At 62.7% G+C, this 229598-nt stretch carries 203 protein-coding genes, 1 tRNA gene, 1 other RNA gene and 8 pseudogenes (2 of these 213 cut by a window edge); 110 read left to right on the forward strand and 103 right to left on the reverse strand.

Annotated elements, in window-relative coordinates:
- The 14 genes and pseudogenes from DGA31_RS07265 to DGA31_RS07330 all read left to right on the forward strand — a co-directional run.
- Positions 1-162 (forward strand): annotated as a pseudogene (locus DGA31_RS07265) (LpxL/LpxP family acyltransferase) (its annotated part extends 781 nt beyond the left edge of the window); the annotation flags it as partial.
- A complete protein-coding gene (locus tag DGA31_RS07270; RefSeq protein WP_109512084.1) occupies positions 146-1693 on the forward strand; it encodes an HAL/PAL/TAL family ammonia-lyase in 1548 nt (515 codons plus the stop codon). The pseudogene DGA31_RS07265 and the gene DGA31_RS07270, both read left to right, overlap by 17 nt.
- Positions 1683-2108, forward strand: coding sequence for an acyl-CoA thioesterase (locus DGA31_RS07275; protein WP_109512085.1), 426 nt, complete (start codon positions 1683-1685; stop codon positions 2106-2108). The genes DGA31_RS07270 and DGA31_RS07275 overlap by 11 nt, the downstream gene beginning before the upstream one ends.
- Before the next feature lie 8 nt (positions 2109-2116).
- Positions 2117-2710 carry an outer membrane lipoprotein carrier protein LolA gene (locus DGA31_RS07280; protein ID WP_421957949.1) on the forward strand — a complete coding sequence of 198 codons (594 nt, stop codon included), beginning with the start codon at positions 2117-2119 and terminating at the stop codon, positions 2708-2710.
- Entirely contained in the window at positions 2694-5021 is a 2328-nt protein-coding gene (locus tag DGA31_RS07285) for an MMPL family transporter (RefSeq protein WP_161959167.1), read from the forward strand. The genes DGA31_RS07280 and DGA31_RS07285 overlap by 17 nt, the downstream gene beginning before the upstream one ends.
- Entirely contained in the window at positions 5018-6190 is a 1173-nt protein-coding gene (locus DGA31_RS07290; protein WP_109512088.1) for a sodium:proton antiporter, read from the forward strand. The genes DGA31_RS07285 and DGA31_RS07290 overlap by 4 nt, the downstream gene beginning before the upstream one ends.
- Positions 6177-7424 (forward strand): NAD(P)/FAD-dependent oxidoreductase, encoded by a 1248-nt coding sequence (locus DGA31_RS07295; RefSeq protein ID WP_109512089.1) that lies wholly within the window; start codon positions 6177-6179, stop codon positions 7422-7424. Before DGA31_RS07290 ends, DGA31_RS07295 begins: the two co-directional genes overlap by 14 nt.
- Positions 7421-8155, forward strand: coding sequence for a class I SAM-dependent methyltransferase (locus DGA31_RS07300; RefSeq protein WP_109512090.1), 735 nt, complete (start codon positions 7421-7423; stop codon positions 8153-8155). Before DGA31_RS07295 ends, DGA31_RS07300 begins: the two co-directional genes overlap by 4 nt.
- Positions 8152-8634: a hypothetical protein gene (locus tag DGA31_RS07305; protein WP_056841342.1), complete on the forward strand. Its 483-nt coding sequence runs from the start codon at positions 8152-8154 to the stop codon at positions 8632-8634. The genes DGA31_RS07300 and DGA31_RS07305 overlap by 4 nt, the downstream gene beginning before the upstream one ends.
- Positions 8631-9824 (forward strand): beta-ketoacyl-[acyl-carrier-protein] synthase family protein, encoded by a 1194-nt coding sequence (locus DGA31_RS07310; protein ID WP_109512091.1) that lies wholly within the window; start codon positions 8631-8633, stop codon positions 9822-9824. The genes DGA31_RS07305 and DGA31_RS07310 overlap by 4 nt, the downstream gene beginning before the upstream one ends.
- Positions 9821-10279, forward strand: coding sequence for a hotdog family protein (locus DGA31_RS07315; RefSeq protein ID WP_056841340.1), 459 nt, complete (start codon positions 9821-9823; stop codon positions 10277-10279). The genes DGA31_RS07310 and DGA31_RS07315 overlap by 4 nt, the downstream gene beginning before the upstream one ends.
- Positions 10272-11000: a 3-oxoacyl-ACP reductase FabG gene (gene fabG, locus DGA31_RS07320; RefSeq protein ID WP_109512092.1), complete on the forward strand. Its 729-nt coding sequence runs from the start codon at positions 10272-10274 to the stop codon at positions 10998-11000. The genes DGA31_RS07315 and fabG overlap by 8 nt, the downstream gene beginning before the upstream one ends.
- Positions 11000-12226 carry a beta-ketoacyl-ACP synthase gene (locus DGA31_RS07325; protein ID WP_109512093.1) on the forward strand — a complete coding sequence of 409 codons (1227 nt, stop codon included), beginning with the start codon at positions 11000-11002 and terminating at the stop codon, positions 12224-12226. Before fabG ends, DGA31_RS07325 begins: the two co-directional genes overlap by 1 nt.
- A 24-nt stretch (positions 12227-12250) precedes the next feature.
- Complete coding sequence (locus DGA31_RS07330) at positions 12251-12697, forward strand: hypothetical protein (RefSeq protein ID WP_056841337.1); 447 nt, start codon at positions 12251-12253, stop codon at positions 12695-12697.
- A gap of 226 nt (positions 12698-12923) precedes the next feature.
- Here DGA31_RS07330 and DGA31_RS07335 read toward each other — a convergent pair whose 3' ends face one another.
- The gene (locus DGA31_RS07335) at positions 12924-13820 is read right to left on the reverse strand and encodes a LysR family transcriptional regulator (RefSeq protein WP_109512094.1); all 897 of its coding nucleotides are present in this window, start codon (positions 13818-13820) and stop codon (positions 12924-12926) included.
- 116 nt (positions 13821-13936) lie between these two features.
- Here DGA31_RS07335 and DGA31_RS07340 point away from each other — a divergent pair, with 116 nt between their 5' ends.
- Complete coding sequence (locus DGA31_RS07340; RefSeq protein WP_241509537.1) at positions 13937-15208, forward strand: MFS transporter; 1272 nt, start codon at positions 13937-13939, stop codon at positions 15206-15208.
- Between the two features lie 80 nt (positions 15209-15288).
- Here the strand turns inward: DGA31_RS07340 and hemE are convergent, their stop codons facing one another.
- The 11 genes from hemE to DGA31_RS07400 form a co-directional block, all read right to left on the reverse strand.
- Positions 15289-16353 carry a uroporphyrinogen decarboxylase gene (gene hemE, locus DGA31_RS07345; RefSeq protein ID WP_109512096.1) on the reverse strand — a complete coding sequence of 355 codons (1065 nt, stop codon included), beginning with the start codon at positions 16351-16353 and terminating at the stop codon, positions 15289-15291.
- A 127-nt stretch (positions 16354-16480) separates the two neighbouring features.
- Positions 16481-17899 (reverse strand): FAD-dependent oxidoreductase, encoded by a 1419-nt coding sequence (locus DGA31_RS07350; protein WP_056841333.1) that lies wholly within the window; start codon positions 17897-17899, stop codon positions 16481-16483.
- Between the two features lie 113 nt (positions 17900-18012).
- Positions 18013-22458, reverse strand: coding sequence for a glutamate synthase large subunit (gene gltB / locus DGA31_RS07355; protein WP_109512097.1), 4446 nt, complete (start codon positions 22456-22458; stop codon positions 18013-18015).
- A gap of 374 nt (positions 22459-22832) precedes the next feature.
- On the reverse strand, positions 22833-24524 hold the full coding sequence (locus tag DGA31_RS07365; protein ID WP_109512098.1) for an AAA family ATPase: 1692 nt from the start codon (positions 24522-24524) through the stop codon (positions 22833-22835).
- Positions 24525-24534: 10 nt separating this feature from the next.
- On the reverse strand, positions 24535-25638 hold the full coding sequence (gene aroB, locus DGA31_RS07370) for a 3-dehydroquinate synthase (protein WP_056841330.1): 1104 nt from the start codon (positions 25636-25638) through the stop codon (positions 24535-24537).
- A 105-nt stretch (positions 25639-25743) separates the two neighbouring features.
- Positions 25744-26262 carry a shikimate kinase AroK gene (gene aroK, locus DGA31_RS07375; RefSeq protein ID WP_056841329.1) on the reverse strand — a complete coding sequence of 173 codons (519 nt, stop codon included), beginning with the start codon at positions 26260-26262 and terminating at the stop codon, positions 25744-25746.
- Between the two features lie 4 nt (positions 26263-26266).
- Complete coding sequence (locus DGA31_RS07380) at positions 26267-28411, reverse strand: type IV pilus secretin PilQ (protein WP_109512099.1); 2145 nt, start codon at positions 28409-28411, stop codon at positions 26267-26269.
- Positions 28412-28458: 47 nt separating this feature from the next.
- Positions 28459-28986: a pilus assembly protein PilP gene (locus DGA31_RS07385; RefSeq protein WP_056841327.1), complete on the reverse strand. Its 528-nt coding sequence runs from the start codon at positions 28984-28986 to the stop codon at positions 28459-28461.
- The gene (gene pilO / locus DGA31_RS07390) at positions 28983-29603 is read right to left on the reverse strand and encodes a type 4a pilus biogenesis protein PilO (protein WP_109512100.1); all 621 of its coding nucleotides are present in this window, start codon (positions 29601-29603) and stop codon (positions 28983-28985) included. The genes DGA31_RS07385 and pilO overlap by 4 nt, the downstream gene beginning before the upstream one ends.
- Positions 29600-30160: a PilN domain-containing protein gene (locus DGA31_RS07395; protein WP_056841325.1), complete on the reverse strand. Its 561-nt coding sequence runs from the start codon at positions 30158-30160 to the stop codon at positions 29600-29602. The genes pilO and DGA31_RS07395 overlap by 4 nt, the downstream gene beginning before the upstream one ends.
- Positions 30160-31224, reverse strand: a complete 1065-nt coding sequence (locus DGA31_RS07400) for a pilus assembly protein PilM (RefSeq protein WP_056841324.1) — start codon at positions 31222-31224, stop codon at positions 30160-30162. Before DGA31_RS07400 ends, DGA31_RS07395 begins: the two co-directional genes overlap by 1 nt.
- A 219-nt stretch (positions 31225-31443) precedes the next feature.
- Here DGA31_RS07400 and DGA31_RS07405 point away from each other — a divergent pair, with 219 nt between their 5' ends.
- The gene (locus tag DGA31_RS07405) at positions 31444-33882 is read left to right on the forward strand and encodes a penicillin-binding protein 1A (protein ID WP_421957953.1); all 2439 of its coding nucleotides are present in this window, start codon (positions 31444-31446) and stop codon (positions 33880-33882) included.
- 103 nt (positions 33883-33985) lie between these two features.
- On the opposite strand, the gene DGA31_RS07410 is transcribed toward DGA31_RS07405, so the two are convergent.
- Both DGA31_RS07410 and rpmE read right to left on the reverse strand, forming a co-directional pair.
- Positions 33986-35254, reverse strand: coding sequence for a malic enzyme-like NAD(P)-binding protein (locus DGA31_RS07410; protein WP_109512102.1), 1269 nt, complete (start codon positions 35252-35254; stop codon positions 33986-33988).
- Between the two features lie 284 nt (positions 35255-35538).
- On the reverse strand, positions 35539-35760 hold the full coding sequence (gene rpmE, locus DGA31_RS07415; RefSeq protein WP_056841321.1) for a 50S ribosomal protein L31: 222 nt from the start codon (positions 35758-35760) through the stop codon (positions 35539-35541).
- A 189-nt stretch (positions 35761-35949) separates the two neighbouring features.
- On the opposite strand from rpmE, the gene DGA31_RS07420 reads away from it, so the two are divergent.
- The 10 genes from DGA31_RS07420 (at position 35950) to DGA31_RS07465 (ending at position 48925) form a co-directional block, all read left to right on the forward strand.
- Entirely contained in the window at positions 35950-38169 is a 2220-nt protein-coding gene (locus DGA31_RS07420; protein ID WP_109512103.1) for a primosomal protein N', read from the forward strand.
- 117 nt (positions 38170-38286) lie between these two features.
- Positions 38287-40023: an arginine--tRNA ligase gene (argS, locus tag DGA31_RS07425; protein ID WP_056841319.1), complete on the forward strand. Its 1737-nt coding sequence runs from the start codon at positions 38287-38289 to the stop codon at positions 40021-40023.
- Position 40024: 1 nt separating this feature from the next.
- Positions 40025-40741 carry an SPOR domain-containing protein gene (locus DGA31_RS07430; RefSeq protein ID WP_109512104.1) on the forward strand — a complete coding sequence of 239 codons (717 nt, stop codon included), beginning with the start codon at positions 40025-40027 and terminating at the stop codon, positions 40739-40741.
- A 151-nt stretch (positions 40742-40892) separates the two neighbouring features.
- The gene (gene hslV, locus DGA31_RS07435) at positions 40893-41423 is read left to right on the forward strand and encodes an ATP-dependent protease subunit HslV (RefSeq protein WP_056841317.1); all 531 of its coding nucleotides are present in this window, start codon (positions 40893-40895) and stop codon (positions 41421-41423) included.
- A gap of 39 nt (positions 41424-41462) precedes the next feature.
- The gene (gene hslU, locus DGA31_RS07440) at positions 41463-42800 is read left to right on the forward strand and encodes an ATP-dependent protease ATPase subunit HslU (protein ID WP_056841519.1); all 1338 of its coding nucleotides are present in this window, start codon (positions 41463-41465) and stop codon (positions 42798-42800) included.
- Positions 42801-43041: 241 nt separating this feature from the next.
- Positions 43042-43419 carry a gamma-butyrobetaine hydroxylase family protein gene (locus DGA31_RS07445; protein ID WP_056841316.1) on the forward strand — a complete coding sequence of 126 codons (378 nt, stop codon included), beginning with the start codon at positions 43042-43044 and terminating at the stop codon, positions 43417-43419.
- 331 nt (positions 43420-43750) lie between these two features.
- Positions 43751-45430, forward strand: a complete 1680-nt coding sequence (gene phaC / locus DGA31_RS07450; protein WP_056841315.1) for a class II poly(R)-hydroxyalkanoic acid synthase — start codon at positions 43751-43753, stop codon at positions 45428-45430.
- Positions 45431-45571: 141 nt separating this feature from the next.
- A complete protein-coding gene (gene phaZ / locus DGA31_RS07455) occupies positions 45572-46426 on the forward strand; it encodes a poly(3-hydroxyalkanoate) depolymerase (RefSeq protein WP_056841314.1) in 855 nt (284 codons plus the stop codon).
- A 147-nt stretch (positions 46427-46573) separates the two neighbouring features.
- Positions 46574-48259 (forward strand): class II poly(R)-hydroxyalkanoic acid synthase, encoded by a 1686-nt coding sequence (phaC, locus tag DGA31_RS07460; protein WP_109512106.1) that lies wholly within the window; start codon positions 46574-46576, stop codon positions 48257-48259.
- Between the two features lie 51 nt (positions 48260-48310).
- Positions 48311-48925 (forward strand): TetR/AcrR family transcriptional regulator, encoded by a 615-nt coding sequence (locus DGA31_RS07465; RefSeq protein ID WP_109512107.1) that lies wholly within the window; start codon positions 48311-48313, stop codon positions 48923-48925.
- 62 nt (positions 48926-48987) lie between these two features.
- On the opposite strand, the gene DGA31_RS07470 is transcribed toward DGA31_RS07465, so the two are convergent.
- From DGA31_RS07470 to DGA31_RS07480, 3 genes are all read right to left on the reverse strand, one after another.
- Positions 48988-49779 carry a phasin family protein gene (locus tag DGA31_RS07470; protein ID WP_109512108.1) on the reverse strand — a complete coding sequence of 264 codons (792 nt, stop codon included), beginning with the start codon at positions 49777-49779 and terminating at the stop codon, positions 48988-48990.
- A gap of 10 nt (positions 49780-49789) precedes the next feature.
- The gene (locus DGA31_RS07475; protein ID WP_109512109.1) at positions 49790-50269 is read right to left on the reverse strand and encodes a phasin family protein; all 480 of its coding nucleotides are present in this window, start codon (positions 50267-50269) and stop codon (positions 49790-49792) included.
- A gap of 363 nt (positions 50270-50632) precedes the next feature.
- Complete coding sequence (locus tag DGA31_RS07480; RefSeq protein WP_056841309.1) at positions 50633-50911, reverse strand: polyhydroxyalkanoic acid system family protein; 279 nt, start codon at positions 50909-50911, stop codon at positions 50633-50635.
- Positions 50912-51041: 130 nt separating this feature from the next.
- Here DGA31_RS07480 and ubiE point away from each other — a divergent pair, with 130 nt between their 5' ends.
- From ubiE to DGA31_RS30645, 13 genes and pseudogenes are all read left to right on the forward strand, one after another.
- Entirely contained in the window at positions 51042-51812 is a 771-nt protein-coding gene (ubiE, locus tag DGA31_RS07485; protein ID WP_056841518.1) for a bifunctional demethylmenaquinone methyltransferase/2-methoxy-6-polyprenyl-1,4-benzoquinol methylase UbiE, read from the forward strand.
- Complete coding sequence (locus DGA31_RS07490; RefSeq protein WP_109512110.1) at positions 51812-52441, forward strand: ubiquinone biosynthesis accessory factor UbiJ; 630 nt, start codon at positions 51812-51814, stop codon at positions 52439-52441. Before ubiE ends, DGA31_RS07490 begins: the two co-directional genes overlap by 1 nt.
- Complete coding sequence (gene ubiB / locus DGA31_RS07495; RefSeq protein ID WP_109512111.1) at positions 52438-54057, forward strand: ubiquinone biosynthesis regulatory protein kinase UbiB; 1620 nt, start codon at positions 52438-52440, stop codon at positions 54055-54057. The genes DGA31_RS07490 and ubiB overlap by 4 nt, the downstream gene beginning before the upstream one ends.
- Before the next feature lie 67 nt (positions 54058-54124).
- Positions 54125-54517 (forward strand): phosphoribosyl-AMP cyclohydrolase, encoded by a 393-nt coding sequence (hisI, locus tag DGA31_RS07500; protein WP_056841306.1) that lies wholly within the window; start codon positions 54125-54127, stop codon positions 54515-54517.
- A gap of 2 nt (positions 54518-54519) precedes the next feature.
- Positions 54520-54858: a phosphoribosyl-ATP diphosphatase gene (locus tag DGA31_RS07505; protein WP_056841305.1), complete on the forward strand. Its 339-nt coding sequence runs from the start codon at positions 54520-54522 to the stop codon at positions 54856-54858.
- Between the two features lie 31 nt (positions 54859-54889).
- A complete protein-coding gene (locus DGA31_RS07510; RefSeq protein WP_056841304.1) occupies positions 54890-55180 on the forward strand; it encodes a twin-arginine translocase TatA/TatE family subunit in 291 nt (96 codons plus the stop codon).
- 3 nt (positions 55181-55183) lie between these two features.
- Complete coding sequence (tatB, locus tag DGA31_RS07515; protein ID WP_056841303.1) at positions 55184-55642, forward strand: Sec-independent protein translocase protein TatB; 459 nt, start codon at positions 55184-55186, stop codon at positions 55640-55642.
- Complete coding sequence (tatC, locus tag DGA31_RS07520; RefSeq protein ID WP_056841302.1) at positions 55639-56424, forward strand: twin-arginine translocase subunit TatC; 786 nt, start codon at positions 55639-55641, stop codon at positions 56422-56424. The genes tatB and tatC overlap by 4 nt, the downstream gene beginning before the upstream one ends.
- On the forward strand, positions 56421-57128 hold the full coding sequence (locus tag DGA31_RS07525) for a 16S rRNA (uracil(1498)-N(3))-methyltransferase (protein ID WP_109512112.1): 708 nt from the start codon (positions 56421-56423) through the stop codon (positions 57126-57128). The genes tatC and DGA31_RS07525 overlap by 4 nt, the downstream gene beginning before the upstream one ends.
- Before the next feature lie 164 nt (positions 57129-57292).
- Positions 57293-58273 (forward strand): annotated as a pseudogene (locus tag DGA31_RS31030) (methyl-accepting chemotaxis protein); the annotation flags it as partial.
- Between the two features lie 141 nt (positions 58274-58414).
- Positions 58415-59128: a methyl-accepting chemotaxis protein gene (locus tag DGA31_RS31035; protein WP_479681229.1), complete on the forward strand. Its 714-nt coding sequence runs from the start codon at positions 58415-58417 to the stop codon at positions 59126-59128.
- A gap of 577 nt (positions 59129-59705) precedes the next feature.
- Positions 59706-60662 (forward strand): annotated as a pseudogene (locus DGA31_RS30640) (methyl-accepting chemotaxis protein); the annotation flags it as partial.
- Entirely contained in the window at positions 60657-61520 is an 864-nt protein-coding gene (locus DGA31_RS30645; RefSeq protein ID WP_421957954.1) for a methyl-accepting chemotaxis protein, read from the forward strand. The pseudogene DGA31_RS30640 and the gene DGA31_RS30645, both read left to right, overlap by 6 nt.
- A gap of 146 nt (positions 61521-61666) precedes the next feature.
- Here the strand turns inward: DGA31_RS30645 and mdoH are convergent, their stop codons facing one another.
- The 4 genes from mdoH to pip form a co-directional block, all read right to left on the reverse strand.
- Positions 61667-64246, reverse strand: coding sequence for a glucans biosynthesis glucosyltransferase MdoH (gene mdoH, locus DGA31_RS07540; RefSeq protein WP_109512114.1), 2580 nt, complete (start codon positions 64244-64246; stop codon positions 61667-61669).
- Positions 64239-66176, reverse strand: a complete 1938-nt coding sequence (locus DGA31_RS07545; protein ID WP_109512231.1) for a glucan biosynthesis protein G — start codon at positions 66174-66176, stop codon at positions 64239-64241. The genes mdoH and DGA31_RS07545 overlap by 8 nt, the downstream gene beginning before the upstream one ends.
- Before the next feature lie 261 nt (positions 66177-66437).
- Positions 66438-66875 carry a D-aminoacyl-tRNA deacylase gene (dtd, locus tag DGA31_RS07550; RefSeq protein ID WP_109512115.1) on the reverse strand — a complete coding sequence of 146 codons (438 nt, stop codon included), beginning with the start codon at positions 66873-66875 and terminating at the stop codon, positions 66438-66440.
- 259 nt (positions 66876-67134) lie between these two features.
- Complete coding sequence (pip, locus tag DGA31_RS07555) at positions 67135-68106, reverse strand: prolyl aminopeptidase (protein ID WP_056841296.1); 972 nt, start codon at positions 68104-68106, stop codon at positions 67135-67137.
- A gap of 263 nt (positions 68107-68369) precedes the next feature.
- Between pip and DGA31_RS07560 the strand changes: the two genes are divergently transcribed.
- The 7 genes from DGA31_RS07560 (at position 68370) to DGA31_RS07590 (ending at position 78203) form a co-directional block, all read left to right on the forward strand.
- Positions 68370-70820 carry a glycogen/starch/alpha-glucan phosphorylase gene (locus tag DGA31_RS07560; RefSeq protein WP_056841295.1) on the forward strand — a complete coding sequence of 817 codons (2451 nt, stop codon included), beginning with the start codon at positions 68370-68372 and terminating at the stop codon, positions 70818-70820.
- Positions 70821-71240: 420 nt separating this feature from the next.
- Positions 71241-74105 carry a DUF2339 domain-containing protein gene (locus tag DGA31_RS07565; RefSeq protein WP_421957950.1) on the forward strand — a complete coding sequence of 955 codons (2865 nt, stop codon included), beginning with the start codon at positions 71241-71243 and terminating at the stop codon, positions 74103-74105.
- A 28-nt stretch (positions 74106-74133) separates the two neighbouring features.
- On the forward strand, positions 74134-75489 hold the full coding sequence (locus DGA31_RS07570; RefSeq protein ID WP_056841516.1) for a DUF3999 domain-containing protein: 1356 nt from the start codon (positions 74134-74136) through the stop codon (positions 75487-75489).
- A gap of 147 nt (positions 75490-75636) precedes the next feature.
- Positions 75637-76647, forward strand: coding sequence for a class 1 fructose-bisphosphatase (locus tag DGA31_RS07575; RefSeq protein ID WP_056841293.1), 1011 nt, complete (start codon positions 75637-75639; stop codon positions 76645-76647).
- Positions 76648-76650: 3 nt separating this feature from the next.
- On the forward strand, positions 76651-77253 hold the full coding sequence (locus DGA31_RS07580) for a DUF924 family protein (protein WP_109512116.1): 603 nt from the start codon (positions 76651-76653) through the stop codon (positions 77251-77253).
- A gap of 108 nt (positions 77254-77361) precedes the next feature.
- On the forward strand, positions 77362-77616 hold the full coding sequence (bamE, locus tag DGA31_RS07585) for an outer membrane protein assembly factor BamE domain-containing protein (protein ID WP_056841291.1): 255 nt from the start codon (positions 77362-77364) through the stop codon (positions 77614-77616).
- A 2-nt stretch (positions 77617-77618) separates the two neighbouring features.
- Positions 77619-78203 (forward strand): lipocalin family protein, encoded by a 585-nt coding sequence (locus DGA31_RS07590; RefSeq protein WP_109512117.1) that lies wholly within the window; start codon positions 77619-77621, stop codon positions 78201-78203.
- A 188-nt stretch (positions 78204-78391) separates the two neighbouring features.
- On the opposite strand, the gene DGA31_RS07595 is transcribed toward DGA31_RS07590, so the two are convergent.
- A complete protein-coding gene (locus DGA31_RS07595; protein WP_109512118.1) occupies positions 78392-79753 on the reverse strand; it encodes a formimidoylglutamate deiminase in 1362 nt (453 codons plus the stop codon).
- 140 nt (positions 79754-79893) lie between these two features.
- Here DGA31_RS07595 and hutC point away from each other — a divergent pair, with 140 nt between their 5' ends.
- The 10 genes from hutC to hutG all read left to right on the forward strand — a co-directional run bounded on the left by hutC (position 79894) and on the right by hutG (position 90250).
- A complete protein-coding gene (hutC, locus tag DGA31_RS07600; RefSeq protein ID WP_056841288.1) occupies positions 79894-80643 on the forward strand; it encodes a histidine utilization repressor in 750 nt (249 codons plus the stop codon).
- The gene (locus DGA31_RS07605; protein ID WP_109512119.1) at positions 80640-81245 is read left to right on the forward strand and encodes a HutD/Ves family protein; all 606 of its coding nucleotides are present in this window, start codon (positions 80640-80642) and stop codon (positions 81243-81245) included. Before hutC ends, DGA31_RS07605 begins: the two co-directional genes overlap by 4 nt.
- A 103-nt stretch (positions 81246-81348) precedes the next feature.
- Complete coding sequence (locus tag DGA31_RS07610; RefSeq protein WP_056841286.1) at positions 81349-81876, forward strand: DUF3455 domain-containing protein; 528 nt, start codon at positions 81349-81351, stop codon at positions 81874-81876.
- A 95-nt stretch (positions 81877-81971) separates the two neighbouring features.
- Positions 81972-82529 carry a sigma-70 family RNA polymerase sigma factor gene (locus DGA31_RS07615; protein ID WP_056841285.1) on the forward strand — a complete coding sequence of 186 codons (558 nt, stop codon included), beginning with the start codon at positions 81972-81974 and terminating at the stop codon, positions 82527-82529.
- Entirely contained in the window at positions 82526-83224 is a 699-nt protein-coding gene (locus DGA31_RS07620; RefSeq protein WP_109512120.1) for an anti-sigma factor, read from the forward strand. Before DGA31_RS07615 ends, DGA31_RS07620 begins: the two co-directional genes overlap by 4 nt.
- 249 nt (positions 83225-83473) lie before the next feature.
- Positions 83474-85189: a urocanate hydratase gene (hutU, locus tag DGA31_RS07625; RefSeq protein WP_241509541.1), complete on the forward strand. Its 1716-nt coding sequence runs from the start codon at positions 83474-83476 to the stop codon at positions 85187-85189.
- A 16-nt stretch (positions 85190-85205) separates the two neighbouring features.
- Positions 85206-86738 (forward strand): histidine ammonia-lyase, encoded by a 1533-nt coding sequence (gene hutH, locus DGA31_RS07630; RefSeq protein ID WP_109512122.1) that lies wholly within the window; start codon positions 85206-85208, stop codon positions 86736-86738.
- A 95-nt stretch (positions 86739-86833) separates the two neighbouring features.
- The gene (locus tag DGA31_RS07635) at positions 86834-88210 is read left to right on the forward strand and encodes an amino acid permease (protein ID WP_056841278.1); all 1377 of its coding nucleotides are present in this window, start codon (positions 86834-86836) and stop codon (positions 88208-88210) included.
- 12 nt (positions 88211-88222) lie between these two features.
- A complete protein-coding gene (hutI, locus tag DGA31_RS07640) occupies positions 88223-89428 on the forward strand; it encodes an imidazolonepropionase (RefSeq protein WP_109512123.1) in 1206 nt (401 codons plus the stop codon).
- A 15-nt stretch (positions 89429-89443) separates the two neighbouring features.
- Entirely contained in the window at positions 89444-90250 is an 807-nt protein-coding gene (gene hutG, locus DGA31_RS07645; RefSeq protein ID WP_109512124.1) for an N-formylglutamate deformylase, read from the forward strand.
- A 124-nt stretch (positions 90251-90374) separates the two neighbouring features.
- Here hutG and DGA31_RS07650 read toward each other — a convergent pair whose 3' ends face one another.
- Positions 90375-92645 (reverse strand): heavy metal translocating P-type ATPase, encoded by a 2271-nt coding sequence (locus DGA31_RS07650; RefSeq protein WP_109512125.1) that lies wholly within the window; start codon positions 92643-92645, stop codon positions 90375-90377.
- Between the two features lie 83 nt (positions 92646-92728).
- Here DGA31_RS07650 and cadR point away from each other — a divergent pair, with 83 nt between their 5' ends.
- The 5 genes from cadR to DGA31_RS07675 all read left to right on the forward strand — a co-directional run bounded on the left by cadR (position 92729) and on the right by DGA31_RS07675 (position 97201).
- Positions 92729-93175: a Cd(II)/Pb(II)-responsive transcriptional regulator gene (gene cadR, locus DGA31_RS07655; protein ID WP_109512126.1), complete on the forward strand. Its 447-nt coding sequence runs from the start codon at positions 92729-92731 to the stop codon at positions 93173-93175.
- A gap of 64 nt (positions 93176-93239) precedes the next feature.
- Positions 93240-94283, forward strand: a complete 1044-nt coding sequence (locus tag DGA31_RS07660) for a LacI family DNA-binding transcriptional regulator (RefSeq protein ID WP_109512127.1) — start codon at positions 93240-93242, stop codon at positions 94281-94283.
- A gap of 185 nt (positions 94284-94468) precedes the next feature.
- Positions 94469-95629 carry an L-talarate/galactarate dehydratase gene (locus DGA31_RS07665; RefSeq protein WP_109512128.1) on the forward strand — a complete coding sequence of 387 codons (1161 nt, stop codon included), beginning with the start codon at positions 94469-94471 and terminating at the stop codon, positions 95627-95629.
- A gap of 229 nt (positions 95630-95858) precedes the next feature.
- Entirely contained in the window at positions 95859-96491 is a 633-nt protein-coding gene (locus DGA31_RS07670) for a class I SAM-dependent DNA methyltransferase (protein ID WP_109512129.1), read from the forward strand.
- A 179-nt stretch (positions 96492-96670) separates the two neighbouring features.
- A complete protein-coding gene (locus tag DGA31_RS07675; RefSeq protein WP_109512130.1) occupies positions 96671-97201 on the forward strand; it encodes a hypothetical protein in 531 nt (176 codons plus the stop codon).
- Here the strand turns inward: DGA31_RS07675 and DGA31_RS07680 are convergent.
- The 15 genes and pseudogenes from DGA31_RS07680 to DGA31_RS07750 all read right to left on the reverse strand — a co-directional run bounded on the left by DGA31_RS07680 (position 97149) and on the right by DGA31_RS07750 (position 113069).
- Complete coding sequence (locus DGA31_RS07680; protein ID WP_109512131.1) at positions 97149-100226, reverse strand: efflux RND transporter permease subunit; 3078 nt, start codon at positions 100224-100226, stop codon at positions 97149-97151. The genes DGA31_RS07675 and DGA31_RS07680 overlap by 53 nt on opposite strands.
- Positions 100223-101293, reverse strand: coding sequence for an efflux RND transporter periplasmic adaptor subunit (locus DGA31_RS07685; RefSeq protein ID WP_109512132.1), 1071 nt, complete (start codon positions 101291-101293; stop codon positions 100223-100225). Before DGA31_RS07685 ends, DGA31_RS07680 begins: the two co-directional genes overlap by 4 nt.
- Entirely contained in the window at positions 101290-102402 is a 1113-nt protein-coding gene (locus DGA31_RS07690; protein WP_109512133.1) for an efflux RND transporter periplasmic adaptor subunit, read from the reverse strand. Before DGA31_RS07690 ends, DGA31_RS07685 begins: the two co-directional genes overlap by 4 nt.
- Before the next feature lie 117 nt (positions 102403-102519).
- Positions 102520-103308, reverse strand: coding sequence for an RHS repeat-associated core domain-containing protein (locus DGA31_RS30180; protein WP_241509542.1), 789 nt, complete (start codon positions 103306-103308; stop codon positions 102520-102522).
- A gap of 277 nt (positions 103309-103585) precedes the next feature.
- A pseudogene (locus DGA31_RS07700) lies at positions 103586-103876 on the reverse strand (RHS repeat-associated core domain-containing protein); the annotation flags it as partial.
- 187 nt (positions 103877-104063) lie between these two features.
- A complete protein-coding gene (locus DGA31_RS30185; protein ID WP_241509544.1) occupies positions 104064-104897 on the reverse strand; it encodes an RHS repeat-associated core domain-containing protein in 834 nt (277 codons plus the stop codon).
- Between the two features lie 279 nt (positions 104898-105176).
- Positions 105177-105266 (reverse strand): annotated as a pseudogene (locus DGA31_RS30190) (RHS repeat-associated core domain-containing protein); the annotation flags it as partial.
- Positions 105267-105630: 364 nt separating this feature from the next.
- Positions 105631-106365, reverse strand: coding sequence for an RHS repeat-associated core domain-containing protein (locus DGA31_RS30650; protein ID WP_421957951.1), 735 nt, complete (start codon positions 106363-106365; stop codon positions 105631-105633).
- 264 nt (positions 106366-106629) lie between these two features.
- The gene (locus DGA31_RS07720) at positions 106630-107646 is read right to left on the reverse strand and encodes an ABC transporter substrate-binding protein (RefSeq protein WP_109512134.1); all 1017 of its coding nucleotides are present in this window, start codon (positions 107644-107646) and stop codon (positions 106630-106632) included.
- Positions 107647-107685: 39 nt separating this feature from the next.
- Complete coding sequence (locus DGA31_RS07725) at positions 107686-108552, reverse strand: ABC transporter permease (protein ID WP_056841262.1); 867 nt, start codon at positions 108550-108552, stop codon at positions 107686-107688.
- A gap of 47 nt (positions 108553-108599) precedes the next feature.
- Positions 108600-109481, reverse strand: coding sequence for an ABC transporter ATP-binding protein (locus DGA31_RS07730; protein ID WP_109512135.1), 882 nt, complete (start codon positions 109479-109481; stop codon positions 108600-108602).
- Positions 109482-109496: 15 nt separating this feature from the next.
- On the reverse strand, positions 109497-110381 hold the full coding sequence (locus tag DGA31_RS07735) for a TauD/TfdA dioxygenase family protein (RefSeq protein ID WP_109512136.1): 885 nt from the start codon (positions 110379-110381) through the stop codon (positions 109497-109499).
- Positions 110382-110684: 303 nt separating this feature from the next.
- Positions 110685-111467, reverse strand: a complete 783-nt coding sequence (locus DGA31_RS07740) for a MetQ/NlpA family ABC transporter substrate-binding protein (protein ID WP_056841259.1) — start codon at positions 111465-111467, stop codon at positions 110685-110687.
- A 117-nt stretch (positions 111468-111584) separates the two neighbouring features.
- Positions 111585-112403, reverse strand: a pseudogene (locus DGA31_RS07745) (sigma 54-interacting transcriptional regulator); the annotation flags it as partial.
- 84 nt (positions 112404-112487) lie between these two features.
- Complete coding sequence (locus DGA31_RS07750) at positions 112488-113069, reverse strand: alpha/beta hydrolase (protein WP_056841258.1); 582 nt, start codon at positions 113067-113069, stop codon at positions 112488-112490.
- A 271-nt stretch (positions 113070-113340) separates the two neighbouring features.
- Between DGA31_RS07750 and DGA31_RS07755 the strand changes: the two genes are divergently transcribed.
- Positions 113341-114309, forward strand: coding sequence for an AraC family transcriptional regulator (locus DGA31_RS07755; protein ID WP_109512137.1), 969 nt, complete (start codon positions 113341-113343; stop codon positions 114307-114309).
- Here DGA31_RS07755 and DGA31_RS07760 read toward each other — a convergent pair.
- Complete coding sequence (locus DGA31_RS07760; protein ID WP_109512138.1) at positions 114301-115011, reverse strand: Crp/Fnr family transcriptional regulator; 711 nt, start codon at positions 115009-115011, stop codon at positions 114301-114303. The genes DGA31_RS07755 and DGA31_RS07760 overlap by 9 nt on opposite strands.
- Positions 115012-115095: 84 nt before the next feature.
- Here DGA31_RS07760 and DGA31_RS07765 point away from each other — a divergent pair, with 84 nt between their 5' ends.
- Positions 115096-115593, forward strand: coding sequence for an Mpo1 family 2-hydroxy fatty acid dioxygenase (locus DGA31_RS07765; protein WP_109512139.1), 498 nt, complete (start codon positions 115096-115098; stop codon positions 115591-115593).
- Between the two features lie 192 nt (positions 115594-115785).
- Here the strand turns inward: DGA31_RS07765 and DGA31_RS07770 are convergent, their stop codons facing one another.
- The 6 genes from DGA31_RS07770 to dibA all read right to left on the reverse strand — a co-directional run bounded on the left by DGA31_RS07770 (position 115786) and on the right by dibA (position 122603).
- Positions 115786-116775, reverse strand: a complete 990-nt coding sequence (locus DGA31_RS07770) for a sulfate/molybdate ABC transporter ATP-binding protein (RefSeq protein ID WP_109512140.1) — start codon at positions 116773-116775, stop codon at positions 115786-115788.
- A gap of 3 nt (positions 116776-116778) precedes the next feature.
- Positions 116779-117651 carry a sulfate ABC transporter permease subunit CysW gene (cysW, locus tag DGA31_RS07775; protein WP_109512141.1) on the reverse strand — a complete coding sequence of 291 codons (873 nt, stop codon included), beginning with the start codon at positions 117649-117651 and terminating at the stop codon, positions 116779-116781.
- A gap of 13 nt (positions 117652-117664) precedes the next feature.
- On the reverse strand, positions 117665-118486 hold the full coding sequence (gene cysT, locus DGA31_RS07780; protein ID WP_056841252.1) for a sulfate ABC transporter permease subunit CysT: 822 nt from the start codon (positions 118484-118486) through the stop codon (positions 117665-117667).
- Between the two features lie 97 nt (positions 118487-118583).
- Complete coding sequence (locus DGA31_RS07785) at positions 118584-119591, reverse strand: sulfate ABC transporter substrate-binding protein (RefSeq protein ID WP_109512142.1); 1008 nt, start codon at positions 119589-119591, stop codon at positions 118584-118586.
- A gap of 157 nt (positions 119592-119748) precedes the next feature.
- Entirely contained in the window at positions 119749-119931 is a 183-nt protein-coding gene (gene oscA, locus DGA31_RS07790; protein ID WP_056841250.1) for a sulfur starvation response protein OscA, read from the reverse strand.
- Positions 119932-120674: 743 nt separating this feature from the next.
- Positions 120675-122603 (reverse strand): phosphodiesterase DibA, encoded by a 1929-nt coding sequence (gene dibA / locus DGA31_RS07795; RefSeq protein WP_109512143.1) that lies wholly within the window; start codon positions 122601-122603, stop codon positions 120675-120677.
- A 156-nt stretch (positions 122604-122759) separates the two neighbouring features.
- Between dibA and desA the strand changes: the two genes are divergently transcribed.
- Both desA and DGA31_RS07805 read left to right on the forward strand, forming a co-directional pair.
- Complete coding sequence (gene desA, locus DGA31_RS07800) at positions 122760-123944, forward strand: delta-9 fatty acid desaturase DesA (RefSeq protein WP_109512144.1); 1185 nt, start codon at positions 122760-122762, stop codon at positions 123942-123944.
- 138 nt (positions 123945-124082) lie between these two features.
- On the forward strand, positions 124083-125090 hold the full coding sequence (locus tag DGA31_RS07805; protein WP_109512145.1) for a GGDEF domain-containing protein: 1008 nt from the start codon (positions 124083-124085) through the stop codon (positions 125088-125090).
- A gap of 192 nt (positions 125091-125282) precedes the next feature.
- Here DGA31_RS07805 and DGA31_RS07810 read toward each other — a convergent pair whose 3' ends face one another.
- From DGA31_RS07810 to gabD, 3 genes are all read right to left on the reverse strand, one after another.
- Positions 125283-126665 carry an HDOD domain-containing protein gene (locus DGA31_RS07810; protein WP_109512146.1) on the reverse strand — a complete coding sequence of 461 codons (1383 nt, stop codon included), beginning with the start codon at positions 126663-126665 and terminating at the stop codon, positions 125283-125285.
- A 360-nt stretch (positions 126666-127025) separates the two neighbouring features.
- Positions 127026-128306 (reverse strand): 4-aminobutyrate--2-oxoglutarate transaminase, encoded by a 1281-nt coding sequence (gabT, locus tag DGA31_RS07820; RefSeq protein WP_109512147.1) that lies wholly within the window; start codon positions 128304-128306, stop codon positions 127026-127028.
- A gap of 181 nt (positions 128307-128487) precedes the next feature.
- A complete protein-coding gene (gabD, locus tag DGA31_RS07825; protein WP_056841245.1) occupies positions 128488-129930 on the reverse strand; it encodes an NADP-dependent succinate-semialdehyde dehydrogenase in 1443 nt (480 codons plus the stop codon).
- Positions 129931-130265: 335 nt separating this feature from the next.
- On the opposite strand from gabD, the gene DGA31_RS07830 reads away from it, so the two are divergent.
- Positions 130266-130342, forward strand: a tRNA-Arg gene (locus tag DGA31_RS07830).
- Between the two features lie 105 nt (positions 130343-130447).
- Complete coding sequence (locus DGA31_RS07835) at positions 130448-131530, forward strand: site-specific integrase (protein WP_241509545.1); 1083 nt, start codon at positions 130448-130450, stop codon at positions 131528-131530.
- A 563-nt stretch (positions 131531-132093) separates the two neighbouring features.
- Here the strand turns inward: DGA31_RS07835 and DGA31_RS29550 are convergent.
- Both DGA31_RS29550 and DGA31_RS07845 read right to left on the reverse strand, forming a co-directional pair.
- On the reverse strand, positions 132094-132717 hold the full coding sequence (locus tag DGA31_RS29550; RefSeq protein WP_152035002.1) for a hypothetical protein: 624 nt from the start codon (positions 132715-132717) through the stop codon (positions 132094-132096).
- Positions 132718-132984: 267 nt separating this feature from the next.
- Positions 132985-133587, reverse strand: coding sequence for a hypothetical protein (locus tag DGA31_RS07845; protein ID WP_109512149.1), 603 nt, complete (start codon positions 133585-133587; stop codon positions 132985-132987).
- Between the two features lie 109 nt (positions 133588-133696).
- Here DGA31_RS07845 and DGA31_RS07850 point away from each other — a divergent pair, with 109 nt between their 5' ends.
- The 3 genes from DGA31_RS07850 (at position 133697) to DGA31_RS07860 (ending at position 135100) form a co-directional block, all read left to right on the forward strand.
- Complete coding sequence (locus DGA31_RS07850) at positions 133697-133996, forward strand: helix-turn-helix transcriptional regulator (protein ID WP_109512150.1); 300 nt, start codon at positions 133697-133699, stop codon at positions 133994-133996.
- Entirely contained in the window at positions 133993-134613 is a 621-nt protein-coding gene (locus DGA31_RS07855; protein WP_109512151.1) for a helix-turn-helix domain-containing protein, read from the forward strand. The genes DGA31_RS07850 and DGA31_RS07855 overlap by 4 nt, the downstream gene beginning before the upstream one ends.
- A gap of 214 nt (positions 134614-134827) precedes the next feature.
- Entirely contained in the window at positions 134828-135100 is a 273-nt protein-coding gene (locus DGA31_RS07860; protein WP_109512152.1) for a hypothetical protein, read from the forward strand.
- Between the two features lie 883 nt (positions 135101-135983).
- Here DGA31_RS07860 and DGA31_RS07870 read toward each other — a convergent pair.
- Together DGA31_RS07870 and DGA31_RS07880 are read right to left on the reverse strand one after the other, a co-directional pair.
- Positions 135984-136292, reverse strand: a complete 309-nt coding sequence (locus DGA31_RS07870) for a hypothetical protein (RefSeq protein WP_109512154.1) — start codon at positions 136290-136292, stop codon at positions 135984-135986.
- Between the two features lie 279 nt (positions 136293-136571).
- Entirely contained in the window at positions 136572-137114 is a 543-nt protein-coding gene (locus DGA31_RS07880; RefSeq protein ID WP_241509546.1) for a hypothetical protein, read from the reverse strand.
- A gap of 131 nt (positions 137115-137245) precedes the next feature.
- Between DGA31_RS07880 and DGA31_RS07885 the strand changes: the two genes are divergently transcribed.
- Positions 137246-137497, forward strand: coding sequence for a helix-turn-helix domain-containing protein (locus DGA31_RS07885; RefSeq protein ID WP_109512156.1), 252 nt, complete (start codon positions 137246-137248; stop codon positions 137495-137497).
- Between the two features lie 89 nt (positions 137498-137586).
- Here DGA31_RS07885 and DGA31_RS07890 read toward each other — a convergent pair whose 3' ends face one another.
- The 3 genes from DGA31_RS07890 to DGA31_RS07900 are packed head-to-tail and all read right to left on the reverse strand — an operon-like array spanning position 137587 to position 144185.
- The gene (locus DGA31_RS07890; protein WP_109512157.1) at positions 137587-140817 is read right to left on the reverse strand and encodes a type I restriction endonuclease subunit R; all 3231 of its coding nucleotides are present in this window, start codon (positions 140815-140817) and stop codon (positions 137587-137589) included.
- Complete coding sequence (locus tag DGA31_RS07895; RefSeq protein WP_109512158.1) at positions 140810-142063, reverse strand: restriction endonuclease subunit S; 1254 nt, start codon at positions 142061-142063, stop codon at positions 140810-140812. The genes DGA31_RS07890 and DGA31_RS07895 overlap by 8 nt, the downstream gene beginning before the upstream one ends.
- 43 nt (positions 142064-142106) lie before the next feature.
- Entirely contained in the window at positions 142107-144185 is a 2079-nt protein-coding gene (locus tag DGA31_RS07900; protein WP_109512159.1) for a type I restriction-modification system subunit M, read from the reverse strand.
- Positions 144186-144688: 503 nt separating this feature from the next.
- On the opposite strand from DGA31_RS07900, the gene DGA31_RS07910 reads away from it, so the two are divergent.
- Positions 144689-145012, forward strand: a complete 324-nt coding sequence (locus DGA31_RS07910; protein WP_241509547.1) for a hypothetical protein — start codon at positions 144689-144691, stop codon at positions 145010-145012.
- 163 nt (positions 145013-145175) lie between these two features.
- Here DGA31_RS07910 and DGA31_RS29555 read toward each other — a convergent pair whose 3' ends face one another.
- Together DGA31_RS29555 and DGA31_RS07915 are read right to left on the reverse strand one after the other, a co-directional pair.
- Entirely contained in the window at positions 145176-145517 is a 342-nt protein-coding gene (locus DGA31_RS29555; RefSeq protein WP_152035003.1) for a hypothetical protein, read from the reverse strand.
- Between the two features lie 641 nt (positions 145518-146158).
- Entirely contained in the window at positions 146159-146470 is a 312-nt protein-coding gene (locus DGA31_RS07915) for a cupin domain-containing protein (protein ID WP_109512161.1), read from the reverse strand.
- Between the two features lie 233 nt (positions 146471-146703).
- Here DGA31_RS07915 and DGA31_RS07920 point away from each other — a divergent pair, with 233 nt between their 5' ends.
- Positions 146704-147108, forward strand: a complete 405-nt coding sequence (locus DGA31_RS07920) for a DUF6896 domain-containing protein (protein WP_109512162.1) — start codon at positions 146704-146706, stop codon at positions 147106-147108.
- A gap of 456 nt (positions 147109-147564) precedes the next feature.
- On the opposite strand, the gene DGA31_RS07925 is transcribed toward DGA31_RS07920, so the two are convergent.
- Together DGA31_RS07925 and DGA31_RS07930 are read right to left on the reverse strand one after the other, a co-directional pair.
- Positions 147565-148215: a hypothetical protein gene (locus tag DGA31_RS07925; protein WP_109512163.1), complete on the reverse strand. Its 651-nt coding sequence runs from the start codon at positions 148213-148215 to the stop codon at positions 147565-147567.
- Between the two features lie 138 nt (positions 148216-148353).
- The gene (locus DGA31_RS07930) at positions 148354-148974 is read right to left on the reverse strand and encodes a tyrosine-type recombinase/integrase (protein WP_056841241.1); all 621 of its coding nucleotides are present in this window, start codon (positions 148972-148974) and stop codon (positions 148354-148356) included.
- 311 nt (positions 148975-149285) lie between these two features.
- Between DGA31_RS07930 and DGA31_RS07935 the strand changes: the two genes are divergently transcribed.
- Both DGA31_RS07935 and DGA31_RS07940 read left to right on the forward strand, forming a co-directional pair.
- Entirely contained in the window at positions 149286-149762 is a 477-nt protein-coding gene (locus DGA31_RS07935; RefSeq protein ID WP_109512164.1) for a hypothetical protein, read from the forward strand.
- Between the two features lie 294 nt (positions 149763-150056).
- Positions 150057-151466 (forward strand): hypothetical protein, encoded by a 1410-nt coding sequence (locus tag DGA31_RS07940; RefSeq protein ID WP_241509548.1) that lies wholly within the window; start codon positions 150057-150059, stop codon positions 151464-151466.
- A 70-nt stretch (positions 151467-151536) separates the two neighbouring features.
- Here DGA31_RS07940 and DGA31_RS29560 read toward each other — a convergent pair whose 3' ends face one another.
- The 3 genes and pseudogenes from DGA31_RS29560 to DGA31_RS07950 form a co-directional block, all read right to left on the reverse strand.
- Positions 151537-151884, reverse strand: a complete 348-nt coding sequence (locus DGA31_RS29560; RefSeq protein ID WP_152035004.1) for a hypothetical protein — start codon at positions 151882-151884, stop codon at positions 151537-151539.
- Positions 151885-152154: 270 nt separating this feature from the next.
- Positions 152155-152310, reverse strand: a pseudogene (locus DGA31_RS30655) (hypothetical protein); the annotation flags it as partial.
- A 472-nt stretch (positions 152311-152782) separates the two neighbouring features.
- Positions 152783-153676: a LysR family transcriptional regulator gene (locus DGA31_RS07950; RefSeq protein WP_109512236.1), complete on the reverse strand. Its 894-nt coding sequence runs from the start codon at positions 153674-153676 to the stop codon at positions 152783-152785.
- Positions 153677-153770: 94 nt separating this feature from the next.
- On the opposite strand from DGA31_RS07950, the gene DGA31_RS07955 reads away from it, so the two are divergent.
- Complete coding sequence (locus DGA31_RS07955; protein ID WP_109512166.1) at positions 153771-154937, forward strand: MFS transporter; 1167 nt, start codon at positions 153771-153773, stop codon at positions 154935-154937.
- A 138-nt stretch (positions 154938-155075) separates the two neighbouring features.
- Positions 155076-155618, forward strand: a complete 543-nt coding sequence (locus DGA31_RS07960; RefSeq protein WP_241509549.1) for a demethoxyubiquinone hydroxylase family protein — start codon at positions 155076-155078, stop codon at positions 155616-155618.
- 118 nt (positions 155619-155736) lie between these two features.
- Here DGA31_RS07960 and DGA31_RS07965 read toward each other — a convergent pair whose 3' ends face one another.
- Complete coding sequence (locus tag DGA31_RS07965) at positions 155737-156603, reverse strand: LysR family transcriptional regulator (RefSeq protein ID WP_056841236.1); 867 nt, start codon at positions 156601-156603, stop codon at positions 155737-155739.
- 99 nt (positions 156604-156702) lie between these two features.
- On the opposite strand from DGA31_RS07965, the gene DGA31_RS07970 reads away from it, so the two are divergent.
- The 3 genes from DGA31_RS07970 (at position 156703) to DGA31_RS07980 (ending at position 159752) form a co-directional block, all read left to right on the forward strand.
- On the forward strand, positions 156703-158055 hold the full coding sequence (locus DGA31_RS07970) for an acyclic terpene utilization AtuA family protein (protein ID WP_109512167.1): 1353 nt from the start codon (positions 156703-156705) through the stop codon (positions 158053-158055).
- The gene (locus DGA31_RS07975) at positions 158055-158384 is read left to right on the forward strand and encodes an AtuA-related protein (RefSeq protein WP_177339479.1); all 330 of its coding nucleotides are present in this window, start codon (positions 158055-158057) and stop codon (positions 158382-158384) included. The genes DGA31_RS07970 and DGA31_RS07975 overlap by 1 nt, the downstream gene beginning before the upstream one ends.
- A gap of 63 nt (positions 158385-158447) precedes the next feature.
- Positions 158448-159752, forward strand: coding sequence for a CitMHS family transporter (locus DGA31_RS07980; protein WP_109512168.1), 1305 nt, complete (start codon positions 158448-158450; stop codon positions 159750-159752).
- A gap of 96 nt (positions 159753-159848) precedes the next feature.
- On the opposite strand, the gene DGA31_RS07985 is transcribed toward DGA31_RS07980, so the two are convergent.
- From DGA31_RS07985 to cydD, 7 genes are all read right to left on the reverse strand, one after another.
- Positions 159849-160094, reverse strand: a complete 246-nt coding sequence (locus tag DGA31_RS07985; RefSeq protein ID WP_056841232.1) for a hypothetical protein — start codon at positions 160092-160094, stop codon at positions 159849-159851.
- A gap of 178 nt (positions 160095-160272) precedes the next feature.
- The gene (locus tag DGA31_RS07990; RefSeq protein ID WP_109512169.1) at positions 160273-161271 is read right to left on the reverse strand and encodes a 2-hydroxyacid dehydrogenase; all 999 of its coding nucleotides are present in this window, start codon (positions 161269-161271) and stop codon (positions 160273-160275) included.
- Positions 161272-161464: 193 nt separating this feature from the next.
- A complete protein-coding gene (cydX, locus tag DGA31_RS07995; RefSeq protein WP_421957952.1) occupies positions 161465-161587 on the reverse strand; it encodes a cytochrome bd-I oxidase subunit CydX in 123 nt (40 codons plus the stop codon).
- Positions 161588-161593: 6 nt separating this feature from the next.
- Positions 161594-162733 carry a cytochrome d ubiquinol oxidase subunit II gene (gene cydB, locus DGA31_RS08000; protein WP_206606832.1) on the reverse strand — a complete coding sequence of 380 codons (1140 nt, stop codon included), beginning with the start codon at positions 162731-162733 and terminating at the stop codon, positions 161594-161596.
- A gap of 19 nt (positions 162734-162752) precedes the next feature.
- Entirely contained in the window at positions 162753-164351 is a 1599-nt protein-coding gene (locus DGA31_RS08005) for a cytochrome ubiquinol oxidase subunit I (protein ID WP_109512171.1), read from the reverse strand.
- Between the two features lie 49 nt (positions 164352-164400).
- Positions 164401-166101 carry a thiol reductant ABC exporter subunit CydC gene (gene cydC, locus DGA31_RS08010; RefSeq protein WP_109512172.1) on the reverse strand — a complete coding sequence of 567 codons (1701 nt, stop codon included), beginning with the start codon at positions 166099-166101 and terminating at the stop codon, positions 164401-164403.
- Entirely contained in the window at positions 166098-167798 is a 1701-nt protein-coding gene (gene cydD / locus DGA31_RS08015) for a thiol reductant ABC exporter subunit CydD (RefSeq protein ID WP_206606829.1), read from the reverse strand. The genes cydC and cydD overlap by 4 nt, the downstream gene beginning before the upstream one ends.
- Before the next feature lie 283 nt (positions 167799-168081).
- On the opposite strand from cydD, the gene DGA31_RS08020 reads away from it, so the two are divergent.
- Positions 168082-170043 carry a methyl-accepting chemotaxis protein gene (locus tag DGA31_RS08020; protein WP_109512239.1) on the forward strand — a complete coding sequence of 654 codons (1962 nt, stop codon included), beginning with the start codon at positions 168082-168084 and terminating at the stop codon, positions 170041-170043.
- Positions 170044-170631: 588 nt separating this feature from the next.
- Positions 170632-171042 carry a DoxX family protein gene (locus DGA31_RS08025; RefSeq protein ID WP_109512173.1) on the forward strand — a complete coding sequence of 137 codons (411 nt, stop codon included), beginning with the start codon at positions 170632-170634 and terminating at the stop codon, positions 171040-171042.
- Positions 171043-171127: 85 nt separating this feature from the next.
- On the opposite strand, the gene DGA31_RS08030 is transcribed toward DGA31_RS08025, so the two are convergent.
- The 6 genes and pseudogenes from DGA31_RS08030 to DGA31_RS08055 all read right to left on the reverse strand — a co-directional run bounded on the left by DGA31_RS08030 (position 171128) and on the right by DGA31_RS08055 (position 176281).
- A complete protein-coding gene (locus DGA31_RS08030; RefSeq protein ID WP_056841225.1) occupies positions 171128-171565 on the reverse strand; it encodes a hypothetical protein in 438 nt (145 codons plus the stop codon).
- Between the two features lie 132 nt (positions 171566-171697).
- Positions 171698-172201, reverse strand: coding sequence for a GNAT family N-acetyltransferase (locus DGA31_RS08035; RefSeq protein WP_109512174.1), 504 nt, complete (start codon positions 172199-172201; stop codon positions 171698-171700).
- A gap of 529 nt (positions 172202-172730) precedes the next feature.
- Positions 172731-173009 (reverse strand): annotated as a pseudogene (locus DGA31_RS08040) (transposase); the annotation flags it as partial.
- 108 nt (positions 173010-173117) lie between these two features.
- Complete coding sequence (locus tag DGA31_RS08045; RefSeq protein ID WP_056841222.1) at positions 173118-174662, reverse strand: phosphoenolpyruvate carboxykinase; 1545 nt, start codon at positions 174660-174662, stop codon at positions 173118-173120.
- Positions 174663-174825: 163 nt separating this feature from the next.
- Entirely contained in the window at positions 174826-175731 is a 906-nt protein-coding gene (gene hslO, locus DGA31_RS08050; RefSeq protein WP_056841221.1) for an Hsp33 family molecular chaperone HslO, read from the reverse strand.
- 142 nt (positions 175732-175873) lie between these two features.
- On the reverse strand, positions 175874-176281 hold the full coding sequence (locus DGA31_RS08055) for an RNA-binding S4 domain-containing protein (protein ID WP_056841220.1): 408 nt from the start codon (positions 176279-176281) through the stop codon (positions 175874-175876).
- A gap of 180 nt (positions 176282-176461) precedes the next feature.
- On the opposite strand from DGA31_RS08055, the gene rimA reads away from it, so the two are divergent.
- The 3 genes from rimA to rimK are packed head-to-tail and all read left to right on the forward strand — an operon-like array spanning position 176462 to position 178642.
- A complete protein-coding gene (rimA, locus tag DGA31_RS08060) occupies positions 176462-177244 on the forward strand; it encodes a S6 modification regulatory phosphodiesterase RimA (protein ID WP_056841219.1) in 783 nt (260 codons plus the stop codon).
- Between the two features lie 19 nt (positions 177245-177263).
- Positions 177264-177740, forward strand: coding sequence for a retropepsin-like aspartic endopeptidase RimB (rimB, locus tag DGA31_RS08065; RefSeq protein ID WP_056841218.1), 477 nt, complete (start codon positions 177264-177266; stop codon positions 177738-177740).
- Entirely contained in the window at positions 177737-178642 is a 906-nt protein-coding gene (rimK, locus tag DGA31_RS08070) for a 30S ribosomal protein S6--L-glutamate ligase (protein WP_056841217.1), read from the forward strand. The genes rimB and rimK overlap by 4 nt, the downstream gene beginning before the upstream one ends.
- Positions 178643-178729: 87 nt before the next feature.
- Here rimK and DGA31_RS08075 read toward each other — a convergent pair whose 3' ends face one another.
- Both DGA31_RS08075 and ompR read right to left on the reverse strand, forming a co-directional pair.
- Positions 178730-180043, reverse strand: a complete 1314-nt coding sequence (locus DGA31_RS08075; protein ID WP_056841216.1) for an ATP-binding protein — start codon at positions 180041-180043, stop codon at positions 178730-178732.
- Between the two features lie 169 nt (positions 180044-180212).
- Positions 180213-180953: an osmolarity response regulator transcription factor OmpR gene (gene ompR / locus DGA31_RS08080; protein ID WP_056841215.1), complete on the reverse strand. Its 741-nt coding sequence runs from the start codon at positions 180951-180953 to the stop codon at positions 180213-180215.
- A gap of 256 nt (positions 180954-181209) precedes the next feature.
- On the opposite strand from ompR, the gene DGA31_RS08085 reads away from it, so the two are divergent.
- The 3 genes from DGA31_RS08085 to gshA all read left to right on the forward strand — a co-directional run bounded on the left by DGA31_RS08085 (position 181210) and on the right by gshA (position 185819).
- Positions 181210-183531 carry a Tex family protein gene (locus DGA31_RS08085; RefSeq protein WP_109512175.1) on the forward strand — a complete coding sequence of 774 codons (2322 nt, stop codon included), beginning with the start codon at positions 181210-181212 and terminating at the stop codon, positions 183529-183531.
- Positions 183531-183914, forward strand: coding sequence for a PaaI family thioesterase (locus DGA31_RS08090; RefSeq protein WP_056841213.1), 384 nt, complete (start codon positions 183531-183533; stop codon positions 183912-183914). The genes DGA31_RS08085 and DGA31_RS08090 overlap by 1 nt, the downstream gene beginning before the upstream one ends.
- Positions 183915-184229: 315 nt before the next feature.
- Positions 184230-185819, forward strand: a complete 1590-nt coding sequence (gene gshA / locus DGA31_RS08095; RefSeq protein WP_161959168.1) for a glutamate--cysteine ligase — start codon at positions 184230-184232, stop codon at positions 185817-185819.
- 201 nt (positions 185820-186020) lie between these two features.
- Here gshA and argA read toward each other — a convergent pair whose 3' ends face one another.
- A complete protein-coding gene (gene argA / locus DGA31_RS08100; protein ID WP_109512177.1) occupies positions 186021-187319 on the reverse strand; it encodes an amino-acid N-acetyltransferase in 1299 nt (432 codons plus the stop codon).
- A gap of 125 nt (positions 187320-187444) precedes the next feature.
- Positions 187445-188593 carry an acetylornithine deacetylase gene (gene argE, locus DGA31_RS08105; protein WP_056841210.1) on the reverse strand — a complete coding sequence of 383 codons (1149 nt, stop codon included), beginning with the start codon at positions 188591-188593 and terminating at the stop codon, positions 187445-187447.
- A 131-nt stretch (positions 188594-188724) separates the two neighbouring features.
- Between argE and DGA31_RS08110 the strand changes: the two genes are divergently transcribed.
- A complete protein-coding gene (locus DGA31_RS08110) occupies positions 188725-190092 on the forward strand; it encodes a CYTH domain-containing protein (RefSeq protein ID WP_109512178.1) in 1368 nt (455 codons plus the stop codon).
- A 179-nt stretch (positions 190093-190271) separates the two neighbouring features.
- Here the strand turns inward: DGA31_RS08110 and DGA31_RS08115 are convergent, their stop codons facing one another.
- Positions 190272-190742 (reverse strand): Lrp/AsnC family transcriptional regulator, encoded by a 471-nt coding sequence (locus DGA31_RS08115; protein ID WP_056841208.1) that lies wholly within the window; start codon positions 190740-190742, stop codon positions 190272-190274.
- 126 nt (positions 190743-190868) lie between these two features.
- On the opposite strand from DGA31_RS08115, the gene DGA31_RS08120 reads away from it, so the two are divergent.
- The 5 genes from DGA31_RS08120 (at position 190869) to DGA31_RS08140 (ending at position 194954) form a co-directional block, all read left to right on the forward strand.
- Entirely contained in the window at positions 190869-191216 is a 348-nt protein-coding gene (locus tag DGA31_RS08120; RefSeq protein WP_056841207.1) for a hypothetical protein, read from the forward strand.
- A gap of 112 nt (positions 191217-191328) precedes the next feature.
- Positions 191329-193113, forward strand: a complete 1785-nt coding sequence (gene tfpB / locus DGA31_RS08125) for a type IV pilus assembly ATPase TfpB (RefSeq protein ID WP_109512179.1) — start codon at positions 191329-191331, stop codon at positions 193111-193113.
- A gap of 75 nt (positions 193114-193188) precedes the next feature.
- Entirely contained in the window at positions 193189-194109 is a 921-nt protein-coding gene (locus DGA31_RS08130) for an SPFH domain-containing protein (RefSeq protein WP_056841205.1), read from the forward strand.
- Between the two features lie 10 nt (positions 194110-194119).
- Positions 194120-194563, forward strand: coding sequence for an NfeD family protein (locus DGA31_RS08135; RefSeq protein WP_109512180.1), 444 nt, complete (start codon positions 194120-194122; stop codon positions 194561-194563).
- A gap of 79 nt (positions 194564-194642) precedes the next feature.
- Positions 194643-194954, forward strand: coding sequence for a DUF2388 domain-containing protein (locus tag DGA31_RS08140; protein ID WP_056841509.1), 312 nt, complete (start codon positions 194643-194645; stop codon positions 194952-194954).
- A gap of 236 nt (positions 194955-195190) precedes the next feature.
- Here the strand turns inward: DGA31_RS08140 and gcvH are convergent, their stop codons facing one another.
- The 8 genes from gcvH to DGA31_RS08180 form a co-directional block, all read right to left on the reverse strand.
- Positions 195191-195577, reverse strand: coding sequence for a glycine cleavage system protein GcvH (gene gcvH / locus DGA31_RS08145; protein WP_056841203.1), 387 nt, complete (start codon positions 195575-195577; stop codon positions 195191-195193).
- A gap of 42 nt (positions 195578-195619) precedes the next feature.
- Positions 195620-196702, reverse strand: coding sequence for a glycine cleavage system aminomethyltransferase GcvT (gene gcvT / locus DGA31_RS08150; protein WP_109512181.1), 1083 nt, complete (start codon positions 196700-196702; stop codon positions 195620-195622).
- A 203-nt stretch (positions 196703-196905) separates the two neighbouring features.
- Positions 196906-198522 carry an ABC transporter permease gene (locus DGA31_RS08155; protein WP_109512182.1) on the reverse strand — a complete coding sequence of 539 codons (1617 nt, stop codon included), beginning with the start codon at positions 198520-198522 and terminating at the stop codon, positions 196906-196908.
- A gap of 77 nt (positions 198523-198599) precedes the next feature.
- Positions 198600-199601 carry an extracellular solute-binding protein gene (locus tag DGA31_RS08160; protein ID WP_109512183.1) on the reverse strand — a complete coding sequence of 334 codons (1002 nt, stop codon included), beginning with the start codon at positions 199599-199601 and terminating at the stop codon, positions 198600-198602.
- Positions 199602-199856: 255 nt separating this feature from the next.
- Positions 199857-201113, reverse strand: coding sequence for a 2-octaprenyl-3-methyl-6-methoxy-1,4-benzoquinol hydroxylase (locus tag DGA31_RS08165; RefSeq protein WP_109512184.1), 1257 nt, complete (start codon positions 201111-201113; stop codon positions 199857-199859).
- Between the two features lie 48 nt (positions 201114-201161).
- Positions 201162-202349 carry a 2-octaprenyl-6-methoxyphenyl hydroxylase gene (gene ubiH, locus DGA31_RS08170; RefSeq protein ID WP_109512185.1) on the reverse strand — a complete coding sequence of 396 codons (1188 nt, stop codon included), beginning with the start codon at positions 202347-202349 and terminating at the stop codon, positions 201162-201164.
- Complete coding sequence (gene pepP / locus DGA31_RS08175) at positions 202346-203680, reverse strand: Xaa-Pro aminopeptidase (protein WP_056841197.1); 1335 nt, start codon at positions 203678-203680, stop codon at positions 202346-202348. The genes ubiH and pepP overlap by 4 nt, the downstream gene beginning before the upstream one ends.
- A 144-nt stretch (positions 203681-203824) precedes the next feature.
- Positions 203825-204385, reverse strand: a complete 561-nt coding sequence (locus DGA31_RS08180; RefSeq protein ID WP_056841196.1) for a YecA/YgfB family protein — start codon at positions 204383-204385, stop codon at positions 203825-203827.
- A gap of 187 nt (positions 204386-204572) precedes the next feature.
- Here DGA31_RS08180 and DGA31_RS08185 point away from each other — a divergent pair, with 187 nt between their 5' ends.
- The 4 genes from DGA31_RS08185 (at position 204573) to DGA31_RS08200 (ending at position 206004) form a co-directional block, all read left to right on the forward strand.
- Positions 204573-204782, forward strand: coding sequence for a TIGR02449 family protein (locus DGA31_RS08185; RefSeq protein WP_056841195.1), 210 nt, complete (start codon positions 204573-204575; stop codon positions 204780-204782).
- Complete coding sequence (locus DGA31_RS08190) at positions 204779-205108, forward strand: cell division protein ZapA (RefSeq protein WP_056841194.1); 330 nt, start codon at positions 204779-204781, stop codon at positions 205106-205108. Before DGA31_RS08185 ends, DGA31_RS08190 begins: the two co-directional genes overlap by 4 nt.
- 30 nt (positions 205109-205138) lie before the next feature.
- Positions 205139-205316, forward strand: a non-coding RNA gene (gene ssrS, locus DGA31_RS08195) — 6S RNA.
- 85 nt (positions 205317-205401) lie between these two features.
- On the forward strand, positions 205402-206004 hold the full coding sequence (locus tag DGA31_RS08200) for a 5-formyltetrahydrofolate cyclo-ligase (protein ID WP_056841193.1): 603 nt from the start codon (positions 205402-205404) through the stop codon (positions 206002-206004).
- Between the two features lie 28 nt (positions 206005-206032).
- Here the strand turns inward: DGA31_RS08200 and DGA31_RS29955 are convergent, their stop codons facing one another.
- Positions 206033-206185, reverse strand: coding sequence for a hypothetical protein (locus DGA31_RS29955; RefSeq protein ID WP_109512186.1), 153 nt, complete (start codon positions 206183-206185; stop codon positions 206033-206035).
- Between the two features lie 187 nt (positions 206186-206372).
- Between DGA31_RS29955 and DGA31_RS08210 the strand changes: the two genes are divergently transcribed.
- Positions 206373-206849 (forward strand): EVE domain-containing protein, encoded by a 477-nt coding sequence (locus DGA31_RS08210; RefSeq protein ID WP_056841192.1) that lies wholly within the window; start codon positions 206373-206375, stop codon positions 206847-206849.
- Here DGA31_RS08210 and DGA31_RS08215 read toward each other — a convergent pair.
- From DGA31_RS08215 to DGA31_RS08255, 9 genes are all read right to left on the reverse strand, one after another.
- Entirely contained in the window at positions 206827-207237 is a 411-nt protein-coding gene (locus DGA31_RS08215) for a flagellar basal body-associated protein FliL (RefSeq protein WP_056841191.1), read from the reverse strand. The genes DGA31_RS08210 and DGA31_RS08215 overlap by 23 nt on opposite strands.
- A gap of 143 nt (positions 207238-207380) precedes the next feature.
- Positions 207381-207857, reverse strand: a complete 477-nt coding sequence (locus DGA31_RS08220; protein ID WP_056841190.1) for a hypothetical protein — start codon at positions 207855-207857, stop codon at positions 207381-207383.
- 83 nt (positions 207858-207940) lie between these two features.
- Entirely contained in the window at positions 207941-208207 is a 267-nt protein-coding gene (locus tag DGA31_RS08225) for a hypothetical protein (protein ID WP_109512187.1), read from the reverse strand.
- Positions 208208-208371: 164 nt separating this feature from the next.
- Positions 208372-209037, reverse strand: a complete 666-nt coding sequence (locus DGA31_RS08230; protein ID WP_056841188.1) for a gamma-glutamylcyclotransferase — start codon at positions 209035-209037, stop codon at positions 208372-208374.
- 245 nt (positions 209038-209282) lie between these two features.
- Entirely contained in the window at positions 209283-210248 is a 966-nt protein-coding gene (locus DGA31_RS08235) for a CDP-6-deoxy-delta-3,4-glucoseen reductase (RefSeq protein WP_109512188.1), read from the reverse strand.
- Positions 210248-211714 carry a 4-hydroxy-3-polyprenylbenzoate decarboxylase gene (gene ubiD, locus DGA31_RS08240; protein ID WP_056841186.1) on the reverse strand — a complete coding sequence of 489 codons (1467 nt, stop codon included), beginning with the start codon at positions 211712-211714 and terminating at the stop codon, positions 210248-210250. Before ubiD ends, DGA31_RS08235 begins: the two co-directional genes overlap by 1 nt.
- A 314-nt stretch (positions 211715-212028) precedes the next feature.
- Positions 212029-213288 (reverse strand): transcription termination factor Rho, encoded by a 1260-nt coding sequence (rho, locus tag DGA31_RS08245; protein ID WP_056841185.1) that lies wholly within the window; start codon positions 213286-213288, stop codon positions 212029-212031.
- A 237-nt stretch (positions 213289-213525) separates the two neighbouring features.
- A complete protein-coding gene (gene trxA / locus DGA31_RS08250) occupies positions 213526-213855 on the reverse strand; it encodes a thioredoxin TrxA (protein WP_109512189.1) in 330 nt (109 codons plus the stop codon).
- A gap of 123 nt (positions 213856-213978) precedes the next feature.
- Positions 213979-214683: a FadR/GntR family transcriptional regulator gene (locus tag DGA31_RS08255; protein ID WP_056841183.1), complete on the reverse strand. Its 705-nt coding sequence runs from the start codon at positions 214681-214683 to the stop codon at positions 213979-213981.
- Between the two features lie 250 nt (positions 214684-214933).
- Here DGA31_RS08255 and DGA31_RS08260 point away from each other — a divergent pair, with 250 nt between their 5' ends.
- The 5 genes from DGA31_RS08260 to ppx all read left to right on the forward strand — a co-directional run bounded on the left by DGA31_RS08260 (position 214934) and on the right by ppx (position 219371).
- Positions 214934-215719, forward strand: a complete 786-nt coding sequence (locus DGA31_RS08260) for a transporter substrate-binding domain-containing protein (protein WP_056841182.1) — start codon at positions 214934-214936, stop codon at positions 215717-215719.
- Between the two features lie 30 nt (positions 215720-215749).
- Positions 215750-216415, forward strand: coding sequence for an amino acid ABC transporter permease (locus DGA31_RS08265; RefSeq protein WP_109512190.1), 666 nt, complete (start codon positions 215750-215752; stop codon positions 216413-216415).
- Complete coding sequence (locus DGA31_RS08270) at positions 216412-217065, forward strand: amino acid ABC transporter permease (protein ID WP_082481818.1); 654 nt, start codon at positions 216412-216414, stop codon at positions 217063-217065. The genes DGA31_RS08265 and DGA31_RS08270 overlap by 4 nt, the downstream gene beginning before the upstream one ends.
- Positions 217049-217786 carry an amino acid ABC transporter ATP-binding protein gene (locus tag DGA31_RS08275; protein WP_109512191.1) on the forward strand — a complete coding sequence of 246 codons (738 nt, stop codon included), beginning with the start codon at positions 217049-217051 and terminating at the stop codon, positions 217784-217786. The genes DGA31_RS08270 and DGA31_RS08275 overlap by 17 nt, the downstream gene beginning before the upstream one ends.
- 82 nt (positions 217787-217868) lie before the next feature.
- Positions 217869-219371: an exopolyphosphatase gene (gene ppx / locus DGA31_RS08280; protein WP_056841508.1), complete on the forward strand. Its 1503-nt coding sequence runs from the start codon at positions 217869-217871 to the stop codon at positions 219369-219371.
- Here the strand turns inward: ppx and ppk1 are convergent.
- The gene (gene ppk1 / locus DGA31_RS08285; protein ID WP_056841178.1) at positions 219358-221613 is read right to left on the reverse strand and encodes a polyphosphate kinase 1; all 2256 of its coding nucleotides are present in this window, start codon (positions 221611-221613) and stop codon (positions 219358-219360) included. The genes ppx and ppk1 overlap by 14 nt on opposite strands.
- Before the next feature lie 19 nt (positions 221614-221632).
- The gene (gene hemB / locus DGA31_RS08290) at positions 221633-222643 is read right to left on the reverse strand and encodes a porphobilinogen synthase (protein ID WP_109512192.1); all 1011 of its coding nucleotides are present in this window, start codon (positions 222641-222643) and stop codon (positions 221633-221635) included.
- Between the two features lie 230 nt (positions 222644-222873).
- On the opposite strand from hemB, the gene DGA31_RS08295 reads away from it, so the two are divergent.
- The 6 genes from DGA31_RS08295 (at position 222874) to DGA31_RS08320 (ending at position 227790) form a co-directional block, all read left to right on the forward strand.
- Positions 222874-223530, forward strand: a complete 657-nt coding sequence (locus DGA31_RS08295; RefSeq protein ID WP_056841176.1) for a DedA family protein — start codon at positions 222874-222876, stop codon at positions 223528-223530.
- A 119-nt stretch (positions 223531-223649) separates the two neighbouring features.
- Complete coding sequence (elbB, locus tag DGA31_RS08300) at positions 223650-224321, forward strand: isoprenoid biosynthesis glyoxalase ElbB (protein WP_109512193.1); 672 nt, start codon at positions 223650-223652, stop codon at positions 224319-224321.
- A gap of 302 nt (positions 224322-224623) precedes the next feature.
- Complete coding sequence (locus tag DGA31_RS08305) at positions 224624-226015, forward strand: COG3014 family protein (protein WP_109512194.1); 1392 nt, start codon at positions 224624-224626, stop codon at positions 226013-226015.
- Between the two features lie 18 nt (positions 226016-226033).
- Positions 226034-226405 (forward strand): YcfL family putative periplasmic lipoprotein, encoded by a 372-nt coding sequence (locus DGA31_RS08310; RefSeq protein WP_056841173.1) that lies wholly within the window; start codon positions 226034-226036, stop codon positions 226403-226405.
- 38 nt (positions 226406-226443) lie between these two features.
- On the forward strand, positions 226444-227034 hold the full coding sequence (gene lpoB, locus DGA31_RS08315; RefSeq protein WP_109512195.1) for a penicillin-binding protein activator LpoB: 591 nt from the start codon (positions 226444-226446) through the stop codon (positions 227032-227034).
- A 3-nt stretch (positions 227035-227037) separates the two neighbouring features.
- Positions 227038-227790, forward strand: coding sequence for a hypothetical protein (locus DGA31_RS08320; RefSeq protein WP_056841171.1), 753 nt, complete (start codon positions 227038-227040; stop codon positions 227788-227790).
- A gap of 546 nt (positions 227791-228336) precedes the next feature.
- Here DGA31_RS08320 and DGA31_RS08325 read toward each other — a convergent pair.
- Both DGA31_RS08325 and DGA31_RS08330 read right to left on the reverse strand, forming a co-directional pair.
- On the reverse strand, positions 228337-229041 hold the full coding sequence (locus DGA31_RS08325; RefSeq protein WP_109512196.1) for a GntR family transcriptional regulator: 705 nt from the start codon (positions 229039-229041) through the stop codon (positions 228337-228339).
- Between the two features lie 67 nt (positions 229042-229108).
- Positions 229109-229598, reverse strand: partial view of an acyl-CoA dehydrogenase family protein gene (locus DGA31_RS08330; RefSeq protein WP_109512240.1) — the 3' portion only. Its footprint extends 1268 nt past the window's final position; only the last 490 of its 1758 coding nucleotides appear in the window; its start codon lies beyond the right edge, outside the window; its stop codon occupies positions 229109-229111.

Below are 229598 nucleotides of genomic sequence, written 5' to 3' on the forward strand. Positions count from 1 at the left end.
CGTTCACCGAGGCGGTGCAATGGAAGCGCAGCGACCGCGCCGAGGTCATCGCCCACTGGGCGGCGCGCTACGCCGAGCGCCTGGCGCACTACTGCCTGCAAGCCCCGCAGCAGTGGTTCAATTTCTACCCTTTCTGGAAGCAGCGATGACCCATCAAGTTCCCGACACCGTGACCTTCGGCGCCTTGGCGCTGAGCATCGAGCAGGTGCTGGCCGTGGCCAACCGCCAGGCGCCTGCGGCCTTGCAGGACGACGCCGACTACCGCGCCCGCATTGCCCGGGGCGCGCAGTTTCTCGACTCGCTGCTGGACAAGGAAGGCGTGATCTACGGCGTCACCACCGGCTACGGTGATTCGTGCGTGGTGGCCGTGCCCTTGCAGCATGTCGAGGCCTTGCCACGGCACCTGTACACCTTCCACGGCTGCGGCCTGGGCAAACTGCTCGACGAACGCGCCACCCGTGCGGTGCTGGCGGCACGCTTGCAGTCGCTGTGCCACGGCGTGTCGGGGGTGCGGGTCGAGCTGCTGGAGCGGTTGCAGGCGTTCCTCGAACACGACGTGCTGCCACTGATCCCCGAAGAGGGCTCGGTGGGCGCCAGCGGCGACCTGACGCCGCTGTCCTATGTGGCTGCGACCCTGTCCGGCGAGCGCGAAGTGCTGTATCGCGGCCAGCGCCGCCCGGCCCTGGACGTGCATCGCGAGCTGGGCTGGGAACCTTTGGTGCTGCGGCCCAAGGAAGCCCTGGCGCTGATGAACGGCACCGCAGTGATGACCGGCATTGCCTGCCTGGCCTTCGCCCGCGCCGACTATCTGCTGCAACTGGCCACGCGCATCACCGCCATGAATGTGGTGGCGCTGCAAGGCAACCCGGAACACTTCGACGAGCGTCTGTTCGCCGCCAAGCCGCACCCCGGCCAGATGCAGGTGGCCGCCTGGCTGCGCCAGGACCTGGCCATCGACGCCCCGACCGCACCGCTGCACCGCTTGCAGGACCGCTACTCGCTGCGCTGTGCCCCACATGTGCTGGGCGTACTGGCCGACAGCCTGGGCTGGCTGCGCTCGTTCATCGAGACCGAGCTGAACAGCGCCAACGACAACCCGATCATCGACGGCGACCAGGAGCGCGTGCTGCACGGCGGGCACTTCTACGGCGGGCACATCGCCTTTGCCATGGACAGCCTCAAGACCCTGGTGGCCAACGTCGCCGACCTGCTCGACCGCCAGCTCGCCCTGCTGGTGGACGTGCGCTACAACCACGGCCTGCCGAGCAACCTGTCCGGCGCCAGCGCCGAGCGGGCAATGATCAACCACGGTTTCAAGGCGGTGCAGATCGGTGCCAGCGCCTGGACCGCCGAAGCCCTGAAAAACACCATGCCGGCCAGCGTGTTCTCGCGCTCCACCGAATGCCACAACCAGGACAAGGTGAGCATGGGCACCATCGCCGCCCGCGATGCGATCCGTGTGCTGGAGCTGACCGAGCAGGTCGCCGCCGCCACCCTGATCGCCGCCAACCAGGGCCTGTGGCTGCGCAGCCGGCAAGCCGATGCGCGTCCGCTGCCGCCGGCGCTGGCCGCCATGCACACACAACTGGCCGAGGATTTCCCGCCGGTCATCGATGATCGCGGCCTGGAAGGCGAACTGCGCCTGTGCCTGCAACGCATTGCCGAACGCCACTGGAGGCTGCATGCGCAGTAAAGGACTGATCGACGTCGACACCGAAGTAGTGGTGCCGTTTTTCGATGTCGACATGATGAACATCGTCTGGCACGGCCACTACGTCAAATACCTCGAAGTGGCACGCTGCGCGCTGCTGGACCACATCGGCCACAACTACATGCAGATGCTTGAGTCCGGCTACGGCTGGCCGGTGATCGACCTGCAACTGCGCTACGTGCGGGCGGCGGTGTTCGGCCAGAAGCTGACGGTGCGCGCCAGCCTGGTGGAATGGGAAAACCGCCTGAAGATCAACTACCTGATCAGCGACGCGGTGACCGGCGAACGCATGACCCGCGCCAGCACCGTGCAGGTGGCCGTCGACGTCGCCACCCGCGAGATGCAACTGGCCTCGCCCAAGGTGTTCATCGATGCCGTGCAGAGGGCCTTGCCATGAGGACAGCCATGCAGCACCTGCTGTTCAGCCTGGCCTTGCTGTGCGCCTCGTCACTGGCGCACGCCTTTGACTTGCAACAACTCAGCGCCCAGTTGGGCAAGCCCGCCGTGGTCGAGGGTCGTTTCAGCCAGGAGAAACACCTGCGCGCCCTGCCCCAGCCGCTGGTCAGCACCGGCAACTTCGTACTGGCCCGGGACTTCGGCCTGCTGTGGCTGCTGGAAACGCCGCTCAAGCAGGACTACCGCATTGATCAGGCCGGCATTGCCCGCCGTCAGGGACAGGCCTGGCAGTTACTGCCGGGCAAGAGTGCCGGCGCCGAGCAGAACCGGCTGTTCCTGGCCGTGCTGCAAGGCGACAGCAGCGGATTGCAACGCGATTTCGAGCTGCAACTGAGCGGTGACGCCCAGGCCTGGAAGCTGACCCTGACCCCGCGTTCGCTGCTGCTGCAACAGGTGTTTCGCCAGATCAACATCGACGGCGGCGAGCTGGTGCACCGCATCGAGCTGCTGGAAACCCAGGGCGACCGCACCGTGCTGAACCTGATCGACAGCCACAGCGCACCTGCGCTCAGCGATGCGCGGCGCAATGATTTCAAATCCTGAGCGCCGCCTGCCGCGCCTGTTCCTGCTGATCCTGCTCGCCGTGGTGGCGCTGGCCGGCTGGCAGTGGCGTGACGGCGCGCCGCTGTCGGCCAACCTCATGGAACTGGTGCCCGGCAGCCGTCCTGACCCGCTGGAACTGCGCGCCGAACAGCGCATGCAGGCGCCGCTGAACCGCGAAATGCTGGTGCTGGTCGGCCATGCCGAGCGCCAGCAGGCGATTGCCCTGACCCAGCGCCTGGCCAGTCAGTGGCAGGCCAGCGGGCTGTTCGCCACCGTGCAATGGAACCTGCAGGCCGACCTGCCGGCCTTGCGTACGCAACTGCTGCAAGGCCGGTTGGCGATGCTGCCGGCGACCGACCGCCAGCAGTTGATCGAACAGCCCCAGGCGTTTATCGAGCAGCGCGTGCAGAACCTGTTCGACCCTTTTACCGGCTTCAGCCTGGTGCCCGGCCAGGACGACTGGCTGGGCCTGACCGGGCGCATCCAGAACGCACTGCCCCGTGGCGGCGCGGTGGAACCGGACCTGGCCAGCGGCGCGCTGGTGGCCCAGGCCGATGGCCTGTACTGGGTGCTGCTGCGCGTGCAGACCGGCAACGATGCCTTCGACATGCAGCTGCCGACCCAGGTCGCCGCCCTGCTGGCCGAGGCGCGCACGCAAGCGGCCCAGGACGGCGGCCGGCTGCTGGCCGCCAGCGGCCTGCTGTACGCCGCCGCCGGCCAGCACCAGGCCAGCCAGGAAATCACCTGGGTCGGCGGCGGTGCCACGCTGGGCATTTTGCTGCTGTTGCTGCTGGCCTTCCGCCGCTGGCGGGTGCTGCTGGCCTTTGTGCCGGTGCTGGTGGGCATGCTGTTTGGTGCAGTGGCCTGTGTGGCGCTGTTTGGCAAGATGCATGTGATGACGCTGGTGCTGGGGTCGAGCCTGATCGGCGTGGCGGTGGATTACCCGCTGCATTATTTATCCAAAAGCTGGACGCTGAACCCCTGGCGCAGTTGGCCGGCCTTGCGCCTGACCCTGCCGGGCCTGACCCTGAGCCTGATCACCAGTTGCATCGGCTACCTGGCCCTGGCCTGGACGCCGTTCCCGGCCCTGACCCAGATCGCGGTGTTCTCCGCCGCCGGGCTGTTCGGTGCGTGGCTGGCGGCGGTGTGCCTGTTGCCGGCGCTGCTCGCCAGGGTCGAACTGCGCCCGGCGCAGTGGCCGCTGCAATTGGCCCAACGCCTGCTGGGCTGGCGCGAAGCGCTGCTGGCCAGGACCGGTACGCCGCTGTTGCTGGTCCTGCTGCTGGTGTTCTGCGCCACTGGCCTGTGGCAGTTGACCACCCACAACGACATTCGCCAGTGGGTCTCGGCCCCTCAGGCCCTGACCGATGAAGCCCAGGCCATTGCCCGCATTACCGGCTTCCAGCCGACCAGCCAGTTCTTTCTGGTGCGCGCCGCCAACGAACAGCAATTGCTGGAGCGCCAACACACGCTGACCCAACGCCTCGACGGGCTGGTCAGCGAGCATTCGCTGCGCGGTTACATGGCCCTCAATCAATTGCTGGCGGCCCCGGCAGATCAACAAGCGCTGCGCACCGCACTGGGCCGCCTGCCTGAGTACTGGCAACCGCTGCTGGCGCTGGGCGTCATGGCCGACGCCTTGCACAACGAACTGCGCCAGTTGCAGGCGCTGCCCGAGCAGACCATCGATCAGGCCCTGGCCGGACCGGTCAGCGAACCCTGGCGCACCTTGTGGCTGGGGCATACCGATGACGGTGTGGCCGCCATCGTCAGCCTGCAAGGGCTGGGCAACCCGGCCATGCTGCACGCCCAGGCCGAGGGCCTGCCGGGTGTGAACCTGGTCGACCGGCTGGGCGCGCTCAATGGCGTGTTCGCCCAGACGCAAATCAGCGCCGCCGAACTCAAGCTGCTGTCGTGCGGGCTGATCGTGGTGCTGCTGCTCGCGCCCTTCGGCCTGGGCGGTGCACTGCGCATCGTCACCCTGCCGTTGCTCGCCGCGCTGTGCAGCCTGGCCAGCCTGGGCTGGCTGGGCCAGCCACTGACCCTGTTCAGCCTGTTCGGCCTGTTGCTGGTGACCGCCATCAGCGTCGACTACGCCATCCTGATGCGCGAGCAGGTCGGCGGGGCGGCGGTCAGCCTGCTCGGCACCTTGCTGGCGGCCATCACCACCTGGCTGTCGTTCGGCCTGCTGGCGCTGTCGCAGACCCCGGCCATCAGCAATTTCGGTCTGTCGGTGAGCCTGGGGCTGGTGTTCAGCTTTGTGCTGGCACCGTGGGCCAGCGCACGCCAGGCCGTGGAGAAGCATCCATGATGATCGTGCTGTTCTGGCTCATGGCCCTGCCGGCCTTTGCCGCCGCCACCTGGCTTGGCCACCGCGTGGGGCTGATTCCCATCGTCAGCCAGTTGCTGCTGGCCACCCTCGGCGTGCCGCTGTTGATGCTGCTGTGGATCGAGCCGCACTGGCAGCTCAGTGGCGCGCAACTGATCGCACCGGTCTGGCTCAAGACCCTGTACAGCCTGGCCTTCGCGCTGGTGCTGGGGCATATCCTCAGCGATGTGATCGAGGTGCGCCTGGACCGCCAGAGCCTGAAGATTGCCGTGCCCAGCTTTCTGGTGCCCTTTGCCGCAGGCCTGGCCTGCGCCGTTTGGCTGCTGCCGGCGCAGTCCTGGCTCAGCGACCTGGCCGTGGGGCTGGTGTTTGCGATCACCGCCATTCCGGTGCTGTACCTGTACCTCAAGCACATCGGCTACCCGCTGGCGGCCACGCACCGGCTGGTGCAGGCGGCGATTCTCATCGACCTGACCTGCTGGAGCCTGTTCGCCCTGGCCCAGGGCAGCCTGCACCTCAGCAGCCTGTTGTGGCCGCTGCTGATGGCCTGCGTCCCGTTGCTGCTGCGGGGGCTGGGCATCCGCCAGCCGCTGGTCTACAGCCTGGGCTTTTTTGCCTTGCTGGTGGTGGCCGAGCATTACCGGCTCAATGCGCTGATCTTCGGCATCGGCTATCTGCTGTGCATGGCGCGGCTCAAGCAGGCCTGGGTGCTGCCGATCAAGCCACAGGTGCTGAGCGGGCTGCAGAATCACCTGGCCGTACCGCTGCTGCTGACCTTCGGCCTGGTGCAGATCAACCTGCACACCGCCCTGGGCGAGCTGAGCGCCTGGCAGGTGGCGGCGCTGATCGCCGTGCCGATCGGCGCCAAGCTGCTGGGCAACTGGCTGGGCCTGTGCTGGGCGCCGCCGTCGTTTCCCGGTGCCAGCCGCTGGCGCGAAAGCGTGCTGCTCAATATTCGCGGGCTGAGCGAGATCGTGTTTCTCAACCTGCTGCTGCAACAGCAACTGATCGGCAGCGCGCTGTACCTGGCGCTGATGCTGATGAGCCTGCTGGCGACCCTGATGCCGGCCCTGGTCGGGCTGGGTCGCAAGCCTCTTTCATTCGTCACTGCTACCGAACAACCGGTAAGGAACTCCTGTGCCAATCACTGATAAGGAACATCGCGCGGTCGTGGTCATCGGCGCCGGCCCTGCCGGCGCGATTGCCGCCGCCCTGCTCAAGCGCCGCGGCCATGACGTGCTGGTGCTTGAGCGCCAGGCCTTCCCGCGCTTTTCCATCGGCGAAAGCCTGCTGGCCCACTGCCTGGACTTCGTCGAGGAAGCCGGCATGCTCGAGGCGGTGCAGGCGGCGGGCTTTCAGTTGAAGAACGGCGCCGCCTTTGCCTTCGGCGAGCAATACAGCGACTTCGATTTCGGCGACACCTTCACCCAGGGCAAGCCCACCACCTTCCAGGTGCAGCGCGCCAGCTTCGACCAGTTGCTGGCCGACCAGGCCGCCTTGCAGGGCGTCGAGATCCGCTACCGGCATGAGATCGTCAGCGTCGACTTCGACGCCGTACAACCGCACCTGGTCGTGCGCCGCGAAGACGGCAGCGAGTATCAGGTGCAGGCCGGCTTCGTGCTCGATGCCAGCGGTTATGGCCGGGTGCTGCCGCGCCTGCTGGACCTTGAGGCACCGTCGGACTTCCCGCTGCGCCAGGCGGTGTTCACCCACGTCGAAGATCACATCCAGAGCCCGCCGTTTGATCGCAACAAGATTCTGGTCACGATTCATCCCGAGCACCGCGACGTGTGGTTCTGGTCGATCCCGTTCAGCAACGGCCGTTGCTCGATCGGCGTGGTCGCCAGCGCCGCGCGTTTCGAAGGCAAGCCCGAGGATCTGGACGCCTGCCTGCAAGCCTTCGTCGCCGAGACCCCGAGCCTGGCCAAGGTGCTGCAACACGCGGTGTGGGACACCCCGGCGCGCACCATCGGCGGCTACGCGGCCAACGTCAAATCCCTGCACGGCCCGGGCTTTGCGCTGCTGGGCAATGCCGCCGAGTTCCTGGACCCGGTGTTTTCCTCGGGCGTGACCATCGCCATGCGCTCGGCAAGCATGGCCGCCGGCCTGCTCGACCGGCAGTTGCGCGGCGAGACCGTGGACTGGGAGGCTGATTTTGCCGTGCCGCTCAAGCGTGGCGTCGACACCTTCCGCGCCTATGTCGAAGGCTGGTACGACAGCAGCTTCCAGGACGTGATCTTCTACAAGGACGCGCAACCGGACATTCGCGCCATGATCTGCTCGATCCTGGCCGGCTACGCCTGGGATGTGCGCAACCCGTTCGTCAACGAGCCCAAGCGCCGCCTGCGCATGCTGGCTGAAATCTGCGCGAGCCCGGTGGCATGAACGGGCCGTTCCTGAGCGACAGCTACGTCGAGGAAACCCGCTTCGGCCTGTGGTTCCTGCGCAGCCACACCTGGCAGTACCGGGTGCTGCGCGTGGCCATTCATGATTTGCGCGGGCTGTTCAGTGAGCCCCTGCCGGCCAACGCGGTATTGCTTGATGCCGGCTGCGGCCAGGGTAAATCGTTTCGTTACCTGAATGAGGTGTTCAAGCCGGCCCGGATCATCGGCGTCGATGCCGACCCGCACAGCCTGACGCAGAGCCGTGAAGAGGCCGAGCGCCTGGGCTTGCCGGTGGAGTTGATCGGCAGCGACTGCGCGTCCCTGAACCTCCCCGATGCCAGCGTCGACTTGCTGTTCTGCCACCAGACCTTTCACCATCTGGTGGAGCAGGAGCAGGCCCTGGCCGAGTTCTACCGGGTGCTCAAGCCCGGTGGTTATTTGCTGTTTGCCGAGTCCACCGAGGCCTATATCGACACCTGGGTGATCCGCTGGCTGTTCCGCCATCCCATGCATGTGCAGAAAAGCGCGGCGCAGTACCTGGATATGCTGCGCACCCAAGGCTTGCAGTTCGGACCGGCCAACGTCTCCTACCCGTACCTGTGGTGGAGCCGCAGCCAGGACTTCGGCCTGCTGGAGCGTCTGAAACTGCGCAAGCCCAAGCCCTTTGGCCAGCGTGAAGAAACCCTGGTCAACGTGGTGGCGCGCAAGCCGCTGACGCGAGGCGCCGCATGATGCGCCTTGTATGGCTGAGCCTGTTGCTGCTGGCCGGTTGCGCCCGCCAGGCGCCGTTGCCCGAAGGCCTGCCGACCCTGGCGCTGCCGCAGCAATGGCATGTGCAGCGCGAGCTGGCCGCCGAGCAGCAGGACTGGCTGTTGATCGTGCAGCAGGAAGGCACCGCACTGCGCTGGTCGATGATGGACCCGCTGGGTATCCCGCAGGCCCGTCAGCGCCTGGTCGATGGCCAGTGGCAAGCCGACGGGCTGTTGCCGCCCAATGCCGAGGCCCGTGAGCTGTTCGCGGCGCTGTTGTTCGCCCTGACCCCCGACCGCGAACTGGCCGCCCGCTACCCGGCCGCCAGCCGCCAGGGCATGCAGCGACGCCTGGACGGGCGCTGGGTCGTCGATTACCGCTCGCCACGGGTGTTTACCCTGAGCCTGGCCCAGGGCCTGCGCTATCACATCACCCCCTTGAACGACGGAAACACGCCATGACCGCCTACCTCAATGACCTGGGCCTGGTCTGCGCGCTGGGCAACGACCGCGCCGAGGTGGCGCGCAAGCTGTTTGCCGGCGACTGTAGCGGCATGCAGGTGCAAGGTGACTGGGTCACCGGGCAGCCGTTGCCGGTCGGCGCCATCCATTGTGACCTGCCGCCGATGCCTGAAGCGCTGGGCGCGCAAAGCCGCAATAACCAGCTGTTGCTGGCCGCGGCCTTGCAGATCGAAGCGCCGGTTCGCACCGCCATCACGCGCTACGGCGCCGGGCGTGTCGGCGTCATTCTGGGCACCAGCACCTCGGGCATCGACGAAGCCAGCCGCAGCATGGGCACCTGGCTGCGTGACCAGAGCTTCCCGGCGCATTACGACTACCGCCAGCAGGAACTCGGCGCACCGGCCAGCTTCCTGGCGCAATGGCTGGACCTCAGTGGCCCCGCCTACGTGATTTCCACGGCCTGCACCTCCAGCGCCCGGGCCTTGCTCAGCGCCCGCCGCGCCCTGGACCTGGGCCTGTGCGATGCGGTGCTGTGCGGCGGCGTCGACAGCCTGTGCAAGCTGACGCTCAATGGCTTCAATGCCCTTGAGGCGGTCTCCGGGCAGCGTTGCAACCCGTTCTCGGTCAACCGCGACGGCATCAATATCGGTGAAGCCGCCGTGGTGTTCCTGATGACCCGCGAGCCGAGCGCCAGCCATTCGATTGCCTTGCTGGGCGCCGGCGCCAGCAGCGATGCGCACCATATTTCCGCTCCCGAACCCAGCGGCCGTGGCGCCCGCGAAGCCATGCAACGGGCCCTGGACAGCGCCGGCCTCAACGCTGGCCAGATCGATTACCTGAACCTGCACGGCACCGCCACCCAGCACAACGACGCCATGGAAAGCCTGGCGGTGCAGGCGTTGTTCCCGCACGGTGTGCCCTGCTCATCCACCAAGCCGTTGAGCGGCCACACCCTGGGCGCCGCCGGGGCACTGGAGGCGGCCTTCTGCTGGCTGAGCCTGAGCGCCGACAACCCGGACAGCGCTTTGCCGCCGCATATCTGGGACGGTCAGGCCGACCCGCAGCTGCCCGCCCTGCACTGGGCCGGGCCGCAGGCCCGCCTGCCCGTTGCCACCCCGCGCCGCCTGATGAGCAACTCGTTTGCCTTCGGTGGCAATAACATCAGCCTGATTATCGGAGACGCCGCATGATCGCCTGGCCGGTTGCCGAACTCCTGCCCCACGCGGCCGACATGATCCTGATCGATCAGGTGCTGGCCTTCGATGACGACAGTATCCAGACCCGCGTGACCGTGCGCGCCGATGGCCTGCTCAATACCGCCGACGGCCACCTGCCGGCCTGGGTCGGCATCGAGCTGATGGCCCAGAGCGTGGCCGCCTTTGCCGGCTGCCAGGCGCGCCAGCGCGGTGAACCGGTGCAACTGGGCTTTCTGCTCGGTACGCGCAAATACGAATGCACGGTCGATCACTTTCCGGCCGGCAGTGAACTGACACTCCACGCCCTGCGCACCTTGCAGGACGACAACGGCATGGGGGTGTTCGAGTGCCGCCTCAGCGGCCCGGACCTTGAGGCCTTTGCCCGCCTGAGCGTGTATTGCCCGCCCAACGCCGCCGATTATCTGAATGAGGACGCCGCACATGACTGAATCGATCCTGGTCACCGGCTCCAGCCGTGGCATCGGCCGGGCCATCGCCCTGCGCCTGGCGCAGTCCGGCTTTGACCTGGTCCTGCACTGCCGCAGCGGCCGGCAGGACGCCGACGCCGTGCAGGCCGAGATTCTCGCCCTGGGCCGCCAGGCCCGGGTGCTGCAATTCGATGTGTCTGATCGTGAAGCGTGTCGCACGGCGCTGGAACAGGACGTCGAGGCCCACGGCGCCTATTACGGTGTGGTGCTCAATGCCGGGCTGACCCGCGACGGCGCCTTTCCCGCGCTCAGCGAAGACGACTGGGACACGGTACTGCGCACTAACCTGGACGGTTTCTATAACGTGCTGCATCCGCTGACCATGCCGATGATCCGCCGCCGCGCAGCCGGGCGCATTGTCTGCATCACCTCGGTGTCGGGGCTGATCGGCAACCGTGGCCAGGTCAACTACAGCGCCTCCAAGGCCGGCCTGATCGGCGCGGCCAAGGCCCTGGCCATCGAGCTGGCCAAGCGCAGAATCACGGTCAACTGCGTGGCCCCGGGATTGATCGACACGGCGATGCTCGACGAGAACGTGCCGGTGGAAGAACTGATGAAGATGATCCCGGCGCAGCGCATGGGCACCCCGGAAGAAGTCGCCGGCGCGGTGAATTTCCTGATGTCGGCCGAAGCCGCCTACATCACCCGCCAGGTCCTGGCCGTCAATGGGGGGTTGTGCTGATGAAACGCGTGGTCGTCACCGGTATGGCCGGTATCACCTCCCTGGGCAGCGACTGGACCAGCATCGAGGCCGGTTTCAGCGCCAGCCGCAGTGGCATCCGCTACATGAGCGAATGGGACCGCTTCGGCGAACTCAACACCCGCCTGGCCGGCCCCGTGGATGATTTCGCCGTGCCCGGGCACTGGACGCGCAAGCAGTTGCGCAGCATGGGCCGGGTGTCACGCATGGCCGTGGCCGCCTCCGAGCAGGCCCTGCGCGATGCCGGCCTGTTGGGCGACCCGATCATCCGCGACGGGCGCATGGGCACCGCCTGCGGCTCGTCCACCGGCAGCACCGAAGACATCAAGGCGTTCGGCAACATGCTGCTCAACTCGGTGGCCGAGGGCCTCAATGCCAATTCGTACGTGCGCATGATGCCGCACACCACTGCGGCCAATATCAGCATTTTCTTCGGCCTGACCGGGCGCCTGATCCCGACGTCCAGCGCCTGCACCAGCGGCAGCCAGGGCATCGGCTATGCCTACGAGTCGATCAAGTTCGGTCGCCTGCCCCTGATGCTGGCCGGCGGCGCCGAAGAGCTGTGCCCGACCGAGGCCATGGTCTTTGACGCGCTGTATGCCACCAGCCTGAAAAACGACGCACCGCACACCAGCCCCAGCCCCTACGACGCCGGGCGCGACGGCCTGGTGATCGGCGAAGGCGCCGGCATGCTGGTGCTTGAAGAACTCGAACACGCCCTGGCCCGTGGCGCACACATCCATGCCGAGATCGTCGGCTTTGGCAGCAACGCCGACGGCGCCCACAGCACCCGTCCCGAGCAGGTGACCATGCGCCGCGCCATGGAGCTGGCCCTGCAGGATGCCGGCCTGCCGCCCGAGGCGATCGGCTACGTCAACGGCCACGGCACCGCCACCGAACAGGGCGACATCGCCGAAACCCTGGCGACCAGCGAACTGTTCGGCCCGCGCATGCCGATCAGTTCACAGAAAAGCTTTCTGGGCCATACATTGGGGGCCTGTGGGGCACTTGAATCGTGGTTCAGCATCGAAATGCTCAACCGCGACCGCTACATTCACACGCTGAACCTGCAGACGGTCGACCCGCAGTGCGGTGCGCTGGATTACCTGAGCGGCGCGCCACGGGTCATGAGCCACGAATACGTGATGAACAACAATTTCGCTTTTGGCGGGGTCAACACGTCGTTGATTTTCCGTCGCTGGGCCTGAAGCCCATTTTCAAGGAGATGAACCATGCACATGAAATCCTGGATCGCAGGCGCTGCCATCGCATTGAGCGTTTTGCCAGCCGTCAGCCAGGCACGTGACACCATGATGCTGCTGCCCTTCGACAAGGTCGTCCAGCAGATGACCCAGGAAGGCAAGCTGGACGGCAGCGTCAGGTTCTACCTGGCCGGTGTGCAGCCACGCGGCAAGGTCACGGTGCTGAGCGCCAATGCCGTTACCAACAAGAAGACCAACGCCTTCAACAAGACCGACCCCGAAGCCTGCGAATGGGTGCTGCAATCGGCCATCCTGCAACTGAACGAAGCCGCCAAGGGCGCCGGGGCCAATGCGGTGACCAACATCGCCAGCTACTACAAGAAGATCGAGCGCAAGGACCCGGTGAACTTCGAATGCCACGTGGGCGCGATCATTGCCGGCGTAGCACTCAAGGGCGACCTCAGCAAGGTGAATTAAGGCCTTGCGTGGAAGCGCCACCACACCGTTGACACCCGCCGTACCTGTTTGCAACTGGTGTTGTAGGAGCGCGCTTGCCCGCGACCGGCTGCGCCAGCAGTCGTAAATTTGCAGCGTTTTGCAGATTTAAAGTCGTAAATTGCAGCGTTTCCGAGATTTTGCGAGCGCTGCGCACTCGGTCGCGGGCAAGCGCGCTCCTACACGCGCCAAGGCGGCAGGTGATTGCCTATAGGGTGTTCGGGCGAACGGTGGCCAGGGCGGCGAAGGCCCGGGCCATCGGTGATTGTTCGTCCTTGCGCTGCACCAGCCAGATCGGGCTGGTGGCGCCGGGGTCGAGCAGGGGGCGGAAGGCCACGCCTTCGATCCGCACCCGCTGGTAGGACGCCGGCAATATGGTCACCCCCAGCCCGGCTGCCACCAGGCCGATGATGGTCATCGGCTCCCCTGCTTCCTGAGTCACCAACGGGTTGTAACCCACCGCCCGCGCCAGGCCCATCACCTGGGCATACAAGCCGCTGCCATAGGTGCGCGGGAAGAACACGAAGGGTTCAAGCGCCAGTTCCGCCATGTACACGCCCTGCTCGCCGCGCACCACCAGCGGGTGATCGTCACGCAGGAACGCCACCAGCGGGTCGCGCAGGATCTCGATGGCCAGCAGCGTGTCCGGCAAGGGCAGCGGACGCATGATGCCCACATGCAGGCGGCCGTGTTCAAGCTGCTCGACCACGTCCTGGCTGATCATTTCCTGCAACGACAGGTGCACCGCCGGGTACGCCTGGCGAAAGTTGAAAATCGCCTTGGGAATACTGGAAATGAACGGTGCCGAGGCGGTAAAGCCAATCTTCAGTTCACCGATTTCGCCCAACTGCGCACGCCGCGCCACATCGGCGGCCTTGTCGACCTGTGCCAGCACCAGACGGGCTTCGTCGAGAAACAGCCGGCCGGCCTCGCTCAACTCGACCCGGCGGTTGGTACGTTCGAACAACCGGGCCCCCAGTTCCTGCTCCAGCGCCTGGATCTGCTGGCTCAAGGGCGGCTGAGAAATGCCCAGGGCCTGGGCGGCACGGCCGAAATGTAGCTCTTCGGCCACGGCAATGAAGTAACGCAGATGACGCAGTTCCATGGAGCCTCTAATTGAGTCGTAAAACCTATCAAACAGGTCGAACAATATATTGGATGGAATGATTAGTGGGCTATATGCTTTTTTGCATGCCAGTTTGTCGCACCCTGAGGTCCATCGTGAAACCTGCTCCCGCGCCGCTCTCAATCCAATCTGTACCGCATGCCACACCGGCAAGCGTTGCCGAGCCCACGACCTATATCGAAAAGGGCACGGCGGCGTTCAAACGCACGGTGCTGGCGATGTTTGCCGGCGGCTTTGCCACCTTTGCCCTGCTGTATTGCGTGCAGCCGATGATGCCGAGGTTGTCGCAGGAGTTCGCGATCAGCCCGACCCAGACCAGCCTGGTGCTGTCGATCTCGACCGTCATGCTCGCCTTCGGCCTGCTGATCACCGGGCCCATCTCCGACCGCCTGGGGCGCAAATCGGTGATGGTGCTGGCGCTGTTGTGCGCGGCCGTGGCCACCCTGGCCAGCGCGCTGATGCCCAGCTGGGACACCCTGCTGGTGACCCGCGCCCTGGTCGGCTTGTCATTGAGCGGGCTGGCGGCGGTGGCAATGACCTACCTGAGCGAAGAAATCCACCCCACGCACCTCGGGCTGGCGATGGGCCTGTACATTGCCGGCAGCGCGGTGGGTGGCATGTCCGGGCGGTTGATCCTGGGGGTGTTGATCGACTACGTGAACTGGCACGTCGCCCTGCTGATCATCGGTGGCCTGGCGCTGATGGCGGCGGCGGCGTTCTGGCGCCTGCTGCCTGAGTCGCGCAACTTTCGCCCGCGCTCGCTGCACCCGCGCAGCCTGCTCGAAGGCTTTGTCGTGCAGTTTCGCGACACCGGCCTGCCGCTGCTGTTTCTGATGGGTTTCCTGATCATGGGCGCCTCGGTGACCTTGTTCAACTACATCGCCTACCGCTTCCTGGAAGCGCCCTACCACCTCAGCCAGGCCGTGGTCGGGCTGTTTTCGGTGGTCTACCTGTCGGGCATCTACAGCTCGGCGAAGATCGGCGCCCTGGCCGATACCCTGGGTCGGCGCAAGGTGCTGTGGGCGGTCATCGTGCTGATGCTGGCCGGCCTGGGCCTGACCCTGTTCGAGCCGCTGGCGGTGGTGATCGTCGGCGTGCTGATCTTCACCTTCGGCTTTTTCGGCGCCCACTCGGTGGCCAGCAGCTGGGTCGGCCGCCGCGCCACCCGCGCCCGCGGCCAGGCCGCCTCGCTGTACCTGTTCTGCTACTACGCCGGCTCCAGCGTGGCCGGCACCGGCGGCGGGGTGTTCTGGCACTACGCCGGGTGGAACGGCATCGGGTTGTTCATCGGCTTGCTGTTGCTCGCGGCACTGGTCGTGGCATTGCGGCTGGCGCGGTTGCAGCCGTTGGGCGGTGCCCAATCCTGAAAACCCTGACGCCAGGACGGCCATGACGCAGACAAAAACGCCCGGCAAAAGCCGGGCGTTTTTACAGGATCGGTCGCTGATCAGCCGTGGTATTGCGCCGACAGTTCGTGCACCGCTTCGATGAAGGCACCAGCGTTGGCCGGGTCCACTTCCGGGGTGATGCCGTGGCCGAGGTTGAACACGTGGCCGGTGCCATGGCCATAGCTGGCCAGGATGCGTGCCACTTCCTGGCGGATGGCCGCCGGGTTGGCGTAGAGCACGGTGGGGTCCATGTTGCCTTGCAGCGCGACCTTGTCGCCGACCCGGGCGCGGGCCTGGCCGATGTCGCAGGTCCAGTCCAGGCCCAGGGCGTCGGCACCGGCGTCGGCGATGCTTTCCAGCCACAGGCCGCCGCCCTTGGTGAACAGGATGACCGGCACCTGGCGACCGTCGTGCTCGCGGATCAGGCCGCTGACGATCTTGCGCATGTAGGCCAGGGAGAACTCCTGATAGGCCGCCGACGACAGGCTGCCGCCCCAGCTGTCGAAGATCTGCACGGCCTGGGCGCCGGCGCGGATCTGGCCGTTGAGGTAGGCGGTGACCGACTGGGCCAGCTTGTCGAGCAGCAGGTGCATGGCCTGTGGGTTGTCGTAGAGCATGGCCTTGGACTTGCGGAAGTCCTTGGAAGAACCGCCCTCGACCATGTAGGTCGCCAGTGTCCACGGGCTGCCGGAAAAGCCGATCAGCGGCACACGGCCATTAAGTTCGCGGCGGATGGTGCTGACCGCGTCCATCACGTAGCCCAGGTCCTGGTGCGCATCGGGAATCGGCAGGGCCTCGATGTCGGCCAGGGTACTGACGGTCTTCTTGAAGCGCGGGCCTTCGCCGGTCTCGAAATACAGGCCCAGGCCCATGGCATCGGGGATGGTCAGGATGTCGGAGAACAGGATCGCCGCATCCAGCGGGTAGCGTTCCAGCGGTTGCAGGGTGACTTCGCAGGCGAACGCAGGGTTCATGCACAGGCTCATGAAGTCGCCGGCCCTGGCGCGGCTGGCGCGATACTCCGGCAGGTAGCGGCCGGCCTGGCGCATCATCCAGACCGGGGTCACATCCACGGGTTGCTTGAGCAGGGCACGAAGGAAACGGTCGTTCTTCAGGGCAGTCATGTCGGCATCCGCGATAAAAGTGCCGGCATTTTCTCAGAGCGGGACGCAAAAGGCACGGCGAGAGCCATGCCTTTTGTCTATCGTGGCGTTTTGTCGCAGTGAGACACCGGACAACCGCGTCGTCCGCTTACAGGCCCAGGTAGTCCAGGATCCCTTCGGCGGCGTTGCGGCCTTCGAAGATCGCCGTCACCACCAGGTCCGAACCGCGCACCATGTCGCCACCGGCGAAGATCTTCGGGTTGCTGGTCTGGTGCTTGAACTGACCCTGTTCCGGGGCCACGACGCGGCCCTGGCTGTCGGTCTGGATCTGGAACTGCTCGAACCACGGCGCCGGGCTCGGGCGGAAGCCGAATGCAATGACCACGGCGTCGGCCGGGATGATCTCTTCGGAACCGGGGATCGGCTCGGGGCTGCGACGGCCACGGGCATCAGGCTCGCCCAGGCGGGTTTCGACCACCTTGACGCCTTCGACCTTGTCCTCGCCGACAATGGCAATCGGCTGGCGGTTGTAGAGGAACTTCACGCCCTCTTCCTTGGCGTTCTTCACTTCCTTGCGCGAGCCGGGCATGTTCTCTTCGTCACGGCGATAGGCACAGGTTACGGCCTTGGCGCCCTGGCGAATCGAGGTGCGGTTGCAGTCCATCGCGGTGTCGCCGCCGCCCAGGACCACGACCTTCTTGCCCTTCATGTCGATGAAGTCTTCCGGGGCCTTTTCAAAACCCAGGTTGCGGTTGACGTTGGCAATCAGGAAATCCAGTGCGTCATAGACGCCCGGCAGGTCTTCGCCGGCAAAGCCGCCCTTCATGTAGGTGTAGGTGCCCATGCCCATGAACACGGCATCGTATTCGGCCAGCAACTGGTCAACGGTGACGTCCTTGCCGACTTCGGTGTTGAGGCGGAACTCGATGCCCATGCCGGTGAACACTTCACGGCGATGGCTGAGCACGCTCTTTTCCAGCTTGAACTCAGGGATACCGAAGGTCAGCAGGCCACCGATTTCCGGGTTCTTGTCGAACACCACCGGGGTCACGCCGCTGCGCACCAGCACGTCGGCGCAGCCCAGGCCCGCCGGGCCCGCACCGATGATGGCCACGCGTTTGCCGGTGGGCACCACGCGCGACATGTCCGGGCGCCAGCCCATGGCGAAAGCGGTGTCGGTGATGTACTTCTCGACCGAACCGATGGTCACCGCGCCAAAACCGTCGTTCAGGGTGCAGGCACCCTCGCACAGGCGGTCTTGCGGGCAGACGCGGCCGCAGACTTCCGGCAGGGTGTTGGTCTGGTGCGACAGCTCGGCGGCGGCCAGGATGTTGCCTTCGGAGACCAGCTTGAGCCAGTTGGGAATGAAGTTGTGCACCGGGCACTTCCATTCGCAATACGGGTTGCCGCAACCCAGGCAGCGGTGGGCCTGGTCGACGGACTGCTGGGGCTTGAAGGGTTCGTAGATTTCCACGAACTCTTTCTTGCGCTGACGCAGCAGCTTCTTCTTCGGATCTTTACGTCCGACATCAAGGAACTGGAAGTCGTTACTCAGACGTTCAGCCATTTTTTGCCCCTCAGGGCAGCTTCAAGCGATGGGCCTGGAGCTGCAAGAATCACGTTCTAATCAAGTGCAATCGGCTGCAAGCCTGTAGCTTCAAGCTTGCAGCTTAGAGCTGCTTATTGTGGGTTGGCGCGGGTGCTGGACAGCAGCGACTTGAGGCTGGCGGCCTTGGGTTTTACCAGCCAGAAGCGGCGCAGGTAGTCGTCCAGGTTCTCGGCCAGGTTGCGGCCCCACTCGCTGTCGGTCTCGGCCACGTACTCGTTCAGTACGCTCTGCAGATGGGTGCGGTAGGCCTCCATCGCTTCGCCACTGATGCGCTGGATCTCGACCAGTTCGTGGTTGACCCGGTCAACGAAGGTGTTGTCCTGGTCCAGCACGTAGGCGAAGCCCCCGGTCATGCCCGAGCCGAAGTTGTAGCCGGTGCGACCCAGGACGCAGACGAAACCGCCGGTCATGTATTCGCAGCAGTGGTCGCCCGTGCCTTCAACCACGGTGTGGGCACCGGAGTTGCGCACCGCAAAACGCTCGCCGGCGGTGCCGGCGGCGAACAGCTTGCCACCGGTGGCGCCGTACAGGCAGGTGTTGCCGATGATCGCGCTTTCCTGGCTCTTGAACGGGCTGCCCTTGGGCGGCACGATTACCAGCTTGCCGGCGGTCATGCCCTTGCCCACGTAGTCGTTGGCGTCGCCTTCGAGGTACATGTTCAGGCCACCGGCGTTCCAGACACCGAAGCTCTGCCCGGCCGTGCCCTTGAAGCGGAAGGTGATCGGCGCCTTGTTCATGCCCTGGTTGCCGTGCAGCTTGGCGATTTCACCAGAAATGCGCGCACCGATGGAGCGGTCGCAGTTGCAGATGTTCAGCGCGTATTCACCGCCGCTGAGCGACTCGATGGCCGGCTTGGCCATCTCGACCATTTTCTCGGCCAGCAGGCCCTTGTCGAACGGTGGGTTGCGGTCCACCAGGCTGAACTGTGGCTTGTCGGCCGGTACGTAATCGCTGCCCAGCAACGGCGTCATGTCCAGGTGCTGCTGGCGCTCGGTCTCGCCCGGCAGGATGTCGAGCAGGTCGGTGCGACCGATCAGCTCTTCCAGCGAACGCACGCCCAGGCGGGCCAGCCACTCGCGGGTTTCTTCAGCGATGTAGGTGAAGAAGTTGATCACCATGTCGACCGTGCCGATGTAGTGATCCTTGCGCAGCTTGTCGTTCTGGGTCGCCACGCCGGTGGCGCAGTTGTTCAGGTGGCAGATGCGCAGGTACTTGCAGCCCAGGGCGATCATCGGCGCAGTGCCGAAACCGAAGCTCTCGGCGCCCAGGATGGCCGCCTTGATCACGTCCAGGCCGGTTTTCAGGCCGCCGTCGGTCTGCACCTTGACCTTGCCGCGCAGGTCGTTGCCGCGCAGGGTCTGGTGAGTTTCGGCCAGGCCCAGCTCCCACGGGGAGCCGGCGTACTTGATCGAGGTCAGCGGGGAAGCCCCGGTGCCGCCGTCATAGCCGGAAATGGTGATCAGGTCGGCATAGGCCTTGGCCACGCCGGCCGCAATGGTGCCCACGCCGGCTTCGGCCACCAGCTTGACCGAGACCAGGGCGGCCGGGTTGACCTGCTTGAGGTCGAAAATCAGCTGCGACAAGTCTTCGATCGAGTAGATGTCGTGGTGCGGCGGGGGCGAGATCAGGGTCACGCCCGGCACCGCATAGCGCAGCTTGGCGATCAGGCCGTTGACCTTGCCGCCTGGCAGCTGCCCGCCTTCACCGGGCTTGGCGCCCTGGGCGACCTTGATCTGCAGCACGTCGGCGTTGACCAGGTACTCGGGGGTCACGCCGAAGCGGCCGGTGGCGATCTGCTTGATCTTGGAGCTGCGAATGGTGCCGTAGCGCGCCGGGTCTTCGCCGCCTTCGCCGGAGTTGGAACGCGCCCCCAGGCGGTTCATGGCTTCGGCCAGGGCTTCATGGGCCTCGGGCGACAAGGCGCCCAGCGAGATGCCGGCCGAGTCGAAGCGCTTGAGGATGGCCTCCAGCGGCTCGATTTCGTCCAGGCTCAGCGGTTGCTCCAGGGTCTTGACCTTGAGCAGGTCGCGCAGCATCGACACCGGGCGCTTGTCGACCAGCGCCGTGTATTCCTTGAATTTCTCGTAGTTGCCCTGCTGCACTGCGGCCTGCAGGGTGTTGACCACGTCCGGGTTGTAGGCGTGGTACTCGCCGCCGTAGACGAACTTGAGCAGGCCGCCCTGCTGGATCGGCTTGCGCGCGCTCCAGGCTTCGGTGGCCAGCAGCTTCTGGTCGGACTCCAGGTCGATGAAGCGTGCGCCTTTCAGGCGGCTCGGCACACCGCGGAAGCTGAGGTTGCAGACTTCCTCGGACAGGCCGATGGCTTCGAACAATTGCGCGCCACGGTACGAGGCGACAGTCGAGATGCCCATCTTCGACAGGATCTTGAGCAGGCCCTTGGTGATGCCCTTGCGGTAGTTCTTGAACACCTCGTAGAGGTCGCCCAGCACTTCACCGGTCCGGATCAGGTCGCCCAGCACTTCGTAGGCCAGGAACGGGTAGATCGCCGAGGCACCGAAGCCCAGCAGCACCGCATAGTGGTGCGGGTCGCGGGCGGTGGCGGTCTCGACCAGGATGTTGCTGTCACAGCGCAGGCCCTGCTCGGTCAGGCGATGGTGCACGGCACCGGTGGCCAGCGAGGCGTGGACCGGCAGCTTGCCCGGGGCGATGTGACGGTCGGTCAGTACCAGCAGGGTGCGGCCGGCGCGGACGGCTTCTTCGGCCTGGTCGGCGATGTTGCGCACCGCCGCTTCCAGCCCCAGGCTCTCGTCATAGTTCAGGTCGATGATCTGGCGCTCGAAGCCCGGGCGGTCCAGGTTCATCAGCGAGCGCCACTTGGCCGGGGAAATGACCGGCGAGCTGAGGATCACCCGCGAGGCGTGCTCGGGCGATTCCTGGAAGATGTTGCGCTCGGCGCCCAGGCAGATTTCCAGGGACATGACGATGGCTTCGCGCAGCGGGTCGATCGGCGGGTTGGTGACCTGCGCAAACTGCTGGCGGAAGTAATCGTAAGGCGAGCGCACGCGACGCGACAGCACGGCCATCGGCGTGTCGTCACCCATCGAGCCGACCGCTTCCTGGCCCTGCTCGCCCAGCGGGCGCAGCACTTGGTCACGCTCTTCGAAGGTGACCTGGTACATCTTCATGTACTGCTTGAGCTGGTCCTGGTTGTAGAAGGCCGAACCGTGGTCGTTGTCTTCCATGGTCGCCTGGATGCGCAGGGCGTTCTTGCGCAGCCATTGCTTGTACGGGTGGCGCGATTTCAGGCGGTTGTCGATGGCGTCGGTGTCCAGCACCTGGCCGGTCTCGGTGTCGACGGCGAAAATCTGGCCAGGCCCTACACGGCCCTTGGCGATCACGTCTTCAGGGGTGTAGTCCCACACGCCGATTTCCGACGCCAGGGTGATGTAGCCGTTCTTGGTCATGACCCAGCGCGCCGGGCGCAGGCCGTTGCGGTCGAGCAGGCAGACCGCGTGGCGACCTTCGGTCATCACCACCCCGGCCGGGCCGTCCCACGGCTCCATGTGCATGGAGTTGTATTCGTAGAAGGCACGCAGGTCCGAGTCCATGGTGTCGACGTTCTGCCACGCGGGCGGAATGATCATGCGCACGCCACGGAACAGGTCGATGCCGCCGGTGACCATCAGTTCGAGCATGTTGTCCATGCTCGAGGAGTCGGAGCCGACGCGGTTGACCAGCGGGCCGAGTTCTTCCAGGTCCATCAGGTCGTTGGCGAACTTGGTGCGCCGCGCCTGGGCCCAGTTGCGGTTGCCGGTGATGGTGTTGATCTCGCCGTTGTGCGCCAGCAGGCGGAACGGCTGGGCCAGTGGCCACTTGGGCATGGTGTTGGTCGAGAAACGCTGGTGGAAGACGCAGATCGCGGTCTGCAGGCGCTCGTCGCCCAGGTCCGGATAGAAGGCTGCCAGGTCGGCAGGCATCATCAGGCCCTTATAAATGATGGTCTTGTGCGAGAAGCTGCAGATGTAGTGCTCGGTGTCCTGGGCATTGGCCACCGACGAACGGCGACGGGCGCTGAACAGCTTGACTGCGAACTCCTGGTCGCTGAGGCCTTCGCCACCGATGAACACCTGCTCGATGCGTGGCAGGCGCTCCAGGGCCAGGCGGCCCAGCACGCTGGTGTCGATCGGCACCGGGCGCCAGCCGACCAGTTGCAGGCCCTCGGAGAGGATCTCGCGATTCATGTGCTCGCGGGCGATCTCGGCCTTTTCGCCATCCTGGTTGAAGAACACCATGCCCACGGCGTACTGGCGTGGCAGGTCGACGCCGAACTGCTCGGTGGCCACGGCACGCAGGAACAGGTCGGGCTTCTGGATCAGCAGGCCGCAGCCGTCACCGGTCTTGCCGTCGGCATTGATGCCGCCACGGTGGGTCATGCAGGTCAGGGCTTGCATGGCCGTCTGCAACAGGTGATGACTGGCCTCGCCCTGCATATGGGCGATCAGGCCGAAACCACAGTTAGCCTTGTATTCATCCGGATGGTACAGACCTGCTTTCATAGACACTTTCTCACCAGGCTGCCTGGGTTAGAGGCAAATTCTTGATCAACCAACCACCTTTCACGCCGAACGCACGCCGGCTTTGGAGAGGCAAAACGGAGGCCATTGTACACAGCGACTTAAGTGCTCACAAATTTAATGACTATTAAGTGAAATAGCATGTCGCATTTATGAAGGTTTTAAAGCGAGCTTGTGTGCTAGTCAAACATATTCTGCTGTTTGACCGCAGGGCAGAGGCCAGGAAGGCGTCAGGAGGGGAGCAAAGGGGTACAGACACCGAAAGGCGCGCCACAGGAAGTGGTGCGCCTTGCGCGGGAGAAACAGGGTTGCCGGAGCGGCGTCAGCGGCCCGCACAGGGCCGCTGCGCGACAGACTCAGCGACTGGCGCCCAGCTCTTGCTGGATGCTGGCCACAGTGCGAGGCCAAGGTTTACCAGCCTGGACCTTGGCTGGCAAGTTTTTGATGGCTTCCTGGGCGGCCGTACGGTCGGAGAAGTTACCGTAGGTCACCACGTACAGCGGCTTGCCCTGCAGGGTTTTCTTGAAATAACGGTACTCGCCGCCCTGTTCGGCAATGTAGGCCTGGGCCGTGGCTTCGGAGCTGGTGCCCAGGATCTGCACGACATAGCGACCTGGCGCCTGGCTGCCGTACCAGGTCCCACCGGTGGCGGGCTTGGCAGCGGCGACCGGTTTTTCGACCGGCTTGGCAGGTGCTGCCGGTGCAGGCACAGGGGCCGGCTTGGCCGTGGCGACCTGGGTCTGCGGCGCGGGTGCAGGCGTCGGCGCAGGCTTGGCTGCCGCGACAGGCGCCTGGGGTGCAGGTGCGGGCGTCGGACGAGCCGGCTGGGCCGGGGCGGGCGCCGGGGTAGCCGATGCTGGCGGCTGGATCGAGGAGCGCGGCACCTGTGCCACTGGCTGGCTGGCCGAAGTGCCGGCGGTCACGGTTGGCGGATTGGCCGGCGAAGTGGACGGCACGCTGTCCTCGTCACCCTCTCCGGCGCCGGCCGCCTCGGCCAGCGGACCACGCATCACCGGCTGGGAATTGCCATTCATGGGCAGCGGCATGGGCTGGGAATTGCCGGCGAACTCGATGGCCGGACCACCGTTATTGGACTGCTGGGTAGCCGGCGTGCCCTGCCCCAGCGGCAACTGGGCCTGGGCCGTGGCCGGCTCCTGGCCGGGCGTCGGCGTCTTGCTGCCACCGGGGATGAGGACCGCAGCCGCTACCGCCGCGATCACTACGGCCCCAAGGGCAAGTATGTGTTTTTTCGGCATGTTGAACCCTGCACTAGGGCGCTTGACCGCGGAGCGACTCGCGATCATCGCCTCGATCATTGAATCACGGGCCACCTGGTTGATGATCCCAGGCCAGCCATCGGACTGTTCATGAATATCGGCGATCTGTGCGGCGCTCAGCAGGGCAATGCCCTGCCCCGCACCGTCCAGGCGTTGCGCCAGGTATTCACGGGTTTCATCTTCGTTGTAGGGCTGCAATTCGATGACGTGATAGCGCTCGCCTTCGGCACCGACAGGCAACTGGCCGCAGACCTGATCGAGACGATCGAGCAACGAGGCCTCACCGAACAGAAATACATGGGGATGACCTTCCGGCACGCCCACAGACAACCCCAGCAGGGCTTCGAGCGCAGAATTGTCCAGTTGTTCCGCATCGTCGACCAGAACATAGACTTCCTGACCGGTGAGGGCCAGTTGCACCACCTGGTTGAGGATCGTCTGCAGGTCGACACGCATAAGGCCAAGCGCCTGGGCCATCTGCTGCAGTACGCCTGCGGCATCGCCGGCACCGCGGGCCGAAATCACCACGCTTTGCACCGACTGCTTGTTGGTGCTGGCGACCAGCGCCTGGCGCAACAAGGTCTTGCCACTGCCCTGAGGCCCGGTCACTGCCAGCAGCAGCTGGCTGTAGCGGGCCAGATGATGAAGCTGCCCCAGCACCGGCTTGCGCTGGGCCGGAAAGAACTTGAAGCCCGGCACCCGTGCGGCAAAGGGGTCATGGCTCAACTGGTAGTGGCCGAGAAAGGCCTCGTCGGCGTGCAAACTGTTCATCGGCTTTCCATTAACCTCTAAGCTGATCCACCAGGGCGCTGTAGTCCGCAACCAGGGTGGCCTGTAGTACTTCACGTGGATAGTCGTCGGTGATCACAGCTTCGCCCAATTGACGCAACAGCACCAGACGCAGGCGGCCATCGATCACTTTCTTGTCGACCGCCATGTGCGCCATGAACTGTGCTTCGGTCATTTGCGCCGGCGGCACCACCGGCAAGCCGGCACGCAGCAGCAGGCGAATACCGCGATCGCGGGCCTGGGCGGTGATCCAGCCCAGGCGTGCAGACATGTCCAGGGCCATGACCATGCCAGCCGATACGGCCTCGCCATGCAGCCAGACGCCATAGCCCATTTCGGTTTCGATGGCATGCCCGAAGGTGTGGCCCAGGTTGAGCGTGGCGCGAATGCCCGACTCACGCTCATCGGCGCCCACCACACGCGCCTTGGCGGCGCAGGAGCGTTCGATGGCGGCTGTCAGGGCGGTCTGGTCCAGATCACGCAGGGCTTCGATGTGCTCTTCCAGCCAGGTCAGGAACGGCTCGTCGCAGATCAGGCCGTACTTGATCACCTCGGCCAGGCCCGCCGACAGCTCGCGCGCCGGCAGCGTGGCCAGCGAGCAAGTATCGATCAAAACCACCGAGGGCTGGTAGAAGGCCCCAATCATGTTCTTGCCCAGCGGGTGGTTGATGCCGGTCTTGCCGCCGACCGAGGAGTCGACCTGTGACAGCAGGGTCGTCGGGATCTGGATGAAGTTCACCCCGCGCTGGTAACAGGCGGCCGCAAAACCGGCCATGTCGCCAATCACGCCACCGCCCAGGGCGATCACCGTGGTGCGCCGGTCATGCCGGGCGCCAAGCAGGCCATCGAAAATCAGCTGCAGGGTTTCGAAATTCTTGAACGCCTCGCCGTCGGGCAGCACGATCGGCAGCACCGTGTAGCCGGCCAGGGTCCGGGTCAGGCGTTCGAGGTAAAGCGGGGCGACCGTCGTATTGGTCACGATCGCCACCTGGCGCCCGACGATGTGCGGCGTCAGCAGTTCAGGCCGGTCCAGCAGGCCCTCGCCAATGTGAATCGGATAACTACGCTCGCCAAGCTCGACCTTAAGTGTCTGCATGTGTCCCCACATTGATTACCGTTTGGACAGTGTGCGTGCACCGGGCACAGCCCACACTGCCACTGTTTCGCAGGTTGCCGAGGATAGCGCATTTTGCGCGCTGCTTTAACGGGGAGGAAGCTCCGCCAGACGGGCCAGGATCTCCAGCACCACCATTCGTGGTGGCCGTTCATCGGTTTCGATGATCACATCGGCAATTTCCCGGTACAGCGGGTCACGCAACGTCAGCAGGTCGGACAGCACCTTGGCCGGGTTGGCAGTGCGCAGCAACGGGCGATTGCGATCGCGTGCCGTGCGGCTGACCTGCTGCTCGACCGAAGCATGCAGATATACCACACGTCCGCCGTCATGCAGCGCCTTGCGGTTTTCGTCGCGCATGACCGCACCGCCGCCCGTCGCCAGCACCAGGCCGTCGGACGTGCACAGTTCGGCGATCACCGCCTGCTCGCGATCACGAAAGCCGGGCTCGCCTTCCCGGTCGAAAATCCACGGGATATTGGCACCGGTGCGCTGCTCGATTTCCTTGTCGGAATCCTTGAAAGGAAGCCGTAGTTCTTTGGCCAGCAAACGTCCGATGGTGCTCTTACCCGCGCCCATCGGCCCCACAAGTATTAGATTTCGCACAGAATCAACGACTCACAGCAATCGCCTGGTTGTTCATGATGCGCGGTGTGAGGAAGACCAGCAGTTCGGACTTGGCCTCGGACACCACGTCACGCCGAAAAAGGCGGCCAACATACGGTACATCGCCAAGAAATGGCACTTTTTCTACAACTTTACTTTGTGTATTGGAAAACACGCCGCCGATAACAATAGTCTCGCCATCGGAAATCAGCACCTTGGCGTTGACCTCGTTTTTCTTGATCGGCGGGATGCCGGCGATGGCATTGAGGTAGTCGGGCTCATCCTTGGTGACCTTGACCTCCATGATGATGCGGTTGTCCGGGGTGATCTGCGGAGTCACCTCAAGCGACAGCGATGCCTCCTTGAAACTGACGCTGGTGGCACCGCTGGAGCTGGCTTCCTGGTAGGGAATCTCGGTGCCCTTGAGAATCTTCGCGGTCTCCTTGTCGGACGTCACCACCTTGGGCTGGGACACGATCTCGCCGTTGCCGGTTTTCTCCATGGCGCTGAGCTCAAGGTCGATCAGGGCGTTGTTGGTGACAAAGCCCAGGCCGATACCGGAGGTCGCATCGGCTGCACCCAGGTCGACGAACGGTATGTTGCGGGTCAGGTCGTTGCCAGTGTTGCCTGCCTCGTCGCCGTTGTCGTCCAGGCCATAGGTGGTCCACTTGCCACTGCCGCTGGTGCGACTGCCGCCCCAGCGCACGCCCAGCGATTTGTCGTAGTCGACGTTGGCCTCGACGATACGCGCCTCGATCATCACCTGGCGCACCGGGATGTCCAGTTGCGAAACGATGCGTCGCAGCTCGTCCAGGCGGTCCTGGGTCTGGTAGGCAATGATGTTGTTGGTGCGCTCGTCAACGGTGATCGAGCCGCGCTCTTCGGTCTGGGCTTCGGCGCTGGTCACCGACTGGAACAGCTTGGCGATGTCGGCCGCCTTGGCGTAGTTGACCTGCAGCAGCTCGCGCCGCAGGGGGGCCAGTTCGGCAATCTGCTTTTGCGACTCCATCTCCTGGCGCTCGCGGGCGGCGATTTCATCGGCGGGCGCGACCAGCAGCACGTTGCCGATCTTGCGCTGGGCCAGGCCCTTGGTCTTGAGCACCAGATCCAGCGCCTGGTCCCAGGGCACGTTCTGCAGGCGCAAGGTGATGCCGCCCTGCACCGTGTCACTGGCGACCAGGTTGAGGTTGGTGAAGTCGGCGATCAGTTGCAGCACCGAACGCACATCGATGTCCTGGAAGTTGAGCGAGAGCTTTTCGCCGGTGTACACCGGTTTGTCGGCGGCGCGGCGTTCGAGGTCGGTGTTGGTCAGGGGCCGTACGCTGATGGTCAGGCGGTTTTCGGTCTGGTAGGCCGAGTAATCGTAGGCGCCCGACGCCTCGATACTGATGCTGGCCTTGTCGCCGGAGGTGGTGGCATTGACGAACTGCACGGGCGTCGCGAAATCCTTGACGTCCAGGCGCACGCGCAGCGGCTCGGGCAACTGGGTCTTGGCGAACTCGACGCGAATCTTGCCGCCCTGCTCCTGGATGTCAGGGGCAATGCTGGCGTTGCTCAGGTCGATGAGAATGTTGCCCTCGCCCAGCTCGCCACGCTGGAAATCGATATTGCGCACCGCCTTGACCCCGGGCGGTATGGCCACGCGCGGGGTGGCAGCCGGTGCAGGCATCGGGGTGGCGACGCGTGGCGCGGCGGCGGCTGCCGGTACAGGCGTCGCGACGCGTGGCGCGCCTTGTGCGGTGGTCGGCTGCGAGGCCTGGACCGCGCCCGCGCCTTGCCCGATCACCACGAACAGGTTGTTGCCTTCGACCCGCGAGCTGTAGGGCGCCAGCGTGGTCAGGTTGACGATCACCCGCGTGCGGTCCTGGGCCTGGACCACCACCAGGCTGCGGGCGTTGCCCGAACCCAGGTCACGGCTGCGGCTGGCCAGCTGGCTGTTCACCCCCGGCAGGTCAAGGGCAATGCGCGCCGGCTGCTCGGTGGTGTAGCCACGCGGCGCAGGCACCGGCGCGTCGAACGCCAGCTTCAACTCGATACGATCACCGGGCAGGGTCGCGACATCCAGGGTCTTGAGATTGGCTGCCTGGAGAATCGGCGAGACCATCGCCATCCATAGCGATACGCTGATGATCGAAACAATCCGGGTCATGTTCAATTTCCGTTGTGCGGTGCTTTGCATGCTTGGCCTTGCTCACTTCATGAGCGTTCATTGAGGGAGATCGTACGCGGCCTTTCCAGCCAGCCTCCCTCACCATCCGGAACTATTTCAATGACATCGACCTGCAGGTCGCCGACCGACACAACCCGCCCGTGGTTGCGCCCCAGGTAATCGCCTGTCTTGACGCGATACACCCCCCCGGCCCCACGCAAGAGCGCAAATGTACCCGAATCGTTGCCCAGCGTACCGACCATCTCGAAGGACTCGATATTGAAGCCTTCCAGGAACTGCCTGACACGGGTTTCGTCAGGCCGGACCTGCCGCGAGCCCTTCTGACGGTTGAGCGGGTCGATCCTGACCGGCGGCTGGAACGGGCTGCGCATCCCGGCGGCGTTGTAGGTAAATGCCTCGTAGGGCCTGAACCTGGGCAGGGGCTCGATGGTGCCGGTCGGCCGCGCGCGGGCCTGCTCGACGAACGTGTTCAGGTCGCTGAAATCGTCACTGCCACCGCAACCGGCCAGCCCCAGCAGCACCAGGCTGATGCTCATCAGACGCGCCGCGCTCATTTCTTCAACCCTTCATCGTTGTAGCGGTAAGTCTTGGCCAGGATACTCATGCGCAGCTTTGCCGGGCTCTTGTCGACTGGTTTGATCTCGAAGTTGTGCAGCGTGACGATGCGCGGCAGGCTGGCCACGCCACTGACGAACGTGGCCAGGTCGTGATAACTGCCCTGCACCGTGATCTGTATCGGCAGCTCGATGTAGAACTGCTGCGCGGCTTCAGGCAACAGCTTGATCTCTTCGAACTCAAGGCCACTGCCCAGCCCGGTGCGGGTAATGTCTTCAAGCAGGCCCGGCACTTCGGTGTCGCTGGGTAACTGCCGCAACAGGGCACCGAAGGTGTCTTCCATCTCGGCCATCTGCTTCTTGTACGGCTCCAGGTTGGCCGCCTGGAAGGCCTTGTTGGTGTATTGCTCCTTGAGCTGCGCTTCACTGGCGCGGGCGCCGTCGAGCCGGGTTTCCAGATCCTGCACATGAAAGAAGTAGCCGAAGGCCAGCACCAGAACCATCAACAGGACGCAGGCCACGGCCTTGACGGCGGCCGGCCATGATCCCAGGTTGTTCATGTCCAGATCGCCCAGGTCGACCTTGCGCAGGCTGTCCAGCCATTGTGGCGCATTCATGGGCGGACTCCCTCTGCGGCGGGCTGGGTCTGGCGTACAGTCAACTGGAAGGCATTGGCCTGGTCGGGCGCCGCGCTGGCCTTGACTTCGTTGAGCACCGGCCCTTCCAGCCAGTCGGATGCCTCAAGGTTGCGCATCAGGTCCGAGACCCGGTTGTTGGACTCGGCAATGCCATTGATGGCGATCACATTGTCGAGCATCTTGATATCGGTGAAGTAGACGCCGTCTGGCAACGTGCGCACCAGTTGGTCGAACACCCGGCCAATGATAGGCCGGTTGCCTTGCAGGTCCTGAATGATCTTCATGCGTTCGAGCAACTGCTTGCGGCGCGCCTTCAATTCGCTGATTTCCTTGATGCGCGCATCGAGCTGCACCAGTTCGCCCTGCAGGAAGGTATTGCGCGCCGTTTGTCGGGTGATGGCCTGGCTCAGGGCCTGGTCGATCAGCAGGACGATGCCCACGGCCACGACCAGTACGCCGACCAGTGCGGTCAGGAAGCGCTTCTTGCGCTCTTCGCGTTGCTGCTCGCGCCAGGGAAGAAGGTTGATCCGCGCCATCAGTCGAAACTCCTCAGCGCCAGGCCACAGGCAAGCATCAGTGCCGGTGCATCGCTGGCCAGGGCGCCGGCGTTGACCTTGGCGCTGAGCGCCATGTCGGCGAAGGGGTTGGCCACCAGGGTCGGCATGCCGAGGCGTTTCTGGATCAAGTGTTCAAGCCCTGCAATCGAGGCCGAACCACCGGCCAGCATGATGTAGTCCACCGCGTTGTACTGGCCGGCAGCAAAGAAAAACTGCAGCGAGCGCGACACCTGCTGCACCAGGGCATCCTTGAAGGGGTCGAGGACTTCACTGATGTAATCGTCGGGCAGGCCGCCCTGTTTCTTGGCCAGGCCCGCCTCGCCCACCGACAAGCCGTAGCGCCGCTGGATTTCTTCGGTCAGTTGCTTGCCGCCGAACAGTTGCTCGCGGGTATAGATGATGCGCCCCTGGTGCAGCACCGACAGCGTGGTCATGGTCGCGCCGATGTCGACCACCGCGACGGTGAGCATTTCATGGCCCTTGCCCAGTTGCGCCGACAGCAGGCCGAACGAGCGCTCCAGCGCGTACGCCTCGACATCGACCACGCGGGCCGTCAGCCCGGCCAGGGCCAGGGCGGCCTCGCGGACCTCGACGTTTTCCTTGCGGCACGCGGCCAGCAGCACATCGACCCGCTCGGGGTTGCGCGCCGAATAACCCTGCACCTCGAAATCGATGGCCACTTCCTCGAGCGGGTAGGGAATGTACTGGTCGGCCTCCAGCTTGAGCTGGTTCTCCATGTCGTCATCCGACAGGCCGGCGTCCATCTCGATGATCTTGGTGATCACCGCCGAACCCGCCACCGCCACGGCTGCGCTCTTGACCGACGTGCGGGCCTTGACCAGCACCCGCGTCAGGGCCTGGCCGACGCCTTCGAGCTCGGCAATGTTCTTTTCGACCACGGCATTGGCAGGCAGCGGCTCGACCGCATAGGACTCGACCTTGTAGCGGTTTCCGGAACGACTCAATTCGAGGAGTTTTACCGACGTGGAGCTAATATCGATCCCTAGAAGGGCGTTGGCCTTCTTACTGAAGAGTTCGAACACAACCTGTTCCCTATGCCTTTGCGTCACTAACGAAGTGTTTTGCGGCCAGCAGCGCTGTCGACCGCCTTGACAGTAGCGCAAATCCCGCCCGGACACGAAAAATGCTTATAATGCCCGGCGCTTTTTTAAACACCAAAGGCTTACACCTGTATTCAATTGTTGAAGCCGGCGCCTGACGGGGCCCTCACCCATTCTTTTTCTGGAAATCCAAAAGCCTTGATACGCCTGCTGAAGTTTTTCTGGTGGTCCATTGTCGCGGTAATCTGCGCCCTCGTGCTGGGCCTGAGCGGCGCCTTCCTCTACCTGAGCCCCAACCTGCCCTCGGTAGAAGCGCTGCGCAGCATCCAGTTGCAGATCCCGCTGCGGGTCTACAGCAGCGACGGCAAGCTGATCGCCGAATTCGGTGAAATGCGCCGTACCCCGGTGCGCTTTGCCGACATTCCCACCGACTTCATCAACGCCCTGCTGGCCGCCGAGGACGACAACTTCGCCAACCATTACGGCGTCGACCCCACCGGCCTGATGCGCGCCGCCAGCGAACTGGTCAAGAGCGGGCATATCCAGTCCGGCGGCAGCACCATCACCATGCAGGTCGCGAAAAACTTCTTCCTGACCAGCGAGCGCAGCTTCTCGCGCAAGACCACCGAAATTCTCCTGGCTTTGCAGATCGAACGGCAATTGACCAAGGACGAGATCCTGGAGCTGTACGTCAACAAGATCTACCTGGGCAACCGCGCCTACGGTATCGAGGCCGCCGCGCAAGTCTACTATGGCAAGTCGATCCGTGACGTCAGCCTTGCACAGATGGCCACCATCGCCGGCCTGCCCAAGGCGCCGTCGCGCTTCAACCCGCTGGCCAACCCGGTGCGCGCCAAAGAGCGCCGCGACTGGATTCTGGGACGCATGTACCACCTGGGCAAGATCAACCAGGCCGCCTACCAGGCCGCGATTGTCGAGCCGATGAACGCCAGCTATCACGTCCAGAGCCCGGAAGTGTACGCGCCGTATATTGCAGAAATGGCCCGTGCCGAGATGGTCGGGCGCTATGGCAGCGAGGCCTACACCGAAGGCTTCCGGGTGACCACGACCGTGCCCAGCGACCTGCAGGAACATGCCAACAACGCTGTGCGCCAAGGCCTGATCGACTACGACCAGCGCCATGGCTACCGCGGGCCGGAAAGCCGCTTCCCGGGCGTGACTCGCGCCGCCTGGATCCAGGAGCTGGGCAAACAGCGCCCGATCAACGGCCTGGAGCCGGCCATCGTGACCCAGGTCGACAAGACCGGTCTGCGCGTGCTGACCCGCAACGGCGACAAGGAAGAAACCGTCGAGTGGGCGACCATGAAGTGGGCCCGGCCTTACCAGAACACCAACAGCATGGGGGCCTCGCCGCGCCAGCCGGGTGATGTAGCCCACGTCGGCGACCTGATCCGGGTGCTGCGCAACGACGACGGCAGCCTTAAGTTCACCCAGGTGCCTGCCGCGCAGAGTGCGCTGGTCTCGCTTGATCCGCGCAACGGGGCCATCCGCGCCCTGGTCGGCGGTTTCTCGTTCGAGCAGAGCAACTACAACCGCGCCATGCAGGCCAAGCGTCAGCCGGGGTCGAGCTTCAAGCCGTTCCTGTACAGCGCTGCGCTGGACAACGGCTATACCGCCTCCAGCCTGGTCAACGACGCACCGATCGTGTTCGTCGACGAATACGTCGACAAGGTCTGGCGACCGAAGAACGACAACGGCACCTTCCTGGGGCCGATCCGCCTGCGCGAAGCGCTGTACAAGTCGCGCAACCTGGTGTCGATCCGCCTGATGCAGCAACTGGGCATCGACACCTCCATCGACTACATCACCCGCTTCGGCTTCGCCAAGCAGGACTTGCCGCGCAACCTGTCGCTGGCCCTGGGCACCGCGACCCTGACGCCAATGGAGATCGCCACCGGCTGGGGCACCTTCGCCAATGCCGGCTACAAGATCACGCCCTACCTGATCCAGAGCATCGAGAACCGCGACAGCCAGGTGCTGTTTGCCGCCAACCCGCCGACCGTGCCGGCCAACGAAGTCCAGGCCGCGCCGAACACGGCCACCTTCGCCGTGCACGACACCCCGGCGCTGAGCCCGGTCAGCACAGGCGCAGGCGGCGAACCGCAGGCACCGGCAGTGGCCGAGCGCATTGTCGACAGCCGCACCACTTACATCCTCAACAGCATGCTGCAGGACGTCATCAAGCGCGGCACCGCCCGCCGCGCCCTGTCGATGAAGCGCCCGGACATCGCCGGCAAGACCGGGACCACCAACGAGTCCAAGGACGCCTGGTTCTCCGGCTACAACGCCGACTACGTGACCACGGTGTGGAGTGGCTTCGACCAACCGGAAAGCCTGGGTCGCCATGAGTTCGGTGGCACGGTGTCGCTGCCGATCTGGATGGACTACATGAGCGCTGCGCTCAAGGACAAGCCACCGCACCAGCAAGCCGAACCGCCGGGCATCCTCAGCCTGCGGGTCGACCCGATCAGCGGCCGCGCCGCCACCCCGAGCACGCCCAACGCGTTCTTCGAGCTGTTCAAGAGCGAAGACACGCCGCCGAGCGTCAATGAACTGGGCGGCAGCGTACCGGGCAGCCCGTTGCCGGCCGATGAATCGGCACCGATCGACCTGTTCTGACCAGGATTGGCGACCGTTGGTCGCTCCTACTGCACCATGATTTACCCCATAAAAAAACCCCGGCCAATTGGCCGGGGTTTTTTATGGGGTCTTGCCGCGGCGTTTAACCGTTGAAGACTTCGTCAACGCTGGTGAGCGGGTAGTGCTTCGGATACGGCAGGGTCGCCACGCCGCTCTCGATGGCCGCCTTGGCCACCGCTTCCGAGATCACGCCCAGCAGGCGGGTGTCCAGGGGTTTCGGAATGATGTACTCGCGGCCGTACTTCAGCTCGATACCGCCATAGGCGTCGCAGACTTCCTGAGGCACAGGCAGCTTGGCCAGTTCGCTCAGGGCGTTGGCGGCGGCAATTTTCATCTCTTCGTTGATGCGCTTGGCACGTACGTCCAGGGCACCACGGAAGATGAACGGGAAGCCCAGGACGTTGTTGACTTGGTTCGGGTAGTCCGAACGGCCGGTGGCCATGATCACGTCGTTGCGCGTGGCGTGAGCCAGTTCAGGGGCGATTTCCGGGTCCGGGTTCGAGCAGGCGAACACGATCGGGTCCTTGGCCATCAGCTTGAGGTTTTCGGCGCTCAGCAGGTTCGGGCCGGACAGGCCGACGAACACATCGGCACCTTCCAGCGCGTCGCTCAGGGTGCGCTTTTCAGTGGCGTGGGCGAACACGGCCTTGTACTGGTTCAGGTCGGTACGACCGGAATGGACAACGCCGGTGCGGTCGATCATGAAAATGTTTTCGATCTTCGCGCCCATGCTCACCAGCAGCTTCATGCATGAGATGGCGGCAGCGCCGGCACCCAGGCAGACGATTTTTGCGGTGTCGAGGCTTTTGCCGACGATTTCCAGGGCGTTGATCATGCCGGCGGCGGTCACGATGGCGGTGCCGTGCTGGTCATCGTGGAACACCGGGATGTCGCACTGCTCGATCAGGGCCTTTTCGATCTCGAAGCACTCAGGTGCCTTGATATCTTCCAGGTTGATGCCACCGAAGGTGATGGAGATGCGCTTGACGGTGTCGATGAAGGCCTGCGGGCTTTCGGAGTCGACTTCGATATCGAACACGTCGATGCCGGCGAAACGCTTGAACAGAACCCCTTTGCCTTCCATGACCGGCTTGGAGGCCAGAGGACCCAGGTCGCCCAGACCCAGGATGGCGGTACCGTCGGAAATGACTGCTACCAGATTGCCTTTGCCGGTGTACTTGTAGGCCAGTTCAGGATCGCGGGCAATTTCACGCACCGGTTCAGCAACACCCGGGCTATAGGCCAGGGACAGGTCACGGGCAGTGGCAGTCGGCTTGGTGAGCTCGACACTCAGCTTCCCTGGACGAGGATTGGCATGGTATTCGAGCGCAGCGGTTTTCAGATCGGACATTTTATAGGATTCCGCTTTTTTCTATGGACAGACGGACCGCCGAGGATACGCAAGATGCAGAATCCTAACAAGACTGGGTAGTCACAGCTGTCAAGGGGGCGGATGGTTGGATTGCAATTACGGGATACTTAATGTCGCACCCGTGCAAAAGGCAGACACAACAGCCTGCTTGCGTGAGGCCTGGCGCAGGAGAGCGTAGCGCAGAAACGAAAAAGGCGCCCACGAGGGACGCCTTTTTCCAGCAGCCTGGGGATGCCCGAAAGGGCAGCCCGCAGCAACCTGTCTTACTTGGTTTTCGGCGCGCCGAAAGCACCAAAGCGGGACTTGAAGCGGTCAACACGACCACCGATGTCCAGAGTCTTCTGCTTGCCCGTGTAGAACGGGTGGCATTCGTTGCACACGTCCAGGCTCAGAGGCTTGGTCAGAGTGGAACGGGTCTTGATGACGTTACCGCAGCTGCAGGTGGCGTCGATTGGCTCGTAAACTGGATGGATATCGGCTTTCATGGGAACTTCCTCAGGCTTGCGAGCCGCCACCCGACACTATTGTCGGATACCGCACGCGAAATAGGCGGCGGATGTTACCAGACAATTGCCATTACGCAAATGCACCCGCATGCCGGTCGTCTGCCCGGACAAGGGGTCTGCTAAGATCGCCGCTCGTTATCCTGCTCGCCTTACAGGGAAAGCCACCGCGTGTCTGATGTCATTTTGCGCCTTGCGCTGCCCTCGCCACTGCGTCGCCTGTTCGACTACCGCGCCCCGGCCGGCGTGCCGCGCCATGCACTGCAACCCGGCATGCGCCTGAGGGTGCCGTTCGGACGCCGGGAAATGATCGGCATCCTGATCGAAGTCTGCGACCACAGCGAGGTGCCGGCCGACAAACTGCGACCGGCCATTGCCCTGCTCGACAGCCATACGCCCCTGCCGCCTGCGCTGTTCAAGCTGTGCCTGTGGACGGCCCAGTATTATCAGCACAGTCTGGGTGACACCTTGAGCTGGGCCTTGCCGGTGCTGTTGCGCCAGGGCGAGCTGGCCGAACCGCGCCAGGAGCGCTTCTGGCAGGTGACGCCCGGCGCCAGCCTGCAAGACCCGCGCATCGCCCGCGCGCCCAAGCAGCGCGAGGCGCTGGCCACCCTGGCCCAGCACCCGCACGGGGTGGCCCACCAGGTGCTGAGCAAGCTGATGCTCAACAAGGACAGCCTCAACCTGCTGCTGGCCAAGGAGCTGGTGCAGGTCGAAGTGCGCAGCCAGGCGCCGGGCGCGCGCCACGAGCACTGGCTGGCCCAGCCCGAGCTGCCACTCAACAGCGAGCAACGTGCCGCCTGCGAGGCGATCCAGGCGGGCCTGGGCAGCTTTCATGCCTTTCTGCTGGCCGGGGTGACCGGCAGCGGCAAGACCGAGGTCTACCTGCAACTGATTCGCCAGGTGCTCGAAGCCGGCAAGCAGGCGCTGGTGCTGATCCCGGAAATCAACCTGGGCCCGCAGACCCTGGCGCGCTTCGAGCAGCGCTTCAATGCCCGTATCGCCCTGCTGCACTCGGCGGTCAACGACCGCGAACGCCTCGACCACTGGCTGGCGGCCCGCGACGGCGATGCCGACATCATCATCGGCACGCGCTCGGCGCTGTTCACGCCGATGAAAAACCCCGGCCTGATCATCATCGACGAAGAACATGATGGTTCCTATAAACAGCAGGAAGGCTTGCGCTACCACGCCCGCGACCTGGCCATCGTGCGCGCCCGCCAGGAAAACGTGCCGATCGTGCTGGGCTCGGCCACGCCCTCGCTGGAAAGCCTGCACAACGCCTACACCGGCCGCTACGGCCTGCTGCGCCTGACCCAGCGCGCCGGCGGTGCCCAACAACCACGCTTTCTGCGCCTGGACGTCAAGAGTCGGCCGCTGGACAGCGGTATTTCCGGGCCGATGCAACAGGCCATCGCCCAGACCCTGGCCGCCGGCCAGCAGGTGCTGGTGTTTCTCAACCGTCGCGGCTTTGCCCCGACCCTGTTGTGCCATGACTGCGGCTGGATGTCGGGCTGCGTGCGCTGCGATGCGCGCATGACCGTGCACCAGCGCTCGGGCGAACTGCGCTGCCATCACTGCGGGCATGTCGAGCGCGTGCCGCGCCAGTGCCCGTCGTGCGGACAGGTCGACCTGCGTCCGGTCGGCGCGGGCACCGAGCGCGCCGAAGAGCGCCTGGGGATTCTGTTTCCGGACTTTCCGGTGCTGCGCGTCGACCGGGACAGCACCTCGCGCAAGGACGCCATGAACCAGTTGTTCGCCACCATCCAGCGCGGCCAGCCGTGCATTCTGGTCGGCACCCAGATGCTGGCCAAGGGTCACCACTTTCCACGGGTGACCCTGGTGTCGATCCTGGATGCCGATGGCGGGCTGTTTTCCGGCGACTTTCGCGCCAGCGAGCGCATGGCCCAGTTGATCGTGCAGGTCGCCGGCCGTGCCGGCCGCGCCGAAGAACCCGGGCGGGTGATCATCCAGACCCACCTGGCCGACCATCCGTTGCTGATCCAATTGACCGAACAGGGCTACTTCGCCTTTGCCGAACAGGCCCTGAGCGAGCGCCGGGCGGCGGGCCTGCCACCCTTTGCGCACCTGGCGCTGCTGCGGGCCGAAGCGCACAAGCCGGGCCAGGCCGAGCAGTTTCTGGACGAGGCCTGCGCCGAGGCGGACATCCTCCTGGAGCAACTCGGCCAGGGCGGCATCGAACTTCTGGGCCCGGTCCCGGCTCCCATGGAACGGCGCGCCGGCCGCTACCGGGCGCAACTGCTGCTGCAGGCCAGCGCCCGGGCACCGTTGCACCGCCTGCTGAGCGCCTGGCTGCTGATCATCGAGCAGCTGCCCAGCGGCCGTCAGGTACGCTGGTCGCTGGATGTCGACCCGGTCGACCTGTATTGACGCGATACCGACACCCATGGCCGTCAAGGTTGGCAAGCTCGCCCCGGCCACGGATAATGTGCAGTTTTTCCACCCGCGCATCCAGGCGCCACCGCGCTTGCGGTTGAAGAGAACCCCATGAAAGACACGATCCGCCAGCTGATTCAACACGCCCTGACCCGCCTCGAGACCGAGGGCGTCTTGCCGCCAGGGCTGACGCCGGCGATCCAGGTCGAGAACGCCCGGGACAAGACCCACGGCGACTTCGCCAGCAACATTGCCATGATGCTGGCCAAGCCGGCCGGCATGAAGCCGCGCGACCTGGCCGAAAAACTGATTGCCGCGCTGCCGGCCGACGCTCAGGTCAGCAAGGTCGAGATTGCCGGTCCCGGCTTTCTCAACTTCTTCCAGAACACCCAGGCCCTGGCCGCACGCCTCGACGCGGCACTGGCCGACGAACGGTTATCCGTACAACGCGGCGGCCCGGCCCAGCGCGTGGTGGTCGACCTGTCGGCCCCTAACCTGGCCAAGGAAATGCACGTCGGCCACCTGCGCTCGACCATCATTGGCGATGCGGTGGCCAATGTCCTGACCTGGCTGGGCGACACCGTGATCCGCCAGAACCATGTCGGCGACTGGGGCACCCAGTTCGGCATGCTGCTGGCCTACCTGCAGGAAAAGCCCACCACCAGCGACGAGCTGTCGGACCTTGAGCATTTCTACCGCGCCGCCAAGCAGCGCTTCGACGAATCGCCCGAGTTTGCCGACCGCGCCCGCAGCCTGGTGGTCAAGCTGCAGGCCGGCGATGCCGAGTGCCTGGCGCTGTGGCAGCGGTTCAACGACATCTCGCTGTCGCACTGCCAGAAGACCTACGAGCGCCTCAACGTCAACCTGACCCCGGCCGACGTCAAGGGCGAGAGTGCCTACAACGACGACCTGGCCAATGTGGTCAGCGACCTGAAAGGCAGCGGTCTGCTGGTCGAAAGCGAAGGTGCCCAGTGCGTGTTCCTCGAAGAATTCCGCACCGCCGACGACACCCCGCTGCCGGTGATCGTGCAGAAAGCCGGTGGCGGCTACCTGTACGCCACCACCGACCTGGCCGCCATCCGCTACCGCAGCAAGGTGCTGCACGCCGACCGCGTGCTGTACTTCGTTGACCAGCGCCAGGCCCTGCACTTCCAGCAGGTGTTCGAAGTGGCCCGTCGCGCCGGCTTCACTCATGCCGGCATGCAACTGGAGCACATGGGCTTCGGCACCATGAACGGCCCCGACGGCCGTCCGTTCAAGACCCGCGACGGCGGCACCGTCAAGCTGATCGACCTGCTCGACGAGGCCGAAGCGCGCGCCTATAGCCTGGTCAAGGAAAAGAACCCGACCCTGGAAGAGGCCGAGCTGCGCAGCATCGCCAAGGCCGTGGGCATCAGTGCGGTGAAATACGCCGACCTGTCCAAGCACCGCACCAGCGACTACAGCTTCAACTTCGACCAGATGATCAGCTTCGAGGGCAATACCGCGCCGTACCTGCTGTACGCCTACACGCGCATTGCCGGGGTGTTCCGCAAGCTGGGCACCCCCTTCGACGCCAGCCAGGGCCGCATCGTGCTGGAGGCCGCGCAGGAGCAGGAGCTGGCCGCACGCCTGGCGCAGTTCGGCGAGGTTCTCAACACGGTTGCCGAAAAAGGCACGCCGCACGTCCTGTGCGCCTATGTCTATGATCTGGCGGGCCTGTTTTCCAGCTTCTACGAAAACTGCCCGATCCTGGGGGCCGAAACCCCCGATCAGCAACAGAGCCGCCTGCGCCTGACCGCGCTGACCGGCCGTACTCTCAAGCAAGGCCTGGATTTGCTGGGCCTGGACACTCTGGAGCGCATGTAAGTTGGCAGTTGCGAAAAAGAAAGCGGCTCCCAAGCGTGGTGCCAGCCGTTATCAGGCACCGGCGAAGAAGCCGATCCCAGGATGGGTATGGCTGGCCGTCGGCCTGACGGTCGGCGCCTTCATTGTCTTTCTGATGAAACTGGAGCCTGGCGGCGACGACATCAAGCGTGAAAAGGCCGATGCCAAGGCCGCCGCCAAGATCGCCGAGGCGAACAAGACACCGCCCAGCCCTGCGGTGGTCAAGCCCAAGTACGACTTCTATACGCTGCTGCCGGAATCGGAAGTCATCGTGCCCAAGGAAGCCGTACCGGAGAAGACCCCGCCAGCGCCTGCCGTTGCGCCTGTCGCCCCGGTGGCACCGGTGACGGCCGAGCAGGCGGCGAAGATCGACACCGCCCGCGCCCAGGCCGCCCTGAGTGGCATGACCCCGCCACCGGCGCCCCCGGTCGCGGCCACGCCGACCAAGCCTGCGCCGGTGACGCAGTTCTTCCTGCAGGCGGGTTCGTTCCGCAAGCAGGCCGACGCCGAGAAGGTCCGTGCGCAGATCATCCTGTTGGGCCAGGCTGCCACCGTGGAGTCAGGAACCGTCAAGGAAGAAACCTGGTACCGCGTGCTGGTCGGCCCGTTCAGCAACCGTGACCAGTTGACCATCGCCCAGAAGCAACTGTCGGGCGGCGGCTTCAGCAACCTGTTGCTGCAACAGCGCCAGAAACGCTGACAGACCGCACCACCGCTGTGCGGCCTTCCCGCGCAGGACCGGCCGCCCGGCCGGTCCTGCGGCATTTATCAACCAAGGTTGAAATCGGTTCCGCCATCCCCATATCTGTCTCCATTGGGCATTTTCGCCCCGCTGCGTGGAGACTCTTCCCTTGACCACCATCGTTTCAGTCCGCCGCCACGGCAAAGTCGTCATGGCCGGTGACGGCCAGGTTTCCCTGGGCAACACCGTGATGAAAGGCAACGCCAAGAAAGTACGCCGCCTGTACCACGGTCAAGTCATCGCAGGCTTTGCCGGCGCCACCGCCGACGCCTTCACGCTGTTCGAACGCTTCGAAGCGCAACTGGAAAAACACCAGGGGCACCTGGTCCGCGCCGCCGTCGAGCTGGCCAAGGACTGGCGCACCGACCGCTCCCTGAGCCGCCTTGAGGCCATGCTGGCGGTCGCCAACAAGGACGCCTCCCTGATCATCACTGGCAACGGCGATGTCGTAGAACCCGAGGACGGCCTGATCGCCATGGGTTCCGGCGGTGCCTTCGCCCAGGCCGCTGCGCGCGCCCTGTTGCAGAAGACCGACCTGTCGGCACGCGAGATCGCCGAGACCGCATTGCACATCGCGGGCGACATCTGCGTGTTCACCAACCACAACATCACCATTGAGGAGCAGGACCTCGCCGAGTAAGCCGCTTGCGGCTATTCGACCTGAGGACCGTTGATCACCATGTCCATGACTCCCCGCGAAATCGTCCACGAACTCAACCGCCACATCATCGGCCAGGACGACGCCAAGCGCGCCGTCGCCATCGCCCTGCGTAACCGCTGGCGGCGCATGCAACTGCCCGAAGAGCTGCGCGTCGAGGTCACGCCCAAGAACATCCTGATGATCGGCCCGACCGGCGTCGGCAAGACCGAAATCGCCCGGCGCCTGGCCAAGCTGGCCAATGCCCCGTTCATCAAGGTCGAGGCGACCAAGTTCACTGAAGTGGGCTATGTGGGCCGCGACGTCGAGTCGATCATCCGTGATCTGGCCGATGCTGCCATGAAGCTGCTGCGCGAGCAGGAGATCGTCAAGGTGCGTCATCGCGCCGAAGACGCCGCCGAAGACCGCATCCTCGATGCCCTGCTGCCACCGGCACGCAGCGGTTTCAACGAAGAACCGGTGTCGACCAGCGATTCCAATACCCGCCAGCTGTTTCGCAAGCGGCTGCGCGAAGGCCAGCTCGACGACAAGGAAATCGAGATCGAGGTCAACGAAACCGTGGGCGTCGACATTGCCGCGCCACCGGGCATGGAAGAAATGACCAGCCAGTTGCAGAACCTGTTCGCCAACATGGGCAAGGGCCGGCGCAAGGCGCGCAAGCTCAAGGTCAAGGACGCGCTGAAGATGGTTCGCGAGGAAGAAGCCGGCCGCCTGGTCAATGACGACGAGCTCAAGGCCAAGGCCCTGGAAGCGGTCGAACAGCACGGTATCGTGTTCATCGACGAAATCGACAAGGTCGCCAAGCGCGGCAATGTCGGCGGCGCCGATGTCTCGCGTGAAGGCGTGCAGCGCGACCTGCTGCCGCTGATCGAAGGCTGCACGGTCAACACCAAGCTGGGCATGGTCAAGACCGACCACATCCTGTTCATTGCCTCCGGTGCCTTCCACCTGAGCAAGCCGAGCGACCTGGTGCCGGAGCTGCAAGGCCGCCTGCCGATCCGCGTGGAACTCAAGGCCCTGTCGCCGCAGGACTTCGAGCGTATCCTGAGCGAGCCGCACGCGTCGCTGACCGAGCAGTACCGCGAGTTGCTCAAGACCGAGGGCCTGGCCATCGAGTTCAAGCCCGACGGCATCAAGCGTCTGGCCGAGATCGCCTGGCAGGTCAACGAAAAGACCGAGAACATCGGTGCCCGTCGCCTGCACACCCTGCTTGAGCGCCTGCTTGAGGAAGTGTCGTTCAGCGCCGGCGACCTGGCCGGCAGCCCGGATGCGCAACCGATCAGCATCGACACCGACTACGTCAACAGCCACCTGGGCGAACTGGCCAACGACGAAGACCTGTCGCGCTACATTCTGTAATCGTGTGTAGGAGCGCGCTTGCCCGCGACCGGCTGCGTTAGCAGTCGTAAATTTTTGGCGTTTCATAGATCCCGGACTGGGTCGCAGTCGTAAATTTGTGGCGTTTCGCAGATTTCTGAATGCGTTCACTATGAGTTTGTGGCGTTGCACAAATTTTGCGAGCGCTGCGCACTCGGTCGCGGTGGTCCGGCATCCCGGCAAGCGCGCTCCTACACCACCGGCCTACGTTATAGTGCGGACCATGACCAAGCTACCGACTGCCATTGAGCTGCACAAAGCCTCGAAAACCCTGACGCTCACGTACGCACCCGGTGAGCAGTACGATTTGCCCGCCGAGTTCCTGCGTGTGCATTCGCCTTCGGCCGAGGTTCAGGGCCATGGCAAGCCGATCCTGCAATTCGGCAAGCTGGGCGTCGGCCTGAGCAAGGTCGAGGCCGCCGGTCAGTACGCCTTGAAGCTGACCTTCGACGACGGTCACGACAGCGGCCTGTTCACCTGGGACTACCTGTACCAGTTGTGCCAGCGCCAGCCCGACCTGTGGGATGACTACCTGCAGGAACTGAAAAAAGCCGGCAAGAGCCGCGACCCGAACGAGCAAATCGTGCGCCTGATGCTCTGAACTGATCCACCCTCCTCGCACCTTCACAAACAGCAGCTATCCTCCCTCCCACCGCTTGCCGTTTTAGTAAGCGGTTTCTAATTCGTTTTGTTTCAATGTGCCGCGCAGCGGCCTGTGCATGATGCTGCCTGCCATATTTTTGCAATCTCGTGCAGCCAATGATTCTGGCAAGTTAACTGCATCGTTCAGGTGCAGCAGCAAATGGGCAATGCCAGTCAACCGTGGCTCAAGCGCAGCAGTTCAGACGCCTTCGTGCCATCGGGCATTCCTTGGGAATCGGCCAACCCGCCATCATCGGTCACACGAGCCTCAAGACAACGGAGCGTCGTAAATGAGTAGCAAGAACAACGATGAATTGCCGCGCCAGGCGTCTGAACACACACTGGGGCTGAACCCGGTGGTAGGCCTGCGTCGCAAGGACTTACTGACCACGGCACGCATGGTCATGCGCCTGGCGGTCAGGCACCCGATCCACAGCCTCAAGCATGTGGCGCACCTGGGCCTTGAACTGAAAAACGTGATGCTGGGCCGCTCGCAATTGCAGCCGGCCGGCGACGACCGCCGCTTCCAGGACCCGGCCTGGAGCCAGAACCCGCTGTACCGACGCTACCTGGGCGTGTACCTGGCCTGGCGCAAGGAGCTGCACGACTGGCTCGACGGCAGCCACCTGACCCCGCTGGACATCAGCCGCGGCCACTTCGTCATCAACCTGATGACCGAGGCCATGGCGCCGACCAACAGTGCCGCCAATCCGGCCGCGGTCAAACGCTTCTTCGAAACCGGTGGCAAGAGCCTGCTCGACGGCCTGTCGCACCTGGCCAAGGACCTGGTGCACAACGGCGGCATGCCCAGCCAGGTCAACATGGACGCCTTCGAGGTCGGCAAGAACCTGGGCATCACCGAAGGCGCGGTGGTGTTTCGCAACGAGGTGCTGGAGCTGATCCAGTACAAGCCCATTACCGAGCAGACCTACCAGCGGCCGTTGCTGGTGATCCCGCCGCAGATCAACAAGTTCTATGTCTTCGACCTGAGCCCGGAAAAGAGCCTGGCGCGCTTTTGCCTGAACAGCAAGGTACAGACCTTCATCGTCAGTTGGCGCAACCCGACCAAGGCCCAGCGCGAGTGGGGCCTGTCGACCTACATCGAGGCGCTCAAGGAAGCGGTGGATGTGGTCTGCGCCATCACCGGCAGCAAGGACCTCAACATCCTCGGCGCCTGTTCCGGCGGCATCACCTGCACCGCGCTGCTGGGCCACTATGCGGCCCTGGGCGAGAGCAAGATCAACGCCATGACCCTGATGGTCAGCGTGCTCGACACCACCCTGGACAACGAAGTGGCGCTGTTCGTCGACGAGCAGACCCTGGAGTCGGCCAAGCGCCATTCCTATCAGTCTGGCGTGCTCGAAGGCCGCGACATGGCCAAGGTGTTCGCCTGGATGCGTCCCAACGACCTGATCTGGAACTATTGGGTCAATAACTACCTGCTGGGCAACGAGCCGCCAGCGTTCGACATCCTGTTCTGGAACAACGACACCACGCGCCTGCCGGCCGCCTTTCATGGCGACCTGATCGAAATGTTCAAGAACAACCCGTTGACCCGTCCCAATGCCCTGGAAGTGTGCGGCACTTCGATCGACCTCAAGCAGGTCACCAACGACGTGTTCTGCCTGGCCGGCACCAACGACCACATCACCCCCTGGCTGTCGTGCTACAAATCGGCGCGCCTGTTCGGCGGCAAGACCGAGTTCGTGCTGTCGAACAGCGGCCACATCCAGAGCATCCTCAACCCGCCGGGCAACCCCAAGGCGCGCTACATGACCAATAGCGAACTGCCAGCCGACCCGACCGTCTGGCAGGAAAACGCCACCAAGCACACCGATTCCTGGTGGCTGCACTGGCAGGCCTGGCTGGGCGAACGCTCTGGAACACTGAAAAAAGCCCCGGCCAACCTGGGCAACAAGGCCTACCCGGCCGCCGAGGCCTCACCGGGCACCTATGTGCATGAACGCTAAGCTGTATGACAGTGCGGCCAGGGCATCAGGGACGTACTGGCAGCGATCGCTGGGCAATTGATCATGCAAGAGGCCATGCCTCGGTCTTTCTGGAAAAGGCACAGGACCGCTTTCCAGCGTATTAACCAACAGGGCTCCGGCATGCCGCATCCGTTTGTATTTCGTACCATTGACCTGGACGGCCACACCATTCGCACCGCCGTACGGCCCGGCAAAAGCCATATGACGCCGCTGCTGATCTTCAACGGTATCGGGGCCAACCTGGAGCTGGTGTTTCCGTTCGTCGACGCCCTGGACCCGGACATGGAGGTCATTGCCTTCGATGTGCCGGGCGTCGGCGGGTCGTCGACACCCAGGCGCCCGTACCGCTTTCCGGGGCTGGCCAGACTGGCCGCGCGCATGCTCGATTACCTGGACTACGGGCAGGTCAATGCCATCGGTGTGTCCTGGGGCGGGGCGCTGGCCCAGCAGTTCGCCCACGACTACCCCGAGCGCTGCAAGAAACTGGTGCTGGCGGCCACAGCAGCGGGCATGGCCATGGTCCCGGGCAAACCCCGGGTGCTGATGCTGATGGCCAGCCCGAGGCGTTATATCCAGCCCTCGCACGTGATCCGCATCGCGCCGGAAATCTACGGCGGGGCGTTTCGCCGCGACCCGTACCTGGCCGCCAGTCATGCGGCCAAGGTGCGTTCTTCAGGCAAGCTGGGTTACTACTGGCAACTGTTTGCCGGCATGGGCTGGACCAGCATCCACTGGCTGCACAAGATCCGCCAGCCGACCCTGGTGCTGGCCGGCGACGACGACCCGCTGATTCCCCTGGTCAATATGCGCCTGTTGGCCTGGCGTATACCCAATGCCCAGCTACACATAATTGATGACGGTCATTTGTTCCTGATTACCCGGGCCGAAGCCGTGGCGCCCATCATCATGAGTTTCCTGCAGCAGGAACGTCAGCGTGCAGTCATGCATCCGCACCCCACATCCAACACGCATTGAGCCTGGCCGCCAGCGGCCGGGAACGCTTGCGTTGTAAATCCGCTTGACCTTGCTGTGCGCCCTGACAGGACCGTCGAACCGCGCAGAACGACGCAGTACACCTGCGCCCGAGTAGTGACTGATGGCTTGACGAAGGAGTGTTGCCTGATGCGAGAAAAACCCGTGAAGCGTGCCGAGACCCTCCCGGCCACCTACATCAACGCGCAGAGCGCCATCACCGGCCTGCGCGGACGTGACCTGCTTGCCACCTTGCGCAATGTCGCCAGCCAGAGCTGGCGGCACCCGCTGCGCAGCGCCCGCCACGCCCTGGCCCTGGGCAATCAGTTGGGCCGGGTGATCATCCTGGGCGAAACGCCGCACAGCCCCAACCCGCGCGACAGCCGTTTCGACGACCCGACCTGGAGCCTCAACCCGCTGTACCGGCGCGGCCTGCAGGCGTACCTGAGCTGGCAGCACCAGCTCAAGCAGTGGATCGATGAAAGCGACCTGAGCGGCGATGACCGGGCCCGGGCGCACTTTCTGTTCAGCCTGATCAACGACGCACTGTCGCCGACCAACACCCTGCTCAACCCGATGGCGGTCAAGGAGCTGTTCAATTCCGGCGGCACCAGCCTGATCAAGGGCCTGAGCCACATGGCCAATGACCTGCTGCACAACAATGGCCTGCCCAGCCAGACCACCAAGGATGCGTTCGAGATCGGCCGCACCCTGGCCACCACCCCGGGCGCAGTGGTGTTTCGCAATGAACTGCTGGAGCTTATCCAGTACAAGCCCATGAGCGAAAAGCAGTACAGCCGGCCCGTCCTGATCGTGCCGCCGCAAATCAACAAGTTTTATGTCTTCGACCTGAGCCCGACCAACAGCTTTGTGCAATACGCCTTGAAAAACGGCTTGCAGACCTTTGCCATCAGTTGGCGCAACCCGGATGTACGGCATCGCGAGTGGGGACTGTCCAGTTACGTCGAAGCCACCGAACAGGCCCTGAACATCTGCCGGACCATCAGCGGAGCCCGGGAGGTCAACCTGCTGGGCGCCTGCGCCGGCGGCCTGACCATTGCCGCCCTGCAGGGCCACCTGCAGGCCAAGCGCCAGCTACGCCGGGTGGCCAGCGCCACCTACATGGTCAGCCTGCTCGACAGCCAGATCGAAAGCCCGGCCACGCTGTTCATCGATGAAGAAGCGCTGGAGGCAGCCAAGCGCCGCTCCTACCAGCGCGGCGTGCTCGAAGGCAGCGAGATGGGCCGGGTATTTGCCTGGATGCGGCCCAACGACCTGATCTGGAACTACTGGATCAACAATTACCTGCTGGGCAAGGCGCCGCCGGCCTTCGACATTCTGTACTGGAACAACGACACCACACGCCTGCCGGCAGCCCTGCACGGCGACCTGCTGGATTTCTTCAAGCACAACCCGCTGACGCATCCTGGCGGCCTCGAAGTGTGCGGCACGCCCATCGACCTGCAAAAGGTCACGGTCGACAGTTTCAGCATTGCCGGCATCAACGACCACATCACGCCCTGGGATGCGGTGTATCGCTCGACCCTGCTGCTGGGCGGCGAGCGACGTTTTGTGCTGTCCAGCAGCGGTCATGTGCAGAGCATTCTCAACCCGCCGGGCAACCCCAAGGCCACCTTCGTCGAGAGCAGCCAGCTCAGCAGTGACCCGCGCGCCTGGTATTACGACGCCAAGGTCCAGCAAGGCAGTTGGTGGCCGACCTGGCTGGCCTGGATCCAGGCACGCTCGGGCGCCCTGCATGAAACCCGCATGAGCCTGGGCAATGACGCTTACCCGCCCATGGAGGCGGCGCCGGGCACCTATGTGCATGTGCGTTGAATACCTGGCTGACACCGGCACCTGTGCCCATGCACCCGGCAAGAGGACTGGATGAAAACCCGCGACCGAATACTCGAATGTGCCCTGCAACTGTTCAATCGACACGGCGAGCCCAATGTCTCGACCCTGGAAATCGCCAATGAACTGGGCATCAGCCCGGGCAACCTGTACTACCACTTCCACGGCAAGGAGCCGCTGGTACTGAACCTGTTCGAGCGCTTTCAGGCCGAGCTTGCGCCCCTGCTGGACCCGCCGGCCCATGCGCGGCTGGATGCCGAGGACTACTGGCTGTTCCTGCACCTGATCGTCGAGCGACTGGCCTGTTACCGCTTTCTGTTCCAGGACCTGTCGAACCTGGCCGGGCGCCTGCCCAAGCTGGCGCGTGGCATTCGCAACCTGCTCAATGTGCTCAAGCGCACCCTGGCGTCATTGCTGGCGCACCTAAAATCCCGGGAGCAACTGGTCAGCGACACCCAGGCCCTGGGGCATCTGGTCGAACAGGTGACATTGACGTTGCTGTTTTCGCTGGATTACCAGCGCATCCTCGGCCGCGAAGGCGAGGTACGGGTGGTGGTCTACCAGATCATGATGCTGGTCGCCCCGCACCTGATCGCGCCCTCGCGCCAGAGCGTGGAGCAACTGGCCCTGCATTACCTGGAGCGCTGAACAGGACAGGGCCGTTCAAAGCCTGCCCGATCTGCCGGAGCCGATCGGGCCTTGCGGTCCGGTCAGGACTGGCTGGCGGAAGCGCCGGTGTCGGCCTCGGTTGCCGGGCTGGCAGGAGCCGCGCTTGCCGGCTCTTTTTCTGCCACAGGCTTGGCCGCCGGCTTGGCAACACGCTTGCGGGGTGCCGGCTTTTTGGCCGGCTTGGTGTCGGCCGACGCCGCCGCTGACCGTGCGCTGCTGGCAGTCGCCGAGGCAGCCTTGCTGGCCGCATCGACCGGCTTGGCCGCTGCCTTCTTCACTGCCGGCTTGGCCGCATCTGCCTTGCTGGCCACCTTGTCGGCGGTCTTGGCGACCGTTTTGGCAGCCGACTTGATCAATGGCCTGGCGGTACTGCCGGAGGCCGGCCGGGAGGCGGCGCGGGTGGTGGTCACCGGCTGGACCTGCTCGCCGGTCAACTGCTCGATCTGCCGGGTCAACCGGTCAACCTTGTCGTGCAACGACTCGACTTCACTGCGGCTGGGCACGCCCAGGCGCGAAATGGCGCTGTTGAGGCGTTTGTCGAAGGCGCCTTCGAGTTCGCTCCACTTGCCAAGCGCCAGGTCCTTCACATCGCCCACCCGGGACTTGCCGGCCCTGACACCGTCCTTGACCTCTTCAAGCTTCTGCTCGGCCTGGGCCTGCGTCTGCTTCTCGGCCTGCTCGCCATCCTTTACCAGGGTTTCGAACAGCTTGCTGCCGTCATTGCTGATCTTGGAGTAAGCCCCCAGACCCGCCAGCCAGATCTGGCGCGAGTACTTCTCGATCTCACCAATCCAGGAGCTGCCTTGCTTTTCGGTTTTTTTCTTGCCTGCCATCCCGCTCTCCTTATTGATCCGACTCGACGCGCTCAAGCTTCTTGGGCTCAGGACGGTCAAGCTTGCGATTGCCGACACGCTCCAGCAAGGCGGTCAGTTCATCGAGCTTAGCAGAGAGCGCCTCGACGTCATGGCGCGACGGAATGCCGATGCGATGCAGGCCCTTGGCGATGCGCCGGTCGAACAGGCCTTCGATCTTGTCCAGTTGGGCTTCGAAGCGATTCTTGACTTCGGTGGCCTCGCCCTTGATCGAGTCGATCTCGCTGTTGGCGGCTTCAACCTTCTGGTCGATGGTCTTTTTCGCTTCCTTCTCGGCCCGCTCACCGGCGCGGATCAGTTCCTTGACGTACTCGCTGCCTTCTTCATTGACCCGGGTATAGACGCCCAGGCCCGCCAGCCAGATCTTGCGGGCGTAATGCTTGACGTCGGCAAGCTTGCCGTCCTGTTCGAGGTCGACTTCGATTTTTCTTCTTACACTGACTTTGGCCATGGTTCACCTCACGCTTGAAGGTTGAAGGGAACGCCCCCTTCAGGGACAGTCAGGCCAAAGTAAGCAGAAAAATTAGAATCGACACCCTAACAACACACCTGCCGGGTAGGAGCGCGCTTGCCCGCGACCGAGTGCGTAGCGCTCGCAAAATTGATGAAACGCCACAAACTCATAGTGAACGCATTCAGAAATCTGCGAAACGCCACAAATTTACGACTGCGACCTAGTCCGGGATCTATGAAACGCCACAAATTTACGACTGCTAACGCAGCCGGTCGCGGGCAAGCGCGCTCCTACAGCGGTGAATTTAAAACCTGGCAGAGCCAGTCATTTATTTTGTATTTGATGAGAGCGTCCTGCAGGTCAGGCCGCCAGCTCGCGGTCCAGCACCCGTTCGATCTCGCTCTTGATCGTGCCGCTCATCGCCGAGAGAAAGAAGCTGAGTTCGATGCTGATACGGATCAGCGCCGCTTCGACGTCGACCCGGCCCTTGGCGCCCTTGCCGTGCAGCGACACGCTGTCGCCGTCCCACTCGTGCGCCAGGCCGTACTTGGTCGACAGCTTTTGCACCAGGTGCTCGGCCTTGGCGCGAGCCTGCTCGTGGCCCAGTTCGTGCGGGCGCTCAACGATGATTTTCGACATGCCAATGGTCCTCGTTAAAAGGTGAATCGTGGCCGAACTATAACAGCGGGCCGTACCGGCCATGCGCGTTGTCAAGACAAAGTCAGCCCTGATGATTAGAATGGCAGCATTCTATTCCGGTGACAGCGATATGACCGATCAGCGCAAAGGCAGCGATGCCGAACCCACCACCCACTTCGGCTACAAGAATGTGCCGCAAAGCCAGAAGGCGGAAAAGGTTGCTGAGGTGTTTCACTCGGTAGCCGCCAAATACGACCTGATGAACGACCTGCTGTCCGGTGGCATGCACCGGCTCTGGAAGCGCTTCACCATCGAGCTGTCGGGCGTGCGCCCCGGCAACCGGGTGCTGGACATCGCCGGCGGCACAGGCGACCTGGCGCGCAAGTTCTCGCAACTGGTCGGCCCGACCGGGCATGTGGTCCTGGCCGACATCAACGCCTCGATGCTCAAGGTCGGCCGCGACCGCCTGCTCGATAAAGGCGTGTCGGGCAACATCGAATTCGTCCAGGCCGACGCCGAGAAGCTGCCGTTCCCGGACAACCACTTCGACTGCGTGACCATCGCTTTCGGCCTGCGCAACGTGACCAACAAGGAAGACGCCCTGCGCTCGATGCTGCGCGTGCTCAAGCCTGGTGGTCGCCTGCTGGTGCTGGAGTTCTCCAAGCCGACCAACGCGCTGATGTCCAAGGCCTATGACGCCTACTCGTTCGCCTTCATGCCATTGATGGGCAAGCTGGTGACCAACGATTCGGAAAGCTACCGCTACCTGGCCGAGTCGATCCGCATGCACCCCAATCAGGAAACCCTGAAGTCGATGATGGTGCAGGCCGGTTTCGACCGCGTGACCTATCACAACATGACCAGCGGTATCGTGGCCCTGCACCGGGGCATCAAGCCCTGATGCTGCTGCGAGGCTTGCTGGCCAGTGTCGAGCATGGCATCAACCGGGTGCTGCGCCTGGACGCCACGGCCCTGCCGCGCCTGGGTGCGCTGGCCGGGACCGTAATCGCCATCGACTGCCGGGACCCGGCCCTGAAGCTGTTCATCCTTCCCGGTGATGAAGGCCTGTTCCTGGCCGCCGACTGGGCCGCCGATGCCGACTGTACGCTGCGCGCCCCGGCCGCCACCCTGGTGCGCCTGGCCCTGAGCCAGGACAAGAGTGCCGTGCTGCACGGCCCGGACGTCGAGCTGGACGGCGACAGTGGCGTGCTGCTGGCGCTGAGCGGCATCCTGCAAGACCTCGAGCTGGACTGGGAATACGAACTGTCGCGCTGGCTGGGCCCTGTGGCCAGCCAGTTGCTGGGCAGCCACCTGCGCAGCCGCGCACGCTGGACCCGGGGCGCGCTGGCCAGCCTGGGCCAGAACCTGGCCGACTACCTGAGTGAAGAGTCCCGCACCTTGGTCGGCACACACGAAGCCGAGGCGCAGTTCAGCGAGCTGGACCGGATCAAGCTCGATCTGGAACGCCTCGAAGCCCGGGTTGCCCGCCTCTCTTCCTCCCTGACCCCAAGCCATAGCGATCTCGAATGAAGTTGCTTGCCGTCCGCCGCCTGTTTCGCATCCAGCGTGTCGTAATCCGTTACCGCCTCGATGACCTGCTGTTCGCCCTGCCGCTGCCCTGGTGGCTGCTGGCGGTACGCTTCGTGCTGCCGTGGCGCTGGCTGCCGCGCAAGCCCTCGGAACTGGACCGCGGCACGCGCCTGCGCCTGGCGTTGCAGGACCTGGGACCGATCTTCATCAAGTTCGGCCAGTTGCTCTCGACCCGCCGCGACCTGCTGCCCGAAGACATCGCCGACGCGCTGATGCTGCTGCAGGACCGGGTACCGCCGTTCGACCCGAAACTGTCGGTGCAATTGATCGAATCACAACTGGGCGCACGCATCAGCGAGGTGTTCAGCCGCTTCGACGTCGAGCCACTGGCTTCGGCCTCGGTGGCCCAGGTGCATGCCGCACGCCTCAAGACCGGCGAAGAAGTGGTGGTCAAGGTGGTGCGGCCCGGCCTGCGGCCGATCATCACCCAGGACATGGCCTGGCTGTTCATTCTGGCGCGCATCGCCGAGCGGCTGTCGGCCGACGCGCGCCTGCTGCACCCGGTGCAAGTGGTCAGCGACTACGAAAAGACCATCTACGACGAGCTGGACCTGCTGCGCGAGGCGGCCAACTCCAGCCAGTTGCGGCGCAACTTCGAAGGGTCCGACCTTTTGTACGTGCCGCAGGTCTACTGGGACTGGTGCCGGCCCAAGGTGCTGGTGATGGAGCGCATCTACGGCGTCCAGGTCACCGATCTTGCGACCCTGGCCGACCAGCGCACCGACATGAAGCTGCTGGCCGAGCGCGGTGTGGAGATCTTCTTCACCCAGGTGTTTCGCGACAGCTTTTTCCACGCCGACATGCACCCGGGCAATATCTTCGTCAGCACGGTCAACCCCTGGACCCCGCAATACATCGCCATCGACTGCGGCATCGTCGGCAGCCTGACCCCCGAAGACCAGGATTATCTGGCCCGTAACCTGTTTGCCTTCTTCAAGCGCGATTATCGCCGGGTGGCGCAGTTGCATATTGATTCAGGCTGGGTGCCGGCAGAAACCAAGCTCAACGAGTTCGAGGCGGCGATCCGCACGGTGTGCGAGCCGATCTTCGAGAAGCCGCTCAAGGACATTTCCTTCGGCCAGGTGCTGATGCGTCTGTTCCAGACCGCACGGCGCTTCAATATGGAAGTGCAGCCGCAACTGGTGCTGTTGCAGAAGACCCTGCTCAACATCGAGGGCCTGGGTCGCCAGTTGTACCCCGACCTGGACCTGTGGAGCACGGCGCAGCCGTTTCTGGAGCGCTGGATGCGTGAGCGGGTCAGCCCGAAAACGTTGCTGGGCAACCTGCAATCGCAGGTCGAACAGTTACCGCATATTGCCGGTATGACCCGTGACCTGCTGGAGCGCATGTCGCGACCGCACGCCAACGACCCGCCAAAGCCCTGGCACGACCGCAACGACAACTGGGCCTTGCGCCTGCTGGGCGCGGCCTTGCTGACCGGCGGCGCGATCCAGACCTGGGCGCTGAGCTCGGCCGGCACGGCACTGCCGGGGCTGACCAGCGTACCGGCCGGCATCATGCTGGTGGCAGGGCTGTATCTGATCGTTCGTCGATAGCCAGCAGCCCGAGGCGCTGGCACACTGTTCAACCCGCCGGGCGACAACCCTGGCAGCCGGAGTAGATATGAAAGACTGGCTGGACGAGATTCACTGGAACAGCGACGGTCTGGTGCCTGCAATCGCTCAGGACCACAAGACCGGCCGCGTATTGATGATGGCCTGGATGAACCGCGAGGCACTGGCCCTGACGGCAGCCGAAAACCGCGCCATCTACTGGTCGCGCTCGCGCGGCAAGCTGTGGCGCAAGGGTGAAGAGTCCGGCCATGTGCAAAAGCTCCATGAACTGCGCCTGGACTGCGACGCCGACGTCGTCATCCTGATGGTCGAGCAACTGGGCGGCATCGCCTGCCACACCGGCCGGCAAAGCTGCTTCTACCGGGTCTTCGAGAACGGCGACTGGAAAACCGTCGACCCGGTGCTCAAGGACCCCGACGCCATCTACTCCTCAGGACACTGAACATGACCGATACCCTGACCCGGCTGGCCGAAGTGCTCGAATCGCGCAAGGGCGCGGCAGCCGACAGCTCCTATGTGGCCAGCCTGTATCACAAGGGCCTGAACAAGATCCTGGAAAAGGTCGGCGAAGAGTCGGTCGAAACCATCATTGCCGCCAAGGACGCCGCTGTCAGTGGCGACTGCAGCGATGTCATCTATGAAACCGCCGACCTGTGGTTCCACAGCCTGGTGATGCTCGCAGCCCTGGGCCAGCACCCACAGGCGGTACTCGACGAACTGGACCGCCGCTTCGGCCTGTCCGGTCATGCGGAAAAAGCTGCCCGGACCCCAGGCCAGGCCTGAGTCCGCGCCCGAACTTCAAGAGGATTGCTCCATGGGTATTTTTGACTGGAAACACTGGCTCGTTATCCTGATCGTCGTGGTGCTGGTATTCGGCACCAAGAAGCTCAAGGGCCTGGGCAGTGATGTCGGCGAATCGATCAAGGGCTTTCGCAAGGCCATGCACGACGATGAAAAGCCGGCCGAGCCCAACCCGACCGCCCAGCCGCAGCCACAACCGCAGCCGGCCCAGAGCACGGCGCATAACCCGCAACCCCAGCCGCCGCACACCATCGATGCCCAGGCGCAAAGGGTCCAGGATCCGGTGCGCAAGGACCAGGTCTGATCCATGTTTGGTATCAGCTTTTCCGAACTGCTGCTGATCGGCCTGGTGGCCCTGCTGGTACTGGGTCCCGAGCGCCTGCCGGGAGCCGCGCGTACCGCCGGGCTGTGGATAGGCCGTCTGCGGCGCAGCTTCAATGCCATCAAGCAGGAAGTGGAACGTGAAATCGGTGCCGACGAGATTCGCCGGCAACTGCACAACGAGCACATCCTGTCGCTGGAAGAAGAAGCCCGCAAGCTGTTCTCGCCGCCCAACGAAGACGTGCTCAATCGCGACGCCCCGGCAGTCGAACCGGATCCGCAACCCATTGCGCTGCAACCTGAGTCTTCGGTGCCGCCGGCCACCGTCACGCCGGCAACGCCGCGTCTGACCCTGGAAAAAACACCCAAGCCTGCGACCGTGGCCACGCCTGTCGGTCAGCCGGCTGCCCTCACTGACCCGTCATTGCCATCGCGAGCCCCATGAGCGCTGATATCCCGGAAAACGACCAGCCCATGCCGCTGGTCTCGCACCTGACCGAGCTGCGTACACGCCTGCTGCGTTGCGTGGCTGCGGTGTTTGTGGTCTTTGCCTGCCTGTTCTACTTTGCGCAGAAGATCTACACCCTGGTGTCTGCCCCGCTGCGCGCCTACCTGCCCGAAGGCGCGACGATGATTGCCACCGATGTGGCCTCGCCGTTCCTGACGCCCTTCAAGCTGACCATGATGGTGGCATTGTTCGCCTCGATGCCCATCATCCTGCATCAGGTCTGGGGCTTCATCGCACCGGGCCTGTACCGGCATGAAAAGCGCATCGCCGTGCCCTTGCTGGTGTCGAGCATCATCCTGTTCTATGCCGGCATGGCGTTCGCCTACTTCCTGGTGTTCCCGCTGATTTTCCACTTCTTTGCCAGCGTGACGCCTGAAGGCGTGTCGATGATGACCGACATCGCCAGCTACCTGGACTTCGTCATGACGCTGTTCTTTGCCTTCGGCGTGGCCTTCGAGATTCCGGTGGCCGTGGTGTTGCTGGTGTGGATCGGTGTGGTCGACGTCAAGTACCTGAAGAAGATCCGCCCCTACGTGATCATCGGCTGCTTTGTGGTCGGCATGATCCTCACGCCGCCGGACATCTTCTCGCAGACCCTGCTGGCAGTGCCGATGTGGTTGCTGTTCGAGCTGGGCATCCTGTGCAGCAGCATGATCAGCAAGCGCGGCGAGCATCCTGAAGACCAGAAGCGCGACCAGCCGCCAGCGCCGCTGTCGTGAACCTGCTGTTGCTCGAAGAGGCCGACTTCATCGCGGCCGACCGTGTGGTGTTGCGTGACCGGCGCCTGACCCACATGCAGGAGGTACAGCGGGTCGCGGTCGGTGACCGCCTGCGGGTCGGCCGTATCGGCGGCCTGCTGGGGGAAGCCGAAGTGCTGCGCCTGGAGCCAGGCGAAGCCGAGCTGCGCGTGTCCTTGCACAGCCCGCCGCCAGCCAAACTGCCGCTGACCCTGATCCTGGCCGTGCCACGCCCGAAAATGCTGCGCCGGGTGTTCCAGACCGTGGCCACCATGGGCGTGCCACGGCTGATTCTGGTCAACAGCTATCGGGTCGAGAAAAGCTTCTGGCAGACGCCTTTCCTCAACCCCGAGGCCATCCGCGAGAACCTGATCCTGGGCCTGGAGCAGGCCCGCGACAGCGTGTTACCCGAGGTGCTGATCGAAAAGCGCTTCAAGCCATTTGTCGAGGACCGCCTGCCGGCCCTGGCCCAGGACACCCTCGGGCTGGTCGGCCATCCGGGCGACTTTCCGCCCTGCCCGCGGGCGGTCGAACAGCCGGTGACCCTGGCCATTGGCCCGGAAGGTGGCTGGATCCCGTACGAGGTCGACCTGCTGGCCGGCGCCGGGTTGCAGCCGGTGCAGCTCGGGGCGCGCATCCTGCGCGTCGAGACTGCGGTCACGGCACTGTTGGCGCGCTTGTTCTGAGCATTTGCTCCGTCATCTAAATCGCTTCAGCTTGCAGGGTTCTTGCCGATACAGGGGTTCGTACTGTATCTGCCCGGCAAGGAGTCACCATGTCCATTACCCAACGTCTCGCCAACGCGAGTGTCAGCCGCAAACTGGCGCTCGGTTTCGGCCTCGTGGTGCTGATGACCCTGGCCATCAGCGCCACCGGTTGGCGCAGCATCCAGTCGCTGATCGAGCGGGGCGATCGGGTCAGCGCCATCAACCAGGTCAATGAGCAGACCCTGGAACTGCGCATCCAGCGTCAGCGCTATGAAGCGCTGTCCAGCACCGAGGCGGCCAGGAACGTCGTGGCAGCCCTCGACCAGCTCGACATCGACCTGCGCATGGCTCGTAGCCTGACTCGCTCATCGGCCAACCAGCAACGGCTGGACACCCAGATCAAGACGGCTGTCGATTATCGCCAGGCGTTCATGGAAATGAGCCAGGCCATCGAAGCCCGTGAAGGCACCCGCAGCCTGATGGGCGACAGCGCCGACAAAGCCGTGGCCGAAATCAACAAGCTCGAAGCCGAACTGCTCAAGAGCAACGATATTCTGGCCTTCAACAATATCGTTGGCGTCAGCAAATTGCTGCAACAAGCACGCTTTCAGGTGCGCGGCTACACCTACAGCGGCCGTGCCGAATTCGAGAAGAACGCCAACGCGGCCATCGACGAGGCCATGACCGGCATCAACGCCCTGGCTGGCGATATTCCGGCCGACTTCCTGCCGACGCTACAGGCGGCACAGGCGGGCTTGCAAGGCTATCGCAAGGCGGTGGGCAAGTACCGTGATGCCCAGGCCGCCAGCCTGGCCTCGCTGGAAAAGATGGCGCCGCTTGGCGAGCAAATGCTCAAGATAAACGGCGACCTGATTGCCGACCAGAATGCCAGCCGCGACAAGGAGAGCGAGCAGGCAGTCCTGACCATTGGTCTGGGCACGGCCCTGGCGCTGCTGTTCAGCGTGCTCGCCGGCTGGATCATCACCCGGCAGATCACCCTGCCCCTGCAAGATACGCTCAAGGCCGTCGAGCGCGTGGCCGCCGGCGACCTCAGCCACAACCTCAACGTCAATCGCCGGGACGAACTGGGTGTGCTGCAAGGCACCCTGCAGCGCATGACCGTCAGCCTGCGCGAGCTGGTGGGCGGCATTCGCGATGGCGTGACGCAGATTGCCAGCGCGGCCGAAGAACTCTCGGCCGTCACCGAGCAGACCAGTGCCGGGGTCAACAGCCAGCGGGTCGAGACCGATCAGGTGGCCACCGCCATGCATGAAATGACCGCTACCGTGCAGGAAGTGGCACGCAACGCCGAAGAAGCCTCGGAAGCGGCACTGGCCGCCGACCAGCAGGCTCGTGAGGGTGACCGGGTGGTCAACGAGGCCATCGGCCAGATCGAACGCCTAGCCAAGGCCATGGGTAATTCCACTGCCGCCATGGACGAACTCAAGCGCGAAAGCGACAAGATCGGTAGCGTGCTGGATGTGATCAAGTCGGTGGCCGAACAGACCAACCTGCTGGCGCTGAACGCCGCCATTGAAGCGGCGCGCGCCGGTGAAGCCGGACGCGGCTTTGCCGTGGTGGCCGATGAGGTGCGCAGCCTGGCGCAGCGTACCCAGAAGTCCACCGAAGAGATCGAAGCGCTGATTGCCGGCCTGCAAAGCGGCACCCAGCAGGTGTCGAGCATCATGGACGACAGCCTGGCGCTGACCGACAGCAGCGTCGAGCTGACCCGCCGCGCCGGGGGCTCGCTGGAAAGCATCACCCGCACGGTCTCGGCCATCCAGGCGATGAACCAGCAGATTGCCGCCGCCGCCGAGCAGCAAAGCGCCACGGCCGACGAGATCAACCGCAGCGTGCTCAATGTGCGTGACGTGTCGCAACAGACCGCCGCCGCCAGCGAAGAAACCGCCGCCTCCAGCGTCGAGCTGGCGCGCCTGGGCAACCACCTGCAAACCCTGGTGGGGCGCTTCGTGATCTGACGCCCCGCGCTCTGTCCTGTAGGAGCGCGCTTGCCCGCGACCGGCTGCGCAGCAGTCGTAAAATTGTGGCGTTTAATCAATTTCTGCGAGCGCTCCGCACTCGGTCGCCGGCAAGCGGGCTCCTACCGGTCGATGCCTGCCCGAATAGCCTGTCCTGTAGGAGCGCGCTCTGCCCGCGACCGAGTGCGTTAGCGCTCGTAAAATCTCGAAGACGCCACAATTTTACGACTGCTAACGCAGCCGGTCGCGGGCAAGCGCGCTCCTACAAACCAGATGCCGTGCCATATCACCGAGCCTTGGACCTGAGCTTGATACAAAAGGCCAGGCTCGGCTTCTGTGACCGGCCTCACCTTCTGTAATCGCTCGGAATTTTCCTACGACCAACTCAGGTCGCGTGTTACCTCCTCCTGCCGATGCGCTCATGACGCCATCCCCAAGCAGGAGAAATCCCATGTTCCGCAGGATCAATCAATCGCTGGAAAACCTCAGCGTCAGGCTCAAGCTGGCACTGGGCTTCGGCCTGGTGCTGTGCCTGACCCTGACCATCACCTTCACCGGCTGGCACGGCTTGAACACCATGATCGAGCGCGCCGAAGCCATCTCATCCATCGCGCACCTCAGCAGCCTGACCAAGGACCTGCGCGCCGAACGCATTCTGTTTCGCCAGGAAAACACCCCGCAAAACGCCACGCGGGTCGAAGACCGCCTCAACGAGCTGGAAACCCAGCTCAGCCTGCTGCACAAGGCCATCGAGGACACGCGCAGCCTGGACCTGTTGAATGCCCAGAGCCGCATTGTGGCGGCCATGGAAAAGACCTTTGCCGAACTGAGCGAACAGCGCAAGGCACGCGACAGCGCCGCAGACACCCTCAAGCAACAGGCGACCCAGGTGGTCAAGGCCATCGTCGATGTCGAAACCGAGGTGCTCAAGGCTGTGAGTCAGGAGCAGGACAACGGCGAGCGGCTGGAGGAGTTCACCAATCTGTCGCAGCTCAAGCAGCATATCCAGCAGGCCAGCGCGCAAGTGCAGGCCTACACCCTCACCGGCAGGCAGACCGATGAAAGCGCCGCCATCGTCGCCCTCGACGAGGCCCTGGAAGAAATCCGCCAGATCGCCCGGGACCAGGCCGGTGACAACCTGCAGGCGCTCAAGCCGGCCGAACAGGCCTTGCAAGCCTACAAGCGGGCACTGGGCCTGTTCCATGACGTACAGGTCAAGGTCGAGCAGGGCCAACAGACCATGGAGACGCTGGGCGACTCGATGCTCGACTCGGTGGCCGGGCTGATCGGCGTCCAAGGGGTGCTGCGCGACAGTGAGGCTGGGAATGCCCGCACGGCCCTGACCGGGGTTGCCTCGCTGGCCCTGCTGGCGGCCCTGCTGGCGGCCTGGTTCATGACCCGGCAGATTCTCGTGCCCTTGCGCCAGGCCCTGGCCGCCGCCGCACGCATTGCCCAGGGCGACCTGAGCCGTGACCTGCCGAGCCTGCGTCGCGACGAGATGGGCCAGCTGCAAGGCAGCATCCAGACCATGACCCTGAACCTGCGTGGCCTGATCAACGGCATTGGTGATGGCGTCACGCAGATTGCCAGCGCCGCCGAGCAACTGTCGGCGGTCACCGAGCAGACCAGCGCGGGAGTCAATAACCAGAAAGAAGAAACCGATCAGGTTGCCACGGCCATCAACCAGATGGCCGCCACCGTGCTGCAGGTGGCCAGCAATGCCCAGGAGGCCTCCCAGGCCGCCGCGCAAGCGGACCAGCAGGCGCGCGATGGCGATCAGGTGGTGGGCCAGGCGATTGGCCAGATCGAACAACTGGCCGATGAAATGCGCCACTCGACCCAGGCCATGGGCCGCCTCAAGCAGGAAAGCGGCAAGATCGTCGGGGTGCTGGACGTGATCAAGTCCGTCTCGCAACAGACCAACCTGCTGGCGCTCAATGCCGCCATCGAGGCGGCGCGGGCCGGAGAAGCCGGACGCGGCTTTGCGGTGGTGGCCGATGAGGTTCGCAGCCTGGCACAACGCACCCAACAGTCGACCGAGGAAATCGAAGAGCTGATTGCGGCCCTGCAAAACGGCACCCAGCAGGTGGCCACGACCCTGGACAACAGTCGCAGCCTGACCGACCAGAGCGTGGAACTGAGCCGCCGTGCCGGCAGCGCCCTGGAGCAGATCACCCGCACGGTGGCCAGCATTCAGGGCATGAACCTGCAGATCGCCACGGCCAGCGAACAGCAGAGTGCGGTGGCCGAGCAGATCAACCGCAACGTGGTGAATGTGCGCAACATCTCCGAACAGACCGCCACCGCCAGCGAGGAAACCGCCGCCTCCAGCATCGAACTGGCGCGCCTGGGCACGCACCTGAAGGAACTGGTGGGGCGATTCAAGGTGTAGGCGAACCCGCTACCTTAGGCGCTGAAAACACCCGATCTGGAGCGACCAACGATCGCGAAAAGACCCCATGACTCACTGAAGCCTTGGCGCTGTGTCTGCCACAAACAAAAACGCCCCTGAATCAGGGGCGTTTTTGCAAGGTTGCATCAGGCCGGCAATGGCACCGGCAATGCACCGGCCGGCTGCAACGGCAGCAGCGGTGCATGCGGATCAGCCTCGATGGAGGCGCGCCAGGCGGCCAGCCACTCCGGATGCTGCACACTCCAGACCTGCTCATGCAGGCGCGCCAGCGCCACCGGGTCACTGAGCAGCATCAGGCGTTCATGGTTGCTGAGCTTTTCAGGACCGACCTTGAGCGCCTGCTCGATGCGCTCGGCACGCAACGACTCGATCGGGGCGGCCAGGCGATGGCGCGAGGTCGCCATGGCACAGGCCAGGGCGTTCTGCTGCGGGTCGACCACGGCCCGCACGAAGCCCTGCTTGAGCGCATGCCAGCGGTTCTCGTGGGTGTACTGGTCGGTGGACTGCAACTCCTTGGGCGTGTCGTATTCCTCAGGGATCAGGAACAGCTTCTCGTCACGGGCCTTCAGACCAAGATTGGTGCGGCTGGAGATCACCGACACCGGGATCGACAGCATCAGCGACACCACAATCGGCGCCAGCCACCACAAAAAGCTCGGGTTCAGCCAGGCCACCAACAGGGTCCAGGCCACGCCCAACAAGGTCTGCGGGCCATGGCGTTTGACTGCCTCGGACCACGGCGTGGAGTCGTCGTCACGCTGCGGCGAGTTCCAGGTCGCGGCCCAACCCAGGAACGCGGCGAGCACGAAACGGGTGTGGAACAGCATGCGCACTGGTGCCAGCAGCATCGAGAACAGCATTTCGCTGATCATCGACACGGTGACCTTGAACTTGCCACCGAAGCCGGTCGCGCCCTTGGCCCAGATCAGGATCACACTGAGCAGCTTGGGCAGGAACAACAGCACGATGGTGGTCGAGAACAGCGCGACGGCTTTTTCCGGGTGCCACTGCGGCCACAACGGGTACAACTGCCGTGGTTCCAGGAAGTAGGTTGGCTCCATCAGGGTGTTGACCGCCAGCAGCGCGGTGGACAGCACCAGAAAGAAGAACCACAACGGCGCCGACAGGTAGGACATCACGCCGGTCAGGAACACCGCACGGTGCACCGGGTGCATACCCTTGACCAGGAACAGGCGGAAGTTCATCAGGTTACCGTGGCACCAGCGGCGGTCGCGCTTGAGCTCGTCCAGCAGGTTGGGCGGTAACTCTTCATAACTGCCCGGCAGGTCGTAGGCAATCCACACGCCCCAGCCGGCCCGACGCATCAGCGCCGCTTCGACGAAGTCGTGCGAGAGGATGGAGCCGGCGAACGCGCCTTTACCGGGCAGCGGCGCCAGGGCGCAGTGCTCGATGAACGGCTTCATGCGAATGATCGCGTTGTGCCCCCAATAGTGCGATTCGCCCAGCTGCCAGAAGTGCAGGCCGGCGGTGAACAGCGGCCCGTAGACACGAGTGGCGAACTGTTGCAGGCGCGCATACAGGGTGTCCATGCCCGACGCCCGTGGCGCGGTCTGGATGATGCCGGCGTCTGGCGTGGCTTCCATCAGGCGCACCAGGCTGGTCAGGCACTCACCGCTCATGACGCTGTCGGCATCGAGCACGACCATGTAGCGGTAGTCACTGCCCCAGCGACGGCAGAAGTCGTCGAGGTTGCCGCTCTTGCGTTTGACGCGACGACGGCGACGGCGGTAGAAAATCTTGCCGAAGCCGCTGGTTTCACGGCACACGTCCAGCCAGGCCTGTTGCTCGGCCACGGCGATGTCGGTTTCGTTGGTGTCGCTGAGCACAAAGAAGTCGAAACGGTCCAGGTCACCGGTGGCGGCCACGGACTCGAAGGTGGCGCGCAGGCCGGCGAACACCCGCGGCACGTCTTCGTTGCAGATCGGCATCACCAGCGCGGTGCGTGCACCGGCTTCGATGGGCTCGTTGCCGGCACTGGCGCCTGAGATGCGGTATTTGTCGCGTCCGGTGATCAGCTCCAGAAAGCCCATCAGGGCGGTCCAGAAACCGGCCGACACCCAGCAGAACAGAATGCCGAACAGCAGCAGGATGCTGGTCTGCAAGGCATACGGCAGCACCTGCATGGCAGTCTGCACAAAGGTCTGGCGGGTGATTTCGTCCAGCGACACCAGCGACCAGCCCTGATAGGGCAGGATGCCCTTCATGTACCAGCCAGCCACGATCGTCTGGCCGAGCATCAGCACCAGCAGAATGTAGCGGCGAATCGAACCGACCGTGCGCCAGCGCGCCTTGGGCAGGTCGCGCGGCAGATCATCGACCGGCTTGGGCGGGTTGCCCTTGCCGGTCAGGCGTCGCCAGCCACGCACCAGGATATTGGTGCGCCATGGCTCGGGCACCACGCGGGTGCGGCGAATGGGCGGTGCGATTTTCAGGCACAGCCGGCCGCTGGCGTCGACGCCGAGCATTTCGGCATCGCGCAGTTCATCGGCCGTGGCCAGGTTCAGGCGCGTGCCCACCGATGCCTGGGCGGCCTCGGCAGGTGCGGCGCCCGGCTGGGCCGCCAGGCGCTGGTGCAATTCGGAGAACGAGGTGCAGCCGGCCAGTTCGGCCCGCTGCTCGTCGCTCATGGGCAGGTGTGCCAGGTACTCGTTCAGAGACTCTGGCGCCGTATGTGAATTACTCATCGCTAGGCAACTGGTAGCTCCAGGTCTCGGTCAGGACTTGCAGGGTCTTGGCCGGCTCCGGAAGGGTGGGTGCAGCTTCGGTTGCAGGTGGCTGAACAGCGTCCTTGCCCGCCTCGGCATTGGCCACATCGGCCTTGCCGGCTTCAGGTTTGGCGGCATCGGCTTCGGTCTTGACCTTGGCAGCGTCGGCCGGAGCCTGTGCCACTTGCGCCTTGCCTGCATCAGGCTTGGCTGCTTCCGGCTTGGTCGCATCAGGCTTGCCCGCTTCGGCGGCCTTGACCGCTTCGGCCTTGGCCACGGCGCGGGTGTCTTTCACGACGCCTGGCGTCGTTGACTTGCTCGGGGCCGCCTTCTCATCCGAAACCAGCAACGCAGGTTCCTTGCCGGGTTCAGCCGGGATTTCCCGCAGCAGATAGGCACGCATCTCGATCGGACGGCTGGTGTCCTTGACCTTGATGCGCAGGCTCAGGCGATAGCCCTTGGTCACCGGGTTGTAGCGCAGGTTGTTGTCGACCAGCTCGGTGTTTTCGTCGGTGGTCACCTGGCTGCGAATGGTCTTGTCTTCCGGCAGGGCCGAGAGCACGGGACCTACGAAGTCGATCAGGAAGGCCAGGGTGCCGTCAGGCTGGCGAATCAGGTTGGCCTGACGCACATCACCCAGCGAGCGCAGGGTCTGCTTGACCCAGCCCAGGTCCGGCGAGTGAATGGCGTTTTCGTCCATGGTCCAGTGGATGCGGTAGTTGAAATCCACCGGCTCCCCAGGGGCCGGCAGGGTTTCAGGCTTCCAGAAGGCCACGATGTTGTCGTTGGTTTCGTCGGCAGTCGGAATCTCGACCAGCTCGACCACACCCTTGCCCCAGTCGCCACGCGGCTCGATCCAGGCGCTTGGGCGCTTGTCGTAGCGGTCGTCGAGGTCTTCGAACTGGCTGAACTCGCGGCCACGCTGCAACAGGCCGAAACCGCGCGGGTTCTCGACCGAGAAGCTGCTGACCGACAGGTGACGCGGGTTGTTCAGCGGACGCCACAGCCACTCGCCGTTGGCGGCCTGGATCGACAGGCCGCTGGAGTCATGCAGCTCGCGACGGAAGTTCTGCGTGCGCGGCGGCTGGTGGGTGCCGAACAGGAACATGCTGGTCAAAGGCGCCACGCCCAGCTTGGTGACCTTGTCACGCAGGTACATGCGCGACTTCACGTCCACGCGGGTGTCGGAACCCGGGCGCAGGATGAACTGGTAGGCACCGGTGGCCCGTGGCGAGTCGAGCAAGGCGTAAATGACCAGGTGGCCATCTTCGCCGTTGGGTTTTTCGATCCAGAATTCCTTGAAGCGCGGGAATTCCTCACCGGACGGCACGGCGGTGTCGATGGCCATGCCACGGGCAGACAAGCCATAAACCTGACCCTTGCCGATGACGCGGAAATAACTCGCGCCCAGCATGGTCATGATCTCGTCCTGCTTGTCATCCTTGTTGATCGGATAGGTGACCTTGAAACCGGCATAACCGAGCTTTTCAGTGGCCTTGGGGTCGAACTTCAGTTCGCCGAAGTCGAAACGGGCCGGGTCGTACTTGATCTCGTCGACGGTGGTCGCGGTCACTTCGTTGATTTTCACCGGCGTGTCGAAATGCATGCCCTGGTGATAGAACGACAGTTTGAACGGGGTCTTTTCGCCCGCCCACTCGGCCTTGTCGTCGCGGAAACGGATTTTCTGGTAGTCCGCGAACTTCATGTCGCGGAACTCACCCGGCAGGTTGCTTCTGGGGGCTTCGAACTTCTGCCCGGCCAGGTCTTTTGCCCTTGCAGCCACATCATCAAGATTGAATGCCCACAACTGGCCCGAGCCGAACAGGCAGACCAATGCAGTGCTTGCCATCAGCGCATTACGCAGCCGGGCGACAGGTGTCTTTGGAGCATCACAGGGACTAACAATCACGAGCAACCCTCGCCGAAAAACGATTAAAGAACCAACGGCCAGCTATCCAGTGCCGGTTGGCGAGCACTGTTCGGACTCCAAAAGGGCTTAATGATTCCCTGTCGGCTGCCGAACTGTCTTCGCACTTCCATCCGGCGGGCCATCGGTAATGGCCAATTAGCGCGCGATTATCCTGTAGCGCGCGTGACAACGCATCAGCTGTGACAAAGTTTTTATTACTTCGATACCTGATGCCTACAGACCTGCGCAAACGTACGGTTTTCAGGTCTCGAACAGGAAGGTGACCGGCCCGTCGTTGACCAGATGCACTTGCATGTCCGCACCAAAACGGCCCGCAGCAACCTGCGGGTGAGCGTCCTGGGCCTGCCTGAGAAGATAGTCGAACATTTCGGCCCCAAGGGCCGGAGGCGCCGCTTTTGAAAAACCGGGGCGCAGGCCGCTGCGGGTGTCGGCCGCCAGGGTGAACTGCGAAACCAGCAACAAACCGCCCTCTACATCACGCAACGACAGGTTCATCTTGCCATCGGCATCGCTGAATACCCGGTAGTTGAGCAACTTGTGCAATAACTTGTCGGCACTGGCGGGCGTGTCTTGAGGCTCGACCCCGACCAACACCAATAACCCCTGGTCGATGGCCCCGACCACGTCGCCCCCGACCTCGACCCGTGCCCCGCGCACGCGTTGCAACAACCCTTTCATGAATGCTCCTTGAATGACCCCTGGTTCTGCACACTTACCACTGTACCTGCCCCGTAGGAGCGCGCTTGCCCGCGACCGAGTGCGAAGCGCTCGCAAAATCTCGGAAACGCTGCAAATTTACGACTGGAAATCTGCGAAACGCTGAAAATTTACGGCTGGAAATCTGCGAAACGCTGCAAATTTACGACTGCTAACGCACTCGGTCGCGGGCAAGCGCGCTCCTACCCGGCCCAGGTCTGCGGTGTCAGGACGGCAAGCCTCAGGCTTCTTCAGGCGAGAGGTCCAGCAGGTTGTCGGCAATCTGGGCGGCGGCGCGTACCAGGGCATCGGCGATGCCGGTCTCGGCGGCCGAGTGCCCGGCATCGCGGATAATCTGCAGCTCGCTGCCCGGCCAGGCCTGGTGCAGTTCCCAGGCGTTGTCCAGCGGGCAGATCACATCATAGCGGCCATGCACGATGATGCCCGGCAGGTGCGCGATCTTGTGCATGTCGCGGATCAGCTGGTTGTCTTCCAGGAAGGCATTGTTGACGAAGTAATGGGTCTCGATGCAGGCAATCGACAGCGCCCGTTGCGGCTCGCAGAAACGGTCGACCACCTGCGGGTTCGGGCGCAGGGTCGCGGTGCGCCCTTCCCAGCCCGACCAGGCCTTGGCGGCGTGCATCTGGGCGATCTGGTCGGGGCCGGTCAGGCGCCGGTGATAGGCGGCCAGCAGGTTGTCGCGCTCCTCGACCGGGATCGGGGCGAGGAAGTCCTGCCAGAAATCAGGGAACAGGCGGCTGGCGCCGCACTGGTAGAACCACTGGATTTCCTGCGGCCGGCACAGAAAGATGCCACGCAGAATCAGGGCATGCACACGGTCCGGGTGGGTCTGCGCGTAGGCCAGGGCCAGGGTCGACCCCCACGACCCCCCGAACAGCACCCACTTGTCGATGCCCAGGTGCTCGCGAATGCGCTCCAGGTCCTCGACCAGGTGCCAGGTGGTGTTGTTTTCCAGGCTGGCGTGCGGCGTGGAGCGACCACAGCCGCGCTGGTCAAACGTTACGATGCGGTACAGGTTGGGGTCGAAGTAGCAGCGGCTCTGCGCATCGCAGCCCGAGCCCGGACCGCCATGAATGAACACCACGGGCAGGCCGTCAGGCGAGCCGCTTTCATCGACATAGAGCACATGCGGAGCTTCCACGGCCAGATCGTGCCGGGCATAAGGTTTGATCTGCGGGTACAAAGTCTGCATAAGTGCTCCATGGTCCGTTTCGTGGGCGTGTTCGGTAAAGCGGTTGCCATCATAAACCCGAAATGGTTAATGAGCATGCTGATCGGTATGGAACGATAGATGCAAGCAATCTGCCAGGCGCTGACGGCGAACCTGCAAGGTCCGCCCGGGTCAGAGCGTGGGGCGTGTCATGGCTCATTGCGATTTTTTTCAGGAAATAACCGGCGACACGCCTACAGTCTAAGTACTCCTTTCCATTTGCCTGACTACTTGAGGTCGTACCGATGTCTCAGGAACCCCTTGTTCGTGACGCTGAAGTGGCCGCATTCCGCGCCGCTGTCCTTGCCAAACTCACTTATGCAGTGGGCAAGGACCCTGACCATGCATTCGAGCATGACTGGTTCGAAGCCGTAGCCCTGGCCGCCCGCGACCATATGGTCGAACACTGGATGGACCATACCCGGCAGATCTATCGCGAGGTCAAGAAGCGTGTCTATTACCTGTCGCTCGAATTCCTGATCGGCCGCCTGCTGTATGACAGCCTGAGCAACCTGGGGCTGCTGGAAATCGCCCGCGAGGCGTTGACCGAACTGGGCGTCGACATCGAGCGCATTCGCCTGCTCGAACCCGACGCCGCACTGGGCAACGGCGGCCTGGGCCGCCTGGCCGCCTGCTTCATGGAAAGCATGTCGACCCTGGGGATTGCCGGCCACGGCTACGGCATCCGCTACGAACACGGCCTGTTCCGTCAGGCGGTGGTCGATGGCTGGCAGCAGGAGCAGACCGAGAACTGGCTGGACTTCGGCAACCCGTGGGAATTCGAACGCCCCGAAGTGGTGTACCCGATCGGCTTTGGCGGCTACGTCGAGACCGTGCAGAACGACGCCGGCGAGACCAGCCAGATCTGGCGGCCGGGCGAAACGGTACGGGCCATTGCCTACGACACCCCTGTCGTTGGCTGGCGCGGGGCCAGCGTCAACACCCTGCGCCTGTGGCGTGCCCGGGCCGTAGGCGACCTGCACCTGGAGCGCTTCAACGCCGGTGACCACTTCGGGGCCGTCGCCGAGGTGGTGCGCGCCGAGAGTATCTCGCGCGTCCTGTACCCCAACGATGCCACGGAAGCCGGCCAGGAACTGCGCCTGCGCCAGGAGTACTTCTTCGTTTCGGCCTCGCTGCAGGACCTGCTGCGCCGGCACCTGAACATGCATGCCACGCTGACCGACCTGGCCGAGCACGCGGCCATCCAGATGAACGACACGCACCCCTCGATCGCCGTGGCCGAGCTGATGCGCCTGCTGATCGACACCCACGGCATTGCCTGGGACCAAGCCTGGAAGATCACTGTCGCCACCCTGGCCTACACCAACCACACCCTGCTGCCCGAGGCGCTGGAAACCTGGTCGGTGGGCCTGATGGAGCGCATGCTGCCGCGCCACATGCAGATCATCTACCTGATCAACGCCCAGCACATCGATACCCTGCGCGCCAAGGGCATCCACGACTTCGACGTGCTGCGCGCCGTGTCGCTGATCGAGGAAGACAACGGCCGCCGCGTGCGCATGGGCAACCTGGCGTTCCTGGGCTCGCACAGCGTCAATGGCGTGTCGGCCCTGCACACCCAGCTGATGCGCAAGACCGTGTTCGCCGACCTGCACAAGCTGTACCCGGAGCGAATCAACAACAAGACCAACGGCATCACCTTCCGCCGCTGGCTGTTCCAGTCCAACCCCAAGCTGACCAAGATGCTGGTCGAGAGCCTGGGCGAGGACATTCTGGACAATCACGAAACCCGCCTGATCGAGCTGGAACCGTTCGCCGAAAAGAGCTCGTTCCGCAAGCAGTTCGCCGACCAGCGCCTGCACAGCAAGCGGGCCCTGGCCGCGATCATCCATGAGCGGCTGGGCATTACCGTCAACCCGGCGGCAATGTTCGATGTGCAGGTCAAGCGCATCCACGAGTACAAGCGCCAGTTGCTCAACCTGTTCCACACCGTGGCGCTGTACCAGGCCATTCGGGCCGAGCCGGGCACCGACTGGGTGCCACGGGTGAAGATCTTTGCCGGCAAGGCCGCCGCCAGCTATCACTCGGCCAAGCTGATCATCAAGCTCACCAACGACATCGCCCGCACGGTCAACAACGACCCGACCGTGCGCGGCCTGCTCAAGGTGGTGTTCCTGCCCAACTACAATGTCAGCCTGGCCGAAAGCATCATCCCGGCAGCCGACCTGTCCGAGCAGATTTCCACCGCAGGTCTTGAGGCCTCGGGCACCAGCAACATGAAGTTCGGCCTCAATGGCGCACTGACCATCGGCACGCTGGACGGCGCCAACGTCGAGATGAGCGAGCAGATCGGCCTGGAGCACATGTTCATCTTCGGCATGAGCGCCCAGCAGGTCGAGGCGCGCAAGCGCAGCGGCGACTTCAGCGCACATTCCGACGTGGCCGCTTCCGGGCGCCTGAACGATGTGCTGCAAGCCATTCGTGGCGGGGTGTTCTCGCCGGATGATCCGAACCGCTATGTCGGCCTGATCGACCAGTTGCTGGCTTATGACCGCTTCCTGGTATGCGCCGACTTCGACTCGTACTGGGCGGCCCAGGCACAGGTCGAGGACACCTGGCACGATTCCAAGAAATGGTGGCGCTCGGCGGTGCTCAACACCGCACGCATGGGCTGGTTCTCGTCCGACCGGACCATTCGCGAGTACGCCGGCGAGATCTGGAAAGCGCTGGACTAGAGGCGTTGACCGTGACGCCTTGATCAAGGCGTCACCCACTGATGAATTCACCCCTTGTAGGAGCGCGCTTGCCCGCGACCGAGTGCGTAGCGCTCGCAAAATCTGCGAAACGCTACAAATTTACGATCTGAAGTCTGCGAAACGCTGCAAATTTACGACTGCTAACGCAGCCGGTCGCGGTGGTCCGGCATTCCGGCAAGCGCGCTCCTACGCTGCGCGACAGCGTGCCGCCTTGGCGCTCCGTCTTGGCGTTGTGTCAGTAACCCAGGGTGGGTTCTCATAAAGACAACGCCTGTCGCAAGTGGCAAACCGCCATAAATTCTCTGGCCAGCCCGTGTGACGATCCCTTCGTCATGCGGTCAGACTCGCCGGTATACTCCAAATCTCTCTTGCCTCCCTGACCGAAAAGGATGTCGTCACGTGCCTTGGCTGATGCTGGTACCCGCACTCCTGTTGCTTGGCTATGCCGTGATCGGCTACGACTTCACGCTGATCATGGCGTTTCTGGTCGTCTGGCTGGCCTGGCAAGCCGGACGCCTCACCGCCCTGAGCAAGAAGGCGGATAAGCAGGCCATCCAGTTGAGTGCCGCGCAGGAGGCCCTTGACGCCCTGCAAAAGCGCCTGGCGCAGCTGGAGTCAACGCGGCGCAGCACGGCAGAAGCAACGACCGCACCAGCGTCGGAGCCGGCCAAGGCACCGGCAAAAGTCACTTTCTACCAGCCGCCGACCGAGCCTGAGCTGACCTGGAGCCTGCCGGCCGCATCGACACCGACGACCCCCGTACCGCCAACCGCGCCCCCGAAACCCTCGGTCAAAGAAGCGCCCACCGTTGCGCAGACCCCGACACCGCCCCCCGCCCCCTCGCAGCCCAATCCGGTCGACCAGACCATCGAGGCGGCGCGCAACTGGTTGCTGGGCGGCAACACCGTATTGCGGGTCGGCCTGGTGCTGCTGTTTCTGGGCCTGGCCTTTTTGCTGCGCTATGCCACCGAAGGCATGGTGGTGCCGCTCGAAGTCCGCTATGCCGGCGTCGCCGCAGTGGCCATGGCCCTGGTCGGCCTGGGCTGGTGGCTGCGCGGGCGCAACCCGGGCTTTGCCCTGATGGTGCAGGGCGCCGGCATCGGCACGCTGTACCTGACCGTATTCGCGGCGATGAAGCTGCACCCGCTGCTCGATCCGACCCTGGGCTTTGGCCTGCTGGTCGTCATCATGGCGTGCTCGGCCGTGCTGGCAATCAACCAGAACTCGCTGGCGTTGGCCTGTGCCGCCACCCTGGGCGGTTTCGCCGCGCCGATCCTGGCTTCGACCGGGCAAGGCAGCCATGTGGCGCTGTTCAGTTATTTCACCCTGCTCAATGTCGGCATTTTCGCCATCGCCTGGTTCAAGGCCTGGCGCCTGCTGAACCTGATCGGCTTTGTCGGCACCTTCGGCATCGGCTTTGCCTGGGGCGTCAAGAGCTATACCCCTGCCCTGTTCTGGAGCACCGAGCCCTTTCTGGTGCTGTTTTTCCTCATGTACCTGGCCATCGGCCTGTTGTTTGCCCGGCGCAAGTTGCAGGAAGCAGCCACGGGCCCGGCCGATGACAGCCATGCGGCCCTGCTGCGCTGGACCGCCAGGCAAGGCGATTACGTCGATGGCAGCCTGCTGTTCGGCACGCCACTGGTAGGCTTTGGCCTGCAATACGCCATTGTCGAACACCTGGAATTCGGTCCGGCCTTCAGTGCGCTGGTGCTGGGGCTTGTCTACATGGGCATCGCCCGCCTGCTGGTCAGCCGGGTCAGCGAGCGTGCCACGCTGCTGGTCGAGGCCTGCCTGTCGCTGGGCGTGGTGTTCGCTTCGCTGGCCATTCCGCTGGGCCTGGACGCGCGCTGGACCACCTGCGCCTGGGCCATCGAAGGGGCGGCGATCTTCTGGCTCGGCCTGCGTCAGCAACGCTTGCTGGCCCGCGGCTTTGGTCTGTTGCTGCAACTGGCGGCGGGCGTGGTATGCCTGGACATGTTGAACGACAGCTATTCGCCCTGGCAGGTCAACGGCGACTTCTGGACGCCGATGATCCTGTCCCTGTCCGCCCTGGTCAGCGCCCTGTGCTGCCATCGCATGCCGACCGCGCTGCGCAGCAACGATCAATGGCTGGGTAACCTGCTGGTGGCGGTGGGTGGTTTCTGGTGGGCCGTGTCGATGAGCCTGGCGGTGCTGCGCTTTGCCACGCAGGACTGGGAGCTGACCTGGCTGCTGCTGAGCGCCGCTGCCAGCGTCGCGCTCTGGACGGTCCTGGCCTTGCGCCTGCGCTGGCCGGGGCTGGCCCTGCTGTGCTGCATGCTGATGCCGGTCAGCGCCCTGTTGCTGCTTGGCGCGCTGGACACCGACTACCACCCGTTCGCCCTGGGCGGCTGGCTGGCCTGGCTGCTGGTGGCCGGCGTGCACCTGCTAAGCCTGCGCCGCCTGGCGCCGTTGCTGCCGGCCCACCTTCTGGAAGGCGCGCATGCACTGGGCGGCTGGGTGCTGCTGGGGGTGGTGGCGGCGGAGCTGCGTTTTGTCCTGCTGCAACTGGCCGAACAGCGCAACGCGTGGCGCTGGCTGGGCTGGGCGCTGCTGCCAAGCCTGTACCTGTGGGCCATGGCCTCACAGCGCCCATGGCCATGGCCGGTGGCGGCACACCCGCGCGCCTATCGGATCTGGGTGGCCGCACCGCTGGCGGCGCTGATGCTGGCCTGGTTCTGGCTGGCCAACACCTTGAGCGACGGCAGCGCCGACCCTTTGCCCTACATCGCATTGCTCAACCCGCTGGAACTGGGCCTGCTGCTGGCCCTGGGGGGCGTGCTGCTGTGGCTGCAACGCTACCTGCCGCAACTGGGCGTCAACCCGGTGCAGGCCCGCCAGGCCGTGTGGCTGGTGGGCGGCGCCTCGCTGTTCGCGCTGCTGACCGCCATGGTCATGCGCAGCGTGCATCACTGGAGCGGCGTGCCATGGGACACCGAGGCCCTGCTGGGCTCGATGACGGTCCAGGCCAGCCTGTCGATCACCTGGAGCCTGATGGCCCTGGCGCTGATGATCGGCGGCCATCTCAAGGTCCGGCGCGAAGTCTGGCTGGCGGGCGCCGTGCTGATTGGCGTAGTGGTGGTCAAGTTGTTTTTTGTCGAACTGAGCGACCGCGGTTCGATGGCGCGCATTGTTTCGTTTATAGGTGTTGGCATATTGCTACTTGTAGTGGGATATTTCGCACCACTACCACCGAAACCTTCTGTCATACCTATCGGCGAAGCGCCCGGCCCGACCCAACCGTGAGGAATCGTTCTTGAGTCATCCGCTGATCATGAAAATCGCTGTACTGGGCCTGGCCTTGTGCAGCGCGACGATCACCCATGCCCAGGACAAGCCGGCCGATTTCGCCAGCCAGACACCGCTGACCCTCAGCGGCGAAGGCCCGTGGTTCCGACTCGAACTGCCCCTGGCGGTGCAGTTGAACGCCCGCCAGCCAGACCTGGCCGACCTGCGGGTGTTCAATGCCCAGGGCCAGGCCATGGCCTATGCCTTTGCCCGCGAACCGGCCGTGGCCGAGGATGAGCCCGAGCCGATCCCGGTCAAGTGGTTCCCGCTGTACAGCGCCTCGGACAGTGATGAAAGCGCCCCGGGTATCCGTATCCAGCGCTCCAGCAACGGCACGGTGATCGAGGTACAACCGCAAGTGGCCATCGAGGCCGGCGAAGAAGTGCTGCGCGGCTGGCTGCTCGACACCAGCGCGGTCAAGGCACCGCTGGAGCAACTGCTGATCGACTGGAGCACCGAGCGCGAGGGTTTTCAGCAGTTCAGCATCGAGGCCAGCGACGATCTGCAGAGCTGGCAGTCCTGGGGTGAAGGGCATGTCGCACGTCTGTCGTTCGCCGACGAGGTGGTCGAGCAGCGCGAAATCGGCCTGCCCGGCCTGAATGCCCGCTACCTGCGCCTGCTGTGGCACTCGCCGCAAGGCGCGCCGACCCTCACTGCGGCCCATGTATTCAGCGCCCGCCCCGACAGCCCGGCACTGCCGCTGACCTGGTCGGGCCAGGTCGGCGGCACGGTCGACAAGCCGGGCGAGTATGTCTGGCAGTTACCGGTCAGCCTGCCCTTGCAGCGGGTGGTCATTGACATGACCGAGCCCAACACCCTGGCACCCGGCACCCTGTATGGTCGCGCCGATGCCACCCAGCCGTGGCAGGTCATCGGCAGCAGCCTGCTGTATCGCTTGCCGCAGAATGGCGAAGAAGTGATCCAGGACCAGATCCAGCTGGGCGGCCAGGTCGTGCGGCAGTTGAAGCTGGAAATCGACGAGCGTGGCGGCGGCCTGGGAGAGCAGGCGCCCAAACTGCGCTTTGCCGTGCAGGCCACCCAGGTGGTGTTTCTGGCGCGTGACAAAGGGCCTTTCGTCCTGGCGGTGGGCAATGCCCAGGCCCGGGCCGCCAACCTGCCGCTGGGCACGCTGATTCCCGACCTCAATGCCCAGACCCTGGCCACCTTGAGCAAGGCCCAGCCGATGGCGCCGCCAACGGCGAACCTGGCCACGCCGGTGCCGATCGCCGAAGCGCCCTTCGACTACAAGCGCCTGGGCCTGTGGGCGGTGCTGGTGCTGGGCGCCGCACTGCTGGCCTGGATGGCCTGGAGCACCCTGCGCGCCTCGCGTCCCAAACCCTGATAGATGGCGCCATGACCTGGCGCTTTTGCAGCTACGCTGTGCCGGTATCTGAACTCAAACAGACCCGGTCCGGTCTGACAGGCAGTATTCAGGTTCGACTCGCGCTAAACTGCGCGGGTTTATCCTTCCCCCTTTTCGGAGCTATCCATGTCCCGCGTTACCCTGAGTCGCTATTTGATTGAGCAGACCCGCAGCAACAACACCCCTGCCGATCTGCGTTTCCTGATCGAAGTGGTGGCGCGTGCATGCAAGGAGATCAGCCACGCGGTATCCAAAGGCGCCCTGGGCGGCGTGCTGGGTAGCGAAGGCACCGAAAACGTGCAAGGCGAAGTGCAGAAGAAACTCGACGTGATTTCCAACGAAATCCTGCTCGAAGCCAACGAATGGGGCGGTCACCTGGCCGGCATGGCGTCCGAAGAAATGGACAATGCCTACCAGATCCCGGGCAAATACCCTAAAGGTGCCTACCTGCTGGTATTCGACCCACTGGACGGTTCGTCGAACATCGACGTCAACGTCTCGGTCGGCACCATCTTCTCGGTCCTGCGTTGCCCCAACGAGTACCTGAGCCAGAACGAAAGCCTCAACGAAAACGCCTTCCTGCAGCCAGGCACCCAGCAGGTCGCCGCCGGCTACGCCATCTATGGCCCGCAGACCATGCTGATCCTGACCTTGGGCGACGGCGTCAAGGGCTTTACCCTGGACCGTGAGATGGGCAGTTTCGTGCTGACCCACGAAAACATCAGCATTCCGGAGACCACCCAGGAATTCGCCATCAACATGTCCAACCAGCGTCACTGGGAAGCCCCGGTACAACGCTACGTGGGCGAGCTGCTGGCGGGTGAAGAAGGCCCGCTGAAAAAGAACTACAACATGCGCTGGATCGCCTCGATGGTGGCCGACGTGCACCGCATCCTGACCCGTGGCGGCCTGTTCATGTACCCGCGCGACGCCCGCGAGCCATCCAAGCCGGGCAAACTGCGCCTGATGTACGAGGCCAACCCGATGTCCTTCCTGGTCGAGCAGGCCGGCGGTGCGTCGACCAACGGTCGCGAGCGCATCCTGGACCTCAAGCCCCAGGGCCTGCACGAGCGCGTCGCGGTCTTCCTGGGCTCCAGGCAGGAAGTCGAGCGCGTCACCGGCTACCACAAGGAGTAAGCCATGGGCGCGCCCTGGCGTGACCTGCTCGACTGGTGGTTCGGCCCTGCCGACTCGCCGACCGAGGCGGTGGCGACCCGGAACGCGCTGTGGTTCGGCAAGCGCAAGGCCAATGACACCGAAGCCCGCGAGCGTTTCGGTGATCAGGTGCAACAGGCGCTGGCCGGCGGCCTGCAAGACTGGGCGACTCATCCTGAAGGCTGGCTGTCGCTGATCGTGTTGCTCGACCAGTTGCCGCGCATGATCCATCGCGACAGTGCCCAGGCCTATGCGGGCGATGCCCGCGCCCAGGCGCTGCTGCGCGAGGGGCTGCATGCCGGCCACCACCTGCAACTGCCTCCCCTGCAATGCACATTCGTCTACCTGGTACTGGAGCACAGCGAAAACCTGGACGACCAGAACCAGGCCGTGGCCTGTTTTACCGGGCTTGTGCAACAACTGCCCGAGCACGAGCGTGGGTACTTCAGGCGTAGCCTGGACTATGCCGAACGCCACCAGCGCATCATTGCCCGCTTCGGGCGCTTCCCGCACCGCAATGCCCTGCTGGGCCGCGCGTCTACGCCTGAGGAAGTCGAGTTCCTCAAGACGCCGGGCTCAGGCTTCTGATCCGGCCCGATAAATCCTTTTCCGGCCCGGGAACCAGATCGACTTTTTCGCCTCCAAGCTCTCGGCACAGCGTCCGCCTGCGTGCCTCCCTTTCAGGAGCTTGACCTCATGTATCTGCGTTACGTAGCGTTGCTGGCATCGCTTGTGCTGTTGAGCGCGTGCAACAAGATCAATCAGGAAAACTATTCGAAACTCTCGGCCGGCATGCCCAAGGCGCAAGTCGATGCAATGCTCGGCAGCCCGACCGAATGCTCTGGCGCACTGGGCATTTCCAGTTGCACATGGGGCAATGAACAAACCTTCATCAGCGTGCAGTACGCCGGTGACAAGGTGGTGATGTTCTCCGGGCAGGGCCTTAAATAAGCATGGCGATACCGTTGCTGCGCTTTGCCCTGGCCGTGCTGGCCGGCTTTCTGGTCATCGGCTTCGCTTATTCGGCCGAGAATCTCGATCCCAAGACCGCCGGCGACGTCGATCTGGCGCGCTACCAGGGCACATGGTACGAGCTGGCGCGCCTGCCGCTGTATTTCCAGCGCGACTGCGCCCAGTCAGAGGCCCACTATGCACTCAAGGACGATGGCACTGTCGCGGTGACCAATCGCTGCCGCACCCTCGATGGCGAGTGGCAAGAGGCCAAGGGCACAGCCACCGCGCAAGTGCCGGGCAAGACCGACAAGCTGTGGGTGGTGTTCGACAACTGGTTCTCACGCCTGCTGCCCTGGGTCGCCAAGGGCGACTACTGGGTGCTTTATGTGGACGAGCACTACAAGACGGCAGTGGTCGGCAATCCGAACCGCAAGTACCTGTGGCTGCTGGCACGCACCCCGACCGTGCCGGAGTGGCTCAAGCAGGAAATGCTCGCCAACGCCCGCCAGCAGGGCTACGACACCAGCCGCCTGATCTGGCGCGTGGCCGATTCGAAAATCACTGCCAGGCCAGCTGGCCAGTAGGGGCTTGGGTCGAACCCTGTAGCCAGTACCTGGTTCAGTCCTGTGGCAGCGACCAACGGTCGCGAAAGGGCCAGCCCAGCCACCCTCGCTCGTGCCTGACGCACGGCATTCGCGACCGTTGGTCGCTCCTACGGGCTTGTATCGACCCCTTATACAAGACCGGCACATTCAGGTTTTGCACCTGCGCCTTACAGCAGTGCCTTCAATACCCGCCCGAACGCTTCGGCGCTTTTGCGCTCTTGCTCGTGGTGCCCTTCGCGCACGACCCATTGACCATTGACCATCACATCGCGCACCTGACGGTCGGAGCCGGCAAACAGCCAGCGATTGAGAATGGCGTCCTGCGTGGCCGTGGCCAGGTACGGGTCTTCGCCGTCCAGCACCAGCCAGTCGGCGCGCTGCCCCACGGCCAGGCGGCCCACCGGCTGGCCCAGGGCCTGGGCGCCGCCGGCCAGGGCCGCGTCGTACAGCGTACGGCCGACCATCGGCTGGTCTTGCCGGTACAAGCGATTGCGGCGCTGGTCGCGCAGGCGCTGGCCATACTCCAGCCAGCGCAGCTCCTCGACCACGCTCAACGACACATGGCTGTCCGAGCCAATGCCCCAGCGTCCGCCCTGGGCCATATAGTCCACCGCCGGAAACAGGCCGTCGCCCAGGTTGGCTTCGGTGGTCAGGCACAGGCCGGCCACTGCCCCGCTCTGCGCCATCAATTGCACTTCATCAGGCTGGGCATGGGTGGCGTGCACCAGGCACCAGCGCTCATCCACGGGCGCGTGCTCGAACAGCCATTGCAAGGGCCGCCGGCCGCTCCAGGCCAGGCAGTCATCGACTTCCTTCTGCTGCTCGGCAATGTGGATATGCACCGGCGCCCGGCGATCACCGGCCACCAGCACTTCGTCGATCTGCCAGGGCGTGACCGCACGCAACGAGTGAAAACACAGACCCAGGCGCTGGGCCGGCTGCTGCGCCAGGGCCGTGTGCAAACGCGATTGCAGCTCAAGGTAGCTGTCGGTGCTGTGGATAAACCGCCGCTGGCCGGCGTTGGGTGCCTGGCCGCCAAAGCCTGAGTGGCTGTACAACACCGGCAACAGGGTCAGGCCGATGCCGGCACTGCGCGCTGCCCGGCTGATGCACAGGGCCAGCTCGGCCGGATCCGCATAGGGCCGTCCGTCCGTGTCGTGGTGCACGTAATGGAATTCGGCCACCGAGGTGTAGCCGGCCTTGAGCATCTCGATGTACAGCTGACGGGCAATGACTTCCAGTTGCTCGGGGCTGACCTGGCCGACCAGCCGGTACATCAGGTCGCGCCAGGTCCAGAAGCTGTCGTCCGGGCGCCCCGCCACTTCGGCCAGCCCCGCCATTGCGCGCTGGAACGCATGCGAGTGCAGGTTGGGCATGCCCGGCAGCACAGGACCTGCCAGGCGCTCGGCACCTTCGTGGGACGCACCGGCCTGCACCGACGCCAGCCGGCCCTGCGCATCGACCTCCAGCCGGACATCACAGGCCCAGCCTTCAGGCAGCAGCACACGCTCGGCAAAATAGGCAGCCATCGACTCAACTCCTCATCGGGGATCACTTGTATATACATATACAGGTGTTCGATCAGACGGTAAACTCCGGCGTACTTGCCGCGCTTCGGGTTAATGGTTAGCGTGGTGGCTGTTTCGATCCTCATACAAGGACTTCCACGTTGCCGACCCCGCCTGCCACCTCATCTCTGGCCGCCCATCTGGACGAGAGCCCGGCCCCGCTGTACGCCCGGGTCAAACAGATGATCGTCCAGCAGATCCAGCGCGGCACCTGGCCGCCGCACCACCGGGTGCCGTCCGAGAGCGAACTGGTTACCGAGCTGGGCTTCAGCCGCATGACCATCAACCGCGCCCTGCGCGAGCTGACCGCCGAGGGCCTGCTGGTGCGCATGCAGGGCGTGGGCACCTTCGTGGCCGAGCCCAAGACCCAGTCGGCCTTGTTCGAGGTCAACAACATCGCCGACGAGATCGCCGCCCGTGGTCACCGCCATAGCTGCCGGGTGGTCCTGCTGCAGGAAGAAACCGCCGGTGCCGACCGCGCCGTGGCGCTGGACATGCGTGAAGGCCAGAAGGTGTTCCATTCGCTGATCGTGCATTACGAGAACGACATCGCGGTGCAGATCGAAGACCGCTTCGTCAACGCGCAGGTCGCGCCTGACTACCTGCACCAGGACTTCACCCGCCAGACGCCTTATGCCTACCTGTCACAGGTTGCGCCATTGACCGAAGGCGAGCACGTGGTCGAGGCGATTCTGGCCAACCCTGAAGAATGCCGGCTGTTGCAGATCGACGCCGGCGAGCCGTGCCTGCTGATCCGCCGCCGCACCTGGTCCGGGCGCCAGCCGGTCACCGCCGCTCGGCTGATCCACCCCGGTTCCCGCCATCGCCTGGAAGGACGGTTCAGCAAATGACCCAGACCACCCTACTGCGTGCCACCGACTACCCGCGCATGCCCTGGAAAAACGGCGGTGGCAGCACCGAAGAAATCACTCGTGACGGCGGCGACGCACTGGACGGGTTCGGCTGGCGCGTGTCGATTGCCGACATCGAGGCCAGCGGCGGCTTTTCGGTGTTTGCCGGCTACCAGCGCATCATCACCGTGCTGCAAGGCGCCGGCATGACCCTGGACATCGACGGCCACACCAGCCGGGCGCTGCAGGTATCCGATCCGTTTGCCTTCAGCGGCGACAGCCAGGTTGCCTGCACCCTGCTCGACGGGCCGATCCGCGACTTCAACCTGATCTACCACCCGCGACGCTTCGCCGCCCGCCTGCACTGGCTGGATGTGCGCGCACCGCAGCGGGTGTTCAGCTCGGCCACCACCGTGCTGCTGTTCAGCGCGGCCCGGCAAATGGCCTGCAGCCTCGATGACGGCGCCTGGGACATCCTGGGCCTGCATGACTGCCTGCGCATCGACAACCCAGGACGCCTGCTGGCGCTTGAATTGCAGGCCCCCACCGCCAGCCGCTGCTGCCTGATCGAACTGACCGCCGTGTCGGTGAACCCGGCCTGAAAAATAATTTTCGATTCACTGCATCCAGATCGTCGCGCCGCGTGTAGTACCTCACAGCAGCTACCGAGTTGCTAAGCGCGGTTCAACTTCTGGAGATACCTGCATGAACGCAAAACGCTTGCTCTGCCTGGCTGGGACCACCCTGGCACTCACCTGCCTGACCCCTGCGGCCTTCGCCCAGGCCGACCTGCCCGAAAGCGTCCGGGTGCCGGCTGGCCACAAGCTCAGCATGGAAACCACCGGCGTGGGTGAAATCACCTACGAATGCAAGGCCAGTGCTGCTGGCAAGCTGGAATGGACCTTCGCCGGCCCCAAGGCCGTGCTCAATGACCGCAGCGGCAAGGCCGTCGGCAGCTACTACGGTCCACCCGCCACCTGGGAAAGCAAGGACGGCTCGAAGCTGACCGGCACCCAGGTCGCCGTGGCACCGTCGAGCGCCGGCAACCTGCCTTACCAACTGGTCAAGGCCAACCCGGCCGAAGGCAAGGGCGCCATGACGGGCGTCACCTATATCCAGCGCACCGCGCTCAAGGGCGGCGTCGCCCCGACCACCGCCTGTGGCGAGAGCAACAAGGGCGCCAAGGAAATGGTCAAGTACCAGGCTGACTACCTGTTCTGGTCGAGCAACTGATCATTCATACGCGATGATGGCGCGCTGCCGGTAGGCTATGCTCTGCCCGGCAGCCTCGTTCGAGGTCGCAGTAATCCACTGGATGGCGGATCGACTTGACCTCGTACGAAGCGCATTTTGACTATGAAGCCGCGCTGCACGCCTGCGCTCGCGGCGAGCGCCAGGCCCTGCAGCGTCTCTACCAGCAGGAAAGTCCTCGCTTGCTGGGCGTGGTGCTGCGCATCGTGCGTGACCGCGCACGGGCCGAAGACATCGTGCACGACGCCTTTATCAAGGTCTGGACCCAGGCCCACCGCTTTGACGCGCAACGCGGCTCGGCGCGCGGCTGGATCTTTACCCTGACCCGCCACCTGGCGCTCAACCAGGTGCGCAACGGGGCCCGCGAAGTGCAGGCCGAAGACGACGAACCTGCGGCCACCGCGACGCTGGAAGGCTGGCAGGACGCCGCCGATGCCTTTGACTGGCAAGTGAACCCCGGACGCCTGCAGCATTGCCTGGAACAGCTGGAACCGGTACGCCGCCACTGCGTCTGCCAGGCTTATGTCGACGGCTACACGCACCAGCAGATCGCACAACAATTGAGCGCGCCACTGGGCACGGTCAAAGCCTGGATCAAACGCAGCCTGACGGCCTTGCGGGAGTGCATGGGGTGAATACGACACCTGATCGCGAACTCGATGAACTGGCCGGCGAATACGTGCTGGGCACTTTGTCGGCCGCTGGGCGCGCCGAGGTCGAGCGACGCCTGCCGCTTGAGCCTGCGCTGCAAGCTGCCGTAGAGGCCTGGGAAGCGCGCCTGCTGCCGCTGGCCGACCTGGCCGAACCGGTGCAACCCTCCGATAACCTGTGGCCGCGTATCGAGCGCAGCCTGCCCGCTACCGTACGCCCGATTGCAGACGCCCGCCGCTGGCGCAACAGCCTGGGCCTGTGGCGCGGGCTGGCCGGGGCCGGGCTGGCCGCCTCGCTGGTACTGGGCAGCCTGCTGCTGATGCGTCCGGCCGTCCAGCCGCCGTCCTACCTGGTGGTACTGGTTGCACCGCAGGACAAGGCACCGGGCTGGGTCATCCAGACCAGCGACACCCGCCAGATCCAGCTGATTCCGCTGGGCACCACCGAGGTGCCGGGCGACAAGGCACTGGAGTTCTGGACCAAGGGCGACGATTGGCAAGGCCCGGTTTCGCTGGGCCTGGTCAAGCCTGGCCAGACCCTGCAAGTGCCGCTGGACAAACTGCCGCCGCTGCAACCCAACCAGCTGTTCGAGCTGACCCTGGAAAACGCCACCGGCTCGCCGATCGGCAAGCCCACCGGCCCGATCCAGTTCATTGGCCGGGCGGTGAAGGTTATCTGACGGGGCTCTATCGACAGGCCCGCGGCGCCTGTGCCGCCGCGTTCGCGACCGTTGGTCGCTCCTACGGGTTCTGTGGCACTTGCGAAAAGGACCAGTACCTCCAAGACAGCATCTGTGGGTGTGGATTTTTTTGCCTGAGACTACTTGTATGTACAAGTAGATACATGTTCAACTAGCGCTCATCACCCATGCGCCGCTGGCCCCGTCTGCACGGCAGGCTGGTTTGGATTGAACATCGAGGATTTTTTCGTGAGCACCGACAAACAAGACCTCAAGCAAGACTGGACCCGCCACCGCAACGTCGAAGTGCGTGCCGCCCGTGGCACGCAACTGACCGCCAAAAGCTGGCTGACCGAAGCCCCGCTGCGCATGCTGATGAACAACCTCGACCCGGAAGTGGCCGAAAACCCCAAGGAACTGGTGGTCTACGGTGGCATCGGCCGGGCCGCGCGCAACTGGGAGTGCTACGACAAAATCGTCGAAAGCCTGCAAAACCTCGAAGACGATGAAACCCTGCTGGTGCAGTCCGGCAAGCCGGTGGGCGTGTTCAAGACCCACAGCAACGCACCGCGCGTCCTGATCGCCAACTCCAACCTGGTGCCGCACTGGGCCAGTTGGGAGCACTTCAACGAGCTGGACGCCAAGGGCCTGGCCATGTACGGCCAGATGACCGCCGGCAGCTGGATCTACATCGGCAGCCAGGGCATCGTCCAGGGCACCTACGAAACCTTCGTCGAAGCCGGTCGCCAGCATTACAACAATGACCTCAAGGGTCGCTGGGTCCTGACCGCAGGCCTGGGCGGCATGGGCGGCGCGCAACCCCTGGCCGCCACCCTGGCCGGCGCCTGCTCGCTGAACATCGAATGCCAGCAGGTCAGCATCGATTTCCGCCTCAACAGCCGCTACGTCGACGAGCAGGCCACTGACCTGGACGACGCCCTGGCCCGTATCGCCCGCTACACCGCCGAAGGCAAGGCCATCTCCATCGCCCTGCTGGGCAACGCCGCTGAAATCCTGCCGGAACTGGTCCGTCGCGGCGTGCGCCCGGACATGGTCACCGACCAGACCAGCGCCCACGACCCGCTCAACGGCTACCTGCCGGCCGGCTGGAGCTGGGACGAGTATCGCGCACGGGCCAAGACCGAACCGGCCGAAGTGATCAAGGCGGCCAAGCAGTCGATGGCCGTGCACGTCAAGGCGATGCTGGCGTTCCAGAAGCAGGGCATCCCCACCTTCGACTACGGCAACAACATTCGCCAGATGGCCAAGGAAGTCGGCGTCCAGGACGCCTTCGACTTCCCCGGTTTCGTACCGGCCTATATCCGTCCGCTGTTCTGCCGCGGCATCGGCCCGTTCCGCTGGGCGGCGCTGTCCGGTGACCCGCAGGACATCTACAAGACCGACGCCAAGGTCAAGGAACTGATTCCCGACGACGCCCACCTGCACAACTGGCTCGACATGGCCCGCGAGCGCATCAGCTTCCAGGGCCTGCCGGCACGCATCTGCTGGGTCGGCCTGGGCCAGCGCGCCAGGCTGGGCCTGGCATTCAATGAAATGGTGCGCAGCGGCGAGCTGTCGGCCCCGGTCGTCATCGGCCGCGACCATCTGGACTCGGGCTCGGTGTCCAGCCCCAACCGCGAGACCGAAGCCATGCGCGACGGCTCCGACGCCGTCTCCGACTGGCCGCTGCTCAACGCCCTACTCAACACCGCCAGCGGCGCGACCTGGGTCTCGCTGCACCACGGCGGCGGCGTGGGCATGGGCTTTTCGCAGCACTCGGGCATGGTCATCGTCTGCGACGGCACCGACGAAGCCGCTGCACGCATCGCCCGCGTACTGCATAACGACCCGGCCACCGGCGTCATGCGCCATGCCGATGCCGGCTACCAGATTGCCATTGATTGCGCCAAAGAGCAGGGTCTGAACCTGCCGATGATCGACGCCCAACGCCCTGCACACGCTTGATAACGGAGCGACACACGTGAACGACTTCAACCTGATTCCCGGCCAACTCTCGCTGGTGCACCTGCGCAATATCCTGCGCGAGCCGGTGCGGCTGGCCCTGGACAGCAGCGCCGACCAGCCGATCGAGCAAAGCGTGGCCTGCGTCGAGAAGATCCTGGCCGAGAACCGCACCGCCTACGGCATCAACACCGGTTTCGGCCTGCTGGCCTCGACCCGCATTGCCAGTGAAGACCTGGAAAACCTGCAGCGTTCGCTGGTGCTGTCGCATGCCGCCGGCGTCGGCCAGCCGCTGGACGACGCGCTGGTGCGCCTGATCATGGTGCTCAAGGTCAACAGCCTGGCGCGCGGCTTTTCCGGCATTCGCCGGGGGGTGATCGATGCGCTGATTGCGCTGATCAACGCCGAGGTCTACCCGCACATTCCGCTCAAGGGTTCAGTCGGTGCCTCCGGCGACCTCGCACCGCTGGCGCACATGTCACTGGTGCTGCTGGGCGAAGGCAAGGCGCGGCACAAGGGCCAGTGGCTCGAAGCCCGCGAAGCCCTGGCCGTGGCCGGCCTGCAACCGCTGACCCTGGCGGCCAAGGAAGGCCTGGCGCTGCTCAACGGCACCCAGGTGTCGACCGCCTATGCCTTGCGTGGGCTGTTCGAAGCCGAGGACCTGTTCGCCGGCGCCATGGTCTGCGGCGCGCTGACGGTCGAGGCGGTGCTGGGCTCGCGCTCGCCATTCGATGCGCGCATCCACGCCGCTCGCGGCCAGCGCGGGCAAATCGACGTAGCCGCCGGCTACCGGGCCCTGCTGGGCGCCAGCAGTGAAGTGTCCGAGTCGCACCGCAACTGCGACAAGGTCCAGGACCCGTACTCGCTGCGCTGCCAGCCGCAGGTCATGGGCGCCTGCCTGACGCAGATGCGCCAGGCTGCCGAAGTGCTGCAGGTCGAGGCCAACGCGGTGTCCGACAACCCGCTGGTGTTCGCGGCCGAAAACGAAGTGATCTCCGGCGGCAACTTCCATGCGGAGCCGGTGGCCATGGCCGCCGACAACCTGGCCCTGGCGATTGCCGAGATCGGCTCGCTGAGCGAGCGGCGCATTTCGCTGATGATGGACAAGCACATGTCGCAGTTGCCGCCGTTCCTGGTGGCCAACGGCGGGGTCAACTCCGGCTTCATGATCGCCCAGGTCACCGCCGCCGCGCTGGCCAGCGAAAACAAGGCGCTGGCGCACCCGCACAGCGTCGACAGCCTGCCGACCTCGGCCAACCAGGAAGACCACGTGTCGATGGCGCCGGCAGCCGGCAAGCGGCTGTGGGAAATGGCAGAAAACGTTCGTGGCGTTCTTGCCGTAGAATGGCTGGCTGCCTGCCAGGGCCTGGACTTGCGCAACGGGTTGAAAACCTCGCCTGTGCTGGAGCAAGCCCGCGCCACCCTGCGCAGCAAGGTGCCGTCCTATGAGAAGGACCGCTTTTTCGCACCGGACATCGAAGCTGCAATCGCGCTGTTGTCCTCGACATGCCTGAACCCGCTGGTTCCTGCCCATCTGTTGCCGAGCCTGTAACGCCTTTCACGCGTCTGACAGTGCCCGTCATGGTCGATGGCTGCAGGGAGGTGTTCTTGCAGCCATTTGCCATACCCGTAATGAATGGACCTGAAATGACGTCACAAGATGGTTTGAAACGCGGGCTGTCCGCCCGTCACATCCGCTTCATGGCCTTGGGCTCGGCCATCGGCACGGGGCTGTTCTACGGCTCGGCCGCCGCCATCCAGCAGGCCGGCCCCGCCGTGCTGCTGGCCTACCTGATCGGTGGGGCGGCGGTGTTCATGGTCATGCGCGCCCTGGGCGAGATGGCCGTGCACGACCCGGTGTCCGGCTCGTTCAGCCATTACGCCACCCGTTACCTGGGGCCGTTGTCGGGCTTTGTGCTGGGCTGGACCTACGCCTTCGAGATGATCATCGTCTGCCTGGCCGACATCACCGCCTTCGGCATGTACATGGGCTTCTGGTTTCCCGAGGTGCCGCGCTGGATCTGGGTGCTGAGCATCGTGTTCTTCATCGCCGCGCTGAACCTGTGCAACGTCAAGGTCTTTGGCGAGGCCGAATTCTGGCTGTCACTGCTCAAGGTCAGCGCGATCGTCGCGATGATCCTCGGCGGTGCCGGGATCATGCTGTTCGGCCTGGGCAGCGTCAGCAGCGACACGCCGATCGGCATCAGCAACCTGTGGGCGCATGGCGGCTTCATGCCCAACGGCATCGGCGGGCTGATCGCGTCGCTGGCCGTGGTGATGTTCGCCTTCGGCGGCATCGAAATCATCGGCATCACCGCCGGTGAAGCCAAGGACCCCAAGCGCAGCCTGCCGCAGGCGATCAACGCCGTGCCGCTGCGCATCCTGCTGTTCTATGTGCTGACCCTGTTCGTGGTGATGTGCCTGTTCCCCTGGACGCAGATCGGTACGCAGGGCAGCCCGTTCGTGCAGATTTTCAGCAACCTGGGCCTGTCGCAGGCGGCGACCATTCTCAATATCGTGGTGATCTCGGCGGCCGTGTCGGCCATCAACAGCGACGTCTTCGGTGCCGGACGCATCATGTACGGCATGGCAAAAGACGGCCAGGCGCCGGCCGGCTTCGCCGCACTGTCGAAACAGGGCGTGCCGTGGATGACCGCCGTGGTCATGGGCCTGACCCTGCTGGTGGGCGTGGTGCTCAACTACGCGATCCCGGACAACCTGTTCCTGCTGATCGCCTCGGTGGCGACCTTCGCCACGGTCTGGGTCTGGCTGATGATCCTGCTCACGCAAGTGGCCATGCGCCGCTCGATGAGTGCTGAAGAGGTCAGCCAGCTGCAATTTCCGGTGCCGTTCTGGCCATGGGGCCCGGCGCTGGCTATCGTTTTCATGCTGTTCATTTTCGGTGTGCTGGGCTGGTTCCCGGCCAGCCGCACCGCCTTGCTGGTCGGCGCCGCCTGGGTGGTGCTGCTGGTGATTGCCTACTCCATCTGGGTCAGACCCAAGATCCCGAGCCCGCACAAATAACCTGGAGATCCAATGAAAACGCTCTGGCAGAACTGTCACATTACAACCATGGCACACGGCACCTACTCGATTATCGAAGATGCGGCCATCGTGACCTCTGGCGAGCGGATTCACTGGATCGGGCCGCAGGCGCAACTGGATCAGGCCGGCCTCGACAGCGTGGTCGACCTGGGTGGCGCCTGGGTCACGCCGGGGCTGATCGACTGCCACACCCATATAGTGTTCGGCGGCAACCGCAGCGGTGAATTCGAGCAACGCCTGCAAGGCGTCAGCTATGCCGAGATCGCCGCCGCCGGTGGCGGCATTGCCAGCACCGTGCGCGCCACCCGGGCCGCCAGCCTCGAGTCGCTGTATGCCAGCGCCGAGCGCCGTGTGCGGCATTTGCTCAAGGAGGGCGTGACCACGCTGGAAATGAAGTCCGGCTACGGCCTGGACCTTGAGTCCGAGCGCAAGCTGCTGCAGGTGATCCGCCGGCTGGGCAATACCCTGCCGGTCACGGTGCGCAGCACCTGCCTGGCCGCCCACGCCCTGCCGCCGGAATTCGCCGACCGCAGCGACGCCTACATCGACCATGTCTGCCAAGAAATGCTCCCGGCCCTGGCCGGTGAAGGCCTGGTCGATGCGGTCGATGCCTTCTGCGAATACCTGGCGTTTTCTCCGGCGCAGGTCGAGCGGGTGTTCATCACCGCGCAGCAACTGGGCCTGCCGGTCAAGTTGCATGCCGAGCAGTTGTCGTCACTGGGCGGTTCCAGCCTGGCGGCGCGCTACCATGCCTTGTCGGCCGACCACCTGGAATACATGACCGAGGACGACGCCATCGCCATGGCGGCGGCCGGCACGGTGGCGGTGCTGTTGCCGGGGGCCTACTACTTTCTGCGCGAAACGCAATTGCCGCCAATGGATGCCCTGCGCCGGCACGGCGTGCCCATCGCCATCGCCACCGACCTGAACCCCGGCACCTCGCCGGCGCTGTCGCTGCGCCTGATGCTGAACATGGCCTGCACGCTGTTTCGCATGACCCCTGAAGAAGCCCTGGCCGGCGTCACCCTCAACGCCGCCAAAGCGCTGGGGCTGGGCGCCAGCCATGGCTCGCTGGAGGTCGGCAAGGTCGCGGATTTCGTGGCCTGGGACATCGAGCGCCCCGCCGACCTGGCCTACTGGCTGGGCGGTGACCTGGACAAACGCATCATTCGCCACGGCGTCGAATCGTCGATCTGAAAGGAGAACAAGATTGTGGATAAGGTCCTGACATTCAGCCAAGGTCGCATTCCGCTGCTGATCAGCATGCCGCACGCGGGCCTGAAACTGACACCGGCCGTCGAAGCCGGACTGGTGGACGAAGCCTTGAGCCTGCCCGACACCGACTGGCACCTGCCGCGCCTGTATGCCTTTGCCCAGGATCTGGGGGCCAGCACCCTGGCGGCCGAGTATTCGCGCTTCGTGATCGACCTTAACCGGCCGTCCGACGACCAGCCGCTGTACGCCGGTGCCACCACCGGGCTGTTCCCTTCGATCCTGTTCGATGGCGTACCGCTGTTCAAGGACGGGCAGGCGCCGGATGCCGCCGAACGCGCACGCTACCTGGAGCAGGTGTGGATGCCGTACCACCAGACCCTGCACCAGGAACTGCAGCGCCTGCGCGATGAGTTTGGCTATGCGCTGCTGTTCGACGCCCATTCGATTCGCGGCCACGTACCGCACCTGTTCGACGGCCAGTTGCCGGACTTCAACCTCGGCACCTACGACAACGCCAGCTGCGACGCACAACTGGCCGTGCAACTGGAACAGGTCTGCGCCGAGGCGAAAAACTACACCCATGTGCTCAACGGCCGCTTCAAGGGCGGGCACATCACCCGGCACTACGGTGATCCGGCAAACAACATCCATGCCGTGCAGCTGGAACTGGCGCAGAGCAACTACATGGAAGAATTCGCGCCGTTCCACTACCGCCAGGACCTGGCCGAGCCGACGCAGGTGGTGATCAAGCAGTTGCTGGAAACCTTCATTGCCTGGGGCCAGCAACATTACGGCGTGCGCTGAAAGTTGCATGGCACCCCCCCCCGTAGGAGCGACCAACGGTCGCGAACCCTTGTCCAGGCCACGCGATCTTCAATAATTGATCGATCGCATCGCGACCGTTGGTCGCGCCTACAAATGGGGGGTGTCACTTCTTCAATAACCGCAGCCCGTTGAACACCACCAGCAGGCTGACACCCATGTCGGCGAACACGGCCATCCACAGGGTCGCCATGCCCGCAAAGGTCAGGCCCAGGAAGAACACCTTGGTCACCAGCGCCAGGGCGATGTTCTGGCGCAGCACCGCCGAGGTGCCGCGTGACAGGCGGATAAAGGCCGGGATCTTGCGCAAATCGTCGTCCATCAGGGCGACATCGGCGGTCTCGATGGCGGTGTCGGAGCCGGCGGCGGCCATGGCGAAGCCGATTTCCGAGCGGGCCAGCGCCGGGGCGTCGTTGATGCCATCGCCGACCATGCCCACCCGGTGCCCTTGCGCATACAACGCCTCGATGGCCTGCAGCTTGTCGGTTGGCAACAGGTTGCCCTGCGCCTGATCGATGCCCACCTGATCGGCAATCGCTCGCGCGGTGTGCGGGTTGTCGCCGGTGAGCATCACGGTCTTGATGCCCAGTGCATGCAACTCGGCGATGGCCTGGCGGCTGCTGTCCTTGACCGTGTCGGCCACGGCAAACAGCGCCAGCGGGCCGCTGTCATCGAGCAACAGCACCACGGTCTTGCCCTGGCTTTCCAGGGCCTCGAGCCGTGTTTCAAGCTCAACCGAACACAGGCCCAACGCTTCGACCAGCCGATGGTTGCCCAAGTGGTAGCGACGCCCGCCGATATCGCCGGCCACGCCACGCCCGCCCAGCGCTTCGAAGTTATCCACCGCCAGCACCCTCTGCTGCGGATCGGCGGCCTGGGCAATGGCCCGGGAAACCGGATGGTCGGAACGCGTCGCGAGGCTGACAGCGATGGCCTGGGCACTGACGGCGCCTTCCTGCAAGAGCACGACATCGGTCTGCACCGGCTTGCCGTGGGTCAAGGTGCCGGTCTTGTCCAGCGCGAGGTAATCGAGCTGGCGGCCCATTTCCAGGTACACGCCACCCTTGATCAGAATGCCCTTGCGCGCCGCCGCCGCCAGGCCGCTGACGATGCTGACCGGCGTGGAAATCACCAGTGCACACGGGCACGCCACCACCAACAGCACCAGCGCCCGGTAGATCCAGTCGAACCAGGCGCCGCCGAAGAACAGCGGTGCAATCACCGCCACGACCAGGGCGGTGATGAACACGGCGGGTGTGTAATAGCGTGAAAATTGATCAACGAAGCGCTGGGTTGGCGCGCGCGCGCCTTGCGCCTGCTCTACGGCATGAATGATCCGCGCCAGGGTCGACTGGCCGGCTGCAGCGCTGACCCGGTATTCAAAAGACCCGGCCTGGTTGATGGTCCCGGCAAACACCTTGTCGCCGATGCCCTTCTCCACCGGCAGGCTTTCGCCAGTGATCGGCGCCTGGTCAACGCTTGATTGCCCATTGATGACTTCACCGTCCAGCGCAATCCGCTCGCCAGGCCGTACGCGTACCACCGCCTCCAGTGCCACGGCCTTGACCGGCTGCTCCAGCCAGTTGCCGTCGGCCTGACGCACCGTGGCCACTTCAGGCGTCAGTTGCATCAGGCCGCTGATGGCGTTGCGTGCCCGGTCCAGCGAGCGCGCTTCGATCAACTCGGCCACGGTGAACAGGAACATCACCATCGCCGCTTCCGGCCACTGGCCGATCAGCACCGCGCCGGTCACGGCGATGCTCATCAGTGCATTGATATTGAGGTTGAAGTTCTTCAGGGCGATCCAGCCCTTTTTGTACGTGCCCAGGCCACAGCTAAGAATCGACACCAGCGCCAGCACCACCACCAGCCATTCGGGGCCGGCCGTGAAGTGCACCACTTCCGCGCCCAGCGCGGTCAGGCCGGAGAGGGTCAGCAGCTTCCAGGCACTTTTTTTCTCAGGTGCAGGTGCCGCCTCGTCACCCTCCTGAAGCGGCTGCGCCTGCATGCCCAGCGAGTCGATGGCCTCGACAATCGGCGCGGTGTCGGGCAGGTCATGCCAGACGCCCAGGCGCCGCTGCAACAGATTGAATTCCAGGCGCTGCACACCGGCCAGCTTGCCCAGGCGATTCTGGATCAGGGTCTGCTCGGTGGGGCAGTCCATCTGCTCGATACGAAACTCGCTCAGGCGCGCCTGGCTGTCATCACCGCCAAAGCTCACCACCGCCGGAGCGACTTGATCATGACTGCCACAGCAACCGTGGGCGTGCCCGGTCTTTGCGGTGTCGTGATTGTGATTGTGGTCGTGGTCGTGGTCGTGGTCGTGGTCGTGGTCGTGAGCATCCTGCGGGGGCGCAGGCCGGGTAGACGGGCTCATGGGCAGTCCTCCAGATCGAGATGTTGCCAAGTAAGCACCCTGTAGCCACTATAGGGTCAAGCACTCAAACGGGAGTTCGTTTCATGAAGATCGGTGAACTGGCCAGGCTGACCGACACCCAGGTCGAAACCGTGCGCTATTACGAGCGCGAAAAACTGCTGCCGGCGCCTTCGCGCAGCGACGGCAACTACCGGCTGTACACCCAGGCGCATGTCGAGCGCCTGACGTTCATCCGCAATTGCCGCAGCCTGGACATGACCCTGGAGGAAATCCGCCGCCTGTTGCACCTGCGCGACAGCCCGCAGGACCAGTGTGAAAGCGTCAACGCGCTGATCGACGAGCACATCGATCACGTCGACGCCCGGGTCGCCAGCCTGCAAGCCTTGCAAGGTCAGTTACGCGACCTGCGCCGGCGTTGCAGCGACAACGGCGCCGAACATTGCGCCATTCTTGAGCGCCTGGAGGTCACCGGCGCGGTGGCGGCCCCCGAAGGCGAACCCTCGCACGTGGGCCGCAGTCATGGGCACTGAGTGAACCCAGCGATGGGCGCGTGCTACATTGGCGCCCCGCCGCCTATGCTCCCCCGGACCGTTCATGCCGAAAAAACCTGCCCAGGCCGACTCGCCGCTGCCTGGCCATAAAACCGCCCCGCTGACCCTGATCGATGTGGCCAAGGTCGCCGGTGTCTCGCCGATCACGGTGTCACGGGCCTTGAGCCGGCCGGAGCTGGTGACCGAGCGCACCCGGCAAAAAGTCATGGAAGCGGTGCGCCAGACCGGTTATGTGTCGAACATGATGGCCGGCAGCCTGGCGAGCAACAAAAGCCGGCTGGTGGCAATCTTTGTGCCGACCATCGCCAACTCGATCTTTGCCGACACCGTGCAGGCGCTGACGGATCGCCTGACCGAAGCCGGTTACCAGACCCTGCTGGGCCTGACCGGCTACTCGCCCGAGCAGGAAGAAAAGCTGCTGGAAGCCATTCTCGGCCGTCGCCCGGACGGCATCGTGCTGACCGGCACCCTGCACACCGAAGCCAGCCGCCTGCGCCTGGCCCGGGCGGGCATCCCGGTGGTCGAGTCCTGGGACCTGAGCGACGACCCACTGGACATGCTGGTCGGCTTTTCCCACGAACAGGTCGGCCAGGCGGTGGCCCGTCACTTGCTGGCCAAGGAGTACCGACGCTTTTCGGTGATCACCCTCGCCGACCCGCGCGGCTTGCGGCGTTGCAACAGCCTGATCGGCGAGTTGGCCAATCACGGCGTCGATGAAGTACCGGTGCAAATCATGACGCCGCCGGCCACGCTCAAGACCGGCCGCGACGGGCTGTGCCAACTGCTCGACCAGGGCGCCACCCCCCAAGTGGTGGTGTGCAGTTCCGACACCATTGCCCAGGGCGTTCTGGCCGAAGCGGCCAGCCGCGGCCTGCGCGTGCCGCAAGACCTGGCGGTGATGGGCTTTGGCGACTTGAGCAGCGCCGCACAGGTGTACCCGGCGCTGTCCACCGTGCGCGTGGACGGCCGCCTGATCGGTGAGCACATCGCCAAAGCCTTGCTTGATCGCTTCAAACGTGCAGGCAACATCGGCGAACCAGTACGTATCGACAGCGGTTTCACCCTTATCGACCGTCAGACCACCTGAGCTTGATCTACCCGCGGCCGCTGACAGGCACTTGAATGATTGCGCAATCATAGTAAGCTCGGCCCATCAGTGTATTCGGCCAGTCCCTGTACGCTGATTTTTTCCAACAAAAATGATTGCGCAATCATCCTTAACGCACCGAGCCGGCCACGCGGGCCAGCCACCTTGATCCACAGGAGATTCTTGTGACTCTGCACCCACAAAACACGCCATCGTCCGATCACGACCGTATTGCCTGGATCAAGGTCTCGTCGGTGTTTCTGCCCCTGGCCAATCCGATCAGCGACGCCAAGGTCCTGACCGGCCGGCAAAAGCCGATGACCGAAATTGCCATGCTGTTCGTCGAGATCCAGACCGCCGATGGCCACAGCGGGCTGGGCTTCAGCTACTCCAAGCGCGCCGGCGGCCCCGGCCAGTTTGCCCATGCCCAGGAAATTGCCCCGGCGCTGCTCGGTGAAAACCCCAGCGACATCGCCAAGCTGTGGACAAAACTGTGCTGGGCCGGTGCCTCGGTGGGCCGCAGCGGCCTGTCGACCCAGGCCATCGGCGCCTTCGATGTGGCGTTGTGGGACCTCAAGGCCAAGCGCGCCAACCTGTCGCTGGCCCGCCTGCTGGGCGCGCAGCGTGATTCGGTGCGTTGCTACAACACCTCGGGCGGCTTCTTGCACACGCCGCTGGATCAACTGATGAAGAACACCGACCTGTCGCGGGAAAAGGGCATCGGCGGGATCAAGCTCAAGGTCGGCCAGCCCGATTGCGCGGTGGACATCCAGCGGGTCAGCACCGTGCGCAAACACCTGGGCGATGACTTCCCGTTGATGGTCGACGCCAACCAGCAGTGGGACCGCCCTACCGCCCAGCGCATGTGCCGGCAGTTCGAGGCCTACAACCTGGTGTGGATCGAAGAGCCGCTGGACTGCTATGACGCCGAAGGCCACGCCGACCTGGCCCGGCAGTTCGACACGCCGATCGCCACCGGCGAAATGCTCACCAGCGTGGCCGAGCACGCCGAGTTCATCCGCCTTCGCGGGGCCGATTACCTGATGCCGGATGCGCCACGGGTCGGCGGCATCACGCCGTTCCTGAAAGTCGCGGCCATGGCCGAACAGGCCGGCGTGATGATGGCGCCGCACTTTGCCATGGAGCTGCATGTGCATTTGGCGGCGACCTACCCGACCGAGCCGTGGGTGGAGCATTTCGAGTGGCTGGAGCCGCTGTTCAATGAACGCCTGGAAACCCGCGACGGGCGCATGCTGGTGCCGACCCGTCCGGGGCTGGGCCTGTCGCTGAGCGAGCAGGTCAAGGCCTGGACCGCGCAGACGGTCGAGGTCGGCAAACGCCCCTGAGGCTGGCTGACGCCGGTCAGCGCCCCGATTGCCGCGACGGGACCTGATATCCATTGCGCCTGTTACACCGCCGTCGCGGGCAGAGCCCCCTCCCACAGGTCGTGCAGCACCTGGGTCAGGTGCAGTACCTGAACAATTTGGGTGGGGGTACGCTCTGCTGCCAGCGGCGATCCGACGACAGGGCTGGTAAGGCGTATATTGGCACCTCGCCCCCGACGGACCACCGCCTGTGAAACTCGACCCGCCCGACCTTGCCCGGATCACCGAAACCACCCTTTCCCACTACAACGAGGTGGCCGAGCAGTTTCGCGACGGCACCCGCGACCACGATGTCAGCCAGAACATCGAGGCTCTGCTGCGGCATATCGAAGGCCCCAAGCCCTGGCACATCCTGGATTTTGGCTGCGGGCCGGGGCGCGACCTGAAGGTGTTCACGGCCATGGGCCACATCGCCACGGGCCTGGATGGCTCAGAGCGCTTTGCCGAGATGGCCCGCGCCGACAGCGGCTGCGAGGTGCTGCACCAGAACTTTCTCGAACTGGACCTGCCGGCCGGTCGCTTCGACGGCATCTTCGCCAACGCCGTGCTGTTTCATGTGCCGACCCAGGCGCTGCCCGAGGTACTGCGCAAACTGCACGCCAGCCTCAAGCCCGGAGGCGTGCTGTTCAGCTCCAACCCCAGGGGCGAGAACCAGGAAGGCTGGAACGGCCCGCGCTACGGCGCCTACCACGACCTTGAAGCCTGGCGCGAACGCCTTGCGGCGGCCGGCTTTACCGAGCTGGAACATTACTACCGCCCCGCCGGCCTGCCGCGTGAGCAGCAGCCGTGGCTGGCGAGTGTGTGGCGTCGCAATCAGAACTGATGCTTTAGCCGGCGCATGATGACGGCTGCCTGCGCTGGCTGACAGCACAGGCTTCGATTGCGCGATGCGCAAGCTGTCACTTCTGACAGTACCGTCGGAATTAACCTTTGATCACGATAGGCGTTGAGTACAGCATTCATGCTTGCTCACTGGACTTATTGACGATCAAGGAAACGATCATGAGCAGCGACTACATCAAAAACGGTAACTTCAACGATGACTTCAAATACTGGAAAGGCAATCCCGGCTTCGAACCCCATTTCGAAGCACACGGTCAAAGCCTGCTGATGCCCATTTCCAGCTTTGTCTCACAGAGCCTGCCAGACCTGCCTGGCCACACCCTGCGCCTGGCATTTGATGCACGCTCCAAGGAGAGCGAGACACACCCAGGCATGTTGACGGTGAGCGTAGGTGGCTTCAACAGTGAAGGTTTTGCTCAGGTCTCACCGGTCACAATCTATGCGACCGGCGAATGGCAGCGTTTTTCAGTACGCCTGTACTTTGTCGAACCGCTCACCTACTGCTTCCTGAATATTTCGACGCCAAGCCCCGCCTATCCACAAGGCACCGAACAAGAACCAAGGCCGATTCCGTTCAGCCCGGTCAGGGTAAGTAACCTACGGCTGACCGATGAGGCTCAGCAAAAGGGCACCGACGCTAAGCCTCAGCGTTCCGGTCCTGCTTTCGCTGAACGTCGGAAGGCTCCTTGATCCGGTACCAGGCCACATACAGCGCCGGCAGGAACAGCAGCGTCAGCAAGGTGGCCACCACGATGCCGCCGATCATGGCGTAGGCCATCGGCCCCCAGAACACCTCACGAGCAATGGGGATCATGCCCAGGCTCGCCGCCGCCGCCGTCAGCAAGATGGGCCGGCGGCGATGCTCTGTGGCTTCGACCACCGCATCCCAAGGCAGATAACCGTCACGTTCATAGGCGTCGATCTGGGTCACCAGGATCACCGAGTTGCGGATGATGATGCCAATCAGCGCCAGCACCCCGAGGATGGCCACGAAGCCCAGCGGCGTACCGGTGGGCACCAGCGCCAGTACCACACCGATCAGGCCCAGCGGCGCGACGCTGACCACCAGGAACATCTTCTGCACGCTGTGCAGCTGGATCATCAGGAAGGTCGCCATCAGAAACAGCATCAGCGGCAGCACTTGGGCAATCGGGCCTTGGGCCTTGCCGCTTTCTTCTACCGTACCGCCCGTGGCCACTTTGTAGCCGCTGGGCAGGCCCTGAGTGAAGGTGTCGATTTCCGGCTTGAGCTCGGCCACCAGATCGGTCGGTTGCATCTGGTCGCGCACCGAGCTTTTCACGGTGATGGTCGGCTGCCGGTCGCGGCGCCAGACCAGCGGCTGCTCCAGTTCATAACCCACGGTGGCGAAGGCCAGCAGCGGGATCGAGCTGCCCGACGGGGTGACGATCTGCAGGTTCTGAAGGGTTTCCGGGCTGCCGCGCTCTGAATCCACGGCGCGCCCCACCACGTTCACCAGGTAGATGTCGTCGCGCACCTGGGTCACGGTCGAGCCGCTGACCACGCTGTTCATCACCGACGCCACATCCTCGGACGACAGCCCCAGTTGCCGTGCCTTGTCCTGGTTGATGTCGATGCGCAGCACCTTGCCCGGCTCGTTCCAGTCGTAGACCACTTCGCCGACATGGGTGTTTTTATCCAGCAAGGCAGCCAGTTCGATGGCGTGCTGGCGCACCTTGTCGATGTCCGGCCCACTGATGCGGTATTGCAGCGGCCGGCCCACCGGCGGGCCCATTTCCAGCGCCTGCACGAAGGAGCCAACCCCGACAAAGTCTTCACGCAAGCGCTCCTGCAGGCGTGTGGTCAGGGCACCACGGGCCTCCAGGTCCTTGCTGACGATCACCAGCTGGGCATAGAACGGGTTCTGCAGTTGCTGGTCCAGCGGCAGGTAGAAGCGCAGCGCGCCCTGACCGATGTAGGTGCTCCAGCGCACGATGTCCGGGTCGTCCTTGAGGGTCGCCTCCAGGCGGTCGACCACCTTGCGGGTCTCGTTGATCGAGGCACTTTGCGGCAGCTTGAGGTCCACCAGAATCTCGGGACGGTCCGAGGCCGGGAAGAACTGGTTCTGCACGTAGCGCATCGAGAACAGCGCCCCGGCAAACAGCAGCAGGGTGATGCCGATGGCCCACCAGCGATTGCGCATGGCCCAGAGCATGCTGCCATTGAAGGCACGGCCGATGCGTCCGGGTTCTTCGGATTTTTTCTTGATCTTGCTGCTGAGGATATGCACGCCGATCACTGGCGCAAACAACACCGCGACCACCCAGGACACCAGCATGGCCACGGCAATCACCGCAAACAGGGTAAAGGTGTACTCACCCGCCGAGCTGTTGTTCAGGCCGATGGGCACAAAGCCGGCCACCGTCACCAGCGTGCCGGTGAGCATCGGGAAAGCCGTGGAAGTGTAGGCATAGGTGGCCGCCTCTTCCTTGCTCTTGCCCTGCTCCAGGCGGGTGACCATCATTTCGACGGTGATCATCGCGTCGTCCACCAGCAGCCCCAGGGCGATGATCAATGCGCCAAGGGAAATACGCTGCATGGTGATACCGCTGTACTCCATGAACACAAAGACCATGGCCAGCACCAGCGGGATCGAACAGGCCACCACCAGCCCGGCGCGGATGCCGAGGCTGACAAAGCTGACCACCATGACGATGATCACCGCCTCGAACAGCGCGCTGGTAAAGCCGCCCACGGCCTTGTCGACCACCTCGGCCTGGTCCGAGACCTTGTGCACGCCCACGCCCACCGGCAGGTTGGCGGTGGCCTGGTCCATGCGCGCATGCAGGGCCTTGCCGAAGCTCTGGATATTGCCGCCATCCTTCATGGCGATGGCCAGGCCGATGGCCGGCTGGCCGTTGTAGCGAAACAGCGGCGCCGGCGGGTCGGTGTAGCCGCGTTCGATCTCGGCGATGTCGCTCAGCCGATAGAAGCGGTCATTGAGCCGCAGGTTGACCGCCGCCAGGTCTTTTTCCGACGCGAACGAGCCGGAGGTGCGCACCGAGATACGCTCAGGGCCCGCCTCGATCACCCCGGCGGGGGTCACCGAATTCTGCGCTTGCAGGCTTTGCAGCACCTGGCGCTGGTCCAGGCCCAGGGCCGCCAGTTTGCGGGTCGAGAAGTTCAGGTAGATCACTTCGTCCTGCTGGCCGATCATCTCGACCTTGCCCAGCCCTTCGACACTGCGGATCTCGGCGCGCACCTGCTCGACATGGTCGCGCAACTGGCGCATCGAAAAGCCGTCGGCGGTAAAGGCGTAGATCGAGCCGTAGACATCGCCGAATTCATCGTTGAACGCAGGCCCCTGCAAGCCCTGCGGGAACTGGCCACGGATGTCGTCGATCTTCTTGCGCACCTGGTACCAGATTTCCGGAATCGCCGCCGCATCGGTGGTGTCACGCAGGAACACCATGATGGTCGACTCGCCCGGCAGGGTGTAGCTCTTGACGTAGTCCAGCGAGTCGAGCTCTTCGAGCTTTTTCTCGATGCGGTCGGTGACCTGCTCGATCGTCTCGTCCACCGTCGCGCCCGGCCAGCGGGTCTGGATGACCATGGTCTTGATGGTGAACGAGGGGTCTTCTTCACGCCCCAGGTTCATGTAGGAGAACACGCCCATCAGCAGCGCGACGAACATCAGGTACCAGACGAACGACTGGTGCTTGATGGCCCACTCGGACAGATTGAAGCCACCTTTCATCGCGGGCCTTCCTTATCGATTTTGACGTTCTGTCCGGGCTTGAGGCTGTTGACCCCGGCAGTCACTACGCGCTCGCCGGGCTGCACGCCCCCGGTCAGCCAGAAGCTGTCGGCCGAGCGGCTGAGCGGTTGTACGGTTCTTGGGTTGACGGTCTGGCCGGCCGGGTCGACCACCCAGACTTGCGTGCGGCCATCAACCTCTTGCAGTGCACTGATGGGCAGGCGCAGGCGCGGGGCAATGGTCGAGGTCAGGCTGACGCTGATCGCCGTGCCCAGGCGCAGCGCCGGCGGTTGCTCGGCCAGGGTCAGGCGCGCGCGGCGGGTGCGGGTCGAGCGGTCCGGCTGGGGTTCGACCTCACGCAACGTGGCGACGGTGCTGACGCTGGGGTCCAGTTGGCTGGCGACGGTGAACTGCACATCTTCGGGCAACTGGTCGAGCAAGTCGGCCGGCAGGTCGATCACCGCCTCCTTGATGTCGGGCTGCGCCAGGGTCACCACCTCTTGCCCGGCGGTGACCACCTGCCCGGCCTCGACCTTCCATTCGGTGATCACCCCGGCGTGGTCGCTGCGCAGCTGACTGTAGGTCAGTTGGTCGCGGGCCTGGGCAACGGCAGCGCGGGCCTGGTCCAGCGACGAGCGGGTGGTCTTGAGGTCGGTCAGGGCGATGTCCAGTTGCGCCTGGGCGCCGACGCCCCGGTCAAACAGGGTCTGCTGGCGGCGGGCATTGGCCTGGGCGTTGATCCACTGCGCCTCGACCTGCGCCTGGTCGCCTTCGCGGCTGCGCAAGGTGTTCTGCTGGTCGGTGGGGTCCAGGGTCGCCAGCAGCTGGCCCTGGCTCACTTCATCGCCGACATCCACCGCGCGCCGGGCAATGCGCCCCGGCACACGAAAGCCCAGCACGCTCTGGTAGCGCGCCTGGATGTTGCCGGCAAAGCGGCCAAGATCGGCCATCGATTCGGTCTGGGCCACCACCGACAGCACCGGGCGCACCGGCTCCGGGGCCGGCTCGTCCTGGCCACAGGCCGCCAGCAAGGCGGCCGTCAATACGATGCATGCACGGTGCTTCATGGGCGGGCCTCGGCGGTGGCAGGTTGGGGCTGGGCGATTTCGACCTGCATGTCAGGGTGCAGCAGTTGCCCCCCGGCGGTGACCACCCGCTCGCCTGCCGCCAGGCCCTGGTCGATGATCACCTTGCCGGTGAGGTAACGGGCCACCTTGACGGTGCGCAATTGCGCCTTGCCCTGCGCGTCAACCACCCACACCGCCGGCTGGCCGAGGTCCTGGCCGATGTTCTTGGTCAGGGCCGCCCAGGGCAATTCGACCCGTGGCCGGGCAGGGCCGCTGAGCGCCACGCTGACCACCGAGCCCAGGTCCATGCCGGCCGGCAACGGGCCGAGGGCGACCTTGACCTGCAGGGTGCCGGTTTGCGCCGACACCGCAGGCGTGACTTCGCGCACCTTGCCGGTCACCTTGATGGTCGGGTTATCCAGCAGGCTGACCTGCACCGGCTCGTCCAGCGGCGGTTCGACGAACAGCGATTCGTACACATCGAACACCGCATCGCGCTCGCCGTCGCGGGCCAGGTCGAAGATCGGCTGGGTGGCCTGCACCACCTGCCCTACTTCGGCCTGGCGGGCGGTGATCACGCCCGGTGCGTCGGCCATCAACGCGGTGTAGCTCAACTGCTCGCGGGCATTGGCCAGTTGCGCCTGGGCGGCAGCCAGGGCGCTCTGGCTGCCGCGCAAGGCGGCCTGGGCCGAATCGTATTCGCTGCGACTGGTGTAGCCCTTGGGCAACAGTTGTTCCTGGCGCCAGAATGCGGTTTTCGCTTGCGCCACCCGCGCCTGTTCGGCAGTCACGGCCGCCTGGGCCGAGTCGACATTGATCTGCAGGTCCTTGGGATCGAGGCGGGCCAGCACCTGCCGGGCCGTGACCCGGTCGCCGACCTCGACCAGGCGCTGGGTGATCTTGCCATTGACGCGAAACGACAACGGCGTCTGCACCCGCGCCTGGATGTCACCGGTCAAGGCCACGCTGGCAGCAAAACCGGCCGGCTGCACATCCTGCACATAGACCCTCGGCAGTTCGGGGGCTTCAGGCTGTTTTTCGCTGCAACCGGCCAACAGCAAGGCGCCTGCCAGGCCAAGGGCAAGCAGTCGCACAGAGGGAAAAGGCATGCAGACTCCTTGACGGCTGCCGGGGCGAACGAGGGTCGCGGGGTGGTGATGTGAATATGCGACTGTTGGCGGGCGGGAGGGTTCCTTGAGGGGGGAGAACTCTCGCAGCAAGCCTGTCTAGAGTCGAGTGACTTCGAGGCCACTGCGGATGCTTGACGCTCGATGGAACGATGGGCTGTTTTCAGTTGCGGGCCGATTAACCAGGCTGCGCCTCACCGGCAGCCCTCTCAAGGAGGCATCCGATGTCAGAGTCACAGGCGCAGGCTTGCCCATTTTGTAGCCTCTGTAGCGCACGCCCTGGAAACCCACGACTGCGACAGTGCCCAGCACACCCAGCACATATCCGATATCGGACTGAGGATCGACAAGCCTCGCCACACCACCCGCGCCCACTACGGCAGCCGAGGTGATGGTAGCGATTGCGCCGACGGACATGACCTTGTCAGCCTTCGAGGCAGTGCCCGCCCGCCACTTGTTGAACCTGACTTTGGTCAATTTGTACATCATTGTCGAGCCCACCAAAGCGCTGACCAGCATCATGTAAGGAAGCACATCACGCGCCAAATCTCCGATGTCGAAATGCCCCGTGGGATCGCGGCGATTAACCGGATTTCCTGTGCAATACACATACGCATTGACCCCACCTTCGCCAAACGGACTCAGACTGTCCGGGCTGTTGAAGCGCATCAACACCGGGTTGTAGGCGCGGTAGCCGTTGCCCAGCAGGTAGTGGCCGGTCAGCGGGTCTGGCAACTCGCCGTTGAAGCCGATACCTGCGGCCGGCGGACAATAACCAAAGGGCGCATAGGCGAACCGATGAAGTTGACGGGCCTGCAACTGCGCCAGCAGGCTGCCCTGGCGGTCGGTGGCGTACAGGGTTGTTTGGCGTTGTTGAGGACGCTTCATGGAGAGGCTCCGCAGGCGCTGGGCAAAGGTGCGCTCAGTCTGAACCGGGGGCAGGCTGCGCAACACTGGCAGAAGTGTGAGGTTTCACCTGGCGTCGACCGATGGACGCGGCCTGGGTCTGGCGCAACAGCGGTATCGACTGCGCCACCGCCATCGCCGGCAAGCCGCCTCCCACAGGGTCCGCTGGTGCCTGTCGGACCGGAGGCTGGCCACAAATCCGGTGGGAGGGGGTCGCCTCCCACAGGTCCGGCTGTGCCTGTCAGATCGGAGGCTGGCAGTCATGACGATTGATCGGGTCACCTGCGCAGTAGGCATACGCATTGATCCCACCCTTGCCAAACGGACTCAAACTGTCCGGGCTGTTGAAGCGCATCAATACCGGGTTGTAGGCGCGGTAGCCATTGCCCAGCAGGTAGTGGCCGGTCAGCCGGTCGGGCAGTTCGCCGTTGAAGCCGATGCCCTCAGCCTGCGGGCGATGACCGAAGGGGGTATAGGCGACGCGATCAAGCTGCCCCGTCTGCAACTGTGCCAGCAGGCAACCCTGGCGGTCGGTGGCGCACAGGATTGTGCGGTTTTGCTGAGGCTGGGGGCGATGCGCTTCATGGGCAGGCTCCGGTCAGGCGCCGGGCAAAGGTGCTCTCATTCTGACAAGGGTTTGCTTTCAGCCTTGTCGATCATAAACGCGACTGAAAAAGCCATGATGCATTGGCGTATTGAAAGACCTTCACTCAATAAACACCATTTAGCAGCCAGGTTCAGACAGAGGTACGGCGAATACGTGAGGCACTTTGCTGTGAAGATAGCTGGATGGCTTGCGCATAGGTGGGAGGAGGTGCCTCATGATCTTGAGAGCCGCGCCTGAAAGAGCGTCCAGGGCGAAAAACCGCTTCGTCATAGGGGGGCGGGGGAGCTTCAAAACTTTGAGAGCCGCGCCTGAAAGAATGTACAGGACGCAAAACCGCTTCGTCATAGGGGGGAGGGGGCGAAAAAGCTCTAGCTCTAGCTCTAGCGTTAACCTGGACCCGAGCCTGAGTTCGAAACCGCGCCTGAGTCGCCCTGGACACCCGCATATATTTGATTAAGCCCCCGCCCAAGCCCAATAAGCCCAGTACGCCAACTACACGCATAGCGGTACTAACGGCTTCGGACCTGCCTGGAAAAGCCTCCGCTACACCGCCACCAAGAAACAACAGCGTCGAAACTACCATGACAGCTTCTGGGTAAGTCCTCAGAAAAAGGGTGATTGCATTGAACGCCGCAAACTGCCCGCTCGGGTCGCTCCGGTTGACCGGGTCGTTGCCGCAGTATGCATAGGCATTCACGCCGCCTTTTCCAAACGGACTCAACCTGTCAGGGCTGTTGAAGCGCATCAGCACCGGGTTGTAGGCGCGGTGGCCGTTGCCCAGCAGGTAGTGGCCGGTCAGCGGGTCGGGCAGTTCGCCATTGAAGCCAATGCCGGCGGCCGGCGAGCGATGACCGAAGGGGGTGTAGGCGAACCGGTCAGGCTGCCCGGCCTGTAACTGCGCCAGCAGGCTGCCGGGGCGGTCGGTGGCGTACAGGGTTGTGCGGCGTTGTTGAGAATGCTTCATGGACAGGCTCCGGTCAGGCGCTGGGCAAAGATGCGCTCAGTCTGAACCGGAGGTGGGCTGTGTAACACTGGCAGAAGTGTGAGGTTTCACCTGGCGTCGACCGATGGACGCGGCCTGGGCCTGGCGCAACAGATGCGTAGACTGCGCCACCGCCATCGCCGGCAGAGCCGCCTCCCACAGGGTCCGCTGGTGCCTGTCGGACCGGAGGCTGGCCACAAATCCGGTGGGAGGGGCCGCTTCCCACAGGTCCGGCTGTGCCTGTCAGATCGGAGGCTGGCAGTCATGACGATTGATCGGGTCACCTACGCAGTAGGCATACGCATTGATCCCACCCTTGCCAAACGGACTCAAACTGTCCGGGCTGTTGAAGCCGATGCCTGCAGCCGGCGAACGATGACCGAAGGCGGTATAAGCGACGCGATCAAGCTGCCCCGTCTGCAACTGTGCCAGCAGGCTACCCTGGCGGTCGGTGGCGCACAGGATTGTGCGGCCTGGTTGAGGCTGGGGGCGATGCGCTTCATGGGCAGGCTCCGGTCAGGCGCCGGGCAACGTCATGCTTGATCTGCCCCGGTAAAGAATTGAGCCAAACAGGTAGCGCCATGAGATTTTTCGTCTGGCATGGGCTTTGAATCTGTCGCAGCGCTTACACCCCTGTGCACTGACTTGATACCCGCTGCAGGTCCTGCGTCAGAGGAAGGGCGCGTAACACGCCCTATAGCGAGTCAGGCACTCGTCATAAACTGCGGATGCTGGAAGTTTCGCGGGGCCATCCGTCAACGGACCTGAACTCCCTGAGCGATCGAAAACCGTGCCGGTTAGCCGCTAACCGACGCTCAATAATACGACCAGAATCAAAGCCTTCATCAGTACCTTTTGTAGCACCTTCTCTATAGCCCTTAGCATATTGACGGCGCTTGGAGGCACCAATGTTCCGGGCATGTTTCCAACCGACCCCCAAGGTCATGGCTGCTGTTACTACCGTCATTGCAATCAGGACATTACGTTCGCCTTCAGACACATCGCTAAAGAGTAATAGCGTGAGGCCGACGCTGCTCCCGGCAGCTGAGCCCATAATTACCGGGACAGCCACACGTTTACCCATCTTCATCAAACTACGGGTGATTGCATTGAACACCGCAAACTGCCCGCTCGGGTCGCTCCGGTTGACCGGGTCGTTGCCGCAGTATGCATAGGCATTCACGCCCCCTTTTCCAAACGGACTCAACCTGTCAGGGCTGTTGAAGCGCATCAGCACCGGATTGTAGGCGCGGTGGCCATTGCCCAGCAGGTAGTGGCCGGTCAGCGGGTCGGGCAGTTCGCCATTGAAGCCGATGCCTGCGGCCGGCGAGCGATGACCGAAGGGGGCGTAGGCGAACCGGTCAGGCTGCCCGGTCTGTAACTGCGCCAGCAGGCTGCCTGGGCGATCGGTGGCGTACAGGGTTGTGCGGCGTTGTTGAGAATGCTTCATGGGCAGGCTCCGGTCAGGCGCTGGGCAAAGATGCGCTCAGTCTGAACCGGAGGTGGGCGGCGCAATACTGGCAGAACTGCGAGGTTTTGGCCTGGCGGCGGGAGTGAAGCGGCCTGAGCCTGGCGCAACAGATGCGTAGACTGCGCCACCGCCATCGCCGGCAAGCCGCCTCCCACAGGGACGGTGGGGTCTGTCAGATTTGAGACTGGCTGCAAATCCGGTGGGAAGGTGCTCTGCCAGCATGAGGCCATTTTCAGTCGCGGCTCAGCTCCCCGGCGTGCCGTGCGCCTCTTCGAAGAAGTAATCCTTCCAGCTCGCCGCCTTGTTCTTGAGCACGCCCAGTTCATGCAGTTTCTCGGCATAGATGAAGGTGCGTTGCGGGGTGACGGTGAAGTCGATTTCCGGGTCGGCGACGATTTTCTCGACCAGCGCCAGCGGCAGTTTCGACTGTTCCACGCGAATGTAGGTTTGTGCGGCGGCCGGTTTGTCGGCCTTGATGATCTGCTCGGCCTCGGCCAGGGCGTCGTAGAACGCCTTGTAGGTCTTGGGGTTGTCGTCGTGGAATTTCTGCGTGGTGTAGAGCACGTTGAACGTGGCCTGCCCGCCCAGCACGTCGTAGGAGCTGAGCACCTTGTGCACGTTGGGGTTCTCCAGCGCCTGGTACTGGAACGGCGGGCTGGAAAAGTGCGAGTTGATTTCCGAGCCGCCGGCCAGCAGCGCGGCGGTGGCGTCCGGGTGGGCCAGGCTGACGGAAATCGTGTCGAATTTCTTGAACTGGTCATTCCCGAACTGTTTGGCGGTCTCGATCTGCAAGGTGCGCGACTGGAAGCCCACGCCGGCGGCCGGCACGGCGATGCGGTCCTTGTCGGTGAAGTCCTTGAGGGTCTTGATCCGGGGGTTGTTGGTCAGCAGATAATTAGGCATCGAGCCCAGCGCGGCGATGGCCTTGACGTTCTGCCTGCCCTTGGTGCGGTCCCAGACGGTGAGCATCGGCGGCACGCCGGCCGAGACCACGTCCAGGGCGCCGGCCAGCAGCGCCTCGTTCATGGCCGTGGCGCCAGAGACGCTGTTCCAGTTGACCTCGATGGCCAGGCCTTGTTGCTGGCCGTGTTTTTCGATCAGTTTCTGGTCGCGCACCACGTCCAGGATCAGGTAACCGATGCCGAACTGCTGGGCGATGCTGATCTTGCCTTCGGCGTGGGCGGCGCCGCTGAACAGGCTGCCCAGCGCGAAGGTGGCCGCCAGCGCGGTAAGCGCCGGGCGGTTGAAAGAAAGGCTCATGGGAATGCTCTCAAAAAGGAGGTCAGGATCAAAAAACGCTTAACGCTGCATGCCCCAGCGCTTGACGGTCAGGCGCTCGATATTGGCGAACAGCAGGTTTTCCACCAGCAGGCCGATCAGGATCACCGCTGCCAGGCCGGCAAACACCTTGTCGGTGTACAGCTCGTTGCGGTTCTGGAAGATGTACCAGCCCAGGCCGCCCTTGCCCGACGAGGCGCCGAACACCAGCTCGGCGGCGATCAGGGTGCGCCAGGCAAAGGCCCAGCCGATCTTCAGGCCCGCCAGGATCGACGGCAGCGCGGCCGGAATCAGGATGTGCCAGACAAAGCGCAGGCCCTTGAGGCCATAGTTGCGCCCGGCCATGCGCTGGGTTTCCGAGACCCCGAGAAACCCGGCGTAGGTGTTCAGCGCCAGGGCCCACAGCACCGAGTGCACCAGCACGAAGATCAGGCTGTTCTGGCCCAGGCCGAACCACAGCAAGGCCAGCGGCAGCAGGGCAATGGCCGGCAGCGGGTTGAACATGGCGGTCAGGGTGCCGAGCAGGTCACGGCCCAGTTGGGTCGACACCGCCAGCGTGGTCAGGCCGAACGCCAAAACGATGCCGATCACATAGCCCTGGATCAGCACGGTGAGGGAAATCCACACCTTGCTCAGCAACTCGCCACTTAGCAGACCGTCGTAGAACGCTGCAGCCGTCTGCAAGAAGCTTGGCAGCAGCAGGTCGTTGTCCTGGATACGCGCAACGATTTCCCAGATCACAGCCAGCGCGATCATGATTACCGTCTTGCGCACCCAGCCCTGTTGCCAGATGCGTTGGGCCAGCGGCAGGTCGCGGGCCAGTTCGTGCTGGGTAAAGGGTTGCAGCGTGACTTCGTACTCTTCACGCCGCGAAGGAGAAAGGCTCATGGTTCGGATCTCTGCAGGCGGCCCGAGGCGGGCCGGCCGGTGAATGCTCAATACGCGATGCGTATGTCCTGGAAGCCCAGCTCGCGCTCGGCCTGCTCGCCACTGCCGGGCTCGTCGAACAACAGTCGATGGATGCGCTGCGCGGTGTGCTGAAAGCCGACGCCGCCCAGGCTTTGCAGGTCGTACTGATGGCTGTTGATCTCGGCGCGCACCCGGCCCGGATGCGGCGACAGCAGCAGGATGCGGTTGCCGACCACCAGCGCCTCCTCGATGGAATGGGTGACGAACAGCAAGGTAAAACGCACGTCTTGCCACAGCTCCAGCAGCTCTTCCTGCATCTTGCGCCGGGTCAGGGCATCGAGGGCCGCGAACGGCTCGTCCATCAGCAGGATCCTGGGCTGCATGGCCAGCGCCCGGGCAATCGCCACGCGGGCTTTCATGCCGCCCGACAAGGTGTGCGGGTAGGCGTCGGCAAAGGCGCTGAGGCCGACCTTGTCCAGGTAATAGCGGGCGCGTTCCAGCGCTTCGGGGCGCTTGAGGGTGCGTGAGGCCAGCAGCGGGAACATGACGTTCTCGATCACCGTTTTCCACGGCGGCAACTGGTCGAACTCCTGGAACACCACGATGCGGTCCGGGCCCGGTTCGGTGACTTGGGCGCCTGCCAGGCGGATCTGCCCTTCGCTGGGCCGGATGAAGCCCGCGACGGCCTTGAGCAGCGTGGACTTGCCGCAGCCTGAGGGGCCGAGCAGCACAAAGCGGTCGGAAGGGTCGACTTCGAAACTCACCTGGTGGGTGGCACGCACCACCCGTTCCGGGGTGCGGTATTCAAGGCTGACGTTGTGCACCTGCAACAGCGCTTCGGTAGCAGGCTGATGCAGTGGCGTCTGGTGGGGCTGGCTGGCCGTGTGGCCTTGCGCGACAGCATTCATGGCACAACTCCTGGATCAAAAGGGCGCATCGCCTTGAATGGTGGTGCGGTGCAGGCGACGGCGCAGCTCGGGCGGGCAGCCGGCGGCCAGGTGCATCAGCGAGCGGTTGTCCCAGAACACCATGTCGCCGTCCTGCCAGCGGTGGCGGTAGACGTGATCGTTGCCCACGCTGTGGGCGTTGATCTCGTTGAGGATCTGGCGGCTTTCGTCTTCCGGCAGACCGACGATATGGGTGGTGAAGTTCTCGTTGACGAACAGCGCCTTGCGCCCGGTCTCGGGGTGGGTGCGTACCACCGGGTGCACCACTTCGACCACCTGCGCCAGTTGCTCGGGGGTCAGGGTCGGACGCCAGTTGACGGCGTTATGGCCGTCGCGATAGCGCGCCGTGTAGCTGTGCACCGCCGAGCGGCCTTCGATGGCCTTGCGCAGGTGCGCCGGCAGGGTGTCCCAGGCCAGGTGCATGTCGGCGAACAGGGTGTCGCCGCCTTCACTGGGCAATTCCTGGGCGTAGAGCATCGAACCCAGGCTGGGCAGTTCCTTGTAGGACAGGTCCGAATGCCAGAACTTGCCGGCATCGCCCAGGCCGATGGGCTGGCCGTCTTCGATGATGTTGGACACGATCAGGATTTCGGGGTGATTGGCGAGCAGAAACTGCTTGAGCACATGAATCTGCAACACGCCAAACCGGCGGCTGAAATCGATCTGCTGTTGAGTGGTAATGCGCTGCTCGCGAAAGACCACGACGTGGTGGTCCAGATGCGCCTGGTGCACACGGGCGAAATCGGCGTCGTCGAGGGGCCTGGACAGGTCCAGACCGACGATCTCGGCGCCGACCTTATCGGTGAACGGCCGGACATCGAACGCCTGGGCGGCGGATGAAACGAGGGAGGCTGCGGGCATGAGTACTCCATCTCCAGAAAGCAAAGGACTGAATGGAAGTAACTCTATAGCTATAAGAAACGGATTTTAAATACCAATATTGAATATCGATATAGCGATGGATTTTCGCGGCTGAAGCCGCTCCTACGGTTTTTGCCGGACTCTGTTCAAGGCACGACATAAATCCCGCAGGAGCGACCAACGGTCGCGAAAAGCCAGCCACGTCCGGCATCTTCAGTGCCTGACAGCCTGCATTCGCGACCGCTGGTCGCCCCCACACGGTCCTGCGGCATTCGCGGCCAGGCAGGGGGTCTTTCAGGTCGATCAGAACGCTGGAATCACCGCGCCGTCATACTTCTTGTTGATGAAATCCTTCACTTCCTGGCTGGTCAGGGCCTTGGACAATTTCTGGATCGCGTCGCTGTTGGCGTTGTCGGCGCGGGTCACCAGGTAGTTCACGTACGGCGAATCAGCACCTTCGATGATCAGGGCGTCCTTCTTCGGGCTCAGCTTGGCTTCCAGCGCGTAGTTGGTGTTGATCATGTCCAGGTCGACCTGATCGAGCACGCGCGGCAGCACGGCCGATTCCAGCTCACGGAACTTGAGGTTTTTCGGGTTGGTGGCGATGTCCTTGGGCGTGGACAGCGCGTTGGTCGGGTCTTTAAGAGTGATCAGGCCGCCCTTCTGCAGCAGCAACAGGGCACGGCCGGCATTGCTGCCTTCGTTGGGAATGGCCACGGTGGCGCCATCAGGCAGGTCGGCCAGGCTCTTGTGCTTCTTCGAGTAACCACCGAAGGGTTCGACGTGCACGCCGACACCGGTGGTCAGCGTCGTGCCCTTGCCCTTGTTGAAGCCTTCCAGGTAAGGCTTGGTCTGGAAGAAGTTGGCGTCCAGGCGTTTTTCGGCCAGTTGCACGTTGGGCTGCACGTAGTCGGTGAAGACCTTGATTTCCAGGTCCACGCCTTCCTTGGCCAGGGTCGGCTTGATCAGCTCAAGGATTTCCTGATGCGGCACCGGGGTGGCGCCGACCACCAGTTTTTCACCGGCGTGGGCCAGGCCCACCGAGAATGCAGTCGCCAGGGCAGCCATCAACAACGTCTTTTTCATGCAAGTTCCTTATGGGGTATCGGCAGTGCCGCCGCGAGCCCGCGGCGGCGTGAAACGGACATTACCCGGCTTTGCAGGCCGGGAACATACCCGCTACATAACGGCTCAGGCTCGTTTGAGTGTTGGCAGGTTGAGGTCATCGGCCACGATTTCGTCGCCACGGCTGACCAGCAAGGCAAAATGAATGACGTTTTCCAGTTCCCGCGTATTGCCCGGCCAGTGATGGGCCTGCAAGACCTGCTGCGCCGCGTCGCTGATCAATTGCACCGGCAGGCTCAGGCGCTGGCTGTAGATACCGACGAAGTACTCGGCCAGCGGCAGGATGTTGCCCGGTTGCTCGCGCAGCGCCGGCAAGTCGAGCCGGCCTTCGCTCAGGTAGTGATACAGACGATCATGAAACTTGCCGGCCGCCACCGCCTTGGCCAGGTCAATGCTGGTGGCGGCCACCAGGCGCACGTCCACAGGGCTTGGCTGCTGCGCACCGACCCGGGTGACTTCATGGTTTTCCAGCGCGGCCAGCAGCTTGACCTGGATCGGCAGCGGCAGGTCGCCGATTTCGTCCAGGTACAGGGTGCCGCCGTTGGCCGAGCCGAACCAGCCGGCGCGGCTGCTGGCCGAGCCGCTGTGGGCGCCGGCAGCATAGCCGAACAGCTCGGCATCGGCGTAGGTCGGGCTGATGGCACCGCAGTTGACCGACACGAACAAGCCGCCACGGTCGCTGCCGCGGTGGATATGTCGGGCCAGCAATTCCTTGCCGGTGCCGGTCTCGCCGCGAATCAGGATCGGTAAGGTGCCGGCGGCCAGTTGCTCCATCTCATGGCGCAACTGACGCGAGCGCGGATCAATGAACACCAGCGCCTTGGCGCGAATGCTCAGCGGGCTTTTATCGGCCTCGGGGAAGGTCAGCAAAGGCTGGCCGTGATCGTAAAGACTCATGGAAAACTCCCACCAGGCCCTGTACGGGCGCTGGCGTTGACAAAAGCGGCGAGCCGGCGGCCCGATGGTTGAAAGGCATGGCGCTCAGGCACGACGGCGCGATTGCTGCTCCAGGCGGTTCTGCAAACGGTACAGGTAGGCAAACCCCTGCTCCCAGCGCTGGTGGCCCGACTTGACGTTGATGTGCCCGGCCTGGCTCAGGAAACCGGCTTCGGCACCCCAGTGGCGGGCCATCTCCAGTGCCCGCTGGCTGCTGACGGCCGGATCGTTGTCGGAACTGACGACCTGGGTCGGGAACGGCAACAGGTCGGTGGGAATCGGCGCAAAGTTGCGCAGGGCCGGCGAGCAATTGGGGCGTTCGACATCGGCCGGCGCCACCAGCAGGGCGCCCTGCACCTGACGTAACGATTCAAGCGGCGCCAGTTGTGCCCAGTGCGCGACAGTGATACACCCCAGGCTATGCGCGATCAGAATCACCGGCGAGCTGTGCGCGGCAATCGTGCGCTGCAACTCACCCACCCAGTCTTCACGGCGAGGCTTGAGCCAGTCGGCCTGTTCCACACGGGCGCTGTTTGGCAGGCTATTCTGCCAATGGGTCTGCCAGTGATCGTCAGGCGACCCTTGCCAGCCTGGCACGATCAGATAACGGATCGATTCGTTATGCATGGGGGTCGCCTCCTGAAGGCTTGAGTCCATGCGGCGAGTATAAGGATGCGCGATATATCCGTTAAGGAATAAGAAGCTATTTGTTAATTCCTGTTTTGCATATGCCTTTGTTCTGCCAATGAACGATGCCCATCAAGGAATGTGCCTGCAGCCTGCAATCACCGGTTGCGCTTGCAGACGCTGATAACAGCACCAGGCAATGGATTTGCCCCTGTGGCCTGACCGGCTCGCGATCGGTCATCTCCCCCTCGTCGACAGGAAGTAACACGCCATGCACGAACCCGGCAGCCTCACCCGATGGACCCGCGCCCTGCGCAAGCAACTCGATGCCATGGACCTCGACAGTGCCGGACTGTGCCAGGCCGCCGGCCTCGACCCACACCTGTCGCAGCCGCATGAAGCACCGGGGGCCACGCTGCGCCTTTGGCAACTGGCTGTGCAGGCCAGTGGCGAACCGGCACTGGGCCTGCGGGTCGCACGTTTTGCCAGCCCCACCAGCTTTCATGCCCTGGGCTACACACTGATTGCCAGCGGCTCGCTGCGCGAGGTGTTCGAGCGCATCGTGGGGTATCACCCCATGACCCCCGATGCCTTGCAACTGACCTTCCACAAGGTGGGCGAACGCTACGAATTCAGCTTCGGCGCGCCCAGCGACTACCCGGTGCCCGTGCCGGAGCTGTTCGACGCCTTCGCCGCCATCTACGTGCGCACCTGTCGCAACCGGCTGGGCCGGGGTTATGCGCCGCTGGAAGTGCATTTGCAGCGCCCGGCCCCGGCAGACCCGCAACCCTGGCAGGAGCTGTTCCGGGCGCCGCTATTTTTCTGCGCTGCCCGCAACATGCTGGCCTTTGCCTGCGCGGACTTCGACGGTCATCTGGACGATGCCGCGCCCGGCGAACCTTCGCCGCAGGCCCAGCCGCTGATCTGGGAACCCCGGGTGCGCTGCGCCATCGAGGCGCAATTGCCGGAGGGCGAGCCCAGCGCCGAAAGCATCGCCCAGGCGCTCAACCTGACCCCGCGCAGCCTGCACCGGCACCTGGCCGATGAAGGCTGCCGCTATGACCTGCTGCTCAACCAGTGTCGGGAAAACCTGGCGCTGCTGCACATCAGCGACCCCACGGCTTCGCTGAGTGAAGTCGCCTGGCTGCTGGGCTTTGCCGATGTCGATGGCTTCAGCCGGGCCTTCAAGCGCTGGACCGGCCTGACGCCGGCGCAGTACCGCCAGGAACTGTCAGGCTGAGGTCCGGGCCTGCGCCACCTGGGCCACCTTGCGCAGTTTGTCGACGTCCAGCACTTCGATCAGGTCCGGGTCCAGGCGGATGATCTTGCGCCGCTGCAGATCCTGCAGCATCTCGACCAGCGCTTGCCGCGACAGGCCGACACTGACGCCGGCCTGGATGTCATCCAGCGTCAGCACCCGCCGGGCATTACTCAGCACGCCATAGCCTTCGCCCAATACCAGAATGCGCCAGGCCACCCGGGCACGGTCGGGCAGGCTTTGCAGCGTCTGGCGATTGGGCAGGGACAGGCCGATCTTGTGGCTGAGCAAGGCGGCGAACGCGCTCTTGTATTCAGGGTGCTGCGCGAGCAGCGCGTCGATGACCGGCTGCGAGATGTGCAAGAAGATACTTTGCTGCATGGAGTACGCATCCAGCAGGCGCGGCAGTCCATCGAACAGCGACACTTCGCCAAACCAGTAAGGCGGCCTGACGACCTCGGTCGGCGCCGCCCTGCGCTGCTCTTCGGCGGTGCCCATGCGCACCGCACCTTCCACCAGGGCATACAGGCCACAGGGCGCATCGCCCTTGGCAAACAGCAATTTACCCGGCGTCACCCGCCGCTGCCGTGCGGCTGCCAGCAGCGCGTCCTGCAAGTCGGCCGGCAGATTGGCGAACCAGTATTCACCCAGCAGGCGCGAGCGCCATCCCGTTCCATTCGTCATTATTACTTCCTTGGATTTTTGCACGCGGTGTTTCAGAAGCGGCTAGGGTAAACAAGCCGATCACCCCACAGGGCGACAATGATAATGAAAACGCTGCTCGATCATCTCAGCCAATACGCCGCTTATCACCGGGATTCGCGCAATATCGTGACGCACTTCCTGGGCATTCCCATGATCGTACTGGCGGTGACGATTTTTCTGTCACGTCCTGGCGCCTTGTTCGGTGGGACGTGGCTGTCACCGGCCAGCGCCGTGGCACTGGCGGCCGCGCTGTTCTACTGGCGACTGGATCGCCGGTTCGGGCTGGTGATGGCAGCGCTGCTGGGAATGTGCCTGTGGATCAGCGCCGGGCTGGCGCAGCAGTCGACGGCTACCTGGCTGGGCTGGGGAACGGCGCTGTTCGTGGCGGGCTGGATCATCCAGTTCATCGGCCATTACTACGAAGGCCGCAAACCGGCCTTCATCGACGATGTGACCGGGCTGATCATCGGCCCGCTGTTCGTGGTGGCGGAACTGGCGTTCCTGCTCGGCCTGCGCAAACCGCTGCAACAGGCAATCGAACAGCGGCTGGCGTCGTTGTAAGCCCGCCCCCCCCGGAAGATCGACCAACGGTCGCGGATCCGTGTCCAGGTCATACAATCTTCAATAATGCCCGACCGCATCGCGACCGATGGTCGCTCCTACACGATGGCGGCATGCCCGGAATCCGGCCGGCACCAACCTCCGTAGGAGCGACCAACGGTCGCGAATCCGTGTCCAGGCAACACAATCTACTCAGATCGACGGCACTTTCTGCCAGACCTTGGGCTTGAAGAACAGCACCTCGCCGCGGGCCAGGCCCACCAGGCTGTCGTGGTCCTTGACCACTTCGGCCTCGATCAGCTCGCTCTGCCCTTCGACCTTGAGGGTTACCCGGGTGGTGGCGCCCAGCGGGCGGATGTCGCGCACTTCGGCGGGGTGATGGTTTTCCAGCTCGTGGCGCGACAGCGACACTTCGTGCGGGCGGAACAACAGGTGCTCGTTGCCGTCCAGGCTCAGGCGGTTGGAATCGCCCAGGAAGTGATAGACGAAATCGTTGGCCGGCGACTCATAGACCTCACCCGGCGAGCCGATCTGCTCGATCACGCCCTTGTTCATCACCACGATGCGGTCGGCCACTTCCATGGCCTCTTCCTGGTCGTGGGTCACGAACACCGAGGTCAGGTTGATGTCTTCGTGCAGGCGCGCCAGCCAGCGGCGCAGTTCCTTGCGCACTTTGGCGTCCAGCGCCCCGAACGGCTCGTCGAGCAACAGCACCTTGGGCTCGACCGCCAGGGCGCGGGCCAGGGCGATACGCTGGCGCTGCCCGCCGGACAGTTGCTCGGGATAGCGGTCGGCCAGCCAGTCGAGCTGCACCATGTTGAGCAACTCGTGAACCTTGGCCTTGATCTGGGTTTCGTTCGGGCGCTGATTCTTGGGCTTCATGCGCAGGCCGAAGGCAACGTTGTCGAACACAGTCATGTGGCGGAACAGCGCATAGTGCTGGAACACGAACCCGACATTGCGATCACGCACATCGTGGCCCGACACGTCTTCGCCATGAAACACGATGCTGCCGGTGTCCGGGGTTTCGAGCCCCGCGATGATGCGCAGCAAGGTGGTCTTGCCGCAGCCGGACGGGCCCAGCAGGGCGACCAGTTCGCCGCTGTTGATGTCCAGGTTGATGCTGTTGAGCGCCTTGAAGGCATTGAAGTTCTTGCTGACGTTACGGACTTCGATCGACATGGCTTATTCCTCCGCCGCGTTCTGGCGCAGACGGTTAATGCGCGATTCGCTCCACTGCTTGAGCAGCAGGATGAACAGGGCGATGACCAGCAACAGGCTCGCAACCGCAAAGGCCGCGACGTGGTTGTATTCGTTGTAGAGGATCTCGACGTGCAGCGGCAGGGTGTTGGTCACCCCGCGAATGTGCCCGGACACCACCGACACCGCACCGAACTCACCCATGGCCCGGGCGGTACACAGCACCACGCCATAGATCAGGCCCCACTTGATATTGGGCACGGTGACGTGCCAGAACATCTGCCAGCCATTGGCGCCCAGCAGGCGCGCTGCCTCTTCTTCCTGGGTGCCCTGCTCCTGCATCAGCGGGATCAGTTCACGGGCCACGAAGGGCACGGTGACGAAGATGGTGGCCAGCACGATGCCCGGCAGGGCAAACACGATCTGGATGTCATGGTCCTGCAACCATGGCCCGAAAAAGCCCTGGGCGCCGAACATCAGCACATAGACCAGACCGGCGATGACCGGCGACACCGAGAACGGCAGGTCGATCAGGGTCACCAGGATGCTTTTGCCACGAAACGAGTACTTGCTGACGCACCAGGCGGCGCAGACACCAAAGACCAGGTTCAAGGGCACCGAGATCAGCACGGCGATAACCGTGAGCTTGAGCGCCGACAGCGCATCGGGCTCGAAGATCGCGGAAAAGAACGTGCCCAGGCCATTCTTCAGGCCCTGGGACACCACGATGATCAGCGGCAGGGCCAGGAACAGGAAAAACACCAGCCAGCCCAGGCCGATCAGGATGCGGCGGGCCACAGGGCTGCCACGACGGGCGGCGTTGGCCACGGAGGCGGCGGAAACCGACGAATGGGACATGATCGCGTGCTCCTCAGTTCGGGGTTTCGATGCGCCGCTGCAGCAAGTTGATCAGCAGCAACAGCAGGAAGGAAACCACCAGCATCATCACGCCGATGGCGGTGGCGCCGGTGTAGTCGTACTGGTCGAGCTTGACCATGATCAGCAACGGCAGGATCTCGGTCTTCATCGGCATGTTGCCGGCAATGAAGATCACCGAGCCGTACTCGCCGACGCCACGGGCAAAGGCCAGGGCAAAGCCGGTCAGCCAGGCCGGCAGCAGGGCCGGCATCAGCACATGACGAAACACCTGCAACGGGCGCGCGCCCAGGCAGGCGGCTGCTTCTTCGACTTCACGCGGGATGTCGGCCAGCACCGGCTGCACCGTGCGCACCACGAAGGGCAGGGTCACGAAGGTCAGCGCCAGGGTGATGCCCAGCGGCGTGTAGGCGATCTTGAAGCCCAGGTCGGCGGCGAACTGCCCGACCCAGCCATTGGGCGCATACAGTGCGGTCAGGGCGATACCGGCCACGGCGGTGGGCAGCGCGAACGGCAGGTCGATCATCGCATCGATGACCTTGCGCCCCGGGAAGGTGTAGCGCACCAGCACCCAGGCCAGCAGCGTGCCGATCACGCCGTTGATGATCGCGGCATAGAAGGCGGTGCCGAAGCTCAGCTTGAGGGCTGCGATCACTCGCGGGGCGGTGATGATGGTCCAGAACTGATCCCAGGTCAGCTGGGCGGCATGCACGAACATGGCAGCCAGCGGAATCAGCACAATCAGGCTGAGGTACACCAAGGTGTAGCCCAGCGTCAGCCCGAAGCCGGGTATGACGGGGGAGATACGACGCGACATAAGAATCCCTGGTTTAACTTGCACCAAGCCCGGACATGAGTCCGGGCCGTTTGATCAAACCGAAGACACCGCCCGGTGGAAGGTGTCGGGCGCCCACTTACTGCGCCTTGTAAATCTGATCGAAGACACCGCCGTCGTTGAAGAACTTCGGCTGCGCAGTTTTCCAGCCGCCAAAGTCCTTGTCGATAGTCACCAGCTCAAGTTTCGGGAATTGCTTCTCGTACTTGGCCGCCACGTCGGCGTTGCGCGGGCGGTAGAAGTTCTTCGCGGCGATTTCCTGACCGGCCGGGCTGTACAGGTGCTTGAGGTATTCGGTGGCGATTTCGGTGTTGCCCTTCTTCTCGGCATTCTTGTCGACCACGGCCACCGGTGGCTCGGCGAGGATCGACAGCGAAGGCACGATGATGTCGAACTTGTCGGCGCCGCCGTCTTCCTTGAGCGCCAGGAAGGCTTCGTTTTCCCAGGCCAGCAGCACGTCACCCTGACCGTTGTTGACGAAGGTGATGGTCGAGCCACGGGCGCCGGTGTCCAGGATCGGCACATGCTTGAACAGCTTTTCCACGTACTCCTGGGCCTTGGCTTCGCTGCCGCCGGCCTTGAGGCCATAGGCCCAGGCCGCAAGGAAGTTCCAGCGCGCGCCGCCGCTGGTTTTCGGGTTCGGGGTGATGACCGACACGCCGTCCTTGATCAGGTCGTTCCAGTCCTTGATGCCCTTGGGGTTGCCCTTGCGCACCAGGAACACGATGGTCGAGGTGTACGGCGTGCTGGCGTCCGGCAGGCGGGTCTGCCAGTTCTCGGGCAGGCTCTTGCCCAGCTTGGCGACTTCGTCGATGTCGCCGGCCAGGGCCAGGGTCACCACGTCGGCACGCAGGCCGTCGATCACGGCACGCGCCTGCTTGCCGGAACCACCATGGGACTGCTTGATTTCGACCTTGTCGTCCTTGTGAGTAGACGTCCAGTGCTTGATGAACTCGGCGTTGTATTCCTGATACAGCTCGCGTGTCGGGTCATAGGACACGTTGAGCAACTCATAATCCTTGGCAACAGCGGAACCGGCGAAGACAGCACTGGCGAGCGCGGCCAGGGCAAAGCGACGAATGGACATGAATCAAGCTCCTGGAAAATCCGAATATTGGCGTTGTTGTGCAGGCCTGGCGCGTCGAGGCTGTAAAGGGCTTCGCACGTGGCGTTCTAATAAGTATGAGGAGTCAGGAAATGACACCCTCCGGTTGACCAGTCGGGTTAAGCAGCGGCGGGGACTTTCAGTTCGGCTTGGTGCCGGAGTTTTGCAGACGGAACTTCTCCTTGCGCTCGATCTGGACGACCTGAGCGTTATGCACCGTGATCTCGACGGCGCCGAAGCGCAGATCCCGCAGGGCACTTTGAATTTCCCGCAGGATCGCTGCTTCGTCCTGACCGTCAACGCTACGCAGAGAGGCGCTCATATGGATAACTCCTTGGAAAGTGGCAGAACCCGCCGTCACGACTGGGGGGTAACGGCTTGTGGCGTTAGGGCCATATTAGATAGGCGCAGATATTCTTAAAAAGACTATTTAAGAATGCAGATATAACCAAAAGGCATTTGCGAAAAGAGAAGCCGCCAAGGCGCATTGCGCGCCTGTGTTTGAACCCGGTCAAACACCGTTTCGCACAGCCAATATGGGAACGGCGTAGGAGCCCGCTTGCCGGCGACCGAGTGCGAAGCGCTCGCAAAATCTGCGAAACGCTGCAAATTTACGACTGTAAATCTGTGAAACGCTGCAAATTTACGACTGCTAACGCAGCCGGTCGCGGGCAGAGCGCGCTCCTACGGAACAGGCTATTCGGGCAGGCACCGACCGGTAGGAGCCCGCTTGCCGGCGACCGAGTGCGAAGCGCTCGCAAAATCTCGGAAACGCCACGAATTTACGACTGTAAATCTGCGAAACGCTGCAAATTTACGACTGCTGCGCAGCCGGTCGCGGTGGTCCGGCATTCCGGCAAGCGCGCTCCTACGGAACAGGCTATTCGGGCAGGCACCGACCGGTAGGAGCCCGCTTGCCGGCGACCGAGTGCGAAGCGCTCGCAGAAGTCTGTGAAACGCTGCAAATTTACGACTGTAAATCTGTGAAACGCTGCAAATTTACGACTGCTGCGCAGCCGGTCGCGGTGGTCCGGCATTCCGGCAAGCGCGCTCCTACAGAACAGGCTATTCGCGCAGGCGCGCGCTTGGGGCGCAGGCCCAGTCGATCCGGGCCGCCGGCATCGGCCTGGCAAACCAGTAGCCCTGGCCCAGCTGGCAGCCGTTTTCGAACAGAAAGGCGGCCTGCTCGGCAGTCTCGATGCCCTCGGCCAGCACTTTCATGCCCATGCTGCGGGCCAGCGCGATAATGGCGCAGACAATCGCGATATCGTCTTCATCAGCGGGCAGGCCGGCGACAAAGCCCTGGTCGATCTTGAGCTTCTGCACCGGCATGCGCTTGAGGCGCAGCAAGGAAGAGTAGCCGGTGCCAAAATCATCAATGGCCAGGCTCAGGCCCAGTTCGCGCAGGCGATGCAATTGCTCCAGCGCCTGTTCAGGGTCGTGCATCACGGCGCTTTCGGTGACTTCCAGTTCCAGCAGCGCAGGGTCCAGGCCGGTATCGGCCAGGATGGCCGCGACCTGCAGGTCAAGGTCACCCTGGATGAATCGACGGCTGGAAATGTTCACCGCGACAAAGTCCAGAGCAATGCCCGCCGCCTGCCATTGGCCCATCTGCGTACAGGCCGCGCGCAGCACCCAGTTGTCGATGTCGCCGATCAGCCCGCTCTGCTCGGCGATCGGAATGAACTCGCCCGGCGACACCATGCCGCGCTCGGGGTGCTCCCAGCGCACCAGGGCCTCGACGCCGCGAATACACCGTGTGGTCAGGTCATGCACCGGCTGGTAATACACGCGCAGCTCGTTCTGCTCGATGGCGCGGCGCAACTGACCGGCCAGCTCGACCCGCTGCTGGGCATGGGCGGTGAGTTCTTCGGTGTACAAGGCATAGTTTTCGCGCCCGCCACGCTTGGCCTTGAACAGGGCCGCGTCGGCATTGCGCAGCAACTGTTCAGCCGACAGCGCATCGTTGGGAAACAGGCTGATACCGATGCTGACGGTGATGAACAACGCCTGGTCTTCGATCAGGAAGGGCGCCTTGAAGGCTTCGAGCACTTGCTGCGCCAGGTTGGCGGTCATGGCCATCTGCGGGCAATCCTTGACCAGCAGGGCGAATTCGTCGCCGCCCATGCGCGCCAGGGTTAGTTCGGCCCCGAACAGCCCGACCAGGCGTTCGGCCACCGACTTGAGCACCAGGTCGCCCAGGCTGTGGCCCAGGCTGTCATTGATATGTTTGAAGTGATCAAGGTCCAGCAGCAGGATGGCGCAATGACGCCGGTTCGCCCGCGCCGCCGCCACCGCTTCGGTAGTGCGCTCGGTAAACAGCAGGCGATTGGGCAGGCCGGTCAGTGCATCGAAGTGCGCCAGTTGCACACGCTCGTGCTCGGAACGCTTGATCGCCGACAGGTCGGAAAACACCGCGACAAAATGCCGGACCTGGCCATGGGCGTCCTTGATGCCGCGTATGCTCTGCCACTGCGGGTAGACCTCGCCGCTCTTGCGGCGATTCCAGATTTCGCCGTTCCACTGGCCGTCGGCCTCGATGGCCTGGTACATCTGCCCATAGAAATCGGCGTCGTGCCGGCCGGACTTGAACTTGCTGGGGTTGTGGCCCAGCACTTCATCGGGCTGATAGCCGGTGATGTCCACGAACGCACGATTGACGTGTACGATCTGCGCCTTGTCGTTGGTGACCAGCACGCCTTCGCGGGTGCTGTCGAACACCGCCGAGGCCAGGCGCAGGCGATCATGGTCTTCGCGGTGCTGACGCAGCAGGTGGGTGCCCCCCAGCCAGCCCAGCAGATGCCGGCGGGCCATGAACAGCGTCAAGGTGCTCAGCGCCACCCACAGGTAACCACTCGTCTGTTGGTAGTCGCCAAGCCGGACCGGGTCGTGCACCCAGGACGGCAACAGGGAGCGGCTTGCCAACCACCACATAAAGGTCAGCCAGCCATAGAAAACGGCGGCCCCCAGCGCTTTTCGCGTCACATCCGTCATAAGAAAACACACATCCCTACGTAAGCCGGGGATTATAAGACAAGAAACATCCAGAGACGCTTCTCTGCGCCGGCATCTGGTTTTCCATGGTGGCTCAGAGATAATGCCCGCTGTTCAGTGTTCACCCACCCGCCACCTGTGAGGGCCCAGCAGCCTATGTGGTACAACGGTTTACTCGATTTGTCCGTCTGGCAACTGATTGCCGTCACCCTGGTCATGACGCACGTGACCATTATCGGCGTGACGGTCTATCTGCACCGCTATTCGGCCCACCGCTCCCTGGAGCTCAATGCGGGCCTGAAACACTTCTTCCGCTTCTGGCTGTGGCTGACCACGGCGCAGAACACCCGCGAGTGGACCGCCATCCACCGCAAGCACCACGCTAAATGTGAAACCGTCGACGACCCGCACAGCCCGGTGATCAAGGGCCTGTCGACCGTGCTGCGCAAGGGCGCCGAGCTGTACCGCGCCGAAGCCGGCAACCCCGATACGCTGCGCATCTATGGCAAGCACTGCCCCGAAGACTGGATCGAGCGCAACCTGTATTCGCGCTACAAGCTGTTGGGCATCGCGCTGATGGCCGTCATCGACCTGGCGCTGTTCGGGGTACTGGGCATCACCGTCTGGGCCATCCAGATGATGTGGATTCCGTTCTGGGCCGCCGGTGTGGTCAACGGCCTGGGCCATGCGGTGGGCTACCGCAACTTCGAATGCAAGGACGCGGCCACCAACCTGGTGCCGTGGGGCATCATCATTGGCGGCGAAGAGCTGCATAACAATCACCACACCTACCCCAACTCGGCCAAGCTGTCGGTCAAGCCATGGGAGTTCGACATGGGCTGGGCCTGGATCAAGGTCTTCAGCGCCCTGCGCCTGGCCAAGGTGCAGCGTGTGGCGCCCATTGCCCACCGGGTCGAAGGCAAGCGACACCTGGACATGGACACCGCCATGGCGATCCTCAACAACCGCTTCCAGATCATGGCCCAGTACCGCAAGCAGGTGATCGGCCCGCTGGTGACCCAGGAGCTGACCCGTGTCGATGTCTCGGTGCGTCACCAGTTCCACCGCGCCAAGCGCCTGTTGTCGCGTGAAACCAGCCTGCTCGACGACAAGCACCAGGTGCGCATCCAGACCATGCTGGAGCACAGCCAGGCCCTGAAAGTGATCTACGAAAAGCGCCTGGCCCTGCAGCAGATCTGGCTCAAGACCAGCAGCAACAGCCACGACATGCTGGCGGCCATCAAGGACTGGGTACACGAGGCCGAGACCAGTGGCATCCAGTCGTTGCGTGACTTTGCCGACCAGCTCAAGACCTACTCGCTGCGCCCCTCCTACGCCTGACGCCGTTGATCGGTGCGCCCCATGATGGCGCACCGACATCGGAACTTCCTGGCGAAACTTTGCTCAGACCTTTTATCCATTGCCCTACAAACCACGTAGCGGCGCGAGCGATTTCGCGCCGTTCGAGAAGCCGCGTCCATGGAAAAAACGTCCACTGCTGCGCCCCCGGTGCAGCATCGAGAGCCGCCTGATCACCCGCCTGTCGCTGCCGAAACCCTGCTCGCCCTCATGCACGCCCAGGCCGAAGTCGCCCGCCTGAGCGAACGCGAGCACTTGTTCAGCTCATTGCTGGTGAGCGTCAACGCCGTGCTGTGGGCCTTCGACTGGGGTCGCCAGCAGATGATCTACGTCAGCCCTGCCTACGAGCGTATCTTTGGCCGCTCGGTGGGCCTGGTGCTGGCCGATTACGGACAGTGGCGCGACAGCATCTACCCGGACGACCTGCACTATGCCGAGCGCAGCCTCAGCGAGGTGATCGACAAGGGCGCGGTCGAGGACCGCGAGTACCGCATCATCCGCGCCGACGGTGAAGTACGCTGGCTCAGCGACAAATGCTTTGTCAGCCACCGCACCGACCCGGGCCAGCGCCTGGTGGTGGTCGGCATCGCCGAGGACATCACCGAAAAGAAGCACCTGGAAGACGAATTGCAGCGCCTGGCCACCACCGACGTGCTGACCCAGAGCAGCAACCGCCGGCATTTCTTCGACTGCGCCCAACGCGAATTCGAGCTGGCCCGCCTGCAAGGCACGCCGCTGTCGTTCCTGTTGCTGGACATTGATGACTTCAAGAAAATCAACGACACCTTCGGGCATCAGGTCGGTGATGGCGTGTTGCAGCGCATTGCCGAAAGCGGTCGCACCACCCTGCGACGCGGCGACCTGTTCGGCCGGATCGGCGGTGAAGAGTTCGCCGCCATCTTCCCCGGCTGCGCCTCGGCCATGGCCTTGCAGATTGCCGAACGCCTGCAGCGGGAAATCCAGCGCCAGCATTTCCAGAGCGACCAGCAGAGCTTCGGCATCACCGCCAGCCAGGGCCTGACCAGCCTGACCGACGACGACCCGACCCTGGAAGCCCTCTACGCGCGCGCCGACGCGGCCATGTACCAGGCCAAACGGCAGGGCAAGAACCAGATTGTGGTGGGGTAGGCAAACGGGCGCTTGCAGACAGGGCCGGCACATCCAGCATCCTCTGTGCCTGACACCCGGCATTCGCGACCGTTGGTCGCTCCTACAGCCGTGTGTCGAGACCTGTGCCGTAGGAGCGACCAGCGGTCGCGAAAGGGCCGGCACAGTCATCATCTTCGGTGCCTGACAACCGGCATTCGCGACCGTTGGTCGCTACAGGGTCGGCGTAGCCGGTGGGGCTGGCGGTTCTTCTTCCATTGACCGCTCCGGCTCCGGGGTGAGGTCGAGCAGGTCCGGCAGATCATCCTCGACCTCCGCGTCCTCTTCCACTGACGCCACGGCTTCGACAGGCGCATTGGCCAGCGCCAGCAGGCTGGGGTCGGTTACCCCGGTCAGTTTCTTGCGCAGGCGCTGCAAATCGTCGACGCCGAGTTTGAGCAACCGCGCCGGCTTGGACTTGAGCAAGACATTGACACTTTGTTCATCGCGCAGCCGGGCCATCTCGCCCGCCAGGTTCATGGCCAGCACTTCGCGGGTGAACACCCCGGTGTTGTACTGGTAGATCGCCGCAATCAGCTCACGCAGCTCCAGCGGCAGGCGCCAGCGGGTGCGCAGCGCCGAGCCGAAGGCGGCCGAGTACTGCTGCAGCATCTGGGTGATCAGCGGCTCGTCCAGCTTGCCGCCGTTGAGCAGCCACTCCTGCAAACAGCCAAGCACCGCCAGGTCGCCCAGCGACTGCAGCAGCCCGGCGGTAAAGCAACGCTCCTGGTTCAGCTCCAGCATGCGCGCCAGGATGCGGGCGTAGTCGCCAGTGCGCTGGGACATCAGCCATAACTCGCTGGCCTTGGCCAGCAGCCCGTCATGGGTCAGCACTGCCACGCGCTTCTTACCCAGGTTGGTGGCGATCTGCGCACTCTGGCTGGCACCCAGCAGCGCCATTGCGCCACCCAGGCTCTGGATCGGCTTGCCCAGGTGCTGCGCAGCCGTGTTGGCCGCCGCGATCAGCACCGCCGTGATGTGCGGGTCGTTGCGCAATTCCTGTTCGAGCAGATGAATGTCCAAGCCCTTGGCGCCCTGGCTCAGGCCCAGCGCCGACTCGACATCCACGAACAACGGCGCGCTGTCGGCCGTTTCCCGGCGAGTGTCGAGGAACTTGTTCAGGGTCATGCCCGGCACTTTCACCGGCCCCGTGGTCGGGCATTCGAGCAACAGCCCGCGCAGCCGTTGGCGCAGGCCTTCGTTGTCCAGCGGCTTGGTCAGGTAGGCGGTCGGCAACAGCGGCAGGACTTCGCGCACACTGGCGGCATCACTGCGGCTGCTGAGCAGAATGAACGGAATCGGCGGTTGGCGACGCAGCTTGCGGATGCCGCGCAACAGGCTCAAACCATCGATGGACGGCAGTTCACGCGACGCAATGATCAGGTCGGGCAAATGGCCTTTCATCCATTCGATGGCCTGCCGGCCGTCGGTGCACACTTCCAGTTCGACATCGGCACGCACGCTCAGGACCAGATCACTGAGGTTTTCGCGAATCCAGGGGTCGGACTCCGCGATCAACACCCGCGGTACGCCAAGCAAATCTACAGCGGTCATCATGACTCTCCGACATCGATGCCTTCACCTTAGCCAATGCCGTCGCCGGTATATACCCATAGGCCGAAAAAAGACCGGCAGCGCAGAAAAAACCCAGGCGCCAGAATCGATGCAGAATCGCGCAGGAGCGACCAGCGGTCGCGAAAGGGCCAGGCCAGGCACAGCACTTTGCGCGCCTGATAGCCAGCAGGTTTTGATCCAGAACACGGCGCATACCCCGTAGGAGCGGCTTCAGCCGCGAATGCTACGAATGACGCGAATTCGGCGGTGCCTGTGTTCCCGACTGAAGTCGGTCCTGCAATTCCTACGAGGCACTGGCCAAAAAAAACCCGCCGAAGCGGGCTTTTCATTCAGCCATCAGGCTCATGCCAGTTCGTCGAAGCACTCGGCGATCAGGGCGATGCCTTTTTCCAGTTGCGCATCAGGAATGGTGACAGGCATCAGGAAGCGGATCACGTTGTAATACGTGCCGCACGACAGCAGGATCACGCCCTTCTCACGGGCACGGGCCACAACCTTGCCGACCAGCTCGGCAGCCGGCTTGTTGTGGTCGCCGCCTTCGAACAGCTCGATGGCCACCATCGAACCCAGGCCGCGCACGTCGCCGATCACCTTGTGCTTCTCGGCGATCTGGCGCAGGCGGGCCTTGAGGATCTCGCCCACGGCGTTGGAGCGCTCCAGCAGATTCTCTTCGTCGAACACCTTCAGCACGGCCAAGGCCGCGGCGCAGGCAATCGGGCTGCCGGCATAAGTGCCGCCCAGGCCGCCCGGGGCGATGGTGTCCATGATCTCGGCCTTGCCGCACACGCCGGAGATCGGGAAGCCGCCGCCGACCGACTTGGCGAAGGTGGTCAGGTCCGGCACCACGCCCAGTTGCTCGGTGGCAAAGAAGGTTCCGGTACGACCGGCACCGGTCTGTACTTCGTCAGCGATCAGCAGGATACCGTGCTGGTCGCACAGGGCGCGCAGGCGGCCCATGAAGGCCGGCGAGTTGACGTAGAAACCGCCCTCGCCCTGCACCGGCTCGATGATGATCGCCGCGATGTCCTGAGGCTGGGCATCATTCTTGAAAATGCGCTCGATGCTGGCGATCGACTCGTCTTCGCTCACGCCATGCAGCTCGCACGGTGCCTGGGCGCGGAACACGCCAGCGGGCATCAGGCCCATGCCGGCCGAGTACGGCACCACTTTGCCGGTCAGCGACAGGGTCATCATGGTACGGCCGTGGTAAGCGCCGGTGAAGGCGATCACGCCAGTACGGCCGGTGGCGGCACGGGCGATCTTGACGGCGTTCTCGACCGCTTCGGAGCCGGAGGTCACCAGCAGGGTCTTCTTGGCGAAGTCACCCGGCACGCGCTTGGCGATTTCTTCGCACAGCTCGATATAGGGCTCGTAGGCCAGCACCTGGAAGCAGGTATGGGTCAGCTTGGTCAGTTGTTCCTGAACGGCAGCAATCACCTTGGGGTGCAAGTGGCCGGTGTTCAGCACCGCAATGCCGCCCGCGAAGTCGATGTACTCACGGCCTTCGACGTCCCACACAGTGGCGTTCTCGGCGCGTTCGGCGACAATCGGGTGGATCTGGCCGACACCACGTGGAACAGCGGCGGCACGGCGTTGCAGCAGGGATTCGTTGGTCTTGCTCATGGTTTCCTCATTCGCCGCTCATCGTCGGCGTGTGGCAAGGATCAAGCGGCGGGAATCACCGGGCCAGCATACGATGATCGACTGGCAAGGCTTTCCGGCCACCATTGGGTCGGGCTACAGCAAAAAAACCGATGGAGCGTCGCTCTCGCGCCCCATCGGTTGCAAAGACCTGCTGCCGGAATCAGACCGACAGGCAGAGGTATTTGATTTCCAGGTAGTCTTCGATGCCGTACTTGGAGCCTTCACGGCCCAGGCCCGAGGACTTGATGCCGCCGAACGGCGCCACTTCGTTGGAAATCAGGCCGGTGTTGATACCCACCATGCCGTACTCCAGCGCCTCGGCCACGCGGAAGACACGGCTCATGTTCTGCGCATAGAAGTACGAAGCCAGGCCGAACTCGGTGTCGTTGGCCATCGCGATGACTTCGGCCTCGTCCTTGAAGCTGAACAGCGGCGCCAGCGGGCCGAAGGTCTCTTCCTTGGCCACGGCCGCGTTTTTCGGCACGTTGATCAGGATGGTCGGCTCGAAGAAGGTGCCTTCCAGGCTGTTACCGCCCGACAGCACCTTGGCGCCTTTGCTCAGGGCGTCGGCGATGTGTTCCTTGACCTTGGCCACGGCCTTTTCGTCGATCAGCGGACCGGTGGTGATGCCCTCTTCCAGACCGTTGCCGATCTTGAGCTTGGCCACCGCCACTTTCAGCTTCTCGGCGAACGCGTCGTAGACGCCTTCCTGCACATAGATGCGGTTGGCGCAGACGCAGGTCTGGCCGTTGTTGCGGTACTTGGAGATGATCGCGCCTTCGACCGCCTTGTCCAGGTCGGCATCGTCAAACACGATGAAGGGCGCATTGCCGCCCAGCTCCAGCGACACTTTCTTGATGTCCTGGGCGCATTCGGCCATCAGCTGGCGACCGATCTCGGTGGAACCGGTGAACGACAGCTTGCGCACGATCGGGTTGCTGGTCAGCTCGCCGCCGACTTCACCGGCGCTGCCGGTGACCACGCTGAACACGCCAGCCGGAATACCGGCACGCTCGGCCAGCTCGGCCAGGGCCAGGGCGGAATACGGGGTCTGCGAAGCCGGCTTGAGCACCATGGTGCAACCGGCGGCCAGTGCTGGACCGGCCTTGCGGGTGATCATGGCCGCCGGGAAGTTCCACGGGGTGATGGCGGCGGTGACACCGATCGGCTGCTTGAGCACGATCAGGCGCTTGTCTGGCTGGTGGCCCGGAATCACGTCACCGTACACACGCTTGGCTTCTTCGGCGAACCACTCGATGAACGAAGCGGCATAGGCGATCTCGCCCTTGGCCTCGGCCAGCGGCTTACCCTGCTCCAGAGTCATCAGGCGCGCCAGGTCGTCCTGGTTCTCGATCATCAGCTCGTACCAGCGACGCAGCTTGGCGCCACGCTCCTTGGCGGTCAGAGCACGCCAGGCCGGCAGCGCCTTGTCGGCGGCCTCGATGGCACGACGGGTCTCGGCTGCGCCCATCTTCGGCACGCTGCCCAGCACCTCGTTGGTGGCCGGGTTGTTGACCTTGATGGTCTGGCCACCGTCTGCGTCCAGCCACGCACCGTTGATATAGGCTTGCTGGCGGAACAGTTTGGAATCCTTGAGCTGCATGTCGGCCTCCTGAATAGCACCGCGCAGACGCGGAGCGGGCTGATAGAGAAATGGCGCCCTGACTGGGCATCACTGAAATTTTTATTCGCCTTGACCTGGCGCACGAAGCTTAACAGGCAGAAAGGCCGAACAGGAGCGTTTGAAATCTCAAACGAATCCTAGGGATTGTGCCGGTAAAGGACAATAGGGCGTTCGGAAAAAAGAACAGATTGGCACGGATGGTCAGTTTTTCGTGCGTCGATGTCAGGTATAGGCAATGAAATGTGCGAAATCAACAACACACGCTCGCCAGCATGGACGTGTGCGCGAGAGATGAGTATTATGGCGCCCGCATTGCACCTGTAGCTCAGCTGGATAGAGTACTGCCCTCCGAAGGCAGGGGTCATGGGTTCGAATCCCGTCAGGTGCGCCACCTTCTATCCCTTGTATTACAAGGGGTTAGCTCCACTGCCAGAAACCTGTCCTAGTCCTGAAAGTCGTTTTTGCCACAAATTTGCCACACTCAAGTGTGGCGGGAATGGTCGAAATGGCAACAATCAGGAATCGCGGCGAGTATCAGTGGGAAGCGCAAATTCGCCGTAAGGGCTATCCAGCCCAGCGAAAAACCTTCGAAACCAAATCCGATGCCCAAGCCTGGGCACGCATGATCGAAAGCGAAATCGACCGGGGCATCTTTGTCTCTCGCGTCGAGGCTGAACGCACTGCCTTTCATCAACTCATTGATCGCTACATCTCCGAAATTGCTCCGAAGCACAAAGGCGCGTATTCGGAAATCAAACGCCTGGAAGCACTCAAGCGTCATCCGCTGGCGACACGCATCGTTGCGACCCTCACCTCTTCCGACTTTGCCCGTTACCGCGACGAGCGCCTGAAGATTCGCAAGGGCAATACGGTGAAGCGTGAGCTGGCTTTGTTTCAGGGCGTGATCGAGGTCGCTCGCCGGGAGTGGGGAATTCACCTCGCGGAAAATCCGGTAAGGATGGTCAGCCGTCCCAGCTACAACGACGAGCGCTCGCGACGCCTTGACCCGATTGAAGAGCAATACATGCTCGGCGCGCTAGAGCTTCGTGAGCGACGTGCTGATGGGACCTACGCCGATGCATCACACAATCCCTGGATACGGCCCATCGTCCAACTGGCGATTGAGACAGCCATGCGCCGTGGCGAGATTTTCGAGCTGCGCTGGAAGCATGTGAACCTGGATCGTAGAACCGCGCACCTACCAGCGACGAAGAACGGACTGCCGAGAACCGTCCCACTTTCACCGAAGGCTATTCAACTGCTGAAGGATTTGCCGCGCTCGCTGTGCGGGCGAGTTTTCCCCACCACTGCCGATGCACTCAAGAAGGCCTTCGTGAGAGGTCTGGAGCGTGCGAGGCTGAAATACTTGGGAGATTGCAACGTAGCGCAGGTCACGCCTCAGGAAGACTTCCTGATCAATCTGCGCTTTCACGACCTGCGGCATGAGGCAACCTGTCGGCTTGCGACCAAGCTGCCGAATTTGATCGAGCTCGCGAGCGTGACGGGGCATCGGGAGGTGAACATGCTTAAGCGGTACTACAACATTACTGCGGAGGAGCTGGCGGCGAAGCTAGCATAATACCTATAAGCCTTGGCAGCCAGATTGAGCAAGCGCCGTCTCTGGAGCTGATTCGAATGTGCAGTCCATGGATAATCTCCAAACGCGATCACCTAACTTGCCTAGAGCCTTAGCAGCGGGCTGCCCTGGGCTATCTAAGTCAAACTCAGAAGAGTTTGGCTTGAGAGAGTCTGTAGCAGATAGCGCCTCGTACTGCTCCATTTCGTAATGAGCCGTCGTCATGAAGATCCTGATAGCTTAATGGAAGTCTCTCATGAACCTTTCCAGATCGCGCTCGGCATTGTTAGCATTGAATATGACCTCTTCGAAAAGAACTCTCATAAACTGATAGTCATTTCTTTCAAAATCATAAACCGAAAAAGGTGTCGACTGACCATCGCTACCATTCAACCGGAACCAGAAGCTACTTACTTCTCTATCCGGATCAAATTCCGAGGATATATATAGGCTCATGTCGTTGTGCGAAGCAATAAAAGACCCTCCCTCCCCTGGAATCCATTGCAATTTGTTAGACTGAGTTTGCTTTAGGACAAACTCCATAAAAACCTGAAATCTAGAAGGTATCATACGACCTCACTTTTATAAGTGTTTTTCGAAGCGGAATACCTAGACAAATCGTCATGCATCCGCTTCAATACATCAATAGTTGTTTTATAGGGATGTTCTCGCGAGCCGTCCTGCCCACCAACTTGTGGAGCATTTTTATAAGCGGCCTGTGCGTTACCTTTGGGTTTACGAACAGCAGCAACGTGCTCATAAGAGTTCAAAATCAGAATATTATTATCGTGTTCTGGCGTGTTTTTCCCGTTAGTGAACACAGCAAAGTAAATATGTTTTATCCTAGATATAAAAATCACTGGGACTGCCCTATTATTTCTAAGCTCAGCCACAGATGAATTAATTATTTCAAGACAGGAATTGACTTCCTGAAGCTCCAGCTGCAGCTTCAGACCATTGTAAGATTTGGCCGCAGCTTTAGCCATGTCGTCTGAAACTGATCCTAGTCTTGCGATTTCAAAAATAGCTACAAACAAACCATAGACGGTAACCCAGAACCCTACGAAAGCCATCACATCTGTGTCTTTCTCTGTAAGCTTCGGATAGTTTGAATTAAGAATAACAGCTAATAGCAACAGGAAAATCAAACTGAGCAAATGTACAAATCGACTTTTCAAACATCCTTTCATTTAATATTCCGTTCATTGTCAGCTTAATATTAGCCACACCAGAATTACAACCAACCACTAGGGCTACCTTCTTAAACTGTTATTTTTGCGTGCCCATCAAGGTATCTGAGCAACATTATCACGACAGAAACAAATCAGCTAGCTAGCCGAATAGCAAGGCGGCGTTCGCCCGCCTTCGTCTCGCCGCGTGCCATTTTGACGACCTTCCCTCCCCATTCGAAAAGCTGCTGGCAAGCCAAAATGGAGCGATTAATCAGCCAAAAGAGGTCATCGAGAGTAAGACCTTGAATCATGCATATCAAAACCAAGCGCTAGGCCAAGCTCTGTAGCACCCGAGTTTGTCCGCAATCGAGTAGCCGTAGCCTGATCGCGCTCACGCTGCCTAAGCCGATAAACCTCATAGAAGCATGCGACAACCTGTTCCCTGGTCAAATCAGGGAGCGTCGTCCGACGCTTGAGGGTGTTCACTATTTTCCGTGCGCAAAGCTGAGCTGCTTCTCGCTCATACGACCGGAAAGCCAAATCGCGGAAAGCCCACATGCTGATCCAGCCGCTTGATAACGCCCATAGCGTCAAACGCTGATGGGTCGACCAAGCCATACGCGTGTGGCCGCTCAAGTACCTCCGGAGAATCCGGCCGTCCGCGTCTTTGAATCCGTAAATTCCCAGCTCTGTCAGCAACCGCTCAAGAGCTACGCGCGACATCCCTGACTTGCGCAAAATGGCTGAGAACAGGTACTCAAGCAGATCCACGGGGACGCGGACAACAAAGTTTCTCCGGCTCGTTTCCTCATGACGTTTCAGTTCACGAAAAACAAGCTGGAAAGCTTCATCCGGGTCGACATCTGCATCGGGAATGTGTGGTTGCATGGAACCATTCTTTGGCTAATTCGCGCATCTGTCAAAAAGGTGTCCTAGTGAATCTGCAGTCGCATGGCGAAAGCTGGAGGCATTCCATAGCAGCCTAGCGAGAGTCACGATGAGCATCGATTACGAAACCATTCAAAAAGTTCAGAAGCTAGCAGATGACGTACTGATCGGCGTTGCCGAGGTCGCTGCATTGACAGGCTTCAGCGCTCTGACCGTGCGTCAGCGCAAATTGCCGGGGCTTGAGCCCGTTCCCGGCCTGTCACGCTTGCGATGGCGGCTAGGTGATCTCAGACAGTGGATGCGTACCGGGGCAATCACATCGGCTCCTCTCCTCAAGCAAGCCTCGACCGAAGGAACACATAAAGTCGGGCGCCCTACCAAGAAGTCTCAGGTGGAGGCTCGGAAATGAGTGAGCTGGAATTGTCGGTTGATGTCGCCACCGGGCAGGAACCACAGGATCAATTGAAATCCAACACCTATTGGTTTCACATTTTCCAGGCCATGGTGGATCACGAACTCGCAAAGCTAGGACCGTATGCATTCGCGGTCTACTGCGTGATCAAATCCCACTGCGATCTCAGAACGGGACTCTCGATTCCTTCAATCCCAACCATCGCTCGCAAAGCTGGGATCAGTCCGCGCCAGGCTATGCGCGAGATCAAAACGCTTGAAACCCGAGGCTACATCAGCAGGACGCGGTCCCGTAAACATAACGAATATAAGCTCACGGAAAAAATCGCAATTAGCGACTCGCAAGGCAGACCCAGAGGCCAAGCACAGTGGGAGTACCGTCCAGCCCAGATCAAAAGCACGGTTGATGAACTGAAACGTATGCTCTTCAACAGGGAGGCAGTCGGCCAAGGTATTCACATCGAAAACCTACAGATCATCGAGAACCAGACCAACATTGGCTTCCAGATTAGCCAAGCTGACTTGGATCATTTGGCCGAGAGCAATCCGGACATCTACACCAAGCTGCTGTCTATCCGGAACTCGATCCGGGAGCGCAAGGCGACCAAGACATGAGTTATACACAGGACCGCCAGTCACGTGACAGGGTGGCATGCATGCGCTCGCGTCAGGTGACTGTGTGACATGTGTAACCTGATTTGAGGTGACACAGAGTCACCCATACAAGAAGAGAAAAAAACATATCAATTGGAACACCCTTGCTGCTCGCGACCCGACAAGATCTAGGAACGCGGCAAGCCATGATAACGATCCGCAGGAGGTCTCAACGATGATCCAACCATCAGATGCTCATAGACTGGAAATCGCCCAGGACGTCTTGGGTTGCTTGATAGCGCTCCGTTCCGAATCGATTTTCTACGAGCGGAAGAAAGCCCAACCGAATGTTGAAATCATCAGCCAGTGGAAAGCAGAGCGGAACACCCTCTTCGACCTGACCCGCAGTTTGGACTGTAACGACCGGGATACCATCGAGAATGTCATCGCGACCTATGGCCCCTCTGCCAGAGCTCTGTTTGATCAGGAAGGTAGTATGAGCAGCTAGCCCTGCGCACCGGCTACCCAAAGGGCGTATCAGTTAAGGCGTTCCACTTTACTGACATGCGTTCCGCCGCCCTGAGATGCTGCACTCAATCTGAATTGGGCGGCGTGGAGCGTCTGGCAGGTTTTGACTCGGGAATGAGCTCAGGTATCAGATTGAGCTCTCCCGCATAGACCATGAGGGTTCCGCACCTGGTAAACGGCTTACCACCGTTCATCGCGTCTACAGATTTCCGTCGCAGTGCAAGCGACCACATTTTCTTCAGCCAGCTTTCACTCATAGCGTTTACTCCAGATATGGATGACGTACCCAGATTTGCCTACCGAATGCCTCCCTCAGCATCGCCAGATATACCTCTCCCTGTGCTACCAGATGTTTTTCTCTTTACCCGAGTGATCCTGGCACAGTCACCAACGGCAACTGCGCGCACGTCACAATACCAACACCATCACAGCCAACGCCCTCCTTTGTACAGCGTCGTGTTGCCGTGTTTTCTGAAAATTACCGCGCTCACTTCGCAAAATATTTTGATGATCAATTTTGTTAGGGCGATGGCGTCTGACTCTTGTGTTTATCGAGTCATTGGACGATTCCCCTGCCCCCTCCCCAACGATGCTTTTGTTCATCAAGGTCCAAGAAATCCAGCACATACGTACAGACAACTTTTCTGACCAAAATCGTTCACAACGGCTGCAACCATTTGGTGGATAGGAACTGGGACAGGGTAGGGTTTGTACTCCCGCCATGAATGGCGTACGTACAACCGGCAACGCGGCAGTCGTTTCACTTCTTTGCTTTGCCTACCGTCCCTGCTCAGGGCGAGCCCCGAGACCCCACTACGCCGATTGGCCGGAAAGTTTTGGTGGAATTCGCTCCCGCCGGAGGTTCATAACTCGGTAGAGATGCCCCACAGCGCAAGAACCTCATGCTCCGCCAGACCTTCCCCCCGCTGAGCCAATCCGAGGGGCGAAATGAGCGCCTCATGCTCGACGATTTGCTGTTCAAGCAACCGCCCTAAAAGCAGCAGCTCTCCCTGTGCTTCAAGTGCGCGAAGCTGTTCGGGAGAATTAAACGCCCAGCGGTCAAGAATCTGCCAGCCGCATGCATTATACGAAGTGGAACGGCGGACAGACTCGATGGCCGTAGCCGCCAGGACGCCAGACGCGATTCTCAATGGCATGTGCTCAATGAGCATGTGCAGATTCCCTTTTTTGTAGGCAATGGATCATTCGTGTGTTCTGTGCAATGGAAGATGGTCTGAAGCCACCTTTGCGCCTCAGTTCTCGAATGTGAGCGAGCGAAAAACCGAGAGTGGATAGGACGGCAACATCGTCAGAGGCCAGCGCTTGATTGGCCAAACGCATAGTGGTGTTGGCTTGCTTCAGTTGAGCGATATCTACCTGCCAAACGCTGCCTGCAGTTACGTCCGTCATCGGGCTACTCCGAATGAGTAAGTGAAGGCTCCATCAACCAGCTAAGTGCTGAAGATTGAATGCAGCCGTGCCTCAGTATTGGTCACGTCCGCCGTTTTAAGCGCGAGGCTGAACGTCGGAATTGCCAAATCGCTGGTCAACAGCTCCAATCGATGGTTGCTCTTGCCGACTGGAAGGATGCGCCAGGACTGAATCTCATCCAAACGGAAGAGATGACCGTCCTGACCCACGGGGTAGGCCAGCAACATTTTCGATTCCAGGTCGACACCAACGTAGGCGTCATTGATCTTCGCGAACACCTCCACGTGCGGGTGGAACCCTTCAGCCTGATAGCCAGCGACCATTCTCCTCAGCTTCTCGGCACAGCGTTGGCTGATTCGGGAGAACAGCCATACGCCCCCTACGAAGTAGAGAACCAAAACCCAGAACAACCAACGAATTGCTGGGTCTTCGCTACTGGTCAAACCCAAAAAAATGGCAGGTTGAAGCCAGAAAAAACCACCACAACTAGCAAAAGCGCACCCACCGGCAAACACCCGACGGCCCATGCCACGCGAAACAACTCCCAGATAAGTCTCATGCATCCTCCTAAACCAAACGTGCACGAATACGAATACGAATACGAATACGAATACGAATACGAACAAAATAACTGAAAATCAGATATCCGGAAAGCAGATATAGCTTGTTAGCCGAACCATGATGGGATGCGGCTATGACCAAGGCTATTTATCGACGTGAGCACGTTATCTTTCTGCAGGTACTAAAGCGAATGCGCGTTGAATCAGGGCTGACCCAGGCCCAGTGCTCCGCCGCGCTAGGAAGGCCGCAGTCATTCATGAGTGATGTCGAGAGAGGGGTAAGACGGCTGGATACGGTTCAGCTTCGTGACTTGTGCCTTGTTCTGAATAATGACCTAGTAAGCTTCGCCACCACGCTCGAGGCCACCCTCAGGGAGGGATTATGAAAGGGCGCGGAATACAGGTACAAATTGACGGGGCTTGGAAAACGGGCGTTCCGTCTGGGTTGCGCTTCAGATAGTAACCGCTGCCAAAATCAAGCAGCCCACTTTCGTCCCTCGCTCGCATAGTCCACTATCAACTCGAATACATTGTCGCACTTCTCTTTAAACGTTACACGATCATAGCTATCAGGAAGATTACTGTGTAGAACCTGCTCCACTGTAGTTCTAACCACACGTTTACTTTGACCGTCCTTAAACCAATCCTGCACTAAAACTTTAGGCTGGCCTTTCAAAAGTCGAATCAAAAGAGACTTGGCTGCCAATTTAACCTTTTGATTTTCCTCAACTGTCATATTTTCTTTCTTCAGAAGATCAAACAGCTCCAACTCGTCTTCGCTCAGTCCCTCTTGAGTATGACGCTCTGCCTCGGAGCTAAGTGCTTCGAGGTAACGCATCAACTCCTCGTGATAGTCTTCAGTAGCAGTACCACCGGAGTTATAACGGTCAATAATCTCCTGCAAGCGTTGCGCAAAGTCGCTACGGGTTTTATTGGCGGCCAGCATCTGCGCCACCTTTCTTTCCAGAAATCCACGCAGATCGGCGATCTCAATATTCTTATAAGTAGTTTTCTTGAACTCTTCGCGTAGCTTGTCGAAATCAATCTTGCTCAGATCCCACGTACGACCTTTCTTTACGATCTGATAGCAGCCCTGCGATTCTTGTTGGTGAAAGGCTTCGGCGTTATCCACCACTACACTTTCATCCAGTAGTTCATCGATGCGCCGCGTCACTACATCGATATCCACATGCTCTACCAGGCTATCAACCACCCCGCGCAGATAATCAAATGCCGCCACTATACGTACTAATGAGTTACCAAGAATTTCCGGTTTGCATGCCTCATATAAGGCAGTAATCGTGTTTTGGTATACATTGAAGGTTTTGCGCCACTCCTCGCTGCCGAGCAAAATGTTAGCGAATTCATTGAAGCGGCTGAGACTCTTGAAGATCTCCTCACGCCCAAGAACCTCTTCCAAAGCAATGTCACGCTCGCGACAGTAGCCCAGCCCCTCAGCAATGGCGTCGTCCAGCAACCCGCGCAGCACACTTTTATCCTGCACAGGTGGTTCATCGGTGCCTTCTTCACCTTGAGCGTAATCCTTCAAGGCTTGCTTCATATTGCGGAAGACATTGTAATAATCGATGATTTCGCCATTGCCTTTGCTCACACCGTTGATCTGATGCGAGGTCACACGGTTAGCGCGGGCGATGGTCTGCATCAAGGTGTGGCCCTTCATGGGTTTATCGAGATACAGGGTGGACACGGTCGGCGCATCGAAGCCGGTAAGCCACATGGCGCAGACAAATACCAGTTGCAGAGGATGCTCTGTGTCTTTGAAATTGTGCTCTACATCATGACCATGCGCATCCAGAGCATTCATACGCTGGCGATGTCGGGAAATTTCTAGACCCTGCAGCTTAAACTTTCCCTCTTCACCAGCCTCCTCGCTGATCACAACGGCCATCTGCACATCGTGCATATAGCCGACGATCTTTTTCAGCCGGGCTTTTTCCACCTCATTGGGCGTGTCCTTGATCCGCCCACGCAGAGCTTTCAGTTCTTCCTTCCAAAGCCGCTGTACCTTGTCGTGCAGCTTTACCGCAGTGAACTTGTCCACGGCGATGACGATGCCCTTGCCCAGGTAACCACGGCGCGGAAAGTGGTAGACGATGTCGCGGGCGATGGTCTCCAGGCGGTCGTCGCGCTTGATCACCTGCACTTCCTGAGCGAACTGGCGTTCGAGCTTTTCCTGCTGCGCCTCGTCGAGGTTTTCCTCTTCGAGGATCTGGTAGAACTCCTCGCTGAGGTCGTCGTTCTGGATCAGCACCTCGGGCACGCGCTTCTGGTAGAACAGCGGCACGGTGGCGCCGTCGTCCATCGACTGCTGGAAGTTGTATTCGGAGACGTAGTCGCCAAACCACTGGTTGGTCTTCCGCTCGCGGCCCAGCAGCGGCGTGCCGGTAAAGGCGACGAAGTTGGCCTGAGGCAGGCCGGCGCGCATGTTTTCCGCCAGGCTCTTGTACTGGGTGCGGTGCGCCTCGTCGACGATCACCACGATATCGTCGCGATTGGACAACAGCGGGTAAGCCTTGCCTTTGTCGTAGCGGAATTTCTGGATCAGGGTGAACACCAGGCGCTTGCTCTGACCGAGGAAGGCGCGCAGCTCCTCGCTGTTTTTCGGCCGAGCGGCCTCGTGGCTTTGCACTGTGCCGGTATTGAGGAAATTGCGGAAAATTTGCCCGTCGAGATCGTCGCGGTCGGTGACCACCAGAAAGGTGAAGTGTCCCGGTAGTTTGCGCAGGATCTTGCGCGCATAGAAGATCATCGAAAAGCTCTTGCCAGAGCCCTGGGTGTGCCAGAACACCCCGAGTTTGCCTCTTAGTGCCTTGCGCTGCTGGAAGCGCGCGAAGGCGCGATTGACGCCGATAAACTGGTGGTTCTGGGCGATGATCTTTTGTGTCTGCTTGTGGAACAGCACATAGTTTTCCATGTAATCCAACAGCCGCTCGGGGGCGAGCAGACTGTCAATCACCCGCTCGATGCTGGTGCCTTGCTCCTTGATCTGTGCGCGGTCGAGCTTTTCCTTCTCGTCATCCACTCGCAGCCAGCTGAAAAAGTGCTCCCACTCCGCGGTCAGGCTGCCAATGCGGGTTTCTAGGGCATTGCTAAGCACGCAAAAGGCGTTGGTGAGGAACAGTTGTGGAATGGTTTGGCGGTAACGCACCAGATTGTCGTCGTAGGCATTGCGCAGTGGAATTTTGGCGTTTTTCAGCTCGATAAATACCAGCGGAATGCCGTTTACATAGAGCAGCACATCCGGGCGCAAGTACCTATCGTTGATGCCCTTGATCCATAGCTGGGTCACGGCAAGAAAGTCGTTATTGCTCACCTTCGAAAAGTCGATCAGTCGCAGCTGCTCCTGCTGCCATTGATCATCCTGTTGGAAACGCACGGCGATGCCTTCACGCAGTATCGCATCCAATTCGCGGTTGGCGGCGACCAGGGTCATGGCTTGGCGTCGCTCAGAAAACTGCGCCAAGGCCTGTTCCAGCGCCGCATCGGGTATGTGCGGATTCAACCGCCGGGCGGCGGCCTGCAATCTGTCGCCGAGGACTACATCGCGCTTGTCGCGGCGGCCGGAGCCGTCTTGCAAATCACCGGGCTGCGCGGTCATGCAATTGAGCAACTCATAACCGTACTGCTCGTGCAGTCGCACCAACAGAGTACTTTCGATATCGTCCTCGGAAAACAGATTAGGCATGGACTACTTCCTGGCGGGCCGTGTCGGCCTCGCGCATGCTGGGGGGAAACTGGATGTCCAGTTGGTCGACGGGTAGTTTGCCGGATATTAGGCGGGGCAAAAGCTGGTTTCTGGCTTCGATCAAGAGCTGGTTTGCCTTTGAGAGCTTCAGCATTTTTTGCAGAAGCGTGGACGCAGATTTATCAAATTCTTCAAGAGTGGCTTTGTCTGGTAAGCCGATTTTTACAGCATCGAGTTCTTTGCGCTTAATGTGCTTCATCGTTGAACCCGTGGTTAACGAATCAAAAATGGGCAGGCAGAATTTGATTGATAAGTACAAAAAGCTGCTGGGAACGCCTTCAACAGGCGCAACCTTGAACAAATGCTGGTTCAAAAGCCCCTGGCCTTGGTCCCACACCTTTACGGCCAGGGTTGCAGACCACGAAAAAATGATAGCTCCGTCATCGAAGTGATATTTCTTGGCAATTGACTCACCACTGTTTCGTGGGGTGTCAGCCGTAACCCCACCATTTATTTCCTTGATCTTGATGACCGGGATGCCGTCTAACGATAGATCGGATGGCTTAAACGCATAGCCGTTAAGGTATGTTCCAAGAGATCCAAGCCCTGTTTGCTTCCAGTCCACAGGCATCCCTTTCTCGAACCTCGCATGCTGATTCCCAGGAAAGCGAAAGCGCACAAACCATTCGCGGTAAAGCTCCTCGGCCATCCGCTCCAGCAGCTCGATACGGCGCCGGTTGATATCGATCAGATCGTCGTAGGAGGAGAGAACGGCGGCAATCCTCTCTTGCAGAGCAAGATCTGGACAACGTACTTCAATTTTTTCAAATACGGATTTCGGGACTATCGGGGTGTCAATACCAGAATTATATGAAAAAATAATCCGCTCGTAAGTTCGGAGCAGGTAATACACAAATCGGTAATTGTGCCTTTCGTTCGGTACAACTGTATTTATCTGCTGATTAGTTATGCACGGCCGCGTCGTTATACCCATTTTGCCAAAGGCAAAGCTCAGGCTGGTGAACATAACCGAATTTTCTGGAATAACTTGGCCTTTGAATTTTTCCAAGGCGCGCGTGGTTATTTGGGTTTCAGTTTTAGAGACAAAACAGCTGTCTCGTGTCAGGTCTTTCGGCGACACAAAAAGCTCATCGCCTCCATAGTATTCAGCGCTTCCGGTGGGCGGCGTTTTTCCTGTGACCACCCGTCCCACCTGTTTGATAGGAATAACATTCCAGCCACTCATCAGTAGCGCTCCTTGTGGGTACGAACCGTACTGGCAAGCGTACTCAAGACTCACCAGCCAGTTGACGGATATTCTGAGCGATGACGTCTTCTAGCTGGCGGGCCTCGCTGTTGAGGCGAATCAGTTCGTCGTTCATCACCAGCAAGCCGTCGACAAACTCCTTTTCGGTCTTGCCGTCTTCCTCGATCACCACACCGACATAGCGGCTGGGGTTAAGCGAGTATTCCTGTCCCTTAACCTCTGCTGGGCTAGCCAGCTTGCACAGGCCGGTGACGTCTTCGTACTGGGCAGCGGGGAAGCGTTCTTGCAGCCAGTGGATATGCTGGAAGTAGGTTTCCGCGCCCTTTACTTCGCCATGCGATTTTTCCAGGGCGGTTTTCAGGGCTTTGGTGTCGCGGTCGATACTGGCTCGTTTGCCTTCGGCTTTGGCGGCTTCGGCCAGACGCTTCTCGTGCTGACGCACGGCCTTGTCCAGGCGCTTGAGGTTGGCATGCAGGCCGGCGAAGAAGGGGTCGAAGGTTTCTCGCAAAGCATGCTGGGCCTGGTTTTTGGCATCTACTTCAACATTGCTAAGGTGCGTGGCTTGGTAGTCGGCGTAGGCATCCTGCAATGGTTTCAGTTCGACCCATTGCTCGCGCAGGTCCTGCACAGCATCACGGCCTTCGGCTTCCTGCAGCAGATGCAGCAACTGCTCGGATAGAGGTTGAATATGTGGCTGGTTTTCCGCCAGACGTGCCACACCGGCGGCGAAGTAATAGTCGACCAGGCGCACGAACTCGTCACGCTGACCGCGGTGCAATTTGCTGATGATGGCGACGTTCTGCACTTGTTCGTCATTCAGCTCGCGCAGTGAGCGGGTGAGCTGGGTGAAGACGTTGCGTGCGTCGATAAACAGAATGCGGTCGTCTAGCTTGGCCTTGTCGAAAAACCACAACGTGGCTGGCAGGGAGACGGTGTAGAACAGGTTCGATGGCAAGCTGAGCATGCCGTAGATCAAGTTTTTTTCAATCAGCGTCTGACGAATCTCGGCCTCGGAGTGGCGAGCGTCGGACGCCGAGTTGGCCATGACCAGCGCGGCACGACCTTTGGGTTTGAGCGAGGTGGCAAACAGATTGATCCACAGGTAGTTGCCATTGGGTACGGTTTCCTTGCCTTCTTCGCCTTTCTTGACTTTGGATTTGTTACGCGGAATGCCATAGGTGTTGAAGCGACGGTCATTCTCCACAGATGCCAGTGATACGTCGTCGACGTTGAATGGCGGATTGGCCATCACATAGTCGAACTGGCCGAAGCTGTTATGCGGATCTTCGTAGTAGCTGTTGGCTTGCATAATGGTGCCACGTAGGCCGTTGACAGCCAAGTTCATCTTGGCCAGCTTGACGGTTTCCAGGGTCTTCTCCTGGCCGTAGACGTAGATATTGCTGTCCCTGGCGTGATGGACGTCAGCACGGTGCTGCTCAATGAACTGAGCGGACTGCACAAACATTCCCGCTGAACCACAAGCTGGATCGTAGACCTTGCCACCGTGGGGCTCGATGATTTCCACCATCAGCTTGACCACCGAGCGCGGGGTAAAAAACTCACCGCCGCCCTGGCCTTCGGAGAGGGCGAACTCGGCGAGAAAGTATTCGTAGATTTGGCCGAAGATATCGCCACTGGCATTCTGGGGAATGTCGTTGAAGGTACGCAGCAGCTCTTTGGGGATGCCCTTATTCTGTGCCGAGCGGGTAAGCCGGAAGTATTCGTCCTGGGGTAGCACGCCCTGCAGCTCAGGCTTGTACTCTTCGATGGCCTTCATCGCTTCTTTTATAGCCCCGGCGATGTCCTTGCTTTCTTCCAGATTGAGCAGGTAGTCGTAACGGGCATGGTCGGGCAGGTAGAAGCCGCACTTCTCAATGGCGATATCCGCCAGCGACTTTTCCATGCGGGTGTCTTTGTAGGCGAGAAAGTCGCGGTGGATGGCCTTCTCGTGCTGCTTGAACTTGTTGTCGGCGAACTTGAGGAAGATCAACCCCAGAACGGGTGTGGAGTATTCGCTGGCCTTGAGGTCGGAGTTGGCTCGCAGGTTATCAGCGGCACGCCAGAGGTCGGCTTCGAGTTTCTTCAACTGCTCTTGGGTCATGGAGGTCTGCTTAGGGTATTCGGAGTTGTGCTCAACGTATTGTCAGAGAGTATCCCAAAGCTCGCAGGGGGGTTCCAGTCAATCGCTGTCACTTACGCCGAGCGCCATGTCATATGGGGGGGTGCAGCGAAGCTCAACGCACTCGCGACATCTATAGTTTTGCCACAAATTTGCCACACTCCGCTGGCTAATTGTGGCGAACGCAAGCTTTCCCCAGCTAACACAACTCATTGATTTCCCAGCTAATCCCCGCTAACGTATTGATTCTAAACGTCGACTTTTAGGACTCCGAAGGCAGGGGTCATGGGTTCGAATCCCGTCAGGTGCGCCATCTTTCCACCCCTTGTGTCACAAGGGGTCAGCACTTCCGCTAAAAGCCTGTCCTGATTCTGAACGTCGTTTTTGCCACCGTTGAACGTGACGCGAACGCTCAAGTCGGCAGCCATCAGCAATCACGGTACAGCCCCCAAACAACCGAATCCGATGCCCAAGCCTGGGCACGCATGATCGAAAGCGAAATCGACCGGGGCATTTTTGTCTCTCGCGTCGAGGCTGAACGCACCGCCGTTCATCGACTTGTTGATCGCTACATCTATGAGATCGCTTCGAAGCACAAAGGCGCGTATTCGGAAATCAAATACCTGCAAGCACTCAAGCGTCATCCGCTGGCGACACGCATCGTTGCCATCCTCACCTCTTCAGATTTCGCGCGTTACCGTGACGAGCGCCTGAAGATTCGCAAAGGCAACACGGTGAAGCGTGAGCTTGTGTTGTTTCAGTGTGTGATTGAGGTCGCTCGCAGAGAATGGGGAATCCCTCTCGCCTAAAGCTATTCACTGGCTGAAGGGTTTGCCGCGTTCATTATGCGGTCGAGTATCCCCCACCACTGCGGATGCCCTCAAGAAGGCCTTCACACGCGGCTTGGAGCGCGCGAGGACGAAATACTTAGGCGATTGCTGTGCTTTTGCATTTGACGCTCTCAATACACTTTTAGATAGCCGGCCATGAAATAGCGTCAGAGCTCAACCATGCTATTCGGTCCGACTTAACCAGAGGATTTTTAAAAAAATCTTCAACTGCCAGCCATGCTTTTTTGGGTTGTATAAAAGAACCCGCAGGAACAAATTGGTCGTCCCCAAAGTCTTCAACATGATTCATTTTCGGTTGATCACATATTGAGAAATATTCAGCCCCCCTGCGCTCACCAGCAGCTCTAAAGTTGTACCTAACAGAAACACCGAGTTCTTTGTTCTCCAACACGGCCAGCTCAGACTTGTCACCTTTATCACTGACAAAGCTAAAAACCCCATCACCGCCCCCTTTCTGCCACATCGAAGGCTGATAGTTTAAAAAAAGTCGGCATAAAACTGCAGCTTTGGATTTTCATCCACATCTTGATCCAGGAAAATACATTTGAATTCAGACATGCCAACCTCTACCGTGCCCTGGAGTTAACCGTAACTTTTTCGCCATTTTCAATCACCCCATTGATAACATCAATCTTCATCTCATGCATAAGTTCAGGTAGAGACTGTTTGCAGGTGATCGCATCTGGTTGGCTGATTCCCAGATCTTGGCTGCTAGCTGTTGCTTGTTCACGGCGAGTACTTTTAGGGATTTGATCAGGCAAACCGGATGAAATGTTCGGCCTTGAGCAGGGCTGAGCCGGCAAAAGGATGAGATTTCAATAATGCGCCGAAGTATCGCACCCGCAAGGTGCCCATGAAAAGCTATGAGTACGGTTAGCGGGTGGATACCGTCCCAAACTGCAGATGGGCCAGAGTGTGTAAAAACGCTTCGTCAAAATTGAAGTGTGCACGTCTACGTTAAATCTGAAATTTATCGGCACCTCTGCAGATGTGGATTTCGCGTAGAAACGCGATTTCCAGTCCGATTTTGAGCACCCGCTACATCTATGAGATCGCTCTGAAGCACAGTCCGACCCGGCCATGATGAGCGACAGCCCAGTCAACTCAAACGCTGCCCTCACGCTCGATAACCAGAATCCGTGCTTCTCCACGCGGGTGCGCAACATGTTCACATCCAGCCCCTGCGTAAAACACGTCGCCAACCATCAGGGTTACGAGGTGCTCAATGCCCGACTCGCGATAATGCATATCTACCGTGCCGTCGAGGACTGCGAACACTTCCTCACCATCATTGACATGCCACTTGTAGGGTTGGTCAGTCCAGTGAAGACGGACGGTGGTTCCATCCAGGTTGGCGATCTCGTCAGCCCCCCAAGCGCGCGTGGCGGTGAAGTCTTTGCTACGAATAACTCTCATCGGATTTCAGGTCTCGAGCAGGTGGTGATTTGTACCCTATCAGAATCTTTGACCCTCGACTGCTGGACGAAAAGAAGACCTGGACTGAACGGGAGCTGATGGCTGCCTTCTTTTTCGTTAGGTTTTGTACGAAAGAATATTGCGACATACAACGGCCAGAAGCTGCCAGTCAGCGGCGTCGACTGCTACTCTCCGCCTTTCTGGATTCAGCGTTGCTTATAACCTGAGGTTGTATGAATAACCAACTTGCCATTTTGATAAGCGATTACCAGGCACGTGTTAGCACCGCTGTGGACATGATGCATCGGTCTGGCATCCCGCAGCCCTTGACCAATACAGATTGGGTGGGGACTGACATCCCTCAGCACGGAGAGCTAGAAGGCGGAGTTCGTTACTTCAAGCACGGCTATGGCTGCGCAGTCAGCCTCCCCACAGGTACAGTAGACTTTGACTTTGGGGCGCAGGGTGAGATCAATGGCTTCGACGCGTGGCGACTTGCCGGTTTTGCAGGCGACGCACTGCCGAAATACGGTTTTGCTGATGAGGATGCACTCATAGAGTGCTTCAAAGCAGAAGTTGCCGCCGGTTCTCTCGTGTATTCCGGGTACATTCTCTATTACCTGGCGGACGACACCTGACACTGTCTGTCGACAGGGTCCGTTCTGGCCATGTATTAATTTCCCAGCCCAGAACGCCTGCCTGGAATAGCCGTCGGTCTGTAAGCATCGGCCGAAGGGCCCTGCTTTACCCTGGGTGTCTTCGCAGAGCGGTCTCGCCTTTGTTGAACCCGCAACGCGGAAGGCGCCCAGGGGGTGCTGTTGGTCGATGGCTGCCTTTAGCAAAAAGCTGCTATCGACCCAGGTTGTGTGAAACGGATTTGTCAGCACTTTGGAAGGTGCCGCAGATGATGTTCCCTCCTGCCATATCGTTCCCTATCGTGGCTTCGAAGCTTGGATTAGGCCGCTCGCGCTTACGTGTCTAACGTCGATTTTTTGCTGGTCTACGCCCGTTGCGAGCGACCAATTAATCCAAGGTTTGATGAACAATCCTGCGATTCTTTGACCTTATGGTGGTCGAGCTCGCGACGGGACCTTTCAATCATTTCTTACCTGTTTGAGCCAATTCCAGAAAGGATCACTGGATTCATGCGCGTCCATGCTTGTTGTGCTTGAGATGATATCTGATGCGCGCGCCGGGACGCTGAGGCCAAGCGTGCGCTCCACGTACGCCCGCAATGCCCGAGGTGGTGCTGGGTAGTCATCCTCTGCGTATTGCTGCTCGCGCAGTTCGGCCGGTGTTCTCGTAAACTCCTCTGGCCAGCAGTGCTCGTTGTAACCAATAGCCAGTAAGCGAAGCAGGTCTTGCGTGCTATTGGTCAAGACGCAGAGCATGACTGATCCCGAGCCCGAGCCAAGATGGACGATTCGCTGCTGATCGTGGTCGTCCAGCCACAACCCTGCCCACGATCCATCGCCACCCGTCCTGAGGAATATTGATAGCCGCTCGTTTACTCTGGGATCTTCGCAGGCCGTCCATTGAGCAGTATCGGCGGAGTCCGGAACGTGAAAGGCGGTGATAGCGCTGTTGTTGTATTCAGGTTCGGGATGCAACGTCATGTAGCGGCCCCCGGTCCTATAGTGGCGGACGCAGCCTAGGGCTTCCAGGAATTCCATGGCCTGTCGTAATACTGGAGGTACCGGATTGCTTGCCGGGAAGGCGGCCACTAACTCGTCGGTGAAGTTCATGTCTTTCCTGACCATTGTCTTTAGCGATTACCGTGAATGAAGGTGGATTGCTAGGCCCGGAATAGATCGCCATGTGCCACCCAATGACCGCTTCTGGCCGGTTAGCGCCGGTCTGACTTCGACCGGCGCTACACATGGTTAAACCTCAGTCTGTTCCGCCATCTCCAAGGCGTCATCGACCTCAATCCCCAGATATCGAACAGTGCTCTCCAGCTTCGTATGGCCGAGCAGCAACTGAACCGCCCTCAGGTTCTTAGTCCTACGATAGATCAGTGATGCCTTTGTGCGTCTCATTGTGTGCGTGCCATACATGGCTGGATCAAGGCCAACGGCTTTCACCCAGCCTTTGACGATGCGAGCGTATTGACGTGTAGATAGATGGTCTGAAGTATGCAGCCGGCTAGGGAAAAGGTAGTCCTCGCTGCGTAACTGGGACCGATGTATCCAAGCCGCGAGAGCAGACCGTGTTTGCTCAGTGATTTCAAATTGCACAGGCCGCTGGGTTTTCTGCTGCATCACTATAGCTCGTGATGAGACGTGCTCACCATGAGCGACATCGCGCACGCGGAGCGTGGTTAAGTCGCAGGCTCGGAGCTTGCTATCGATGGCCAGATCGAAGAGAGCCAGATCTCGGGTTTTTTCCGCAATTTGAAGCCTTACTCGAATGGCCCAGATGTCTCTCAGTCGGAGTGGGGTTTTCTGCCCGACCAGTTTTCCTTTGTTCCAGGGCTGACGGATGCTGGTAGCAATGATGTGCATGACAAGTCCTCCACGTGTGGAAGGACAAGGATGGCTAGTCGGAGCAGCTGTCGCTAATCGGCCCATAGCGGACGTTCAAAAAGGGCAGCTAACGCCCCAAAGAGGACGGTCGCAACAAGCAGCTTTCGGGCAAAAGCTGCTGGCTATCTGAGAGAGCCGATCCCCGTCGACAACCGATACTGGAGAGGCGGCCATCCCCTCGCACGGTGCAAGCGAACTTCGGCACCAAGGTGACCGCAGCCAGCAGCACTTGACTAACACTAGTACGTCACACTAGTATGACACCATGTACATAAAACAGGTGCCTTGCCATGAAAGAACTTCTAAACGCTATCACTAAGCTCGAAGTCCTCACCCAGGACCAATACAGTCGCCGCTTTCCAGGTAAGACCACTGTTGGTGAAATTGTGCTCGGCATGGGAGATCTTGTGGAGGTCTTGCGCAAGGAGAATGGCCTAACGCGGGAAAAGATCTGCGAAATCGCAGACGTGTCTCCGGCTGGGCTCGATCGGTGGCGCAAAAACGGGTATGGCAGAAAAATAAACTGCGAAAAGCTCATTGACTATTGCGAGCAAAAAGTGCGCCCACTCAAAATCAACAATGAGGCTGTCATTTCTCCTAATGCCAGCGTGGCTGAAAGCCTGCGCTCGTGCAGTCCGGCGCAATTGGAGAAAGTTATTCAGGAGGCGTTGCAGTTAAGTCTCGGATTCCCCAATTCGCTCGTATGCACCATGGTAAAAATGGAAGCCGGCAGCGATGGTCACCGGCTTGAAATCCTAGTGCGCTAATCTTGTGCGAATCGCGCCAGAGCTTCATTACCAAATTATTGAGCACCTGGCCATTAGCAGCTCTTTTCGAAGTGTTCCAATGAGCCGATAGCTGTCCTCTGCAATGGGGCATCCGCGACCCACTCCTACCGAGTCATTGCGGCCATTCGAAGATGTCCGGCCAAAAGCGGACGTTTCAAGAGAGTATAGGTCTCTAATACATCAAAGCCAATTCAATCATGCAGCTGCGCGCGGCGATCAAATCAACTCGGCTCCAGCTCTATCACCGAGCCCGTAAAAAATTGTAGGAATGCAATGGACTCCTTTCTTAATGCAACACTGGGTACGTTTTTCACCCCTCGGATGGAAGTGCGCCTTTTCGATAAGGTGGAGAAATTTACAGCGGAAGCCGCAACGACCGGGAGCGTACTGACATATTTCCATGAACACGTCCATTACTTCCAGACACTGTTCACAGGTTACGGCCACATTCAATGGAGTAGCTATAGGCAGGCTTCCGGCTTCATGCGTCGTAAATGGGAAGAGATGTGGCCCGTCATGGGCGGGCCGAGGATTCCCCTAGCCAACTGCAATACGAGACTGGACGTACATCAGTACGCTCGCTACCTCTACCTAGTGTTCTCGGAGCAGAATAAGATGAGCCAAGCTCGGTTCATCACTATCCCCGGTGCTAAGACAGTTGACGCTTTGAAACTGACACTTATCGAGCAACCGTGGAAAATTAACCCTGAGATCGCGACAGCCCAGGGACCACGAGAGCTGTGTACCAAGGACATATTGGAAGGCCACGCCTTTTTCCTTGAACGCTCTTTCGGAAATCAGATCCTCTCAATGCCGCAGGACGTCGCATGGGACAGATCAGATGTTTCTGATGTTTACACCGCGGCATACGATTGGTTTGTGGGGCGTTGCGGAGAGTCCGCCCGCGAGCTATTCCCTATTCTGTGCGATCTTTCTTTGCAGATAAGTTGGGAGCCATTGATCCCTTCTACAGTTGAGGAATGGCAGGCATCGAACCCCTCATGGCGTTTCTATTCGCTAACCGAGGCGTTAGCAGCTGCGCCAGAGATCATCATGGATATGGACGGGGGGTGGCAAAAACGCTATGTGGCATTCTGCGATCACTTGCTAGAAACCTGCCAATTTAAAGGGCTCAATCAGATTCTTTCCGAACGACTGCAAGCACTCATCAATCTTGAGCGACATCCTGGTATCTCGCCTGTGCAGCGCATCATGAAGAAAGCTTTGGAACTCAGAATCGAACAACCTTGGATGTCGGCTTACCCAACCCGAACCCAAGATGAACTCATGAAGCTATTTAACGAGTTTCGCATTCCGGCGGTTCTAGTTGATGGGCGTTATCAATCACAATCATTGTTAAACGACGACATGGTCACAGAGCTGATCGGAGAGCTGCACTACCAAGCGTTTAATGATCAGTTGCTCGGCAACCCCTCTGCGTTCGCACGCGACACCAACAGCATCGAATGTGGTTTCTCGAAATTTGGGGTTCACAACGGATGCCCCTTCCAGGTGAGCGGAGAATGCATTGGACGGTTTGATCCTAGGGAGGGTCTACCAATACCTCTGTCACATGATGCTGCTGGGAACATTGACGGATGTACGTTTGGAGCGCAATTCCAATACTCAGGAATCCGCGTTGAAGATCTGCAAGTGGACTATGGCGCGCGGTTTGGCACTTAAATTCGGTGCCTCAGGGAAATCAGCGAAGGTCGCCTCAGTAGGCGACCCTTTTCTTTGGTTTAAATCGGCGTCAGCCAGTACGAGCCTGCGGCGAAGACAAGTCGCTGGTCAGCGCAGGTTGAAGACGCAGTGCCATATGTTTGGCGCAGCGGCCATCGACCAGCTCAGTAGGGGCGTACACCGGAGTCATTTCACAAAATGCGGCGCCTGCATGTACTAGCAGCGACTCATCGTCGCAGGCGCTGCACAGCACAAGTCCCGCAAGGCGAGCGCATTCGGCGCAGACGACGATATGCTCGATCGGATCGTGATCGTGCGTATGCGAAACCTCAATGTGTGTAGCGTGATGATCCCAAGAGTGGGCACAGCGTATGGTGGCGGCTGATTCGTACTCAGCCGAAGTAATGCGGGTAGTCATGATTGACCCTTCCTCTAAAAAAAGATGTCGGACGTCTTTTTGAAGCGGCGGGTGTTACCGGAGCCTATGTCGGAAGTCACTGAGTTCTGGACCGTAGGCGAAGAGAGGTATTCGGTTGCAAGCGATCTCAGCAGCTTTACTGAGACTCATGAAGGTGAGGGCAGCTAATTGTAGGCGATTGATGGCAATGGCTGCTGAAAGGCGGTGCGCAAAGCTTGTGAAAAGCGACATCCCTCTATGCGATAACTCACGGAGAGTCTTCACTGCTTCGCTGTCAGGCAGCGCTCTACCTATGATTACGCTCATCGCGTAATCCAGATAGCTTTGCTTAAGCTCGTCCTCGATATTGACTGGGAGGATTTCGTAGCGGAGGCCTTCGAGTCCTACGTGATTGTTAGCCTCTACCGCAACATGCGCTTCGTCGATCAGCCGACTGATCCTGTCTTCATGAACATGCGCTTCCAGCAGCGCAATCTCGCGAGCTACCTCCTTTTCGCCCCAGGACTCAGCCGGAGAAGCATAAGCGCTCTCCTCTAGGGCTGTGGTGTTGGGTTTAGGGCGGTTCATGGTTACGTCTACCTATGGTAGGTGGTGTCGCAGCTCATGCTGCTGCCTCCAATATATGCTCCATAGAGAGGCCAATTCAACCCATTAAATTGCTGCTTCTAGCCGTCAGGTGCCCTTCCTGAAGGTCAGCAGTGGGTCGAATCCAGTCGTTCAACGACACCCAGCCTGCTCGTCAAGTCGAATTCAAACGGACGGTCAAGTCCGCGCAGTGATGTATCAAGAGACAGGAAAAGCTCTCTGGTAGTTGAATCGGTGCGCAAGCCAGTAGCGGTAGCCTGAACGCGCTCACGCTGTTTACCTCCCCCCACCCCCGGCACCGTCAACATCCCCCCTACATCCGATGATGTTCCAGCAAGAAATCCACAAACAATCGCACCCGCGCCGGCATTGCCGCGCCGCCGACGAACACGGCATGAATCGGTTCCCGGTCCCCGGGGTTCCAGGCGTCCAGCAGCGGGATCAGGTCACCACGTTGCAGATCCTCGCTCACGCTGAACTCACCAATGCGTGCAATGCCGGCCCCGGCTCGCGCCAGTTGTGCCAGTGCTTCACCACTGCTGCATTCGATATTGCCGCTGACCTTGAGGGAAAATTCTTTTCCATCGCGGATGAACGGCCAGTTGGGTTCGGCACGCCGGAAGTTGAAGCGCAGGCAGTTGTGCTGTAGCAGGTCTTGCGGTTCCTGGGGGGTGCCGTGGCGCTGCAGGTACGCGGGCGATGCCACCACGACCTGGCCGGTTTCGCCGATCCTGCGTGCGGTCAGCGGGCTGTCGGGCAGATGGCCAAAGCGGACGGCGACGTCGGCCTGCCCGCCGAGAATGTCGACCACTTCGTCGCCGAGGCTGAGGTCGACGACGATGTTCGGGTAGCGGACGCTGAATGCTGCAACCAAGGGCACGATGGCCAGCCGGCCATGGCCAAGGGCGGCACTGACCCGCAATCGCCCCCTGGGTACGCCCTGGTCGGCGATGGCTTCTTCGACCTCGTCCATGTCGGCCAGGATACGCCGGGCGCCACGCAGGAACGCTTCGCCCTCGGCCGTGAAGGTGATCGCCCGGGTGGTGCGCAGCAGCAGGCGGGTGCCAAGGCGTTGCTCGGTGCGCGCGATGATCCGACTGACTGCCGAGGGTGTCAGGCCCAGTGCCCGTGCGGCGGCCGACAGGCTGCCTTCCTGCGCCACGGTGGTGAACACACTCATTTCACCTGACCTGCCGTTGAAATCCACTTGTGCCTCCTGCGCAAAGGTGATTGCCAAAAATCCCATCTACCGCCTGAAAAGCCTGGATCGTAGCATTGGCGGCATAGATAAGGAGCCTTCCATGCGTATCAACCCACCACTTGTCGCGCTCGCCATCGGTGCCTTTGGCATCGGCGTCACAGAATTCGCCCCCATGGGCATGTTGCCGGGTATCGCGGCGGATCTGGGCGTTTCCATTCCCGCCGCCGGTTTGCTGGTCAGTGCTTATGCGCTGGGCGTCTTGCTCGGCGCACCGCTGATGACCCTGACCACCGGCAGGATTCCCCGGCGCTATCTGCTGATCGGGCTTATGGCGATTTTCACCCTGGGTAATCTGATGTCGGCCCTGGCCACCGATTACTACAGCCTCATGGTCGCCAGGGTGGTGACCTCACTGAACCATGGTGCATTTTTTGGCGTCGGCTCTATCGTCGCCGCCAGCGTGGTCGCCCCGGAGAAGCGTGCCGGGGCGGTGGCGGCGATGTTCATGGGCCTGACCCTGGCGACCATCGGCGGTGTGCCGATGGCCACCTGGTTTGGCGAGCTATTTGGTTGGCGCACCGCTTTCTGGGGCATTACCGGCCTCGGCGCGATCACCATGGCCGCGTTGTGGTTCGCCCTGCCTGACCTGAAGACGCCGCAAAGCGTCGGTGTAATGGCCGAAATCCGGGTCCTGGGGCGTGGTCCGGTGCTGGGCGCGCTGGCGCTGACCGTCGTTGGATCGAGCGCAATGTTTACCGTTTTCACCTATATCGCGCCGATCCTCAGCAGCGAAACCAGTAGCTCCACCGTCTACATCACCGCCATGCTGATGCTTTTTGGTGTGGGGTTGACGCTGGGCAATATGTGGGGCGGCAAGGCCGCCGACCGCTCGATAGATCGCACCTTGATCGTCTCGCTAAGCGTGCTGATTCTCGTCTTGCTGGCGTTCACCCTGCTGATGCAGTGGAGGCTGCCGGCGGCGCTGGCCATCCTGATCTGGGGTATCGCCAGTTTCGCCCTGGTGCCGCCGCTGCAGATGCGCGTCATGGAAGCAGCAAAGGACGCGCCCAATCTTGCCTCGGCGGTGAACATTGGCGCGTTCAATCTTGGCAACGCGATGGGTGCTGCGCTGGGCGGAGCGGTAATCAACGCGGGACTGGGTTATCCGGCAATTTCCCTGGCCGGCGCGGCGATGGCTGCGCTGGGGCTGCTGATGGTATTGGCTTATGCCTGGCGCGCCAGAGCGATGGGAGCCGCAGTGGTGTGACGCAGGCGAGGGGCGGCAATCGGTCCAGGCCGTGTAACAACGACTGCGCTTGCGTCTTGGCTTGTTGCTGAAGCACGATGCCGGTTTCCCTGGCAAGGACAGGCCGATGACCAAGCCCCTCGAACAAGAAAGCCCAACGTGAGTTCAGCGCATTTCACGGCCAAGAGCGAAGACCTGGGCAACCGCATGATGAAGGTTGACCATGCAGGCGAGCATGGCGCGATCTGTATCTATAGCGGACAGTTGTTCATGGCCCGGCTTTTCGTCCCGGGCATGGTGAATGAGCTCAAGGAATTCCTCTCCCACGAGCGTCGTCATCGAGCGGTTTTTCAGGAGGAACTGCAACGCCGCAATCATCCCCGCTGCCGTAGTTATTGGTTGTGTGGCATCGGCGGGCTGGCGTTGGGGCTGCTGACTGGCCTCTGTGGCCGCAAAGCCATTGTCGCGACGACCGTCGCGGTTGAAAGTGTGGTGCTCAGGCACCTGGCGCATCAACTTGAGGTGCTGGCCACCACCGACCGCCCTGCGGTAGCGGCCATTACTTCGATTGTGGCGGAGGAGCAGCACCACCATGATCACTCAGCAGCGCAGATTGATGTGCGCGATCCCTGGTTCAGGATATTGGCGCCCATCGTGACGGCATGGACGGAGGCGGTCATCTGGATGGGGATGCGCTCTTAGACAGGGCACGCTGTCGGTCTGATCGATACTCACAAAGCCACGCTTGCACGCCCGTTTGCTCATTTTCCGCTCAATCCCTTGAGTTCGGCGGCCTCGCTAAAGGAAAGGTGATCCAGGGTCACCGCCCCCACCACCCCCGCAAACACACCATAAACGCCGCCATCGACGGCGAGCGCGACACCGGGCGTGTCTCCAGCAATCCGATCACCCGTCGATCAGGCTGCTTTACCGGCAGCGTAATGCACCGTTCGATATTGAACACCGACGTGCAACTGGCCGGCAGCAGGGAAAAACCCAGCCCTTCACGCACCAGGGCAACCGCCGAGCTCATGTGTGCCACTTCCCAGACCGGCGTCGTGTCCACGCCCAGGTGCCTGAGAGCGTTGTCGGCCAGCGGACGGATGCTGGTGTCCTTGGTCAGGGCGATATAGGGCAGCGACTGCCATTGTTCATGCACGTCTTTACCCTGGCGCACCAGCAGCACCAGGTCGTCGTCCAGCAGCGGTTCGAAATCGATGCCGGCCACGCCGTGCGGTGACGAGCTGATGCCGGCGTCGACGTCACCGTTCTGCACCCACGCCAGCACTTCGCCGGCGCGGCCGTCGCGCAGGCGGACTTCGACGCCCGGATGGACCTGCGTGAAGGCGGCGATCACCTGGGGCAGGAACGAGGCGGCCACGGTCGGCAGTGCCGCCAGGCGGATGATGCCGCGGGTCAGGGCCACGGTTTCGCGGGCATCGCGCACGGCATCTTCCATGTTCTGCAGCATGCGCCGTGCCTGTGGCAGGAAGTGCTGGCCGGCCGCGGTCAGCTCGACCACGCGGGTGTTGCGCGCCAGCAACTGCAAGCCCAGCGCCTCTTCCAGCTTGCGGATGGTGTAGCTCAAGGCGGGCTGGGACAGGTGCACCAGCTCCGAGGCGCGGGTAAAGCTGGCGCTTTCGGCAACCCATACAAAGGCCTGCAATTGCCGGAAGGAGACGTTCATGCGCGACCTATAAAAGAAATGGATTAATTGTTCAGACCTTTCGAATACTAAAAATAATACGCCGGCGCCATCATGGCTACAGACTTACTGGAGCACCTGATGACAAAAACAATTCACATCGGCTGCGGCGCCGGCTTTGCCAATGATCGGCCTGATGCCGCCTTGCGCCTGGCTCAGGACCTGGCACGCCTGCCGGGTCAGCGTTACCTGATGCTCGAGCTGCTGGCCGAGCGCACCCTGGCCGAGGCGCAATTGCGCAAGCGCAGCGATGCGCAGGCGGGCTATTCGGAGCGGCTGTTCGACTTTCTCGAACCGATGCTCGACCTGTGCCTGGAGCACCGGATCCCGATCATCACCAACGGCGGCGCGGCCAACCCGCAGGCGGCGGCGCAGCGCCTGCGCACGCTGCTCGATGGCGGCACGCGCCCGGCACGCATCGCCTGCGTACTGGGCGATGACCTGCTGCCCGCCGACCCGGCCTCACTGCAGGCCTGGTTGCCGGCCGATCTGCCTGTCGAGCGGCAGGTGTCGATCAACGTCTACACCGGCGCCGACGGCATTGCCCAGGCGCTGGCCGAGGGTGCCGATGTGGTGATCTGTGGCCGGGTCGCCGATCCGTCGCTGGCCGTGGGGCCTGCGCGCCACGGGCTGGGCTGGGCCGCCGATGACTGGCAGAAGATCGCCATCGCCACCGCCGCCGGGCACCTGCTCGAATGCTGCACGCAAGTCACCGGTGGCTACTTTGCCCATCCGGGCATCAAGGACGTACCGGACCTGGCCAACCTCGGTTGCCCGATTGCCGAACTGAGCGAAGACGGCCGCCTGGTCATGACCAAGACCCGCGACAGCGGCGGCCTGGTGACCGAGCGCACGGTCAAGGAACAGCTGCTGTATGAGGTTCACGATCCACGCGCGTACCTGACCCCCGACGTGCTGCTCGACCTGGGTGAAGCCTGCGTCAGCCAGGTGGGTCCGGACCGGGTGGCAATCACCGGTATTCAGGGTCATCCGCAACCGGCGCAGCTCAAGGGCCTGGTCGGCCTGCGCGGGTTGTGGTTCGGTGAAGCCGAGATTTCCTATGCCGGTCCCGGCGCGCTCCAGCGTGCGGCCCTGGCGCGTGAAATCCTCCTGCAGCGGTTCGAGACGCTGGCACCGCAGGTGCGTCCCTGGATCGACCTGTCAGGGGTTGCCAGCCTGTTCAACGACAGCCGCGGCGAGTACCTCACCCAGCGCCTGGCCCACGCCGCCGACCTGGAAGACGTGCGCGTACGGGTCGGCTTGATCAACCCGGATCGGGCGCTGGTGAACACCCTGCTGGCCGAAGTCGAGTCGCTGTACACCAATGGCCCTGCTGGCGGCGGCGGCGTGCGCCGGCACCTCAGCGAAAGCATCACCACCCAGGGCTTTCTGATCGCGCGTGGTGAAATCCAAACCCGTCTGGAGTGGTACTGATGACTGCACTCGTGACGCTTGCCGACTACGCCCACGCCCGCGCCGGCGACAAGGGCAATATTCTGAGCATTGCCGTATTCCCGCTCGACGAGGCGCATTACGCCTGGCTGGCCCGTGAAGTCACCGCCGAACGGGTGGCCGAGCACTTCGCCAGCCGGCGTCCCGACAGCGTGAAGCGCTACACGCTGGACACCCTCAAGGCGCTGAACTTCGTGCTGGAAAACGCCCTGGAAGGCGGGGTCAACCAGAGCCCCGGCCTGGACCGCCACGGCAAGAGCCTGAGCTACCTGCTGCTGTCGATGCGTGTACCCGCGCCGCCTGCCCGTTAGCACCGGGCTGACAGATAGAGCCCTTGATCGCCCCGACAATAAAAACAAGCTGAGGCAAGACCTATGATCACCCTGCTGGGTTTCATCATGATGCTGGGCATCATTGCCCTGATTCTGCTGCGCCGGATCAGTCCGGTGGTGGCCTTCAGTACCATTCCGGTTGCCATCTGCCTGGTGGCCGGCTTTTCGCCGCAGCAGATTGGCGAGTTCATCAAGAGCGGGCTGCTGACCGTCGCCCCCACCGCGGCGCTGTTTCTGTTTGCCATTCTGTACTTCGGCATCATGCGCGACCGTGGCCTGTTCGATCCGCTGGTCAACTTTCTGATCCGCAGCACCGGCGGCCGCCCCCTGGCCGTCGCGCTGGTCACCGTGCTGGCAACGGCCGTGGTGCATCTGGACGGTGTCGGCGCGGCTACCTTTCTGCTGACGATTCCGGCCCTGCTGCCGCTGTATCGCCGCGTGAACATGAGCCCGCTGTTGCTGCTCTGCCTGGTGGGCACCACCGCCGGGGTCATGAACATGGTGCCTTGGGGCGGGACCACGGCCCGTGCCGCCGCCGTCTCGGGGCTCGACGCCACTCAGTTGTGGCTGGGCCTGATCCCGGTGCAGGTGGTCGGGCTGGCGTGCATGCTGCTGATTGCCGGCGTGCTGGGCCTGCGTGCACAACGCCGGCAGGCACGCTCGCTCAGTGCGGCGGCCACCGTCGATTTCGAGGCCACGCACACCGATCCCAGGGAGTACGCGCTGTCGCCGACAACGCTGCGCTACTGGCTCAATGTCGGCCTGACCGTGGCGATCCTGGCGTGCCTGTTCACCGGTATCTTTCCCTTGTACGCCTGCTTTATCGTCGGCCTGGGCATTGCCCTGCCGCTGAATTTTTCGCTGGATGTGCAGGCTGAACGGCTCAAGGCACACGCCTGGGATGCGCTGCAGATGGTCATGGTGATGATGGCCGCCGCCGTGCTGCTGGGCGTGTTGTCAGGCGCGAAGATGTCCGACGGCATGGCCCTGGCGCTGATCGATGTGCTGCCGGCAGGGTCGGCGCAATACCTGCACGTAATCGTCGGTGCCTTCGGCGTACCGCTGGGAATGATCTTCTCGCCCGACGCCTATTACTTTGCCTTGTTGCCGGTGATCCGCGACGTGGCCATGGCGGCCGGCGTGCCCCTGGAGTCGGTGGCACGGGCCATGCTGATCGGTGAGAACACCGGCTTTTCGATCAGCCCCGTGGTGCCCAGCGTGTACCTCGCCTTGGCCCTGGCCGGGGTGGAACTGCGCAAGCACATCGCCTTTACCTTTTTCTGGGCCTGGGGCGCCAGCCTGGTGATGCTGGTATTTGCGGTGATGATCGGCGTGATTCAGGTCTGAGCCCTGGCTTCAGCGAACCGGGCGGCTGGCCCAACGTAACCTGCCAGCCGCCTGGGTGCCGCGCACTTGTGCTGCGCAGCAAACACTGCCCCCCTGCTACTGGACGTCTACGCGCTTGGCCTCATCGACGCCGGCACTGGTCAGCTTGATCGGAAACTCCAGGGTCGAACTGTGCGGGTCGACCGGAGTACCGTGAATGAAGTTCTCATGCTGGAAACGTCTTATCACCTCCACTACCGCCTTTTCGCCACGGTAGTTATCCAGGATCTCCTTGCCCAGGCCATTGGGGTGGGCATGCAGCAGGCGGGTCAGTACTTCGCGTTCCAGTTCCTGATGTTCCATACGTACCTCTTGCGCTTATGGGTTATGCGTTGGAAATGCCATAAGCGCCCGAGTGCAGCACAGCAGACGAACGGTCATCAATCGACCGTGACAGACCGGGCAGGTAGCAGGAAAGGTGCAAGTCCCGCAGCGCTTCAAGAGGCTGACTGGCCAGAGAATCCGACGCTTTTTACAACCGTCAGGCCAGCCGGTTCTCACACGCCACACGCTCTGTAAAGCAGCGCAGGTTTTCCAGCGTTACCTGCGCAATCTGCTCCAGTGCCTCGCGGGTGAAAAACCCCTGGTGTCCGGTGATCAGCACGTTGGAAAAGGTGGTCAGGCGCAGGAACACTTCGTCGTCGATGTGATCACCCGAGCGGTCCTGGAAGAACAGCTGGCTCTCCTGTTCGTAGACGTCGATGGCCAGAGCGCCGAGTTGCCGGGACTTGAGTGCTTCGATCACCGCCAGGGTGTCGATCAGTGCGCCGCGTGAGGTGTTGACCAGCATGGCGCCGGGTTTCATCTGTGCCAGGGTTTCGTGGCGGATCAGATGGCGGGTGCTGTCGAGCAGCGGGCAATGCAGGCTGACGATGTCCGCCACGGGCAGCAGTTGCTCCAGCGTCACGTACTCGCCCAGTGCCTTGAAGGCCTCGGTCTGAAACGGGTCGAACCCCAGCACCCGGCAACCGAAGCCCTTGAAGATGCGCGCGGTGGCCAGGCCGATCTGTCCGGTGCCGATGATCCCTACGGTCTTGCCATGCAGATTGAAACCCAGCAGCCCGTCGAGCATGAAGTTGCCTTCACGCACACGGTTATAGGCGCGGTGGGTGTGGCGGTTGAGGGTCATCACCAGTGCCAGAGTGTGCTCGGCCACAGCCTCGGGTGAATAACCCGGCACCCGGGCGACGAAAAGGTCCAGGCGCTTGGCCGCGTCCAGGTCGACGTTATTGAAACCGGCGCAGCGCAGCAGGATCGCGCTGACGCCATAGCCCTTGAGCGTGGCCAGCACACCGGCATCGAGCTGGTCGTTGACGAAGACACAGATGGCCTCGAAGCCTTGGGCCAGGGCAACGGTGTCGGCGCTCAGGGTCGGAGCCAGGTAAGTGAACTCAAGGCCCGCGTCGGCAAAATCCCGTTGCAGGGCCTGATCGAAAAAGCGCCGGTCGTAGGGCTGGGCGCTGAAGAAAGCAATTTTCATGAAACAACTCCAAAACTTTGTAGGAGCGCGCTTGCCCGCGACCGAGTGCGTAGCGCTCGCAAAATCTGCGAAACGCCACAATTTTACGGCTGTGAACACTTTCAAAATCTGCGAAACGCCACAATTTTACGACTGCTAACGCAGCCGGTCGCGGGCAAGCGCGCTCCTACGCAAGAGCATCCCATTCAGCAGGTCATGTCTTGTGATGAGTGCCTGCGTTCTTGTCTTCAGTCATCTCGTACCACATGCCGTTGAGCACGGCAAAGGCGGCGGCCAGGGGCAGGCCGAGCAGCCAGGCGAAATACCACATAGTCATCTCCTCTCAATAAGCGTGTTTGCTGGGGTCTTCGATGCCGGCCGTGTCGACCTTGCCCCACAGCACCTTGTAGACCCAGGTGGTGTAGGCCAGGATCAGCGGCAAAAAGATCGCGGTGCTGACCAGCATGATGAACAGGGTCATGTGGCTGCTGGACGAGTCCCAGACGGTCAGGCTGAAACGCGCATCCACCGTCGACGGCAGGATGAACGGGAACATCGAGGCGCCCACCGAGACGATGATGCCGGCGATGCCCAGGCCGCTGGCCAGGATCGTCAGGTTGTCGCGCCGGGCGCGCATCAGCACGAAGGCCAGCAACATGCCGATAAAGCCCAGGGCCGGTGCGATCAGGGTCCAGCCATGTTGGGCGTAGTTCTGGAACCAGACGCCCTCGCCCACCACGGCGGTCTTGAACAGCGGGTTCGACGGGCCGGTCGGGTTGATCGTCGAGGTGATGCTGTAGCCGTCGATCCAGGTCCACAGCGCCAGCCCTGCCACCGCGTACAGCACCACCGTCAGCAGGGCGCTGATGCTGCCCACGGTGCGGGCACGAGCGGCGACAGCACCGTCGGTCTTGATCCGCAGCCAGGCCGCGCCATGGGTCACCAGCATGCTCACCGAGACCAGCCCGCAGAGCACGGCAAAAGGATTGAGCAGGCCAAAGAAGGTGCCGTCGTAGTGAATGTGCATGTCCGGGGTCAGGCGAAACGGCACGCCGACCAGCACGTTGCCCACCGCCACGCCGCTGATCAGCGCCGGCACGAAGCCACCGACGAACAGCGCCCAGTCCCAGGCGTTGCGCCAGGTTTTCGATTCGCGCTTGCTGCGGTACTTGAACGCCACCGGACGCAGGATCAGCGCCACCAGGATGATGAACATCGCCAGGTAAAAGCCCGAGAACGACACCGCGTACAGCTGCGGCCAGGCGGCGAAGATCGCGCCGCCGCCCAGCACCAGCCACACCTGGTTGCCTTCCCAGGTCGGGCCCACGGCGTTGATGATCACCCGCCGCTCAAGGTCGGTCTTGCCGATGAAGGGCAACAGCGCACCAGTGCCCAGGTCGAAGCCGTCCATCACGGCAAAGCCGATCAGCAAGGTGCCCAGCAGCACCCACCAGATGACACGCAAAGTGTCGTAGTTCAGCAACTCATGCAGGATCATGGTTTCACTCCGCAAGGACAGGGACAGGCTGACGGGCGGCCAGCGCGGCCGGGGTGGCGACGCTCGCCTGGGCCGGCTCCGGGTCCGGACCGTGCTGGATGGCCTTGATCATCAGCTTGAGCTCGATCACCAGCAGCACGCTGTAGATCGCCACGAAGCCGGCGATGGTCAGCAACAGGGTTTTCACCCCCAGGTTGGACACGGCCACGGCGGTGGGCAGCACGCCTTCGATGACCCAGGGTTGGCGGCCGTACTCGGCCACCAGCCAGCCGGCCTCGATGGCCACCCACGGCAGCGGAATGGCGCAGACCGCCAGCTTGAGCAGCCAGCGGTGCTGGTCCAGGCGATGGCGCGCCGACAGCCAGAAGAACGTGGCGGTCAGCACGATGAAGAACATGCCCAGTGCCACCATGACCCGGAACGACCAGAACAGCGGCGCCACTTGCGGCACGGTGTCCCAGGCCGCCTTGGCAATCTGCGCTTCGGTGGCCTGGCGCGGGTCGTCGACATAGCGCTTGAGCAGCAAGGCATAGCCCAGCTCGCTGCCGTTGGCTTCGAAGGCTTCTTTCAGGGCCGGCGCAATGGTCGTGGTCGAGCCCTCGGCGCGGATGTTTTCCAGCGCGTCATAAGCCAGGATGCCACGACGAATGCGCGCCTCGGCGCTGACCACCAGTTCCTTGATGCCCGGCATCTCGGTGTCCAGCGAGCGCGTGCCGATCAGGCCCATGACCCACGGAATGTGAATGGCGTAATGGGTTTCCCGCGCGGCCTGGTCAGGAAAGCCGATGGCGGTGAAGGCGGCCGGGGCCGGCTCGGTTTCCCACATCGCCTCGATGGCGGCCAGCTTCATCTTCTGGTGTTCGCTGGACAGGTAACCGCTCTCGTCACCCAGCACCACCACCGACAGCGAGGCCGCCAGGCCGAAGGAGGCGGCCACGGTCATCGAGCGCTTGGCCAGCTCGACATGCCGGCCCTTGAGCAGGTACAGCGCCGAGATGCCCAGCACGAAGATCGCGCCGCACACGTAGCCGGCCGACACGGTGTGCACGAACTTGGCCTGGCCGACCGGGTTGGTCAGCACGGCGTAGAAATCGCTGACTTCCATGCGCATGGTCTGCGGGTTGAACGCCGCGCCCACCGGGTTCTGCATCCAGCCGTTGGCAATCAGGATCCACAGCGCCGACAGGTTGGTGCCCAGCGCCATCAGCCAGGTCACCAGCAAATGCTTGACCGGGCTGAGCTTGTCCCAGCCAAAGAAGAACAGGCCGATGAAGGTCGCCTCCAGGAAGAACGCCATCAGCCCTTCGATGGCCAGCGGCGCGCCGAAAATGTCACCCACGTAGTGGCTGTAGTAGCTCCAGTTCATGCCGAACTGAAACTCCATGACCAGCCCGGTGGACACCCCGATGGCGAAGTTGATGCCGAACAACACGCCCCAGAAGCGGGTCATCTGCCGCCAGATCGTGCGCCCGGTCATCACATAGAGGGTTTCCATGATCGCCAGCAAAATCGACAGCCCCAGCGTCAGCGGCACGAATAAAAAGTGGTAGAGCGCCGTCAGCGCGAACTGCAATCGCGACAGACTGACTATGTCCAGGTCCATGCCATTTACCTCCAGAAGGGTTGTATTCAAGTCATCGAAAACAGGTGGATCAGTCAGGCCGCAGGCCCGCCAGGGCCGCGTCATAACCGGCGCTGCCGCGTGGCCAGGCGGCGATCACACGCCCGCCGTGCAGCATCACCAGCCGGTCGGCCAGAGCCGCCTCGCGGCGCAAATGGGTGGCCAGCAACCAGGTTCGGCCCTGGCCCAGCCGGTCGAGCTGGCGCAGCACATCGGCTGCGGTGTCGGCATCGAGCCCTTCACTGGGCTCATCGAGCAGCCACACTGGCGCCTCGCGCAGCAGCAGGCGGGCCAGTGCCAGGCGCCGGGCCTGGCCACCGGACACGCCCAGGCCGCCTTCGCCCAGCCGGGTGTCGAGCCCGGCGGGCCAGGCGCGCAATGTGTCGGCCAGCCCGGCATGGGCCAGCGCTTGCCTGAGCTGGTCGTCGCCGGCGTGTGGACAGGCCAGCAGCAGGTTGTCGCGTACGCTGTCCTGGAACAGTTCGGTGCGCTGGGTCAGCCAGCCGTAAGGGCTGCCCATCTGCACGCGGCCGAGGCGGGCCGGCAATTCGCCAGTCAGCAGCGCCATCAGTGACGACTTGCCCGCGCCGCTGCTGCCCACCAAGGCCACCCGCTCGCCGGCCTTGAGCTGCAGGTCGATGCCGTGCAGGCAATCCTGTGCCGCGCCAGGGTGGCGAACGTGTACCTGCTGCACACGTACAGGTTGATCAGCGGCCAGCGGCTCAGCAGGCATGGGCGCTGGCAGGTCGGTAGCCAATACCGGTCCGACCCTTTGCGCCGCCAGGGTGGTACGGCCCAGTTCCAGCGCGCCCCGGCGCAGGGCGGCCAGGGGTTCGGTCATGGTCAGGGCGACCAGCACCGCCAGCACCGCGACCGGCACTTCGATGACCCGGGTCGACACCAGCCAGCCGCTGACCAGCACGGTCAACGCCAGCAACACCGTGCTCAACAGGCCGAAGGCCACGGCGGCGCGGTTGTCCAGTGCATTGAGGCGGTCGTCGCAGCGGGCCAGGCGCGCATCGGTCTGGCGCAGGCGTTCGCATTGCGCCGGCAAGCGCCCGGCCATCAGCAATTCGGTCTGCCCCGCCACCAGGTCGGCGGCCTGGGCACGCAGGGTTTCAGTGGCCCGGGCCCGCGCCTGCGCCGGACGCAGCGCCCCCCGCCAGGTGCTGCGCAGCACGATCAGCGTGACCAGGCTCATCAACAGCAACACGGCAAGCCCCAGGCCGACATTGATCAGCCCCAGCGTCAGCGCTGCGGCCAGGGTCGCGGCGAATGCCGACAGCAGCGGCACCAGCACGCGCAGGTACAGGGAATCCAGTGCATCGATGTCGCCGGTCAGGCGAAACAGCAGCCGGGCCGGGCGCAAGGCCAGCTCGCGGGCGGCCTGCGGCTGTGCCCAGCCGATGAACAGCCGCACGCGCAACGCCGCCAGCACCGCCAGGGTCGCGTCGTGGGTGGCCAGGCGCTCGCCATAACGGGCGGCGGTACGGCCCAGGGTGAACAAGCGAATCCCGGCCGAGGGCATGAACACATCGAAGGCCAGCGCCGTGGCCGCACTCAGGCCGGCAATCGCCGTGGCACTGATGAACCAGCCCGACAGTCCCAGCAGCGCCATGCCGAACAGCACGGTAAGCGCCGCCAGCCCGGCGCCTGCCAGCAACAACCGGCCGCGTGCCTGCCAGAACAAACGGGCGACCGGCAACAGTGCATCGAACGCACGGCGGCTCATGACAGCACCTCATTCACGGCCTTGACCGGGCCAGCGACAGAGGCCTGACACAGTGCCTGCAGCGGCACCTGGCGCTGCATCGCGGCGGCCAGCACCGGGTCGTGGGTGGCGACGATCAGGGTGCGGCCGCGCGCCAGTTGCAGCAGGGCCTGGATCACCTCGAACGCGCTCTGCCGGTCCAGGTGGGCGGTGGGTTCGTCGGCCAGGATCAGCCGGACCGACGGGTCGGCCGCCACCCGCGCCAATGACAAGCGCACCGCCTCACCCCCCGACAAGCCCTGACCGCCCTCACCCAGCACCTGCCCGGCACGGGCCTGCTCGACCTGCGCCAGGCACGCCTGGGCCAGCGCGGCCTCGACCGCCGCACGGTCCACGCCCGGCCGTCCCAGCGCCACGTTGTCGTACACGGACCCGGCAAAGGTGTGCGGCTTCTGGCCGATCCAGCCTATGGCGCCCGGCGCCACATTCAGGTTCAGGTGGCCGGCCTGCAACGGCAACAGGCCAGCGATGGTCGCCAGCACGGTGGATTTGCCACCGCCACTGGGGCCGGTGATCGCCAGGTGCTCGCCCTCGGCCACTTGCAACGACAACGACTCGAAGGCAGGCCGGGCGGCGCCCGCATGACGAACGCTGACCCCCTGCATATGCACAACCAGACCCGGCGTCTGGGGATCGACCGGCGCGGCAGGCGGCAAGGCGGTGCCGCGCTCGCTCAGCGCCTCCAGCGCTTGCAAGGCGGTCACGCCCGAGGCGCGGTCGTGCCAGACCGCCGACAGGTCGCGCAACGGCTCGAAAAAGCTCGGCGCCAGCAGCAACACGAACAGGCCCTGACCCAGGCTCAGGGTCTGCCCCCAGGCACCGAACGGCAGATAACCCAGCAAGTGAAAGCCGATATACACCGCCACCAGCGCCACGCCCAGGGCCGAGAACAATTCCAGCACTGCCGACGACAGAAAGGCGATGCGCAACACGCGCATCGTGCGCTGTCGCAGCGACAGCGACGAAGCCTGTAAGCGCTCGGCGGTGGCCTCGACGGCGGCGAAGGCCCGCAAGGTGCTCAAGCCGCGCAAGCGGTCGAGCAGAAAGGCATTCATGTTGCCGGTTTCAAGCCACTGCGCCTCGCTGGCGGCCTTGGCGCGCCAGCCCACCAGGGCCATGAACAGCGGAATCAGGGGCGCGGCCAGCAGCAGCACCAGCGCCGCCAGCCAACTGAACCAGGCCACCGCCAGCACAATCACGACAGGCAGGGTCATCAGCCGTTGCCGCACCGGCAGGTAGCGCACCAGATAAGGCAGCAGCGCCTCGGCTTGCTCGGCCAGCACACTGGCGGCCAGGCCCGACGGCGCACGCCGGGTGTCCAGCGGCGAGCGGTCGGCCAATGCGGTGACAGCGTGTGCACGCACGGTGCCGAGGTACTGGCGTGCGGTGCAATACAGCCAGCGCCCGCCCCAGGCGTCGCTCAAGGTGCGCAGCGCGCCCAGCCCCAGCAGCGCCAGCGCCGCCGGCCAGACCACCGCCATGCCGCGCCCGTCCAGCAGCCCTTGTACCGTCCACGCCAGCACACCGGCCTGCAGCAGCCAGAACAGCCCGGCCAGGGTTTGCAGGTGCGCGCCCCAGCGATTGGGCTGGTACGCCGGCAGGATCGCCCCCTCGTTCGAGGGCGCGGCAGAAAAACCGGAAGGGCTGGCAGTTTTCACGGGGTGGCCACTGTTTGGCTGGTAGGGAGAGGCGGCGGCACACAGGCCGATCGCTCAGGCCGCCATGCTACGCACGTGGTTCTGGCCGGTTACTGATCCAGGTCAATGGCGGATTGCCAGCCAGCATCGCAGACTGCGCTCTGTGGGCATGCTTCTGGCATCCCCCCCCATGACCGCTCGTGACCGCCGACCTTCAGCTTTCTGCACGCCGTGACGATAAGGCCTGAAAGGAAGGCGCATGGCGCAAATGCGCCAGGCCCATGCACCAAAAGGCGACAGCCCCATGCTCAGAAATGCACCGTTACGTACCAAACTGTTGTTGATCCTGCTGCTGCCGCTGCTGGGGTTTCTGTGGCTGGCCACGCTGTTCATGGTCGATAACTACAAGACCCTGCGCGACATGAACAACACCGTCACGGCCAGCACCACCGCGCACCAGATCAGTCGCCTGATCACCACGCTGCAACGCGAGCGTGGCGCCAGTGGGGTCTTTCTGAGCAGCAAGGGCCGCTCGATGGGCGACCGCCTGACGCGCCTGCGCCAGGACACCGATCAGGCGCTGGCCGCCACCCGTACGCTGGCCGATGGCGACAGCGTGCCGCTCGACAAGGCGCTCACGATGCTGCAAGCCCTGCCGGGCACCCGCCAGCAGGTCGATGCGCAGGCCATGACCAGCACCGACTCCGGCACCCGCTACACCGAAACCATCCAGGCCCTGGTCAGCTACACCCACTCGCTGGAAGCCAATATCAACGAGCCGGCGATCATTCACGCACTGAGCGCGCTCAATCAGTTTATCGAAATGAAAGAGCGCGCCGGTCGCGAGCGGGTGATCCTGGGGCTGGTGTTCAGCCAGGACCACTTCGATGCCGCCCTGCTGTCACGCTTCAGCCGCAACCTGGGCGAGTTTGGCGCCTACGCGGAAAACTTCTGGCGCAAGTCCTCGGATGAGCAGTTGCGCCAGCTCGATGCGCGGATGCAGGACCCGAGTGCTGTAGAGGTGGCGCGCCTGCAACGCCTGGCCTTTGAATTGCCGCTGGGCCAGGCCTTGGGGATAAAAGCCGAAACCTGGTTCGAAACCGCCACCCGGCGCATCGACCTGATGAGCGAAGTCGAAGAAGCACTGGGTAACGAAGTGGGCGACCTGGCCGCCCAGGCGCGTGACCAGGCCAGCCGCGCCTTGTGGCTGACCCTGGCGGCCGTGCTGTTCGCCCTGGCGGCGGTGGTGGTGCTGTCGTACCTGATCATCCGCATGATCAACGTCGCCGTGGCCGACGTGAACAGCGTGTTGCTGAGCCTGGCGCAACGCGACCTGACCGCCCGCGCCACTTATCAGAGCCGTGACGAGTTCGGGCAGATCTGCGACAACCTCAATCGCATGGCCTTGGAAATCACCGGTGTCGTCCAGGAAATCAGCAACGCCACCGCACAGGTGGCCACGGCGGCCGAAGAGTCCTCGGCGGTCACGGTGCAGACCAGCCAAAGCGTCGAGCAACAGCGCCAGAGTACCGAGCTGGTGGCCACGGCCATCACCCAGATGAGCACTACTGTGCGCGATGTGGCCAGGAGCACCAACGACGCGGCGCAACTGTCGCAGCAGCTCAATCGCAACACCGCGCAAGGCAGCAGCGAAGTGCAGACCACCATCGAACTGATCCGGCAGTTGTCCAGCCAGGCACAGGACACCGCGCAGATCATCGATGAGCTCAAGCAGGAAAGCGATTCGATTTCCTCGGTGCTGGACGTGATTCGCGGCATCGCCGACCAGACCAACCTGCTGGCCCTGAACGCAGCCATCGAGGCCGCCCGGGCCGGCGATCACGGTCGCGGCTTTGCCGTGGTGGCCTCGGAGGTGCGCACGCTGGCGCAGAAGACCCAGGAATCGACGGGCAATATCCAGCAGATGATCGCCCGGCTCCAGGCCGGCTCCGATCGCGCCACCGACTCGATGCAGGAGACCCTCGACAAGGCCCAGGCGGGCGCACGCAATATCGGCCGCACCGGCGACCTGCTGGCCGAAATCGCCGAGGCGGTGTCAGGCATCAGCGACCGCAACATCCAGATCGCCTCGGCGGCCGAAGAGCAAAGCGCGGTGGCCGACGACATCAGCCGCAACGTCAATGAGATTAACGACCTGGTGATCCAGGTCAGCGCCGGCGCCCAGCAGACCGCCGTCACCAGCCAGGAACTGGCGCGCCTGGCCGAGTTCCAGCAAGAGCTGGTAGGCCGGTTCAAGGTCGGCTGATCCGGCTGCAGGCGATCACCCGCCTTGGCGCGGTATCAGCGACACAGGATGGGCTCTAACAAAAAATAACTCATTGATTTTATTGATTTTAAAGTCACCGCCTGTGGGAGGCGGCTTGCCGGCGATTGAGTGCGAAGCGCTCACGGAAATCTGCGAAACGCTGAAATTTTACGACTGCTAACGCAGCCGGTCGCGGGCAGAGCGCGCTCCTACCGATCGGTGTTTGATGCGCGACAGCGTGCCGCCTTGGCGCGGTATCAGCGACACAGGGTGGGCTCTCATAAAAATAAGCTATTGATTTTATTGAGTTTAAAATTCACCGCTTGTGGGAGGCGGCTTGCCGGCGATTGAGTGCGAAGCGCTCACGGAAATCTGCGAAACGCTGAAATTTTACGACTGCTAACGCAGCCGGTCGCGGGCAGAGCGCGCTCCTACCGATCGGTGTTTGATGCGCGACAGCGTGCCGGCTTGGCGCGGTATCAGCGACACAGGGTGGGCTCCTACGTGCGGTGCCACAGCACATCCGCTCAATCATTGCTTATCTGTGCTTGCCATAGTCCGGCGTTCATTCCTCCATGAGCGCCTGCCATGCTGACTCTCCAGCCCTTTCCCCGCTCCGTGGCCTTCGGCCTGTTGTTCATGCGTGTCAGTGCCGCGCTGCTGATGTTCAAGCTGCACGGCCTGCCCAAGCTGCTCAACTGGAGCCAGGAGCTGCAGCACATCGACGACCCGCTGGGCCTGGGTCCGCACGTCACGCTGCTGGCGGCGCTGTTCGCGCAGATCCTGTGTCCACTGCTGATCATCCTGGGCGTCGCCACGCGCCTGGCCTGCCTGCCGATCCTGTTTCTGCTGCTGGTCGCACTGCTGGTGGTGCACCCGGACTGGAGCCTGGAACAGGGCCAGTTCGGCTGGCTGTTCATCGTCTTGTTTGCCAGCATTGCCCTGACCGGCCCGGGCCCGTGGACAGTCAGACAGCCGGCGTCATGGCGCAGGCTTTGAATCCTTGATCAGGGGCGCTGTTCGACATGCGATCGCGCCGGCACCCTGATGGACACCGGCGCCTGCCAGCCCGTACAGCGGCCGCTTACTTGGCCGGCTGCTGCAGGTAATCGGTGAGGAAATGCTGGGCATTGCCCTGGTTCGACAGGGCATCGTCGTAGGTCAGCGACAGGGCCTGCGATTCACCCGGCACGTACAGTTCGCCGTAGTTACCCTGGATGATCAGCGCCACGTACTTTTTGCCGTCCACGGTGGTGGAGTAGCGCGTGTCCTTGTTGGTCTTCGCCACATCCATTTTCTGGATGCGCTTGTTCCAGTCATTATCAATGCCGTCGATCTCGACCAGCGCCTGATTGGCCGAGCGCTCGTCATAGCGCAGGGTCCAGACCTTCACGCCCTGGGTGCCCGAGTAGGCCACGACGCGATCGCCCACCGGCGGACGCGGGGCTTCGGTTTCAGCCATCGCGCCGGTGGTCATGCACAAGCCCAGAATCAGCGCCGCCCAGTTCCTTGTTGCCAACATTGTCTCGTCCTTTCTTGGAGTGGATACACCCAGGTCACGGGGGTTGAGGTGATAGGACCGGATTGAGCGGGGAAAAATCCGTAAGGCAAGAAAGACAGTTGCTACTGTGATATCGGTCTGCAACGTCCGGCTTTAGCCCTCAGGCAGCTCCCGTGCATAAAACCGGCTGTCCACCGCCATCAGCGGAAAGCTGACCGGCAGGCTGTCCCTGGGGATCTCGCGGAAGCCGTGTTTTTCATAGAAGCGGTGCGCGGCGAGAAACTTGTCGGTGGTGCCCAGCAGGATCTGGCGTACGCCCCGTGCCCTGGCGTCGGTCAGCAGACGGGTCAGCAGTTGCGCCGCCACACCGTATTCACGACCGCGAAAGGCGGCAGCCACGAACATCTTGCGCAGGGCGGCCTGACCGTTGCCGATATCCTTCAGGCCAATGGTGCCGACCACCGTGCCGGCGTGCCGGGCAACCCAGAAATCGCCGGTGCCCTGCTGATAGAAGTCGGGAATGGCCGCCAGGTCCGGCTGGTCGGCCGCGGTGATGGGAATGCCGAACTCTTCGCGCTGGATGGGCACGATCACGTCGATGACGCCTGGCTGGTCGGCCGGTTCAAAACGCTGGATGCGGATGGCAGAGGTGTTCAAGGGCACTGTCCTGGCAGTCACGGGTAGGTGCCGGGCATTGTTTCAGACTGGCCAGGGCCTCGACAAGGCGGGGCTGGCCAGCGTGGCGGCAAGGCTTTGCGGTGCAGGTTGTTTAATTACAACGCGGGATTGGCGGGGTCAGGCCGCAAGGGATGCTCTACGGCGTCCAGTGCATCCTCGGCCAGCGCCTGGGCCATTTCGATCAGGTGCGTCACGGCCATGGTCAGATTGCGCCTGGGGCCCATGAGCTGGCCGGGGGGTAGGAGCGCGCTTGCCCGCGACCGAGTGCGGAGCGCTCGCAGAAATCTCGGAAACGCTGCAAATTTACGACTGCTGACGCAGCCGGTCGCGGGCAAGCGCGCTCCTACAGCGGTGAAGCCGATGCAGCGGTGAAGCCGATGCAGCGGTGGAGCCAGTACAGCAGTGAAGACATTACATTTTTCAACACCCACAAAAAACCGCCCCGAAGGTTGTCGCGCCGAAAATCAGCAATGGTTTTGAAGTCAGGTGCCAGTCGGCCCAACAATCACATGACCTCCACGTTGCGCCGACACTCTGCCTCAAGTCGCCGCGACGAACGAATGCGCTGAAAATAGCCGTACAGATAGAGTTTGAGCAGGTCGGCGGGATCGTACGAAGGACGCCCAGTGGCCTTGGGTCTGGCTTTATCAAAGCCCAACTGCTCGAAGTCCAGAAGAGCAATGTAGGCTTCGATCACCCGTACCAGATGGTCGTCGGGAATGAGCTCGTCCAGCGAGAGTGGAAAAAGCGCACTCTGGGAGCGGTTTTCACCTTGGATATAGCGCATAAGAAAAATGCCCGTATCTTGCGATACGGGCATTTTTCTTCAACCGGCCAACAGATTGCTAGGTTTTCACACAGTCTGCCGAAGGGCGGTTTTTTCAGCCCGCTGAAATTACAGCTGCGGACCGGCCGCCTTGATGGCGTCGCTCACGTCGAACTTCTTGAAGTTCTCGGTGAACAGGCCTGCCAGGCCCTTGGCGGCTTCGTCGTAGGCCGCTTTGTCAGCCCAGGTGTTGCGCGGGTTGAGCAGAACGGTGTCGACGCCTGGAACGACCTTTGGCACGTCCAGGTTGATGATGTCCAGGTGCTCGGTCTCGGCACCGATCAGCGCGCCGCTCTGGATGGCTGCAATCACGCCGCGGGTGGTCGGGATGTTGAAGCGCTTGCCGACGCCGTAGCCACCACCGGTCCAGCCGGTGTTGACCAGGTAGACCTTGGAGTTGAAGCCACGGATACGCTTGATCAGCAGTTCGGCGTAGACACCAGCCGGACGCGGGAAGAACGGCGCGCCGAAGCAGGTGGAGAAGGTCGACTTGATGCCCGAGCCCGAACCCATTTCGGTCGAACCGACCAGCGCGGTGTAGCCCGACAGGAAGTGGTAGGCCGCTTGCTCTTCGCTGAGGATCGACACCGGTGGCAGGACGCCGGTCAGGTCGCAGGTCAGGAAGATCACAGCGTTCGGCTCGCCACCGAGGTTCTTCGGTGCGCGTTTTTCGATCAGCTCGCGTGGGTAGGCGGCGCGGCTGTTCTGGGTCAGGCTGTCGTCGGCGTAGTCGGCTTTCTTGGTTTCCGGGTCCAGCACGACGTTTTCCAGCACGGCGCCGTGCTGGATGGCTTTCCAGATGACGGGCTCGTTCTTCTCGGACAGGTCGATGCACTTGGCATAGCAACCGCCTTCGATGTTGAACACCACGCCTTCGCCCCAGCCGTGTTCGTCGTCACCGATCAGGTAACGGCTTTCGTCAGCCGACAGGGTGGTCTTGCCAGTGCCCGACAGGCCGAAGAACAGGGTCACATCGCCCTCTTCGCCCATGTTGGCGGCGCAGTGCATCGGCAGCACGTCGGCGGCCGGCAGCAGGAAGTTCTGCACCGAGAACATGGCTTTCTTCATTTCACCGGCGTAACGCATGCCGGCGATCAGCACTTTTTTGGCCGCGAAGTTGATGATCACGGTGCCGTCGGAGTTAGTGCCGTCACGCTCGGGCTCGCAGACGAACCATGGCGCGTTGAAGATCTGCCACTCGTCCTTGCCGCCTTCGTTGTAGGCCTCGGGATTGATGAACAGGCAACGGCCGAACAGGTTGTGCCAGGCGGTCTCGGTGGTCATCTTGACCGGCAGGTAGTGCGCAGGATCGGAACCCACATGAACGTGGGAGACAAAACGCTCGCGCTCGGCCAGGTAGGCACCAACGCGGTCCCACAGGGCGTCGAACTTGTCGGCGGGGAATTTGCGGTTGATCGGACCCCAGGCGATGGCGTCCTGAGTGCCGGCTTCTTCAACGATGAAGCGGTCCACCGGAGAACGGCCGGTGCGGTGGCCGGTTCTCACCACCAGGGCGCCCGTGTCGGCGAGTTCGCCTTCACCGCGGGCAAGGGCTTCCTTGACCAGGTCATCGATGCTCAGGTCGGTGTACACAGCGTTGTTGGTTTGCGTCATGAGGGTCCCCGTCGGCCTGAGGCCGAGTGCTCCGAACGGTTTTGTAGTAAAAAAACAACCACTACTACAGCCAAAAGTGGGCCGGATTATGCCAGAAATGCCCGGAAATGATAGAACCCTCCTGTCAGAACAGTATTACGGTAGTGCGAGGGTTCATCCGGGATCAGTGCCGGGTGGTCGAGGGCGAGTCGACGCCACCGTTGGCGAACAGTTGGGTCACGTCGGCACTGTCGAACAGATAGCGCTCGTTGCAGAACTGACAATCGACCTCGACCGTGCCGCCATGCTCGGCCACCAGCAACTGGGCATCCTCCAGGCCGAGGCTGACCAGTGCGTTGCCTGAACGCTCACGCGAGCAACTGCAACGGAAGCAGATCGGCTGCTGGTCGAACAGGCGCACCGGGTCCTGGTGATATAGGCGGTGCAACAGGGTTTCGTTGTCCAGGCCCAACAGTTCTTCGGTGCTCAGGGTGTCGGCCAGGGTCACCACATGCTCCCAGCTGGCGGCACGCTCGTCGGCGTCGGGGATGCGCGCCACGGGCAGTTGCTGCAACAGCAGGCCACGGGCGCGCTGACCGTCGGCCTTGAGCCAGAAGCGCGTGCCCAGTTGCTCGGACATCACGAAATAGTTTGAGAGGCTTTGCGACAGGTCGGCACCGTCCAGATCGACGATGCCCTGGTAGCGCTTGCCCTGGCGCGGGTCGATGGTCAGCGCCAGCGAACCTTCGGGCATCAGTTGCTGCAGGCCGGCCTCATCGTCGCTGATCAGGTCTTCGTCGTAACGGGCGATGCCGCGCAGTTCGCGCTCGCTGGAGCATTCGACCATCAGCAACGGCACCGCGCCGCTGGAGCGCGCCTGCAGGATCAGCAGGCCGTCGAACTTGAGGGTGCCGACCAGCAGGGCCGCCGCCGCCATCAGCTCACCCAGCAGGCGGGCGACCGGTGCCGGATAAGGGTGGCGGGCAAGCACCTCGTGGTAGCTCTGGTCGAGGCCGACCAGCTCGCCGCGCACATCGCTCTCGTCGAAGATGAAGCGCTGGGTGAAATCGGTATCGGGTAAATCGGACATAAAAAATAGTCTTCGATGAGGTGGGAAAAAGCCGCAGGGCCAGGCAGCGCCGCAGCACAATGCGGACATTATGCCGGCTGCCGGCGCCCACGTCGGCTCAATCGGATTGATGTCAATTATCGAGCACAGCGCGGCAAGGGCGTCAGTCGCGTGACTGGCCGTCGCGGAACTCGAAAAACTGGCGGCGCTGCTTCTTGGTCGGACGCCCATCGGTGGTCACGCCCTCGTGGCCGGCCTTGCGCTGGGCGGCCGCCGCTTCGCGACTGGCGATGCTCTGCGGGGTCTCGCTGTACAGCGTCTGGGCCTCTGGCGCACCGCGGCGCACCGTCGACAGCGCCTCGACCACCACGGTGCGCTCGTCGAAACCGGTACGAATCCTGAATTCGTCACCGATACGCGGCTCCTTGCCGGGCTTGCAGCGCTCGCCGCGCCAGTGCACCTTGCCACTTTCTATCGCCGCCTTGGCCAGGGCGCGGGTCTTGAAGAACCGTGCAGCCCACAGCCATTTATCCAGCCTGATTTTCTCGTCTTCTTCGGGCTTTTGTGCCATATGAATTCCTTATCGGTGTGGCAGTCTGACATTTATCAGCGCTGCCACGCACATGTTCATGAGAGGCCATGGCCTGCGCCTGCGCGCAGGCCTTCACCCCGGAACATGCTGTAACCCCACCCGGATTGTCAAAACCAGCCATCCGGAATCTGTTTGCCCGTCCACCCCTGGAGGTGCCCCATGACCGATTTTCCAGCTTCACTGACAACGCCTCGAAAGGGCTGCCAGGGATGCACGGGCAGCCCGCCTCTGGATTTTTCATTCGAATACGCCTATCAACCCATTGTGGACTTGCGCGACCATTCGATTTTTGCCCACGAGGCGCTGGTACGCGGTCCCAACGGCGAGGGCGCCCTGACCGTGCTCAGCCAGGTCAACGACCAGAATCGCTACCGCTTCGACCAGAGCTGCCGGGTGGCGGCGATTGCCGGTGCGGCACGGCTGGGCATGACCGAGCGCCTGTCGATCAACTTCTTGCCCAATGCCGTGTACCGTCCGGAACTGTGCATTCGCAGCACCCTGGAAGCGGCTCGCCAGTATGACTTTCCGATCGAGCGGCTGATCTTTGAAACGGTCGAGGGCGAGTACCTGGCCGATATCGACCATTTGCTCAATGTGCTGCGCCAGTACCGCGAATTCGGCTTCATGACCGCCATCGACGACTTCGGCGCAGGCTATTCGGGGCTCACGCTGCTGGCCAACTTTCAACCGGACCTGATAAAACTCGACATAGATCTGATTCGCGATATCCACCTTCATCGTGCGCGACAGGCTATTGTTCGCGCAGTCGTGCAAATGTGTGCCGATCTTGGGGTCACGGTGATTGCCGAAGGCATCGAACATCGTGAAGAGCGGGATTTTCTTGCCGACTGTGGCATTTTCCTGATGCAGGGCTACTGGTTCGCCCGGCCTGCATTCAAAGCGCTGGCCAGGGTCGAGCCCGAGGCCTGGCAACCGTCTTGAGCCGTACGGAATTGCGCCATTGAAAACATTCGATCATCTGACAGTTATCGGCCTGCGCGAGTGGGTGGCGCTGCCCATCCTGGGGGTTGCCGGCCTGCGGGCCAAGATCGACACCGGCGCCAGCACCTCAAGCCTGCACGCCACCGAGATCGAACCGTTCGAACGCGATGGTGAAACATGGGTACGCTTCAATGCGCACCTGGGCACGGTGGTGCAGTTGCGTCACCGCCGCTGCGAAGCGTTGCTGGTGGCGCGCAAGACCATCAAAAGCTCCAACGGCCATGCGCAGGTCCGCTATGTGATACGGACCACCCTGGCGCTGGGGGACCGCGTCTGGCCGGTGGAATTTACCCTGGCCTGCCGCAAGTCGATGCGTTATCGGCTGCTGCTGGGTTCAAAAGCTTTGGTCGACGGCCAGCTGGTCGTCAATCCGGGCATCAAATACGTACAAGACAAGCCGGTGTTCCCGGCCTCTAATCCCTCAGGTGTTGCATGAAGATCGCTGTGCTTTCGCGTAATCCGCGTCTGTATTCCACCCGCCGGCTGGTTGAAGCCGGTATCGAGCGTGGCCATGAGATGGTGGTGATCGACACCCTGCGCGCCTATATGAATATCGCCAGCCACAAGCCGCAGATTCACTATCGCGGCAAGCCGCTGTCGGGCTTCGATGCGGTGATTCCGCGCATCGGGGCATCGGTGACGTTTTATGGCTGTGCGGTGCTGCGCCAGTTCGAAATGATGGGCGTGTTCCCGCTCAACGAGTCGGTGGCCATTGCCCGCTCACGCGACAAGTTGCGTTCGCTGCAGTTGCTGTCACGGCGCGGCATCGGCCTGCCGGTGACCGGCTTTGCCCACTCCCCGGACGACATTCCCGACCTGATCCAGATGGTCAACGGCGCGCCGCTGGTCATCAAGGTGCTTGAAGGCACCCAGGGCATCGGCGTGGTGCTGTGCGAGACGGTTTCGGCAGCCGAGTCGGTGATCGAGGCGTTCATGGGCCTCAAGCAGGACATCATGGTCCAGGAGTACATCAAGGAAGCCGGCGGCGCGGACATCCGCTGCTTTGTGGTCGGCGACAAGGTGATTGCCTCGATGATGCGCCAGGCCAAGCCCGGCGAGTTCCGCTCCAACCTGCACCGGGGTGGCACCGCCAGCCTGATCAAGATCACGCCCGAAGAGCGCATGACCGCCCTGCGTGCGGCCAAGGTGATGGGCCTGGCGGTGGCCGGCGTCGACATCCTGCGCTCCAATCACGGCCCGCTGGTAATGGAGGTCAACTCCTCGCCCGGCCTGGAAGGCATCGAGACCACCACCGGCAAGGACGTGGCCGGGATGATCATCGAGCACCTGGAAAAGAACGGCGGCCCGAACATGACCCGGACCAAGGGCAAGGGGTAGGACCGGCTTCAGCCGGTCCTGCACAGCATCACGCGGCAGCATCAGTCCCAGGAACGGCAACACGGCGGTTCCCGACTGAAGCCGGTCCTACACAGCGTCACGCGGCAGCATCAGCCCCAGTGGCAGGCGTACACGGGCTTCCAGGCCGCCGCCGGAGCGGTTGCGCAGCTCGACGTTGCCGCCGTGCATGGCGGCGATGCGCTTGACGATGGCCAGGCCCAGGCCGGTGCCCTTGCCGCTGCGGGCACGGTCGCCACGGATGAAGGGGTTGAAGATCAGTTCCAGTTCACCGGGGTCGAGGCCGGCGCCACGGTCAAGCACGCTGAGCACCACATACGGCGCGCTGGTGTCGCCCGAGACATAGGCCGCCACTTCGATGCCGGTGCCGGCGTGGTAGGTGGCATTGCCGATCAGGTTGGTCAGCAGGCGCTTCATCGACACCCGGCGCAACGGAAACGGCGGGATCGGCTCCAGGCACAGGCGAATGTTGTTCTCGGCACTGTTGAACGGCGCCACGACTTCACGCACCAGGTCGCCCAGGTCGACCTCTTCGATCTGTTCGTCACGGCCATCGCGGATGAAGGCCAGGAACTGGTCGAGGATCGCGTCCATGTCCTCGATGTCGCGCACCATGCCCTCGGTGAATTCGTTCTTGTCGCTCATCAGTTCCAGCGACAGGCGCAGGCGCGTCAGCGGTGTGCGCAGATCGTGGGAGACGCCGGCGAGCATCAGTTCGCGCTCCTGCCCGGCCTGCTCGACGTCCTCGGCCATCTGGTTGAAGGCCCGGTACACCTCGGTCATTTCGCTCGGCGTGTCGCTGACCGGCAGGCGCACGCTGCGCCCCTGCCCCAGTTGACGTGCGGCGAAGACCAGGCGCTTGAGCGGCTGATTGAGCTGGCTGACGAAGATCCAGGCCGAGGCCGTGGACAACAACCCGATGGCCAGGAACCAGCCCAGCACGCTCCAGATTTTCTGCCCGCGCAGCGGGTGCGGGTACAGCGGCACTTTCAGCCAGCCGTCACCCAGGCTCGGGGCGCGCACCCACAAGGCGGGCGGCGCATGCACGCGCAGGCGCACTTCGGTGTCGGCACCCAGCTCGGCCTGCATCTGGCGCTGGTAGATCTCGCTGTAGGGCCAGTGCTGTTCGCCCTCGGGCACGCCGCCGCCGACCACGCGGATCAGCCCGGCGGCCTCGGCAATGGTTTCGCGGTCGCTCTCGTCGGCCGCCCAGTAGGCGCGCAGGGTCAGGGCTACACCGTGGCTGTACTGGCGGTCGACCAGCACATCTTCGTTCATCAGCAGATAGACCAGCGTCAGCGCCTTGGAGAACAGCACCACGATCAGCACCAGCCACAGGGTGCGCGAGAAAAAGCTTTGCGGGAACCAGAGCGGAGTCTTCATAAATGCAGCTTGTACGCTTTGCAGGGCGAGCCGGGCTCGCGGTGTGTAAGGGTCGAAGCTGCCAGGGACTGGGCGACTTCACGTCCGGACCGATAAAACCAAAAACGCCGATAGCCCCTTTGCAGGGCTATCGACGTAACAGGCGTCATGGCGGTCCGGCTGCAAGCCGTCAGCGACCGCCAGCACCGTCGGGAACGAATACATAGCCAACGCCCCAGACGGTCTGGATATAACGCGGCTTGGACGGGTCGGGCTCGATCAGGCGGCGCAGACGGGAAATCTGCACGTCGATGGAGCGCTCCAGTGCGTCCCACTCGCGGCCACGGGCCAGGTTCATCAGCTTGTCGCGGGTCAGCGGCTCGCGGGCGTGCATGACCAGCGCCTTGAGCACGGCGAATTCACCGGTGGTCAGCATGTGGACTTCATCGCCGCGCTTGAGCTCGCGGGTGGCCAGCGACAGCTCGTAGTCACCGAAGGTGACCGACTCGTCTTCGCTGCCGGGGGCGCCGGGCACCGAAGGCGCCTGACGACGCAGCACGGCCTTGACCCGGGCCATCAGTTCGTCGGGGTTGAACGGCTTGGCCAGGTAATCGTCGGCGCCCAGCTCAAGGCCCTTGATGCGGCTCAGTTCGTCGCCCTTGGCGGTGAGCATGATGATCGGCACCTGATTGTTGGCCGCACGCAGGCGACGGCAGGCCGAAAGGCCGTCTTCGCCGGGCAGCATCAGGTCCAGCACCACGAGGTTGAAGACTTCGCGGGACAGCAGGCGATCCATTTGCTCGACATTGGCCACCGCGCGGGCGCGATAGCCCTTGCTGGTGAAAAAACGCTCAAGCAGGCTGCTCAAACCCGGATCGTCATCGACGATCAGGATTTTCTCGCCTTCGGCATTAAGTGCAGTGCTGCTCATCAGAGGCTCCTTTATTCACGGGGCGCATTATGGCGCAGGTGAAGTAATGCGCACCGTGCGCATTGTTAGCAGATTTTACCGTATACGGCATGAGCACCGGTCACAGAACACGGCAGCCGACGTCTTGTGGCGCGCAAATCCCCTAACCGGCAGTGGCTGGTTATAATGCGCGACCCTAACAGTCAGGCAACGCCGGATGACGTTTTGTTTCGGCAAGACGATGGCAATTCGCTAGTTTTTTGCTCAGGTGGTCTCAATGGACAGCATCAACAGCCGCATCGCCGAAGAACTCGGTGTCCGCCCGCAACAGGTCCAAGCGGCCGTCGCACTACTGGATGAAGGCTCGACCGTGCCCTTCATCTCCCGTTACCGCAAGGAAGTGACCGGCAGCCTCGATGACACCCAGTTGCGTCATCTCGAAGAGCGCCTGCGCTACCTGCGCGAACTCGATGAGCGCCGGGTCAGCATCCTGGCCAGCATCGAAGAGCAAGGCAAGCTGACCCCGGAACTGGCCCGCGACATCAAGCTGGCCGACACCAAGACCCGTCTTGAAGACTTGTACCTGCCCTACAAGCAAAAGCGCCGCACCAAGGGCCAGATCGCCCTGGAAGCCGGCCTGGGCGAACTGGCCGACGGCCTGTTCAACGACCCGACCCTGAACCCTGAAGAACAGGCGGCGCGCTTCGTCGACGCCGACAAAGGCGTGGCCGACACCAAGGCCGCGCTGGAGGGCGCCAAGTACATCCTCATGGAGCGCTTCGCCGAAGACGCCTCCCTGCTCGACAAGCTGCGCAGCTTCCTCAAGCACGAGGCGGTGATCAGTGCCCGCGTGGTGCCGGGCAAGGAAGAGGAAGGCGCGAAGTTTCGCGACTATTTCGAGCATGACGAGCCGCTCAAGAGCATGCCGTCGCACCGTGCTTTGGCGATCTTCCGCGGTCGCAACGAAGGCATCCTCAGCAGCGCACTCAAGGTCGGTGAAGAACTGCCCGGCAGCCTGCACCCGTGCGAGCTGATGATCGGCGAGCGCTTCGGCCTGGGCAACCAGGGCCGTCCTGCCGACAAGTGGCTGGGCGAAGTGGTGCGCTGGACCTGGAAGGTCAAGCTGTACAACCACCTGGAAACCGACCTGCTGGGCGAGCTGCGCGAAGCGGCCGAAGCCGAGGCAATCAACGTCTTTGCCCATAACCTGCATGACCTGCTGCTGGCCGCACCAGCCGGCCCCCGCGCCACGCTGGGCCTGGACCCGGGCCTGCGCACCGGTTGCAAGGTCGCGGTGGTCGATGCCACCGGCAAGCTGCTCGACTACGCCACGGTCTACCCGCATGTGCCGAAAAACCAGTGGGACCAGACCATCGCCGTGCTCGCCGCCCTGTGCACCAAGCACTCGGTGGACCTGATCGCCATCGGCAACGGCACCGCCAGCCGCGAGACCGACAAGCTGGCCATCGAGCTGATCAAAAAGTATCCAGCGCTGAAAATGACCAAGGTCATGGTCTCCGAAGCCGGCGCCTCGGTGTACTCGGCCTCGGAACTGGCCGCGCGCGAATTCCCGGACCTGGACGTGTCGATCCGCGGTGCGGTGTCCATTGCCCGGCGCCTGCAGGACCCGCTGGCCGAACTGGTCAAGATCGACCCGAAATCCATCGGTGTCGGCCAGTACCAGCATGACGTGTCGCAGCTCAAGCTGGCCCGTGGCCTGGACGCGGTGGTCGAGGACTGCGTGAACGCCGTGGGCGTCGACGTCAACACCGCCTCGGTGGCGCTGCTGGCGCGTATCTCGGGCCTGAACACCACGCTGGCACAGAACATCGTGGCCCACCGCGATGCCAACGGCGCGTTCAAGACCCGCAACGAGCTGAAAAAAGTCAGCCGCCTGGGCGAGAAGACCTACGAGCAGGCCGCAGGCTTCCTGCGGGTGATGAACGGCGACAACCCGCTGGACGCCTCGGCGGTGCACCCGGAGGCGTACCCGCTGGTCAAGCGCATCGCGACCCAGACCGACCGTGACATCCGCTCGCTGATCGGCGATGCCGGCTTTCTCAAGCGCCTGGACCCGAAGAAATTCACCGACGAGACCTTCGGCCTGCCGACCGTCACCGACATCCTGAGCGAACTGGAAAAACCCGGCCGCGACCCGCGCCCGGAGTTCAAGACTGCCGAGTTCCAGGAAGGCGTCGAGGACCTCAAGGACCTGCAGCCGGGCATGATTCTCGAAGGCGTGGTCACCAACGTGACCAACTTCGGTGCTTTCGTCGACATCGGCGTTCACCAGGACGGTCTGGTGCACATCTCGGCGCTGTCCGAAAAATTCATCAAGGACCCGCGCGAAGCGGTCAAGGCCGGTGACGTGGTCAAGGTCAAGGTCATGGAAGTCGACATCCCGCGCAAGCGCGTCGGCCTGTCGATGCGCATGAGCGACACGCCCGGCGAGAAGGTCGACGGTGCCCGTGGCGCCCGCCCGGGTGCGGCGCCGCGCCAGCAGCACAGCGCGCCACGCAAGGAAGCCGCAGCAGCGGCCCCGGCCAATAACGCCATGGCCTCGCTGTTCGCCAATGCCAAGCAGTTGAAGAAGCGTTGATGGACGTCCCTGAAGCGCTGACCCACAGCCCTTACTTCCGGATGCTGGGCTGCGAGATTCGCAGCCTGGACAACGGCGTTGCCCATGTCGCGCTGCCGCTGGAGGCGCACCTGCGCAACCGTGGCAACGTGATGCACGGCGGGGCGATTTTCAGCCTGGTCGACATCGGCATGGGCCTGGCCTGCTCCAGCGCCCATGGCTTCGACCAGCGCAGCGTGACCATCGAGTGCAAGATCAACTACGTGCGCGGCGTCAGCGACGGTGAGGTGCTGTGCATCGCCCGTGTGCTGCACGCCGGGCGTCGTACGCTGGTGGTCGAGGCCGAGGTGGTCCAGGACGACAAACTGGTGGCCAAGGCCCAGGGCACCTTTGCCGTGCTCTGAACATCGTTATAACGCAATCGCTCACCGCGGCCCCGTGCATGGAACCTATGCCCGGGGCCGCTTGCCGAATGGCTTGAACATGGCGTTTTTTAGCAGATAAAGAGCGTGGGCGACCTAGCTGTAGCCCCCCTGAGTGCGGTATTTTCCCGCTAATCTTGTTAAAAAGCCGCGTGTTCGGCACCCCGTAAGCAACCGTGAATCTTGAGCCGGCGTTAAAGACCCCAACCAGGCGACAACGCCAGTTCCTTTCTTCACCCTTGTAGACCGTCATGTCCACCCCCATATCGGGGCGACCGATGTGTGAAGGAAATCACCTTGAGCGAATTACTCAACCGCCGCCTGGCCGTGTTCGGCGAGCGCAGCAACCTAACGCTGCTGGGACAGTGCCTGCACGGAATCGAGCGTGAATGCCTGCGCGTGACCGATCACGCCCAGTTGGCCCAGACCCCGCACCCGCAGGCGCTGGGCTCGGCACTGACCAACGAGCAGATCACCACCGATTATTCCGAATCGCTCCTGGAGTTCATCACACCGGCGTTGAAAGACCCGGCCGACACCCTGGCCCGTCTGGAAACGATTCACCGTTTTGTCTACAGCAAGCTGGACAACGAGCTGCTGTGGAGCCCGTCGATGCCCTGCCCGCTGCCCGCCGAAGAGGACATTCCGCTGGCCTATTACGGCACCTCCAACATCGGCAAGCTCAAGTACGTGTACCGCAAGGGCCTGGCCCTGCGCTATGGCCGGACCATGCAGTGCATCGCCGGCATTCATTACAACTTCTCGCTGCCCGAGTCGGCCTGGGCCTTGCTCAAGCAGACCGAGCACTTCGACGGCGACGCCCGCGATTACCAGTCGCAGGCCTATATCGCCCTGATCCGCAACTTCCGACGCTACAGCTGGCTGCTGATGTACCTGTTCGGTGCCTCGCCGGCCCTGGACGCCGGCTTCCTGCGCGGGCGTGCCCATCAACTGGAGCAGTTCGACGCCGATACCCTGTACCTGCCCTACGCCACCAGCCTGCGCATGAGCGACCTGGGCTACCAGAGCAAGGCCCAGGCCGACCTGACACCGTGCTACCACGATCTGCAGAGCTACACCGACAGCCTGCGCCGCGCCGTGGCCACGCCTTACGCGCCGTACGTCGAGACCGGCACCCACAACGCTGCCGGCGAATGGGTACAGCTCAACACCAACGTGTTGCAGATCGAAAACGAGTACTACTCCAATATCCGTCCCAAGCGCGTGACCTACTCCGGCGAGCGGCCGATCCAGGCGCTGATGGCCCGCGGCGTGCAGTATGTCGAGGTGCGCTGCCTGGACATCAACCCGTTCCTGCCGACCGGTATCGACCTGGAACAGGCACGCTTCATCGACGCCTTCATCCTGTATTGCGCCCTCGAAGAAAGCCCGCAGCTGAGCAACCAAGAGTGCGGCAATGCCGGCAGCAACTTCCTCAGTGTGGTCAAGGAAGGCCGTCGCCCCGGCCTGAAGTTGCAGCACAACGGCCAGGCGGTCGATCTCAAGACGTGGGCCAGCGAGCTGCTGGAAAAGATCGCGCCATTGTCACGCCTGCTCGACGAAGCCAGCGGCAGCGACGCGCATGTTCGCTCGCTGGCGGCGCAGCAGGCGCGCATCGACGATCCGTCACTGACGCCATCGGCGCAGATCCTGGCACGCATGCGTGAACACGACGAAGGCTTCACCGCGTTTTCGCTGCGCCAGAGCAAGGCCCATGCCGAGTACTTCCGCAAAAATGCACTGAGCGCCACTGAACAGGCGCACTTCGAAGGCCTGGCCCAGACTTCGCTGCAAGAACAGGCCGAGCTTGAAGCCAGTGAAGAAGTGGTGGATTTCGACACCTTCGTCGGCGCCTACCAGGCCAGTATCCTGTCGATCAGCAACTGACCGACAGGCATAGGGCCGGTGTAGGAGCGCGCTTGCCGGAATGCCGGACCACCGCGACCGGCTGCGTTAGCAGTCGTAAATTTTCAGCGTTTCACAAATTTTTGCGAGCGCTGCGCACTCGGTCGCGGGCAAGCGCGCTCCTACGGGGGTAGCTTCAATATCCAGTGATATCAGTACGTTATTTCGTGCTTGATAAGCGCATTACAGGGCTTTTTCGAAGATTTTCGAATTGCGCTGGTAGTTGTACAGCGAGGCCCGGGCGCTGGGCAGGCGGTCGACGCTGCTGGGTTCGAAGCCGCGCTCGCGGAACCAGTGGGCGGTGCGGGTGGTGAGCACGAACAATCGTGTCAGCCCCAATGCCCGGGCACGGTTTTCGATGCGTTCAAGCAACTCGTCGCCACGCCCGCCATGGCGGTATTCCGGATTGACGGCCAGGCAGGCCAGTTCGCCGGTCTGGGAATCGGCAATCGGGTACAGCGCCGCACAGGCGATGATCATGCCTTCACGCTCGACCACGCTGAACTGCTCGATCTCGCGCTCCAGCACCTCACGTGAGCGGCGCACCAGAATGCCCTGCTCTTCCAGCGGCGTGATCAGCTCGATCAACCCGCCCACGTCTTCGATGGCCGCTTCACGCACCCGTTCGAACTGCTCTTGCGCCACCAGCGTGCCGCCGCCGTCGCGGGTGAACAGCTCGGTCAGCAGGGCGCCGTTCTCGGCGTAGCTGACGATATGGCTGCGGCCCACGCCACCGCGGCAGGCTTCGGCGGCGGCATCAAGCAGTTCGGCCTGGTAGTTGCTGCCCAGGCGCTGCAGATGCGCCGGCACCTGTTGCGGGCGCAATTCACGCACCAGGTGGCCACGCTCGTCCAGCAGGCCCTGCTCCTCGCCGAACAGCAGCAGCTTGTCGGCGCCCAGGTCGATGGCCACACGGGTGGCCACGTCTTCACAGGCCAGGTTGAACACCTCGCCAGTCGGCGAATAACCCAGCGGCGACAGCAACACGATGTGCCGCTCATCGAGCAGGCGGTTGATACCCTTGCGGTCGACCCGGCGAACTTCACCGGTGTGCTGGTAGTCGACGCCTTCAAGCACGCCGATCGGCCGGGCGGTGACCAGGTTGCCGCCGGTGACGCGCAGGCGCGAGCCCTGCATCGGCGAGGCGGCGATGTCCATCGACAGCCGCGCCTCGATGGCAATGCGCAGGCCGCCTACCGCATCAATCACGCACTCAAGGGTTTCGGCGTCGGTCACCCGCAGGTCACGGTGAAAGCGCGGGCTCAGGCCGCGCTGGGCCAGGCGGCTTTCGATCTGTGGCCGCGTGCCGTGCACCAGCACCAGGCGTACGCCCAGGCTGTGCAACAGCACCAGGTCGTGGACGATATTGCCGAAGTTGGGGTGTTCGACACCGTCACCGGGCAGCATGACCACAAAGGTGCAGTCGCGGTGGGCGTTGATGTAAGGAGAAGCATGGCGAAGCCAATTGACGTATTCGGGCATAACCGCAAAAGCCTGTAGAAAGTTGGACGAAAGACACAAAACACGCACAACAGGGGTGGCGGTTATCGTCGTAACAGGCTTGGCAACACGCGCATTCTCCTTCTATCAGGGCCTGGCCGGGCCGCTTATTGCGGGCTCAGGCAGTAATGTTCGATCAACTGGCTTAACAGACGCACTGTAGGCTGCAAACGTGACATTTCAAGATACTCGCCCGGCTGATGCGCACAGGCGATGTCACCCGGGCCCAGCACCAGGGTCTCGCAGCCCAGGCGTTGAAGATAAGGCGCTTCGGTGCCAAATGCCACCGCCGCGGCCGTATGGCCTGTCAGACGCTCGGCCACCCGCACCAGTTCCGCATCGGCGGCCTGCTCGTAGGGCGGGCACTCGGGAAACAGCGGCTGGTAGTCGATCTGCACCTGATGCCGTTCGGCCAGGGGCTGTAGCTTCTGACGAATGAGCCCGCGCAGAATTTCCGGATCCATGCCCGGCAGCGGACGCAGGTCGAACTCCAGCGAGCACTGTCCGCAAATCCGGTTGGGGTTGTCGCCGCCATGAATGCAGCCCAGGTTGAGGGTCGGCTGCGGCACGCTGAACTGCGGGTTGCGGTATTGCGTCTGCCATTGCGTGCGCAGGCCCTTCAGTTCACTGATCGCGTCGTGCATGGCCTCCAGCGCGCTGTGGCCCAGGCTGGGGTCGGAGGAATGCCCGCTGCGCCCGAGAATGTCGATGCGCTCCATCATCACGCCCTTGTGCAGGCGGATCGGCTTGAGCCCGGTCGGCTCGCCAATCACCGCTGCCCGCCCCAGGGGACGGCCCGCGTCGGCCAGGGCGCGCGCGCCGGCCATGGAGCTTTCTTCGTCACAGGTGGCCAGGATCAGCAGCGGCTGCCTGAACGGCTGGTCGAGCAGCGGGCGCACAGCCTCGATGATCAAGGCAAAGAAGCCCTTCATGTCGCAGCTGCCCAGGCCCACCCAGCGCCCGTCGACCTCGGTGAGTTTCAACGGGTCGGTCTGCCACAGCGCGTCGTCGTAGGGCACAGTGTCGCTGTGCCCGGCCAGCACCAGCCCGCCCGGGCCTGTGCCGTAGCTGGCCAGCAGGTTGAACTTGCCCGGCGAGATTGTCTGGATCTCACAGGCAAAGCCCAGGTCGCCCAGCCAGCCGGCCAGCAGGTCGATGACCGCCCGGTTGGACTGGTCCAGCGCCGGCTGGGTGCAGCTCACCGACGGCGTGGCAATCAACGCGGCGAACTGGTCCTTCAAGGATGGCAAGGGCATGAACGGCTCCTGAATGGCGAAACGCAATGCGGTCCATCATAGGGCCATCAGGCGTCAGGAATAAACCGTAGCGGTTCAGGTCCTGTACACTGGTGGCCTCATCAGTACCAGCGTTTGGATTGCCCCCGGCCATGCACAAAGAAACCGAAATCAAACTGCGCGTCAGCCGCGAAACCCTCGCCGCCCTGCGCGAGCATCCCCTGCTGAAAAAGCGCAACAAGAGCGGCTGGGAGCGCCTGGAACTGACCAATCAGTATTTCGACACGCCCGAACGCGACCTGGCCCAGGCCAAGGTGGCGCTGCGCATCCGCCGCGATGGCGAGCAACTGATCCAGACCCTCAAGACCCGTGGCCAGAGCGTGGCGGGCCTGTCCGAGCGTAATGAATTCAACTGGGACCTGGCCAAGGCCAAGCTCGATTTGAAGAAGCTCGACGATCAATGCTGGCCGGCACAACTGGCCGAACTGGACAAAAAAACCATCAAGCCGCTGTTCACCACCGATTTCGTGCGCGAAAAAGCCGAGATCGCCTGGGGCCGCGGCAAGGCCAAGGTGGTGATCGAAGCCGCCCTGGACCTGGGCCAGGTGGTGGCCGGCAAGCAGAAGGAAGAAATCTGCGAGCTGGAGCTTGAACTGCGCGAAGGCGAACCCGAGGCGCTGCTGGAGCTGGCCGCCGAGCTGGCCGCCACGTTGCCGCTGATGCCGTGCGACATCAGCAAGGCCGAGCGCGGCTACCGCCTGCTCGATCCGGCCAGCTACTCGCTGAGCCTCAAGGCGCCGGTCTTGCACGCCGAACTGTCACTGGACGACGCCTACACCGCGCTGGCCTGGCACCTGCTGGGCAGCAGCCAGCGTCTGGCCGAGCAATACCGTTTCAACGGTCACTGGCGCCTGTTGCAGGACTGGGTCGAGCAATTGGCCGAACTGCGGGCCCTGACCGGCAGCCTGGGCCAGTGTGCTCCGCGCGCCACCACCGCCAGCCTGCGCAGCGCGCTGGATGCCCTGCTCGAAGACTGGCGCCCGCTGGTCCAGGCGGGTCAGCACGACGAAGACGTGCGCGGCGCCGCCCATGAGCAGTTCCTGGAAGAGTTGCAGGACACGCGCTGGGGCGAGTTCTCGCTGAACACCTCGCGCTGGTTGCTGGCACGCAGCTGGACAGTGGAGCGCAATAACCGGGGCAATCGCCTGGGCGCCGTGGCACTGGGCAACTGGCTGCCGACCCAACTGGCCGAAGAAGCCCGCAGCCTGCAGCTGAACCGCTACCAGCAACAGCCCGAAGACCTGGCCGAGCAATTGCCGCGCATCGAACGCCTGCAAGCCTGGCTGCACTGGGCACGGCATGTGCTGGAGCTGCCGGAGATGGACCGTTTGTACGGTGAACTCAACAAGCTGGAGCAACTGGCCCATCAGGACATCAGCGACGAAGTGCTGGACGCCCGTGTGCAGCAGGCCCTGACCGTGGCCCAGACCAAAACCTGGAAAGTGCTGGTGAAGCTGTAACCCACCTGGCAAGACATCGGGTAGGGGCGCGCTCTGCCGGAGTGCCGGACCACCGCGACCGGCTGCGTCAGCAGTCGTAGATTTGTGGCGTTGCGCAGATTTCTGCGAGCGCTTCGCACTCGGTCGCGGGCAGAGCGCGCTCCTACCGGGCCCAGTGTTTGCTGCGCGATGGTGCTGTGTCAGCGTCCCAGCGGCAGGGTGGTGGTCGACTTGATTTCCGACAGGGCCACGATCGAGTTCACTTCCTGGATTCCCGGCACCATCGACAGTTTGTCGAAGAAGAACTTCTCGTAGGCCTCGATATCGGCCGTAACGATGCGCAGCAGAAAATCCACCGCGCCCATCAGCACATAACACTCCAGCACTTCCGGAAACTCGCGAATCGCGTCGGTGAATTCGGCGAAGTTGGAGCGGCCGTGGGCGTTGAGTTTGATCTCGGCGAAGATCTGCGTATTCAGGCCGATCTTCTTGCGGTCCAGCAGGCTGACCTGGCGACGGATCACGCCTTCGTCCTTGAGCCGCTGGATCCGCCGCCAGCAGGGCGATTGTGACAAGCCCACCTGCTCGGCGATCTGCGCGCTGGACAGTGAGGCGTCTTCCTGAAGAAGTGTCAGGATCTTACGGTCGTAGGCATCCAGCTCTATGGACATGATTATTTCTCATGGAAGGCAAATGGCAGATTGTTCATGCGCAATATGAAGCCAGGGCCAGATAATAGATCAGTTTTGCCGCACTCTTCATGCAAGAATTTCCGTACTTGCTCAGGAGATCCGCCCATGCCCATGCTCGAAGCCGTACCTGCCCTGCCGCGTCGCGCGGATGTATGGAATGCCAGCAATGCCCTGGTGACCGTGCGCTATCGGATCCAGGCCCAGGCACAGCCGGCACTGATGTGCCAGGTCTTGAACCTGTTCGCCCTGCAGTACCTGATTCCCGGCCAGATCAACATGGTGCGCCACGGCGATGACCTGCACATCGAGGTGGACGTAGACGCTGTAAGCGCCCACCGTGCCGAGGTCATCGGTGAAAAAATGCGCAACCTGATCGATGTCGATACAGTGGCACTTGAGACCCTGACGTCTGCCCTGCCGATCGAGCAGCCGGCGGCCCGCGCCATGGCCTGAGCGATCAGTGCGGTAATGCCTGTTCACACAAGGGGCGCAACACCGGCACGCTTGGGGTCTACGCTGCTCGCTGTCAGAGTGATCCCTTCCCGCCCCCGCCCAAGGAACCTGCATGGCCGTTCACGCTTCTTCTTCCACGGACCGCTGGCTTGACCTGAACGACCTGTTGCGTGACCTGGTCGCCCAGGGCCACCTTGAGCAAAGCGACGCAGAAACCGCCATCACCCTGCGACGCGGCGCGGCGAACGTGCAGATGCACCCGCTGGAGTTCCTGGCCGCCCAGGCGTTTGAAGATGGCAAGCGCCCCGGGCGCAAGCTCGACCTGGAGACCCTCACCGCCTGGCTGGCCGCCCAGTGCGGCCAACCGTACCTGCGCATCGACCCGCTGAAGATCAACGTGGCCGCCGTCACGCCGCTGATGTCCTATGCCTTCGCCCAGCGCCATCGCATCCTGGCCGTGGCCGTGGACCGCGAGGCGGTGACCATCGCCAGCGCCCAGCCGTATGTGCAAGGCTGGGAGGCGGACCTGTCGCATGTGCTCAAGCTGCCGATCAAGCGCGTGGTGGCCAACCCCAGCGATATCCAGCGCATGACCGTGGAATTCTTTCGCCTGGCCAAATCGGTCAGTGGCGCCACCGCCACCGACCAGAAAAGCAGCAACCTGGGCAATTTCGAGCAACTGCTCAAACTCGGCGCCAGCGACCAGGAGCCCGACGCCAACGACGCGCACATCGTCAATATCGTCGACTGGCTGTTCCAGTACGCTTTCCAGCAACGGGCCAGCGATATCCATATCGAGCCACGCCGCGAGCACGGCACGGTGCGCTTTCGCATCGACGGGGTGCTGCACAACGTCTATCAGTTTCCGCCGCAAGTGATCATGGCCGTGGTCAGCCGGCTCAAGAGCCTGGGGCGCATGAATGTCGCGGAAAAACGCAAACCCCAGGACGGCCGGGTCAAGACCAGCACCCCGGCCGGCGGCGAGGTCGAGCTGCGTCTGTCGACGCTGCCGACCGCCTTCGGCGAAAAGCTGGTGATGCGTATCTTCGACCCGGACGTGCTGCTCAAGGACTTCGACCAGTTGGGCTTTTCCAGCGACGACCTGCGCCGCTGGCAAGGCATGACCTGCCAGCCCAACGGCATCATCCTGGTGACGGGCCCTACCGGTTCAGGCAAGACCACCACGCTGTACACCACGCTCAAGAAGCTGGCGACCAGCGAGGTCAACCTGTGCACCATCGAAGACCCGATCGAGATGATCGAGCCGGCCTTCAACCAGATGCAGGTGCAGCACAACATCGACCTGACCTTTGCCAGTGGCGTGCGCGCCCTGATGCGCCAGGACCCGGACATCATCATGATCGGCGAGATCCGCGACCTGGAGACTGCCGAAATGGCCATCCAGGCCGCGCTGACCGGGCACCTGGTGCTCTCCACACTGCACACCAACGACGCGCCCAGCGCCATCAGTCGCCTGCTGGAACTGGGCGTACCGCATTACCTGCTCAAGGCCACGATCCTGGGCGTCATGGCCCAGCGTCTGGTGCGCACCTTGTGCCCGCACTGCAAGGCACCCATCGCCCTGGATGAAGTCGACTGGCAGACCCTGACCCGCCCCTGGCAGGCGCCAGTGCCAGCCGGCGCCCACCGCGCCGTGGGCTGCGCCGAATGCCGGGACACCGGTTACCGGGGGCGCGCCGGCGTGTACGAAATCATGCTGATGTCCGATGGTGTCAAGGCCCTGATCGCCGCCGACCTCGACCTGAGCGCCATGCGCCGCCAGGCTTTCAAGGAGGGGATGCGCAGCCTGCGCCTGTCGGGTGCGCAGAAGGTCTCGGCCGGGCTTACAACCCTTGAAGAAGTGTTACGCGTCACACCCCAGAGCGAACAACGTTGAAATACATGCCCGGATGCGGTTTCACTGGGCATCGACGACAATCCCCGCCCCCTCCCGTACTGACAAGGAAGTACCATGCAAACCGGTAGTATCGTAATCCTCTTATTCGTCGGCCTGGCATTGGCCATCGTGTTCATGGGCTTCAAGGTGGTCCCGCAGGGTTACCAATGGACCGTGGAGCGTTTCGGCCGCTACACCAACACGCTCAAGCCCGGCCTGAACATCATCATTCCCGTGATGGATCGCATCGGGCGCAAGATCAACGTGATGGAAAGCGTGCTCGACATCCCGCCCCAGGAAGTCATTACCGCCGACAACGCCACGGTCGAGATCGATGCCGTGTGCTTCTACCAGGTGATCAACACCGCCCAGGCCGCCTACGAGGTCAACGACCTCCAGCACGCCATCCGCAACCTGCTGCAAACCAATATCCGCACCGTGCTCGGCTCCATGGAGCTCGACGCCATGCTCAGCCAGCGCGACGGCATCAACGAGCGGCTGCTGCGCATCGTCGATGAAGCCACCGCGCCGTGGGGCATCAAGATCACCCGCATCGAGATCAAGGACATCAGCCCGCCCGAAGACCTGATGGCGGCCATGAGCGGCCAGATGAAGGCCGAACGCATCAAGCGTGCCCAGATCCTTGAAGCCGAAGGCCTGCGCGCAGCGGCGATCCTGACCGCCGAAGGCAAGAAGCAGGCGCAGATCCTCGAGGCCGAGGGCAGCCGGCAGGCCGCCTTCCTGGAGTCCGAAGCCCGCGAGCGCCAGGCCGAAGCCGAAGCCCAGGCCACCCGCGTGGTGTCCGACGCCATTGCCACCGGTAACGTGCAGGCCATCAATTACTTCGTGGCGCAGAAATACATCGAGGCTCTGGGGCAACTGGCTTCGGCCGACAACAGCAAGGTCATCCTGATGCCGCTGGAGGCCAGCCAGGTCATCGGTGCAGTAGGCGGGATCGGCGAGATCGTCAAAGCCACCTTCGACCGCAAGGCTTGAGGCACACACCATGAGCTGGCTGTATAACCTTTCGTTCTGGGACTGGCTGGCACTGGGCACGGTGCTGTTGATCCTGGAGATGTTCGGTGCCGGCGGCTACCTGCTGTGGATCGGCATCGCCGCCGCTGCGGTCGGCCTCTTGAGCTTCGTGCTGCCGGAGCTGCCCTGGACCGTGCAGTTTCTGCTGTTTGCCGTGTTTGCCGTACTGACCGCCGTGTACTGGTGGTACCGGCAACGCACGGCGGCGCGGCCATCGGACCAGCCGAGGCTGAACATGCGTGGGCAGGAACTGATCGGCCACAGTTTTGTGGTGCAACAGGCCATCGTGGACCGGCGTGGCAAGATCAAGGTCGGCGACAGCGTATGGATCGTCACCGGTCCCGATACCCCGGTGGGTGGACGGGTCAGGGTGGTGAGCCAGGAAGGTACGGTGCTGCAGGTCGAGCCTCTCTGAGCAGGGGGGCAGGCAAGGGAACTACCGGGGGGAAACATTCTCCAATGAACCGGAATCTTCCCATTTGGAGTACGTCATCATGCGTCTGAAACTTGCTGTCGCCACTTGTGCTCTGCTTTCTCTTCCGGTCGGGTCGGCGATGGCCGATGCCGGTTTCTGGCGCGATGTCATTTCGTCGGGCGCCACCACCGGCTCGACGTACCTGACCTTCCGGGATCACAAGCTGATCGTGGCGGCCCAGGATGACGCCGGCAGCTTCGTGGCCAGCGACGGCGGGATCCGCGGTCCGTTCCTTGAAGCTGCCATGGCGCAGGTACGCCAGGACAACCCGGGGCTGCAAGCCAGCGACATGGAACTGGCCAACGCCATCCTGACCCGCAACGCACAGTAGGAGCCCGCTTGCCGGCGACCGAGTGCGAAGCGCTCGCAAAACTGATGAAACGCTGAAATTTTACGACTGCTACGCAGCCGGTCGCGGTGGTCCGGCATGCCGGCAAACGCGCTCCTAGCGGGCCCATGTTTGCTGCGCGAAAGCGTGCCGCCTTGGCGCTGTGCCAGTGGCACAGGATGATCTCCTACGGGTAGCCACCCGGCCATCCGTAGGAGCGACCAACGGTCGCGAACCGGTTACTCGCCGATGGCGGCCTGATAACCGGCCGCATCGAGCAGCCTGGCCAGGTCAGCGTCAGCATCGGCGGGCTTGAGCTTGAAGATCCAGGCGCTGTAAGGCTCGTTGTTGAGCTGCTCGGGTTCATCGCCCAGCGCTTCGTTGACAGCAGTGACCTCGCCGCCTACCGGGGCGTAGATGTCCGAAGCGGCCTTGACCGACTCGACCACACCGGCTGCATCGCCGGCAGCGAAGACTTTGCCGACTTCCGGCAACTCGACGAACACTACATCGCCCAGCGCCTGTTGCGCGTGATCAGAGATGCCCACGGTGATCGTGCCATCGGCCTCCAGGCGCGCCCATTCATGGCTTTCGGCAAAACGCAGTTCGGCGGGAATATTGCTCATTTGTCATCCTCAGAATTATCAGGTCAGCGGCGGTTCGCCAGATTAGATAAGCACTTTGCCGTGGCGCACGAAACTTGGACGCACCACGCGCACGGGGTACCACTTGCCGCGAATTTCCACTTCGGCCCGATCAGCGGTGGCCATCGGGACGCGTGCCAGGGCAATCGACTTGCTCAGCGTAGGAGAGAAGCTACCACTGGTGATCTCTCCATCGCCAATTTCTGCGATACGCACCACCTGATGGGCGCGTAGCACACCGCGCTCTTCCAGCACCAGACCCACCAGTTTGGACGCCGCGCCAGCCGCACGCTCACGCTCCAGCGCCGGGCGGCCGATGAAGTCGCGACCGGCAGGCTCCCAGGCAATGCTCCAGGCCATGTTGGCGACCAGCGGCGAGACCTGTTCGTCGATGTCCTGGCCGTACAGGTTCATGCCGGCCTCCAGGCGCAGCGTGTCGCGGGCGCCCAGGCCGATCGGCGAGATGCCGGCACCGACCAGGTCGTTGAAAAAGGCCGGGGCCTGCTCGGCGGGCAGGATGATTTCCAGGCCGTCTTCACCGGTGTAGCCGGTGCGGGCAATGAACCAGTCCTGGTCGTGATGGCCTTCGAAGGGCTTGAGGCGCCGAATCAGTTCCGCGCGCTGGCTGGACAGCAATTCGGCAATCCGCTGGCGGGCACGTGGGCCCTGGATGGCCAGCATTGCCAGCTCCGGGCGCTCGACCAGTTGCACATCGAAGCCGGCCAGGTGGGCCCGCATCCAGGCCATGTCCTTGGCACCCGTGGCGGCATTGGCCACCAGGCGATAGCCGCCGGGCGTGAGGTAGACGACCATGTCGTCGATGATGCCGCCGTGCTCATCGAGCATGGCGCTGTACAACGCCCGCCCGACCTCTTGCAGGCGGCCCACGTCGTTGGCCAGCAGATAACGCAGCCAGGCCTTGGCCTGGCTGCCGAGCACATCGATCACATGCATGTGCGAAACATCGAAGACGCCGCAATCGCGACGCACTTCGTGATGTTCCTCGACTTGCGAGCCGTAGTGCAACGGCATGTCCCAACCACCAAAATCGACCATTTTCGCGCCCAGCGCGAGGTGCAGGTCAAACAGGGGGGTACGCTGTCCCATGGGTTTCTCCTTCCGGGCGTGGCGAAGATGCGGGCCGGGACCTGCTGGCAAGCCCCCAGTGGCTCGGGGTTTGTTACAACTGACAACCTGCCGACGAAGCCGCAGCCCGCACCGATTGCGGCGCATTGTAGCCGCAAGGCGAGCACCTCGCACCCGACGCGGGTTTTCCTGAAATACGCGGTGTCATTTCATTGGGCCAGCACTCAGCCATGTTGACGTGCCGAACGCCGGATCAGACCGATCACCGGCAGCAGGCCGACCAGCACCAGGGTCAGGGCCGGCAAGGCGGCGCGGGCCCATTCGCCTTCACTGGTCATTTCAAAGATCCGCACGGCCAGGGTGTCCCAGCCAAACGGGCGCATCAGCAGGGTGGCCGGCATTTCCTTGAGTACATCGACAAACACCAGCAAGGCTGCACTCAAGGCGCCCGGCACCAGCAACGGCAGGTAGATGGTGAAAAACAGTCGCGGGCCGCTGGTGCCCAGGCTGCGCGCCGCTTCCGGCAACGACGGGCGGATCCGCGCCAGGCTGCTTTCCAGCGGGCCATAGGCTACGGCGATGAAGCGCACCAGATACGCCAGCAGCAGCGCCGACAGGCTGCCCAGCAGCAAGGGCTTGCCCGCGCCGCCCAGCCACGACGACAGCGGGATCACCAGCGCCCGGTCGAGGTAACTGAACGCCAGCATGATCGACACCGCCAGCACCGAGCCCGGCAAGGCGTAGCCCAGGTTGGCCAGGCCCACGCCCGAGCGAATCGCCCGGGTCGGCGCCAGGCGCCGGGCGAACACCAGCACCAGCGCCACGCTGACCGTGATCAATGCCGCCAGGCTGCCCAGATACAGGGTGTGCAGCACCAGCCCGGTGTAGCGCTCGTCCAGGTCGAAACGCCCGCGCTGCCAGACCCAGACCACCAGTTGCAGCATCGGTATGGCGAAAGCACAGATGAACACCAGTGCGCACCAACTGCTGGCCGCTGCGGCCTTGAGACCGGTGAGGTGATACAGCGCCTTGCTGCGCGGACGCTCGTTGGCGGCCCGGCTGACGCCGCGTGCGCGACGTTCGCCATAGAGCACGACCATGACCGCCAGCAGCAGCAGGCTGGCCAGCTGTGCAGCGCTGGAGAGGCTGAAGAAGCCATACCAGGTCTTGTAGATGGCCGTGGTGAAGGTGTCGAAGTTGAACACCGACACCGCGCCGAAATCGGCCAGGGTTTCCATCAGCGCCAGGGCCACGCCGGCACCGATGGCCGGGCGCGCCATGGGCAGCGCCACGCGCCAGAACGCTTGCAGCGGCGACAGGCCCAGCACCCGCGCCGCCTCCATCAGGCCACGGCCCTGGGCCAGGAACGCGGTGCGCGCCAGCAGGTAGACATAGGGGTAGAACACCAGCACCAGCACCACGATCACCCCGCCGGTGGAACGGACACGGGGCAGGCGCAGGCCGCTGCCGAACCACTCGCGCAGCAGGGTCTGCAAGGGGCCGGCAAAATCCAGCAGGCCGACAAAGACAAAGGCCAGTACGTAGGCGGGAATCGCAAACGGCAGCATCAAGGCCCAGTCCAGCCAGCGCCTGCCGGGGAATTCGCACAGGCTGGTCAGCCAGGCCAGGCTCACACCCAGCACGGTGACGCCCACGCCGACCCCGAGGATCAGGGTCAGGGTATTGCCGAGCAGGCGGCTCATCTGGGTGTCGAGCAGGTGCGACCAGATTTCCCGGTCGACGCTTTGCCAGGACAACAGCAGGACGCTGAGGGGCAAGAGCACCAGCGCGGCGATGGCAAAGACCAGGGGGTACCAGCGGCGTTGGGCGGGGTGGGCCAAAGGGAATTCTCGGTTTACGGTGATTCACGGGGTTCGCGGCTGAAGCCGCGGCCCCCGCGAAAAGGGCGGGTATTAAATCAATTCCAGCCCGCGCGATCCATCATGCGAATCGCTTCTGCCTGACGCTTGCCGGCCACTTCGACCGCAATGGTGTCGGCCTTGAACGAACCCCAGCCCGCCACTTCGGCACTGGGCGGTACGCTCGGGTTGGCCGGAAATTCCTGGTTGACGCCGGCAAAGATCGCCTGGGCTTCGGGTCCGGTCATCCATTCCACCAGCGCCTTGGCCGCCTCGGCGTGCGGCGCATGTTTGGTCAGGCCGATGCCCGACAGGTTGACGTGCACGCCACGGTCGGCCTGGTTGGGCCAGAACAGCTTGACCGCCAGTTGCGGGTTCTGTTTGTGCAGGCGGCCGTAGTAGTAAGTGTTGACGATGCCCACGTCGCACTGGCCGGCGTTGATGGCCTCCAGAACGGCGATGTCGTCGGAGAAGACGTCGGTGGACAGGTTGTTGACCCAACCCTTGAGGATTTCGCTGGTCTTGTCGGCACCGTGGGTTTCGATCAGGGTGGCGGTCAGCGACTGGTTATAGACTTTCTTGGCCGTGCGCAGGCACAGGCGCCCTTCCCAGTTCTTGTCGGCCAGGGCCTCGTAGGTGCTCAGCTCTTCGGGTTTGACCCGGTCGGTCGAGTAGGCAATGGTCCGCGCCCGCAGGCTCAGGCCGGTCCAGGCGTGGGTCGAGGAGCGGTACTGGGCCGGGATATTCTTGTCGATCACCGGCGTGCTGAACGGCTGCAGGATGCCCATCTGCTCGGCCTGCCAGAGGTTGCCGGCATCGACGGTCAGCAGCAGGTCGGCGGTGGCGTTCTCGCCCTCGGCCTTGATGCGCTGCATCAGCGGCGCTTCCTTGTCGGTGATGAACTTGATCTTGACGCCGGTCCTGGCGGTATAGGCATCGAAAACGGGCTTGATCAGTTCGTCGATACGCGACGAATACACCACGACCTCATCGGCGGCCTGGGCAGTGCTGCCGAGCATGGTCAGTGTCAGGGCAGCGAGAAGACGCTTGCTTGCCTGCATGGGAAAGCCTCTAGGTTCGAATACGAGGTCGAAATGGTAGTCAATACCATTCACGACCTCAATGAGGGGAGGTGAAGAGCCGTAACTTAATGTTGCGTGAGGGGCCTATGTAGGAGCGCGCTCTGCCCGCGACCGGCTGCGTTAGCAGTCGTAAATTTGTGGCGTTTCATACAGCTTGAACGTTAACAATCATAAATTTTCAGGGTTTCCGAGATTTTGCGAGCGCTACGCACTCGGTCGCGGGCAAGCGCGCTCCTACAGTTCGGGTACGTGCGCGTCCGGGAGCCGGTCCGACAGGCGTGCCAGTTCTGGCATTTCGCCTGTCAGGCCCAAGGCCTGGCGCACGAACAGGGCCTTGACCTCGGGCAGGCTGTCGACGGCCTTCAGACCGGTGTTGCGCAGCCAGCGCAAGGGCAGCGGGTCGGCCTGGAACAGGCGCTTGAAGCCCTCCATGGCCGCCATCAGGCTCAGGTTGTGCGGCATGCGCCGACGTTCGTAGCGGCCCAGCACGCGCTCATCGGCCAGGCGTTCGCCACGCGCATGGGCGCGCAGCAACACTTCGGCCAGCACGGCCGCGTCCAGAAAGCCCAGGTTCACGCCCTGCCCGGCCAGCGGGTGGATGGTGTGTGCGGCATCGCCGATCAGCGCCAGGCCCGGGGCCACGTAGCGCTTGGCATGGCGCTGACGCAACGGCACGCACAACCTGGGGTCGGCGTGCAGCACGGTGCCCAGTTGCCCTTCGAAGGCGCGCTCCAGCTCGACACAGAACCGCGCACCGTCCAGCGCCATCAAGCGCTCGGCCTCGGCCGGCGTCACCGACCAGACGATCGAGCACCAGTGCTCGCCCTCGCGCACCAGCGGCAAAAAGGCCAGCGGTCCGTCGTCGGTGAAGCGCTGCCAGGCGGTGCGCCCATGCGGGCGGGCGGTACGCACGCTGGTGACGATAGCGTGGTGCAGGTAATCCCACTCACGGGTCGGCGTGCCGCTCAGGCGGCGAATGGCCGAATGCGCGCCGTCGGCACCCACCACCAACGGTGCACGCAGGTGGCGGCCGTCCGCCAGGGTCAGCAGCCAGTCATCGCCGGAATGGCGCAATTGTTCCAGGCGCGCATGCTCCAGCAGGCCGATATCGCTGTCGTGCAGGCGTTCGAGCAAGGCGTCCTGAACCACCCGGTTCTCGACGATGTGCCCGAGGACATCGGCCTGCACACTGGCGGCAGAAAAATGAATCTGCCCGGTGCCGCTGCCGTCCCAGACCTGCATCTGTGCATAAGGGCTCAGACGCCGGGCAGCCATGCCATCCCAGGCCCCCAGGCGTTGCAGGATGCGCTGGCTGGCCGCCGACAGCGCACTGACACGCGGATCGAACTTCGCCTGCGGGTCGAACGGCTCGACACTCATCGAGCCGCCGTCGACCACCAGCACATCCAGGCCGCTGCCTTGCAGGGCCAGGGCCAGGGCACTGCCGACCATGCCGGCGCCCACGATCAGCACATCCGCGCGGGTTTCCATGTTCAGATCACTCGTGTTGGGCGCGCAGGCCGGTTGGGGTTGAAAGGATCATGCATCGGGACGGGTTCCCAGACCCATGGCCTGACGGGCGAACCAGCGCTTGGCCGGCGGCAAGAGGTCCAGGCCAAGCAAGCCGAGGTTACGGCCGGTGGTGACGGCCGAGGCGGTACTGCCGAACAGGCGCGTGACCTTGTCGGAAAAGCCCACGGTCAGTTGCTGGTCGCGTTGCTGGCGGGCGCGATAACGCTGCAGGGTCGCCAGGTCACCCGGCACCCGGTCGCTTTCAAGCAGCGTGCGGGCCAGCGCATCGGCATCACGCAGCGACAGGTTGAAGCCCTGTCCGGCAATCGGGTGCAGGCTGTGCGCGGCGTTGCCCAGCACCACCAGGTGCGAGCGCACCTGCTCGTCGGCCTCCACCAGGGTCAGCGGGTACACATGCCGTGCCCCGACCTGGCACAAACGGCCCAGGCGGTAGCCGAACACGTCCTGCAGCTCGCTGAGAAAACGGCGTTCATCGAGTGCGGCCAGGCGCTGGGTATCATCGCCGGTGCGGGTCCAGACCAGCGCACAACGATTTTCCGGCAATGGCAGCAGGGCCATCGGCCCCTGTTCGGTAAAGCGCTCGAAGGCTTGCCCGCAGTGGGCTTCGGCCGGGCTGATATTGGCGATCAGCGCGCTCTGGCCATATGGCCGCTGGTGCACGCTGATGCCCAGTTGCTCGCGCAGGTTGGAGCGCCCGCCATCGGCCAGTACCGCCAGGTCACACTCCAGTTCGGTCTCGTCGCTCAGACTCAGTCGATAGCCGCCGGCCACGGCCTGCATGCTGCGCACCTCGGCCGGCACTCGCCAACTGATCACTTCGGGGTCCAGGCCCTGCCACAGGCATTGGCCCAGCCAGGCGTTCTCGACCACATACCCCAGGGCGGGCACACCTTCTTCGAGGGCCGACAGGCGTGCAGAACCGAAACGTCCGCGATCAGAGACCTGGATCTGCAGGATCGGCTCGGCGCGCCGGGCAATCTGCTGCCACAGGCCCAGACGTTCATAGATGCGTCGGGCGCCGAACGACAGCGCAGAAGAACGCGCATCGTAGCTGGGCTGGTAGGCATCGCCCGGTGCGAAGGGCTCGATCAGCACGATCTTCCAGCCGCGCTCACGGGCACCGGCCTGCAGGGCCAGGGCCAGGCTGGCGCCGACCAGCCCGCCACCGACGATGGCCAGGTGAAAGCGGCTCATGCGGCCTGCACCCGGGCAGCGGCCATCAGGGCCTCGATCTCGGCCACCGTGCGGGGCACGTCGCCGGTCAGGATGTCGCACCCCTGGCGGGTCACCACCACGTCATCTTCGATTCGCACACCGATCCCTCGCCATTTCTTCGCCACAGACGTGTTGTCTGTCGCAATGTAGATGCCGGGTTCCACGGTCAGTGCCATGCCGATTTCCAATACCCGCCACTGACCGCCGACCTTGTAGTCACCGACATCATGAACGTCCATGCCCAGCCAGTGGCCGGCACGGTGCATGTAGAACGCCTTGTGCGCGTCGCTGGCGATCAAGGCGTCGACTTCGCCCTTGAGCAGGCCGAGTTCCACCAGCCCGGCGGTAATGACCCGCACCGTGGCCTCGTGGGCTTCGTTCCAGTGCCGGCCCGGGCCGATGGCTTCGAAGGCGGCCTGCTGGGCCTTGAGGACCAGTTCGTAGATCGCCTTCTGCTCGGGCGAAAAGGTGCCGCTGACGGGGAAAGTGCGGGTGATGTCGCTGGCGTAGCAGTCGATCTCGCAGCCGGCGTCGATCAGCACCAGATCACCGTTCTTGAGCGGCGCGTTGTTTTCCTGGTAGTGCAGGATGCAGGCATTGCGGCCCGAGGCGACAATCGAGCCATAGGCCGGCATGCGGGCGCCGCCCTTGCGAAACTCGTATTCCAGCTCGGCTTCCAGGCTGTACTCGTACAGGCCGGCGCGGCTGGCCTGCATGGCCCGTACATGGGCGCGAGCCGAGACTTGCGCGGCGTAGCGCATGACCTTGACCTCGGCAGCCGACTTGTACAGGCGCATGTCGTGCAGCAGGTGATCCAGGGCCACGAACTCGTTCGGCGGCTGTGCACCCAGGTGGGCCTTGGAGCGGATGGTATTGATCCACTCCATCAGGTGCCGGTCGAATTCAGGGTTGCTGCCCATCGCCGAATACACCCGGTCGCGGCCTTCGATCAGGCCCGGCAGGATGTCGTCGATGTCGTTGATCGGGAAGGCGTCGTCGGCGCCGTAGTCGCGCACCGCCCCTTCCTGGCCGGCGCGCAGGCCGTCCCACAATTCACGCTCCGGGTTGCGCTCGCGGCAGAACAGCACGTATTCGCCGTGCTCACGCCCCGGCATCAGCACCACCACCGCTTCCGGCTCGGGAAAGCCGCTCAGGTACTGGAAATCGCTGTCCTGGCGATAGACGTGCTCGACATCGCGGTTGCGGATCGCCACGGCCGCTGCCGGCAGGATGGCAATGCTGTTGGGTTCCATCTGCGCCATCAGGGCCTTGCGGCGCCGGGCGTATTCGGACTTCGGGATATGCATCATGGGTAATGGGCGTCCCCGTTCAGGCAGTGTGCAGGCGGTGTGCCGCCGATATGTAAAGACACGACACTCGCAGCGCGTCACACCATCGGCGCGGGAGCGTGCAGGCCGGGATGCGGTGCCCCGGCCCGGCATGCGGTTACGGGATCAGTGTAGCGAAGGCTTGGCGGCGGCCGGTGCCGCGTCTGATTTGCCGCATTCGGTGAACAGCAACAAGGGCGCGACGCGCAGGTATTCCATGACCTCCATGTAGTCGCTTTCACCGTCTTCGGACTCTTCCAGCGCATCCTGCACCTGAGCGATGGCGGCCAGGTCCTGAAGCACTTCGGTGGCTTCCAGGCTGATCACCCGGTCACCGGCCGCCAGGCCGAAGCCCGACAGGAAGCCCTGGCACCATTGACCCAGTGCGGCGGCGCGCTCGGTCAGCGGCTCGTCATCGCCGGGCAACAGCAGCACCACGGTCATGTCTTCGCTGGTCAGTTCACCCTTGACCATCTCCTGCAGCCCGACCAGGGCCTGGCGCACGTTATCCTGTGGCTCGGTCTCAAGCAGGATCGAGGCATCGGCAAACCAGCTCTCGGCATCGAAACCGGCGCCGGCACAGCTGCGGCCAAGCAGCATGCCATGCAGCTCGGCGGGAGAAACCGGATGGCCGCCGCTGGCGAGCAGGGTGGCGAAGGCTTTGTAGGGGGAGTTCTGAATGGGCATGGGCAACTGGTCGCCTGACGGCGCTATGTCTAGAATGAAGGCCTTGTATCGTAGGGGTTGATAGCATGGCAACACAAGCTGCAACCCCCAAACTATCTGCACGGCAGGAGGGTCCAAGGATCTTTCACGATCCGGGCAGCCGGCACCGGGTATCGTGCCATTCATCAGAAATCATCCGTGAGGCTCCATGCCAGACACCGATCTGCACGCGCTGATGGCCAGACTGGAGTTGTTGCTTGAACGTGTCGAGCAACTAAAAGGCCAAAATGCGTTCCTATTAACTCAGGAAAAAACCTGGCGCGAGGAACGCGCCCATCTCATTGAAAAGAACGAAATCGCCCGGCAGAAGGTCGAGTCACTGATTTCGCGCCTCAAAGCCCTGGAGCAAGACTCATGAGCAATGGCAACAGCGTTACCGTGCAAATCCTCGACAAGGAATATTCCATCATCTGCCCGGCCGAAGAGCGCGCCAATCTGGTCAGCGCTGCCCGCTACCTCGATGGCAAGATGCGGGAAATCCGTTCCAGCGGCAAAGTCATCGGCGCCGACCGTATCGCCGTGATGGCCGCCCTGAACATCACCCACGACCTGCTGCATCGGCAGAACCTGCCTGACGTGCAGGTCAGCGGGACAACGCGCGAACAGGTGCGTGACCTGCTCGAACGTGTCGACCTGGAGCTGACCGGTGATGCCCCAGGCTCAGGCAATTCGTCGCGAGGCTGATAATCCTGTAACGATTCTGTATACTTGCGCCACTCCCTGGAGTGTTTGCCAGTCGGTCATGTCCCTGAGCCGATACGCACAACCACGGGGGTTGCACGTGGAGTTGGTGCGCATGTCCGCCCGACGGAAAGCCTTAAAACTTCCTGCAATCTCCACCTTGAACTTTCGGGTTCAAGGGCTACACCGACAGCGGCTCGTCGGGGAGTCCTGATTCCAGCCATTGCCTGCCAACGCGCGGCAATGGCTTTTTTCTTTCCTCAGCTGTGAGGACCCGCCTGCATGACACCTCGCTCATGATCAGCGCCATGTCACTGTCGCGCCCGCAACTGCGCCGCCAGTTGCGCAAGGCTCGCCGCGCCCTGAGCCGCAGCCAGCAACAGGCTGCCGCCCGTGGCGTGTATCGCCAACTGGCCCAGCACCCCCTGTTCCGCCGCGCCCGGCATGTGTCGCTGTACCTGGCCAATGACGGGGAAATCGACCCGCGCCTGCTGGTGCAGGCCGCCCAGCGACGCGGCAAGGCGGTCTATCTGCCGGTGCTCAATGCCTGGCCCAGAACGCGGATGGTGTTTCAGCGGGTGCAGCGTGGCGAGGCGTTCAAGCCCAATCGCTTCGGCATCCCGGAACCCCTGGTCAGCCGCGCGAAACAACGACCGATCTGGGCACTGGACCTGATCCTGATGCCATTGGTGGGGTTCGACGAACAGGGCGGGCGGCTGGGCATGGGCGGCGGTTTCTATGATCGCAGCCTGGCCTATCGCAGCCGCCGGCAGACCTGGCGCAAGCCGACGCTGCTGGGGCTGGCCCACGAATGTCAGAAAGTCGATCAGTTGGCCCTGGCCACCTGGGATATTCCCTTGCAGGGCACGGTGTCGGACAAGCGCTGGTATCTGGCGTAGGCGCAACGAGTGGCGCCCGAGGGGTCAATCAATGACGACCCGGAACCTTCTGCTGTTGCTGGACGATCTCGACAGGTGCGTCAGGTTTGTTGGTCCACAGGCTCTGTGCATAGCCGGTGGTGACAATGCCCAGGCCGAACAAGATGACGAGAATCCAGAGAAGATCCGGCTTGCGATTCACTGATTGCCTCCTGAAGGAAATCAAATACGTGTCAGTAGCGGGGTAAGGTGAAGGGCCTTGCCAACTGCGCGGGTGGTACGAAAGGAGCGGCATTTTGCGGTAACGTGACGCAGTACGCAAATTATCAATCGAACCGGCTGTCGGTTTGTCATGAACTTGTCTCAATCCCCTTTCTGGAGTCCCCGCCGTGGCCTACTGGCTGATGAAATCCGAACCTGACGAGTTCTCGATCAGTGACCTGCAACGCCTGGGCCAGGCGCGCTGGGACGGCGTGCGCAACTATCAGGCGCGCAACTTTCTGCGCAGCATGGCCGAAGGCGACGGTTTTCTTTTCTACCATTCCAGTTGCCCCGAGCCCGGCATCGCCGGCACAGGCCACATTGTGCGCAGCGCCTATCCCGACCCGACGGCGCTGGACCCGGACAGCCACTACTTCGACCCCAAGGCCAGTCCTGAAAAAAATGCCTGGAGCGCCATCGACGTGGGCTTTGACCAGCAGTTTGCCAAGGTGCTGGGGCTGGGCTGGCTCAAGCAGCAAACGGCGCTGGAGCAACTGCCCCTGGTGCAAAAGGGCAGCAGGCTGTCGGTGATGCCGGTGACCGCCGAACAGTGGGCAGCGATCATGGCACTGACGGCCTCTGCTACTGGGCAATCAGGTTATTGAACAGCAGGTCTTCGACGACGGGCTTGCCCTCTTCGTCGTTCATGATCTGCTGGACCTGCTTGAGCGCTTCCTGACGCAGTTTTTCCTTGGCCTCGGCAGTGCCCATGCTCTCGACTGTCTGCTGGGCAAACAAGGCCACCAACTGGTTACGGATCAGCGCGTCGTTGCGTTTGACCGCTGCGGCCGCATCGGCACCGGTGACGCGCACGGCGATGTCGGCCTTGTACACCCGCACCTTGGGCCCGCCATCGAGCGCGTAGTTGCCCACGAACGGTGGCGTCAGGCTGACATAGGCGGCCTTCGGCGCGGCATCTTCTTCCTTCTTTTCTTCGGCCTGCACCAAGGCAGGCAGCGACAGGGCCAGCAACATCAGGATCCACGCTTTCACAGTCCACTCCTTCAATACGATTAGCGCCGGGCTGCGCAGTCTACAGCGTTTGAACAGGCAGCTGGCGCACGAGCCAGCCCGCCGAATCGGCGTTGTTTCGAGGTTATCGGCCAGGGCGGCAAAAGAAATAGGCCCAGGCGCAATCACGGCGCAATCGCCCGGCCTGCCAACGCCACATCGATGAGTTGCTCCGGGGTGAGCGCTTGCCCATCCGTCTCATGGCCAAAATAGTCATCCGGCCAGAAGATCAGGTCCGAGATACGTTCGTCCGGGATGTTGATTGCCAGCATGTCCAGCCAGAATCCGATGTCATGCTCGGGCCCGTCGGAGTCCATGACACGGCGAGCCATCTCGATTAACTCAGAGCGCGTGACATCGGCCACATGGCGCTGATGAGGAACCGCCAGCACACGGCGAACCCAGGTGATGTGCTCTTGCGCACCATAAATGCCCTGGAAATCGATGAATTCGTAAGCGGTCATGGCTTCCCGGTTGAAGGTCGCCAGTTGTTCCCGGGTTTGCAGAGGATCCCCGCCATCGATTTCTGCGGCCAACACAGCCAGTCGGGCGACTGACGCCTCGTCCAATGTGGGCGGCATCAGTTCGGGGCGAAGTTTCATGAGCGTTCTCCTGCCCTGCCGGCCGTTTGCTGCAGAGCGCATTTGAGTGAGTCGAGAATATAGTAGGGTCTGTTGCCGTTTCATCATTCAGGACGCTTCGCGCAGCGCTTCACAATGGCTGGCAAGGCCGGGTTCAGTTGACGGAGCAGCGCCGGGTGCATGCTTTCAATGATGTAGACGTCGGCAATTGAACCGTCGGGCTCAACCGTCAGCCTGGCTCGCACCTTGCCGGCATAGTGGCCTCGATCAATTGTGCCGGATACACCGGCGCCGGCGCCTCGACCGGCACCCGCCACCCTTGGGCCGACGCCGCCGAATACGGCAACAGACACAGGATCAGCACCCACCATTTCATTTCCGCTTCTCGCACAGACGCGCCGCTATGGCGCCATGACCGTCATGCTAGGCGGGATGGGCGTTGTTTATAAGTTCATGACTTCCGAGGACGCTGTAGGAGAACTCTGAAATACCTTGTATAGCTTTTAAAAAGCGGACACCCATCACAGAACTCAACTCAACCCAGTGACCCACAACGCCTGAGCCGTGCTTCCAGCACCCGGTCCGGCATCGCGTGGCTGCGCAGGGCCTGGGCGGTCTGGTGCACATAGTCACGGGTGGTGCCATAGCGCCCGGTGGCGGTGGCCAGCACCTGGGTCAGCACGCTGTCGGGCAGATTGCCGGCATAGCTGGGCAAGTGACGCTCCAGCACAAAGCCCAGCGCCTGGACCTTGCGACCGTCGCCCAGCCGGCAACTGAGCCAGTGCGGGCGATACGAGGGGTACGGCATTTCGCGCTGCCACAGGGCCAGCAGTGATTCTTCGAGGCATTCCTCGCTCAGCCGATAGGCGAAGCCGGTGCATGAGCCGCCACGGTCCAGGCCGAACACCAGGCCCGGAATGTCGGGCGTGCCGCGGTGTTCGTGGGACCACAGGTACAGGCCGCGATGGTAACCGTGCACCCGGGCGCGCTGGCGCTCCACGGCGGGGCATTCGGGCCGCCAGATGAGCGAGCCGTAGGCGAACAGCCAGACCGGGCCGCCCTCATGGTCTTGCAGGGTGGCGTGCATCGACGCCAGCAGTTGTTCGTGGGTCAGTTGCGGACCCAGGTCGATGGTCGGTGGGTAAGCCAGCCCCAGGCCGTCGTGGACGGCGGCGGCCAGCTCATTGATTGGATTAGCCATTTGCCTCCCCTGGCAGGGTGACTGCCAGTCATGGCCGGACGGCCTGCCAGAGACGGGCAGCGTCCGAAGCCGTGGTGTTTCGATGCTGCAAGGAACCGATCGCGATTAAAAGGGCGTTCGATGAACCCTTATCGAACAAGACCCAATACTGGCATGAAGCAATTTCCAATCCAACCGCAACGGCGTTCAGATCGGCGGGCTATAAGACCGTTTGCCGCTAAGCGGCTGTGTAAACGTCATAAGCCTCAGCGCGGGGCGTAGGCGAACACATCGGCCCGCATGCGATGGGCGTCCATGCCGGCCTCGACCAGAGCGTCGAGGGTGGCATAGATCATCGCCGGCGAGCCGCTGGCGTAGACATGCACACCGGACAGGTCCGCAATGTCTTCGCGTACGGCCTCATGCAGCAGGCCGCAGCGCCCTTCCCAGGCACAGAGGTCGCTGACCACCTTGTGCAGGTACAGGTTGGGCAATTGCTGCCATTGATCCCAGTGGTCGATGGCGTAGAAATCTTCCGGGCGACGCACGCCCCAGTACAGGTGCACCGGATGCCTGAAGCCTTCGGCGCGGCAGTGTTCGATCAGGCTGTGCATCTGCGCCATGCCGGTGCCGGCGGCGATCAGCACCAGCGGACCGTCGGGCAGCTCGGCCAGGTGGGTGTCGCCAAACGGCAGCTCGACCCGCGCCAGGCCGTCGCGCTGCAGTTGCGCCAGCAAGGCCTGGGCGCCGGCTTCACGCACCAGCACATGCAACTCCAGGTCACGGCCCCGGTGCGGGGCGCTGGCCAGCGAGAACGCTGACTTATCGCCGCTCTCGCGCTCGATCATCAGGTATTGCCCGGCATGGTAGCGCGGCGGCTTGCCGGCCGGCGCACGCAGGCCGATGCGCCAGACATCGCCGCCGACCGCTGTGCACTCGCTGACCTGGCAGGCCAGCGTGCGCACCGGCAGTTCGCCCAGGGCCAGCACGCCGTCCCACAGCAGCACACAGTCCTCCAGTGGCTCGGCCAGGCAGGTGTAGACCTCGCCATGGTCATGCGCCTGCCCGGCCTGCATCACCCGGCCTTCGACCAGCAGGGCGGCGCAGACATGGCAGTTGCCGTTGCGGCAGCTGCTGGGGCATTCATGGCCCAGACGCTGCGCCGCGGCCAGGATGGCCTCGCCGGGCAAGGTTTCCAGCACCGCGCCGGAGGGCTGCAAGGTTACGCGCATCAATTGATTCCCAGCTGGTTCCAGATCTCGTCGACACGACGTGTGGTGGCTTCGTCCTTGACGATTGCACGCCCCCATTCCCGCGTGGTTTCACCGGGCCACTTGTGCGTGGCGTCCAGGCCCATCTTGGAGCCAAGGCCAGACACGGGAGAGGCGAAGTCGAGGTAGTCGATGGGGGTGTTCTCGATCATCACCGTATCGCGCTTGGGGTCCATGCGCGTGGTAATGGCCCAGATCACGTCGTTCCAGTCGCGTGCATTGATATCGTCGTCGGTCACGATAACGAACTTGGTGTACATGAACTGTCGCAGGAACGACCACACCCCCAGCATTACGCGCTTGGCATGGCCTGGGTACTGCTTCTTGATGGTCACCACCGCCATGCGGTACGAGCAGCCTTCGGGCGGCAGGTAGAAATCGACGATTTCCGGGAACTGCTTCTGCAGGATGGGCACGAACACTTCGTTGAGCGCCACGCCCAGGATCGCCGGCTCATCCGGTGGACGGCCGGTGTAGGTGCTGTGGTAGATCGGCTTTACGCGATGGGTGATGCGCTCGACCGTGAACACCGGGAAGCTGTCGACTTCGTTGTAGTAGCCGGTGTGGTCGCCGTACGGGCCTTCATCGGCCATTTCGCCGGGGTGAATGACCCCTTCGAGGACGATTTCGGCACTGGCCGGCACTTGCAGGTCGTTGCCACGGCATTTGATCAGCTCGGTGCGGCTGTCGCGCAGCAGGCCAGCGAAGGCGTATTCCGAAAGGCTGTCGGGCACGGGCGTGACCGCACCGAGAATGGTCGCCGGGTCCGCGCCCAGGGCCACGGCCACCGGAAACGGCTGGCCAGGGTGTTTGGCGCACCATTCCTTGAAGTCCAGCGCGCCACCGCGGTGGCTGAGCCAGCGCATGATGACCTTGTTGCGGCCGATCACCTGCTGGCGATAGATGCCCAGGTTCTGGCGCTCCTTGTTAGGACCGCGAGTGACGGTCAGGCCCCAGGTGATCAGCGGCGCGACATCGCCCGGCCAGCAGGTCTGTACCGGCAGCAGGCCCAGGTCGACGTCGTCGCCCTCGATGACCACTTCCTGGCACGGCGCGTCCTTGACCACCTTGGGCGCCATGGCGATGACTTTCTTGAAGATCGGCAGCTTCGACCAGGCGTCCTTGAGGCCCTTGGGCGGCTCGGGCTCCTTGAGAAAGGCCAGCAGCTTGCCGATTTCACGCAACTCGGCGGTGGTTTCGGCGCCCATGCCCATGGCCACCCGCTCAGGCGTGCCGAACAGGTTGCCCAGCACCGGGATGTCGAAGCCGACCGGCTTTTCGAACAACAGGGCCGGGCCCTTGGCCCGCAGGGTGCGGTCACAGATCTCGGTCATTTCCAGGACAGGGGAAATGGGCATCTGGATGCGTTTCAATTCTCCGCGCTGCTCAAGCTGCTGCACGAAATCCCTAAGATCCTTGAATTTCATTGACCCGGCCACTTTCTGAAATAGGTGCACATCGTACCTGCTCCAATGCCTGGCTTGCGAATGCGGGTAAAAAAATGGCCCGCAGGAGCCTGGCTGCCGCCTTGGAACACCGCAGACCCGTAGGAGCGCGCTTGCCCGCGACCGAGTGCGCAGCGCTCGCAAAAATCTCGAAAACGCCACAATTTTACGACGGCTACGCAGCCGGTCGCGGTGGTCCGGCATTCCGGCAGAGCGCGCTCCTACCGGGGGGGGGAATTTGATATTCAATAAAAAATGGCGCCCCGAAGGGCGCCATTTTCATGAGCGGCTGCCTGTCACTTGCGTTTCATGGACAGGAAGAACTCATCGTTGGTCTTGGTCGTCTTGAGCTTGTCGATCAGAAACTCGATCGCGGCGACTTCGTCCATGGGGTGCAGCAGCTTGCGCAGGATCCACATGCGCTGCAGCTCGTCGTCGGCGGTCAGCAACTCTTCGCGGCGGGTGCCGGAACGGTTGATGTTGATGGCCGGGAAGACGCGCTTTTCGGCGATCTTGCGGTCCAGGGGCAGCTCCATGTTGCCGGTACCCTTGAACTCTTCGTAGATCACTTCATCCATCTTCGAGCCGGTCTCGATCAACGCGGTGGCGATGATGGTCAGCGAGCCGCCTTCTTCGATGTTACGCGCCGCACCGAAGAAACGCTTTGGCTTCTCCAGGGCATGGGCGTCGACACCACCGGTCAGCACCTTGCCGGAGCTCGGGATCACGGTGTTGTAGGCGCGCGCCAGACGGGTAATGGAGTCGAGCAGGATGACCACGTCCTTCTTGTGCTCGACCAGGCGCTTGGCCTTCTCGATGACCATCTCGGCCACCTGGACGTGACGGGTCGGCGGCTCGTCGAAAGTCGAGGCAACCACTTCGCCGCGCACGGTGCGCTGCATTTCGGTTACTTCTTCAGGACGTTCGTCGATCAACAGGACGATCAGGTGCACTTCAGGGTTGTTACGCGTGATGTTCGACGCGATGTTCTGCAGCATGATGGTCTTGCCGGCCTTGGGCGGCGCAACGATCAGGCCACGCTGGCCCTTGCCGATCGGCGCACACAGGTCGATCACCCGACCGGTCAGGTCTTCGGTGGAGCCGTTGCCGGCTTCCATCTTCATGCGGATGGTCGGGAACAGGGGCGTCAGGTTCTCGAACAGGATCTTGTTCTTGGCGTTCTCGGGACGGTCGTAGTTGATCGTGTCGACCTTGAGCAGCGCGAAGTAACGCTCGCCTTCTTTGGGCGGGCGGATCTTGCCAACGATGGTGTCGCCGGTGCGCAGGTTGAAGCGACGGATCTGGCTGGGCGAGACGTAGATGTCATCAGGGCCGGCCAGATAGGACGCGTCCGCGGAACGCAGGAAACCGAAGCCGTCCTGGAGAATCTCCAGCACGCCATCACCAGAAATTTCCTCACCGCTTTTCGCGTGCTTCTTGAGCAGGGAGAAAATCACATCCTGCTTGCGCGAACGGGCCATATTTTCTATGCCCATCTGTTCGGCCATTTCGAGCAGATCGGTAATCGGCTTTTGCTTGAGTTCAGTCAGGTTCATATGGGAATGAAGTAATCGTATATGAGGGGAAATTAAGCATTTTGCTTAATGAGACCGCGCCGCAGAGATGGCGAAAGGATCGCGTACTGAATCGAAAGGAGAGCGTCGGCGACGGCTTGCAGGGGGCTACGGAAGACACCATAGCGGGGCCGAATGTAACACCTGGATTTGCAGGCGTCTAGTGCGAGGCTTGAAAAAAACCCCGCGATTCGCGGGGTCTTGGCAAGCCTGTAAAGCTTAGATGTTCGCGTCCAGAAAGGCCGCCAGTTGCGACTTGGACAAGGCGCCCACCTTGGTGGCGGCAACATCGCCGTTCTTGAACAGCATCAGGGTCGGAATGCCACGCACGCCGTGCTTGGCCGGGGTTTCCTGGTTTTCGTCGATGTTCAGCTTGGCAACGGTCAGCTTGCCTTCATAGGTGCCGGCAATTTCGTCCAGCACCGGGGCGATCATCTTGCACGGGCCACACCACTCGGCCCAGTAGTCAACCAGTACAGGGCCTTCTGCCTTGAGGACATCGGTTTCAAAGCTGGCGTCGGTGACGTGTTTGATCAGGTCGCTACTCATGGAATTCTCCGAATCGGTAGGCTAAAAAACGTGACCCATCATAGCGGGCCTGCCGGCATTCAGGAAGTCAGGGTTGATTGACTCTGTCTATGAGGGTGCATGAGGCGGGTTATAGCGCATTCCTCAGGTGGCCGGCGAGACAAATACGATGCCGGTGCGCAAGGCCGCGCCGCGAATATGCTCCTGCATGGCGCGCTGGGCCGGGCCGCTGGCATGGCGTGCCAGCGAGCGCAGGATCTTGCGGTGTTCCTGCCAGGTTTCCATGGCCCGTGAAGCCCGGATGAATGGCATTTTCTGGCTTTCCAGAAAGATATCGGCCCCGGAGGTCATGATGCCCAGGATCGCCTGATTGCCACTGGCCACCAGAATCAACCGATGAAACTCGAAGTCCAGCCGGGCAGCGGCTTCGAAGTCACCGCTGCGCAACTCCAGGCGCATGGCCTCGACGTTGTCTTCCAGCACATCACGCTCGTCGGCGGTCAGCGTCACGGCCGCCAGGCCTGCCGCAAAGCCTTCCAGGGCATAACGCAGCTGGAACGTATCGGCCGGCGAGGCCTGGGCGCCCTGCGGCCAGGAAAATCCCGGGCTGCGCGATTGTGGTTCATGCAGCGACTGCACAAACACACCCTTGCCCGGCTGTACGCTGACCAGGCCCATGGCGCTGAGCGAAGACAGCGCTTCGCGCAGCGAAGCGCGGCTGACGCCCAGTAACACCGCCAGGTCGCGCTGCGAGGGCAGGCTGTCGCCAGGCTGGTAGCCCTGCTCGACAATCAGTTTGCGGATGGCCCTGAGGGCCGATTCGGGTACGGCAAGGGAGGGGGTGAGCATCACTGTTCAGGCCAGTCGGTCCGGTAAAAACCCCTTTTATCCTTATCAGCGTCATCGGGCAAGCGACGCCCAGTGCTGGGGCGACAAGGCCTGGCGGCGCTCCAGGATTGGGCGCAGCCCTGAGCAACTGTTCAGACCAGTAAGACCAAATCAGCGCTGAAAGCCTTGATTTACCGTTGCCGGCAAAGGTATGGCATGGCCTGTGCACTGGTGCTTGTGCCCACCTTATCGCGCCATCCGGAGATGCCTCATGACCAAGCGTTACAGTGCTCTGCTCGCGGCTTTGTTTACCAGTCTGGCCCTCAGCCAGGCACCGGCCCACGCCAATGGCCTGGACGACATCACGACACGCGGCACCCTGAAGGTGGCAGTGCCCCAGGACTTCCCGCCCTTCGGCTCGGTCGGCCCGGACATGAAACCGCGCGGCCTGGACATCGACACGGCCAAGCTGCTGGCCGACCAGTTGAAGGTCAAGCTGGAGCTGACCCCGGTCAACAGCACCAACCGCATCCCGTACCTGACCACCGGCAAGGTCGACCTGGTCATTTCCAGCCTGGGCAAGAACCCCGACCGCGAAAAGGTCATCGACTTCTCGCGCGCCTATGCGCCGTTCTACCTGGCTGTATTCGGCCCGCCTGACGCACCGATCAAGGACATGGCCGACCTCAACGGCAAGACCATCAGCGTGACCCGTGGCGCCATCGAGGACATCGAGCTCAGCGCCGTCGCGCCACAGGGCGCGACCATCAAGCGTTTCGAAGACAACAACTCGACCATCGCCGCCTACCTGGCCGGGCAGACCGACCTGATTGCCAGCGGCAACGTGGTCATGGTCGCCATCAGCGAGCGCAACCCCAAGCGCGTTCCGGCCCTGAAAGTGAAGCTCAAGGACTCGCCGGTCTATGTCGGTGTGAACAAGGGCCAGCCCGAACTGCTGGGCAAGGTTAATGAGATCCTCAATGCCGCCAAGGCCGACGGCACGCTGGAAAAAGCCTCGACCACATGGCTCAAGCAACCGCTGCCGGCTGACCTCTGATCGCTTGAGTCGCACTGACGAGACCCGCTCATGGCTTATGACTTCGACTTCACACCGGTGGTGCAAAACACCGACCTGTTGCTGCGCGGTGCGCTGTTCACGCTGGAGCTGACCGCCATCGGCACGTTGCTCGGGGTTGGCCTGGGCATCATCGGGGCGCTGGTCAGGGCGTGGAACATCAAACCGTTCTCGGCGATCTTCGGCGTCTATGTCGAACTGATCCGCAACACGCCGTTTCTGGTGCAGCTGTTCTTCATCTTCTTCGGCCTGCCGTCGCTGGGGCTGCAGATCAGTGAATGGCAGGCGGCAATCCTGGCCATGGTGATCAACCTGGGCGCCTATTCGACAGAAATCATCCGCGCCGGTATCCAGGCCATTCCCAAGGGCCAGCTTGAAGCGGCCGCCGCGCTGGCCATGACCCGCTTCGAGGCGTTTCGGCATGTGGTGCTGGTGCCGGCGCTGGGCAAGGTCTGGCCGGCGCTGAGCAGCCAGATCATCATTGTCATGCTGGGCTCGGCGGTGTGTTCGCAGATCGCCACCGAAGAGCTGAGTTTCTTCGCCAACTTCATCCAGTCACGCAACTTCCGCGCCTTTGAAACCTACATCGTCACCACCCTGATCTACCTGTGCATGGCCCTGTTGATCCGGCAATTGCTGGCCTGGGTCGGACGACGCTACATCGCGAGGAACGGCTGATGGATTTCACGCTTTGGGACATCCTGCGCAACCTGCTGACCGGCCTGCAATGGACGCTGGCCCTGTCGCTGGTGGCGTTCATCGGCGGCGGGCTGGTCGGGCTGCTGGTGATGGGCATGCGCCTGTCGAGCAAGGCCGGCCCACGCTGGCTGGCGCACATCTATATAGAGCTGTTTCAGGGCACACCGCTGCTGATGCAGTTGTTCCTGGTGTTTTTCGGCGTCGCCTTGCTGGGCCTGGACATTTCGCCCTGGGCGGCGGCGGCCGTGGCGCTGACCCTGTTTACCAGTGCGTTCCTGGCCGAGATCTGGCGCGGTTGCGTCGAGTCGATCGGCAAGGGCCAGTGGGAAGCCTCGGCCAGCCTGGCCCTGAACCCGCTTGAGCAGATGCGCTACGTCATCCTGCCCCAGGCCTTGCGCATTGCCGTGGCGCCCACCGTGGGCTTCTCGGTGCAAGTGGTCAAGGGCACGGCGGTGACCTCGATCATCGGTTTCACCGAACTGACCAAGACCGGCAGCATGCTGGCCAACGCCACGTTCGAACCCTTCATGGTCTACGGGTTTGTGGCCCTGGGCTATTTCATCCTGTGCTATCCCCTGTCGCTTTGCGCGCGCCAGCTGGAAAGGAGGCTGCATGCCACCACTGCTTAGAGTTTCCGCACTGCACAAGTACTACGGTGACCACCATGTGCTCAAAGGCATCGACCTGACGGTCGAACAGGGCCAGGTGGTGGCCATCATCGGCCGCAGCGGCTCGGGCAAGAGCACGCTGCTGCGCACGCTCAACGGCCTGGAGTCGATCAACGACGGGGTGATCGAGGTCGACGGCGAATACCTGGACGCCGCCCGCGCCGACTTGCGCAGCCTGCGCCAGAAGGTCGGCATGGTGTTCCAGCAGTTCAACCTGTTCCCGCACCTGTCGGTGGGCGAGAACGTCATGCTGGCCCCGCAGGTGGTGAAGAAGACCTCGCGCAGCGAGGCCGCGACCCTGGCCCGGAAGATGCTCGACCGCGTCGGCCTGGGCGACAAGTTCGATGCCTTCCCGGACCGGTTGTCCGGCGGCCAGCAACAACGCGTGGCCATTGCCCGGGCACTGGCCATGTCGCCCAAGGTCTTGCTGTGCGACGAAATCACTTCGGCGCTGGACCCCGAGCTGGTCAACGAAGTGCTCAGCGTGGTGCGCCAGCTGGCCGCCGATGGCATGACGCTGATCATGGTCACCCATGAAATGCGCTTTGCCCGCGAAGTGGGCGACAAACTGGTGTTCATGCATCAGGGCAAGGTGCATGAAACCGGCCACCCGAAAGACCTGATGGCCCACCCGCAGACCCCGGAGCTGGCCAACTTCATTGGCTCGGTCGAGCAGGCCTGATGCCAGCATCCGCAGCTTCGCGTTGGCTACAGGCATGGATCGTGGCACGATGGCGCGGTCACTGACCGAGACTCATCTGATCATGCCCCATACCAAAATCAAGAATTTCTCCCTGATCGCCGCCATCGACCTGGGCTCGAACAGCTTCCACATGGTGGTGGCCAAGGCCAACGAGGGTGAAATCCGTATTCTTGAGCGGCTGGGCGAGAAGGTTCAGCTGGCTGCCGGGATCACCGAAGAGCGCCAGCTCACAGAGGAGTCCATGCAACGCGGCCTGGACTGCCTCAAGCGCTTTGCCCAACTGATCAACGGCCTGCCCCTGGGCGCGGTGCGCATCGTGGGCACCAACGCCCTGCGCGAGGCGCGCAACCGCAATGAGTTCATCCACCGTGCCGAGGCCATTCTCGGTCATACCGTGGAGGTCATCTCGGGCCGTGAAGAGGCGCGCCTGATCTACCTGGGCGTGTCGCATACCCTGGCCGACACCCCTGGCAAGCGCCTGGTGGCCGACATCGGCGGTGGCAGTACCGAATTCATCATCGGCCAGCGCTTCGAGCCCCTGCTGCGCGAAAGCCTGCAGATGGGCTGCGTCAGCTTCACCCAGCGTTATTTCCGCGACGGCAAGATCACGCCGGCGCGTTATGCCCAGGCCTACACTGCTGCCCGCCTGGAGCTGATGAGCATCGAGCAGGCCCTGCACCGCCTGAAGTGGGATGAGGCCATCGGTTCGTCCGGCACCATCCGCGCCATTGGTACGGTGCTCAAGGCCAACGGCCACGGCTCCGGCGAGGTCAATGCCGAAGGCCTGGCCTGGCTCAAGCGCCGCCTGTTCAAGCTGGGTGACATCGAGAAAATCGACTTCGACGGCATCAAGCCCGACCGCCTGGCGATCTTCCCGGCGGGCCTGGCGATTCTGGAAGCCATCTTTGATGCGCTGGAATTGCAGCGCATGGACCACTGTGAAGGCGCGCTGCGCGAAGGCGTGCTCTACGACCTGCTGGGCCGCCATCACCATGAAGACGTGCGCGAGCGTACGCTCAAGTCGCTGATGGACCGCTATCACGTTGATCTGGAACAGGCCGGCAGGGTCGAGCGCAAGGCCCTGCACGCGCTGGAGCAGGTGGCCGAAGCCTGGGACCTGCAGGACGAGAACTATGCCGAGCTGCTGAGCTGGGCCGCCAAGGTGCATGAAGTGGGCCTGGACATCGCCCACTACCATTACCACAAGCACGGCGCCTACCTGATCGAGCACTCCGACCTGGCCGGTTTTTCACGCGAGGACCAGCAGAAGCTGGCATTGCTGGTGCGCGGCCATCGCCGCAATATTCCCAAGGACCGGTTTGCCGAGTTCGGCGACGAGGGCATCAAGCTGATCCGCCTGTGCGTGCTGCTGCGCTTTGCGATCCTGTTCCACCACATCCGGGGCACCCAGGAAATGCCGCAGGTGGTCCTGCGCGCCGATGGTCCGAACCTCGACGCACAGTTCCCGGCCGGCTGGCTGGAGAACAATCAGTTGACCCAGGCCGACTTCGCGCTGGAAGCGGAGTGGCTGACCCGGGTCGGGATCGTCTTCAGTTCACGCTGATCACCGGATTGCTCAGGCGCTCCAGCAGGGTCGCCTGGGCACTGCGGGGGTTCTGGTTGCCGGTCGGGGTGCTGCGCACATAGCGCCCGTCCGGCTGCAGCAGCCAGCTGTGGGTGTTATCGGTCAGGTAAAGCTCCAGCTCTTTCTTGACCCGTAGCAACAGCTTCTTGCCCTCCACCGGGAAGCAGGTCTCGACGCGCTTGTCGAGGTTGCGCTCCATCCAGTCGGCACTGGACAGGAACAACTGCTCGTCACCGCCATTGAGGAAGTAATAGACCCGGGTGTGCTCCAGGAAGCGGCCGATGATCGAGCGCACCTGGATGTTATGCGACACCCCGGCAATCCCTGGGCGCAGGCAGCACATGCCACGCACCACCAGGTCGATCTTGACCCCGGACTGGCTGGCCTTGTACAGCGCGCGGATGACCTTGGGGTCGGTCAGCGAGTTGAACTTGGCCATGATGTGCGCCGGCTTGCCCTCGAGCGCAGCCTGCGCCTCGCGGGCGATCATGTCGAGGATGCCCTTCTTCAGGGTGAACGGCGCATGCAGCAGCTTTTTCATGCGCAGCGTCTTGCCCATGCCGATCAACTGGCTGAACAGCTTGCCGACGTCCTCGCACAGGGCGTCGTCGGCGGTCAGCATGCTGTAGTCGGTGTACAGGCGGGCGTTGCCGGCGTGGTAGTTACCGGTGCCCATGTGCGCATAACGCACGATTTCCCCGGCCTCGCGGCGCAGGATCAGCATCATCTTGGAGTGGGTCTTGAAGCCGACCACGCCGTAGATCACCACGGCACCGGCCGCTTGCAGGCGGCTGGCCAGCAGCAGGTTGGACTCTTCGTCGAAGCGCGCGCGCAACTCGATGACCACCGTGACTTCCTTGCCGTTACGCGCCGCATCCACCAGCGCATCGACGATCTCGGAGTTGGCCCCGCTGCGGTACAGGGTCTGGCGCACCGCCAGCACATGCGGGTCCTTGGCGGCCTGGCGCATCAGGTCGACCACCGGGGTGAACGACTCGAAAGGGTGCAGCAGCAGGATGTCCTGCTTGCGGATCACGCTGAACAGGTTGTCGCTGTTCTGCAGCAGCTTGGGAATCGCCGGCGTGAACGGCGGGTATTGCAGCTCGGGGTGGCTGTCCAGGCCGGTGATGCTGAACAGGCGCGTCAGGTTGACCGGCCCGTTGACCCGGTACAGCTCCGACTCGTTCAGGCTGAACTGCTTGAGCAGGTAGTCCGACAGCTGTTTGGGACAGGTGTCGGCCACTTCCAGGCGCACCGCATCGCCATAGCGTCGCGAGAACAGCTCGCCGCGCAGGGCGCGGGCCAGGTCTTCGACGTCCTCGGAATCCAGCGCCAGGTCGGCGTTGCGGGTCAGGCGGAACTGGTAGCAGCCCTTGACCTTCATGCCCTGGAACAGGTCGTCGGCATGCGCATGGATCATCGACGACAGGAACACGAAGTTGTCGCCCGGGCCACCAACGTCCTCGGGCACCTTGATGACCCGCGGCAGCAGGCGCGGTGCCGGGATGATCGCCAGGCCCGAGTCACGGCCGAAGGCATCGACGCCTTCAAGCTCGACGATGAAGTTCAGGCTCTTGTTGACCAGCAACGGGAACGGGTGGGTCGGGTCCAGGCCGATCGGGGTGATGATCGGCGCGATCTCGTCACGGAAATAGCGGCGCACCCAGGTCTTGAGCTTCACCGTCCAGTAACGACGACGGATGAAGCGCACCTGGTGCTTTTCCAGCTCCGGCAACAGGATGTCGTTGAGGATCGCGTACTGGTGGTCGACATGACCGTGTACCAGGTCGCTGATACGGCTCAGCGCCTGATGCGGCTGCAGGCCGTCGGCACCGGCCTGTTCGCGGGCGAAATTGATCTGTTTCTTGAGACCCGCCACGCGGATCTCGAAGAATTCATCGAGGTTGCTGGAAAAGATCAGCAGGAACTTCAGTCGTTCCAGCAACGGGTAGGACTCATCCAGCGCCTGTTCCAGCACGCGAATATTGAACTGCAACTGCGCCAGCTCGCGGTGGATATAAAGGCTGCTGTCGTCCAGGTTCGGCACGACCGCAGGCACGGCGGCGACGACCGGAGCGTCGACCACCGGGGCCTCATTGAGCTGAGCCTCGACAACCGGCGCCTCGACAGGCGGGGTCGGCTTGATTTCAGGCTCAACCACGGTTGCAGCCTCCTGAACATCGACTTCTACAGTGGCTTGGGTGAGTCCTTCGGTATTCATGAATGTTCCTGTGAGGAGGCTATTGCCCTTTTAACAGTTGAGCGGCGCGCACGGCAAAGTAAGTCAGGATGCCGTCTGCGCCGGCGCGTTTGAAAGCGGTGAGCGATTCGAGAATCACCCCCTCGCTCAGCCAGCCATTCTCGATCGCGGCCATGTGCATCGCGTACTCGCCGCTGACCTGATAGACAAAGGTCGGGACCTTGAATTCGTCCTTGACCCGGTAAAGGATGTCCAGGTATGGCATGCCCGGTTTGACCATGACCATGTCAGCGCCTTCGGCCAGGTCGGCCGCCACTTCATGCAGCGCCTCGTGGCTGTTGGCCGGGTCCATCTGGTAGGAGGCCTTGTTGGCCTTGCCCAGGTTCAGCGCCGAGCCGACCGCATCGCGGAACGGGCCGTAGTAGGCACTGGCGTACTTGGCCGAGTAGGCCATGATCCGGACATTGACGTGCCCGGCCAGCTCCAGCGCTTCACGGATGGCCTGGATGCGGCCGTCCATCATGTCCGACGGCGCCACGACCTGGGCACCGGCTGCGGCATGGGACAAGGCCTGTTTGACCAGCGCATCGACGGTAATGTCGTTCTGGACGTAGCCTTCTTCATCAAGGATGCCGTCCTGGCCGTGGGTGGTAAACGGATCCAGGGCCACATCGGTAATGACGCCCAGCTCGGGAAAGCGGTCACGCAAGGCGCGGGTGGCGCGCTGGGCAATGCCGTCCGGATTCCAGGCTTCGGCACCCTCCAGGGATTTCTTTTCGACCGGGGTCACCGGAAACAGGGCGAGGGCCGGAATGCCCAGTTGCACCCATTGCTCGGCTTCCTTGAGCAGCAGGTCCACCGACAGGCGCTCGACACCCGGCATCGACGCCACCGACTCGCGGCGGTTTTCGCCATCGAGCACGAAGACCGGCAAAATCAGGTCGTCGACCGTCAGCACGTGTTCACGCACCAGACGACGGGAAAAATCGTCGCGGCGGTTACGACGCAGGCGAGTGAGAGGGAACAGGCGGTTGGCGGGGGTAAAACTCACGGCAAGACTCCTGAGCCCGCATACGCGGGCAAGCGCGACAGTTATAAGCCGCCATTATGACCAATGTGTGACACTTTAAGTGCGGCGTGCGACCCAAGGCCGCAACAGGGCCCTGGCACTTCAAGGGCCAGTGTGCTTGTTACATTCTTTAACGTCGAGACACGGCTGGGTGCTTTCCAGTTTGTCGTGAGCGGGTTAGGCTGCGTGCTCATTTCGCCAGCATCCAGACAATGCTCCAGAATTTTCTTAATGATTACGGCTACCTCGCCCTTTTCATAGGCACCTTTTTCGAAGGCGAAACCATTCTGGTTCTTGCCGGATTCCTGGCGTCTCGCAGCTACATGGACCTCAACACTGTCATGGTCGTTGCCTTCTGCGGCAGCTATGCCGGCGATCAGTTGTGGTACTTCATGGGTCGCAAGCACGGGCGCAAGCTGCTCGCGCGCAAGCCGCGCTGGCAAGCCATGGGCGACAAGGCGCTGCGCCTGGTGCGCAAGCACCCCGACCTGTGGGTGCTGAGCTTCCGCTTCGTCTATGGCCTGCGCACGGTCATGCCGGTGGCCATCGGCCTGTCCGGCTACCCGCCTGCCCGCTACCTGCTGCTCAACGGCATTGGTGCGGCGGTCTGGGCCATTGCCCTGGCCTCGGCGGCCTACCACTTCGGTGCGGTAATGGAAGGCCTGCTGGGCAATATCAAGAAGTACGAGCTGTGGGTCCTGGGTGGCCTGCTGGTGCTGGGCCTGGGCCTGTGGCTGCGCCGACGCCTGAAGAATGCACGCATCGCCCGTGAAGAAAAGCTCCAGGCGGCTGCCGCACCTGTCGTTGTCGACCGCGACGACGCCCCACTCGACCTGGCCAAGCCCGACCTGGCCAAGAAAGACGACTGAACCCTGCGGCCATGCCTGACCGGCATGGCCGTGCGCATTGAACGCCCGCCGGCTGATACGATCTCTCTTTCACGCGTTTCTGGTTCTGTTACCAGTTCCCCTGATGGAGAGTCCTCGACATGCACAAGAAAGTGGCCGTAATCCTGTCCGGCTGTGGCGTCTATGACGGCGCCGAAATCCACGAAAGCGTACTGACGCTGCTGCGCCTGAGCCAGCGCGGTGTCGAGGTGCAGTGCTTCGCCCCCGACATTGCGCAACGGCATGTCGTCAATCACCTGACCGGCCAGGTCGCCGACGAGTCACGCAATGTACTGGTGGAGTCGGCGCGCATCGCGCGTGGTGCCATCCAGGACATACGCCAGGCCCAGGCGGGCGACTTCGATGCCGTGCTCGTCCCCGGTGGCTTCGGCTCGGCCAAGAACCTTTCCAGCCTGGCCGTCGAGGGCGCCGCCTGCGAAGTGCAGGGCGATGTCCTGGCCCTGCTCAAGGCCTTTGCCACCGCAGGCAAACCCGTCGGCCTGATCTGCATCACCCCGGCCCTGGCGGCGAAGATCTATGGCCCTGGCGTGGTCTGCACCATTGGTAACGATGCAGACACCGCCGCGACCATCGAGCAGATGGGCGGCATCCACAAGGCGTGCGCGGTCGAAGACATCATCGAAGACACCGGACACAAGCTGGTGACCACCCCGGCCTACATGCTGGCGCAAAACATCAGCGAGGCCGCTGCCGGCATCAACAAGCTGGTCGACCGCATCATTGAGCTGACGCATGAGCAAGATCCGGCCTGAAAAGCTGTTTCTGAATATTGGAAATGTTTCAAGGCAGGCCCCCGGAGGTCGCTCGACACCGTGAGAAAACGCCGGTTACCGGGCATATTTACCGTCGAAAGTGTGACGAACCTCCGGGAACAAAATTAAATAGCCATTGTCATCGCCGACCCTGAGTTTATAATTCCGCGCCCACGGCACATCACGGGATCCAATCCCCACTGCGGTGGTACGCGTTTTTTCAGGCAGCCCGCCCTGCCTGGCCATTGGACTGGCACTGCGGGCATCCATGGCCCTAGCCATCGAATTCAGGGAATAGAAGCATGTCCTCTCGTGCGTTGACCGCGCTTACGCTGATCGTTGCTGTACAACTGGCCGGCTGCGCCGCCTTTCGCAGCTACGACGACGAGCTCAAGGAAACCAACCAGCAACTCACCGCCGGCAACATCGTCGGCGCCCTGGCCACGCTGGAAAAAAACAACACCAGCGCCGACAAGGACCTGCTCTATTACTTCGAGAAGGGCGAACTGCTGCGTGCCAGCGGTGACCTGGACGGCAGCCAGACCGCCTGGCGTGCAGCCGACCAGGTTGTCTACAAATGGGAAGAGTCGGTCAAGTTCGACACCGACAAGTACCTGGCCCAGTTCGGCAGTTTCCTGGTCAACGACAAGGTGCGCCGCTACGAAGGTTATGACTACGAAAAAGTCATGCTGACCACGCAGATGGCCCTGAACCTGCTGGCGCGCAACGATTTCGACGGTGCCCGCACCGAAATCAAGAAGACCCACGAGCGTGAAGCGGTGATCGCCGAGCTGCGCGACAAGGAATACCTGAAAAGCGAGCAGGAAGCCGAGAAGCAAGGTGTACGGACCGAATTCCAGGACCTCAAGGGCTACCCGGTCGCCTCGCTGGACGCCCCTGAAGTGGTCAGCCTGAAAAACAGCTACCAGAGTGCGTTCAGCCATTACCTGTCCGGTTTCGTCTATGAAGCCCTGGGCGAGAAAGGCCTGGCCGCCCCCGGTTACCGCAAGGCGGTAGAGCTGCGCCCGCACACCCCGCTGCTTGAAGACGCCCTGAAAAAACTCGATGGCAACGCCACCAAGGCCGGCGAAAGCGATGTGCTGCTGATCGTGCAAAGCGGCTTCGCGCCAGCCCGCGACTCGGTGCGCATCCCGCTGCCGCTGCCGATCAGCGGCAACCTGGTCATCACCCCGCTGTCGTTCCCGGTGGTGCGTGCAGACACCAGCACCCCGACCTTCAACCAGGTCAGCCTGAACGGCAAGCCACTGAACCTGACCCTGCTCAACAGCACCACCGCCATGTCGCGCCGCGCGCTGCGTGACGACATGCCGGGCATCATCGTGCGCACCACCGTGCGCGCCATCACCCGGGGCGTGGCCCAGAAGCAGCTCAACGACGTCAACCCGCTGGCAGGCCTGGCCGTCGGTATCGCCTCGGCGGTCACCGAAGGCGCCGACACCCGCACCTGGCGCACCCTGCCGGACAACACCCTGGTGGCACGCATTCGCCTGCCCCAAGGCCAGCATCAGGTCACCCTGCCCACCGCGCTGGGCGGTGCACAGGTGAACGTCAAGATTGATCGTCCCTACCAGGTAGTCTCCCTGCGCGCCGTGGGCAACCAGGTGTTCGCCGACGGTCAGATCGCCCAGGTCGTGCCATCGGCGACAACCCAGGCTATCGCCACTGCCAAGTAATCTTTCAAGGAGCTTCACATGCGTATCAAGATCCTCGGCGTGCTGGCCCTGGCCCTGCTCGCCGGCTGTGCCACCCCGCCGCCACCGGCGCCTGGCAGTGCCGCCAGCAAGGTCGTGCCGATGGGCGACTTCAAGAACATCGAGGTGGGTGCCATTCGCGTCGCACGCGAAAACGGCTTCCTGACCGTCAAGGCGCAACTGACCAACACCAGCAGCCGCAACAGGACCCTGTACTACCGCTTTGCCTGGCTGGGCAACGACGGTTTCCCGGTGGCCGATGAAGAAAGCTGGAAGCCGCTGAGCCTGTATGGCTCGCAAAGCACCATCCTGCCGGGCATCGCACCGGTGCCGCGTGCCACCGACTTCCGCATTGAAGTCAACACGCCTTGATCCGCCTGCCTTTTCGTTCAGTTCAAGAGAGACCCGACATGTCGTTCATCCGTCTTTGCTCCATCGCCGCCGTCGCCGTGCTGGCCACCGGTTGCGCCAACAACTCCCCGACCCTGGGCAGCAAGAACATCAGCTACGGCGACACCAAGGCCGTCGAGACCGTAACCAACGAGTTCGGCTCCACCGACCTGCAGATGATCGCCGAGAGCATGACCCGCTCGCTGGCCCAGTCCGGCATCCTGCAAGGGCGCCCGGTGGTCCAGGTCTATGATGTGAAGAACAAGACCAGCGAGTACATCGATACCCGCGAAATCACCAACTCGATCAAGACTCAGTTGATGAAGAGCGGCACTGCCCGCTTCTCCAGCGACAACAACCAGATGCAAAGCCAGGTCGACCAGCTCAAGCTGCAAAACCAGAGCGGCCTGTACAAGCAGTCGACCGTGGCCAAGACGGGCAACATGATCGCCGCCAAATACCGCCTTGAAGGGTCGATCAGCTCGATCGTCAAGCGCAGCAGCGACTACAAGGACGTCTTCTACAAATTCACCCTGCAACTGATCGACGTCGAAAGCGGTCTGGCCGAGTGGATGGACGAAAAAGAAATCCGCAAGACCACGGAGCGCTAAGCAATGCGTGCATGGATCGCAACCCTCGGCCTGCTGTTCGCCTTCGGCGCCCAGGCCGCGCCCAAGGTGGCCGTGACCGACATGGCGTTCCAGGAGCGCGTGGAGCAGTACATCCGTACCGTCTCGGCGCGCGCCAATGTCAATGCCCATGCCAACAACTACAGCGCAGGCTATAGCGGTTCGGCCAGCTACGACGAGTACGAGTCGCGCTCCAGCTACATCGAGCAGGGTGAACTGCGCAAGTTCAGCGGCGACATCAAGGGTGAGATTCTCAAGTCCGGCATGTTCCAGCTGGTGCAGGGCACCCCCTACACCGCAGGCGCCAAGGAAGACGTCTACGACGTCATCCGCCGGATCAAGAACGGTAATTTCAAGGGCGCCGACTACGTGCTGTTCGGCACCGTGTCGGACATCGATTTCCGTCAGGACATCAATGAGCTGGCCAATACCGACAGCTACTCCGCCGTACTGGGCATCACCTTGGTGGCCGACTTCAGCCTGATCAATACCCGCACCTTCGAAATCACCTCGGCCTTTACGGCGATGGGTGAAGGCCAGGACACCAAGCTGGTCAACAGTCGCGACATCAAGGTCTCGCTCAACCGTGGCCGGGTCGTGCGCGAAGTGTCCAAGACCATCGGCCTGGACGTTGCCCGGCAGATGCGCGAGCAACTGCGTGGCGAAGTGGAGTGGGTTGGCCAGCCCGTGCCACAGAACAACCTGCCCCGCGACGAAGCCCCGCGCATCCTGCGCTGAGCGCCACACCCCAAGAGCGGCCGCACGGCCGCTCTCATCAAAAATCAAAATAACCTATTGATTTTATTGGCTATTGAATTCCCCGCCTGTAGGAGCGCGCTTGCCCGCGACCGAGTGCGTAGCGCTCGCAAAATCTGCGAAACGCCACAAATTTATGATTGTGAACGTATTCAAAATCTATGAAACGCTGCAAATTTACGACTGCTACGCAGCCGGTCGCGGGCAGAGCGCGCTCCTACACCATTCCCATGTTTGCTGCGCGATAGCGCTCCGCCCTGTGCTAGGGTCTGTTGCCGTTTCATCACGGCCGCGCCGGCGCCTGTTTTGCCGCGAGGCAAGGCAGGAGCCGCGACGTTTGGTCATTCCAAATGAGTGGCGAGTAACGCAGTCTCGCGGCAAAACAGGCCCGGCCCTTCGGGTTGCGTGCCAAATCTCGCCATGCGGTGTTGGAGGACTTGAAAAGGGAGCGACCCTTTTCTGCGTCCTCCGCCTGGCCTGGCGAGATTGGGCCCAGCAACGCGGCTCGTGCTGAAACGGCAACAGACCCTAGCGCTGGATCACCTTCATGCGCTCGGCCGATGAGGCGCTGAAGATCTCGGCGTAGCGCAGGGTCGCATTGGCGTGCTCGCGCATGATTGCCTCGGCGCGGGCACCCTGGCGATTGACCAGCGCGTCGACGATCGAGTGATGCTGCATGTGCGCGTAGTTGAAGCGGCGGTATTCGCGGGCCATGTCGTGACGGTCGATGGCCAGAGCGCTGACCGAGGCAAACGGCAGATGGTCGTTGCGCGCCAGGGCGTCGGCAATCGCCGGATTGCCACTGCCTTCGACGATGATCTGGTGAAAGCGCATGTTCAGGTCGTGATAGGTCTCAAGGTCGTCCTCGGTCACATACCCTTTGTCGAACAGCGCATCGCCCTCGGCGAGGCAGGTGTGCAGTTGCGCACAGGCCTCGGCGCTCAGGCCACGCTCGGCGCTTTGCCGGGCGGCCAGGCCTTCCAGCACACCGCGCACTTCCACGGCCCCGGCGATGTCCTGGGGGCTGACCGAGCGCACCTGAAAGCCACGCCCCCCATGGCGCACCAGCAGCCCTTCCTGCTCCAGGGTGCGAAACGCAATGCGCACCGGCATGCGCGACACCCCGAACAACTCGGCGGTGGGCACTTCCATCAGTCGCTCGCCGGCCGCCAGTTCGCCCGAGGCGATCATCTTGCGCAGCGCAACCAGCACGGTCTGGCCGGGCTTGTTCATCCAGGCAGCTTCCAGTAGTCAAAGTGCCGCTATGGTAGCGCAGCCTGACGTGCTTGAGACCTGCCAGTCACCCCAGGAACGGCAACGTCGATCGGGCACTGTGCAGCCCGGCCATGTGCCGGTCGGCTTCGGGCAGCAGCCAGGTGAAGAAAAACTGCGCGGTTTGCAGCTTTTCCAGACGCCGCGGATCGTCCTCGGCCAGGCCTTGCGCAACCCGTGCAGCCCGGGTCCAGGCAAAGGCCAGCAGGGTCAGGCCGCACAGCGGCAAAAAGCTGCCGGCGGCGCGATAGGGGTATTCGGCGTCCAGGGCCGTTTGCTCGACACACAGCTGCCAGGCCTGCTCCAGCGCCTGGCAACGCTGTTGCAAGCCCTCGCCCAATGCCTGGCACGCCGGTGATCCGGCGGCCAGCCGGGCTTCGTTGTCCAGGACCGCGAGCAGCTGTTGCAGCGCCTCGCCGTTGTCGCCCAGCACCTTGCGCAGTAACAGGTCGTTGGCCTGAATTTCGTTACTGCCTTCGTAGATCATGGCGATGCGGCTGTCACGCAGGGTCTGTTCG

Origin of the sequence: Pseudomonas ovata (assembly GCF_003131185.1) — a bacterium.
Classification (GTDB): Bacteria; Pseudomonadota; Gammaproteobacteria; order Pseudomonadales; family Pseudomonadaceae; genus Aquipseudomonas; species Aquipseudomonas ovata.

Coding starts and splice junctions, on each gene's coding strand:
- DGA31_RS07270 (WP_109512084.1), top strand. CDS start 146: ATGACCCATCAAGTTCCCGACACCGTGACCTTCGGCGCCTTGGCGCTG.
- DGA31_RS07275 (WP_109512085.1), top strand. CDS start 1,683: ATGCGCAGTAAAGGACTGATCGACGTCGACACCGAAGTAGTGGTGCCG.
- DGA31_RS07280 (WP_421957949.1), top strand. CDS start 2,117: ATGCAGCACCTGCTGTTCAGCCTGGCCTTGCTGTGCGCCTCGTCACTG.
- DGA31_RS07285 (WP_161959167.1), top strand. CDS start 2,694: ATGATTTCAAATCCTGAGCGCCGCCTGCCGCGCCTGTTCCTGCTGATC.
- DGA31_RS07290 (WP_109512088.1), top strand. CDS start 5,018: ATGATGATCGTGCTGTTCTGGCTCATGGCCCTGCCGGCCTTTGCCGCC.
- DGA31_RS07300 (WP_109512090.1), top strand. CDS start 7,421: ATGAACGGGCCGTTCCTGAGCGACAGCTACGTCGAGGAAACCCGCTTC.
- DGA31_RS07305 (WP_056841342.1), top strand. CDS start 8,152: ATGATGCGCCTTGTATGGCTGAGCCTGTTGCTGCTGGCCGGTTGCGCC.
- DGA31_RS07310 (WP_109512091.1), top strand. CDS start 8,631: ATGACCGCCTACCTCAATGACCTGGGCCTGGTCTGCGCGCTGGGCAAC.
- DGA31_RS07315 (WP_056841340.1), top strand. CDS start 9,821: ATGATCGCCTGGCCGGTTGCCGAACTCCTGCCCCACGCGGCCGACATG.
- fabG (WP_109512092.1), top strand. CDS start 10,272: ATGACTGAATCGATCCTGGTCACCGGCTCCAGCCGTGGCATCGGCCGG.
- DGA31_RS07325 (WP_109512093.1), top strand. CDS start 11,000: ATGAAACGCGTGGTCGTCACCGGTATGGCCGGTATCACCTCCCTGGGC.
- DGA31_RS07330 (WP_056841337.1), top strand. CDS start 12,251: ATGCACATGAAATCCTGGATCGCAGGCGCTGCCATCGCATTGAGCGTT.
- DGA31_RS07335 (WP_109512094.1), bottom strand. CDS start 13,820: ATGGAACTGCGTCATCTGCGTTACTTCATTGCCGTGGCCGAAGAGCTA.
- hemE (WP_109512096.1), bottom strand. CDS start 16,353: ATGACTGCCCTGAAGAACGACCGTTTCCTTCGTGCCCTGCTCAAGCAA.
- DGA31_RS07350 (WP_056841333.1), bottom strand. CDS start 17,899: ATGGCTGAACGTCTGAGTAACGACTTCCAGTTCCTTGATGTCGGACGT.
- gltB (WP_109512097.1), bottom strand. CDS start 22,458: ATGAAAGCAGGTCTGTACCATCCGGATGAATACAAGGCTAACTGTGGT.
- DGA31_RS07365 (WP_109512098.1), bottom strand. CDS start 24,524: ATGAACAGTTTGCACGCCGACGAGGCCTTTCTCGGCCACTACCAGTTG.
- aroB (WP_056841330.1), bottom strand. CDS start 25,638: ATGCAGACACTTAAGGTCGAGCTTGGCGAGCGTAGTTATCCGATTCAC.
- DGA31_RS07380 (WP_109512099.1), bottom strand. CDS start 28,411: ATGACCCGGATTGTTTCGATCATCAGCGTATCGCTATGGATGGCGATG.
- DGA31_RS07385 (WP_056841327.1), bottom strand. CDS start 28,986: ATGAGCGCGGCGCGTCTGATGAGCATCAGCCTGGTGCTGCTGGGGCTG.
- pilO (WP_109512100.1), bottom strand. CDS start 29,603: ATGAATGCGCCACAATGGCTGGACAGCCTGCGCAAGGTCGACCTGGGC.
- DGA31_RS07395 (WP_056841325.1), bottom strand. CDS start 30,160: ATGGCGCGGATCAACCTTCTTCCCTGGCGCGAGCAGCAACGCGAAGAG.
- DGA31_RS07410 (WP_109512102.1), bottom strand. CDS start 35,254: ATGTCCGATCTGAAAACCGCTGCGCTCGAATACCATGCCAATCCTCGT.
- rpmE (WP_056841321.1), bottom strand. CDS start 35,760: ATGAAAGCCGATATCCATCCAGTTTACGAGCCAATCGACGCCACCTGC.
- argS (WP_056841319.1), top strand. CDS start 38,287: ATGAAAGACACGATCCGCCAGCTGATTCAACACGCCCTGACCCGCCTC.
- hslU (WP_056841519.1), top strand. CDS start 41,463: ATGTCCATGACTCCCCGCGAAATCGTCCACGAACTCAACCGCCACATC.
- DGA31_RS07445 (WP_056841316.1), top strand. CDS start 43,042: ATGACCAAGCTACCGACTGCCATTGAGCTGCACAAAGCCTCGAAAACC.
- phaC (WP_056841315.1), top strand. CDS start 43,751: ATGAGTAGCAAGAACAACGATGAATTGCCGCGCCAGGCGTCTGAACAC.
- phaZ (WP_056841314.1), top strand. CDS start 45,572: ATGCCGCATCCGTTTGTATTTCGTACCATTGACCTGGACGGCCACACC.
- phaC (WP_109512106.1), top strand. CDS start 46,574: ATGCGAGAAAAACCCGTGAAGCGTGCCGAGACCCTCCCGGCCACCTAC.
- DGA31_RS07465 (WP_109512107.1), top strand. CDS start 48,311: ATGAAAACCCGCGACCGAATACTCGAATGTGCCCTGCAACTGTTCAAT.
- DGA31_RS07470 (WP_109512108.1), bottom strand. CDS start 49,779: ATGGCAGGCAAGAAAAAAACCGAAAAGCAAGGCAGCTCCTGGATTGGT.
- DGA31_RS07475 (WP_109512109.1), bottom strand. CDS start 50,269: ATGGCCAAAGTCAGTGTAAGAAGAAAAATCGAAGTCGACCTCGAACAG.
- DGA31_RS07480 (WP_056841309.1), bottom strand. CDS start 50,911: ATGTCGAAAATCATCGTTGAGCGCCCGCACGAACTGGGCCACGAGCAG.
- ubiE (WP_056841518.1), top strand. CDS start 51,042: ATGACCGATCAGCGCAAAGGCAGCGATGCCGAACCCACCACCCACTTC.
- DGA31_RS07490 (WP_109512110.1), top strand. CDS start 51,812: ATGCTGCTGCGAGGCTTGCTGGCCAGTGTCGAGCATGGCATCAACCGG.
- ubiB (WP_109512111.1), top strand. CDS start 52,438: ATGAAGTTGCTTGCCGTCCGCCGCCTGTTTCGCATCCAGCGTGTCGTA.
- hisI (WP_056841306.1), top strand. CDS start 54,125: ATGAAAGACTGGCTGGACGAGATTCACTGGAACAGCGACGGTCTGGTG.
- DGA31_RS07505 (WP_056841305.1), top strand. CDS start 54,520: ATGACCGATACCCTGACCCGGCTGGCCGAAGTGCTCGAATCGCGCAAG.
- DGA31_RS07510 (WP_056841304.1), top strand. CDS start 54,890: ATGGGTATTTTTGACTGGAAACACTGGCTCGTTATCCTGATCGTCGTG.
- tatB (WP_056841303.1), top strand. CDS start 55,184: ATGTTTGGTATCAGCTTTTCCGAACTGCTGCTGATCGGCCTGGTGGCC.
- tatC (WP_056841302.1), top strand. CDS start 55,639: ATGAGCGCTGATATCCCGGAAAACGACCAGCCCATGCCGCTGGTCTCG.
- DGA31_RS31035 (WP_479681229.1), top strand. CDS start 58,415: ATGCATGAAATGACCGCTACCGTGCAGGAAGTGGCACGCAACGCCGAA.
- DGA31_RS30645 (WP_421957954.1), top strand. CDS start 60,657: ATGACCCTGAACCTGCGTGGCCTGATCAACGGCATTGGTGATGGCGTC.
- mdoH (WP_109512114.1), bottom strand. CDS start 64,246: ATGAGTAATTCACATACGGCGCCAGAGTCTCTGAACGAGTACCTGGCA.
- dtd (WP_109512115.1), bottom strand. CDS start 66,875: ATGAAAGGGTTGTTGCAACGCGTGCGCGGGGCACGGGTCGAGGTCGGG.
- pip (WP_056841296.1), bottom strand. CDS start 68,106: ATGCAGACTTTGTACCCGCAGATCAAACCTTATGCCCGGCACGATCTG.
- DGA31_RS07560 (WP_056841295.1), top strand. CDS start 68,370: ATGTCTCAGGAACCCCTTGTTCGTGACGCTGAAGTGGCCGCATTCCGC.
- DGA31_RS07570 (WP_056841516.1), top strand. CDS start 74,134: ATGAAAATCGCTGTACTGGGCCTGGCCTTGTGCAGCGCGACGATCACC.
- DGA31_RS07575 (WP_056841293.1), top strand. CDS start 75,637: ATGTCCCGCGTTACCCTGAGTCGCTATTTGATTGAGCAGACCCGCAGC.
- DGA31_RS07580 (WP_109512116.1), top strand. CDS start 76,651: ATGGGCGCGCCCTGGCGTGACCTGCTCGACTGGTGGTTCGGCCCTGCC.
- bamE (WP_056841291.1), top strand. CDS start 77,362: ATGTATCTGCGTTACGTAGCGTTGCTGGCATCGCTTGTGCTGTTGAGC.
- DGA31_RS07590 (WP_109512117.1), top strand. CDS start 77,619: ATGGCGATACCGTTGCTGCGCTTTGCCCTGGCCGTGCTGGCCGGCTTT.
- DGA31_RS07595 (WP_109512118.1), bottom strand. CDS start 79,753: ATGGCTGCCTATTTTGCCGAGCGTGTGCTGCTGCCTGAAGGCTGGGCC.
- DGA31_RS07605 (WP_109512119.1), top strand. CDS start 80,640: ATGACCCAGACCACCCTACTGCGTGCCACCGACTACCCGCGCATGCCC.
- DGA31_RS07610 (WP_056841286.1), top strand. CDS start 81,349: ATGAACGCAAAACGCTTGCTCTGCCTGGCTGGGACCACCCTGGCACTC.
- DGA31_RS07635 (WP_056841278.1), top strand. CDS start 86,834: ATGACGTCACAAGATGGTTTGAAACGCGGGCTGTCCGCCCGTCACATC.
- hutI (WP_109512123.1), top strand. CDS start 88,223: ATGAAAACGCTCTGGCAGAACTGTCACATTACAACCATGGCACACGGC.
- DGA31_RS07650 (WP_109512125.1), bottom strand. CDS start 92,645: ATGAGCCCGTCTACCCGGCCTGCGCCCCCGCAGGATGCTCACGACCAC.
- cadR (WP_109512126.1), top strand. CDS start 92,729: ATGAAGATCGGTGAACTGGCCAGGCTGACCGACACCCAGGTCGAAACC.
- DGA31_RS07660 (WP_109512127.1), top strand. CDS start 93,240: ATGCCGAAAAAACCTGCCCAGGCCGACTCGCCGCTGCCTGGCCATAAA.
- DGA31_RS07675 (WP_109512130.1), top strand. CDS start 96,671: ATGAGCAGCGACTACATCAAAAACGGTAACTTCAACGATGACTTCAAA.
- DGA31_RS07680 (WP_109512131.1), bottom strand. CDS start 100,226: ATGAAAGGTGGCTTCAATCTGTCCGAGTGGGCCATCAAGCACCAGTCG.
- DGA31_RS07685 (WP_109512132.1), bottom strand. CDS start 101,293: ATGAAGCACCGTGCATGCATCGTATTGACGGCCGCCTTGCTGGCGGCC.
- DGA31_RS07690 (WP_109512133.1), bottom strand. CDS start 102,402: ATGCCTTTTCCCTCTGTGCGACTGCTTGCCCTTGGCCTGGCAGGCGCC.
- DGA31_RS30180 (WP_241509542.1), bottom strand. CDS start 103,308: ATGAAGCGTCCTCAACAACGCCAAACAACCCTGTACGCCACCGACCGC.
- DGA31_RS30185 (WP_241509544.1), bottom strand. CDS start 104,897: ATGAAGCATTCTCAACAACGCCGCACAACCCTGTACGCCACCGACCGC.
- DGA31_RS30650 (WP_421957951.1), bottom strand. CDS start 106,365: ATGAAGCATTCTCAACAACGCCGCACAACCCTGTACGCCACCGATCGC.
- DGA31_RS07720 (WP_109512134.1), bottom strand. CDS start 107,646: ATGAGCCTTTCTTTCAACCGCCCGGCGCTTACCGCGCTGGCGGCCACC.
- DGA31_RS07725 (WP_056841262.1), bottom strand. CDS start 108,552: ATGAGCCTTTCTCCTTCGCGGCGTGAAGAGTACGAAGTCACGCTGCAA.
- DGA31_RS07730 (WP_109512135.1), bottom strand. CDS start 109,481: ATGAATGCTGTCGCGCAAGGCCACACGGCCAGCCAGCCCCACCAGACG.
- DGA31_RS07735 (WP_109512136.1), bottom strand. CDS start 110,381: ATGCCCGCAGCCTCCCTCGTTTCATCCGCCGCCCAGGCGTTCGATGTC.
- DGA31_RS07740 (WP_056841259.1), bottom strand. CDS start 111,467: ATGAAAAAGACGTTGTTGATGGCTGCCCTGGCGACTGCATTCTCGGTG.
- DGA31_RS07750 (WP_056841258.1), bottom strand. CDS start 113,069: ATGCATAACGAATCGATCCGTTATCTGATCGTGCCAGGCTGGCAAGGG.
- DGA31_RS07755 (WP_109512137.1), top strand. CDS start 113,341: ATGCACGAACCCGGCAGCCTCACCCGATGGACCCGCGCCCTGCGCAAG.
- DGA31_RS07760 (WP_109512138.1), bottom strand. CDS start 115,011: ATGACGAATGGAACGGGATGGCGCTCGCGCCTGCTGGGTGAATACTGG.
- DGA31_RS07765 (WP_109512139.1), top strand. CDS start 115,096: ATGAAAACGCTGCTCGATCATCTCAGCCAATACGCCGCTTATCACCGG.
- DGA31_RS07770 (WP_109512140.1), bottom strand. CDS start 116,775: ATGTCGATCGAAGTCCGTAACGTCAGCAAGAACTTCAATGCCTTCAAG.
- cysW (WP_109512141.1), bottom strand. CDS start 117,651: ATGTCCCATTCGTCGGTTTCCGCCGCCTCCGTGGCCAACGCCGCCCGT.
- cysT (WP_056841252.1), bottom strand. CDS start 118,486: ATGTCGCGTCGTATCTCCCCCGTCATACCCGGCTTCGGGCTGACGCTG.
- DGA31_RS07785 (WP_109512142.1), bottom strand. CDS start 119,591: ATGTCCATTCGTCGCTTTGCCCTGGCCGCGCTCGCCAGTGCTGTCTTC.
- oscA (WP_056841250.1), bottom strand. CDS start 119,931: ATGAGCGCCTCTCTGCGTAGCGTTGACGGTCAGGACGAAGCAGCGATC.
- dibA (WP_109512143.1), bottom strand. CDS start 122,603: ATGACGGATGTGACGCGAAAAGCGCTGGGGGCCGCCGTTTTCTATGGC.
- desA (WP_109512144.1), top strand. CDS start 122,760: ATGTGGTACAACGGTTTACTCGATTTGTCCGTCTGGCAACTGATTGCC.
- DGA31_RS07805 (WP_109512145.1), top strand. CDS start 124,083: ATGGAAAAAACGTCCACTGCTGCGCCCCCGGTGCAGCATCGAGAGCCG.
- DGA31_RS07810 (WP_109512146.1), bottom strand. CDS start 126,665: ATGATGACCGCTGTAGATTTGCTTGGCGTACCGCGGGTGTTGATCGCG.
- gabT (WP_109512147.1), bottom strand. CDS start 128,306: ATGAGCAAGACCAACGAATCCCTGCTGCAACGCCGTGCCGCCGCTGTT.
- gabD (WP_056841245.1), bottom strand. CDS start 129,930: ATGCAGCTCAAGGATTCCAAACTGTTCCGCCAGCAAGCCTATATCAAC.
- DGA31_RS07835 (WP_241509545.1), top strand. CDS start 130,448: ATGGTCGAAATGGCAACAATCAGGAATCGCGGCGAGTATCAGTGGGAA.
- DGA31_RS29550 (WP_152035002.1), bottom strand. CDS start 132,717: ATGAAAGGATGTTTGAAAAGTCGATTTGTACATTTGCTCAGTTTGATT.
- DGA31_RS07845 (WP_109512149.1), bottom strand. CDS start 133,587: ATGCAACCACACATTCCCGATGCAGATGTCGACCCGGATGAAGCTTTC.
- DGA31_RS07850 (WP_109512150.1), top strand. CDS start 133,697: ATGAGCATCGATTACGAAACCATTCAAAAAGTTCAGAAGCTAGCAGAT.
- DGA31_RS07855 (WP_109512151.1), top strand. CDS start 133,993: ATGAGTGAGCTGGAATTGTCGGTTGATGTCGCCACCGGGCAGGAACCA.
- DGA31_RS07860 (WP_109512152.1), top strand. CDS start 134,828: ATGATCCAACCATCAGATGCTCATAGACTGGAAATCGCCCAGGACGTC.
- DGA31_RS07870 (WP_109512154.1), bottom strand. CDS start 136,292: ATGCTCATTGAGCACATGCCATTGAGAATCGCGTCTGGCGTCCTGGCG.
- DGA31_RS07880 (WP_241509546.1), bottom strand. CDS start 137,114: ATGCATGAGACTTATCTGGGAGTTGTTTCGCGTGGCATGGGCCGTCGG.
- DGA31_RS07885 (WP_109512156.1), top strand. CDS start 137,246: ATGACCAAGGCTATTTATCGACGTGAGCACGTTATCTTTCTGCAGGTA.
- DGA31_RS07890 (WP_109512157.1), bottom strand. CDS start 140,817: ATGCCTAATCTGTTTTCCGAGGACGATATCGAAAGTACTCTGTTGGTG.
- DGA31_RS07895 (WP_109512158.1), bottom strand. CDS start 142,063: ATGAGTGGCTGGAATGTTATTCCTATCAAACAGGTGGGACGGGTGGTC.
- DGA31_RS07900 (WP_109512159.1), bottom strand. CDS start 144,185: ATGACCCAAGAGCAGTTGAAGAAACTCGAAGCCGACCTCTGGCGTGCC.
- DGA31_RS07910 (WP_241509547.1), top strand. CDS start 144,689: ATGATCGAAAGCGAAATCGACCGGGGCATTTTTGTCTCTCGCGTCGAG.
- DGA31_RS29555 (WP_152035003.1), bottom strand. CDS start 145,517: ATGTGGCAGAAAGGGGGCGGTGATGGGGTTTTTAGCTTTGTCAGTGAT.
- DGA31_RS07915 (WP_109512161.1), bottom strand. CDS start 146,470: ATGAGAGTTATTCGTAGCAAAGACTTCACCGCCACGCGCGCTTGGGGG.
- DGA31_RS07920 (WP_109512162.1), top strand. CDS start 146,704: ATGAATAACCAACTTGCCATTTTGATAAGCGATTACCAGGCACGTGTT.
- DGA31_RS07925 (WP_109512163.1), bottom strand. CDS start 148,215: ATGAACTTCACCGACGAGTTAGTGGCCGCCTTCCCGGCAAGCAATCCG.
- DGA31_RS07930 (WP_056841241.1), bottom strand. CDS start 148,974: ATGCACATCATTGCTACCAGCATCCGTCAGCCCTGGAACAAAGGAAAA.
- DGA31_RS07935 (WP_109512164.1), top strand. CDS start 149,286: ATGAAAGAACTTCTAAACGCTATCACTAAGCTCGAAGTCCTCACCCAG.
- DGA31_RS07940 (WP_241509548.1), top strand. CDS start 150,057: ATGGACTCCTTTCTTAATGCAACACTGGGTACGTTTTTCACCCCTCGG.
- DGA31_RS29560 (WP_152035004.1), bottom strand. CDS start 151,884: ATGACTACCCGCATTACTTCGGCTGAGTACGAATCAGCCGCCACCATA.
- DGA31_RS07955 (WP_109512166.1), top strand. CDS start 153,771: ATGCGTATCAACCCACCACTTGTCGCGCTCGCCATCGGTGCCTTTGGC.
- DGA31_RS07965 (WP_056841236.1), bottom strand. CDS start 156,603: ATGAACGTCTCCTTCCGGCAATTGCAGGCCTTTGTATGGGTTGCCGAA.
- DGA31_RS07970 (WP_109512167.1), top strand. CDS start 156,703: ATGACAAAAACAATTCACATCGGCTGCGGCGCCGGCTTTGCCAATGAT.
- DGA31_RS07975 (WP_177339479.1), top strand. CDS start 158,055: ATGACTGCACTCGTGACGCTTGCCGACTACGCCCACGCCCGCGCCGGC.
- DGA31_RS07980 (WP_109512168.1), top strand. CDS start 158,448: ATGATCACCCTGCTGGGTTTCATCATGATGCTGGGCATCATTGCCCTG.
- DGA31_RS07985 (WP_056841232.1), bottom strand. CDS start 160,094: ATGGAACATCAGGAACTGGAACGCGAAGTACTGACCCGCCTGCTGCAT.
- DGA31_RS07990 (WP_109512169.1), bottom strand. CDS start 161,271: ATGAAAATTGCTTTCTTCAGCGCCCAGCCCTACGACCGGCGCTTTTTC.
- cydX (WP_421957952.1), bottom strand. CDS start 161,587: ATGACTATGTGGTATTTCGCCTGGCTGCTCGGCCTGCCCCTGGCCGCC.
- DGA31_RS08005 (WP_109512171.1), bottom strand. CDS start 164,351: ATGGACCTGGACATAGTCAGTCTGTCGCGATTGCAGTTCGCGCTGACG.
- cydC (WP_109512172.1), bottom strand. CDS start 166,101: ATGAGCCGCCGTGCGTTCGATGCACTGTTGCCGGTCGCCCGTTTGTTC.
- DGA31_RS08020 (WP_109512239.1), top strand. CDS start 168,082: ATGCTCAGAAATGCACCGTTACGTACCAAACTGTTGTTGATCCTGCTG.
- DGA31_RS08025 (WP_109512173.1), top strand. CDS start 170,632: ATGCTGACTCTCCAGCCCTTTCCCCGCTCCGTGGCCTTCGGCCTGTTG.
- DGA31_RS08030 (WP_056841225.1), bottom strand. CDS start 171,565: ATGTTGGCAACAAGGAACTGGGCGGCGCTGATTCTGGGCTTGTGCATG.
- DGA31_RS08045 (WP_056841222.1), bottom strand. CDS start 174,662: ATGACGCAAACCAACAACGCTGTGTACACCGACCTGAGCATCGATGAC.
- hslO (WP_056841221.1), bottom strand. CDS start 175,731: ATGTCCGATTTACCCGATACCGATTTCACCCAGCGCTTCATCTTCGAC.
- DGA31_RS08055 (WP_056841220.1), bottom strand. CDS start 176,281: ATGGCACAAAAGCCCGAAGAAGACGAGAAAATCAGGCTGGATAAATGG.
- rimA (WP_056841219.1), top strand. CDS start 176,462: ATGACCGATTTTCCAGCTTCACTGACAACGCCTCGAAAGGGCTGCCAG.
- rimK (WP_056841217.1), top strand. CDS start 177,737: ATGAAGATCGCTGTGCTTTCGCGTAATCCGCGTCTGTATTCCACCCGC.
- DGA31_RS08075 (WP_056841216.1), bottom strand. CDS start 180,043: ATGAAGACTCCGCTCTGGTTCCCGCAAAGCTTTTTCTCGCGCACCCTG.
- ompR (WP_056841215.1), bottom strand. CDS start 180,953: ATGAGCAGCACTGCACTTAATGCCGAAGGCGAGAAAATCCTGATCGTC.
- DGA31_RS08085 (WP_109512175.1), top strand. CDS start 181,210: ATGGACAGCATCAACAGCCGCATCGCCGAAGAACTCGGTGTCCGCCCG.
- DGA31_RS08090 (WP_056841213.1), top strand. CDS start 183,531: ATGGACGTCCCTGAAGCGCTGACCCACAGCCCTTACTTCCGGATGCTG.
- argA (WP_109512177.1), bottom strand. CDS start 187,319: ATGCCCGAATACGTCAATTGGCTTCGCCATGCTTCTCCTTACATCAAC.
- argE (WP_056841210.1), bottom strand. CDS start 188,593: ATGCCCTTGCCATCCTTGAAGGACCAGTTCGCCGCGTTGATTGCCACG.
- DGA31_RS08110 (WP_109512178.1), top strand. CDS start 188,725: ATGCACAAAGAAACCGAAATCAAACTGCGCGTCAGCCGCGAAACCCTC.
- DGA31_RS08115 (WP_056841208.1), bottom strand. CDS start 190,742: ATGTCCATAGAGCTGGATGCCTACGACCGTAAGATCCTGACACTTCTT.
- DGA31_RS08120 (WP_056841207.1), top strand. CDS start 190,869: ATGCCCATGCTCGAAGCCGTACCTGCCCTGCCGCGTCGCGCGGATGTA.
- tfpB (WP_109512179.1), top strand. CDS start 191,329: ATGGCCGTTCACGCTTCTTCTTCCACGGACCGCTGGCTTGACCTGAAC.
- DGA31_RS08130 (WP_056841205.1), top strand. CDS start 193,189: ATGCAAACCGGTAGTATCGTAATCCTCTTATTCGTCGGCCTGGCATTG.
- DGA31_RS08135 (WP_109512180.1), top strand. CDS start 194,120: ATGAGCTGGCTGTATAACCTTTCGTTCTGGGACTGGCTGGCACTGGGC.
- DGA31_RS08140 (WP_056841509.1), top strand. CDS start 194,643: ATGCGTCTGAAACTTGCTGTCGCCACTTGTGCTCTGCTTTCTCTTCCG.
- gcvH (WP_056841203.1), bottom strand. CDS start 195,577: ATGAGCAATATTCCCGCCGAACTGCGTTTTGCCGAAAGCCATGAATGG.
- gcvT (WP_109512181.1), bottom strand. CDS start 196,702: ATGGGACAGCGTACCCCCCTGTTTGACCTGCACCTCGCGCTGGGCGCG.
- DGA31_RS08160 (WP_109512183.1), bottom strand. CDS start 199,601: ATGCAGGCAAGCAAGCGTCTTCTCGCTGCCCTGACACTGACCATGCTC.
- DGA31_RS08165 (WP_109512184.1), bottom strand. CDS start 201,113: ATGGAAACCCGCGCGGATGTGCTGATCGTGGGCGCCGGCATGGTCGGC.
- ubiH (WP_109512185.1), bottom strand. CDS start 202,349: ATGAGCCGCTTTCACCTGGCCATCGTCGGTGGCGGGCTGGTCGGCGCC.
- pepP (WP_056841197.1), bottom strand. CDS start 203,680: ATGATGCATATCCCGAAGTCCGAATACGCCCGGCGCCGCAAGGCCCTG.
- DGA31_RS08180 (WP_056841196.1), bottom strand. CDS start 204,385: ATGCCCATTCAGAACTCCCCCTACAAAGCCTTCGCCACCCTGCTCGCC.
- DGA31_RS08185 (WP_056841195.1), top strand. CDS start 204,573: ATGCCAGACACCGATCTGCACGCGCTGATGGCCAGACTGGAGTTGTTG.
- DGA31_RS08190 (WP_056841194.1), top strand. CDS start 204,779: ATGAGCAATGGCAACAGCGTTACCGTGCAAATCCTCGACAAGGAATAT.
- DGA31_RS08200 (WP_056841193.1), top strand. CDS start 205,402: ATGATCAGCGCCATGTCACTGTCGCGCCCGCAACTGCGCCGCCAGTTG.
- DGA31_RS08220 (WP_056841190.1), bottom strand. CDS start 207,857: ATGAAACTTCGCCCCGAACTGATGCCGCCCACATTGGACGAGGCGTCA.
- DGA31_RS08225 (WP_109512187.1), bottom strand. CDS start 208,207: ATGGTGGGTGCTGATCCTGTGTCTGTTGCCGTATTCGGCGGCGTCGGC.
- DGA31_RS08230 (WP_056841188.1), bottom strand. CDS start 209,037: ATGGCTAATCCAATCAATGAGCTGGCCGCCGCCGTCCACGACGGCCTG.
- DGA31_RS08235 (WP_109512188.1), bottom strand. CDS start 210,248: ATGCGCGTAACCTTGCAGCCCTCCGGCGCGGTGCTGGAAACCTTGCCC.
- ubiD (WP_056841186.1), bottom strand. CDS start 211,714: ATGAAATTCAAGGATCTTAGGGATTTCGTGCAGCAGCTTGAGCAGCGC.
- rho (WP_056841185.1), bottom strand. CDS start 213,288: ATGAACCTGACTGAACTCAAGCAAAAGCCGATTACCGATCTGCTCGAA.
- trxA (WP_109512189.1), bottom strand. CDS start 213,855: ATGAGTAGCGACCTGATCAAACACGTCACCGACGCCAGCTTTGAAACC.
- DGA31_RS08255 (WP_056841183.1), bottom strand. CDS start 214,683: ATGCTCACCCCCTCCCTTGCCGTACCCGAATCGGCCCTCAGGGCCATC.
- DGA31_RS08260 (WP_056841182.1), top strand. CDS start 214,934: ATGACCAAGCGTTACAGTGCTCTGCTCGCGGCTTTGTTTACCAGTCTG.
- DGA31_RS08265 (WP_109512190.1), top strand. CDS start 215,750: ATGGCTTATGACTTCGACTTCACACCGGTGGTGCAAAACACCGACCTG.
- DGA31_RS08275 (WP_109512191.1), top strand. CDS start 217,049: ATGCCACCACTGCTTAGAGTTTCCGCACTGCACAAGTACTACGGTGAC.
- ppx (WP_056841508.1), top strand. CDS start 217,869: ATGCCCCATACCAAAATCAAGAATTTCTCCCTGATCGCCGCCATCGAC.
- ppk1 (WP_056841178.1), bottom strand. CDS start 221,613: ATGAATACCGAAGGACTCACCCAAGCCACTGTAGAAGTCGATGTTCAG.
- DGA31_RS08295 (WP_056841176.1), top strand. CDS start 222,874: ATGCTCCAGAATTTTCTTAATGATTACGGCTACCTCGCCCTTTTCATA.
- elbB (WP_109512193.1), top strand. CDS start 223,650: ATGCACAAGAAAGTGGCCGTAATCCTGTCCGGCTGTGGCGTCTATGAC.
- DGA31_RS08305 (WP_109512194.1), top strand. CDS start 224,624: ATGTCCTCTCGTGCGTTGACCGCGCTTACGCTGATCGTTGCTGTACAA.
- DGA31_RS08310 (WP_056841173.1), top strand. CDS start 226,034: ATGCGTATCAAGATCCTCGGCGTGCTGGCCCTGGCCCTGCTCGCCGGC.
- lpoB (WP_109512195.1), top strand. CDS start 226,444: ATGTCGTTCATCCGTCTTTGCTCCATCGCCGCCGTCGCCGTGCTGGCC.
- DGA31_RS08320 (WP_056841171.1), top strand. CDS start 227,038: ATGCGTGCATGGATCGCAACCCTCGGCCTGCTGTTCGCCTTCGGCGCC.
- DGA31_RS08325 (WP_109512196.1), bottom strand. CDS start 229,041: ATGAACAAGCCCGGCCAGACCGTGCTGGTTGCGCTGCGCAAGATGATC.